The sequence below is a fragment of the Ureibacillus chungkukjangi genome (genome assembly GCF_003217295.1).
Classification (GTDB): domain Bacteria; phylum Bacillota; class Bacilli; order Bacillales_A; family Planococcaceae; genus Ureibacillus; species Ureibacillus chungkukjangi.
Window position 1 is genome coordinate 1 of the sequence record NZ_QJTJ01000001.1, and the last position, 230,686, is coordinate 230,686.

226 protein-coding genes, 1 tRNA gene, 1 other RNA gene, 1 riboswitch and 5 other annotated features are annotated in these 230,686 nt (G+C 36.7%); of the genes, 40 read left to right on the forward strand and 188 right to left on the reverse strand.

All coding sequences use genetic code 11. From position 1 onward, the window contains the following. Positions 1-116: 116 nt before the first annotated feature. The 3 genes from BJ095_RS00005 to holA form a co-directional block, all read right to left on the reverse strand. Positions 117-1,439 (reverse strand): efflux RND transporter periplasmic adaptor subunit, encoded by a 1,323-nt coding sequence (locus tag BJ095_RS00005; RefSeq protein WP_107934535.1) that lies wholly within the window; start codon positions 1,437-1,439, stop codon positions 117-119. Further along, entirely contained in the window at positions 1,436-2,125 is a 690-nt protein-coding gene (locus BJ095_RS00010) for a hypothetical protein (RefSeq protein ID WP_107934536.1), read from the reverse strand. The genes BJ095_RS00005 and BJ095_RS00010 overlap by 4 nt, the downstream gene beginning before the upstream one ends. Before the next feature lie 98 nt (positions 2,126-2,223). After that, positions 2,224-3,234, reverse strand: a complete 1,011-nt coding sequence (gene holA / locus BJ095_RS00015; protein ID WP_107934537.1) for a DNA polymerase III subunit delta — start codon at positions 3,232-3,234, stop codon at positions 2,224-2,226. Positions 3,235-3,405: 171 nt separating this feature from the next. On the opposite strand from holA, the gene BJ095_RS00020 reads away from it, so the two are divergent. Next, positions 3,406-3,570 carry a YqzM family protein gene (locus tag BJ095_RS00020; RefSeq protein WP_107934538.1) on the forward strand — a complete coding sequence of 55 codons (165 nt, stop codon included), beginning with the start codon at positions 3,406-3,408 and terminating at the stop codon, positions 3,568-3,570. A 52-nt stretch (positions 3,571-3,622) separates the two neighbouring features. Here BJ095_RS00020 and BJ095_RS00025 read toward each other — a convergent pair whose 3' ends face one another. From BJ095_RS00025 to BJ095_RS00080, 12 genes are all read right to left on the reverse strand, one after another. Then, positions 3,623-5,800, reverse strand: coding sequence for a DNA internalization-related competence protein ComEC/Rec2 (locus BJ095_RS00025; RefSeq protein WP_107934660.1), 2,178 nt, complete (start codon positions 5,798-5,800; stop codon positions 3,623-3,625). A gap of 100 nt (positions 5,801-5,900) precedes the next feature. Further along, positions 5,901-6,473 carry a ComE operon protein 2 gene (locus BJ095_RS00030; protein ID WP_107934539.1) on the reverse strand — a complete coding sequence of 191 codons (573 nt, stop codon included), beginning with the start codon at positions 6,471-6,473 and terminating at the stop codon, positions 5,901-5,903. Positions 6,474-6,551: 78 nt separating this feature from the next. Further along, a complete protein-coding gene (locus BJ095_RS00035; protein ID WP_235867528.1) occupies positions 6,552-7,220 on the reverse strand; it encodes a helix-hairpin-helix domain-containing protein in 669 nt (222 codons plus the stop codon). A gap of 79 nt (positions 7,221-7,299) precedes the next feature. Continuing rightward, positions 7,300-8,043 carry a class I SAM-dependent DNA methyltransferase gene (locus BJ095_RS00040; protein ID WP_107934541.1) on the reverse strand — a complete coding sequence of 248 codons (744 nt, stop codon included), beginning with the start codon at positions 8,041-8,043 and terminating at the stop codon, positions 7,300-7,302. After that, positions 8,040-8,387 carry a ribosome silencing factor gene (gene rsfS / locus BJ095_RS00045; protein WP_107934542.1) on the reverse strand — a complete coding sequence of 116 codons (348 nt, stop codon included), beginning with the start codon at positions 8,385-8,387 and terminating at the stop codon, positions 8,040-8,042. Before rsfS ends, BJ095_RS00040 begins: the two co-directional genes overlap by 4 nt. A gap of 27 nt (positions 8,388-8,414) precedes the next feature. Further along, positions 8,415-8,978, reverse strand: a complete 564-nt coding sequence (yqeK, locus tag BJ095_RS00050; RefSeq protein ID WP_107934543.1) for a bis(5'-nucleosyl)-tetraphosphatase (symmetrical) YqeK — start codon at positions 8,976-8,978, stop codon at positions 8,415-8,417. Next, positions 8,965-9,537 (reverse strand): nicotinate-nucleotide adenylyltransferase, encoded by a 573-nt coding sequence (locus BJ095_RS00055; protein WP_107934544.1) that lies wholly within the window; start codon positions 9,535-9,537, stop codon positions 8,965-8,967. Before BJ095_RS00055 ends, yqeK begins: the two co-directional genes overlap by 14 nt. 12 nt (positions 9,538-9,549) lie before the next feature. Then, positions 9,550-9,855 (reverse strand): ribosome assembly RNA-binding protein YhbY, encoded by a 306-nt coding sequence (gene yhbY, locus BJ095_RS00060; protein ID WP_107934545.1) that lies wholly within the window; start codon positions 9,853-9,855, stop codon positions 9,550-9,552. A 16-nt stretch (positions 9,856-9,871) separates the two neighbouring features. Next, entirely contained in the window at positions 9,872-10,705 is an 834-nt protein-coding gene (aroE, locus tag BJ095_RS00065; protein ID WP_107934546.1) for a shikimate dehydrogenase, read from the reverse strand. A 49-nt stretch (positions 10,706-10,754) separates the two neighbouring features. Continuing rightward, on the reverse strand, positions 10,755-11,858 hold the full coding sequence (gene yqeH, locus BJ095_RS00070; protein WP_107934547.1) for a ribosome biogenesis GTPase YqeH: 1,104 nt from the start codon (positions 11,856-11,858) through the stop codon (positions 10,755-10,757). After that, entirely contained in the window at positions 11,858-12,376 is a 519-nt protein-coding gene (locus tag BJ095_RS00075; RefSeq protein WP_107934548.1) for a YqeG family HAD IIIA-type phosphatase, read from the reverse strand. Before BJ095_RS00075 ends, yqeH begins: the two co-directional genes overlap by 1 nt. An 85-nt stretch (positions 12,377-12,461) precedes the next feature. Next, the gene (locus BJ095_RS00080; RefSeq protein ID WP_107934549.1) at positions 12,462-13,244 is read right to left on the reverse strand and encodes a phosphatidylserine decarboxylase; all 783 of its coding nucleotides are present in this window, start codon (positions 13,242-13,244) and stop codon (positions 12,462-12,464) included. A gap of 120 nt (positions 13,245-13,364) precedes the next feature. Here BJ095_RS00080 and pssA point away from each other — a divergent pair, with 120 nt between their 5' ends. Both pssA and sigK read left to right on the forward strand, forming a co-directional pair. Then, the gene (pssA, locus tag BJ095_RS00085; protein WP_107934550.1) at positions 13,365-13,904 is read left to right on the forward strand and encodes a CDP-diacylglycerol--serine O-phosphatidyltransferase; all 540 of its coding nucleotides are present in this window, start codon (positions 13,365-13,367) and stop codon (positions 13,902-13,904) included. Between the two features lie 297 nt (positions 13,905-14,201). After that, entirely contained in the window at positions 14,202-14,948 is a 747-nt protein-coding gene (gene sigK, locus BJ095_RS00090; protein ID WP_107934551.1) for an RNA polymerase sporulation sigma factor SigK, read from the forward strand. 215 nt (positions 14,949-15,163) lie between these two features. On the opposite strand, the gene mtnN is transcribed toward sigK, so the two are convergent. The 14 genes from mtnN to BJ095_RS00160 all read right to left on the reverse strand — a co-directional run bounded on the left by mtnN (position 15,164) and on the right by BJ095_RS00160 (position 29,302). Next, positions 15,164-15,856 carry a 5'-methylthioadenosine/S-adenosylhomocysteine nucleosidase gene (gene mtnN / locus BJ095_RS00095; protein WP_107934552.1) on the reverse strand — a complete coding sequence of 231 codons (693 nt, stop codon included), beginning with the start codon at positions 15,854-15,856 and terminating at the stop codon, positions 15,164-15,166. 67 nt (positions 15,857-15,923) lie between these two features. Beyond that, on the reverse strand, positions 15,924-16,607 hold the full coding sequence (locus tag BJ095_RS00100) for a YrrS family protein (protein ID WP_107934553.1): 684 nt from the start codon (positions 16,605-16,607) through the stop codon (positions 15,924-15,926). Positions 16,608-16,884: 277 nt separating this feature from the next. Next, on the reverse strand, positions 16,885-17,367 hold the full coding sequence (greA, locus tag BJ095_RS00105; RefSeq protein ID WP_107934554.1) for a transcription elongation factor GreA: 483 nt from the start codon (positions 17,365-17,367) through the stop codon (positions 16,885-16,887). A 238-nt stretch (positions 17,368-17,605) separates the two neighbouring features. Beyond that, positions 17,606-18,244, reverse strand: a complete 639-nt coding sequence (gene udk, locus BJ095_RS00110) for a uridine kinase (protein WP_107934555.1) — start codon at positions 18,242-18,244, stop codon at positions 17,606-17,608. Beyond that, the gene (locus tag BJ095_RS00115; protein ID WP_181417924.1) at positions 18,245-19,510 is read right to left on the reverse strand and encodes a peptidase U32 family protein; all 1,266 of its coding nucleotides are present in this window, start codon (positions 19,508-19,510) and stop codon (positions 18,245-18,247) included. 28 nt (positions 19,511-19,538) lie between these two features. Beyond that, a complete protein-coding gene (locus BJ095_RS00120) occupies positions 19,539-20,471 on the reverse strand; it encodes a peptidase U32 family protein (protein WP_107934557.1) in 933 nt (310 codons plus the stop codon). 6 nt (positions 20,472-20,477) lie between these two features. After that, positions 20,478-21,110: an O-methyltransferase gene (locus tag BJ095_RS00125; protein WP_107934558.1), complete on the reverse strand. Its 633-nt coding sequence runs from the start codon at positions 21,108-21,110 to the stop codon at positions 20,478-20,480. Between the two features lie 223 nt (positions 21,111-21,333). Further along, positions 21,334-22,428 (reverse strand): endolytic transglycosylase MltG, encoded by a 1,095-nt coding sequence (gene mltG, locus BJ095_RS00130; protein WP_438695941.1) that lies wholly within the window; start codon positions 22,426-22,428, stop codon positions 21,334-21,336. Between the two features lie 629 nt (positions 22,429-23,057). After that, on the reverse strand, positions 23,058-23,585 hold the full coding sequence (locus BJ095_RS00135; RefSeq protein WP_107934560.1) for a DUF1292 domain-containing protein: 528 nt from the start codon (positions 23,583-23,585) through the stop codon (positions 23,058-23,060). A 221-nt stretch (positions 23,586-23,806) separates the two neighbouring features. Then, entirely contained in the window at positions 23,807-24,112 is a 306-nt protein-coding gene (locus BJ095_RS00140) for a DUF1292 domain-containing protein (RefSeq protein ID WP_107934561.1), read from the reverse strand. 265 nt (positions 24,113-24,377) lie between these two features. Beyond that, entirely contained in the window at positions 24,378-24,794 is a 417-nt protein-coding gene (gene ruvX / locus BJ095_RS00145) for a Holliday junction resolvase RuvX (protein WP_107934562.1), read from the reverse strand. Positions 24,795-24,802: 8 nt separating this feature from the next. Then, the gene (locus BJ095_RS00150; protein ID WP_107934661.1) at positions 24,803-25,069 is read right to left on the reverse strand and encodes an IreB family regulatory phosphoprotein; all 267 of its coding nucleotides are present in this window, start codon (positions 25,067-25,069) and stop codon (positions 24,803-24,805) included. Between the two features lie 170 nt (positions 25,070-25,239). Further along, a complete protein-coding gene (alaS, locus tag BJ095_RS00155) occupies positions 25,240-27,900 on the reverse strand; it encodes an alanine--tRNA ligase (RefSeq protein ID WP_107934563.1) in 2,661 nt (886 codons plus the stop codon). A 607-nt stretch (positions 27,901-28,507) separates the two neighbouring features. Further along, a complete protein-coding gene (locus BJ095_RS00160) occupies positions 28,508-29,302 on the reverse strand; it encodes a GNAT family N-acetyltransferase (protein ID WP_107934564.1) in 795 nt (264 codons plus the stop codon). 166 nt (positions 29,303-29,468) lie between these two features. On the opposite strand from BJ095_RS00160, the gene BJ095_RS00165 reads away from it, so the two are divergent. After that, complete coding sequence (locus BJ095_RS00165; RefSeq protein ID WP_107934565.1) at positions 29,469-30,152, forward strand: TerC family protein; 684 nt, start codon at positions 29,469-29,471, stop codon at positions 30,150-30,152. A 15-nt stretch (positions 30,153-30,167) separates the two neighbouring features. On the opposite strand, the gene BJ095_RS00170 is transcribed toward BJ095_RS00165, so the two are convergent. From BJ095_RS00170 to recD2, 6 genes are all read right to left on the reverse strand, one after another. Further along, positions 30,168-31,331 (reverse strand): MFS transporter, encoded by a 1,164-nt coding sequence (locus BJ095_RS00170; protein WP_306460154.1) that lies wholly within the window; start codon positions 31,329-31,331, stop codon positions 30,168-30,170. Between the two features lie 105 nt (positions 31,332-31,436). Beyond that, the gene (locus BJ095_RS00175; protein ID WP_107934566.1) at positions 31,437-32,207 is read right to left on the reverse strand and encodes a sporulation protein; all 771 of its coding nucleotides are present in this window, start codon (positions 32,205-32,207) and stop codon (positions 31,437-31,439) included. A 65-nt stretch (positions 32,208-32,272) separates the two neighbouring features. Next, the gene (locus BJ095_RS00180) at positions 32,273-32,695 is read right to left on the reverse strand and encodes a DUF1801 domain-containing protein (protein ID WP_107934567.1); all 423 of its coding nucleotides are present in this window, start codon (positions 32,693-32,695) and stop codon (positions 32,273-32,275) included. A gap of 130 nt (positions 32,696-32,825) precedes the next feature. Continuing rightward, positions 32,826-33,476, reverse strand: coding sequence for an SIMPL domain-containing protein (locus BJ095_RS00185; protein ID WP_107934568.1), 651 nt, complete (start codon positions 33,474-33,476; stop codon positions 32,826-32,828). 72 nt (positions 33,477-33,548) lie between these two features. Then, on the reverse strand, positions 33,549-33,941 hold the full coding sequence (locus tag BJ095_RS00190) for a VOC family protein (protein ID WP_107934569.1): 393 nt from the start codon (positions 33,939-33,941) through the stop codon (positions 33,549-33,551). Next, positions 33,938-36,430: an SF1B family DNA helicase RecD2 gene (gene recD2, locus BJ095_RS00195; RefSeq protein ID WP_107934570.1), complete on the reverse strand. Its 2,493-nt coding sequence runs from the start codon at positions 36,428-36,430 to the stop codon at positions 33,938-33,940. The genes BJ095_RS00190 and recD2 overlap by 4 nt, the downstream gene beginning before the upstream one ends. A gap of 178 nt (positions 36,431-36,608) precedes the next feature. Here recD2 and hisA point away from each other — a divergent pair, with 178 nt between their 5' ends. Then, positions 36,609-37,367 carry a phosphoribosylformimino-5-aminoimidazole carboxamide ribotide isomerase gene (hisA, locus tag BJ095_RS00200; RefSeq protein ID WP_107934663.1) on the forward strand — a complete coding sequence of 253 codons (759 nt, stop codon included), beginning with the start codon at positions 36,609-36,611 and terminating at the stop codon, positions 37,365-37,367. Positions 37,368-37,438: 71 nt separating this feature from the next. Here hisA and BJ095_RS00205 read toward each other — a convergent pair whose 3' ends face one another. From BJ095_RS00205 to cymR, 5 genes are all read right to left on the reverse strand, one after another. After that, positions 37,439-38,653, reverse strand: coding sequence for a NupC/NupG family nucleoside CNT transporter (locus BJ095_RS00205; protein ID WP_107934571.1), 1,215 nt, complete (start codon positions 38,651-38,653; stop codon positions 37,439-37,441). Between the two features lie 225 nt (positions 38,654-38,878). Next, positions 38,879-39,538 carry a tetratricopeptide repeat protein gene (locus tag BJ095_RS00210; protein ID WP_107934572.1) on the reverse strand — a complete coding sequence of 220 codons (660 nt, stop codon included), beginning with the start codon at positions 39,536-39,538 and terminating at the stop codon, positions 38,879-38,881. A 102-nt stretch (positions 39,539-39,640) separates the two neighbouring features. Continuing rightward, positions 39,641-40,762: a tRNA 2-thiouridine(34) synthase MnmA gene (gene mnmA / locus BJ095_RS00215; RefSeq protein WP_107934573.1), complete on the reverse strand. Its 1,122-nt coding sequence runs from the start codon at positions 40,760-40,762 to the stop codon at positions 39,641-39,643. Between the two features lie 21 nt (positions 40,763-40,783). After that, entirely contained in the window at positions 40,784-41,926 is a 1,143-nt protein-coding gene (locus BJ095_RS00220) for a cysteine desulfurase family protein (RefSeq protein ID WP_107934574.1), read from the reverse strand. Between the two features lie 81 nt (positions 41,927-42,007). Further along, positions 42,008-42,427: a cysteine metabolism transcriptional regulator CymR gene (gene cymR, locus BJ095_RS00225; RefSeq protein ID WP_107934575.1), complete on the reverse strand. Its 420-nt coding sequence runs from the start codon at positions 42,425-42,427 to the stop codon at positions 42,008-42,010. Between the two features lie 115 nt (positions 42,428-42,542). On the opposite strand from cymR, the gene BJ095_RS00230 reads away from it, so the two are divergent. Continuing rightward, positions 42,543-43,829, forward strand: coding sequence for a replication-associated recombination protein A (locus BJ095_RS00230; RefSeq protein WP_107934576.1), 1,287 nt, complete (start codon positions 42,543-42,545; stop codon positions 43,827-43,829). Positions 43,830-43,977: 148 nt separating this feature from the next. On the opposite strand, the gene BJ095_RS00235 is transcribed toward BJ095_RS00230, so the two are convergent. The 5 genes from BJ095_RS00235 to BJ095_RS00255 form a co-directional block, all read right to left on the reverse strand. Next, on the reverse strand, positions 43,978-44,190 hold the full coding sequence (locus tag BJ095_RS00235; protein ID WP_107934577.1) for a hypothetical protein: 213 nt from the start codon (positions 44,188-44,190) through the stop codon (positions 43,978-43,980). After that, the gene (locus BJ095_RS00240; RefSeq protein WP_107934578.1) at positions 44,187-44,345 is read right to left on the reverse strand and encodes a YvrJ family protein; all 159 of its coding nucleotides are present in this window, start codon (positions 44,343-44,345) and stop codon (positions 44,187-44,189) included. Before BJ095_RS00240 ends, BJ095_RS00235 begins: the two co-directional genes overlap by 4 nt. Beyond that, positions 44,338-44,898 carry a sigma factor-like helix-turn-helix DNA-binding protein gene (locus tag BJ095_RS00245; protein WP_181417915.1) on the reverse strand — a complete coding sequence of 187 codons (561 nt, stop codon included), beginning with the start codon at positions 44,896-44,898 and terminating at the stop codon, positions 44,338-44,340. The genes BJ095_RS00240 and BJ095_RS00245 overlap by 8 nt, the downstream gene beginning before the upstream one ends. Positions 44,899-45,245: 347 nt before the next feature. Then, complete coding sequence (locus BJ095_RS00250; RefSeq protein ID WP_107934580.1) at positions 45,246-45,764, reverse strand: hypothetical protein; 519 nt, start codon at positions 45,762-45,764, stop codon at positions 45,246-45,248. Positions 45,765-45,974: 210 nt separating this feature from the next. Further along, positions 45,975-46,373 carry a hypothetical protein gene (locus tag BJ095_RS00255; RefSeq protein ID WP_107934581.1) on the reverse strand — a complete coding sequence of 133 codons (399 nt, stop codon included), beginning with the start codon at positions 46,371-46,373 and terminating at the stop codon, positions 45,975-45,977. 163 nt (positions 46,374-46,536) lie between these two features. Between BJ095_RS00255 and BJ095_RS00260 the strand changes: the two genes are divergently transcribed. Beyond that, positions 46,537-47,997 carry a methyl-accepting chemotaxis protein gene (locus BJ095_RS00260; RefSeq protein ID WP_107934582.1) on the forward strand — a complete coding sequence of 487 codons (1,461 nt, stop codon included), beginning with the start codon at positions 46,537-46,539 and terminating at the stop codon, positions 47,995-47,997. Between the two features lie 42 nt (positions 47,998-48,039). On the opposite strand, the gene BJ095_RS00265 is transcribed toward BJ095_RS00260, so the two are convergent. The 4 genes from BJ095_RS00265 to hisS all read right to left on the reverse strand — a co-directional run bounded on the left by BJ095_RS00265 (position 48,040) and on the right by hisS (position 52,515). Next, positions 48,040-48,801: a tRNA threonylcarbamoyladenosine dehydratase gene (locus BJ095_RS00265; RefSeq protein WP_107934583.1), complete on the reverse strand. Its 762-nt coding sequence runs from the start codon at positions 48,799-48,801 to the stop codon at positions 48,040-48,042. 141 nt (positions 48,802-48,942) lie between these two features. Next, a non-coding RNA gene (ssrS, locus tag BJ095_RS00270) (6S RNA) lies at positions 48,943-49,138 on the reverse strand. A gap of 307 nt (positions 49,139-49,445) precedes the next feature. Then, a complete protein-coding gene (aspS, locus tag BJ095_RS00275; protein WP_107934584.1) occupies positions 49,446-51,218 on the reverse strand; it encodes an aspartate--tRNA ligase in 1,773 nt (590 codons plus the stop codon). 28 nt (positions 51,219-51,246) lie between these two features. Then, positions 51,247-52,515 carry a histidine--tRNA ligase gene (gene hisS / locus BJ095_RS00280; protein ID WP_107934585.1) on the reverse strand — a complete coding sequence of 423 codons (1,269 nt, stop codon included), beginning with the start codon at positions 52,513-52,515 and terminating at the stop codon, positions 51,247-51,249. Between the two features lie 80 nt (positions 52,516-52,595). Next, positions 52,596-52,836 (reverse strand) — a binding site (T-box leader). A 157-nt stretch (positions 52,837-52,993) separates the two neighbouring features. Between hisS and BJ095_RS00285 the strand changes: the two genes are divergently transcribed. Beyond that, positions 52,994-54,670 carry an SH3 domain-containing protein gene (locus tag BJ095_RS00285; RefSeq protein ID WP_107934586.1) on the forward strand — a complete coding sequence of 559 codons (1,677 nt, stop codon included), beginning with the start codon at positions 52,994-52,996 and terminating at the stop codon, positions 54,668-54,670. A gap of 52 nt (positions 54,671-54,722) precedes the next feature. Here the strand turns inward: BJ095_RS00285 and dtd are convergent, their stop codons facing one another. From dtd to BJ095_RS00320, 7 genes are all read right to left on the reverse strand, one after another. Then, entirely contained in the window at positions 54,723-55,175 is a 453-nt protein-coding gene (gene dtd / locus BJ095_RS00290) for a D-aminoacyl-tRNA deacylase (protein ID WP_107934587.1), read from the reverse strand. A gap of 18 nt (positions 55,176-55,193) precedes the next feature. Continuing rightward, positions 55,194-57,392, reverse strand: a complete 2,199-nt coding sequence (locus BJ095_RS00295; protein WP_107934588.1) for a RelA/SpoT family protein — start codon at positions 57,390-57,392, stop codon at positions 55,194-55,196. A gap of 205 nt (positions 57,393-57,597) precedes the next feature. Next, positions 57,598-58,881 (reverse strand): glycosyltransferase family 2 protein, encoded by a 1,284-nt coding sequence (locus BJ095_RS00300; protein ID WP_202973773.1) that lies wholly within the window; start codon positions 58,879-58,881, stop codon positions 57,598-57,600. A 205-nt stretch (positions 58,882-59,086) separates the two neighbouring features. Then, positions 59,087-59,599 carry an adenine phosphoribosyltransferase gene (locus BJ095_RS00305; protein ID WP_107934589.1) on the reverse strand — a complete coding sequence of 171 codons (513 nt, stop codon included), beginning with the start codon at positions 59,597-59,599 and terminating at the stop codon, positions 59,087-59,089. 16 nt (positions 59,600-59,615) lie between these two features. Next, positions 59,616-61,949, reverse strand: coding sequence for a single-stranded-DNA-specific exonuclease RecJ (gene recJ / locus BJ095_RS00310; RefSeq protein WP_107934590.1), 2,334 nt, complete (start codon positions 61,947-61,949; stop codon positions 59,616-59,618). Positions 61,950-62,160: 211 nt separating this feature from the next. Beyond that, on the reverse strand, positions 62,161-64,428 hold the full coding sequence (gene secDF / locus BJ095_RS00315; RefSeq protein WP_107934591.1) for a protein translocase subunit SecDF: 2,268 nt from the start codon (positions 64,426-64,428) through the stop codon (positions 62,161-62,163). Between the two features lie 269 nt (positions 64,429-64,697). Then, positions 64,698-65,015: a post-transcriptional regulator gene (locus BJ095_RS00320; protein ID WP_107934592.1), complete on the reverse strand. Its 318-nt coding sequence runs from the start codon at positions 65,013-65,015 to the stop codon at positions 64,698-64,700. Between the two features lie 92 nt (positions 65,016-65,107). Between BJ095_RS00320 and BJ095_RS00325 the strand changes: the two genes are divergently transcribed. Beyond that, on the forward strand, positions 65,108-66,625 hold the full coding sequence (locus tag BJ095_RS00325) for a putative polysaccharide biosynthesis protein (protein ID WP_107934593.1): 1,518 nt from the start codon (positions 65,108-65,110) through the stop codon (positions 66,623-66,625). Here the strand turns inward: BJ095_RS00325 and BJ095_RS00330 are convergent. From BJ095_RS00330 to BJ095_RS00365, 8 genes are all read right to left on the reverse strand, one after another. Continuing rightward, on the reverse strand, positions 66,611-67,249 hold the full coding sequence (locus BJ095_RS00330; protein WP_107934594.1) for a DUF421 domain-containing protein: 639 nt from the start codon (positions 67,247-67,249) through the stop codon (positions 66,611-66,613). The two genes, BJ095_RS00325 and BJ095_RS00330, sit on opposite strands and share 15 nt — an antisense overlap. Positions 67,250-67,391: 142 nt before the next feature. Beyond that, positions 67,392-67,655, reverse strand: a complete 264-nt coding sequence (gene yajC / locus BJ095_RS00335) for a preprotein translocase subunit YajC (protein ID WP_107934595.1) — start codon at positions 67,653-67,655, stop codon at positions 67,392-67,394. 143 nt (positions 67,656-67,798) lie between these two features. Further along, positions 67,799-68,944, reverse strand: coding sequence for a tRNA guanosine(34) transglycosylase Tgt (gene tgt, locus BJ095_RS00340; protein ID WP_107934596.1), 1,146 nt, complete (start codon positions 68,942-68,944; stop codon positions 67,799-67,801). A gap of 89 nt (positions 68,945-69,033) precedes the next feature. Continuing rightward, a complete protein-coding gene (gene queA, locus BJ095_RS00345; RefSeq protein WP_107934597.1) occupies positions 69,034-70,074 on the reverse strand; it encodes a tRNA preQ1(34) S-adenosylmethionine ribosyltransferase-isomerase QueA in 1,041 nt (346 codons plus the stop codon). 17 nt (positions 70,075-70,091) lie between these two features. Next, the gene (gene ruvB / locus BJ095_RS00350; RefSeq protein WP_107934598.1) at positions 70,092-71,096 is read right to left on the reverse strand and encodes a Holliday junction branch migration DNA helicase RuvB; all 1,005 of its coding nucleotides are present in this window, start codon (positions 71,094-71,096) and stop codon (positions 70,092-70,094) included. A gap of 12 nt (positions 71,097-71,108) precedes the next feature. Further along, positions 71,109-71,729, reverse strand: a complete 621-nt coding sequence (gene ruvA / locus BJ095_RS00355) for a Holliday junction branch migration protein RuvA (RefSeq protein WP_107934599.1) — start codon at positions 71,727-71,729, stop codon at positions 71,109-71,111. A 251-nt stretch (positions 71,730-71,980) separates the two neighbouring features. After that, positions 71,981-72,838 carry a phosphotransferase gene (locus tag BJ095_RS00360; protein WP_107934600.1) on the reverse strand — a complete coding sequence of 286 codons (858 nt, stop codon included), beginning with the start codon at positions 72,836-72,838 and terminating at the stop codon, positions 71,981-71,983. A 1-nt stretch (position 72,839) separates the two neighbouring features. Beyond that, entirely contained in the window at positions 72,840-74,108 is a 1,269-nt protein-coding gene (locus BJ095_RS00365) for a LysM peptidoglycan-binding domain-containing protein (protein WP_408056955.1), read from the reverse strand. A gap of 140 nt (positions 74,109-74,248) precedes the next feature. Here BJ095_RS00365 and BJ095_RS00370 point away from each other — a divergent pair, with 140 nt between their 5' ends. After that, positions 74,249-74,779 carry a transcription repressor NadR gene (locus tag BJ095_RS00370; protein ID WP_107934602.1) on the forward strand — a complete coding sequence of 177 codons (531 nt, stop codon included), beginning with the start codon at positions 74,249-74,251 and terminating at the stop codon, positions 74,777-74,779. Positions 74,780-74,838: 59 nt separating this feature from the next. Here the strand turns inward: BJ095_RS00370 and BJ095_RS00375 are convergent, their stop codons facing one another. The 36 genes from BJ095_RS00375 to BJ095_RS00550 all read right to left on the reverse strand — a co-directional run bounded on the left by BJ095_RS00375 (position 74,839) and on the right by BJ095_RS00550 (position 111,547). Then, positions 74,839-75,225: a thiol-disulfide oxidoreductase DCC family protein gene (locus BJ095_RS00375; protein ID WP_107934603.1), complete on the reverse strand. Its 387-nt coding sequence runs from the start codon at positions 75,223-75,225 to the stop codon at positions 74,839-74,841. Positions 75,226-75,238: 13 nt separating this feature from the next. Further along, positions 75,239-76,111, reverse strand: a complete 873-nt coding sequence (pheA, locus tag BJ095_RS00380) for a prephenate dehydratase (RefSeq protein ID WP_107934604.1) — start codon at positions 76,109-76,111, stop codon at positions 75,239-75,241. Between the two features lie 109 nt (positions 76,112-76,220). After that, positions 76,221-76,676: an ACT domain-containing protein gene (locus BJ095_RS00385; RefSeq protein WP_107934605.1), complete on the reverse strand. Its 456-nt coding sequence runs from the start codon at positions 76,674-76,676 to the stop codon at positions 76,221-76,223. A gap of 41 nt (positions 76,677-76,717) precedes the next feature. Next, positions 76,718-78,007, reverse strand: a complete 1,290-nt coding sequence (gene obgE, locus BJ095_RS00390; RefSeq protein ID WP_107934606.1) for a GTPase ObgE — start codon at positions 78,005-78,007, stop codon at positions 76,718-76,720. 5 nt (positions 78,008-78,012) lie between these two features. Next, on the reverse strand, positions 78,013-78,540 hold the full coding sequence (locus tag BJ095_RS00395) for a Spo0B domain-containing protein (RefSeq protein WP_107934607.1): 528 nt from the start codon (positions 78,538-78,540) through the stop codon (positions 78,013-78,015). Positions 78,541-78,777: 237 nt separating this feature from the next. Next, positions 78,778-79,077, reverse strand: a complete 300-nt coding sequence (gene rpmA, locus BJ095_RS00400) for a 50S ribosomal protein L27 (RefSeq protein ID WP_107934608.1) — start codon at positions 79,075-79,077, stop codon at positions 78,778-78,780. Positions 79,078-79,093: 16 nt separating this feature from the next. Continuing rightward, positions 79,094-79,438 carry a ribosomal-processing cysteine protease Prp gene (locus tag BJ095_RS00405; protein WP_107934609.1) on the reverse strand — a complete coding sequence of 115 codons (345 nt, stop codon included), beginning with the start codon at positions 79,436-79,438 and terminating at the stop codon, positions 79,094-79,096. Between the two features lie 17 nt (positions 79,439-79,455). Beyond that, positions 79,456-79,764 (reverse strand): 50S ribosomal protein L21, encoded by a 309-nt coding sequence (gene rplU / locus BJ095_RS00410; RefSeq protein ID WP_107934610.1) that lies wholly within the window; start codon positions 79,762-79,764, stop codon positions 79,456-79,458. 14 nt (positions 79,765-79,778) lie between these two features. Next, positions 79,779-79,859 (reverse strand) — a sequence feature (ribosomal protein L21 leader region). 43 nt (positions 79,860-79,902) lie between these two features. Next, positions 79,903-80,541: a site-2 protease family protein gene (locus BJ095_RS19195; protein ID WP_235867530.1), complete on the reverse strand. Its 639-nt coding sequence runs from the start codon at positions 80,539-80,541 to the stop codon at positions 79,903-79,905. Beyond that, positions 80,514-81,065, reverse strand: a complete 552-nt coding sequence (locus BJ095_RS00420) for a M23 family peptidase (RefSeq protein WP_193768053.1) — start codon at positions 81,063-81,065, stop codon at positions 80,514-80,516. Before BJ095_RS00420 ends, BJ095_RS19195 begins: the two co-directional genes overlap by 28 nt. A gap of 210 nt (positions 81,066-81,275) precedes the next feature. Continuing rightward, complete coding sequence (minD, locus tag BJ095_RS00425) at positions 81,276-82,073, reverse strand: septum site-determining protein MinD (protein WP_107934612.1); 798 nt, start codon at positions 82,071-82,073, stop codon at positions 81,276-81,278. Between the two features lies 1 nt (position 82,074). Then, positions 82,075-82,743: a septum site-determining protein MinC gene (locus BJ095_RS00430; protein WP_107934613.1), complete on the reverse strand. Its 669-nt coding sequence runs from the start codon at positions 82,741-82,743 to the stop codon at positions 82,075-82,077. A 29-nt stretch (positions 82,744-82,772) separates the two neighbouring features. Beyond that, positions 82,773-83,297, reverse strand: a complete 525-nt coding sequence (gene mreD, locus BJ095_RS00435) for a rod shape-determining protein MreD (RefSeq protein WP_107934614.1) — start codon at positions 83,295-83,297, stop codon at positions 82,773-82,775. Continuing rightward, the gene (gene mreC / locus BJ095_RS00440) at positions 83,298-84,224 is read right to left on the reverse strand and encodes a rod shape-determining protein MreC (protein ID WP_107934615.1); all 927 of its coding nucleotides are present in this window, start codon (positions 84,222-84,224) and stop codon (positions 83,298-83,300) included. Positions 84,225-84,236: 12 nt separating this feature from the next. Next, positions 84,237-85,256: a rod shape-determining protein gene (locus BJ095_RS00445; RefSeq protein WP_107934616.1), complete on the reverse strand. Its 1,020-nt coding sequence runs from the start codon at positions 85,254-85,256 to the stop codon at positions 84,237-84,239. Positions 85,257-85,768: 512 nt separating this feature from the next. After that, positions 85,769-86,467, reverse strand: coding sequence for a RadC family protein (gene radC / locus BJ095_RS00450; RefSeq protein ID WP_107934617.1), 699 nt, complete (start codon positions 86,465-86,467; stop codon positions 85,769-85,771). A gap of 14 nt (positions 86,468-86,481) precedes the next feature. Beyond that, positions 86,482-87,069 carry a Maf family protein gene (locus BJ095_RS00455; protein ID WP_107934618.1) on the reverse strand — a complete coding sequence of 196 codons (588 nt, stop codon included), beginning with the start codon at positions 87,067-87,069 and terminating at the stop codon, positions 86,482-86,484. A gap of 93 nt (positions 87,070-87,162) precedes the next feature. After that, complete coding sequence (locus tag BJ095_RS00460) at positions 87,163-87,810, reverse strand: hypothetical protein (RefSeq protein WP_107934619.1); 648 nt, start codon at positions 87,808-87,810, stop codon at positions 87,163-87,165. A 171-nt stretch (positions 87,811-87,981) separates the two neighbouring features. Beyond that, positions 87,982-89,229: a bifunctional folylpolyglutamate synthase/dihydrofolate synthase gene (locus BJ095_RS00465; RefSeq protein WP_107934620.1), complete on the reverse strand. Its 1,248-nt coding sequence runs from the start codon at positions 89,227-89,229 to the stop codon at positions 87,982-87,984. Next, on the reverse strand, positions 89,219-90,508 hold the full coding sequence (locus tag BJ095_RS00470; protein ID WP_107934621.1) for a bifunctional folylpolyglutamate synthase/dihydrofolate synthase: 1,290 nt from the start codon (positions 90,506-90,508) through the stop codon (positions 89,219-89,221). The genes BJ095_RS00465 and BJ095_RS00470 overlap by 11 nt, the downstream gene beginning before the upstream one ends. 155 nt (positions 90,509-90,663) lie before the next feature. After that, on the reverse strand, positions 90,664-93,315 hold the full coding sequence (locus BJ095_RS00475) for a valine--tRNA ligase (RefSeq protein ID WP_107934622.1): 2,652 nt from the start codon (positions 93,313-93,315) through the stop codon (positions 90,664-90,666). Between the two features lie 91 nt (positions 93,316-93,406). Next, positions 93,407-93,663: a binding site (T-box leader), on the reverse strand. A 166-nt stretch (positions 93,664-93,829) separates the two neighbouring features. Then, positions 93,830-94,774, reverse strand: a complete 945-nt coding sequence (locus BJ095_RS00480) for a hypothetical protein (RefSeq protein WP_107934623.1) — start codon at positions 94,772-94,774, stop codon at positions 93,830-93,832. Positions 94,775-94,915: 141 nt separating this feature from the next. Then, positions 94,916-96,202 (reverse strand): glutamate-1-semialdehyde 2,1-aminomutase, encoded by a 1,287-nt coding sequence (hemL, locus tag BJ095_RS00485; RefSeq protein WP_107934624.1) that lies wholly within the window; start codon positions 96,200-96,202, stop codon positions 94,916-94,918. Between the two features lie 2 nt (positions 96,203-96,204). Continuing rightward, positions 96,205-97,185, reverse strand: a complete 981-nt coding sequence (gene hemB / locus BJ095_RS00490; protein ID WP_107934625.1) for a porphobilinogen synthase — start codon at positions 97,183-97,185, stop codon at positions 96,205-96,207. Continuing rightward, positions 97,172-97,939 (reverse strand): uroporphyrinogen-III synthase, encoded by a 768-nt coding sequence (locus tag BJ095_RS00495; RefSeq protein WP_107934626.1) that lies wholly within the window; start codon positions 97,937-97,939, stop codon positions 97,172-97,174. The genes hemB and BJ095_RS00495 overlap by 14 nt, the downstream gene beginning before the upstream one ends. Continuing rightward, positions 97,932-98,861: a hydroxymethylbilane synthase gene (gene hemC, locus BJ095_RS00500; RefSeq protein ID WP_107934627.1), complete on the reverse strand. Its 930-nt coding sequence runs from the start codon at positions 98,859-98,861 to the stop codon at positions 97,932-97,934. Before hemC ends, BJ095_RS00495 begins: the two co-directional genes overlap by 8 nt. Before the next feature lie 121 nt (positions 98,862-98,982). Then, on the reverse strand, positions 98,983-99,810 hold the full coding sequence (locus BJ095_RS00505; protein WP_107934628.1) for a cytochrome C assembly family protein: 828 nt from the start codon (positions 99,808-99,810) through the stop codon (positions 98,983-98,985). A gap of 329 nt (positions 99,811-100,139) precedes the next feature. Beyond that, positions 100,140-101,501, reverse strand: a complete 1,362-nt coding sequence (gene hemA, locus BJ095_RS00510; RefSeq protein ID WP_107934629.1) for a glutamyl-tRNA reductase — start codon at positions 101,499-101,501, stop codon at positions 100,140-100,142. Between the two features lie 268 nt (positions 101,502-101,769). After that, on the reverse strand, positions 101,770-102,351 hold the full coding sequence (yihA, locus tag BJ095_RS00515; protein ID WP_107934630.1) for a ribosome biogenesis GTP-binding protein YihA/YsxC: 582 nt from the start codon (positions 102,349-102,351) through the stop codon (positions 101,770-101,772). Positions 102,352-102,354: 3 nt separating this feature from the next. Then, positions 102,355-104,673: an endopeptidase La gene (lon, locus tag BJ095_RS00520; protein WP_107934631.1), complete on the reverse strand. Its 2,319-nt coding sequence runs from the start codon at positions 104,671-104,673 to the stop codon at positions 102,355-102,357. 286 nt (positions 104,674-104,959) lie between these two features. Next, positions 104,960-106,228, reverse strand: a complete 1,269-nt coding sequence (gene clpX, locus BJ095_RS00525) for an ATP-dependent protease ATP-binding subunit ClpX (RefSeq protein WP_107934632.1) — start codon at positions 106,226-106,228, stop codon at positions 104,960-104,962. A gap of 301 nt (positions 106,229-106,529) precedes the next feature. After that, on the reverse strand, positions 106,530-107,822 hold the full coding sequence (tig, locus tag BJ095_RS00530) for a trigger factor (protein ID WP_107934633.1): 1,293 nt from the start codon (positions 107,820-107,822) through the stop codon (positions 106,530-106,532). Positions 107,823-107,928: 106 nt separating this feature from the next. Then, complete coding sequence (locus tag BJ095_RS00535; RefSeq protein WP_404427001.1) at positions 107,929-108,936, reverse strand: tetratricopeptide repeat protein; 1,008 nt, start codon at positions 108,934-108,936, stop codon at positions 107,929-107,931. Between the two features lie 342 nt (positions 108,937-109,278). Beyond that, on the reverse strand, positions 109,279-110,160 hold the full coding sequence (locus tag BJ095_RS00540) for an NAD-dependent epimerase/dehydratase family protein (protein WP_107934635.1): 882 nt from the start codon (positions 110,158-110,160) through the stop codon (positions 109,279-109,281). A gap of 19 nt (positions 110,161-110,179) precedes the next feature. After that, positions 110,180-111,229 (reverse strand): DUF4097 family beta strand repeat-containing protein, encoded by a 1,050-nt coding sequence (locus tag BJ095_RS00545; RefSeq protein ID WP_107934636.1) that lies wholly within the window; start codon positions 111,227-111,229, stop codon positions 110,180-110,182. After that, positions 111,230-111,547, reverse strand: a complete 318-nt coding sequence (locus tag BJ095_RS00550) for a PadR family transcriptional regulator (RefSeq protein WP_107934637.1) — start codon at positions 111,545-111,547, stop codon at positions 111,230-111,232. Positions 111,548-111,766: 219 nt separating this feature from the next. Here BJ095_RS00550 and BJ095_RS00555 point away from each other — a divergent pair, with 219 nt between their 5' ends. The 3 genes from BJ095_RS00555 (at position 111,767) to BJ095_RS00565 (ending at position 113,759) form a co-directional block, all read left to right on the forward strand. Beyond that, positions 111,767-112,279, forward strand: coding sequence for a DUF3231 family protein (locus tag BJ095_RS00555; protein ID WP_107934638.1), 513 nt, complete (start codon positions 111,767-111,769; stop codon positions 112,277-112,279). Between the two features lie 116 nt (positions 112,280-112,395). Beyond that, a complete protein-coding gene (locus BJ095_RS00560) occupies positions 112,396-113,142 on the forward strand; it encodes an SDR family NAD(P)-dependent oxidoreductase (protein WP_107934639.1) in 747 nt (248 codons plus the stop codon). A 128-nt stretch (positions 113,143-113,270) separates the two neighbouring features. Continuing rightward, a complete protein-coding gene (locus BJ095_RS00565) occupies positions 113,271-113,759 on the forward strand; it encodes a hypothetical protein (RefSeq protein ID WP_107934640.1) in 489 nt (162 codons plus the stop codon). Positions 113,760-113,799: 40 nt separating this feature from the next. Here the strand turns inward: BJ095_RS00565 and trhA are convergent, their stop codons facing one another. The 15 genes from trhA to BJ095_RS00640 form a co-directional block, all read right to left on the reverse strand. Next, positions 113,800-114,441: a PAQR family membrane homeostasis protein TrhA gene (gene trhA, locus BJ095_RS00570; RefSeq protein WP_107934641.1), complete on the reverse strand. Its 642-nt coding sequence runs from the start codon at positions 114,439-114,441 to the stop codon at positions 113,800-113,802. Positions 114,442-114,750: 309 nt separating this feature from the next. Further along, a complete protein-coding gene (locus BJ095_RS00575) occupies positions 114,751-116,034 on the reverse strand; it encodes an L-lactate MFS transporter (protein WP_107934642.1) in 1,284 nt (427 codons plus the stop codon). A 644-nt stretch (positions 116,035-116,678) separates the two neighbouring features. After that, positions 116,679-117,101, reverse strand: a complete 423-nt coding sequence (locus BJ095_RS00580; protein WP_235867531.1) for a universal stress protein — start codon at positions 117,099-117,101, stop codon at positions 116,679-116,681. A gap of 96 nt (positions 117,102-117,197) precedes the next feature. Continuing rightward, positions 117,198-118,055 (reverse strand): hypothetical protein, encoded by an 858-nt coding sequence (locus BJ095_RS00585; protein ID WP_107934643.1) that lies wholly within the window; start codon positions 118,053-118,055, stop codon positions 117,198-117,200. 92 nt (positions 118,056-118,147) lie between these two features. Next, positions 118,148-118,969, reverse strand: a complete 822-nt coding sequence (locus BJ095_RS00590) for an SH3 domain-containing C40 family peptidase (RefSeq protein WP_107934644.1) — start codon at positions 118,967-118,969, stop codon at positions 118,148-118,150. Between the two features lie 7 nt (positions 118,970-118,976). Continuing rightward, positions 118,977-119,753 (reverse strand): serine hydrolase, encoded by a 777-nt coding sequence (locus BJ095_RS00595; protein WP_107934667.1) that lies wholly within the window; start codon positions 119,751-119,753, stop codon positions 118,977-118,979. A gap of 7 nt (positions 119,754-119,760) precedes the next feature. Next, positions 119,761-120,693, reverse strand: a complete 933-nt coding sequence (locus BJ095_RS00600; RefSeq protein WP_107934645.1) for a S66 peptidase family protein — start codon at positions 120,691-120,693, stop codon at positions 119,761-119,763. Between the two features lie 4 nt (positions 120,694-120,697). Further along, positions 120,698-121,639, reverse strand: a complete 942-nt coding sequence (locus tag BJ095_RS00605) for an ATP-binding cassette domain-containing protein (RefSeq protein WP_107934646.1) — start codon at positions 121,637-121,639, stop codon at positions 120,698-120,700. After that, a complete protein-coding gene (locus BJ095_RS00610) occupies positions 121,632-122,690 on the reverse strand; it encodes an ABC transporter ATP-binding protein (protein ID WP_404427008.1) in 1,059 nt (352 codons plus the stop codon). The genes BJ095_RS00605 and BJ095_RS00610 overlap by 8 nt, the downstream gene beginning before the upstream one ends. Before the next feature lie 13 nt (positions 122,691-122,703). Beyond that, on the reverse strand, positions 122,704-123,678 hold the full coding sequence (locus tag BJ095_RS00615; RefSeq protein ID WP_107934648.1) for an ABC transporter permease: 975 nt from the start codon (positions 123,676-123,678) through the stop codon (positions 122,704-122,706). After that, entirely contained in the window at positions 123,678-124,622 is a 945-nt protein-coding gene (locus BJ095_RS00620; RefSeq protein ID WP_107934649.1) for an ABC transporter permease, read from the reverse strand. Before BJ095_RS00620 ends, BJ095_RS00615 begins: the two co-directional genes overlap by 1 nt. A gap of 90 nt (positions 124,623-124,712) precedes the next feature. Further along, positions 124,713-126,548 carry a peptide ABC transporter substrate-binding protein gene (locus tag BJ095_RS00625; RefSeq protein ID WP_107934650.1) on the reverse strand — a complete coding sequence of 612 codons (1,836 nt, stop codon included), beginning with the start codon at positions 126,546-126,548 and terminating at the stop codon, positions 124,713-124,715. Between the two features lie 278 nt (positions 126,549-126,826). Then, positions 126,827-127,621 (reverse strand): M55 family metallopeptidase, encoded by a 795-nt coding sequence (locus BJ095_RS00630; RefSeq protein ID WP_107934651.1) that lies wholly within the window; start codon positions 127,619-127,621, stop codon positions 126,827-126,829. Further along, complete coding sequence (locus tag BJ095_RS00635; RefSeq protein WP_235867532.1) at positions 127,618-128,346, reverse strand: M15 family metallopeptidase; 729 nt, start codon at positions 128,344-128,346, stop codon at positions 127,618-127,620. Before BJ095_RS00635 ends, BJ095_RS00630 begins: the two co-directional genes overlap by 4 nt. A gap of 295 nt (positions 128,347-128,641) precedes the next feature. Further along, on the reverse strand, positions 128,642-129,697 hold the full coding sequence (locus tag BJ095_RS00640) for a DmpA family aminopeptidase (RefSeq protein WP_107934652.1): 1,056 nt from the start codon (positions 129,695-129,697) through the stop codon (positions 128,642-128,644). 258 nt (positions 129,698-129,955) lie between these two features. Between BJ095_RS00640 and BJ095_RS00645 the strand changes: the two genes are divergently transcribed. Beyond that, a complete protein-coding gene (locus tag BJ095_RS00645; protein WP_107934653.1) occupies positions 129,956-130,129 on the forward strand; it encodes an asparagine synthase in 174 nt (57 codons plus the stop codon). 373 nt (positions 130,130-130,502) lie between these two features. Here BJ095_RS00645 and BJ095_RS00650 read toward each other — a convergent pair whose 3' ends face one another. Then, entirely contained in the window at positions 130,503-131,669 is a 1,167-nt protein-coding gene (locus tag BJ095_RS00650) for an IS256 family transposase (RefSeq protein ID WP_107934654.1), read from the reverse strand. Between the two features lie 352 nt (positions 131,670-132,021). Here BJ095_RS00650 and BJ095_RS00655 point away from each other — a divergent pair, with 352 nt between their 5' ends. The 4 genes from BJ095_RS00655 to BJ095_RS00670 all read left to right on the forward strand — a co-directional run bounded on the left by BJ095_RS00655 (position 132,022) and on the right by BJ095_RS00670 (position 135,349). Beyond that, a complete protein-coding gene (locus tag BJ095_RS00655; RefSeq protein ID WP_107934655.1) occupies positions 132,022-133,374 on the forward strand; it encodes a hypothetical protein in 1,353 nt (450 codons plus the stop codon). A gap of 50 nt (positions 133,375-133,424) precedes the next feature. After that, complete coding sequence (locus BJ095_RS00660; RefSeq protein ID WP_202973774.1) at positions 133,425-133,697, forward strand: hypothetical protein; 273 nt, start codon at positions 133,425-133,427, stop codon at positions 133,695-133,697. Positions 133,698-133,879: 182 nt separating this feature from the next. Next, entirely contained in the window at positions 133,880-134,152 is a 273-nt protein-coding gene (locus BJ095_RS00665; RefSeq protein WP_107934656.1) for a Parvovirus coat protein VP1-like protein, read from the forward strand. Between the two features lie 174 nt (positions 134,153-134,326). After that, on the forward strand, positions 134,327-135,349 hold the full coding sequence (locus tag BJ095_RS00670; RefSeq protein WP_107934657.1) for a threonine aldolase family protein: 1,023 nt from the start codon (positions 134,327-134,329) through the stop codon (positions 135,347-135,349). Positions 135,350-135,431: 82 nt separating this feature from the next. Here the strand turns inward: BJ095_RS00670 and BJ095_RS00675 are convergent, their stop codons facing one another. The 10 genes from BJ095_RS00675 to BJ095_RS00720 form a co-directional block, all read right to left on the reverse strand. Next, on the reverse strand, positions 135,432-136,043 hold the full coding sequence (locus tag BJ095_RS00675) for a GGDEF domain-containing protein (protein WP_193768054.1): 612 nt from the start codon (positions 136,041-136,043) through the stop codon (positions 135,432-135,434). 7 nt (positions 136,044-136,050) lie between these two features. Beyond that, positions 136,051-137,022 (reverse strand): cache domain-containing protein, encoded by a 972-nt coding sequence (locus BJ095_RS00680; RefSeq protein WP_107934659.1) that lies wholly within the window; start codon positions 137,020-137,022, stop codon positions 136,051-136,053. A gap of 200 nt (positions 137,023-137,222) precedes the next feature. Then, positions 137,223-138,266, reverse strand: coding sequence for an ABC transporter substrate-binding protein (locus BJ095_RS00685; protein WP_110561286.1), 1,044 nt, complete (start codon positions 138,264-138,266; stop codon positions 137,223-137,225). A gap of 92 nt (positions 138,267-138,358) precedes the next feature. Continuing rightward, the gene (locus BJ095_RS00690; RefSeq protein WP_107934063.1) at positions 138,359-139,237 is read right to left on the reverse strand and encodes an ABC transporter permease; all 879 of its coding nucleotides are present in this window, start codon (positions 139,235-139,237) and stop codon (positions 138,359-138,361) included. Next, complete coding sequence (locus BJ095_RS00695; protein ID WP_107934065.1) at positions 139,238-140,041, reverse strand: ABC transporter permease; 804 nt, start codon at positions 140,039-140,041, stop codon at positions 139,238-139,240. 4 nt (positions 140,042-140,045) lie between these two features. Then, entirely contained in the window at positions 140,046-140,828 is a 783-nt protein-coding gene (locus BJ095_RS00700) for an ABC transporter ATP-binding protein (protein WP_107934066.1), read from the reverse strand. 238 nt (positions 140,829-141,066) lie between these two features. Continuing rightward, a complete protein-coding gene (locus tag BJ095_RS00705) occupies positions 141,067-142,251 on the reverse strand; it encodes a NupC/NupG family nucleoside CNT transporter (protein WP_107934068.1) in 1,185 nt (394 codons plus the stop codon). A gap of 456 nt (positions 142,252-142,707) precedes the next feature. Then, entirely contained in the window at positions 142,708-143,247 is a 540-nt protein-coding gene (locus tag BJ095_RS00710; protein ID WP_107934070.1) for a dihydrofolate reductase family protein, read from the reverse strand. Positions 143,248-143,283: 36 nt separating this feature from the next. Beyond that, positions 143,284-144,246, reverse strand: coding sequence for an alpha/beta hydrolase (locus tag BJ095_RS00715; protein WP_107934072.1), 963 nt, complete (start codon positions 144,244-144,246; stop codon positions 143,284-143,286). Positions 144,247-144,454: 208 nt separating this feature from the next. Next, positions 144,455-146,509, reverse strand: a complete 2,055-nt coding sequence (locus tag BJ095_RS00720; protein ID WP_107934074.1) for a metallophosphoesterase family protein — start codon at positions 146,507-146,509, stop codon at positions 144,455-144,457. Positions 146,510-146,683: 174 nt separating this feature from the next. Between BJ095_RS00720 and BJ095_RS00725 the strand changes: the two genes are divergently transcribed. Then, complete coding sequence (locus BJ095_RS00725) at positions 146,684-147,016, forward strand: hypothetical protein (RefSeq protein WP_235867533.1); 333 nt, start codon at positions 146,684-146,686, stop codon at positions 147,014-147,016. Between the two features lie 88 nt (positions 147,017-147,104). Here BJ095_RS00725 and BJ095_RS00730 read toward each other — a convergent pair whose 3' ends face one another. The 5 genes from BJ095_RS00730 to BJ095_RS00750 all read right to left on the reverse strand — a co-directional run bounded on the left by BJ095_RS00730 (position 147,105) and on the right by BJ095_RS00750 (position 150,020). Next, the gene (locus BJ095_RS00730; RefSeq protein WP_107934075.1) at positions 147,105-148,001 is read right to left on the reverse strand and encodes an NAD(P)/FAD-dependent oxidoreductase; all 897 of its coding nucleotides are present in this window, start codon (positions 147,999-148,001) and stop codon (positions 147,105-147,107) included. Between the two features lie 102 nt (positions 148,002-148,103). Further along, positions 148,104-148,718 (reverse strand): C40 family peptidase, encoded by a 615-nt coding sequence (locus tag BJ095_RS00735; RefSeq protein WP_235867534.1) that lies wholly within the window; start codon positions 148,716-148,718, stop codon positions 148,104-148,106. Between the two features lie 6 nt (positions 148,719-148,724). Beyond that, positions 148,725-148,946: a helix-turn-helix domain-containing protein gene (locus BJ095_RS00740; protein ID WP_107934077.1), complete on the reverse strand. Its 222-nt coding sequence runs from the start codon at positions 148,944-148,946 to the stop codon at positions 148,725-148,727. A gap of 10 nt (positions 148,947-148,956) precedes the next feature. Then, on the reverse strand, positions 148,957-149,448 hold the full coding sequence (locus BJ095_RS00745; RefSeq protein WP_107934079.1) for a DUF2975 domain-containing protein: 492 nt from the start codon (positions 149,446-149,448) through the stop codon (positions 148,957-148,959). A 194-nt stretch (positions 149,449-149,642) separates the two neighbouring features. Further along, positions 149,643-150,020, reverse strand: coding sequence for a VOC family protein (locus BJ095_RS00750; RefSeq protein WP_107934081.1), 378 nt, complete (start codon positions 150,018-150,020; stop codon positions 149,643-149,645). 134 nt (positions 150,021-150,154) lie between these two features. Between BJ095_RS00750 and BJ095_RS00755 the strand changes: the two genes are divergently transcribed. Beyond that, positions 150,155-150,598, forward strand: a complete 444-nt coding sequence (locus tag BJ095_RS00755) for a hypothetical protein (RefSeq protein WP_107934082.1) — start codon at positions 150,155-150,157, stop codon at positions 150,596-150,598. A gap of 33 nt (positions 150,599-150,631) precedes the next feature. On the opposite strand, the gene BJ095_RS00760 is transcribed toward BJ095_RS00755, so the two are convergent. The 6 genes from BJ095_RS00760 to BJ095_RS00785 form a co-directional block, all read right to left on the reverse strand. Then, the gene (locus BJ095_RS00760) at positions 150,632-151,411 is read right to left on the reverse strand and encodes a class I SAM-dependent methyltransferase (protein ID WP_107934084.1); all 780 of its coding nucleotides are present in this window, start codon (positions 151,409-151,411) and stop codon (positions 150,632-150,634) included. An 11-nt stretch (positions 151,412-151,422) separates the two neighbouring features. Continuing rightward, entirely contained in the window at positions 151,423-152,184 is a 762-nt protein-coding gene (locus tag BJ095_RS00765; RefSeq protein ID WP_107934086.1) for a GNAT family N-acetyltransferase, read from the reverse strand. 169 nt (positions 152,185-152,353) lie between these two features. Beyond that, positions 152,354-153,913 carry an aminotransferase class V-fold PLP-dependent enzyme gene (locus BJ095_RS00770; RefSeq protein WP_107934087.1) on the reverse strand — a complete coding sequence of 520 codons (1,560 nt, stop codon included), beginning with the start codon at positions 153,911-153,913 and terminating at the stop codon, positions 152,354-152,356. A 54-nt stretch (positions 153,914-153,967) separates the two neighbouring features. Further along, positions 153,968-154,534 (reverse strand): glycerol-3-phosphate acyltransferase, encoded by a 567-nt coding sequence (locus BJ095_RS00775; RefSeq protein WP_235867535.1) that lies wholly within the window; start codon positions 154,532-154,534, stop codon positions 153,968-153,970. 291 nt (positions 154,535-154,825) lie between these two features. After that, entirely contained in the window at positions 154,826-155,338 is a 513-nt protein-coding gene (locus BJ095_RS00780; RefSeq protein ID WP_107934089.1) for a GNAT family N-acetyltransferase, read from the reverse strand. 127 nt (positions 155,339-155,465) lie between these two features. Then, positions 155,466-156,143, reverse strand: a complete 678-nt coding sequence (locus BJ095_RS00785) for an RraA family protein (RefSeq protein WP_107934091.1) — start codon at positions 156,141-156,143, stop codon at positions 155,466-155,468. Positions 156,144-156,412: 269 nt separating this feature from the next. On the opposite strand from BJ095_RS00785, the gene BJ095_RS00790 reads away from it, so the two are divergent. After that, a complete protein-coding gene (locus tag BJ095_RS00790) occupies positions 156,413-157,273 on the forward strand; it encodes a fumarylacetoacetate hydrolase family protein (protein ID WP_107934093.1) in 861 nt (286 codons plus the stop codon). A gap of 201 nt (positions 157,274-157,474) precedes the next feature. Continuing rightward, the gene (locus BJ095_RS00795) at positions 157,475-159,004 is read left to right on the forward strand and encodes a Na+/H+ antiporter NhaC family protein (RefSeq protein WP_107934095.1); all 1,530 of its coding nucleotides are present in this window, start codon (positions 157,475-157,477) and stop codon (positions 159,002-159,004) included. A 131-nt stretch (positions 159,005-159,135) separates the two neighbouring features. Here the strand turns inward: BJ095_RS00795 and BJ095_RS00800 are convergent, their stop codons facing one another. After that, the gene (locus BJ095_RS00800) at positions 159,136-160,101 is read right to left on the reverse strand and encodes a quinone oxidoreductase family protein (protein WP_107934097.1); all 966 of its coding nucleotides are present in this window, start codon (positions 160,099-160,101) and stop codon (positions 159,136-159,138) included. Between the two features lie 200 nt (positions 160,102-160,301). Here BJ095_RS00800 and BJ095_RS00805 point away from each other — a divergent pair, with 200 nt between their 5' ends. Further along, positions 160,302-160,862 (forward strand): cupin domain-containing protein, encoded by a 561-nt coding sequence (locus BJ095_RS00805; protein WP_107934099.1) that lies wholly within the window; start codon positions 160,302-160,304, stop codon positions 160,860-160,862. Between the two features lie 68 nt (positions 160,863-160,930). Here the strand turns inward: BJ095_RS00805 and BJ095_RS00810 are convergent, their stop codons facing one another. The 4 genes from BJ095_RS00810 to BJ095_RS18885 form a co-directional block, all read right to left on the reverse strand. Continuing rightward, the gene (locus tag BJ095_RS00810; RefSeq protein ID WP_107934101.1) at positions 160,931-161,377 is read right to left on the reverse strand and encodes an NUDIX hydrolase; all 447 of its coding nucleotides are present in this window, start codon (positions 161,375-161,377) and stop codon (positions 160,931-160,933) included. Between the two features lie 65 nt (positions 161,378-161,442). Continuing rightward, the gene (locus BJ095_RS00815; protein ID WP_107934103.1) at positions 161,443-162,261 is read right to left on the reverse strand and encodes a carbonic anhydrase; all 819 of its coding nucleotides are present in this window, start codon (positions 162,259-162,261) and stop codon (positions 161,443-161,445) included. 442 nt (positions 162,262-162,703) lie between these two features. Beyond that, a complete protein-coding gene (locus tag BJ095_RS00820; protein ID WP_107934105.1) occupies positions 162,704-162,967 on the reverse strand; it encodes a hypothetical protein in 264 nt (87 codons plus the stop codon). Between the two features lie 264 nt (positions 162,968-163,231). After that, positions 163,232-164,824 carry a prolipoprotein diacylglyceryl transferase gene (locus tag BJ095_RS18885; RefSeq protein ID WP_181417918.1) on the reverse strand — a complete coding sequence of 531 codons (1,593 nt, stop codon included), beginning with the start codon at positions 164,822-164,824 and terminating at the stop codon, positions 163,232-163,234. A 763-nt stretch (positions 164,825-165,587) separates the two neighbouring features. Here BJ095_RS18885 and BJ095_RS00830 point away from each other — a divergent pair. Continuing rightward, on the forward strand, positions 165,588-166,100 hold the full coding sequence (locus BJ095_RS00830; protein WP_107934107.1) for a DUF2179 domain-containing protein: 513 nt from the start codon (positions 165,588-165,590) through the stop codon (positions 166,098-166,100). Positions 166,101-166,264: 164 nt separating this feature from the next. Continuing rightward, a complete protein-coding gene (locus BJ095_RS00835; protein ID WP_107934109.1) occupies positions 166,265-166,792 on the forward strand; it encodes a DUF6241 domain-containing protein in 528 nt (175 codons plus the stop codon). 205 nt (positions 166,793-166,997) lie between these two features. On the opposite strand, the gene glsA is transcribed toward BJ095_RS00835, so the two are convergent. Both glsA and BJ095_RS00845 read right to left on the reverse strand, forming a co-directional pair. Beyond that, entirely contained in the window at positions 166,998-167,927 is a 930-nt protein-coding gene (gene glsA, locus BJ095_RS00840) for a glutaminase A (RefSeq protein ID WP_235867536.1), read from the reverse strand. A gap of 740 nt (positions 167,928-168,667) precedes the next feature. Further along, positions 168,668-169,513 (reverse strand): AraC family transcriptional regulator, encoded by an 846-nt coding sequence (locus tag BJ095_RS00845; RefSeq protein WP_107934110.1) that lies wholly within the window; start codon positions 169,511-169,513, stop codon positions 168,668-168,670. 836 nt (positions 169,514-170,349) lie between these two features. Here BJ095_RS00845 and BJ095_RS00850 point away from each other — a divergent pair. The 4 genes from BJ095_RS00850 (at position 170,350) to BJ095_RS00865 (ending at position 174,132) form a co-directional block, all read left to right on the forward strand. Continuing rightward, positions 170,350-170,490, forward strand: a complete 141-nt coding sequence (locus BJ095_RS00850) for a YrzI family small protein (protein WP_107934112.1) — start codon at positions 170,350-170,352, stop codon at positions 170,488-170,490. Positions 170,491-171,745: 1,255 nt separating this feature from the next. Next, on the forward strand, positions 171,746-172,510 hold the full coding sequence (locus BJ095_RS00855) for a sulfite exporter TauE/SafE family protein (protein ID WP_107934114.1): 765 nt from the start codon (positions 171,746-171,748) through the stop codon (positions 172,508-172,510). Between the two features lie 431 nt (positions 172,511-172,941). Continuing rightward, on the forward strand, positions 172,942-173,430 hold the full coding sequence (locus BJ095_RS00860; RefSeq protein ID WP_107934116.1) for a pyridoxamine 5'-phosphate oxidase family protein: 489 nt from the start codon (positions 172,942-172,944) through the stop codon (positions 173,428-173,430). A gap of 303 nt (positions 173,431-173,733) precedes the next feature. Continuing rightward, complete coding sequence (locus BJ095_RS00865) at positions 173,734-174,132, forward strand: cobalamin biosynthesis protein CobN (protein ID WP_107934117.1); 399 nt, start codon at positions 173,734-173,736, stop codon at positions 174,130-174,132. Positions 174,133-174,585: 453 nt separating this feature from the next. Here BJ095_RS00865 and BJ095_RS00870 read toward each other — a convergent pair. The 12 genes from BJ095_RS00870 to BJ095_RS00920 all read right to left on the reverse strand — a co-directional run bounded on the left by BJ095_RS00870 (position 174,586) and on the right by BJ095_RS00920 (position 182,943). Further along, positions 174,586-174,659, reverse strand: a tRNA-Arg gene (locus BJ095_RS00870). A 123-nt stretch (positions 174,660-174,782) separates the two neighbouring features. After that, on the reverse strand, positions 174,783-175,289 hold the full coding sequence (locus BJ095_RS00875; RefSeq protein ID WP_107934119.1) for a metallophosphoesterase: 507 nt from the start codon (positions 175,287-175,289) through the stop codon (positions 174,783-174,785). A gap of 158 nt (positions 175,290-175,447) precedes the next feature. Then, a complete protein-coding gene (locus BJ095_RS19335; RefSeq protein ID WP_268968835.1) occupies positions 175,448-175,579 on the reverse strand; it encodes a hypothetical protein in 132 nt (43 codons plus the stop codon). A gap of 21 nt (positions 175,580-175,600) precedes the next feature. Then, the gene (locus tag BJ095_RS00880) at positions 175,601-176,194 is read right to left on the reverse strand and encodes an XTP/dITP diphosphatase (protein WP_107934121.1); all 594 of its coding nucleotides are present in this window, start codon (positions 176,192-176,194) and stop codon (positions 175,601-175,603) included. Beyond that, positions 176,194-176,952, reverse strand: coding sequence for a ribonuclease PH (rph, locus tag BJ095_RS00885; RefSeq protein ID WP_107934123.1), 759 nt, complete (start codon positions 176,950-176,952; stop codon positions 176,194-176,196). Before rph ends, BJ095_RS00880 begins: the two co-directional genes overlap by 1 nt. Positions 176,953-177,179: 227 nt before the next feature. Continuing rightward, positions 177,180-177,974: a glutamate racemase gene (racE, locus tag BJ095_RS00890; protein ID WP_107934125.1), complete on the reverse strand. Its 795-nt coding sequence runs from the start codon at positions 177,972-177,974 to the stop codon at positions 177,180-177,182. A 16-nt stretch (positions 177,975-177,990) separates the two neighbouring features. After that, positions 177,991-178,419, reverse strand: a complete 429-nt coding sequence (locus BJ095_RS00895) for a MarR family winged helix-turn-helix transcriptional regulator (RefSeq protein ID WP_235867537.1) — start codon at positions 178,417-178,419, stop codon at positions 177,991-177,993. A 160-nt stretch (positions 178,420-178,579) separates the two neighbouring features. Next, positions 178,580-178,801 (reverse strand): helix-turn-helix domain-containing protein, encoded by a 222-nt coding sequence (locus BJ095_RS00900; protein WP_036198757.1) that lies wholly within the window; start codon positions 178,799-178,801, stop codon positions 178,580-178,582. Between the two features lie 72 nt (positions 178,802-178,873). Beyond that, positions 178,874-179,317, reverse strand: coding sequence for an acyl-CoA thioesterase (locus BJ095_RS00905; protein WP_107934129.1), 444 nt, complete (start codon positions 179,315-179,317; stop codon positions 178,874-178,876). 406 nt (positions 179,318-179,723) lie between these two features. Further along, entirely contained in the window at positions 179,724-180,503 is a 780-nt protein-coding gene (gene sdhB, locus BJ095_RS00910) for a succinate dehydrogenase iron-sulfur subunit (protein WP_107934131.1), read from the reverse strand. 21 nt (positions 180,504-180,524) lie between these two features. Then, positions 180,525-182,270 carry a succinate dehydrogenase flavoprotein subunit gene (sdhA, locus tag BJ095_RS00915; RefSeq protein ID WP_107934133.1) on the reverse strand — a complete coding sequence of 582 codons (1,746 nt, stop codon included), beginning with the start codon at positions 182,268-182,270 and terminating at the stop codon, positions 180,525-180,527. Positions 182,271-182,328: 58 nt separating this feature from the next. Then, positions 182,329-182,943, reverse strand: a complete 615-nt coding sequence (locus tag BJ095_RS00920) for a succinate dehydrogenase cytochrome b558 subunit (RefSeq protein WP_107934135.1) — start codon at positions 182,941-182,943, stop codon at positions 182,329-182,331. 272 nt (positions 182,944-183,215) lie between these two features. On the opposite strand from BJ095_RS00920, the gene BJ095_RS00925 reads away from it, so the two are divergent. Next, complete coding sequence (locus BJ095_RS00925) at positions 183,216-183,632, forward strand: YslB family protein (RefSeq protein ID WP_107934137.1); 417 nt, start codon at positions 183,216-183,218, stop codon at positions 183,630-183,632. Between the two features lie 119 nt (positions 183,633-183,751). Here BJ095_RS00925 and BJ095_RS00930 read toward each other — a convergent pair whose 3' ends face one another. The 13 genes from BJ095_RS00930 to zapA form a co-directional block, all read right to left on the reverse strand. Next, complete coding sequence (locus BJ095_RS00930) at positions 183,752-184,975, reverse strand: aspartate kinase (RefSeq protein ID WP_107934139.1); 1,224 nt, start codon at positions 184,973-184,975, stop codon at positions 183,752-183,754. A 156-nt stretch (positions 184,976-185,131) separates the two neighbouring features. Next, positions 185,132-185,317: riboswitch (Lysine riboswitch) on the reverse strand. Between the two features lie 28 nt (positions 185,318-185,345). Continuing rightward, complete coding sequence (gene uvrC / locus BJ095_RS00935) at positions 185,346-187,136, reverse strand: excinuclease ABC subunit UvrC (RefSeq protein WP_107934141.1); 1,791 nt, start codon at positions 187,134-187,136, stop codon at positions 185,346-185,348. Positions 187,137-187,299: 163 nt separating this feature from the next. Beyond that, a complete protein-coding gene (gene trxA, locus BJ095_RS00940) occupies positions 187,300-187,653 on the reverse strand; it encodes a thioredoxin (protein ID WP_268968839.1) in 354 nt (117 codons plus the stop codon). A gap of 197 nt (positions 187,654-187,850) precedes the next feature. Then, positions 187,851-188,828: an electron transfer flavoprotein subunit alpha/FixB family protein gene (locus BJ095_RS00945; RefSeq protein ID WP_107934143.1), complete on the reverse strand. Its 978-nt coding sequence runs from the start codon at positions 188,826-188,828 to the stop codon at positions 187,851-187,853. A gap of 30 nt (positions 188,829-188,858) precedes the next feature. Next, entirely contained in the window at positions 188,859-189,632 is a 774-nt protein-coding gene (locus BJ095_RS00950; RefSeq protein WP_107934145.1) for an electron transfer flavoprotein subunit beta/FixA family protein, read from the reverse strand. Between the two features lie 78 nt (positions 189,633-189,710). After that, a complete protein-coding gene (locus tag BJ095_RS00955) occupies positions 189,711-190,484 on the reverse strand; it encodes an enoyl-CoA hydratase (RefSeq protein ID WP_107934147.1) in 774 nt (257 codons plus the stop codon). Between the two features lie 173 nt (positions 190,485-190,657). Then, positions 190,658-191,239 (reverse strand): TetR/AcrR family transcriptional regulator, encoded by a 582-nt coding sequence (locus tag BJ095_RS00960; protein ID WP_107934149.1) that lies wholly within the window; start codon positions 191,237-191,239, stop codon positions 190,658-190,660. Between the two features lie 177 nt (positions 191,240-191,416). Continuing rightward, positions 191,417-193,111 (reverse strand): long-chain-fatty-acid--CoA ligase, encoded by a 1,695-nt coding sequence (locus tag BJ095_RS00965; RefSeq protein WP_107934151.1) that lies wholly within the window; start codon positions 193,109-193,111, stop codon positions 191,417-191,419. A gap of 579 nt (positions 193,112-193,690) precedes the next feature. Then, the gene (locus tag BJ095_RS00970; protein ID WP_107934153.1) at positions 193,691-194,104 is read right to left on the reverse strand and encodes a DUF350 domain-containing protein; all 414 of its coding nucleotides are present in this window, start codon (positions 194,102-194,104) and stop codon (positions 193,691-193,693) included. A gap of 110 nt (positions 194,105-194,214) precedes the next feature. Then, positions 194,215-196,581 carry an endonuclease MutS2 gene (locus BJ095_RS00975; RefSeq protein WP_107934155.1) on the reverse strand — a complete coding sequence of 789 codons (2,367 nt, stop codon included), beginning with the start codon at positions 196,579-196,581 and terminating at the stop codon, positions 194,215-194,217. 40 nt (positions 196,582-196,621) lie between these two features. Beyond that, positions 196,622-198,331, reverse strand: a complete 1,710-nt coding sequence (gene polX / locus BJ095_RS00980) for a DNA polymerase/3'-5' exonuclease PolX (protein WP_107934157.1) — start codon at positions 198,329-198,331, stop codon at positions 196,622-196,624. Positions 198,332-198,489: 158 nt separating this feature from the next. Continuing rightward, positions 198,490-199,032: a CvpA family protein gene (locus BJ095_RS00985; protein WP_107934159.1), complete on the reverse strand. Its 543-nt coding sequence runs from the start codon at positions 199,030-199,032 to the stop codon at positions 198,490-198,492. A gap of 5 nt (positions 199,033-199,037) precedes the next feature. After that, entirely contained in the window at positions 199,038-199,298 is a 261-nt protein-coding gene (zapA, locus tag BJ095_RS00990; RefSeq protein WP_036198739.1) for a cell division protein ZapA, read from the reverse strand. 445 nt (positions 199,299-199,743) lie between these two features. Here zapA and rnhC point away from each other — a divergent pair, with 445 nt between their 5' ends. After that, a complete protein-coding gene (rnhC, locus tag BJ095_RS00995; protein WP_107934161.1) occupies positions 199,744-200,700 on the forward strand; it encodes a ribonuclease HIII in 957 nt (318 codons plus the stop codon). 55 nt (positions 200,701-200,755) lie between these two features. Here the strand turns inward: rnhC and BJ095_RS01000 are convergent, their stop codons facing one another. Together BJ095_RS01000 and BJ095_RS01005 are read right to left on the reverse strand one after the other, a co-directional pair. Then, positions 200,756-202,189: a sodium:solute symporter family protein gene (locus BJ095_RS01000; protein WP_107934163.1), complete on the reverse strand. Its 1,434-nt coding sequence runs from the start codon at positions 202,187-202,189 to the stop codon at positions 200,756-200,758. Between the two features lie 130 nt (positions 202,190-202,319). After that, entirely contained in the window at positions 202,320-202,898 is a 579-nt protein-coding gene (locus BJ095_RS01005) for a hydrolase (protein ID WP_235867538.1), read from the reverse strand. A gap of 93 nt (positions 202,899-202,991) precedes the next feature. On the opposite strand from BJ095_RS01005, the gene BJ095_RS01010 reads away from it, so the two are divergent. Further along, positions 202,992-203,477, forward strand: a complete 486-nt coding sequence (locus tag BJ095_RS01010; RefSeq protein ID WP_146223184.1) for a nucleoside-diphosphate sugar epimerase — start codon at positions 202,992-202,994, stop codon at positions 203,475-203,477. A gap of 37 nt (positions 203,478-203,514) precedes the next feature. Here the strand turns inward: BJ095_RS01010 and pheT are convergent, their stop codons facing one another. The 4 genes from pheT to BJ095_RS01030 all read right to left on the reverse strand — a co-directional run bounded on the left by pheT (position 203,515) and on the right by BJ095_RS01030 (position 209,707). Next, on the reverse strand, positions 203,515-205,920 hold the full coding sequence (gene pheT, locus BJ095_RS01015) for a phenylalanine--tRNA ligase subunit beta (protein WP_107934169.1): 2,406 nt from the start codon (positions 205,918-205,920) through the stop codon (positions 203,515-203,517). A 12-nt stretch (positions 205,921-205,932) separates the two neighbouring features. Continuing rightward, complete coding sequence (pheS, locus tag BJ095_RS01020) at positions 205,933-206,970, reverse strand: phenylalanine--tRNA ligase subunit alpha (protein ID WP_107934171.1); 1,038 nt, start codon at positions 206,968-206,970, stop codon at positions 205,933-205,935. 760 nt (positions 206,971-207,730) lie between these two features. Further along, on the reverse strand, positions 207,731-208,492 hold the full coding sequence (locus tag BJ095_RS01025; RefSeq protein ID WP_107934173.1) for a TrmH family RNA methyltransferase: 762 nt from the start codon (positions 208,490-208,492) through the stop codon (positions 207,731-207,733). Positions 208,493-208,594: 102 nt separating this feature from the next. Next, the gene (locus tag BJ095_RS01030; RefSeq protein ID WP_107934175.1) at positions 208,595-209,707 is read right to left on the reverse strand and encodes an IscS subfamily cysteine desulfurase; all 1,113 of its coding nucleotides are present in this window, start codon (positions 209,705-209,707) and stop codon (positions 208,595-208,597) included. Positions 209,708-209,850: 143 nt separating this feature from the next. Here BJ095_RS01030 and nadB point away from each other — a divergent pair, with 143 nt between their 5' ends. The 4 genes from nadB (at position 209,851) to sspI (ending at position 213,702) form a co-directional block, all read left to right on the forward strand. Then, complete coding sequence (nadB, locus tag BJ095_RS01035) at positions 209,851-211,440, forward strand: L-aspartate oxidase (RefSeq protein WP_107934177.1); 1,590 nt, start codon at positions 209,851-209,853, stop codon at positions 211,438-211,440. Then, entirely contained in the window at positions 211,394-212,254 is an 861-nt protein-coding gene (nadC, locus tag BJ095_RS01040) for a carboxylating nicotinate-nucleotide diphosphorylase (protein WP_107934179.1), read from the forward strand. The genes nadB and nadC overlap by 47 nt, the downstream gene beginning before the upstream one ends. Then, entirely contained in the window at positions 212,241-213,341 is a 1,101-nt protein-coding gene (gene nadA, locus BJ095_RS01045; protein WP_107934181.1) for a quinolinate synthase NadA, read from the forward strand. Before nadC ends, nadA begins: the two co-directional genes overlap by 14 nt. 151 nt (positions 213,342-213,492) lie before the next feature. After that, positions 213,493-213,702 carry a small acid-soluble spore protein SspI gene (gene sspI, locus BJ095_RS01050; RefSeq protein ID WP_107934183.1) on the forward strand — a complete coding sequence of 70 codons (210 nt, stop codon included), beginning with the start codon at positions 213,493-213,495 and terminating at the stop codon, positions 213,700-213,702. A gap of 53 nt (positions 213,703-213,755) precedes the next feature. Here the strand turns inward: sspI and BJ095_RS01055 are convergent, their stop codons facing one another. Then, positions 213,756-214,169: a MarR family winged helix-turn-helix transcriptional regulator gene (locus tag BJ095_RS01055; RefSeq protein WP_107934187.1), complete on the reverse strand. Its 414-nt coding sequence runs from the start codon at positions 214,167-214,169 to the stop codon at positions 213,756-213,758. A gap of 133 nt (positions 214,170-214,302) precedes the next feature. On the opposite strand from BJ095_RS01055, the gene BJ095_RS01060 reads away from it, so the two are divergent. Further along, positions 214,303-214,818 (forward strand): CarD family transcriptional regulator, encoded by a 516-nt coding sequence (locus BJ095_RS01060; RefSeq protein ID WP_107934189.1) that lies wholly within the window; start codon positions 214,303-214,305, stop codon positions 214,816-214,818. A gap of 247 nt (positions 214,819-215,065) precedes the next feature. On the opposite strand, the gene argF is transcribed toward BJ095_RS01060, so the two are convergent. The 3 genes from argF to BJ095_RS01075 all read right to left on the reverse strand — a co-directional run bounded on the left by argF (position 215,066) and on the right by BJ095_RS01075 (position 217,983). Then, entirely contained in the window at positions 215,066-216,031 is a 966-nt protein-coding gene (gene argF, locus BJ095_RS01065; protein WP_107934191.1) for an ornithine carbamoyltransferase, read from the reverse strand. Between the two features lie 281 nt (positions 216,032-216,312). Then, positions 216,313-217,401 carry a M42 family metallopeptidase gene (locus tag BJ095_RS01070; protein ID WP_107934193.1) on the reverse strand — a complete coding sequence of 363 codons (1,089 nt, stop codon included), beginning with the start codon at positions 217,399-217,401 and terminating at the stop codon, positions 216,313-216,315. A gap of 99 nt (positions 217,402-217,500) precedes the next feature. Further along, positions 217,501-217,983: a dUTP diphosphatase gene (locus BJ095_RS01075; RefSeq protein ID WP_107934195.1), complete on the reverse strand. Its 483-nt coding sequence runs from the start codon at positions 217,981-217,983 to the stop codon at positions 217,501-217,503. A gap of 93 nt (positions 217,984-218,076) precedes the next feature. On the opposite strand from BJ095_RS01075, the gene BJ095_RS01080 reads away from it, so the two are divergent. After that, a complete protein-coding gene (locus BJ095_RS01080) occupies positions 218,077-218,475 on the forward strand; it encodes a sigma-w pathway protein ysdB (RefSeq protein ID WP_107934197.1) in 399 nt (132 codons plus the stop codon). Between the two features lie 107 nt (positions 218,476-218,582). Here the strand turns inward: BJ095_RS01080 and metG are convergent, their stop codons facing one another. The 5 genes from metG to infC all read right to left on the reverse strand — a co-directional run bounded on the left by metG (position 218,583) and on the right by infC (position 222,811). Next, positions 218,583-220,223, reverse strand: a complete 1,641-nt coding sequence (gene metG / locus BJ095_RS01085) for a methionine--tRNA ligase (RefSeq protein WP_107934199.1) — start codon at positions 220,221-220,223, stop codon at positions 218,583-218,585. Between the two features lie 69 nt (positions 220,224-220,292). Then, positions 220,293-220,539: a binding site (T-box leader), on the reverse strand. Positions 220,540-221,097: 558 nt separating this feature from the next. Then, the gene (locus BJ095_RS01090) at positions 221,098-221,367 is read right to left on the reverse strand and encodes a DUF1294 domain-containing protein (protein WP_107934201.1); all 270 of its coding nucleotides are present in this window, start codon (positions 221,365-221,367) and stop codon (positions 221,098-221,100) included. Between the two features lie 246 nt (positions 221,368-221,613). Next, on the reverse strand, positions 221,614-221,973 hold the full coding sequence (rplT, locus tag BJ095_RS01095; RefSeq protein ID WP_107934203.1) for a 50S ribosomal protein L20: 360 nt from the start codon (positions 221,971-221,973) through the stop codon (positions 221,614-221,616). A 99-nt stretch (positions 221,974-222,072) separates the two neighbouring features. Continuing rightward, positions 222,073-222,273 carry a 50S ribosomal protein L35 gene (rpmI, locus tag BJ095_RS01100; RefSeq protein WP_107934205.1) on the reverse strand — a complete coding sequence of 67 codons (201 nt, stop codon included), beginning with the start codon at positions 222,271-222,273 and terminating at the stop codon, positions 222,073-222,075. 34 nt (positions 222,274-222,307) lie between these two features. Next, on the reverse strand, positions 222,308-222,811 hold the full coding sequence (gene infC, locus BJ095_RS01105) for a translation initiation factor IF-3 (protein WP_107934207.1): 504 nt from the start codon (positions 222,809-222,811) through the stop codon (positions 222,308-222,310). Between the two features lie 95 nt (positions 222,812-222,906). Then, positions 222,907-223,055 (reverse strand) — a sequence feature (ribosomal protein L20 leader region). A 345-nt stretch (positions 223,056-223,400) separates the two neighbouring features. Between infC and BJ095_RS01110 the strand changes: the two genes are divergently transcribed. Continuing rightward, positions 223,401-224,609, forward strand: coding sequence for a glycosyltransferase (locus tag BJ095_RS01110; RefSeq protein ID WP_107934208.1), 1,209 nt, complete (start codon positions 223,401-223,403; stop codon positions 224,607-224,609). Further along, complete coding sequence (locus tag BJ095_RS01115; protein WP_107934210.1) at positions 224,593-225,324, forward strand: HAD-IIB family hydrolase; 732 nt, start codon at positions 224,593-224,595, stop codon at positions 225,322-225,324. Before BJ095_RS01110 ends, BJ095_RS01115 begins: the two co-directional genes overlap by 17 nt. 55 nt (positions 225,325-225,379) lie before the next feature. Here the strand turns inward: BJ095_RS01115 and thrS are convergent, their stop codons facing one another. The 4 genes from thrS to nrdR all read right to left on the reverse strand — a co-directional run bounded on the left by thrS (position 225,380) and on the right by nrdR (position 230,552). Next, entirely contained in the window at positions 225,380-227,311 is a 1,932-nt protein-coding gene (gene thrS, locus BJ095_RS01120) for a threonine--tRNA ligase (RefSeq protein ID WP_107934212.1), read from the reverse strand. Between the two features lie 429 nt (positions 227,312-227,740). Next, positions 227,741-228,637, reverse strand: coding sequence for a primosomal protein DnaI (gene dnaI, locus BJ095_RS01125; protein ID WP_235867539.1), 897 nt, complete (start codon positions 228,635-228,637; stop codon positions 227,741-227,743). Positions 228,638-228,677: 40 nt separating this feature from the next. Next, the gene (locus BJ095_RS01130; RefSeq protein WP_107934216.1) at positions 228,678-230,063 is read right to left on the reverse strand and encodes a replication initiation and membrane attachment family protein; all 1,386 of its coding nucleotides are present in this window, start codon (positions 230,061-230,063) and stop codon (positions 228,678-228,680) included. A gap of 18 nt (positions 230,064-230,081) precedes the next feature. After that, complete coding sequence (gene nrdR / locus BJ095_RS01135) at positions 230,082-230,552, reverse strand: transcriptional regulator NrdR (protein ID WP_107934218.1); 471 nt, start codon at positions 230,550-230,552, stop codon at positions 230,082-230,084. Between the last annotated feature and the right edge of the window lie 134 nt (positions 230,553-230,686).

Consider the following 230,686-nt stretch of genomic DNA (forward strand, 5'->3'; position numbering starts at 1 on the left):
ATTTAAAAAAGCTGCCGCCTGCAAAATACAGACAGCAGCTTCAACAAGTTGCCTAGGCTCTTTTTCAAAATGTCCTTTACAAAGGGTACACTTTAATTCCTCTAGGTAGCTTCCTTTTAGAAAATAATATATTTAGCGTATTGCTTCCAATTAAGCTCATTTAAAGTGCTTTTACTTGGTGTTTCGAATGGCATTGGGAAAAATGCATTTGAAGGTTCGTTTTTAATTTGGTCATATAACACAATACTACCATTTGAAATACCACTCAAAATCGCTTCTCCTCTGTCTTCGAAGGCAACATCCACTATCGAACTTCGAATTTTCCCATCTACGTCTATTGCATACACGAAGGTAGCTTCTTTTGTTTCTTTGTCATCCGCTATTTTTTTCTTTAGTACCCAGTTCTTATCTACTCTAAAGGCACTTGGTGTTTCGTTAATAATAACTTTTGCCTTAGTTAGACTAGCATATGGTTTATTAACGACTTCCTCATTCAAATCCACTCTTACCTCAAAGGAAAGTGGTTCAGGTAATTTTACTACCTTTTCCATTTCTCTATACCAAAGGGAGCTAGTAGCTGGAATAGTTTGCTTTTCTACAATAGTTCCTAGTATTTCGACTTGCGGTTCTACTGAGCTACTAGTATCTTCAGCATTTGTTAATCCTTCATGTTCAGCTACCGTGTCGAAAATGGATTGATCCAGCTCAACAGATTGATTTTCTGCAACCTTTTCCCACTCTTGCTCTGAAACGTAGGTGATGAGGTTTTTTTGGTCTGTATAAATTATAAATGTAATAGCTCCACTTTCATCAATAACCTCTCCAATTACCCCATCAATCGGACTTGAGAGAACATTTGAAAAGCTAAGGTCAGAAATTCGGTCTTCTAATATAGCAATATTTCTTTCTACCTCAGCGATTTGCTTTTCAATTGATGCAATCGCTTCTACAGGAGTTCCCTGCATTATCTCTGTTTCTACTGTAATAGATAGTTCATCATCAATTTGTTCTGAATCAATCGTCGTAACTGGATCATTTATATCCTGTGCCTCTAATCGTCTCAGAATGCCCTCTAAGGTCGTCAACTCACTTTCGTAGGCATTCACCTCAGATTGGATCTTAGACTGCTCCTGTGTAGCTTCTTCCGTTTTATAGGCGGCAATCTCTTCGTTGGCACTAATTTTTTGACCGGGACGGACAGAAATCTGTGATAATGCATTTGCATCAGCTGTAATTCGAATCTCTTCATGTGGGATAAGCATTGCCTCTTTTTCTATATAAGCCCTTTGTTGCTCTAATGCTACTCTTTCATAATCGGTAATATAGTATGAGCGTGCAATTTTGCTATCCTCTTTAAAAATAATTACACAATTTACTGTTAAAAATACTAATAATAAAACACTACCTAAACCAATCCAATGTTTCCTATTACTTTTCATAAACCTACCACCTTAGTAACATAATCATAGAGAGGTAAGACACTAATTCCAGCTGTTACAAGAGCAAAGAAAATATGTATGCCAATTATTTTTGTTAATAATAAGCCCTTACTCTCATCCTCCCATTGCGACAGAAAACTATATTGAATAAAAATAGCAACAGCTGTAGCAATAGAAAGCTGATTAAAAAAGTAAATGACAAAGCTTTCATCTGTTAAATATGTACTTATCGGACCTAATGACAAAAATGATATTGCCGTCGTAAATCCGGACATGGCGAAAACAATAAAAAGTATAGCTTTTTCTAGTAGAATACTCGCAATAACAAAGATTTGTATCTTCGAAATCGCTTTAAAGGAATAATCAGTCAATATCGCTAAACAAATTGCGACAAAATAGTAATGAAAAGCAAAAAATAACAACCCTTTGATTGCGGCACCTAACACCGCTAAATATCGACCTACAATATACTCCTCTTCTAAGTTTTCAGCCATAAGATGAGTCAAATTTTCAGAACCCATTCCCCAGACACTTCTAATAACGAAAAAGAAAATCGTTAAGCCCAGAAGTATAAAGAATCGACTATGATAACCTTTTAATCGATGATTTTGTTCTTGATTATCTAATGCAAAGGCTAATTTACTAGGATTTAATAATGATTGCCAAAATCTAAATTGATAGTCCATGTGTAGTCCTTTCTTTTCTTAGAAATATATGTTTTTACTAATATAACAGATAATGTAAATAGATTTAAATGCACAACCCCCAAAATACTCCAATAGGTTTATAAAGCTTTTAAAAGAAACATTTCTAAATACCTTTCTCTATTCCCACTAATGGACTTTAATTTCAAATCAACTTCTGACAAATTTTTTAGTGCTTTTAATAATCGTTCCTCATTAGGGCGTTGTCTATTTTCCAGCATCAGCTTCACTCGATATGGGTGAAGCTTTAGCTGCTTTGAAATCTGATTAGGATGATACCCTTTTTTCTGCAAATAATAAACATTACTCATTGTACGAATATTTGAAGCTAAAAGGCCCACTAACATGATTGGTTCTTCCTTTTGTCTTAGCAAATCATGATAAATCTGAAGTGCTTCAGAGACATTGCGAGATAAATAAGCATTTAACATTTTAAAAGCATCATGCTCTAATGTTTTAGCTACTAATTCTTCAACCAGATGTACGGTAATTTGTCCTTCCTCACCTAGATATAAAGCCATTTTTTCAATTTCTATTTGGAGCTGCAGCATATTGGCTCCAACCATTTCCACTAACTTATCTACTGCATCATCAGTTATACTTTTCTCAAAGCCTTTGACCTCACTTCGAATCCAAGTAGCTAAATCATTTTCTTTTGGTGTTTCAGCATGAAGCAGTATACTTTTTTCTTTCACGGCTTTCGTTATTTTTTTTCGTTCATCTAATTTTTCGTAAGGTGCTATAAATAACGTGACACAAAAATCGGATGGGTGGGCTAGCCAGTTTTCAAGCCGCTTTAAATCATGCTCTATTTTCTCTTTCCCTTTTTCACTTGCTTTTAAAAATGAAGCATTTTTGGCAATGACTAATTTTCTTTCAGAAAAGAATGGAAACGTATCTGCCTCATCAATCACTAAATCAACAGGCTGCTCGTCCATATCAAAGGTCATAACCTCTGCTTCTTCAGCTGTATTTAACGCTTCTTTTATTCGTTTGATTGTTTCGTCGATAAAATAAGATTCTTCTCCATAAATACAATATACAGGAGCAATTTGCCCATTTTTAATCTCTTTCCAAGCTTTTGTAAACATATTGCTTCCTCCTAACTTTTCGTATATATAAGTATACACGTTTTTCGTTTTCTATCATCCATGTATAAAAATTTTCAATAAGACAAAAGTTAGTTAGTAGAAATTGATTTATTGGATATAGCTTTTTATAATATATTCACTTATAATTGATGTTGAGTAGGAGGGATAGGTATGTCATCACATGATGAAAACGTTGTAACACACAATCCTTTTGAAGGAAAAAATGGCGCATCTATGCGTAACCAAGCAATCGATGCTGGTATAGGATTTGGCGTTTCATTCGTATTTTTTGCAATTATGTTTATTATCGCAATCATTGTTGAAGTAGCAGCATAATCGGTGTTACGCGAAAAGAGGAATTTCAAGATAAACTTGAGATTCCTCTTTTTTAATGCTTATTTTGTTTACTCGATTTTACTTTAACCGATTCACCATCCAGCCTTACTTCAATTGTTCCAACCTCTCCAGTTGCTAAAGTTGTTAAACCTAAATTTTGAAAACGTTCAACCACTTCCAAATGAGGATGACCATAACGATTATTTTCTCCAGCACTAAAGACTGTTATTGCTGGCATGAATCTTTTCACAAACGCTTCACTACTCGACGTTTTACTCCCATGATGCCCTGCCTTCAAAAGCTCTACCTGAGCTAATTCAGGATATTTTTGCAGGATTGATTCCTCCCCTGCTTCCTCTACATCGCCCATGAATAAAGCCTCGAAATTTCCTTTTGTAAGGTACAACACAAGTGAATCATTGTTCCCTTCATAAGTTGTGTCAACTGGCCATAGATAAGAAAATGATACCCCTCTTTTCACCCAGCTTACATTTGCAATTTGCTCTACTACGGGAATTTTCTGTTGCTTTGCCTCTACTAGCAAATCTGTCATTACTTCTTTGGAGTAGGAGCTTGGTGAGATGTGTATTTCTTCAACTTGTATTTCCTGCAATATTTCCTCTGCTCCTTCAACATGATCACTATCTGCATGAGTCAAAATCAATTTATTAATTTTAGAAATACCCTTCCCCTTTAAAAAGGGTACAACAGTATCTCTTCCAATTTCATATGGACTTTTAGTCTTTTTCCATTCCTCCTGGTTAAATCTCAAAATTCCACCTGTATCAATCAAATAAACCTCGTCCTTAAAGGGTAATTCGATGACAACGCAATCCCCTTGTCCAACATTGACAAATGTAATAATTAAATCATTCGTCATTTTCCCACTAATATGGATGAGTAATGCAGGAAGAAGAAGGACAGCAAGGACTTTCGATAGTTTCACTTTTACATCAATTAAATAAAATGTTGCAAAAACACTAAAATAGGCAATAGTTATTGTAATAAGAGTTGGCCTTCCAGGATTCCACATTTGATGGGGGATTGCCTGTAACCAGGTGATAATTGTTGTTAGCATACTTCTTAGTGGCTCATAGATAAAAAACATTAAGGCTGCGAGTGGTTCAACAACATAAGAGGTGGCTAATAGAATGATATTTACGGGTAAAATAATGAAAGAGAATAGTGGCACAAAGAATATATTTACTAATAAAGATGAGAGGCTAAGTTCATAAAAATGCAATAGAAGTAATGGATAAACGAGTAACTGAGAAACGAAGGTAATGAGAAAGGATTGAACAATCCATAAGGAATACCGATTAATAAATTGACCCGAGTAAATTAGACTAATTGTTGCCAAATAGGATAATTGGAAGCCGATCTGATAAATAGACCAAGGCTCTAAGTAGACAAAAAATATAAAACTAATGGAGAGGGCATCAGCTGCTGCCAGTTTGCCTTTAAGACGGCTAATCATAATTAGCTCAACAACGGTAACAGCACGCCACACTGATGGTGCTCCACCTGCTAGTAAAGCATAAATCGGTAAAATAACTAAAAGAACGATAGAGGCAAGTTCTCGCCTAACACCAAGCCTTAAAAGTCCTTGATAAAATATGAATGCCACTATGCCCACATGAAGTCCAGATATGGCAAACAGATGAGTAATGCCTAGTTTTTGATAAGCCCTGGTCATTTCATCGTCCATATTTTCCTTCAAGCCAATAATTAAGGCCTGTGCTTCTGCTACAAGTGATGGTGGGAATACTTCTTCAATGTGCTTTTTCACTTTAAATCGTTGCTTTGCTATCCTTTGGGAGATACTGTTACGGGTTTCGATGTATTGCCAATCAGATATTTCCACAACTCCGATAGCACCCTTACTCTTTAAATAGCTCCCCATATCAAAAGCAAATTCATGATTTGGTTGTGCGGGTTCAACCTGATCTCCGTTCACTAAATATTTACGCCCTGCCAACGAATACTGCTGGAAAGAATGCTTTTCCTTTTCAGATTCAAATTGATAAACGACGTAAACCTTCGTTTCTTGGGAGTCCTTCATAAAACCGCGCAAAGAATCACCATTTATTTTATATTCGTCTGTCCATGTTAAATCGGTTGGAAATTGGAGTGGTTTTTCGATTGCATGGAGAGCCTGCGTAAAGTAAGTAAAACTGAATACAGCCGTAATAGTGATACTTAATATATGAATAATACTAAATTTTTTCATGTAGAGTAATAGTGTAATTGGCACCAATAAAAACAATAGCCTCACCGATTCATGAGCCGCAATTGACGCAATGAGAACCGATAAGGCATAGAAAATCCATTTATGCTTGAACGAGATCAAATAGTTCTTTCACCTTCTCTTCAAAAGGCTGTAGCTCCTCTTTAGAAGCACCCAGATTTCTTAGCTTATCTAGCATCCCTACGGCGAGCTCAAGTTTTTCATCCTTTAAAAAATCAATTTTAGATTCGTCAAAAGGAATTTGTACAACATTTACATTCGCTTTTTTAAATAATTCTAATGCATACGCATTATTTTTATAATCATTTGCATAATATAAGTTTTTTATGCCTGCTTGAATAATAGTTTTTGAGCAAGGCAAACAAGGAAAATGTGTTACATATATATCCGCACCATTAGCTGGTGTACCATATTTCGCACATTGCAGTAATGCGTTTGTTTCAGCATGAACTGTTCGAACACAATGATTATCTACAACATAGCAGCCATCCTCAATACAATGCTCGTCGCCTGAAATCGAACCATTGTAGCCACCTGCAATAATTCTTTTCTCTCGGACAATTGTCGCACCAACTGCTAATCTAGTACATGTACTTCTTAGGGCCAATAGATGACTTTGTGCCATAAAAAACTGATCCCATGTTATTCGCTCCATATGATTACCTCCAAACTGTCTTATCAATAGTTTAGATGGAAAAGCCTTATTATGCAAATGTGTCTAATTTGCTATTTCTTATTTCACTACGATAAATTCTTTTAATTTTTCAAAGGTTTTTTCTCCGATACCAGTCACATTTTTCAAATCATCAATTGTTTTGAAGGAGCCATTTTCCTCACGAAACGCTAGAATTGCTTGTGCTTTTGAAGGACCAATTCCAGGGAGTGTTGTTAATGCTGCCTCATCGGCACTATTCAAATCTATCTTTGTACCTTGTGAACTAGATGATGCGGCTGTAGAGCTGACTACTACTTGTCCAATCGAATTCTCTTGGTCTATTTCCTCGCCTATTTTAGGGATATAGATGAGCATCTCATCCTGAAGCTTTTGTGCATGGTTTACCTCTGTGGATTGAGCCTCTTCAGTATAACCACCAGCTCTATCAATCGCATCTATAATTCGATCATCTGCAGTTAAGATATAAACTCCTGGTGATTTTACGGCACCTTTTACATCAACCATAATCTCTTCAATTTTAGGTTGCTCAATTGTGGCATTTGTTGTAGCCTCATTCTCGACTACCTCTTCATTTTGCTCTTGTGGAATTGTTGTAATCGTAAAGGTTTCTTCTTCACTTGAAGTATCTTGTTGCAGGAAAACATAAAGGAGAATTAAACAAACGATGCCGGGGAATAGCACCATTTTTCCATACTTTTTTAAAGCTTGCTGAAATATAAAAAACACCTCTCAAGGAAGGTAAATCATATGGAGTATATTTATAATATACATAATTTACCTTCAAATGAAAAGTGTCTAAATTGTATTATTTAATTGCACGGATAAAAATTCTTTCGCTTTCCTCAGTTGGAGGTTCATCTGTCCAATCCGCTGTTACTTCAACTTGAGTAAAACCAATCTCTTTTAACCATTGTACGTACATGTCTGCAGGAAAGGTTCTTTGAAAGTGCTCTTCATCAAATCTTTCGAAAAGTCCACTTTCCTCCTTCAAAAAGAAGGTCATTTGATGATAAACCGAATGCTCGAACTCACCTGGCTCTGTATACCACAGATAAGTGATGTCTCCATCATCATACGTAAAAGGACTTTCCATAAAAATATGATCCATTTTAAACAGTGAATGCACATCAAAAAATAGTTGACCGCCCTCACGTAAGGCACCGTGAATTCTTTTTAGTGTTTCAATTACCGCATCTACTTGTGGTACATAGTTAATAGAATCAATCGGAATTGTTACAACATCCAAATCAGAGAAGCCTTCCAATTCATCCATCGACATTGTAAATAAAGGAATTGAAGCTCCATGAGCCTGTAATCGTTCATAGGCAACAGCTAGCATATCCTCAGATAAATCAATTCCGCTTACATTATAGTCCTGTTGATGAAAGAGAAGGGAAAGTGTTCCTGTACCACAGCCAATATCCAATAATTTGGGGTACTGCTCTTGTGGAGCATATGTTTTCACCCAATTGACATATTGGTCATACGGAATATCTTGCATTAACTGATCGTACACAAGCGCAAATCTTTCATAGCTAGAATTTATCATTCTGCAGTTGGTACATCAAGCTGAGGAGCATCTCCCCAAAGACGTTCTAAATTATAAAATGCACGCTCATCTTTATGGAAAATGTGTACAACAATATCTCCAATATCAACTAAAATCCAACGAGCCGAGTCAAATCCCTCTACACGTTTTACATCATAGCCGTGCTCTTGTGCTTTGTCTTGAACTTCTTTAGCAATTGCTTGTGCTTGACGATCAGAATTACCGTTACATATTAGAAAATAATCTGCTAGTAATGAGATATTTTCCATATTTAGTACAACGATATCCTCACCTCTTTTATCATCTATTGCTTTATAAACAATCTCTAGTAAAGTTTGTGTCATTCTTCACTTTTCCTCTCTATTTAACGCCTAAGCGTTTTTTGAAATAACATCATTAAAACATTCAATCGATACAGGATAAATTTGCTGCTCTGTTTGAACTAAAAACCCAATTGAATGACTAATACAAGCTTTCATAGCTAAATTCAAATCTTCCTCTGCCACTTTTCGCAGGTTATCTACCCCGGCAAATTTTCGATTTGGTTCAATCATATCCGCTATATATATAATCTTCTCTAATTTTGACATACTCGCCCTACCGGTAGTATGAAAACGAATAGCATTTAAAATATCTTCATTATTAATATTAAATTCAGTTTCTGCAATCCATGCCCCTACTGGACCATGTAAAATTTCTGAGCCCCAATTAACGAGTCGTGCGTCGAGACCATTATCTTTTACAATTTTACGCATCCAATCCTCATCAGCATATTTAGCAATATCATGTAAGATTGCCGCTGTCTCGGCAGACTTACTTTTCTCACCATACTTATTAGCAAGGTGAATTGCTGTTTCCATTACACCAATAGTATGAATATATCTTTTTTCAGGCATACGTGGTTTTATTGCCGCTAAATAATTATCGCGTTCCATATAGACCTTCCCTTCGAATATAACTCTCCACACCATCGGGCAATAAAAACTGGAGTGTGCTGCCTGTTTTTAATCGTCCTCTTATTAAGGTTGAAGACAGATCAATTTCAGGAGCCTCTACAATTTTCACATCATATGTAGTAGCCGATTTCGTTCCAGGTCTTTTTAGACCAACAAACTGAACTAATCTGACTAATTCATCAATCTTATACCATGTATGAAGGGAATCAATCATATCGCCCCCAATGATAAAGTAAAATTGTACATCTGGTTCCCGCTTTAGAAGCTCTACAATCGTATTATACGTGTAAGAAACTCCGCCGAGCGCTAATTCGATTGTTTCAATTTTAAAATGCTCATATGGCTTTATGGCGATTTTCACCATTTCGAGACGATTTTCCATGGATGCATCATCGGCTAATTGTTTGTGTGGCGCAATAGCATTTGGCATAAATCGGACTTCATCAAGAGATAGCGCATCAAACGCCTCATTTGCCATTATTAAATGTCCGATATGGGGAGGATTGAATGTCCCACCTATAATGCCAACTTTTTTCATTGCTAACACACCTTATTTCTTGTCTACTTTTGGTAAGACAATCTTTTTATTGTTTCGTGATTCTTTATATAAAACAACTGTTAGTCCGATTAGCTGAACTAATTCTGCACCTGTTCCTTTTGCAAGAGCATTTGCTACATCATCTTTATCTTCTTCACAATTGTCTAAAATACGTACTTTTATTAATTCACGAGCTTCTAATACATCACGTAATTGACTAATCATTTGATCATTTACGCCACCCTTTCCTACTTGGAAAATTGGTGTTAAATGATGTGCCTCTGCACGTAAAAATCTTTTTTGTTTGCCTGTAAGCATAAAACTTAATGTCCTCCTAAATTAACTGCACTAGTTCCTCAGTTAATCTTTTTATCATGTTATTTGTGTTGGGATACTGTTCAAGCCAATAATTATAAGCAATAGCTCCTTGGTGAACAAACATTCCTAAACCATTTACTATTGTCACGTTTTTCTTCTGTGCCTCTAATAAAAATGGTGTCATTAATGGATTATACACAATATCAGCAGCAATTGCTCCTTCTTGTAACTTTTCTAGGGATAGTGGCAATTTAACTTCACCATTTGCAAGCCCAACTGATGTAGATTGGATGACGATACCAAATTTTCCCAGTGATTGCTCTGCCTCTTTGATAGACATAGCTTTCCCTTCACCTAACTCCACAATAATGTCCTCAGCTTTTTCAACAGTACGATTCGTTATTGTTAGTTTGCGATAGCCAAACAGCTGCAGGGCAAAGGCAATACCTCGCGCAGCACCCCCAGCACCTATTAACAGCACTTCCTGGTCCTTGTTATCTTTTCCTATCACTTCTTCAAGCGCATGGACAAATCCCGCTCCGTCCGTGTTATATCCTTTAAGTCGTCCATCCTGAAGGCGAACGACTGTATTAACAGCACCCATTTTATCAGCTAGCGGATCGAGTTCATCTAAAAACGGAATGATGGTTTGTTTATGTGGAATCGTGACGTTCCATCCACTAGCTCCTAATGTTTTTAATGATGAAATAGCACTCTCCAGATTTTCACTTTTTACATGAAGTGGAATATAAGCAGCATCAATATTCATTTCTTCAAACCAAGCATTATGCATATTAGGAGATTTTGAATGAGCTATCGGATCCCCAATTACTGCAAACCATTTTTTCATTTCTAAAAACCTCTTTTTCCAAGTCTTGACTCTTCATAAAACCTTAAGATTATATTAAAGACGGACGAATGAATACCTCTACCCCTTTAGGAGCATGTGCTGCAACTACTACATTGGGATGCTGGACTGTAACCCAACCAAGACCTGAAATTACTACATCAGTTTTCCCCTCTTTAATGGCAAATTCATGACGTACAAGCTCAGGGAGCAGATGTATATGCTCCTTTGTTGGAGGTGCAAGAAGTTCCCCTTTATGTTCTTCATACAATGTATCGGCCTTTTCAAGCTTTGTACGATGTATCGGCAAATCATTAGCTGCATAGATTGTAAAGGCAGAGCGTTCACCCTTTATAAAATCAAAGCGAGCAAGTGCACCGATAAATAAAGTTTGTCCTTCATTTTGCTGATAGACTTTCGGTTTGATTTCTTTCTTTGGTGTAATGTATTTTAACTCACTTGAATCAATATGATGAGCCATTTGGTGATGATTAATAATACCTGGTGTATCATAAATAGCTGCACCATCATCAAGAGGTATTTCAATCATATCAAGAGTTGTACCAGGGAAATGAGAAGTTGTAATAACATTACCTTCCCCAGTTGCCTGCTTAATAATTCGGTTGATAAAAGTAGATTTTCCTACATTCGTACAACCCACAACGAATACATCCTTGCCTTTTCGATGCATTTCAATCGCATCTACTACCTCACCCATACCCATTCCTTTATGGGCGCTTACTAGAACTACATCAATTGGTTGCAGTCCTAAGCTTTTTGCTTCACGTTTAAGCCAGTTAATCACCTTTTTAGGCTTTACTGATTTTGGTAACAAATCTGCTTTATTGGCCACTAATAATACTGGATTTTTTCCAACGAATCGGTGGAGACCAGGCAACCAGCTTCCGTTAAAGTCAAAAATATCAACAATTTTAACGATTAAGCCTTGCTGCTCTCCAAGACCATTCAAGATTCTTAAAAAGTCATCATCTGTTAAACTAACCGGCTGTATTTCATTATAATTTTTTAAACGAAAACATCTTTGACAGATAATCGCCTCTTTTTCCAATGAAGATGGCGGTGCATAGCCTAATTCCTTTGGATTCTCTGTTTGTATATCCGCTCCACAGCCAATACAGCTATGATTTTCATTCATTACTTTTCCTCCCAAGTTTTAATTCCTTTACGCTTTAACATATTAAATACACGACGTTCAACAAAACGGTTAAAAAGCGTAACAAAACCATCCGACTCCGCTACAGGTCGGACTAAAAATGTATATAATTTCAAACGATTAGCACCCATAATATCCGTTAGTAATTGATCGCCAACCATTGCAACTTCATTGCTTTTCAAACGAATTTCTTTCATTGCTGCATAATAGGCTGCTCCTAATGGCTTTTTTGCACGATAAATAAACGGAATTCCAAGTGGTTCTGCAAATCGCTTTACACGTTCTTGGTTATTGTTTGATGCGATAATTACACGAATGCCCGCATCCTGCATTAGCTTCATCCACGTAGCTATTTCTTCCGTCGCATCTGGCCTGTCCCATTCGATTAAAGTATTATCTAAATCAGTAATAATCCCTTTAATTCCTAAGGCAGCTAATTTTTCAGGCGTAATTTCAAATACTGTAGTTACAAACTCTCTCGGCAACAAAAAATTATACAAAGCCTTGACTCCTTCAAAATATTATATGATTCCTTTTAATCAATGGAGGATGGTTCCTCTGTTTGTAAAGATTCTCATTGGACAATTATAACATAATTGCGATAGGTTCACCCATCTTCACATTATGCCCTTTATTTATATTTTCAGTAAAGCTAATCGAGTCTTTCTCAAACAACATAACTACCGTTGAACCAAAACCAAAAAACCCTATCTCTTCACCTTTTTTCCAGGCTGTCGATACATTCGTTAAAGTAATGGAATTTACAAACATAGCACCCACTTTAATTAGCGTGACATGTTTATTATTTTGAAATTGTACTTCACTAACCATACGATAGTTTTTGCTAATCGGCTTCTTGCCGTACGTCAAACCCAACTGATTTACCGGGTAGGATTTATTTCCAAGTGTATATTGCCGAATCACTGTCCCATCGAGAGGACTGTGAATACGATGATAATTAGCAGGACTTAAATAAAATACAATATACTGTCCATTTTTATATTTATCTATTACCTGTTCATTCCCTAACAGATCCATAAGGGTATATGGCTTTCCTTTTACAGTAAAGATAGCATCCTCACCAATTTGACCAAAGGATTCAACTTTTGCATCAACTGGACTTACAAACAAATCCTTTGATAGATTTACAGGTCTAACTTCTTCTTTTAACTGTCTAGTGAAGAAATCTTGTAAACTTGCAAAACTTTTTAAATCACCTGAAACCTCATTGACATCTATTCCGTATACTTTACTATAGCGCCCAATAAGATTTTTACTTATTGGCGATGTAACAAGTTTTTTAAGCATGAAAGAGCTGTATTTTCCATTCGTAAGTTCAATAAGTGATTGATATATTTTTTCTTTCATAGGAACCCCCAACAAAGTCTAATTTTTAAATGTAAATTTAAGGATTTTTTATTGACTTACAATTTACGCTGTTTCGAAGTATAATATATAAATATATTTAGCGCAAAGGAGTGTTTCCCCATGTTTATAATCCATATGGTGGATTCCACGATTAAAAAAATTAAATCGCACGCTGCTAACCTAATTACACTATGTAATTTGTCCTTCGGTGGTGCTTCGATAATGGCAACAATAAATGAAGCATACAGTTACAGTGTTCTATTTATATTTATTGCCGCTTTTCTTGATCGATATGATGGTAAGGTAGCACGAAAATTTAATCAAGAATCAGAACTCGGTAAACAATTGGACTCCATGGGTGATATTATATCATTCGGTGTAGCTCCTGCTCTATTAATGTACGAATGTATTCTCCGTGAATTTGGAATGATTGGAATAATATTAACGATTCTTTATATGGCTTGTGGAGCCTTCCGTTTGGCTCGCTTCAATATTTCAAATGCTACGGGCTATTTCATCGGGCTGCCAATCACTGCTGCCGGAACCGTTATAACTTTTTCTTACTTTCTAATTCCAGTAGTTGGTCCACAATTTTACCTTTTCCTATTCCCAACTTTATCTATTCTAATGGTATGTACATTAACATTAAAAAAGGTCTAAACCACACGATGCATCATTTTTGATGGCATCGTTTTTTTATGTCCTGCTACATGTCGAATCACCAACAACGTTTGTATTGCGTATAAATAGGTTGATGGTAATTTTTCAGTGCCCAACTCGTTATGTATTGCTTGTGGTAAATGTGATGATCAAAACGCTAATAATTAGAGTTTACACCATTCTGCAGAACCTATAAAAGTCTGGTTTATATCGGTTTTCTAATTTTATCTGCTTTAATTTTCATGTTCTTGAAAAGTTTATCATATAATGTCGAAAAAGGCAGAAAGGATGACGTGATTGAGCGGAATTTTGGCATCACTAATGCAGCTTTGGTTAGACATTCCGTCATTACTTGGGTATTTAAAGGGGCAGGCTTTTCATCGACCTTTCTCTAAAGAGGAAGAAGCAAAAGCGATTGAACGCTTTATGGCTGGCGATGAACAAGCACGTCTCGATTTGATCGAAAGAAATATGAGGCTTGTCGCACATGTCGTCAAGAAATTCCATCCTCAGCACGAGCAGCTAGACGATTATATATCCATTGGTACAATCGGGTTGATGAAAGCGGTTAGTAGCTATACACCAGATAAAAAAACCCGTTTAGCCACTTATGCTGCACGTTGTATTGAGAATGAAATCTTAATGCATTTACGCGCACAAAAGAAGGTACAAAAAGACGTATCTCTATTTGAACCTATTGGAGTAGATAAAGAAGGACAATCATTACAAATCCGAGATTTACTACAATTTGAGGAACAACCTGCCATAGATAAAATCGAGCAAAAGGAAAGTTTTGAACAGCTTTACGCTTACTTAGGTACCCTAGATCCGCGAGAGCTAGAAATAATAGTGTATCGATATGGATTAAACAATAATGACCCATTAACTCAAAAGGAAATTGCAAAGAAGCTAAAAATTTCAAGAAGCTATGTATCACGGATTGAAAAGCGTGCACTCGTAAAGCTCTATCAACAGTTTAAGCATAATCAAGCCGAGAAAGAAAGTCGAAAAGCTGAAATTGAGTCCTCTCATTTAAACAATTAGAAAAAGCTCATTAGGGTTCTAGAACCTTAATGAGCTTTTTTCTTAATGATAAGTGTTTTCTTTTGCTCCAGAATAAATAAGAATTCCTAAAATTGCTGTGATAGCTACAGAGCCTGCCATAAGCATTAACATAGCGTTCCCCCCTAACATTCATACTTCTATATTACTTTGATTTTTTCTCTTCATCAAGTTCGTTTGTGAACAATAGGTGACGATTAGAGTTTTTCGATTGTTTTAAGGACAATTTCTGTCGAATGCTTTGCAGCAACTGGTAAGAATTCTTCAAAGCTAATGTTTGATTCTTTTCCAGCTATATCCGATAATGCACGGATTACAACAAAAGGAGTTTTAAATTGATAGCAAACCTGAGCGACTGCAGCAGCTTCCATCTCAACAGCTTTCATTTGAGGGAAATATTCTCTCACCTTACTAACACGCTCAGGATCATTCATAAAGGAGTCTCCCGAACAAATTAACCCTACACCATATTGGTGCTCGCCAATCTCTGAAACAGCTTCCTCAGCTAATTTCATTAAACGTTCATCTGATTTAAAGGCTGCTGGTAATTGAGGAACTTGCCCCATCTCGTAATTGAAAATCGTTACATCAACATCATGATGACGTACTTCATCAGAAATAACGATGGCACCCACTTCTAGCGAAGGATCATATCCCCCAGCTGAACCGGTATTAATAACTACATCAGGTTTAAATTCGTATAGCAATGCTGTAGTGGTCATAGCAGCATTCACTTTCCCAATTCCACTTTTAAGTAAAACAACCTCTTTATCGTGATAAGTACCTGTTGTATATTCACTATTGGCAATAGTAGTTACTTCCGTATTTGTAAGTGAATTTCTTAATAATTCAACTTCTTCTTCCATAGCTCCAATTACTGCAATTTTCATTTTATAATTCCTCCAATTCTTGACACACATATATTAAAGAATATATGCCTTAACGTCAATAGATTGGCTATCTTGCCCCTACTGATTGATTCAGCTTTTCAACCTTTACCGGTTTCCAACCTTCGTTTTCTAACCATTGGATGTGGATGCGATAATTTTCAGTTTTGTCCCCTGTCGAAACAACTGCTATAGAGCTATCAGCACTTCCACCGTTTTTAACAGACCAAAAAATGATATCATTTTCACCTAATCCAACAGCCTGACGGAATGTTGTTAACTTTTCCTCGTAATCTGGATGCCCTTTTTCGTATGCCGAAACATGCTCGCCTACTTGTTTAGTAGGCGTTACTTTCCACTCAGGATTAACAATCACTTCCTCAACAGTCGGATCATTTGATGCTTGCACAATAATCTTCGAATCAGTAGTTGCGTCTGAATTAACACCTTCTTGTGTTTCTGTTTCATCTGACTCAAGTTCTTCTGCTGAAGCAACATTTTTACCAGAATTAGATTCTGTATTTTTAGTATCCTCTATCTCGTCATTTTTATTGTCATCTTGTTTTTCGACTAGTTCATCTGCCTGTTCCTTTTCTTTATCATCATCACTAAAAATTGTTACCACATTTAAAACTATAAGAATTGAAACAATTGCAATCAGAATGTTTAAGATTTTGTCCACTTTACTTTTTTTGCTTCGTTGTTCACTACGCTTGTGTTCAGTTCGTGTTAAAGATTCTTGTCCTTTAGACATAATTGAATCCTCCTTTACTTCATTACCTTTATTGTATCAAGATTCCAGTTGAATACCATTATTTACTCTAGATTTAATAATCTTGTTAAAATTTTAAAGTAAATGAAAAAGTCGACAAAATCTTTATATGATTTTGCCGACTTTGATATTCAAATATTATCTAAAATTAACTTTAGACCACTTAAGAAACAACCAATTTCCTACTTAAAGGAAATTCCATTTCCGAAACTAGAGGCTATGTATTAAGCCAAAAATAAAGGAATCTAAGTAATTTAAATTAGTTAGCTGTTTTAATTGCTACGATACGTACTTCCATATCTCCACCTGGAGTAGTTAATTTTACGATATCATCCACTTTGCGTCCTAATAGAGCTCTCGCGATTGGAGAATCGTTTGAAATACGACCTTCAAATGGATCGGCTTCAGCAGATCCTACGATTGTATATTCTTCCTCGTCACCTTCTGGTAGTTCAACGAAAGAAACCGTTTTACCTAAAGTAACAACATCACTTGCACCAGATTCTTCTATGATTATTGCATTACGCAGCATCGATTCGATTGTTGTGATACGTCCTTCAACAAATCCTTGCTCTTCTTTAGCAGAATCATATTCAGAATTCTCAGATAAATCACCGAAGCTACGAGCAATTTTAATACGCTCTACTACTTCTTTACGTTTAACTGTTTTTAATTGTTCTAATTCTTCTTCTAGTTTTTGTTTCCCAGCTATAGTCATTGGGTATTGTTTTTCATTTGCCAAAATAGCTCACTCCTTAAATCATCACGAAATTTTACTTGAAACAATACTATACACACCTTAACAAAGGAAATGCAATCGTTTTCCATTTTAAGATGTAATAATAAAACCCGGTTAGTAGTTAAGCATATGAGGTAAAAGGACTAAATAGAATCCCTAAACCTACTTAACTAATAACCGAATTTAACTTGTAATCGCAATATTTTTTTATACTAATTAATTCCAATACTCACTCATCATATTACACAATTGTTGTAGTTTCAAGAATTGTTTTAATTTTTGTTACCATTAAATCAATTGCAACTTCATTTTCTCCACCTTCAGGGATAATAACATCTGCATATCTTTTAGTTGGTTCAATGAATAGATTGTGCATTGGACGAACAGCCGTTAAATATTGATCGATAACAGAATCTATTGTTCTGCCTCGTTCCTTAATATCTCGCTCAATACGACGAATTATACGTAAATCTGAGTCTGTATCAACAAATAATTTAATATCCATTAAATCTCTTAATCGTTTATCTTCTAATACAAGGATTCCCTCTAGGATAATAACATCCTTTGGATCTACATGGATGACCTCATCTGCACGTGTGTGATTTACATAGTCATAAACAGGCTTATCAATAGCTTGTCTTTGTAATAAGCTGTTAACATGCTCTAATAATAAATCGTTATCAAACGCTAGCGGATGATCATAGTTTGTTTTTAGACGTTCTTCAAAAGTTAAATGACTTTGATTTTTATAATAGTAATCTTGTTCAATTACAACCACGGAATGCTCACGAAAGACATCATAGATGGCATGAGTCACGCTCGTTTTTCCAGAACATGAACCGCCTGCAATCCCTATTACTAAAGGGCGCTTTTTCGACATTTAAATATTCTCCTTTCGCATCATGTTGTAGCTGAACAACGGACGCTCACACTTAAATTTTACAATTTGTAATGGATGGTTAGCAATTTCTAGCTCATTACCTTTTTCATCCCAAATTTGACCAACCGTTAATTTGAAGGATTCAATATCAGGACCAAAGAACTCAACTGTATCTCCAGTTTTAAAGTAATTACGCTGCTGTAGAGTAACCATCTGTGTAGCTTGGTCATAGTCAAGAACTAGACCTGCAAAATCCCATTTCATTTTAGAGGCATGGTCACCAAACATTTGCTGCTCGTAGCCTGGCTCACCTTCAAAGAAGCTTGATGCCGTTGGACGGTTTGCACAACGATCTAATTCTTCAAGCCACTCTTTTTGAATTTTAAAATTATCCGGATCTGCACAATAAGCATCAATTACTTTACGGTAAACAGAAATAACAGTTGCCACATAGTGAATTGATTTCATGCGACCTTCAACCTTTAACGAATCAATCCCAAGCTCAATCATATGTGGTATAGACTCAATCAGCTTCAAGTCTTTTGGACTCATTGCAAATGGTGCGTCATCTTCGTTAAATAAAGCCTTTTCCCCACCATCAACCTCTTCATATAAATCATAATCCCAACGGCATGATTGACAGCAGCCGCCACGGTTTGAGTCACGAGCTGTCATATGATTTGATAATACACAACGACCTGAATAAGCAATACACATCGCACCATGAACGAAGGCTTCGATTTCAATATCTACCTCTTCCTTCATTTTGAACATTTCTTCTGCACCTACCTCACGTGCTAAAACAACACGATGCAGTCCTTCCTGCTTCCAATACTTCACAGCTTTCCAATTCGATAATGACTGCTGTGTTGAAAGATGGATTTCTAGTTTCGGTGCCACGCTGCGACAAGTTTCAATAATTAAAGGGTCTGCAACAATAATACCTCTTACACCGACACCTTCAATTGCTTGTAAATACTCCTCTAAGCCAGCCATATTTTCATTATGTGCAAAAATATTAGTTGTTACATAAATAACAGCACCATATTTTTTCGCAAACTCAACACCTTCACGCATTTCTTCGATGGAGAAGTTGCCTGCATTTGAACGTAAGCCAAATTCTTGACCACCAATAAATACAGCATCAGCACCATAATGAACAGCAACTTTTAACTTTTCTAAGCTTCCAGCAGGTGCTAGTAGCTCAGGTTTTTTAGTAATAACACGTTTACCATTTACGGTTTCACGAATTTTTTCGTTTTCTATTAGCTGTAACAAGGCAAGGTTCTCCTTTCTAATAAACTGTTTCTTTGAAGATAAAGCCTGTATCGAGTGGACGTAATTCTGGTTGAATTTCTTCAATTTTCTCTAAAAGCTCGTCCTTAATATCATCATAAGCATCTTCACCGGTATCGAAATATGCGTCAATAGCTTGTCGATAACAATTAGTTACCGTGTTGATGTAACCTTCAGTATGTAGAACACCATCGAATTTTAAGGAATCAATCCCCGCTTCGAAAAGCTCTGTTAATTCATCGATTAGACACATATCATTTGGAGAAAAAATATGTGTTCCGTTTACATCTTCAAAAATCGGGTATTTATTTTTACGTTCCTTGTCATGTAAGAACATATTTTTATTTGCCTTACGATTTTCTATTTCCATTACTTCATCACGGTATAAGAAATAGTTCCCTAATAAGGATCTCTTAGATTGGAACATACATGTCATTCCATGTATTTGAACTTGAATTTCTGGCTGTGCATTTTCTTTAATCTCAATTACTTCATCTAATGAAAGTTCACGAGCAAGGACTGTACGTTTTGCTCCTCGTTCATACCAATAATTTGCTTGGAACCAGTTCGTCGCAATTGTTTCCGGATTCCAATGTAGAGGTATCGTGATTTCTAATTCACGAACTGCTACTACCACGGCTGGGTCGCCGAAAATTAATGCATCAACACCAATTCGTTGCATTTCTTTTAAATAATTATCAAGAGCATCAATACGATCATTGTGGAAAATAGCATTAACTGCAACGTATACTTTTTTTCCAGCCTCATGGATTAGCTTCGTTGCTTTTTCCACGTCACTTACTGAGAACTCACCTGCTAGACGTAAACCAAATTGGTGTTCACCTATAACAAAAGCGTCTGCGCCCATCTCGATCAATGCACTTATATGATCTACAGACTTTGGTGTCACTAATAATTCAGGTTTTTTCATAATTCGTCACCTCTTCAAACAAATTAGTAAGCCGTCGCCGACAGGGAAAAATGTACTATCATAATCTGGATGTGCCATTATCCAATCAGCAAAGGTTTTCAAATTGCGAATCATTGTTCTTTTCCGCCTTGGGACTTCTTTGATATCTAAATCAGATAATCCATGCATGTACATATTATCGATATATAAAATACCGCCCGAGGGTACTAAAGGAGAATACTTTTTAAAAAAGCGCATGTATTGACCCTTAGCTGCGTCAATAAAAACAGCATCAAAGCTAGATTGAATACTTTCTACATCTACTTCTAATGCATCTCCTTCAATCACTGTAATACGATTCGCTGCTTCTGAGCGTGCAATAAATTGCTTTGCAAGATCAACTCGTTCTGAATCCCTTTCAACAGTAACAATTGTACAGTTTGGTAAAGTAATCGCCATGCGTAGCGCAGAATAACCAATGGCTGTCCCTATTTCTAATATACTAGATGGTTTTTGAATACGTAGCAGCTGATTTAATACATCAATACCCGATAATTGCATAATCGGCACATGATGCTCCTTTGCATACGTTTCCATTTCCATCAATAATTCATTACGAGGCTGAATAAAGGATTCTATGTACGTGTTAGAAATTTCCATTCATGTGAACCCCTTTATATTGAAGAATTTATATTTTATTTATGGTAGGAGATTAAAAATAGAGATTTACAATCTACTTCATCCTAAAAAAACACAACTTATAATATCATGAAAATAGAAGGAAAGCGAATAAATCTTTATTATTCACTGGATGAAAAGCTAGCTTTCTAAACTTTTCGTGAAATAATAAATATACTCGTTTCCTTCTAAAGTGTTTTATCTTTTATTGATTTAAAAACTTATTGATATTTTGTAAATGTTCATCATACGATTTGGCAAAATGATTATTTCCTTCAGCATCAGCTAGGAAGTATAAATAATCCGTATCGGTCGGATTAAGTGTCGCTTCAATGGAAATTTTTCCGGCATTTGCTATCGGCCCTGGAGGTAATCCTTGAATCACGTAAGTGTTATATGGATTATCCACCTCTAAATCTTCATAAAGTACACGATCTTTATGAGAGCCTAATGCATACAAAACAGTTGGATCGGTTTGTAATGGCATATTAATATCTAGGCGATTATAAAAGACACTAGCAATTGTTTCACGGTCTGTCTGAGCTGTAGCTTCTTCCTCAAGTAATGAAGCAAAAGTTAGAAGTTGATGTGCTGTCATCTCTTTCTCTTCTAGTATACTTGCGTACTGCATAACGACATCATTGGTTAATGAAATCATCGTTTCCACAATTTCCTGTAATGATGGATTTTCTTCGTAGAATGAATAAGTTGAAGGATATAAGTAACCTTCTAATGCATTACGAATACTTCCATTTAAGATCTCCTCGGTAATGAGGTCAGGATAAGTACCCATCATATTTTGGATAAATTCAGTACTGTTGACTAATGTCAAAAACTCCTCAGCAGAGTATTGCGTATTTTTTTCGATAATCCCTGAAATCTGATCCAACGTTAACCCTTCTGGAACTGTTACTGTAAATACAGGCTCACGGTATACTTTCCCAGTTTTTAAGCTTTCGATAATTTCATCAAGTGTCATAGACTGAGTCATTATATAATCACCGGCTTGGAAATTCGATTCATTCTTAAATTTTGTATAGTATTTAAAAATACGTGCATTTTTAATAATACCGTTTTCTTCTAAAATAGACGAAATTGTCGAGATTCCCGATCCCATCGGAATTTCTAATGGAATTTCAGTAGTAGCCTCCGGATTAACCGGCTCAAGTGCAGAAGTCACATAAAAATAACCACTAACTCCTACAATCCCAACAACCAATAAAATAACCAACGTCACTATCGTTACAATCCGACGAACAACTCGTCCTTCTTTTTTACGTATCGTCATCTTTTCAATCATCTCTTGTTTTTTAGATTCATTATTATTATCCACCAACGTACCCCCTAACATCTCCCTAATATGATACAAGAAAATACAAATGGTGACAACAAAACCCGCCACATCTTCAGATGTGACGGGTTTTACCTACGCCGAAAGCTTGCGACAGGTGCAATAAACTTAGATGTAGCCTATTGCACCAAACACTTTCTATTACTACTTTCCTTGCAGTTTCTCGATTCACCAGGTAGCAATGCATGTGTCATTGCTACGATCCAAGCAGTTTCTCTCTCCACATGGTAGCAAAACTTCCTCTATTGCGACGTTCCAACCAGTAATTCATTCCACATGGTGGCAAAGTGCTTTCTATTGCTACGGTTCAACCAATTTCTCTCTCTACACGGTAGCAAAGTACTCTCTATTGCTACGATCCCAGCAGTTTCTCTCTCCACACGGTAACAAAGCACACTCTATTACTACGATTCAAACAGTTTCTCTCTCCACGCGGTAACAAAAAACTCGCCCCACCTTTCCAAAGCACACACTCCCTCAAAACCATCCTCTATGTTCAGCAAGAACCAATCGCGCGGAAAACAAAAAACTGGTCGAAAAGTATTTTACTAATACTTTTTCGACCAGCCTTATTCATTTTATTTTTGATTTAACGATGCTAGCTCTTGTTCAACTTTTTCCCATTCTTCATCAGTTTCGATCGGTAATAGGTCTTGAACTTCACCTTTTTCACCCGCAATATAGCAGGCTGCAAAAATCTCGCCGATTTCCATATTTTCTTGGTCTGCAAAAGTATAAAGAATATAGGATTTATTAAACTCTTCTAATTCAAAACGATGGATTACTTCACACACAACCTCTTTACCGTTTTCATCTGAAATGGTAAAGAAATCTTCTTCGCCATCTCCAAATTCAGCGATTAGGGTGTTTAGGACTTCATCTACCATTTCCCACTCTTCTTCTGTTTCCAGAGATGTGAAATCTGTCATTTGACCGTTCTCATCTAACTCAAAACGAAGTGCTGACACTTCCTCGCTATCATTTCCAGCCTCATCAACTATTGAATATAACACATAAGAATGGTCATCACTATCAAATGTAATAATCGCTCTACACTCTTGTTCTGTACCATCCTCTAATTGAATTTTAAAATTTTGCTCATCCATATTAGGCACCTCCATATTTTGATTAATAATATCTTTGCAAATAGCAGTATTATTTTATATCAATCCCCTAAATTTGCTGCTTCTTATCAGCAAGAGGAGAAAAACAGCTCGGCCAAAAAGAGGCAAAGCACCTGTTACAACTTCAAGGTATTTTTTAAAAACATATGCTTCTATAAGCTAAAAAAGGTAGGCAAATTTACGCCTACCTTTTCATTTAGTTATTATTCTTCTTCTTCGTCTAATTGATCTTCAAGTTGGTTTAAAACTTCTTCAATTAAATCCCATTCAGCTTCAGTTTCGATCGGTTCTAATTCTCCGTCTTCACCGTTTTCTGATGGAGTAAACGCAGAAGCAAAGATTTCGATTTGGCCTTCATCATCTTCTTCTGCACCAACTAAAGAATAAAGTACATATGATTTACCAAAATCTTCTGAGTCGAAAGTATGGATTACTTCGCATAACTGCTCGTTACCATTTTCGTCTACGATTGTAATATTTCGTTGTTCGTGATCGTGTTCTTGTACCATTATTGGTCACCTCTTCATTAATTTTTAACTTTGCTACATCTCTAGTGCGAAAGTTTATTTGCTCTTTGTTACTCGTTAACAAGCAGTGAATATATTACACTGTCATACACGTTTGCAGCAAGCTATAACCCTTGAGCTTGTTACAATTTGATGTTAACTTGCTCAAGGATATAATAATTGCCTTGTACGATAAACTTCGGTCATTGGCATTTGCCCATGCCTCAAACTCGAGGAGCAAAAGAATTAACTTTCAAGAAATTGAAACTTAGTTCTTACTATCTAGATATCCTTGTAGGATCATTACAGCCGCCATCTTGTCGATTACTAGTTTGCGCTTTTTACGGCTAACATCAGCTTCGATAAGCATACGCTCTGCAGCCATAGTTGTTAATCGCTCATCCCACAGTTTAACAGGTAATTGGAAGGTTTCTTCTAATAATGCTTTATAATTATTAGAGGCTTCTCCACGAGGGCCGACTGTATTATTCATATTCTTTGGAAAACCTACCACAAATTCGGTAACAGCATATTCCTTCACAAGCTCTTTTATACGGTCAATACCAAAATCGCCTGATTCTTCGTTAATTTTTACAGTCTCAATTCCTTGTGCTGTCCAGCCTAACGCATCACTAATTGCAACGCCGACTGTTTTTGAACCTACGTCTAAACCCATGATTCTCATAGTTACTTTTATGCCTCGTTATTCATCTTAATATAAAACTTTACTAGCTCTTCAAGAATTTCATCTCGCTCAAGCTTACGTATTAGATTTCTTGCATCCTGATGGCGAGGGATATATGCCGGATCACCAGATAAAAGATACCCTACGATTTGATTTGTAGGATTATACCCCTTCTCCTCTAGTGAAGAGTACACCTTCAGCATCACTTGCTTTACTTCTTGTTCCATTGATTCTTCTGGGAAACTAAATTTCATTGTTTTATCAAACGAACTCAAGACCAGCACCTCGCTTTCAGAAATTAGGAAATGCAACGACGTACTACATCCCCGTTTTCTTTATTATAACTTATTATTGTTTGCAATCAAATATTGGAATGGTATTCTTACCATTTTTTACATGAAGTAAATTTGCAATATGAAAATTTCACTCTTCTATTGAGGTGAAATTAGAATGATTTAACGTAATCATACACAGAAACTAATGCTTCTTCAAGTTTGGAAGCATCCTTCGCACCAGCCATCGCCATATCTGGACGACCGCCACCTTTACCACCACAAGCTTCAGCCACTATTTTCACGATATTGCCTGCGTGATAGTTTCCTCCAACTAGGTCCTTCGATACTCCAGCACAAATCATTACTTTGTCACCATCAACAGCTCCAAGTACAATGACAGCTTTATCTAATTTCCCTTTTAAATCATCCATCATTTGACGTAGTTGATTATTATCCTTCGCATCAACTTTTGTCGATAAAACTGTTACATCTCCCAATTTTTGAGCAGCATCAAGTACTGCGCTTGCTTGAGAATTAGCAATTTTTTGGGATAGAGCATCATTTTCGCGTTGCTGTTCCTTTAACTCTTGCTGTAGATTTTCAACACGTGCCACTAAATCTTTTGGATTTGCCTTTAAAAGTCCAGCAGACTCTTCTAAAATACGTTGTTCTTCTTTAACAGCCTCGTAAGCAGCTTTTCCAGTAACAGCTTCAATACGTCGCGTTCCTGCCCCAATACCTGCCTCAGAAACGATTTTGAATAAACCAATTTCTGATGAACGTTTAACATGGATACCACCGCAAAGCTCAACAGAGTAGTCACTTACTTGAACAACACGAACAAGATCACCATATTTCTCGCCGAATAATGCCATAGCTCCCATTGCTTTCGCTTCTGAGATTGGCATTTCTTCGATAACTACTTCAATATCATCCCAAATTTTTTCATTAACAATACGTTCAATTTTTTCAATCTCTTCTTTTGTTGCTGGACCAAAGTGAGAGAAGTCAAAGCGTAGACGATCTGGACCCACATAAGAACCTGCTTGGTTAACATGGTCACCTAATACATCTTTTAATGCACGTTGCATAATATGTGTAGCTGTGTGGTTTTTCACAACTAGGTTTCGCACATCACGATCAACCCTTGCCACTACATTGTCATTTAAGTTCATTTCACCAGATTCAATTACAACCGTATGAAGTGATTGACCATTTGGCGCTTTTTGTACATCTTTTACAAAAGCCTTAAATGTGTCGTTTTCAATTGTTCCATGGTCAGCAACCTGACCACCCATTTCAGCATAGAAAGGTGTTTCTGCTAAAATAACAAGAATCTCTTCACCTTCAGAAGCAGTCTCAACGATTTGACCATTTGCAACCAATGCGACTACTTTGGTTTCCGTTTGTAATGTATCATAGCCAACAAAATTCGATTCTTGCTTTAAGTTAGCAAGAACTTCTGATTGAACCTGCATTGAATCCACATCAGCACGAGCTGCACGAGCACGTTCACGTTGCTCCTCCATTGCTGATTCAAAGCCTTTATGGTCAACTGTCATACCAGCTTCTTGTGCATATTCCTCTGTAAGCTCAACAGGGAAACCATATGTGTCATATAGACGGAAGGCATCACTACCTGGAATCACATTTAATCCAGCAGCTTGTTCTTTTTTAATAACCTCTGAAAGAATCGCCAATCCACCATCAAGTGTTTCATGGAATCGATTTTCCTCATTTTTAATAACACGTTGGATAAATTCTGTTTTTTCTTTTACCTCTGGGTAGAAGTCCTTCATAATTTCTCCAACAGTTGGAACTAGCTCAAACATAAATGGCTTTTCAATTCCAATTTGTTTAGCATAACGAACCGCACGACGTAATAAACGGCGTAATACATAACCGCGTCCTTCATTTGATGGTAGTGCTCCATCTCCAATTGCAAAAGCAACCGTACGAATATGGTCTGCGATTACTTTAAACGGTGTATTCACATCTTCTTCACTACCGAAGATTTCTTTTAAGTCAATTTCACCAGGACGTTTGTAGCCGCGGTTTGAAAAATCTTCAATTTTCTTGATAATTGGCATAAACAAATCTGTATCAAAGTTTGTTGGTACATTTTGAACAACAGATGCCATACGCTCAAGACCCATACCCGTATCGATATTTTGCTTTGGAAGTGGTGTGTATGTGCCATCAGGATTATGGTTGAATTGTGAGAATACTAAATTCCAAATCTCAAGATAGCGTTCGTTTTCTCCACCTGGATATAGCTCAGGATCATTTTCATCATTCCCATACTCTAATCCACGATCGTAGAAAATTTCTGAGTTTGGACCTGATGGACCCTCACCGATATCCCAGAAGTTCCCCTCAATACGAATTAAACGATCCTCTGGTATGCCAATTTCGTTTCTCCAAATATCATATGCTTCTTGGTCCTCTGGATGAATCGTGATAGATAAAAGTTCTGGATTGAAGCCCATCCATTTTGGATCCGTTAAAAATTCCCATGCAAAGTGAATAGCTTCTTTTTTAAAGTAATCACCGATGGAGAAGTTTCCTAGCATTTCAAAGAATGTATGGTGTCTAGCTGTTTTCCCCACATTTTCAATATCATTTGTTCGAATTGATTTTTGAGCATTTGTAATTCGTGGATTATCCGGGATTACACGACCATCAAAATATTTTTTTAATGTTGCCACACCTGAGTTAATCCAAAGCAATGATGCGTCATTAATTGGTACTAATGGTGCTGAGGGTTCTTGTGCATGTCCTTTTTCAATAAAAAATTCTAAATATTTGTTACGAATATCTGATGCCTTCATCTTAAAAATACCTCCAAAATTAATTTAATTTGTTTTTACATGATGGTGTCAAAATTCAATGATAGTAGATAGTTTTCACCAGATTTGGATAAAAATCCGGTTAAGTCATGAAAATATGCGATGCTTGTTCAAAGTGTCGCAAAAACAATAGCTAATTCCGCCAATTTTTAAACAAAATAAAAAGCCCTCATCCCAGTGAAGGGACGAAGACTGTATTCGCGGTACCACCCTAATTTATAAGTCGGTTAAAGTCAAAGGTTTTCACCTTTACGACTCAACTGAGAAACGATTTCTTTTTAACCTCTATTTAAAAGTTAAAATCAATCATTTTCACGAAACCAAACTTATATCTCAAGCACTGTAACGTAAGTGAACGTCAGGGATTAGCTGCACTCAGGAGTAGCTTTTCCGTTAAAGGTTTACGTAAGATTCTTTCAGCCTTAGGAATCTCTTTCTGTTCGAAACGCATAAACGTACTTTTTCCATCATTGTTTTAAAAGTATGAGAAATTAGTATACGAAACCAATAATAGGTAAATTCGTATTTTCTAATAAATTATATGAAATGGATTTGATTGTGTCAATTATAACTAATTTACTTTTTTCGATTATTCAAAACGATACATATTCCAAAAGCCAATATCTTCAAATCCAAGACGCTTATATATTTTTCCTGCCTCCGGATTATCGTAAAACAGACAAAGCTCTTTTCCCTCTTCTAAAAGATCTTTACATAATTTAATCATACAATCTGAAGCAAGACCCCTGCGTTTGAATTTTTCCTTTGTCGCAACTGCAATAACCATTGCTGAGGAACTATTTTCTGCCGTTGTTGAAGCAGTTGTCGCCATCTCTTTATCTACTCGAATAAAGTATGTACGGCCAGTGTTATTTTCAATCATACGCTTCTTGGATTCTACAGTAATATTACTTGCTTGAAACTCTGGTACACCCTTTAACAGCTCAACATTTTCTACAAGCTCATTTAAGCTTAACCTTTCAACACGAGCTAACTCATCATCACTCTTTGTTTCTAGTAGCTTCTGGCATTTTGCATAGTAAAAGGAGCTATTTGTTTTCTTTTTCTTTGGAATCAAGGGCTCAAGTTTTTCTACTACTTCTTTTAGTCCTGATAACTCGCGCATATTTGGATCACTGTTTATAATTTCAGCAAAGCCTTCTACATCATAGACTCCCTCTGCATAAGGAATATAATTACTTTCATATCTTAATAGTACTGCAACGAGCTCATTAGCCTCATTGAATTGACCCCAAAGTGTTTGGAAATCACTTTCAAACCCAAAGGCCTCAACATCCCCGATTATAAATAAATTCTCTGCAGGTTTTTTCCCTATAAATTCCATAAGCTGCTTACGATTTGCTTCTGTAAGTTTTTTTATCATATCTATCCCCCCATATCGACTATAAAATTATTAAGAAATTACCATATTTTTCTACATAATTCAAGTAAGGTTTAACCATAATCTCTCTTCTTAATAGAACTCTCTTTTCATATATTGATGGTAAAGTGGACGAACATTGCTTAGAAAAGACGGGAGAGAGTATGTAATGGAAATATTATCCGGTGAATTTTTAACTGCTTTAGTTACTATTATCATGATTGATTTAGTACTTGCAGGGGATAATGCTTTACTGATTGGACTGGTTGCTAAAAATTTACCTAAGAATCAGCAAAAGCGAGTCATTTTTTGGGGAACCTTCTGTGCCATTTTTGTTCGTATCCTTCTGACATTGGTCGCAGTCAAACTACTTCAATTTGACGGTCTCCTATTAGTTGGTGGCGTATTACTTCTGTACATATCCTATAAGCTTCTATTGACAGAAGAAGATATGCATGTGAAGCCAAGTAAAAAGAATTTTTGGGGAGCAATCGGCACAATTCTGCTTGCAGATGTTTTAATGGGGGTAGACAATATTATTGCAGTTGCTGGGGCAGCTCATGGCAGTACCTTACTGGTGATTATTGGTCTAATCGTTTCAATCCCTATCGTAGTTTGGGGTAGTGCCTTTGTTACCAAACTGATGGAGAAATTCCCACTTATCATTGTGCTAGGGTCAGCACTTTTAACATGGACAGCTGCGAAAATGATTGTAAAGGACAGCTATATTTCACCTTTTTTCACAACGCAAAAGGATATTTATACATTTGAAATTATCGTTGTAGGCGTGGTACTGATCATTGGATTATCTGTAAAATATCTGTTTAGACGTAGAGAAGTCGTCCCTAGCTAGGGACGACTTTTTCTTTTAATATTGATAGACTTTTTTTGTGAATAGAATGATGAAGATAGCCGGCACTGTAAAAACAATCATACCTAAAAAGGCTAGGCCGGGAGTAATCTCATATAAAAACCCTCCAAATAAGGTTAATACTGCTGCACTTAAGCTCATAGCTAACGCAGAATATAGACCCTGTGCATTAGATAATTGTTGTTTAGGTAAATTGCGCGTTATGTATTGAACAAATGCATAATGAGCCATTGCAAATGCTAGGGCATGTAAGGACTGTGATAAGACAAACACCCATACATTCGGGAATAGGAAAATCATAATCCATCTTAAGGTTGAACCTGCTGCTGCTAGAAGGAATAAGGATGATGTTTTCCACTTAACAAAAAGGTGATCCACCTTTAAAAAGAATAAAATCTCAAAAATCACAGCTACATTTAAGATTAACCCAATATAAAAGGTATTGACCTGTAAATATTGCTGTAAATAGATATAACTATAGTTATAATAGGACGCTAGTGAGCCCTGTAGTAAAATTGCTAGTATCATGATAATTGGGAACCCTTTTATTTTCCACAAGCTTCTCATAGAAAATTTTTGAGAACGGTCTTCTACTGTTGGCTTCACATATAATACTTCTGGTGCAGGCATAGCTTGTAAGCCCAGCATAATGATTAAATAAGCGATCATACTCCATAAAATTGCATCCTCACCTAGGTAGCCAATAATAATACTAAGAATGAAAACAGAAATCACAAAACTTATTGAGCCATAGGAACGACTTTTTCCATAATGTACTTTCCCTTGCTGAACAAGGGTTGATGCACTACTTTCGATTGCCGGTAATAACGAAGGATAAAACAAACTAAAAATCATCGTTACAATAAACAAAGTAATGAAATGATTAAAAGGAATATATAAAATTGCAGCAATCAATGCACTTATCACTAAAAATTGTGTTAACTTTTTATCACTTAAATATTTTGATGCAAACGGGAAAATAAACATTGTTGATATAGCACGCGCTACTAAACCAAATCCCATAATAAGACTAACCTCAGAGACAGATAATCCTTTTGCCTCACTCAACCAACCTGCCCAATACTGTAAATATACGCCCCAAGTAAAGAAAAAAATAAAGAAATTTTGGGACAACCATCGCTGATCGTTCATAATCGTCATTCAACCTCCCATATAGTTGAATAATAGCATATTTAAAATGAGAAATTGATAAAAAATGTAAAAAGTCACTAAAAGCAATTTTACTTTTAGCGACTTCTTTTTTTCTTATGAGTATTTTGAAATAATTTGTCCTAATTGTCGACCTAATAAATGTAAGTCCTGTTGAGTGATTGTCATTCTGACATGAGTTTCATCGGTATCAAGTGCTTCAGCAAAGAACCCACCTAGCCCTCTTGCTTTTCGATCTACCTGCATAAGTATTTCAACTTGGTTATCAGATTGAGAAAGAAAAACAATTTCTAACTCGTCTAGTTTCCCTCGAAAAGCACCACTTGTCGGAACAAATTCAAATTCCTGACTAAATGGATAGTTCCCTCTTAGTTTATGAGAGGCTTGTTTACATTCTACCTCTCGCAGTCTAAAACCTAATTGCTGTACTTCATCTAATATTCTTGAAGCAATTTTTGATGGACGGATATCTATATAATCTCGATCCCCTGAATCCAATCCATTTTTAATATCTAACTCGGTAGCAACCCATACCTTTGTTTTACCAACTGTAATCGGAACATCAAGAGGGATATTAAATGAAATAGGAATGATTTTCGTTTCGTTCGCATTAATAATAAACGGATCACTTACTTTAAACTTTTGGATTGCTGCATTAGCAGTATACTTCTTATCATCCGCTTCTTTAATATATGTCGTATATAAAGTTAAATAAATCGTATTAATTTGTTGTTCTACATTACCACCATAGATTTCAACTTCACCTTTGATTTCCTCCCCTGCTTCATAAGCAGATTTCTCTAATTTTGTATCGACCTTTGCCGATCCAATGCCGATACTTGCACCAAATTTTTTAAAAAATGCCATTTCAAAAACTCCCATCAAAGTTATAATGTTTTTTAATACGGATATAAGGTACTGAAGGTTTCAACTTATGGATACATTTTTTGTAAAAAAAATATCGAGTCTGTTATTAATTCCTTTAACACGTCTTCATTTACATCAGCTAACTTATTTATATAGACACAGGCTTTACCAGATGTGTGCTTTCCGAAACGCTCTAATAGTTTTTCCCTAGCGCTATCACCTGTTGCAAAATATAAACTGATTTTTGCTTTTCTAGGAGAATACCCAACAAGTGGTGCATCCCCTTCATGCCCAGATTCATACTTATAATGGTAAGAACCGAAGCCAATAATACTCGGCCCCCACATTTTAGCTTCGAAACCCGAAGTCTCTTCAAATATTTTTAAAAGCTTATATGCATCTTCTCTTTTTTTGGCGCTATCAACAGATTCTATAAATTCAATTACGCTTTGATCTGTTTCTTTTGTTTTTTGTTCATATTCCGCCATAATGCACCCTCTCCTTCTTGTCAGTATTGCTGCAAGGTAAATATATTTTATCCACTCTAACTTCTTCATTTACTGTTACTTTTCCTCTTCATAAAAAAAGAGAACCTACAAAATATAAGTTCTCCAGCATTTAAAATTGATATTTTACATTTAAAGTTGCTTCTACAGTAATCATGCCCTGTTCAATTGGGGTTTCAAAGGAGCTTTGCGTTACAGCAACCGTTCTTAAAAGAATCGGACCACCGGAAGTTTCTTCTATAATCTCAACTGGTAGCGGCTTGTAAGTAAGTCTAAGGGATGATGCAATAGCATCCGCTTTTTCATGCGCATTCTGAAGTGCCAATTGTAACGCTTTCTGATAGTGGAGAGAATCGTTTGCTAACTTAAACTCTAACTGAGAAATGCGGTTGGCACCATTTTTTATAGCTGTATCAATAACTATGCCTACACTATTTACATCATGCACATTTACTGTTAGTCCGTTTGAAACCTCGTATTCTCGAAATACTTGCTTTCCTTCTACAAAATCATAGCGTGGAAAAACATTAAAAAAAGCAGTTTGAATATCATTCCGATTAATATTCAATGCCAATAAAGCTTGTATGACCTGATTCATTCTTTGAGCATTTTCTCTTTGAGCTGTAGATAAGTCACTTGATTGGGTTACGACCTCAATTTGCAATTCTGCATAATCAGGCTTCACTTCAATTTTACTATTCCCTACTACTGAAATTATACGAGGCTTGTGAGAAGGATGTTGAATTAAATTTTGATAATCCATCAATATCCCCTTTCCTTTTCATAGAACTACTATATGCTTGAAAAGTAGAAATTTGCCACGTTTTTCAGTTAGTTAGTGAAGATTTAACTGCCATGATACACCAAAGGTATCTTGAACCCAGCCAAACTTTTTGCTAAACCCATAGCTAGCAAGAGGCATTAAAACCAGCCCATTTTCAGCAAACCTCGTAAAAGCCTCATCTAGCTCTTGTTCTGTATCGAAATCTAAAAACATCGAAATTGACGGGGTAAAGGTAAATTCATGCTTGATATTACTATCATTAAAGTAGAATTCTTGGCCATGTAGCTTAACTACTGCATTTGCTATTTTTCCCTCAATCTCAGGAGCTTCTGGTCCATACTTCACCATCGAAACGATTTCTAAATCTTTAAAAACAGAAGCGTAGAACTGGATAGCTTCTTCAGCTTGACCTTGAAACATTAAAAACGGGGTTAACTTTGTCATTTTACACTCTCCTTTTCATCCTCTAAAAAATCATACGGCGATAAACCTTTCATCCCTATTAAAGGATGAATATAAGGAGCGGTTTCCACATTTAAGACTGGCGCGATTACCTCTCCATTAACTTGCACCGCTTCTTGTTGCTCGTTTACTTCTGTCGATTGATTCAAGGCCTTTGAAGCTTCCTTCGTAACACCTTGCTCAACCTTTTCAATTTCATCGATTTCCATTGGATTCAATCTTGCCTTTAAGCTTGTTAAACGCAACAAATCATCTGTTTTGGACAGACCGGCAGTAAAGACATCTGGTTCTCCACATAAAATTAAAAAGTTTTTAGCTCTCGTAATTCCTGTATAGAGGAGATTACGCCGAAGCATTTTTGAATAGCCTCGCACAATCGGCATAATGACCGTTGGGAATTCGCTCCCCTGTGACTTATGAATGGAACAACAATAGGCAAGGGTAATTTGATTCAAATCTCCCCGTTGGTATGTAACTTCATTACCATCATAGGAAACAACAAGTAAATCCTGCTTTTCGATGTTCTCCTTTGCTCGAAGGATTGCAATAACTTCCCCCATGTCACCATTAAAGATATTACTTTCTGGTTGATTGACAAGCTGTAATACTTTATCACCAATTCGATAGGTTACATCTCCAAAGACAAGCTCTTTTCGTTTCCCATCATTATTAGGATTAACTAATTCCTGAATTTTTTTGTTTAACATATCGATTCCAGCTGGTCCCTTGTACATTGGAGCTAATACTTGAATATCACGAATCGATTGACCTTTTGCAACAGCACTTTTAACTACCTGTGTAACTACACTTGCAACTTGATCTGCTGATGCTTTAATGAAAGAACGATCACTTGTTTTATTTTCTACAGAGCTTGGGATATTTCCTTTTTTAATCTGATGGGCTAATTCAATAATCGTAGAGCCCTCAGCTTGACGGTAAACATCGATTAATTCTACTGTGGGCACTTTTTTAGATGCCAACAAATCCTTTAATACTTGTCCAGGTCCAACTGGCGGCAATTGGTCTTGGTCTCCTACAAAAACAACCTGTACATCCTCACTTATACTTTTTAGAAGTTGATGTGCTAGCCAAGTATCGACCATCGACATCTCATCAATAATGATAAGACGTCCCTCGATTTCACGTTCTGTTTCTTCTTCTTTTTCTTGCCCGTTAAATCCGAGCAAACGATGAATCGTCATTGCAGGAAGATCCGTCGACTCTGCTAATCTTTTCGCAGCTCTTCCTGTAGGTGCAGCTAATACAATTGGAAACGGCTCTTCTTTTTGTGCATATTCCTTTGGATTTAATGACAGGCCATGAAGCTCTGCATATACCTCTACAAACCCTCGAATTACAGTTGTTTTCCCTGTCCCAGGTCCACCAGTTAAAATCATAAGAGAGGAATTAAGTGCACACTCGATGGCCTTCGCTTGTGTTTCAGCATAAGAAACCTCTAACCGTTCTTCAACTTCCCCAATAGCTTTCCGAATTTCATCCTTTGAAAATCGTGGTTTTCCGTTTTGATTTAACAGCTCCAAAATTTTAGAGGCGATCCCAACCTCACTATAGAATAGAGAAGGTAAATAAAGTCGCGTTTCTTCACCGCAAATTTTACTTTCCTCTCTCATTTCAATAATGGCTTTCGAGATTGTCTCGTAAGGAATTTGTTGGGGTTGGCGTTGTTCAAGCATCGATTTTACTTCTGGTAAAACATGCTCTGCGTCTAAATACACATGTCCATCCGAAAGCGATGCGTTGGTTAACACATGTAATACCGCCGCTTTTATGCGATCTGGATGTGCTCCAGTGATTCCTAGCTTACTTCCCAGCTCATCTGCCCGCCCAAATCCGACACCCTCAACATCCTCTATAAGTCGAAACGGATTTTCGGTAAGAAGTGTTATGGTTTCTTCACGGTACGTTTGATAGATTTTCATCCCAAGTTGCGGACCAAAACCCCATTCGTTGAGCTTAATCATTACCTTCTCTAGACCGAGATTTTGTTCTAAGGTCTCACGAATTTTGGACTTTTTCTCGTCATTTAAACGTGGGACGCTATCTAGCGCATAGGGATCCTCCATAATAATACGGATTGCATCAACACCTAATTTTTCCACAATTATTTCAGCAGTTTTTCGTCCTATACCTGAAAATAAGTCACTCGATAAATAATGGATAATCCCCTGTTCCGTAGCTGGCACCTCTTTGACGAAGGTTTCCACTTGAAATTGTTGCCCATATTTCGGATGAGTTTTTAAAACGCCCGTAAATCGATATAACTCTTCTTCGTTTAGCTTTGGAAAATAGCCTACTACGATAATTTCCTTGTCGTCATATTGTAAATTTGTTTCTTGTATTTTTACTCGAACAATTGAATACATATTCGTCGCATTATGAAAAATGGACACAATTGGACGGCCAAGAATAAACAATTTATTCACTTCAAATAAATTAAGATTTTCTGCCATCCTTACTACCTCTTCTCTTGCCATAATACTTATAATTTTACCATATGAAAGGATAACTGTCTTATAATGAAAAAGATTGGCTACCTCGAATTTTTTGATTTTGAATGCTATGATAATTATGTAACTATTCGTATTTAAATACAGCAACTTTTTAATTGAGAAGGGATTTGTGAAAGAAGTGGAATTTAGACCTTGTATTGATTTGCATGATGGAAAAGTTAAACAAATCGTCGGAAGCACGTTAGGCCATCAAGACAAAAGTGTAGTTGAAAACTTTATATCAGAAAATGATTCAGCTTATTTTGCGACAATGTTTAAAGAAGATGGCTTAACTGGAGGGCATGTCATTATGCTCGGTTCCGGTAACGAGGAAGCAGCACTGCTTGCACTGCAAAGCTATTCAAGCGGTTTACAAATCGGGGGGGGCATTACCTCCGAGAATGCAAAAAAATATATCGAAGCCGGTGCATCTCATATTATTGTAACCTCCTATATTTTTCACGACGGGAAATTAGACTTAGCTCGATTAGAAAAGCTCGTAGAAGCTGTTGGCAAAGAACATATAGTAATTGATTTAAGCTGTAGAAAACGCGATGGCAAATGGTTTGTTGTAACTGATAAATGGACAAAATTTAGTGATTTTGAGGTAAATGAAGCATCCATCAGCTATATCGAACAGTTTTGTGACGAGCTGTTAATCCATGCGGTGGATGTGGAAGGAAAAAGAAGTGGGATGCAAGAAGAATTGGTAAAAGACTTAGCCCTTTGGACATCCATCCCTACTACATATGCAGGTGGTGTACGCTCACTAGAAGACCTGCAAAAATTTAAAGACCTTTCTAACGGAAAATTACATGTAACAATCGGAAGTGCACTAGATATTTTCGGAGGAGATTTGAGTTATCACGATGTTGTTTCTTTTTGTAAAATGGAATAATAGTAGACATCTCCTTTTAATATCCAACAATTAAAAGCGTACAAATCACTTTTCGATTTGTACGCTTATTTTTATAAAAACATACCCGCTATAGCAGCATTGACTAGCGATGCTAAGGTACCAGCGATTACAGCTCTTACGGCTAGCTTTGCAATAATTGGCCTTCTGCTTGGTGCCATTGAACCTAAACCACCTATCAATATTGCCATTGAGCTAAGATTTGCAAATCCACATAACGCAAAGCTAATAATCATGACAGTTTTTTCGGTAAGCTCCGGTATAACTGGTCCAAAGTTTGAGTAAGCAACAAACTCATTTAAAACAAGCTTCTGCCCTATAAATGAACCGGCTTCTATTGCCTCACTCCATGGTACTCCGATTGCAAATGCCAATGGAGAAAACACATAACCTAAAATTCCTTCAAGTGTTAAGCCTCCAAAACCAAATAGCCCACCAATGCCACCTAATATCCCATTGATTAATGCTATTAAGGCAATGAAAGCGAGCAGCATCGCTCCTACATTCACCGCAAGCTTTAATCCGTCTCCTGCTCCACGCGCAGCAGCATCTATGACATTTGCCGATTCAGTGTCTTTATCTAGCTTAAAGTTCGATTCATTGACTTCTTCCGTTTCTGGCAACATTAGCTTTGCCATCACCAACCCTGCCGGAGCAGCCATAAAGCTTGCAGCTATTAGATATTCTAATGGAACACCTAGTAATGAATAGCCCACAAGCACTGAACCCGATACAGATGCCAACCCACCTGTCATAACAGCAAAGAGCTCTGACTTTGTCATCTTCCCTAGAAACGGTCTAATAACTAGTGGTGCTTCAGTTTGACCAACAAAGATATTGGCCGCTGCATTCACAGATTCTGCTTTACTCGTTCCAAGTAATTTGGACAATCCTCCACCTAAAAACTTGATGATTAGTTGCATAATTTGCAGGTAGTACAAAACAGAGATTAATGCTGAAAAGAAAATAATGATGGTTAAAACACTTAATGCAAAAACCATCCCACCAGTAAATTCGGGATCAGCTAAAGGACCAAATAAAAATGAAATCCCTTCATTGGCATAGCTTATTAGTTTTTGTACAGCATTTGATATTTCAACTAAAATATTTCTGCCAAATTCCCACTTCAAAACGATAAATGCGAAGATCAACTGAATTGCTAAACCTCCGCCGATTGTACGCCAATTAATGTCTTTCCTATTACTAGAAAAGACATATGCAATTAATAACACAACGAAAATCCCTAAAATACCCCATAAAATATTCATATAAACACCTGCTTTACAAATTTAAAAAACTTGAATTCACTAAAACAAGGGACAAATAAGAAGCGCATTTTACTACTCATTTCATTCCCTAAGTCCATTGAAAGAAACTAAATTTCTTTTCTTAGTATCCTGCTTCTTGGCAAAATCATTCTAATTAAATTTGCAAAGCAAAAAAGGAGTTGTGTCTCAATCACTCGAGAACAACTCCTTATATCCTTTTATGAATTAGTTATGTCTTTGACTAATCATATCGTAAATATATTTTGCTTGGTCAAAATTTGAATCGATTGTATAGGCTTCCTTCAAATGCTCCATAGCTAATGCTGTATCTTCAGTAGATACTGCGTAAAGAACGCCTAAATTATAATGAGCATCTGCACTTTTCGGATTCTTGACTAACACAAATTCAAGCTCATCCTTTGCTACATCAAACATTTCTAATGTACAGAGTAAAATCCCATATGATAATCGAATTTGCAAATCGTTCGGGGCAAGCTCTGCAGCTCTTTGCATATATGGAAGTGCAAGCTTTACTTTTTCATCTCTTTCGAAGGATTTGGCAAGCATATAGTAAGCATCTGCACCTTGAATCCCATGCTCGATCGCTTTTTGATACAGCTTTGCTGCTTCAATGTAACGTTCTGCATCGTAGTATAAGTTAGCTAAGCCATAGTATGCAGTAGCAGTTTTTTCATCAACCGTTATTGCTTTTTGGAAAAAACGCTCCGCTCGTTCACTATCATTCATCGCTGCTAATAAATTACCAAAATTAACATAACCTATAGCTTCATCGGGATTATTTTCAATTGCTTCAGTAAATGCTTTTGCTGCATCTTCATATCGTTTTTCCTGGAATGCAATAATTCCTATTTCGTTATAATCCATTATCTTCACCTCTAAACTAAGGGCATACTGCCATTTTTATAACACTAAGCCTTCGTTTGAATTATGTAGAACTTTTTAAGTAAAGGACAAAGTTGAGTGTCCTTATCCTACATACGTTAATTTTTCACTATTTTTGAATACTTCATCAATAGTCCCGCCACCTAGACATTCATCGCCATCGTATAATACGACCGCTTGACCAGGTGTAATAGCACGTACAGGCTCTTGGAAAGTAATCAGTGCTGTCCCGTCCTCTAAAAGCTCTACTTCAACAGGAGTATCCTCTTGGCGGTAACGGAATTTTGCTGTACAGCTAAATTTAGAAGATTTGTCCTTATTCGATGTAAAGCTCATTTTTACAGCTTTTAAAGAAGTCGAGTAAAGCGCATCATGGTGGAAGCCTTGTTCAACATATAGTACATTGCGTTCTAAATCCTTCCCAATAACAAACCAAGGATCACCGTCTCCACCAATTCCTAAGCCGTGACGTTGACCAATTGTATAGTACATTAAACCATCATGGGTACCCATAACACGTCCATCAAACGTTTCCATTTTACCAGGCTGTGCAGGTAGGTATTGACTTAAAAATTCTTTGAAATTACGCTCACCGATAAAGCAAATACCTGTAGAGTCTTTTTTCTTTGCTGTTGCAAGGCCTGCTTCTTCAGCAATTTTACGAACCTCTGGCTTTGCGATATCCCCAATCGGGAACATAACATGCTTTAATTGGTCCTGAGATAATTGATTTAGGAAGTAGGTTTGGTCCTTATTATTATCCACACCGCGCAGCATAGCTACCTCACCATCACGTTCTTCTACACGAGCATAGTGACCTGTTGCTAAATAATCTGCACCCAGCTTCATAGCGTGGTCAAGAAACGCTTTAAACTTGATTTCTTTATTACACATAACATCCGGATTTGGTGTACGACCTGCTTTATATTCTTCAAGGAAATAAGAAAATACTTTGTCCCAATATTGTTTTTCAAAGTTTACTGCATAATATGGGATACCAATTTGGTTACACACTTTAATAACATCATCATAATCCTCTGTTGCTGTACATACTCCAAATTCGTCTGTATCATCCCAGTTTTTCATAAATATTCCGATTACATCATAGCCTTGTTTTTTTAATAAGTAGGCTGCAACTGACGAATCGACCCCACCAGACATTCCAACAACAACACGGATTTGTGATGGGTCTCTTGTTTCTACCATTGTCGTTTCACCTTTTCTATATTAATTCGCTAGCCTTTTTACAATCTTCGCTGTACGTTCGGCTGCTTGCTTAATCATTTCTTCTGTTATTTCGAGTCCAAAACTAAACCGAATTGAGTTACGGAGTTCTTCTGTATCATTGCCAAACATTGCTACTAGTACGTGAGACGGATCAATTGAACCAGCAGTACACGCAGAGCCACTCGAAGCATAAACACCTGACATATCCAAATTAACTAAGAAGGATTCTACTTCCATCCCTTTAAAGCTAATATTTAATACATGTGGCAATGCATGCTCAGCATTTCCATTAACCTTGTAATCAATCTTTTCACTATCTAATACATTTAGGAAAATATCTCTAAAATGTTTATATTGTGCTTGTTTTACTTTCATCTCGTTTTGAGCGATCTCTACAGCCTTTGCAAAACCAACTGCTGCTGGTACATTTTCTGTACCTGCTCTTCTTTTCTTTTCTTGCGAGCCACCAAAAAACGTTGCACTTAATGGAGTACCTGAACGTTGATATAAAAAACCAATTCCCTTTGGTCCATTTAACTTATGACTAGAGACACTTAGTAAATCAACCTGAAGCTCATCCACATTTAACTTTTCAATTCCAAATGCCTGAACTGCATCTGTATGAAAAATAGCTTGATGCGCCTTCAAAACCTCACCAATCTCTGCAATTGGCTGAACTGTCCCTACTTCATTATTACCGTACATAATTGTTACAAGAATAGTATCCTCACGTAGTGCCTTTTTAAAGTCTTCAATCAAGATTCGACCGCTCTTGTCTACCGGTAAATAAGTAACCGCATATCCTTCTTTTTCAAGCTTTTCACATGCATTTAGTACTGCGTGATGCTCGATTTGAGTTGTGATAATATGGTTTCCTTTAGATTGAAGAGCATTGACTACACCAAAAATCGCCGTATTATCTGCTTCAGTTCCACCGCTTGTCATGATAATTTCCGTATCCTTTGCACCAATTGCACGGGCTAAACTAGTACGAGCATCATCTAAAACCTTTCGCGCTTTTCTACCTGCTGTATGAATGCTAGAAGGATTGCCGAAAGTTTCTCTAAAAGCTTGGCTCATCACTTCAATTACCTCAGGATGCATTGGTGATGTCGCGGCATGGTCTAGATATATTGTTTCCATCGTAAATCAAAAGCTCCTTTAAGAACTGTATAAACAGTTATTAGTATATAAAAGTAATTATTAGTTACGGGTTAGCCTCTATTAAATATAGAACATGTAACCATCTACATCGGTTTCATCATTGTAATTTGCAAGGTCTTCAATCGAAGTTGTATCGAGTACGTTTTTCACAGCGTCACGAATTCTCATCCATAGCTGCTGCTGTGGTACCTCCTCGTTTTCAATTCCTTCGACTGGTTGAATTGGTCCCTCTAACACTTTAATCACATCAGCTGCTGAGATTTGATTTGGAGGTAATGCCAATAAATAACCACCATATGCTCCACGGACACTTTTAACTAAACCAGCAATACGCAATGGTGAAACAAGCTGCTCTAAATAGGCTTCTGATAATCCTTTTTCTGCTGCAATTTGTCGCAATGGAATGGGTCCATCTCCATAATGTTTTGCTAATTCAATCATAATTGTTAATCCGTATCTACCCTTTGTAGAAATTTTCATTATAACACCTCTATTTTTCTTGTCCATTCTTTAGCTCAAGTATATCATAAATCCTTTAATTCCACTTGGAAAAGCACTAATATAGAAGTAGTAAAGTCATATGGAGGAGGAAGACATGCACAACGAACCTTTAGCATATCGAATGCGCCCACGAAATCTAAACGAGGTTATCGGGCAGCAGCATATAGTTGGAAAAGATACAGCACTGTACAAAATGATCTATAACGGTCATGTCCCTTCAATGCTTTTATATGGTGAGCCAGGAATCGGCAAGACTTCAATTGCCTACGCTATTGCCGGCAGCTCAAAGCTTCCCTTTTTCGCTCTAAATGCAACAAATGCAGGAAAAAAAGATGTGGAACAAATCGTTTCAGAAGCAAGAATTGCGGGGAAGGTCATATTATTTCTAGATGAAATCCATCGTTTCAATAAATTACAGCAAGATACACTTTTACCACATGTAGAAAACGGGTCAATTGTTTTAATCGGAGCTACAACTGAAAACCCCTTTCATGATGTGAATCCAGCTATCCGTTCAAGATGTGGTGAAATTCTTCAGCTTAAACGACATAGCCAGGAGGATATTGCACAGTTAGTTTCAGCTGCTCTATCTGACGCGGACAGAGGGCTTGGTAAAGAGGTTATCGAAATTACTGAAGAGCAAATAGACAGAATTGCCTTAGCTTCAAATGGGGATGCCAGAAAAGCTTTAACACTTTTAGAATCGATTTTCTATGCTTCTGATGAAGTAGATGGCAAGGCTATTGTTGAGGATCATATCATTGAGCACCTATCGCAAAGAATTGGTGTCTATGGAGATAAAGGCGGCTCACATTATTACAACTTACTCTCGGCGCTACAAAAATCAGTGCGAGGCAGTGATACAAATGCAGCGGTATATTATTTAGCCCATCTTCTTGAAAATGGAGATTTAATCGCTGTATGTAGAAGACTACTAGTGATGGCATACGAGGATATTGGTCTTGCGAATCCCGCTGTGGGTGCACACGTCTATGCAGCAACGGAAGCAGCTAAAACCTTGGGGCTACCCGAAGCACGAATTCCATTAGCAAACGCAGTCATTGAAATGTGCTTATCTCCTAAATCAAATTCTGCATACTCTGCATTAGATGCAGCTACAGCAGCTATCCACGAAGGTAAAACCGGAGATATTCCATCCCATCTTCGAGATAGCCATTATGCAGGGGCCAAGGTTCTAGGACATGTTGGATATCAATATCCCCATGACTATCCAATAGGTACATTTGGAGGCTGGGTAAATCAAGAATACCTGCCTGAAAGCCTAACAAATATAGAATTTTACAAACCAGTTTTAGCAGGGGAAGAAAAGCGTACTGCTGCCATTTATGAAAAATTAAAAACGTTCAAAAATAAAAAATAACAAAGTAAAAGAAGTTATCCACGGTCATCGGATAACCTCTTTTTCATCTAATAATTAAACATATTTAAAATTTTAATAAAAAGGTTGTTATTTGAACTTTCCAACCCCCTTTTAATAAATGTGTATTAAATCAGTTCGATTATTTAACCTATTCTTTCTGTTGTTCTTTTTCGAGTAATTCAAAAAATGTTGGGATTCTTTGGAATGTCCTTGTCTTTAACCCTTCCAAAATCTTTAGAATTATCTCATGTTCTAAATCGTCACGATTTTTTGGATCTGTTTGTGTTAACTCTTTCTTAATTTTCGGCTTAAGCAGCTCAATCAGCTCTAAGGGCGAGATATGCTCTTTTATAGGAATCACTCCTTGTCTCTTCTATAATCCATTTCAATTCTTAGTGCCTGAATCGATTGTTCAAGACATTCAATTTTCTTTTCGAACCTGAATAATAGGTACATCGAGATGACAATAGGAAAACCATTGTTACTAATTAAGTTAACTAATTGATCTTCAAGCATTTATCAATCGCCTCACCTTCGCTAAAGCGTTATTTTTGGATTTTGATATAGCTTGTTGCGTCACATTTAACTTTTTACTTATTTCTGTGTCTGAAATATTAATAACATAGGCCAGATATAAAATTTGCTGTTGCCGCTCATTTAACGACTGTATAGCTTTGAACAACCTCGGATGCTGAATATACTGATTTAACTCATGACTCAGCTTTTCTTGAAAACGTGTAGTAGCCGATTCATCCACAATCATTTCCTTGAAAGAGTTGTAGCCTTCATTTTTACTCCCGTTACCATCGTTACTAGAGCTATCTAGCGTTAATACATAACGTTTTTCGTATTTTCTTCTTTCCATATCAAAGTGGCGAGCAGTAAAATAGATTATTTTAGAAAAATAAGCAATAGCACGAATACGAATATAAAATTGTACAAATCGTTCATCAAGTAATTTCTTCAACCATTCACTAGGCGACTCACAGTATTGCTTATAAAGCTCCCAATGCTCCAGTTCTCTTAAAAACGCTTTTAATAATGGGTTCTTAAATTGAGTTTCCTCCATCCTCATACCCCCTTAAAAGAACATTTGTTTCATTATAGTTAAACCTAAAAATACTTAAAAGAGTACATATACCAAATTATTGAAGTATTTTTTAATAAAATAGCCTATAATTTCGACTAATTTTGAAACGATAGTTATTCGTTTTAGACTGGAGAACTTAGGATTTTTTTAAATAGAATTGTGGTATGTTGAAATAATCAAGTTAGCATTTATGTATCTTATAAAGGACAATCTTTCCCTAAAATAACAACCTTTTATAACTTTAAACAGTAAAATGAGGAAAAGGAATTATGTTTTCATGTAAAAAAAGGTAAAGTTGCAATAATGCGACTCTACCTTTTAAACAGTTATTTTAAGAATAAACTCGATGCTTTTGAATAATAATTAAAGCAATCAACTATTCTATTATCTTGCTCTATAATGGATTGTTCAAATTCCACTTGTTTTCCCTTAACTTGTGAAATTTCCTCATAGCTTTTAGCAATCTCGTTTAAGTATTCCGCATGTCCTTCCTTTTGTACATCCGGAATACAGTTAGCAGCTAGCGTAATCAACTCTAAAACTTGATTTTTTACCGCTTCTTTATTTGTTACTTTTAAATGATAATAAGAAATCGTATGGAAATAGATTAATCTGAATGAAATGTTTAAAAATAAAATGGCAGACGTATTCTCCTTAGGCTTATCCCCATTAGCCTCCATAAAGCCATTGTAATAGATTGTAGCCTTTTCAAGTAGTTCGTCTAACTTATCGTAGGCTACTTCCCATTTTTGAGATGTATCTATATAATTAAACACAATCTCATCCAATTGCTCTTTAATTTGAAGTAAATACACAGCATTCTTCAAAGGTACTTTTGTTGACACTTATATCCCCCTCCCCGTTACTCCCCTTTATAAAGGTAAGAATACTATAACAATATTACTAGCATAATTTTAAGGAAGTTAAAAATTCACGCAAAAAATGTGATATAAATGTAAAAAAGTTTCTTTTTTTAGCTTTCTTTCCACTGTTATCCTTCGATTTTTCCACTGCAAAATATGTCGAAAATCATTATATAAGTAAAATAATATTTTCTATAATACCCTTAATACATATTTGGGATATAGCCCATGAACTAAATTATATTTTTCACTTGAAAGCCCTTCTTTGGGAATCTCAATTATTGTGTCCTTTACAATTTTCAAAATAGAATTTCTAGAACCGTAGAATATCCATGTTACTTCGTCTATCCAATGAGCCTGTTTATGATTTTCTGACTGAAAAAAATTCTTATCGGCTAATACTTTCGCCATTTTATAAAAGCCCTCACACATTTGATATTGTTTTGTAGAAAAGTTAAATTCAGGCTCTACAACTTGGTTGATATCATAAATATGAATCACTTTTTGAAGACTATCAATAGCTATTTCTACAGAACTAATTTCATCTAATAGATTTAAACCTCTATATTCTAGCTCGAAAATTCCACTCAAAATTATCCCCTCATTTCCTGTCTAATTATATTCTCTTATATATTTAAACAAGTTTACCTTTTTTTCTATTAATATAGTGACAAAAGAAAGAAATTAATGTATAAATTAATCAAATATACTTAATTTTTCATCGTTAATAGATAGTACTAAAGGGGGTTACATCATGAATTTGGAACAATTAAAAAAGGAAGACCTATTTGAAAAAAATACAATTTTAATGTTAGTTTACGGTATTGCCGGATTACTTGGAGGAATTGCTCAATTTATAATTGGACGACCAATCGGCATTGCTTTATCTGTCCTACTTCCAGTAATCATTGTATTTTTCTATTTTCTAATCCAAAGAAAAATAGAAATACTTCGCTCTGCATTTCCATATCTAACAATTATTGCGGTTGTATTTACTGTTTATGGAACGATCATATCTAACAAAGTAACTTTAGCAACAATTGTATTAAGCTTCTTTACTTTAATAATTGGTAGTATACACAACCATTATAAAGTCTTTATTCTTGGCTATATCGGTTCTTTGATTTGCCTAATTTTAAATTTTGTTTTAGATACGCAAGGGTTTGCAATTGATCCAGCGAACGTGTTCGTTGTTCATACATTAATGGCTTTAGGCGTGTTTCTTCAAGTTCGTCAAAACAAAAAAATGGTTCATAACATTGAAGGCTTAATAAGCGTAGCAAATGAAAAAGCCATACACGAGCAAAACTTAAATGGTCACTTAGACTTAGCTGTGCAAAATATTACTTCTAAATTAGAAACGATTACAAACAGTATGATGAACGCTTCTCTTGCTCAAAATGACATGATTACATCTATCCAGGAAGTAAGTGCTGGCTCACAACGCCAAGCTGATCATGTTTTTGAAATTGTACATAGTACCGAGGCTACTACAGCTGAAATTTCACGAATTCAAGAGCAATTGAATACCATTGTAAATAATGCAGAAGTGGCGAGTAAAAGTGCCTTTTCGGGTGCGGACGCAATGAATGAACTTTCATCAGAAATAGATTCATTCAAAACCTTCTTTACTCAATTAAATGACACATTCCATATTCTTTCGAAAAAGATTAATGAAACAAATCAATTTGCGTTAGCAATTCAAGGTATTACAAACCAAACAAATTTACTTGCTCTTAATGCTTCTATAGAGGCTGCACGAGCTGGTGAGCATGGAAAAGGGTTTGCAGTAGTAGCAGAAGAGATTCGTAAATTAGCTGGTACTACCGATGAAACCCTCATCAAAATTGATCAGAATCTTTCTGAAGTAAATGCTTATAATCAGGATGCTTTATCAAAGCTAGAAAACGGTTTAAAGCATATGACAAACCAAATCGAGACTGCAGAACGATCAAATCAAACCTTTACTGAATTATTCGAGTCGATGAACTCACTAAAAACTGATCTTAATCATTTTGTTAAAGCCGTTGAGATGATTGAAATGAATAGTAAAGCGATTCAAGAAAGTACAACAGATTTCGCTGCAATCATTGAAGAATCCACTGCAGCTGTTGACCAATTAAGCTCTATCCTGACTAGTGTGAATCAAGAACAGCAGCAGGTTTCAAAGCATGTTGAAGAAACGTATCAAGAAACATTAAATATCCGTCAATAACAAAAAGGAGGTGCCCCATTTCACTGGACACCTCCTTTTGTATTAGTGATTTACTCTTGTAATTTGCACATCTTTTAAAATTTGATTGATTACCCAGCTTGCTGCTATTAAACCTGCAACAGAAGGGACAAATGCATTTGACGAAGGAGGCATTTTGGCCTTTCGAATTTGAGCATTCGGATTCCCTACCTCTTCCACTACATCTGGACGAACAACAATTGGTGATTCATCTGAAAATACTACAGTAACTCCTTTTGTAATCCCCTCTTTACGAAGCTTTGTACGAATTACTTTTGCTAGTGGATCTGTATGTGTTTTTGAAATATCAGCAATTTGGAACTTCGTTGGATCCATTTTGTTCGCGGCACCCATACTTGAAATGATCGGAATCCCTCTTTTTAAGCATTCCTTCATCAGATGGATTTTGTACATCACGGTATCAGATGCATCAATAACAAAATCGATATTCTGTGCAAAGAAATTTTCATAAGTTTCTTCTGTATAGAACATATGCATATCAATGACTTCACACTCAGGATTTATATCTGCAATTCGTTCTTTCATAACAGCTGATTTCGACTTTCCAACTGTTGAAAGATACGCAACTAATTGACGATTCACATTTGTAATATCAACATTGTCCTTGTCTACTAAAATAATTCGACCAACACCACTGCGTGCGCAAGCTTCTGCAGCAAAAGATCCTACTCCACCAATTCCTAAAATGGCTACAGTCGTATTTTTTAACTTCTCAAGGCCTTCTTTTCCGATAGCTAGTTCGTTTCTTGAAAACTGATGTAACATAATTGTATGCCTCTCAATCTGTATTTTACTACTCGGAATTATAACATACTAAAGTCCTTACTGTAAATTTGAATCCTAAACCAAAACTGAATCTCTAAAGAAAATAAAAACTCCCCTAACTAGTAGGAGAGTTTTGGCATGACGAATCCCAAATATGCCGCAAGCATGGAAAGCATCGTTTTGAACCCGCATTATTCACAGGTGGGTACTCTCTTCACTTCTTTAAACTTCCCTCGTCCATTTGCAGGGCTTGTTCGTCAAAGCAAAATATGAATTCCCGACGATTTGTTGTTCGGTCAAAACAGTATAAAAAGCTTATCAAACACTTTAGGATTCGTATTAAAAATATAATAACACTCATTATCTGAATTTTCAATAATAAAAAGTGAAAATATTAATTTTCTTTCTTTATTACTATATTTTATTCGCGATTAGTAGATTTGTCTTATTTATCATCATATTGATTGGCAGAATACTAAATCCATAGTAGGGATTTTTTATATATTAGAAAAGTTTTTTCAAGCAATGTATTATTTACACGTGAGTATAGATTGTAAATTTTAATAGGTAATCAATCTGACCAAAAAATAACGCAAACAGCTGAATATTCCATAGCCATTTGCGTTAACTTTATTCTAATGTAATTAGTCTTCTTTTTTCTTAGTTACAGCTAAGCTAAGCTCTTGCAATTGTGCATCTGAAACTTCACTTGGAGCAGAAGTTAATAGACAGCTTGCTGTAGCAGTTTTCGGGAATGCGATTGTATCACGCAAGTTCGATCTACCAGCTAATAGCATTACTAAGCGATCTAAACCGAATGCAAGTCCTCCGTGCGGTGGAACACCATATTCAAATGCTTCTAATAGGAAACCAAATTGTTCCTGAGCTTCCTCTTGTGTAAAGCCTAGCAATTTAAACATTTTTTCTTGAAGGTCACGTTCGTAAATACGTAATGAACCTCCACCTAGTTCATAACCATTTAATACGATATCGTACGCTTGTGCCCGTACATCAGCAGGATTTGTTTCCATTTTTTCGATATCTTCCTCGAACGGACGAGTAAATGGATGGTGAGCAGCTGAGTAACGCCCTGCTTCTTCATCATACTCAAGTAATGGCCAGTCTGTAACCCATAAGAACGCATAAACAGACTCATCGATTAAGCCTAGCTCTTTACCTAATTTGTTACGTAAAGCTCCTAAGCTCGCTGCTACAATAGGTGATGCGTCAGCTACGAATAATAAAAGGTCCCCGCTTTCTGCATTTGTTGCTGACATCAGGCTCTCTGCAACTTCACCTTCAAAGAATTTTGCGATAGGTCCGTTTAATCCTTCGTCCGTGACTTTTAACCAAGCTAAGCCTTTTGCACCGTAGATTTTAACAAACTCTGTTAAAGCATCGATATCCTTACGAGAATATTTGTCTGCATTGCCTTTTACATTGATCGCTTTTACTTCGCCACCCGATTCTACAGCTTGAGCAAATACTTTAAACGAAGAATCACGAACGATTTCTGAAAGCTGAACTAGCTCTAAGCCAAAGCGAACGTCTGGTTTATCTGAGCCATAGCGTTCCATCGCTTCTTTATATGACATACGTTGGAATGGCAGTTGTACGTCCACACCTTTTGCTTCTTTCATAACCGTTTGGATTAAACGCTCGTTCATGCCGATAATCTCATCCATTGACATGAATGAAGTTTCAATATCTACTTGTGTAAATTCTGGCTGACGGTCTGCGCGCAAATCCTCGTCACGGAAGCAGCGTGCGATTTGGAAGTACTTCTCAAAGCCTGACACCATCAATAATTGTTTAAATAACTGTGGTGATTGTGGTAATGCATAGAATTCACCTTCATGTACACGGGATGGCACTAAATAGTCTCGCGCACCCTCTGGAGTTGATTTTGTTAAAATTGGTGTTTCTACTTCTAGGAAGCCTTCATTTTGTAAGAAATTACGAATCGAGCGTGTAATATCTGAACGTAATTTAAATGTGTTAAACATTGCTGGACGTCTTAGATCTAAATAGCGATATTTTAAACGTAAGTCTTCAGAAACTTCTACTTTATCATCAATTGCAAATGGAGGAGTTTTTGCTTCGTTTATAATGATAATAGAAGAAGCAATTACTTCAATTTTACCTGATTTAATGTTCGGGTTGATTTGACTTTCGTCGCGAAGTACAACTGTCCCCTCAATTTCAACGACATATTCGTTACGAATTTTTTCAGCAACAGCTAGTGCGTCCTTTGCTTCGTCGCCAAATACTACCTGTACGACTCCACTACGGTCACGGACATCTACAAAGATTAACCCACCTAAGTCACGACGTTTTTGTACCCATCCTTTTAATACTACTTTCTCACCTTGCTGTTGTTCGGTAATTTGTGCACATGCATGTGTTCTATGAGCCATTTTCTTTCCTCCATTTTTTAACAAATCATTATTTATGTTCTAATAAGTAAGTAACAAGTTCAGCGAATGGAACCTTCTCTTGATTTCCTGTAGCCATCTCTTTTACGTTAACAGCCATTTCTTCAAGCTCTGATTCACCCATTACAAGGACAAATTTGGCACTCAGTCTGTCCGCTGACTTCATTTGTGCTTTCATTTTCCGATCGATATAGTCCATATCAGCAGAAATTCCTTTTGCACGGAAAGAGCTCATTAGTTCAGCAGACTTCAATTTTGCTTCGTCGCCCATTGCTACTAGATAGATATCTAGGCTATCTTCCACATCTAGCTCTACGCCTTCAGCTTCAAGTGCTAAAAGTAGACGTTCAATCGACATTGCAAATCCGATACCCGGCATATCTGGTCCACCAATATCTTCTACTAATCCATTGTAACGACCACCACCGCAAAGAGTTGTAATAGCACCAAAACCATCAGAAGTACTCATAATTTCAAATGCAGTATGATTATAGTAGTCAAGACCACGAACTAAGTTTGGATCCACTACATACGTAATCCCTAATACATCTAGATATTGCTTCACTTGGTCAAAATATTTTGCCGATGCTTCTGTTAGGTAGTCAGTTAGGGCTGGAGCTGACTGCATTAGTGGGTGATCATGATCCTTTTTACAATCTAAAATCCGTAAAGGGTTTTTTGCTAAACGATTTTGGCAATCCATACAGAATTCCCCAATACTCGGTTCAAAATGTTGAATTAAGGCTGTTCTGTGTGCCTCTCTCGTTTCTTTGTCTCCAAGAGAATTTATGACCAATTTTAAATCTTTTAAACCAACTGTTTGGTAAATGTCCATTGCAAGTGAGATTACTTCAGCATCGATTGCTGGGTCGCTACTACCAATGGCTTCTACACCGAATTGTACAAATTGGCGATAACGCCCTGCTTGCTGACGCTCATAACGGAACATCGGCCCCATATATGAAAGCTTTACAGGTTGATCTGGATATCCGAACATTTTATGTTCTACATAGGCGCGAACACTTGATGCAGTTCCCTCAGGACGAAGCGTTAACGAACGTCCTCCACGATCCTCAAACGTATACATTTCTTTTTGAACGATATCAGTTGTATCGCCAACACCGCGTTGGAAAAGTTCTGTTTGTTCAAAAATTGGTGTACGGATTTCTTTATAACGATAAACATGAGTTAGTTCTCTTAGGATTGACTCAACTTTTTGCCATTTAGGTGTTTGTTCAGGCAGTATATCTTGTGTTCCTCTTGGTACTTTAAAAGACATAAAAAAAACTCCTCTCTTTCATCTATTACTTCGTGGTATTTTTTTAGGGAAAATAAAAAAGCCTTCGCCCCTTGCATATAGCAAGGGACGAAAGCTTGTAGTTACTTCCGCGGTTCCACCCTAGTTGATGTACAAAAAGTACATCCTCTCGTAAACGGATAACGGCCGTTTTCCGTCTTTCCCTACTAAACAGTATTGTTTTTCGAAAAAGAGCCTCTCAAGTGTTGTTCGTTACTACTTGTAGTAGGAAAGATTTCAGCCTAAGTCTTTCCCTCTCTTGTCTACAGAGGTAATTTCTACTTTCTTGGTCAATGGCATTCATTGCTTTATATAATATATCCTATCTTAATTGTGCTATGGCAGATTTGTCAACTATTTTCAAAAAAGTGTAGATTTTATTGCATATTACACTTTAAAATGGAAGAGTATATATCGGGTTACTTCCCTTTACTAAAGTTCCAAAGAAAGGAGATATAGGATGCATCATAAACCATTGAAATATTTAATCAGTCTTATATTACTTTGTTCGTTACTGTCTCCCTATACATATGTAACAAATACCGCTTTTGCATCTAGCGAGGAGTCAGATTTAGTCGTATCTGCGGATATACTTTATTTAAGAGAAGGACCAGGGTTATCTTATCCAGTTCTAACAACCTTAAAAAAGGGACAAGGCCTTACATTTATTGAAAAGCAAGATGATTGGTATCATGTAAAAGCAAAGGATATGGAGGGCTGGGTAGCTTCCTGGCTTACATCTGCTACAAAGACTAATGATACTGCCTCATCAGATGACAACTCTCTTGAATCTAGTTCTATTATTTCACAAGTAGCTCATTTAAATTTACGTGCAGAACCATCTGTATCATCCCCTGTCTTAAGTCAATTGAACACAGGTGACGAGGCACGGGTACTAAACAGTGAAGCTAATTGGGTTCAAATTTCATTTAACGGACAAATAGGATGGGTTTCTACAGACTATGTAACGATTAAAAAGAATGAAACAAAAGAAGAAAGTGATTCGAGCAATAAAAGTAATTCAGCTACTGATGACGACAATGAAGTTAGCAGCTACACGGAAAAAGCAAATGTTAAAATTGACCCGAAGCTATTTACTATTGCTGTAGATGCCTTGAATATTCGAAAAAAGGCCGATTTATCCTCCAAAAAAATTGGTACAGCTAAAAAAGGTGAACAATATGAGGTTCTTGGAAGAGAAAATAATTGGGTAAAAATCCAGTATGGTAAAAAAGTAGGTTGGGTTTATAGCTTTTACGGAACATTTCATGTAAATGAAAAAATCACAGCAACTGCTGCTCCAAAAGAAGCAAAAGAAACAGATGAAACTACTAGCCCCTATGTAACTATCATTTATAATGGGACAAATCTTCGAGAAGAGCCATCAACTTCTTCAAATGGTGTTGTTCATGTTAATGCAGGTGAAAAATATAAAGTACTTGCAACTGAAGGTGAATGGTACAAGGTAGAGGTTGATAAAAACACGATTGCTTATGTGGCAAACTGGGTTGTTTCTGTAGATTTTGACATTCAATCTATTTTGGATGATGAACAAGAACAACCGAAGACCGAAGACCGTAAGAAAGGAACTTTAAAAGGCGTAACTCTTGTTATCGACCCCGGTCATGGGGGCAATGACAAAGGAACAACTGGTGTTCGCGGTACTAATGAAAAGGATATTAACTTGAAAACAGTTGAGCTGTTGAAATCTAAATTACGCTCAGCTGGTGCTGAAGTTATTTTGACACGAGAGTCAGATGAATATGTTGACCTTCGAAAAAGGGTATCTATCTCCCATCAATATGCAGCTGATGCATTTATAAGTATCCATTATGATGCAACGGATGATAGCTCCATATCCGGATTTACAACATATTACACAAATAGCTACCAACGTGAGCTAGCCGAATACGTTCATAACGGTCTTTCTAAAAAAGTAACGATACGAGATCGTGGTGTCCAACCAGGAAATTATTTAGTAACTCGCGAAAACAAACAAGCAGCCATCCTGATCGAGTTAGGTTATTTAAGCAATCCTAGTGAGGAAAGTGTAGTCACAACTGATTTTTATCGTGAGCAAGCAACACTAGGTATCTATCAAGGAATTTTAAATTACTTTGATGCACAATTGAACTAATACAAAAAGAGGCTCCCTAAACATCAAGTTTGTTTAGAAAGCCCTTTTTTATTTACTCTTTTGCTTTTGATTCTACTATTATCGTCACCGGGCCATCATTAACTAAAGAGACGTCCATCATTGCTCCAAAAACACCTGTCTCTACCTTTAGACCATAAGTAGATTTTAACTCCTCATTAAACGCTTCCCATAATGGAAGAGCCTTTTCAGGTCTTGCAGCTTCAATAAAACTTGGTCTTCTTCCTTTTCTTGTATCGGCATATAAAGTGAATTGCGATACAGAAAGGATTTCTCCACCATGCTCTACGATAGAACGGTTCATCTTTCCTTCTTCGTCTTCCCACAGTCTAAGCTCTGCAACTTTTTTTGCAACATATCGTACATCTTCAAGTGTGTCTTCATGAGTTAGTCCAACTAATAAGACATAGCCTGAATCAATTGCACCTGTTACTTGTCCATCAACAGTTACAGATGCTTGCTTACTTCTTTGTATAACTACTCGCATAAATTTACCTCGTGCTTCTTAATTTATTACGCGTTGTACCGAATATATATCTGGCAGCTGCTTTATTCTTTCTACCACTTTGTGTAAACCGGATATATTTGAAATCGAAATCGTTAAATGAATTGTAGCAATTTTATCGTGATCTGCACGTCCTGTTACTGCTAAAATATTTGTTTTAGCCTCACTTACAGCGTGCATAACATCATTTAATATTCCTGGACGATCAAACGCAGAAATTTCAATATCAACTGGATACTCTTTTCGAATCGGTGTTTCACCATGCTCCCACTCTACTTCGATTAAGCGATCGGTATTTTCACCTTCTTGAATGTTTGGACAATCCGCGCGATGCACAGATACTCCGCGTCCTTTTGTTATAAACCCAACAATTTCATCTCCAGGAACTGGTGTACAGCAGCGTGATAAACGGATAAGTAGATTATCAATGCCTTTTACGATTACGCCTGATTCCGTACGACGTTTTTTCGCTTGATTGTTTTGCATTTCCTTAACAATCTTCTCTAAGGCTTCTTCCTTTTCACGTTCTTTTCGTTTCTTCTCTGCCAAGCGGTTAACAATTTGTTGAGCGGTTATACCACCTACGCCAACTGCCGCGTATAAGTCTTCTTCATTTGTATAGTTAAGCTTATCGAGAACTCGTTTAATATTTTCTGAGGAAAGGACTTCTTTTGCATCGAAATCCTGAGACTTAATTTCTTTTTCGATTAAATCCTTACCTTTTAGGATATTATCTTCACGTAAATGCTTCTTGAAGAATTGTTTGATTTTGTTTTTTGCTTGAGAGCTTTGTGCTAATTTCAACCAATCTCGACTTGGCCCAAAGGATTGCTTCGACGTTAAAATCTCGATGATATCCCCTGTTTTTAAAGGTGTATCTAACGGAACCATTTTCCCATTCACTTTTGCACCAATTGTTCGATTCCCTACTTCTGAATGGACACGATATGCAAAGTCAATTGGTACTGAGCCTGATGGTAATTCAATAACTTCCCCTTTTGGTGTAAACACGTAAACCATATCAGAAAATAAATCGAATTTTAAGGATTCCATAAATTCCTCTGCATTCGAAGACTCATTTTGGAACTCTAAAATTTCACGGAACCAAGTTAGTTTTTGATCGATCGTTTCTTTTTCACCGTGAATCGATTTACCTTCCTTGTATGCCCAGTGTGCTGCAATTCCGTACTCAGCAATCTGATGCATATCACGCGTTCTAATTTGTACCTCCAAAGGATCCCCAAATGGTCCAATGACTGTAGTGTGAAGTGATTGATATAGGTTTTGTTTTGGCATTGCTATATAATCCTTAAAGCGACCAGGCATTGGCTTCCATAGAGTATGTACAATTCCAAGTACAGCGTAACAGTCTTTAATGCTGCCTACTAGCACACGTACAGCTAATAGATCATAGATTTCGTTGAATTGTTTATTTTGTAAAACCATTTTTCGATAGATGCTATAGATGTGCTTAGGACGACCTGAGATATCTGCTTCAATCTCGACATCTCCTAATTGTGACTTTACTTCACGCATAACATTATCTAAATAGGCTTCGCGTTCGACACGTTTTCTTTTCATTAAACTAACAATGCGGTAATATTGTTGAGGATTTAAATATCTTAAGGCAGTATCTTCTAACTCCCATTTTACTTTTGAAATTCCAAGGCGATGAGCAAGTGGTGCGAAAATTTCTAAGGTTTCATTTGAAATACGTCTTTGCTTCTCTGCAGAAAGATGCTTAAGCGTACGCATATTATGGAGACGGTCAGCAAGTTTGATTAAAATAACACGGATATCCTGTGCCATGGCAACAAACATTTTTCGATGGGTTTCGGCTTGTTGTTCTTTTTTAGAAAGATATTTAATTTTCTCAAGCTTTGTTACCCCGTCCACTAGCATTGCAACTTCTTCACTAAATTCATTCACTAAATCTTCTCGAGTGACTGTTGTATCTTCTACGACATCATGAAGAAAACCAGCAGCAACGGTATCTGGATCCATTTGAAGTTCCGCTAATATCCCAGCAACTTGTATAGGATGTATGATATAGGGTTCCCCTGAACTACGTAATTGTTCTTTATGTGCTTCATTTGCTACTTCGTAAGCTTTCTTTACAAAGGCAACATGTTCATCATTCATATATGCTTTGACTAGCGCGAATACGTCTTCGGGCGTCAATATTTGCTCTTTCGCCATTTGTTGTCCACCTTGCTAAAAATTTTTCGATTAGGATATATAGTTACAATTGTATAAAATATTTGTACATGCTGTAAAGGCACGTCGGCAATTACTTTATAAAATATGGCTATTTTTATTTTTTTTTGTAGAAAAACTGGTAAAAACTTAATATTCATGTACGAAAAAGAAGCTGTCTCATGGATTTTGAGACAACTCTTTTTTCTTATTGAACCTCATCGATAGACTTAACAACAGTATGAGGAATTTGTTTCCATTCAACTTCCTTAAATAAGGCTACAATTGAAATTGGAATATAGGTCATCATGAAGAAAGGGAATGTAAAGGAATAGACAATTTTCTTCCACCCCGCACAATGAATTCTATTCCATTCAGTAATGGTAGTCATTAAAGCCATAAATAGCATAATACTATAATACATCCCTATAGATTGCAGCATGAGGAGAGTAGTATCACCAATACTTTCTTTCTCAAAAATACCTATCAAGACTGCTATATAAAACAATCCATTAACTAATATTGAGAAATTAGTAAGTATCATAGCTGGCATTATTGTCATCGTCATATCAAAGCACGAAAAACTGTTATGCTTTCGATTAAAAATACATCGCATTAAATCTTTACCATAATTCGATAAAACTTGATAAAATCCTTTTGCCCAACGTAATCTTTGGTGCCAGGAGTGTTTAAATGTTACTGGTTGTTCATCATAAAAAACTGCCTCTGAACAATACCCTATTTTAACTCCATTCAGAATTTGAAAAATAGAAAATTCTATATCCTCTGTTAGTAGATGATGAATCCACCCACCATTCTTTTTTATTATGTCGGAATGTACTAAAAATCCAGTTCCAGAAACTGCACAGCTAGCATTTAACTTCATCCTCGGCAGGTTCAAATATTCTGCTTCATGTAAAAACCAAAGAGCATAGCCAGCAGTAATCCAATTTTGATCGAAGTTTTTAGAATTCCGATAGCTTGTTACAACCTGATAGCCTTGATTGAAGGTTTGATTCATATTAAGAATATAGTTTTCATCTAGTAAATTATCTGCATCAAAAATAAAATACCCATCATATTTTTTTGAAGAAAATTCGTTATTTATAATCTTGAACATAAAATCAAGTGCATAGCCTTTGCCAATTTTATGGTTATTAAATCGTTCTCGTACGATTGCGCCTACTCGTTTTGCTACATCAGCCGTTTTATCTGTACAATTATCAGCAATAACAAAAATATCAACATATTCTTGAGGATAATTTTGTTTTCGAATACTTTTGATCAATTCTCCTATTACAAGCTCTTCATTTCTTGCTGCAATGATTACTGCATATTTGTTTAACCGTGCATCTTTTGGCAAGTATTTTTTATCTCTTTTACTCTTAAAAGCCACAAGCATATAGATAAACTGATATGAGTAAAGCAATAAAAAAACTAGAAATGTGACCATATTAAAATGCTGCAGAAACGATGATACAAAAGAATCCAAGGTGCAACCTCCATGACATCAATTTTATACTTCTAATATTATTCCCATTCAAATTGTTATTATATACCACTTTTACTAATATTAGATAAAGCCAATATTAATCTAGCGTAAAATAATTGTAATTAAAATCCCAGGCAAAAGTCGAAATCCAAAATAAAAAAGCTGCTTAAAAGTTTTTACACTTTTAAACAGCTCTTACTTAGAATTAGTATTGGATTAAAGTTTTTACTGGATAATTCCCAATTTTTTCGCGACCATTTAATTCATTTAATTCAATGATAAATGCACAACCCGCTACTTCTCCGCCTAATTTTTCAATTAACTGGATTGTAGCGTCAACTGTACCACCAGTTGCTAATAAGTCATCCACGATTAAAACTTTTTGTCCTGGCTTGATAGCATCCATATGCATTGTTAACACGTCTTGTCCATATTCTAGACCGTATTCTACACGTACAACCTCACGAGGTAATTTTCCCTCTTTACGAACAGGTGCAAAACCAATCTCAAGTGCATAAGCTACTGGGCAGCCAATGATGAAACCGCGAGCTTCAGGACCTACGATAATCTCTGCCCCTACTTCTTTTGCGAATTCCACGATTTTGTCTGTAGCATATTTAAATGCTGGCCCATTATCCATAATTGTTGTGATATCCTTGAAGCTAATACCTTCTTTTGGCCAGTTTTCTACAGTTGTTACATATTGTGTTAAATCCATTACTAATTTGTCCTCCTTAGGAATAGTTATATTCCCTCATTCGTTCATTAAACCATTGTTTTAGTTCTATATATGGTGCATACAAAAGTTGTTGTTCCAATTCAATCTGTTCCACTCTTTGTTTATAAACTCTAGCTTCAGTTAGAGATCGTTTTGGCACATTACTATTTACTGTTGTCAGACCATTTTCTATTGTAACAAAACCTAGCTCAAAAAACACGTTTGTCATAAATTTTATTATTTCAACATTTAAACCGATATGCTTAGCCAATTTTTCGATATGCATCTGCAGGTTAAAATTAGGACGTTTTTTCAAAAAGCCGTAATACCAACTAAAATGCTCCCTAGTCGGCATACCATTGAAATATTTAGACTCTGGTGTATAAAAGACTGCATATATTCGTTGCGGCTTAGCTTGTTCAATCAATTTCTCTAAAGTTTGTGCACTTTTAGGCAAATCTAATAGCACAATATTAGAAGAAAGATTTTTCATATCTTCTTCATTCGTTACTAGATGGATTGGATTTGTAAATTGCTCCTCAAATGCCTGTAAAGTTGATTGTTGGAAGGCAATCAAGTCGCAATCCTTCTGAGGCAGATTGTTACTCCATTTTTGAGCTTGATTTTTCCCTCTGTAATCATATAGCTGCCACTCATTTGTTTGAACATCTGTAATCATTAATTGAGGCTTTTTCTTTCCTTGCCATTCATTAATTTGCAAATCTCCAACAAACGAGAGGTTCACTCCATAGGTAATTTCGTCATACAAGTGTCCTTTACTAAAACCGATTGCATCGATAAAGCCATGTGCATCTTCTAGCTCTAGCTTTAAATGGTTTTCACCGGCTCCAATTTTTCGCATAGAACGTACCTGCACATCCTGTAAGGCGTAAACAGGCTTTGCAAAACCAGTTCCAAATGGACCAAGCTTTTTTATTTCCTCAATTGCATCCACAGTGACTTCACTTATATCTACTGGTACATCTATAGAAAGCTTTGGTGTAAGCATCTCATCTGTTAGACATTCCAATGCTTGCTGATGAAGACAGCTGCGTATTTCATCGACATTCTCCAATGCAAAGGTCATACCAGCTGCCATTGGATGCCCCCCAAAAGAGGTGAGTATTTCTCGGTTTTTCGAAAGCTCTCGGTATAAGTGGAAGCCTTCGATACTACGACCAGACCCCTTTGCCGTTCCTTTTTCCGGGTCCAGTGATAGTACTATTGTAGGTCGATAATACTTTTCCACTAAGCGCGAAGCAACAATCCCGATAACACCCGGATTCCAGCCTTCTTTAGCGATGACTAAAACAAGGGAATTTGAAATTGTAGAATCATTTTCAATCATTTCTATAGCTTGTTCAGTAATAGTATTTACAATTTCTTTTCGTTCAACATTTTTTTGATTTAATAGTTTTGCTCCTGTTGTAGCGTCTAAATCATTATCACTCATTAAAAAGGCAACACCAGGATCTGCATCTCCTAATCTACCAATAGCATTTAGTCGTGGTGCAAAATAGAAGCCAATTGCATCTTCATCAATCTCTTGCTGTTTTACGCTCGTTACCTCACACAAAGCACGTACCCAAGGGTTATTAGTTGTTTTTAATTGCTTTATTCCCTGCTGTACAATATATCGATTTTCCCCTTCAAGTGGTACTAAGTCCGCCACAGTCCCAATAGCTGCAAACTCGTACAAATGATCTGGGACTTCTCCGTATAGTGCATGGGCTAATTTAAAGGCAACCCCTACCCCGGCTAGTTCTCCGAAAGGATAGTGTCCTTCAGGTACTCTAGGATGGATGATTACATCAGCTGGTGGCAATACTTCCCCCGCTTCATGGTGATCGGTAATGATAACGTCCATTCCAAGCTCTTTAGCCACTCGGACAGGTTCAATTCCACTAATTCCATTATCAACTGTAATAATTAATTGGACACCATCATTGTATGCTTTTCTAAATAACTCTTCATTTGGTCCATAGCCATGTGAAAAACGATTAGGAATACAAAATTCTACATCGGCTCCTAGATCCAGTAATACATTCATCATCACTGTGGTACTAGTAATTCCGTCGGCATCATAGTCCCCGTAAACAAGTATTTTCTCGCCATTGTTCAAAGCTTCTTCAATACGTTCTACAGCTTCTTTCATACCGTTTAATAGATATGGGTCATGAAGATTTGAACTATCCATATTGATGATTTTTTGAGCTTTTTCAACAGTTGTGTAGCCTCTTGCTGCTAAGATTTTCGCTGCTAGCGATGATATATTTAATTCTTTTTGTAGTTGTTTGATTAAATCTTCGTTCGGTTGCTCGACAACCCATTTTTTAGTTGATTGTATCATTTACTCACTTCCTCAAGTTCTCATTATACCGAAAATCCATGTGAACTTCTAATCTATAAAAATAGATTAATTGAGTAATTTTTACTGTTAGGAGAAGTTAATAGATAAATCTTGTGCCCATATTTACAAAGCAATAATATTTCATATAAAAAAAGACAAAGTGCAGAAGTTAAAAAGTACTTTGTCTTTAATGTTCTAAATTAAATGTTTATTAAACAACTGGCTCATCTGAACCCCATTGTTTCTTTTCTTTTCTTTCAACAGCAGTACCTTTTTTGTCCATTTCACGGGCTTTTAAAGAGTACCAAATTTGTGCTGCGATACAAATTGATGAATACATACCTGTTATTAAACCAATAAGTAAGGCGATAGAGAAATTTTGAATTGCTGGTGCACCAAATAGTAATAGTGCAACTACTACGATGATTACTGTTAGCACTGTATTTACAGAACGTCCCATTGTTTGGCGAAGAGATTTATTGACAATCTCAGCCAGCTCTTCTTTTGTTGTAATTTTACCTTTTCGATCCACATTTTCACGGATACGGTCAAACGTAACGATTGTATCGTTAATAGAGTAACCAACGATTGTTAAAATCGCTGCGATGAATGTAATGTCTATCTCTAAACGCAGCACACTGAATATTGCAACCATAAAGAATACGTCATGTACTAATGAAGCAATGGCGCCAATACCCATACGCCATTCAAATCTGAATGCCACGTAGATAATAATGCCCAATGCTGCAATAGCTAAGGCATACATCGCATTTTTCACTAGCTCTTGTCCAACAGTTGGTGAAACTGTACTTACGCTAGGTTCATGACCATAGTCTTCAAGCACTGTGGACTTATAGTCTAATATTTCTTGTTGTGTTAAATCTTCATTATACGTAATAACAGCCGTATTTTGCTCTTCACCTGAAATAACTATTTTTTCTGCCGGGAAGCCGATTTCCTCAACATATTCTGTTACTTCCTCTTGTGTTAACTGTTGATCTGCAAGTATTTCTACTCGAGTACCGCTAGAGAAATCAATACCCAGATTTAGCTTGAAGATACCAATAAGTATGGCTCCAACTATTAGAATACCGATTGAGAAGCTATAATATTTTTTACGATTTCTTACAAAGTCTAAGCGATCGAAATTCGTCGTTAAATCTAATGTTGCTAAACCTTCAGATGCATCATGAATTTTGGATTTACGAACGCCGTATAGGGCTGGACTATTAAAATAGCCGCTATTAATAAGTAAGCCTATTAAGATTCGTGATAACCATACAGCTGTAATAAAGCTTAGCACGATAGAAATCATTAAAGTAGTAGCAAACCCTTTTACCGAGCTTGTACCAAAGAAGAATAGTACTGCTGCTGCAAGTAAAGTTGTTACCTGTGCATCAATAATTGCTGATAACGATTGTTTTGAGCCATGCTGATATGCCTCTTTGACACTCTTGCCTACACGTAGTTCTTCTCGAATACGCTCAGCAGTTAGAATGTTAGCATCAACTGCCATCCCGATACCAAGAACAAGTGCAGCAATACCTGGTAATGTCAATACAGCATTGATTGCATTAAATACAACTAATACTAAGTAAGTAAATACCGATAATGTAATTATTGATACAAAACCTGGTAAGCGGTAGTAGAATAGCATGAAAATGAAAATGACTAGTACCCCTATTACACTCGCAAATACTGTGCTATTTAATGCTTGTTCCCCGAATTGAGCACCAACTGAGGTTGAATAAATTTCAGTTAACTTAACTGGTAATGCCCCTGCGTTTAAAACACTGGCAAAATCTTTTGTCTCCTGAACAGTAAAATTACCGCTAATCATTACGTCAGTTGTATTTAAAACCTGATCAACAGCTGCTGCAGAAACAAATTTCGGATCTTCCTTTTGGGCTTCAGCAGCATACGAATCAACGCCCTCTTCAAAATCTAGCCATACTACCAATAGATTTTGACCAATTCCCATTTGAGAAACTTGTTTTGTTACTTCCGCAAATTTAGCAGCATCTTTTAATGTAAGTGTTACGATTGGACTGTTTTGTTGGTCAAATGTAGCAGCTGCTCCACCTTCTTTTAAATCCGTCCCATCTAACAAAATATTGTCATTGACATCTCGGAATGTTAAGTTCGCCGTACTTGATAACAATTCACGTGCTGAAGATTGATCATCGATTCCTGCAAGCTGTACACGAATTCGATCTTCACCTTCAACTTGTATACTCGGTTCACTTACACCGAATTGGTTTATACGATTAGAAAGTGCAGTCGTTGTATCAGTCATTATAGCCTTTGTAATTTCCTGATCATCGTGCAGTGTTTCTACCTTGTATAAAACCTCAAACCCACCTTGTAAATCAAGCCCGAGTTTTACATCCTTCAAAACTCCTTGTACTGTTGCACCCATTGCAGCAAATAGTACAACTGCTATTAGTACAAAAGTAAAAATACGGCTTTTAAGCTTCATATGTAAATCCTCCTCAAATTAGTGTATACAGCTTGATGTATACACATTAGAAAAACACTATTTCACTGCATTTAGGCAGTAAATAGAATGTTGCGTGTTCTAATAGAATAGCTATAGAAAATAGATATCATATTAGACTTTAACAACTAGCAATTACTATCGCTTTTCATTTTCTATTAGTTTAAACAACTAAACTAAATAGGACTAGTTTATGTACAAAACTAATTATGAAACACGATTCGCTAGCTGTCAAACCAATGTACATGGTTTTATTTATCACTTTCTACAGTTTTGGACTTTAATAACTCTTGTAATTCGTGGTTACTTATGTCCTCAAACCAATTTTCTGAACGGAATTGCTGGATTTGGAAATAGCTAACAATTTCTGACGGCTTCACTGAATAAATAGTCTCGACTATTTCATATAATCGCAGTTCCTCTACTTTTTTTCGTCTCCATCTTTTCTTGATGCAAAAATTCCAGATATCCTCTAAAGTGATTCCATCATATTCATAGTAATTTATTTCATCCATTTTGCTTTGTAATACTGGTAAAACCTCTTTGTATAGCTGTTCGAACTGAATCATGACAATCCCCCCAACCAATAGTTTTAACTTACTACATTCAAGCATACAAATATTGTATCTGAAATTTCTTGAAATGAGAAGGGATTGAATGAATGAGTTCATTTGTTAAAGGAACTGTTTTTCTAACGTTTGTAATTTTTTTATCTAAATTGTTCGGCTTCATATATAGGATGCAGTTCATGCGGGTGGCCGGAGCAGAAGCTGTAGGTATTTACATGACTGCCTATCCTGCATTTATCTTCTTCGTGTCACTATTACAATTAGGTATACCTATTGCTGTTGCAAAAGTAATAGCTGAGCTCCATGCTAAACGAAGAGATCACCTATTAAAATCAGTTATGACAACAGCCACTAGATGGGCAATTATTTCGATTATCATTTTTACACCGTTACTGTTTTTGTTTATACCATACTTAGCTGGGACACTTTTACATAACGATGCAACAAGACTAACGCTTTATATTGGTTTAGGGGCTGTTCCGATTGTAGTTTTTTCAGCGCTAATAAGAGGGTATTTACAGGGTATTGCTGTTATTTCTGCAACTGCTTGGTCACAGATGCTAGAACAGGTTATTCGTATCGGGTTAATCACTTTACTTCTACCTTTACTTGTTACAGCAGATAACCCTGCTTTAACAGCGGGTTATGCAATGGGTATCACAGCATTTGGAGAGGTTTTCTCATTCATATATCTATACATTCACTATCAATATAAGAAAAAGAAAACAAAGAAATCAGAAGCAGATAAGGCCTATCCTGCGATGCCACTATTAAGAATTGCTGTGCCATCAGCAGGAAGCCGATTATTTGGGACATTTACTTGGTTTTTAGAGCCTATCGTTTTCCTAAAAGCCTTGACCGTTTCAGGGCTTACTGCAGTAGGAGCAACTACCTTGTACGGAATTATTTCAGGTGTACATGTACCATTGCTTTTATTCCCTTCCTTCATTCCAAACGCTCTAGCAATTGTTCTTATCCCAGCTGTCAGTGATGCTGTTGCAAGAAGTAATACTCAATTATTAAATGAACGGATTGGTATTTCTTTACGACTTTCTTCTTTAGTAGGCTGTTATGCTGCCACTTATTTCTTCATCCATGGTGATGAGCTTGCAATGAAGCTCTTCGACTTAGAAGAGAATCGTGGTTTTATGAAGATTTTAGCACCTATATTTTATTTCTATTATATTCAAAGTCCGCTTCACTCTATTTTACAGGCAATGGATGAAGCTCGTCCTGCTATGATGAATTCTATTTACGGTGGTTTAGGAAAGCTATTTGTTATGTTTGTACTAGCCTCTCAACCGTTTATACAAGAATACGGTGCCATTATTGCGATTGGCTTTGGTGTATTAGTTACTTCATTCTTGCATATGGCAACACTACGTGGACACAAAATGATTGCAGCTGGATTTAGATTTTTTGCTATTCCGTATGGGATTTTCATATTAACTTGCTTTTTACAAACCTATCTTATCCCTAAGGTATCATTTAATTTTTGGACAAACAGTGCGTTGACCTTGATTATCTTAACTCTATTATTAATCCTTACAAATCAAATCAAATGGAGTGACTTTAAAGTTTTACGCTCAGTCGTTTCACGTCGTTCTTAGTTGAACATGAAGCTCGTTGTCTTCAAAGCAGCAATAGAAGATATCCTTTATCCTTTTTTCATAGCCCTGTTTTTTAAGTTCACTTAGTAGCCATTCTTTTTCTTTGTTCATAAGCTTTAAATGCTTTTCAACGATATAACCATCCACAATTAGTGGCAGTATCAGTGGATCATCACTTTTTAAAAATATAGATAGTTTCCCTGAGGGTTCTAAAAAGGCATAGTCAATTTGCTGCACTGATGGAACCCTTTCTTCACGCATTTGTTGAAATAAGTCATCTAAATTATATCTCTGTTTTCGCATTTGCTCTTGGTCAATAACACCATCTCTTATAATTAGAGACGGATCTCCATCAATGACATCACGCATTTTTTTACTCTTTAAAGTTAATAAAGAATTGATAAATTGAATGATCAGTAAAATAATAATGGGGAAGATATTTTGAAAGACGGGTTTATCCACATCCTCTAAAGCAAACGCAACACATTCAGCGATTAATACAAAGACTACTAAGTCCATGATACTTAGTTCGCCAACTTCCCTTTTGCCCATAAGACGAAATACAACTAGTATAAAAATATACAGAAATACTGTTCTAATAAGAATCTCAATATAAGTTTCCATATATCCTCACCCTCCACTACTCATTTTGAGCACTAGAGGAAAGAAGTATGCATTGAAAAAGAATTTCTGCAATTTGTCCTAACAGCAAAAAAGCTTACTAAGCTCGGAGCTTGTCCGATTTAGTAAGCTTTTATTTTTGATATTATTTTTCAGTAAGTACTCGACCGATTGCTTGGCGCTCGAATTTTAAACGAGTTTTACCATCAACAAGAATGTAAACTGCAGCATCCTCAATAGCATCAACTTCACCATGTAGTCCACCAATTGTTACCACTTGGTCTCCACGTTTAATGCTGTTTTGCATTTGAGCAGTTTGTTTTTGTTTCTTTTGTGCTGGACGGATTAAAATGAACCACATCGCAACGAACATAATAAGAATTGGAAGTAAACCAACGATTGTATCCATAGTTATATGTCCTCCTTTCTAAATCTCACTTCTTAAGTATAGTATATTTCGAATAGAAAAAGCGATTTGAAACTATTATTTTTATGAAAATAATCACACTTTTTCATATTCTTCAAATTTCCGCCATATTAATAAGCTTATTTTTAGAAATTTTTAGCATTTGGCTTGTTAAATCCGTATTTTTCGAAGAATTCTTCACGGAAATCACCAAGACGATCCTCACGAATTGCTTGTCGAACTTGTTCCATTAATTTTAATAAGAAATGAAGATTATGATATGTTGTTAAACGAATACCAAAAGTTTCTTCTGTTCGAATTAAGTGACGCACATATGCACGAGTATAGTTTTTACATGTGTAGCAGTCACAGTTTGGATCAATTGGGCTGAAGTCGCGCGCATATTTTGCATTTTTCACGACTAAACGGCCTTCTGATGTCATTAGTGTACCATTTCGAGCAATACGAGTTGGTAATACACAGTCAAACATATCAATTCCGCGAATCGACCCATCGATTAATGAATCCGGTGAACCAACTCCCATTAAGTAACGTGGTTTGTTCTCTGGTAATAATGGTGTTGTAAATTCTAACACACGATTCATAATGTCCTTTGGCTCACCAACAGAAAGGCCACCAACTGCGTAACCTGGCAAGTCAAGCTCCACTAAGGCTTCTGCTGAACGTTTACGTAAATCCTCAAACTCTCCACCTTGTACAATTCCAAATAGACCTTGGTCTTCTGGACGTGCATGAGCTTCTTTACAGCGTTTTGCCCAACGTGTTGTACGGTCAACGGAATCTAACATATATTCATAAGTTGCAGGGAATGGTGGACATTCATCAAATGCCATCATAATGTCAGACCCTAGATCATTTTGAATTTCCATTGCTTTTTCCGGACTTAAGAAAAGCTTGTCCCCGTTTAAATGATTACGGAAATGAACACCCTCTTCCTCGATTTTACGGAAGTCGCTTAATGAAAATACTTGAAAACCGCCTGAATCTGTTAAAATTGGACGATCCCAGTTCATGAATTTATGAAGACCACCAGCTTCTTTTACAATATCATTACCTGGACGCAGCCATAAGTGATATGTGTTAGATAGAATAATTCCTGCTTCCATCTCTTTTAAATCTTCTGGTGACATTGTTTTTACCGTTGCTTGTGTTCCTACTGGCATAAATGCCGGTGTTTCAAAGGAACCATGGGGAGTATGTACAATCCCAAGTCGAGCTCCTGTTTGTTTACATGTTTTAATCAATTCATAAGTTACTGCTGGTTTAGTCATTAAAAATTTCTCCTTCTTGTGGTGTAAAAACAGTACACCAATTAGTCTTTAGGTTTCCCCGATTAGTTAATCAAGTTTTCGAAAATAAATTACGAGCGAGCAGGTCGAATAAACATTGCGTCACCAAAGCTAAAGAATCGATATTTTTCTTCCACTGCTCTATTATACGCATTTAAAATAATATCTCTAGAAGTTAACGCACTTACTAGCATTACTAAAGTAGATTTAGGTAGATGGAAGTTCGTAATTAGCCCATCAATAGCTTTATATTCAAAGCCTGGATAGATAAAGATATTTGTCCACCCTTGCTCAGCACGAATCTCGCCCTCGTATTTTTGTGCAATAGTCTCTAAAGTTCGTGTAGAAGTAGTACCAACTGCAACAACCTTACCACCATTTGCTTTAGTTCGATTAATCGTTTTTGCTGCTTCTTCTGTTACACTATAAAACTCAGAATGCATATCATGGCTTTCAATGGATTCTACACTTACAGGACGGAATGTACCAAGTCCTACATGTAAGGTAATAAAGACAATTTCGACGCCTTTTTCTTTAATCTGCTCCAAAATTTCATTGGTAAAATGTAACCCGGCTGTTGGAGCAGCTGCAGAACCAATTTCTTTAGAGTAAACGGTTTGATAGCGTTCGCGATTTTCCAATTTCTCATGGATATATGGAGGAAGTGGCATTTCACCTAGCTGATCTAAAATCTCATAAAAGATACCGTCATAACTAAATTTAAATAGACGACCACCATGATCTAGCTCTCCTGTACAGATTGCTTTTAGTAGCCCGTCACCAAATGTAACTTCTGTCCCAACTTTGACACGCTTGGCTGGTTTAACTAGAGTTTCCCATTCATCATCATTTCCTTGCTTCAGCAAAAGAACCTCGATATGTGCACCTGTTTCTTCCTTGACACCAAAAAGTCTGGCAGGCATAACTCTTGTATCATTTAAAACAAGACAATCCCCTTTTTGTAATTCATCTACAATTTGTGGGAAGTGACTATGTTCAACCTCACCTGTTTTACGATCTACAATCATTAACCGACTTGCTGTTCGGTCTTCTAATGGCGTTTGAGCAATTAGCTCTTCAGGTAAATGGAAATCAAAATCTTCTACTTTCATTTTTACAACTTCTTTCATTATGATTGTTCTGGATAAGTATAACCAAAATGGTCATAGGCTAATTTCGTTGCTTCTCGACCTCTTGGTGTTCTTTGAATAAACCCAATTTGCATTAAATATGGTTCATATACGTCCTCAATTGTCTGGCTTTCCTCACCGATAGAAGCAGCAATTGTATCAAGGCCAACTGGACCGCCTCGGAAGCGCTCAATCATGCTAACCATCAGCTTATGATCGATATGATCAAGTCCTTGAGGATCAACTTGCAGTAATTCGAGTGCTTGGTTGGCTAATGGATGTGAGATAGATCCATCCCCTAACACCTGAGCATAATCACGAACCCGTTTTAATAAGCGATTGGCAATACGTGGAGTCCCTCTGGAACGACGCGCTATTTCTCGTGCAGCCAGTCGATCGATTTCCACATTAAATAATTGACTACTACGTAAAACAATTTCTACTAGTGCCTCTTCATCATAAAAATCAAGTCTCAATAAAACACCAAATCGGTCTCTTAATGGGGCTGATAAGGCACCAGCTCTTGTTGTAGCACCAACTAAAGTAAATGGCGGTAAATCCAAACGTATCGACCTTGCCTCTGGTCCCTTCCCTACTACAATATCTAAGCAAAAGTCCTCCATAGCAGGATAGAGAACCTCTTCTATCGCTCTTGGGAGTCTGTGTATTTCATCTATAAATAAAACATCTCCCGGTTGCAGCGAGCTAACAATGGCTGCTAAATCTCCAGGTCGTTCAATCGCAGGTCCACTTGTTAAACGAATATTTACATCCATTTCATTTGAAATGACTGTTGCTAACGTGGTTTTCCCTAATCCAGGAGGTCCATATAATAATACATGATCTAAACTCTCTTGACGGAGCTTTGCAGCTTCTATGAAAATACTTAAACTTTCTTTTACCTTATGCTGCCCAATATATTGAGAAAGCTTTTGTGGTCTAAGTGATAGCTCATATTGCTCATCAAAATCATTTGATTCACTTGAAATAATTCGTTCGGACATGATTCCTCCTCCTTACTTCATTTTTAGCAACAGCTGCAATGCTTGTTTCATATAGCTTTCAGTTGTCGTAAGCTCGCCATTATCCTCTAAGCTAGGTCTAATTTTCGTTAGCTCCTTATCAGAGTACCCAAGTGCAAGTAATGCTAAGATAGCTTCCTCTAGTTCTTGCTTGTTCGGATTCACGCCAAATAACGGTAATTCATCCTCTGAACTCGGCAATTCTACCTGCTCGAGTAATGAACCAAGCTTTCCTTTTAAATCGAGAATCATCTGTCTTGCAGTCTTTTTTCCTACGCCAGGAAATTTAACTAAAAATGCTTCATCTTCCATTTCAATAGCTGAAATTACTTGTGAAGGATTTCCACTAGCTAAAATAGCTAACGCTCCCTTTGGACCTATTCCTGAAACTTGAATAAGTTTGCGGAATAGCTCTCTTTCATCAAGAGATCTAAAGCCAAATAGCATCTGGGCATCTTCCCGTACATGCATATGTATAAAAATTTGTTGAAGCTCTTCTTTTATACGAAAGGCAAAAGGATTTGGTGTGAATATCTGCCAGCCTAAGCCTTGCTGCTCTAAAACTACATACTCTGGTGTAATACGTTTTATTTGTCCAATTATATAATCATACATCTTCGTTCCCCCACATTCACTGCTATAAATTATAGCATATTGTTCGGTCATACCCCGAACAAATTCAACTGCCTACTCTTTAAAACTAGTTTAAAAATTCGATAGAAGAACACAACTCGACCCTATTAGATCGAGTTGATGTTTTTTCTTCTTGCAATGGTTTTTCGCCAAAAGAAAGACCGTCCTTTTAGACGGCCGAGTTGACTTTATAGTTTATAAATGATTCTTTCATTTTATCATAAAATCCGTTATTAGTGACGGTTCGAATATAATTTTTCAGTTTGTATCATTAATTCAGGCCAATGCCTTAAAGCTTTTTCTGTAAATGGCATTAGATAGTCTAAGAAGGCTTCTCTTTCATATTTGCCTAATTGCAGTACATAAAGCCATTCTCTTAGCAGCTCATTGGGATACTGCAAGTAATTGATTTTCGGCAAGCAAAGATGATATAAAAATGGATTTTCATTTAATAATTTTTCTAGGTCATAATTAATTGTAGGTAATACGCGATGCATCCAAAGAAGCATTTCTTCCGCCGAATCACCTACAACCGCCAAATCAAAATCGATTAATTTCATCTTTTTGTCTTTGCAAATTAAAAAATTGTGATGCACAACATCGCCATGCAACAATGTTAGCTTCCCATTTATTTTATGCTTTTGCTTACGCATTTGTTTTAGTACCCTACTTGCATACAACGTTATATCATAATAAGCATGCTGCAGTATCGGCAGCAGCTCTTTTTCATTGATTAAAAAACGTTCCAATCGAGCATTCCATTTTTGATATAGCTGTTGTCTCGGTAAAATGACCTGGTTGGTCCAATCAATTTTATCTCCTGTGTCATGTAATGCTTTTAGGATTTTGAAGCTTTGTTTTCGATGCGATTCGTTTGAAAAATCTGCACTAAAGCTTCCATGCTGCCAATATTGCACAACTAAATCTTCATCCTTACTTTTAACTAATGGAATAACATATGGAAACTTTATATCCTCAAGTTGACTGTGAATTGTTTTGACCTTTTCTGCAACATTGATATGATCGTATTTTTTTATAAACAACGTCCCTTGAGATGTCTCTTTCTTCCATATATTGCTCTTGATTTGCATTTTAATAATTCCAAGGTTTGTTTTGTGTTAAATAAGGGTTATAAGGATATCCTTGGCAGTTAGGCTGCATCATTTGTTGTGGCAAACCTTGTTGCATATTATATGATCCATAAGGGTTTTGAGGATAAGGATAAGCGCTGTTTCCATAGTTGTATCCATCTTGATAGTAGTTAGCTACTTGCCCATGGTCAGCCATTTGGTCGTATGGGTTATACTCATCAAAAGCTTGTGGTCCTACCTCTGGTTCACAATCCTGTTCAACCATATTTGCTTTCATCTCTGAAGAATCTAGTAACCACTCTGGTAATCCATCATGATGTTCCTCATAGGGACCTTCCATCGCAGGAGCTACATCTGTCATTGGCGCCATATCATAATTTGGCTCGAAATACGGCATTCCATAAGGCATCATTTCTTGTGCAGGATATCCTCCTCCACAGCCACAGTCATGTTGCTGCTGAGGCATTTGCTGGAAGTCAAATGCTGCTTGCTGAAAATGTGGTTGTTCTTGACATCCACATGGGTGTGGTTGATGGAATTGCTGTTCTTGACATCCACATGGGTGTGGTTGATGGAATTGCTGTTCTTGGCAACCGCATGGGTGTGGTTGATGAAATTGCTGTTCTTGGCAACCGCATGGGTTATGGTAATATACTGGCTCATGACCTACACATGGTTGTGGTGGTTGACAGTATACGTAAATAATCTGCGGCTGTACTGGTATTTGAACATACTCTACTTCTTTTTCTACTGTTGTTTCGACATTTGTTTCAACTTGTGTTTGCGGTACTTGAATATAAATCGGCTGCGGCTGTGGCGTCGGTTGTGGTGCTGGTACTGGCGCCGGTAAAGGTTGTGGCTGCTGGAAATGCATTTGTGGCGCAAAATCAAATTGAAATTGCGGCGTCAGTTCTACTTGCGGCGCCGGTTGAGGCATAGGCATTGGTACTGGCTCAGGAATTGGTGCAGTTTCCTTAGCCTTTGGCGCTTCTTTAACAGGTTGAGCTTTTTCGACAGGTTTTGTTTGCTGTACTTTTGGTGCAGTAGCCATTTCTTTCGACATCGGTGCAGTTTGCTGAGCTTTTGTCATTGTAGACTTCAGTGCTGCTGTACCACCTTCAGGTAAAATAATCTCCATACCGGGAACAATATAATCAGGGTTAGCCAAATGCGCATTTAAACGTTTAAGTTCATCAAGCCCAATCCCATACTGTTTAGCAATACGCCAAAGAGTCTCACCTTTTTGAACAATATGAATTCGCACAAACATCCTCCTTTTCTCGTTTTATAATATGTGATTCATATGAAAAGGACACAAAAAATTAAAACGCTTTGTGTAGTTCCTCGTGATAAACTATGAATGATAGAGTGATGTATATACATGAAATTCCATATGAAAGAGGTATTATAATGAAAAAAATGTTAGGCGAGGATCGTCGACATGAGCTACTCCATATTTTAAAAACTAAAAATGAGCCAATCACTGGAACAGACTTGGCAAAACACGCGAATGTCTCTAGACAAGTCATAGTTAACGATATGAATTTACTAAAAGCACGAAACGAACCAATTGTTGCAACAAGTCAAGGTTATGTGTATTTAAAGCGTGAAGATAAATCTGAGGTTTTCGAGCGGAAAATCGTTTGTCTACATACAGCAGAGCAAGCTGAAGATGAAATGTTAACAATTGTAGACTGTGGTGTCACTCTAAAAAACGTGATCATAGATCATCCCGTATACGGTGAAATTACCGCATCCATGATGTTATCAAATCGACACGATGTAAAAAGCTTTCTTCAACGGGTAAATGATACAAAAGCAAATTATTTATCGGTCTTAACTGACGGTACTCATTTGCATGAGATTTCTGCTTCATCTATAGAACTTTTAGATCGCACAGAGCAAATGCTAAGAGAAAAAGGCTACTTAGTTGAAGAATGAAGGCCCAGGCTTTAACTAAACAAAAAGAGTGGGCTTGAAAATTTGAGAAGCCCACTCTTTTAATGTAAAAACCTTTCTAGCTCTTCTTTGGTTGGAATCCGACATTCGGTTTGCTTCATTAGCTTATGGCGATTTTTTGCCACAACATCATAGACAGTATTTCTTAAAAATTTTGGAATGATTAGAAATGGGTACAACAATTTCCACATACCATCTAACCTTCTACAAATTTTTAAAGCTGCTGTAGATTTTACATAGCTACTATTTCCTTCAATGAATATTAGACTGTCAGTTGTTTTCGGTATTTGAAATTCTTCTAACAGCTTTTGCCCAATTTCACTTTGAAGAGAAGCAAATTTAAAATATTTTTTTTGATCTCGTTTTATAATAAATTGAACACTAGTATTACAAAAGTGGCATTCCCCATCAAAAAGTATGATATTCATATCTACCCCTCTTTTACTCTCGTGTTAAAAATGTATAATATGTACCAAGAGATTTCACATTACAGCCAAGTGCAGCTAGCTCTTCCATTGCTCCTTTCATCATCGCTCCATTTTCATCTGCATGTACATCCATGATGAAAAAATACTCCCCTAAACCAGTTTTTAAAGGTCGGGATTCAATTTTACTCAAGTCCAGTTTACGCCAAGCAAATACAGAAAGTACTTGATGCAATGCCCCTGAAACGTTTACTGGCAATGTAATCATCAACGTCGTTTTCGCTTTTCCCTCTGAGTGATCGACTGGAAGACGGGTATTACTTTTTGATAGAACTAGGAATCGCGTATGGTTAAACTGAAAATCATGAATATTTTTTTGTACAATCTCTAAATCATATTTCTCTGCGGAAGAGACATTACCGATTGCAGCAATACAACGGTCTGGATTTTCTGATACCAGCTTTGCGGCTGCAGATGTTGAAGAATAACGCTGCAAAGGAACTGAGCTAAAACGATAATACAAGTATTTATGACATTGCGCGAGAGCGTGAGGATGAGAATAAATTTCTTCAATGCTTTGCCAATTGTCTTTTTGATTTTTGTGTACCATTAAATGCTGTTGAATTTTCGATAAGCAATCGCCAACAATATATAAATCGGCTTCATGATATAAATAATCTATCGTCAAGGTTACCGTACCTTCTATTGTGTTTTCCAGCGGTACTACTGCTAGGTCTACTTTTTCCTCAGATACCGCCTCGATGCACTCAGGTATCGTTGAAAAAGCCTCAAGCTCCTCATTAGGAAATAAACTCTTTGTCGCCAAGTATGTAAAAGAAGCTTCAGGCCCTAAATACGCAATCCTTTGATGTCTCTCTCCATTCCTCAATCTTTTCTCCCCCAAATTCTAACAAGTGTCATTTTTCAATCTTTTCTATATTGAAAAAGAGAGAGCAATATTAAGTCTTTGCTCTCTTCTTTATTGTACTACTTTTAAGTTAAAGTGCACCAGAACTGATTACTTCTGCTGATTCAACAAATTCTAATTTTTTTAGTTGTTGAATGAGTTCATCAAGTTCGTATACCATGCTCGTTACGTCTAAGGATAGCGTTACATTCGCTCTGCCCTGAATAGGGATAGTTTGATGTATCGTTAAAATATTGCACTGTGCTACCGTAATAATCTCTAACAGACTTGCGAGTGTTCCTTTTTCATCTTGCAATTGTATAAAAATCGTTAGGATTCGTTCGCGTACAATGGAGTGAAAAGGAAAAACGGCATCTCGATATTTATAAAATGCGCTTCGCGATAAATCCACTTCTTTTACCGCATCCCAGATTGAAGAAACTGCTCCACTTTGTAATAGATGCTTCGCTTCTAAAGTTTTTTGCATAGCATCTGTTAGCACATCTTCCCGAACTAAATAATACCGTTGATTGGCAACGTTTTTCATGCTCTCCCCCCAAAATCTTCTACGATCCAAAATCTATAAGGTTATTCTATAAATTCAAATTCGAATTCCATTAGGCGGACGATATCTCCATCTTTTGCTCCACGCTCACGTAAAGCATCGTCTACACCCATACCACGTAATTGTCTTGCAAATCGACGAATACCATCTTCACGACTGAAATCAGTCATTTTGAATAGACGTTCGATTGAGTAGCCTGACAGTACATAAGCCCCGTCATCATCACGAGTAATTTCGAAGTCGTCACCTTTTTTCTCATATTTATAAAGTACAGTTGCATCACTATCCTCCGCAACCACATCATTTAATTCGAAGTGAGGTGTAACTTCAAGTAAGTCTGCGATTTCAAATAATACAGGTTTTAAGCCTTGTCGTGATACAGCAGAAACTGGGTAAACCTTAACAGAATCTCCAATTTTTTCTTTAAATCCTTTTAGGTTTTCTTCAGCATCTGGCATGTCCATTTTGTTTGCTACAACAATTTGTGGTCGTTCTGTTAAACGTAGGTTGTATTGTTTTAGTTCTTCGTTGATTGTTAAAAAGTCATCATATGGTTCACGGCCTTCCATACCAGACATATCGATAACATGAACAATTACTCTTGTTCTTTCGATATGACGAAGGAATTGCATCCCTAATCCAACACCCTGATGTGCTCCTTCAATCAATCCAGGTAAATCTGCCATTGCAAAGCTTCGTCCATCTTCAGTTTCAACCATCCCAAGATTAGGAACAATTGTTGTAAAGTGATAAGCACCAATTTTTGGTTTAGCAGCAGACACTACAGATAGTAATGTTGATTTACCTACACTTGGGTACCCAACTAACCCTACATCAGCTAGTACTTTTAATTCTAATATAACATTTAAGTCTTGTCCTGGCTCACCTTTTTCAGCAAGTTCAGGAGCTGGGTTTGAAGGTGTTGCAAAGCGGCTATTCCCACGTCCGCCACGCCCGCCACGTGCGATAATGGCAGTTTGTCCATGCTCAACTAGATCAGCAATAACAGCTCCAGTTTCTTCATTCATAACTACTGTACCTGGTGGAACTTTTACCACTAGGTCACCAGAGTTTCTTCCGTGCATCCCCTTGCTCATTCCATGCTCACCACGGTCAGCTTTAAAATGACGTTGATAACGGAAATCCATTAGAGTTCTTAGTCCTTCCTCTACTAGGAAAACGACATTTCCTCCATTTCCTCCATCGCCACCTGCTGGTCCACCATTTGGTACATATTTTTCACGACGAAAGGCAACCATACCGTCCCCGCCGTCTCCACCTTTGACAAAAATCTTGACGTGATCGACAAACATTACATTCACTCCTGTTCTATGCTCAAAGCATATTTCCACTCATTAGTAGTTTGCTCATATGTTTGAACCTTTAAATTGTTATTCTCTTCATGATCGAAAATTTGAGCTTCCCACTTCCCTTTCAGGTCAAAAAGCAAAGTGAATTCGTTCTCATTTGATTCGATTGAGATCTCTAGCTGTTGTTCTGAAAAAGGATCTAGAGTATCGTATACATGAATAACTGTCTTTTCTAAGTATTCTACAATTTGCTCATCATTTTTCATATCAATTGGAAAAGATATATTACTATTTATGGTAGTTTCAAATGCTTGAAATCTCCATTGTATAGTTTGTAGCCATTCCCCAGTTTTAGGTAATTTTAGTTTATTGATATTTGAAAGAGTCTTACTTTGCTCTGAAAATTTTTCAATCAGCGATTTTGCTTCTTCAATTCTACCCAGATCTAAATTCATTTTTAATAATTGAATTTGATTCATATAATCATGATTAGCAAATCTTAAAACATCATTAACCGAAAGTGTTGAAGTTTTCATAGTTAACCTCCAAACTTAAATAGAAAAATTCTACCAATATGTTTATTAGTATAACAAGTTTTTCTATTTTTCGCTTTTGTTTGCTCTAAAGCGTGTAGTAATACTATAAGAAAATTTCAGATATCCATAGATATGTACCAGTAAATTGTATAAATCAAAAGGAATTATATTAGCATAACTCCTCCAATAAATGAAAAAGGACTGCTGGCTAGCAGTCCTTTTTGATAATATATACTATTAAGCTTCTTGAGCTGCAGGGTATACACTAACTTTTTTCTTGTCGCGACCTAAACGTTCGAATTTAACAACACCGTCAACTTTAGCATAAAGTGTGTCATCTCCACCGCGGCCTACGTTTGTACCTGGGTAAATTTTTGTACCGCGTTGACGGTAAAGAATTGAACCACCAGTTACGAATTGACCATCAGCACGTTTAGCACCAAGGCGTTTTGACTCAGAGTCACGTCCGTTCTTTGTAGAACCTACCCCTTTTTTCGAAGCGAAAAATTGAAGGTCTAAAGAAAGTAACAATTTCATATCGTTCCACCTCCTACTAGGCTACTTGGTTGTAGTTAATTTTGATATATTGTCCATAAGTTTGAACCATCGAGTAAACTTGAGCTGTCATAACTTGGACAATAAGTTGTAATTTTGCATCGACTTCTGCGTCAATATCAGTAGGAAGATCTACACGAAGATAGCCTCCACCTTCTGTTGCCTGGTCGATTTTCGGCTCGATTTGTAATAATGCATAAATGGCATTTACAGTACCAATGGCAATTGTAGATGCACCTGCACATACTAAATCCTTACCTGTTTGATCGTACTCGGCATGACCTGAAAATTCGAATGCAGAAACATGTCTATTTTCATCGTGATGAATTGTAACAGTTATCATTTCATTCACCTCGACTCTTAAGCGTTGATAGTTTCAACTACTAATTTAGTGTAAGGTTGACGATGACCTTGTTTACGACGGTAGTTTTTCTTCGCTTTTAGTTTGAATACAGTAATTTTTTTCGCGCGTCCTTCTTTTACAACTTTCGCTGTAACAGTAGCACCTGCAACAGTTGGAGCTCCAACTTTTACTGTTTCTCCACCTACGAATAAAACTTTATCAAAAGTAACTACTTCGTCAGCTTCAACACCTAGTTTTTCAACATAGATCTCTTGTCCAGCTTCTACTTTGATTTGTTTTCCACCAGTTTCGATAATTGCGTACATTAAAATGCACCTCCTCTTAGACTCAGACTCGCCTGTAACGAAAGGTGTTCGAAAATCGACACTTTAAAACCTTCCCAGAGCGGTTGTAGCACGGGTGCTACAAACAATAACATTACAATACTATCATAGGATAGAGTTTCAAGTCAACCGTTTAATAACATGTTTCTCAAATGCAAAACGGTATTTTCTAAATCGCCAAGCATTCACGATTTGTATAAATAAAAAGATACTCAGTACGAGTAAAAATAAAGTTTTTGGTAATAAAATAAACGTAATAATAACAGTAAACGTAATTAATATGAGTGAAATCGTTAAATATAATTCGACCATTCGAATGCGTGGGCAAAAAATATGAATAAGTGCCATAATAATACGACCACCATCCAACGGCCAAATGGGAATGAGATTAATTCCAAGTAAAACAATTTGAATTTTCAATACCAAATCGGCTAACAAAGGATCGAGAAACGGTGTTACCGCAATACAACAAAGTGTGGCAATCGGTCCACCAAGTGCAATAATCAGTTGCTTTTTAGGAGCAATTGTATTACCACCCTTTAGTTCAATTTCTCCTCCGTATGGCATTATAACACATCGCTCTACCTTAACCTTACAAAAGAAGGCAGCAAGGATATGTCCAACTTCATGAATAATTAAAGATGATAATATTAGAGCATAAAAAGAAACATTCCCATATAACACAATGGTAAACAGAATCGGCAAAAATAATGGATGAATGGTCATACGCATCATGATTGCGTATGCTCTTTCATCCATTCTAAAGTTTCCTCTAGGTTTAATACCTTGCCGCCTTCTTCTATTTTTATATATAAATCCCCAGGTTCCTTATTTGCAAGGGTCCCCCCTCGTTCTATTGATGTATAGGGCAATAATGAAAACGAATCCACATTTCCATATGTGACAGTAGTATCATTCTCATAGTAAACGGATATTGTTTTGCCCGTGTGTTTTGTATGACCTGTATATACAACAAGACCATTTTCGATAGCAAGAATCGGAATTGCTTCTTCAAATGTTAACAAGTAACCATGGTCATACGCTTTTACAGAAACAAAGGACAACAGCTCTTTGTTTACCGTTTCTGATGAGACCGTGATTTTCTCAGCTGCATCCTGACCAAATACTTCTCGTAACACATTTCGCATAATCGTTAGATCTTCAGAGCTATAGACAATTTTTTTCACATCTACTGCTAATTCTCCTCTCTCCTGGAGTTGCGTACCTAATATGACGACCCCGCAGAGAACAATAGCCGCTATCCATTTCCATTTCTTGTTCACTACCTCATCCATTCTCTTTTTCATAGTATATGAAAAATATAAAAATACGATTCTAGTGGAAATGAAAAGATACTGTCCGATTAAGTCGAAACAGTCAATAAAATTATTTCCAAGCCACGTATTTAAAAGAACACCTAAATATAAAAACAAAAAACTGCAGACATACTCGAAATTTTTCGAGTCCATCTACAGTTTGCAATACACTTAGCTCTATTTTGAGAAGATAGAAATAAATTTTTTAAACATGCCCTTAGAATTATCTTCGATAGACATTAAAGGAACCGATTCCCCTAGTATTCTTCTTGCGATATTTCGATATCCCAAAGAAGCCTTACTATTTGGATCCATGACGATAGGTTCACCTTTGTTAGATGAACTGATAACATCCTCACTATCAATCACAATCCCTAATAAATCAACAGATAAATGCGTTGTAATTTCATTAATATCCAATGCATCTCCGGTTTTCATTAAATCTTTACGAATACGGTTAATAATCAATTTTGGTGGTTCAATATTTTCCTGTTCAAGTAGTCCGATGATACGGTCTGCATCTCGAACAGCAGAAATTTCAGGAGTTGTTACGACAATAGCACGATCAGCACCTGCTACTGCATTTTTATAACCTTGTTCAATACCCGCAGGACAGTCAATTAAAACATAATCATATTCACGCTTTAACTCGTCTACTAAACTCTTCATTTGCTCTGGATTTACGGCATTTTTGTCCGTTGTCTGAGCAGCAGGCAATAAAAATAGTTTCTCATCAACTCGTTTGTCCTTAACTAACGCTTGATGAATCTTACAGCGACCTTCTACGACATCGACTAAGTCATAGATAATTCGATTATCTAAACCTAACACTAAGTCTAAGTTACGTAAACCAATATCTGTATCTACTAAACATACTTTTTTCCCTTGAAGAGCCAATGCAGTTCCCAGATTGGCAGTTGTTGTTGTTTTACCTACTCCGCCTTTACCTGAAGTTATTACGATTGCTACACCCACATTAGCTTCCTCCTTTAATCGTACTTAATAATGGACGTATTTTTCTTACTTCTTGTACTCGTTCATATGAAATTATGCCATCTCTATTAATATATGCAAAGATTTGGTCAGCATTTTCTTTAACAAAGGGTTTTTCGTTGGACATAACTTCGATCTGATCATCAATTAAAACGTGAGTAGGTTCAAAATGTGATGCAACGACTATCGCCTCTTTGTTTCCATTTACACCTGCATGGGCAATTCCTTTTAAATTCCCTAGAACATAAATACTTCCACCAGCTTCAATTTTACCATTTGGATTTACATCACCAATAACAACAATATTTCCATCAGTTTTTACTATTTGACCAGAGCGAATAATCCCTATATAGGTTTCACTCTGATCCGTAAGTACTTTCTCATTACTTTCTTCAATTGTTATAACATCACTGTGCACTTTTGAAACGTGCATATTACCAGGGCCTTCTACAATTGCGATGAGTTCTTTTTGCTGCGCACTCAGTAGGTAGCGATTTCCAAGATGTAGTTGTACATCAACTTTTCCATCGATTCCACCTTCTAATACCTTACGTTCAAGTTCTTCCACTAGTTCTGCGTAGGCGCACTGATCATCAAGCCGAAGTACCAACCCCGCTTTAGTCCCCTTTATATGGACAAGCTGTTTATTCATAAAAAAGCGACACCTCACGCCAAGTCAATTTAAGAATTATCTCGGGCACGCTGTAACAAACGCGCATTGATTAAATATTTAAATGCCCAACCAAGCATTATTAAGAATAATAGGTTCGCGATTATAGTTGGAAGTAATCGGTTGCTTAAAAAATCGCTCACCGGTATTGTTGTAAACTGAATAAAAGAAAAGAAGTAATACAAAAAAGCTTCCATCAAAGCTACTAATACAACGGATAATATTGTTGTTACACTTAGATGCTGGTGGATAAATTTTACAGTTGACCCAGCAACAAAGCAAACAAGTGGATATAAAAAGGAATATAATCCAATAATATCAATGTAAAACACATCATACAAGAGCCCAAAAATTAATCCGTATAAACAGGCTCTTTTTTTGCTGTAGTAGATGGAAATAAAAATAAGATAGAGAATAACAAAGCGCGGTACTAATATCAGTGTTTGGTCTCCCCAACTGATTGGTGAAAACAATGCAAACTCTGGCTCTAACAAAAATAAAACAACTGCTACAAAAGGTATCAAGAATCGTATCATTTATTCTTCACCTTCAATAGTATCAGTAGTTTCACTTTCAGTACCATTTGTTAAATCTGCATTCGTACCCGTACCATCAGAGCCGTTTACGGAAACGGACGTTCTTTTGGCAATGATTACATCCTCTAGCATAGAGAAGTTTGCAGCTGGTTTAACATAAGCCATTTTAGTCAGGCCATAATCATCTGTTGTTACTTCTGTTACTTCACCAATTAAGATTCCTTTTGGATATATCCCACCTAAACCAGACGTCACCACTTGCTCGCCCTCTTTTACCTTAAAGCTAGAATCGATTCTCTTTAGTATTAATTCATTACGTTCAGCGTCATATCCTTCTATTAAACCAAAAACATCCGAATTTTCTCCTTGAACCATCGCAGATACTCGATAATTCGGATTATTTGAGTATAACAACTCAACTTCTGAAGTAAATGGCGTCACTAAACTAATTTTACCGATTAAGCCGTTCGCAGTCATGACAGCCATATTTAGTTGAACACCATGAGATGAACCTCTGTTTAAAATAATTTTCTCTTCCCATTGGTCTGGGTTTCGAGCAATCACCGTTGCTTTTAGTGGGTCGAAGTCTTTTAAACTATCCTTTTTGTCTACCAGTTCTTTTAAAGATTCATTTTCAGATTGCAATGTATTAACTTCTGCTTGAAGTACAGCAAAATCTTCCAAACGCATTTTTAAACGTTTATTTTCTTCGTACGTATTTAGTAAAGAATTAATATCATTAAAAATACCTGTTATGTAATTAGCAGGCTTTGCAACAAGGAATTGAGCAAAGCCAACTGTGTCTTTAATAAACTGTTCGGGAACGCTTGCGTTTTGTCGATCTCGTAAAGAGAAGCTAATCAATGCCACAAGGAAAATTGTGCCAACTAGTAGCAGTATTAATTTCTTGTTCGTAAAATGTGGCATTGCGAATCCTCCTTACCCTTTCATCTGTTGGGAACGAACTAAATCGATATGGTCTAACGCTTTACCAGTACCAATCGCTACACAATCCAGTGGATTTTCTGCGATAAATACAGGCATATTTGTTTCGTCACTGATGACTTTGTCGAGGTTACGAAGAAGTGCCCCACCGCCAGTTAGAACGATTCCTCTTTCCATAACGTCCGCGGAAAGCTCTGGAGGCGTTTGTTCTAATGTTTTCTTCACGCCATCTATAATAGCTGATATTGCTTCTTTTAAAGAATCTGAAATTTCCTCTGCAGTAATTTCAATTGTTTTTGGTAATCCTGTTAGCAAATCACGTCCACGGATATCCATTTTTTCGTTACTGTCATCAACTCGAGCAGTACCGATTTCGATCTTAATCTTTTCGGCAGTTCTTTCACCGATTGTTAGGTTATAAGTTTTACGGATATAGCTGATAATGGAATGATCCATTGCATCGCCACCGATACGAACTGACTCGCTTGTCACAATACCACCCAATGAGATTACGGCTACCTCTGTTGTACCACCACCGATATCAACTACCATTGAACCAGTTGGATCCCATACAGGTAAATCTGCACCAATCGCAGCTGCGAATGGTTCTTCAATTGTAAAGGCTTCCTTTGCACCAGCTTGTCTAGAAGCATCGATTACTGCACGTTGTTCTACTGATGTAATACCATAAGGTACACAAATCATAACATTTGGCTTTTTCCAATTAGAGCCAGAATTTTTTAAAGCTTGTTTTAAATAGTACTGAATCATTGAAGTTGTAATATCAAAATCAGCAATTACGCCATCCTTCATCGGTCTAATGGCTACAATTGACCCAGGTGTACGTCCAATCATATTTTTCGCATCATTACCAACAGCAACAATGTCTCCTGTTTTCGTATTTTTCGCTACTACTGAAGGTTCACGTAATACAATCCCTTTTCCTTTAATGAAAACTAATGTATTCGCTGTGCCAAGATCAATCCCGACATCTTTATTTCCTAATCCAAACAAATTTAGTACTCCCTTTCTTTTTTAAGCAAACTATTAAAGCGCTTAAAATCATAAGAATTATTATAGCTGATAAGCTCGAAAATTTATAGTGTCACATGTACTGTTCTACCATATTTCTCTAATGATTTAATTTTACACGGATACGCGAATTTATATTTCGTAGTTATCCGCATAAGAAAACTCATCAATTTTCGCTATTCCGGCGATAAATCGTGATTTCTAATCGACATTTTTCATTTTATTTCGATTTTGCCCTTGAAACAAATAAAATAATTATGTAAGTTTTTACATTCATGTAACAAGTACTCCATAGAAATGACGAAAATCCACGAAATAGGTTCTCTGATATCAAAATGAAATATTAAAAGTATAAAATTACAAATTACGAGCTCTTCTTTAATTCTTTTGTAACAACAATGTCATTTGTTTGTTAAGCTATTTTATTTTAATTTACCCCCAAAAAAGTCGAATATCCATAAAAACGGACATTCGACTAAAACTCTTTATGAAAGTTACATATATCCTTTTTCCTTTAAGCTAATGAATTGATGATCACCGATAATTACGTGGTCAATCAATTCAATGCCAATAATATATCCTGCTTCTTGCAGCCGTTTCGTTACCTCAATATCTTCTGGACTCGGTGTTGCATTACCTGATGGATGATTATGGCTACAAATAATAGATGCTGCCGAACGTTTGACTGCTTCTCGGAAAATCTCGCGAGGATGAACAATACTGGAATTTAAGCTTCCTATGAAAATTGTTTGCTTGTGCATTACTTGATTTTTCACATTTAAAAATAAAACCACGAAATGCTCTTGTTGAAGAGAAGACATTTCAGGCATCAAATACGTTGCTGCATCCTGCGGAGAACGAATGGTAAACCGGTCATCGACTTGTTTTTGAGATAATCGTCTACCTAGCTCAACTGCAGCTAGCAGCTGGACTGCCTTCGCTTCACCAATTCCTTTGATCGACATGATTTCTTCAATTGTCGCGTGCTTTAACTCATGTAACTTTTCAAAATAAGTTAATACACGATTAGCAAGAGTTAACACAGACTCCTGCTTTGAACCTGTACGTAATAAAATAGCTATTAATTCCTGGTTAGATAAACTTTGGGCGCCTTGTCGAATTAACCTCTCCCTTGGCCGGTCCTCTACATGTACATCACGTATCATAAGCTCGGGAAATGGGGCAATCGTCATTCATTTATCACTTCCTACAGTTTTAGAATGTTTAGTGCTATGAGCTTTTCGAACAAGCTAGCTAATGGTAAACCTACTACATTGTTATAATCTCCAACAATATGATCCACAAAGAGTACGCCATCAGTTTGAATCCCGTAGCCCCCTGCTTTGTCAAAAGGATCACCAGTTTCTACATAGCTTTCAATTAGCTCTTTCGATAGTTTTTTAAAATAGACTTTTGTTTCTTCAACAATGACTTCCTCTGTGCCATCTGCTTGAATAATGACAACCGCCGTCATTACTTGATGAACATTCTCAGATAGTCTTGTTAAGTGAGCTATTGCTTCTTCTTCATTTTTGGGCTTATGTAGTAATGTGTCTTCAAAGACAACTACTGTATCTGCACCAATGATTGTTTTGCCCTTCCCCTTTTTTGCTACATCACGTGCCTTTAACAACGCAACTTCACGTACATATTCTTTCATTGTTTCAGCTTGTACAGACGTTTCCTCTACATTACTTGTGATGACTTCAAAGGGGACACCTAATTTTGAAAAGAGTTCCTTCCTTCTAGGTGATGCAGATGCTAAAACAAGCTGATGATTCGTATCAAAATTCATATCCATTCCTCCTACTTCTATGATAGCCGAGGAATGGAATTTTGAAAAATCCTTCATAATTTACAAAACTAGATTTTGACGTAATTTTAATGATTAAAACTCGATTTTCATACAATCATTTTTGTCAAAATAATGGGCAACTAGATGCAAACGAGCTATACCTAAATCCTGTGAAAAGCTTGATAACGCTGATGTTATTGTTTGCCAATCATCTGGAATATTGTCTGGTACAGCACCCTCTTGAAAATAAAATTTTGAGGGGTCATTGTTTTCTAAAACAGTCGGCAAGCCCTTTAACGTTTCTTCTGTGCAAGCAGCACCAGAAAATTTAAATGCCTTAGCAAAAGAAGTTGGCGTTTCCGATAAGATGAGCTCTTCTCTAATCGGCGTTACTGAAGACCAGACATAGTATTTCCCATCTACTTCTACCGTTGCACTTGTATTTAAAACTGGATGTTCAGAGATAAAATCCGATGCAGATTCTTCACTCTGAAAAACTCCATATTGGTTTGCATAAAATTCTACTGAAGAAGTATCTTCAATGGCCTCGTTAGATGATTGTACAGGGATTACTTCTTCTTCACCCTTCCCTGAACTTGCTTGCTGCTGCTCTTGGTTTGTTGATGAATTCATAGAACTGAGTAAAAGGATAAAAAATACAACACCAGCCAGCCCCGCAACGGAACCAATTACTGCTGCGTTTCTCAATTCTCGTCTTCCTATTACATTTGGAAATTTCATACGCATCACCTCATATATTAACGGTAACAAATCTAGATTAAAAAAAAGCGAGACAGATGTCGTCTCACTTAAAAAATATATCGCAAAAATCGTCATTAAACGCTCTTTCTAAACAATATCTATTACTACTATTTACATTTAGTGAATTTTTAAATCAATACTTATATATTTTTATTTTAATAATTGCTCTCTAATTTCGGTTAATAAATATAGTGAACCTGTAACAAAGGTTTTACCTTCTTTGGTACTTACATTCTCGAGAAATGAAATGTAATCCGTCAATACCGCCACATTCGAAGCCGCTGATAGGGCCATCATTTTTTCTGAAGTCATCGCCCGCTCATTTTCAAAATCAACAAAGTAAAACTCATCACTAACCTGCTCCAATAGCTGTAAAACTGTTTTAACATCTTTATCTGCTAACATACCTATGACAAAACGTATTGGCTCATTAGGAAATTGCCGTTTAATAGTTTCCATTAGTTTTTCAGCACTTGCAGGATTATGAGCACCATCAAAATAAACATTTGCTAAAACCTCTTCAAAGCGACCAGGTAAGCTCGTCATGCGAACAGCATTTCGAATTTCATCTATCTCTATAGGGATTTTTAAATAGTCGGCTACCTCAAAAAATGCAGTGATTGCTAACGCCATATTGTCAGCTTGATGAGCACCAGGCAATACACGTACAAGCTTATTAATTTCCAAACCTTTTCCATCATTTGTATAAACATCAGTATCATCTACAGTGACATCAAAATGATCACCAAGAGCTATTATTGGTGCATGTTTTGCAAAGGCTTCAGCTTCAATTACCTGAAAAGCTTCTTGTGGTAATCTTCCAATAACAGCGGGGATATTTTCTTTTATAATTCCTGCTTTATGCTTTGCAATACTTTCAATGGTTGAACCAAGAAACCTCGTATGCTCTAATGCAATACTGGTGATGATTGATACAATGGGAGTGATGACATTTGTACTGTCTTCACGTCCGCCCATTCCAGTTTCCAATAATACTAGATCTACCTCTTGCTGAGAGAAATAAAGAAATGCTGCACAGGTTAAAAGCTCGAAATCTGTTAGCTTCCCGCTAAGTCCTGCATTCTTTAGTTGAATAAAAAGCTCATCCATTTCATTTTCAGTAATGGATTTTCCGTTTATTTGTAGCTGATCATGCACATCTACAATACACGGCGACATAAATTTTCCAACTTTTAATCCGTGATTTCTCGCAATTTGCTCTAGAAACGCTATTGTTGAGCCTTTTCCATTCGTCCCTGCAACATGCACATAAGAGCACTTTTGTTCAGGGTTCTGCAGCATTTCCAAGGCCTCTAGTATTGCATCTAATCCCGGTTTAATAGATAGATCACTATCCACAGCCCATTTTTTCTTATAGTCATCTAATCTAGGAATCATATGCTTCTACCTTCTCTACTAATTTTTTTCGCACATCGGCTATGAAATATAAAGACCCAGTAATAATCAGTAGCTCATCTGTTTTCAGGGACTGTCTTTCATCTTCTATTAACTGCTGCCAATTTTCATTGATGTGGATATTGGGATGGTTCGATTTTGATGCAAGATCTACTGCTTTCGCAGCTCTTGGCAAATCGATTTGCGTAAAGCACATAGTAGCAGCAATCTCGTCCATCATTTGAATACTTACGTCATGATCCTTGTCCTGTAGAGCTGCGTAAACAAACTTATATTTTTTAGTCGGAAAGACTTGCTGTAAAGTACGAATTAAGGCACTGGTACCTTCTGAATTATGTGCACCATCTATAATAATTTGTTCACTTAAACGCTCGAAACGCCCCTCCCATTTAGCTTTTTGTAATGCTTCATGAATCGTCGTCTCCTTTATGGACTTATCAAATAATAAAGTAGCTGCTATAGCAAGTGCAGCATTGTTAACCTGATGCTCACCCTGCATTGCTAAAGGAATGCTCTTAAATTGATAACCTTCAAAGGAAAAGTCGAAATGCTGTGGAAAGCCCTTTTCAATATTACCAATCTCAATTTCCTCGTTTAAGAAAAAGGCATCTGATTCACATTCTACTGCTTTTAGTTTAATAACCTCACTAGCTTCTGGTTGCTTCACACCTACGACAACCGGTTTTCCCCTTTTAATAATTCCAGCTTTTTCATAAGCGATCTTTTCAATCGTATTTCCTAAAATTTCAGTATGCTCCAGTGATATTGTCGTAATGACTGACACCTCAGGAATAATCACGTTAGTAGAGTCGATTCTTCCACCAATGCCTGTTTCCATTAAAGCGACATCAATTTGCTCATTCGCAAAGTGTAAACAAGCGATTACGGTCATTATTTCAAAAAAGCTTGGGTACTGACTATCTAATTTTCGTTGTATGACATCCATTACCTGGTTTGAGTAGCTTAAAAATTGCTCATCTGTAATCTGGTCATGGTTAATGGTTATACGTTCATTGACCCGTTCTAGATGCGGAGAAATAAATGCTCCAACACGTAAGCCATGCTGCAATAGAATCTCTCGTGTAGCATTTAATGTTGAGCCCTTTCCATTTGAGCCTGCAAAATGAATGAATTTTACTCTTTCATGAGGATTATCTAATTCAAATAATATTTTACGCATTGCCTCTAACGGTTCGCCCTTATATGTACTAGCTCTTAAGTTAAATATAAATTCGGTGCATTCATCAATAGAATGAAACATGTCAAATTCTCCTAAGCATTCATAATAGTTATATAATAAACTTTCGCATACTCAACTCCATTTGTAAAATATCAAAATTGCGAATGTATATGAAAAAAGACTGCAGCTATCCTTGAAATTTCAAGGTAGCTACAGTCAATAAAATCACTGATTGATTACATTCTTTTAAGCTCTGCTAAGCGTTTTTCAACCGCTTCGTGTTTTTCCTGGTACTCAGCTAGTTTTTCACGTTCTTTTGCAACTAAACTCTCAGGTGCTTTAGATACAAACTTTTCGTTATTTAGCTTTCCATTTACAAGCTTCACTTCTTTAGCCCATTTTTCAAGCTCTTTTTCTAGACGAGAAATTTCTTCCTCTAGATTAATTAAGCCTGCAAGCGGTAAGTAAATTTCTGCTCCTGTTACAACAGCAGTCATCGATTGAGCTGGTGCTTCCATAGCTACACCGATAGATAGCGTTTCAGGGTTACAGAATTTTTCAATATATGCTTTGTTTGTTTCAAGGATGCTAGCAATTGTTTCATCATTTGCTGAAATTGTTAATGGTACTTTTTTGCTCATTGGCGTATTAACTTCTGCACGGATGTTACGTACCGAACGAATGATTTCAGTAAGAAGCTTCATGCTTTCTGCATCCTGTGCAAAGTTGAATTCTTCTTTAACTGTTGGCCATGCAGCAACTGTAATAGAGTCTCCTTCATGAGGTAGGTGCTGCCAAATTTCTTCTGTAATGAACGGCATCATTGGGTGTAGAAGTCGCATTGTGTTATCTAAAACATATGCTAATACAGAGCGAGTAGTTTTCTTAGCAGCCTCATCTTCACCGTAAAGTGGAAGCTTCGCCATTTCAATATACCAAGAACAGAAATCATCCCAGATAAAGTTATAAAGCTCACGCCCAACTTCTCCAAACTCATACTTATCAGATAGAGCTGTTACACGTTCAATTGTTTCATTTAAACGTGTTAGAATCCATTTATCAGCAACATTTAAATCACCAGTTAAATCGATTTCTTCATAAGTCATACCTTCCATGTTCATAAGGGCAAAACGTGATGCATTCCAGATTTTGTTGGCAAAGTTCCAAACAGATTCAACTTTTTCAGTTGTATAACGTAAATCTTGACCAGGTGATGAGCCTGTTGCTAAGAAGTAGCGCAGTGCATCTGCACCATATTGGTCGATTACATCCATTGGGTCAACACCATTCCCAAGAGATTTACTCATTTTACGTCCTTCACCATCACGTACTAAACCATGAATTAATACATCTTTAAATGGACGTTCACCTGTGAACTCTTTTCCTTGGAAAATCATGCGAGATACCCAGAAGAAGATAATATCATAGCCTGTTACCAATGTGCTTGTTGGATAGTAGCGTTTGAATTCTTCATTTTCAAGATCAGGCCAGCCCATTGTTGAAAACGGCCATAATGCAGAAGAGAACCAAGTATCTAATACGTCTTCATCTTGTGTCCAATTGCTTACGTCTGTTGGTGCGTCTTTCCCTACATAGATTTCACCAGTTTCGTTATGATACCAAGCCGGAATTTGGTGACCCCACCATAGCTGGCGAGAAATACACCAGTCATGGATATTTTCCATCCAACGGTTATACGTATTTTCGAAACGATTTGGTACGAAGTTTACTTTTTCGTCTTCTTGTTTTTGCATATTTAACGCTTCTTCTGCAAGTGGTCCCATTTTAACAAACCATTGGGCTGAAAGATATGGCTCTACTACAGCGCCAGAACGCTCTGAGTGACCAACTTGGTGAACATGAGGCTCAATCTCAACTAAAACGCCTGCTTCCTGTAAATCGGCAACAATTTGTTTACGACATTCGAAGCGGTCCATGCCTGAGTATTTACCAGCAAGCTCATTCATCGTTCCGTCTTCGTTCATAACAAGAATACGTTCTAGATTATGGCGGTTACCAACCTCAAAGTCGTTCGGATCATGTGCTGGTGTCATTTTCACAACGCCAGTTCCAAATTCCATATCAACATAAGTATCAGCAACAATTGGAATTTCACGACCAACGATTGGAAGAATTACTGTTTTGCCGATTAAATGCTTATAGCGTTCGTCTTCTGGGTGTACAGCTACGCCAGAATCCCCTAACATTGTCTCAGGGCGAGTTGTTGCTACACGTAATTTACCAGAACCATCTGCTAATGGATATTCCATATGATAGAAGGCACCTTCTACTTCTTTATGAATTACTTCAATGTCAGACAACGCTGTTTTTGCTGCTGGATCCCAGTTAATAATGCGTTCTCCACGGTAAATTAAAGCTTTTTCATATAATTTAACGAATACTTCCTTAACCGCATCAGATAAGCCCTCGTCTAAAGTAAAGCGCTCACGTGAATAGTCTAATGCTAAACCAAGCTTTGCCCATTGTGAACGGATATGGCTTGCATACTCTTCCTTCCATTCCCATGTTTTTTCAAGGAATTTTTCACGGCCAAGATCATATCTCGTAATACCATCTGCTCGTAGTTTTTCTTCTACCTTTGCTTGTGTAGCAATCCCGGCATGGTCCATACCTGGTAACCAAAGAGCGTCATACCCCTGCATGCGCTTCATGCGAATTAAGATATCTTGTAAAGTCGTATCCCAAGCATGGCCTAAGTGTAATTTACCTGTAACGTTTGGAGGCGGAATTACGATGGAATATGGCTGCTTCCCGCTTTCTGGTTGTGCTTCGAAAAATTTGCCTTGTAACCACCATTCATAACGTCCAGTTTCAATACTTTGTGGATCATATTTTGTTGGCATCGATAAGTTTTGTTGTTCTGTCATATTGACTCCTCCTTATAAATTTTATTAATGTAATAACAGCTCATTTTTAGGGGAAATTTCTTACCAAATAAAAAAACTCCTTTCGCCCTAATAAAAGGACGAAGGAGTTTTGAATTCGCGGTACCACCTTTAGTTCCGAGTTAGTTTCATTCATATAGATTAAAAACGATTTTCCACCAGGCTCGGCTCTCAATTAGCTAACGGGTTTTACCCGGCATTTTGCTACTACTATTTCACAAAAGCTGCTCCAAGGCTACCTTCAAATGATTGCTAGCAGAAACTTTTCAGCTACCGTTTCCTCTCTATAGCAAGCAAGAACATTTTACTCTTCCTTTTCAACGCATCTCACATTATTCACTTGTACTTCCCTTATGTCTCCCTATATAGGGTTCTTATAAACGAAGTATGACTGTTCTTAATGTATAATATACCACCAACAGTTTTCAAGTGACAACAATTTTAATAAAAGGAAGAAATTTTTTTAAAAACAAGCATTGTTTTTGAGTTCAGATAGTTATTCACGATAAGCTTTATTAGAAACATTTAGTAAAGTATATGACTCTGAAAGGTCATTATAAAAATCATCCGCATCTGTCGGGAAATATTGGTTTTTAGCCTCTACAACCTTTTCCTTTTCATCATTCTCTGCTTGTGGTTCTTCAATTTTTTTCTTATCAATATCTTCTATAACCGAACCATCACTTACTTCAACACTTGGCTTAACCTTCAAGCTCGGACTTTCATCAGCCTTTGGCACTTCAATATTGTCAATCGCTCCAGCTGGTGGTTGTCCATCAGCTACTGATGCTTCTTCAGGGAAAATTCCATCAGCTCCACCAAAGCGAATTTCTTCCGTAATCGGTGATTGTTCTTTAGGTAGAAAATCTTCATAGGAAGGCGCAACTTCAATTAAAGGCACTTCAGGCTGTTCAAACACTGGAGGCTCCGGTATTACTTCAGTGATTGGTGCAACCTCTTGAATTACTGGCTTTTCTGGTAATGGAACTTGTTGAAGATCAATAGGAGCCTGTTGGTCAAATTGAAATAGTCCACCTTCTACAGATTCGTCAAATTGACAATCGACATCCCATTTAAACGTACAATTTGAACCATCATAAACAAAAGAGGAAACATCATTAACACAAACCTGTGGTGTGCACTCAAAAGCAACCTTATCGCGAGGTAAATCTACCTCCAAAGGTAAAGCATATTCAAAATAACCATTATTACCTTCAAATTCTAGCTCCTCGATTAACGTCCCATCGCAAGAATCCGGAATTTCAGCTGGATTAAAACGAGCAATCGCAGCAATATGATAGATACCAACTAATCGTACAGAGTCTTCCGTGTCAATTTGCTGCCAAATTGGTTTAATATCTACAGAAACCACTTCTTCAACAACACCTAGCTGCTCTGGAAAAACAAATTGCGTCATCATATCCCAATTAAATTTTTGCATCTCGCATCCCTCCCGTAACTACCATATGCTAGAAGATTTTAAGTATGCTAAAGCACATATGAAATATCACTTTAAGAATGTCATAGAAATAAGAGCCCCCTCTTTCATTTAAGAAAAAGGGGGCTCTTGAGTTTAAATATTTTATTTTGCTAGCTTAGCAAATACGTTATGGAAGGCTTGTACTGTTTTAGCAATATGCTCTTCAGTATGAGCTGTTGAGATAAATAACCCTTCAAATTGTGAAGGCGGTAAGTAAATTCCTTCTTCAGCCATTAACTTGAAGTATTCAGCAAACATCGCTAAATCCGAAGTTTTCGCAGATTCAAAATCTACTACCTCTTCATTCGTTAAGAATAGGCCAATCATTGATCCAGCACGGTTCACGGTATGCGGAATATTGTACTTCGTTGCAGCCTCACGAATACCTGCCTCTAATTGATCTCCAAGCTTTTTGAAATGCTCATAAGACTCAGGCGTTAAACGTGATAAGGTTTCAATTCCAGCAGTCATAGCTAGCGGGTTACCAGATAACGTACCTGCTTGATAAACTGAACCAGCTGGTGCGATATGCTCCATAATTTCACGTTTACCAGCAAAAGCACCTACAGGAAGGCCGCCACCTACTACTTTACCTAAGCATGTTAAATCAGGGTTAACGCCAAAGTAACCTTGTGCACAATTGTAATCTACACGGAAGCCAGTCATTACTTCGTCAAAAATTAAAAGTGCCCCATTTTCTTCAGTTACTTTACGCAATCCTTCTAAGAAACCTGGTTTAGGTGGAACAACCCCCATATTACCAGCTACAGGTTCAACAATTACACCAGCAATTTGTTGGCCAAACTTTTCAAATACAACTTGAACTGCTTCTATATCATTATAAGCAACAGTTAAAGTATTTTTAGCGATATCAGCAGGTACCCCAGGGCTATCTGGTAATCCAAGTGTCGCAACACCTGAACCAGCTTTAATCAGTAATGAATCTCCATGACCATGGTAAGAGCCCTCAAATTTTAGGATGATGTCTCTTCCAGTAAACCCACGTGCAAGACGTAACGCTGCCATAGTAGCTTCCGTACCTGAAGAAACAAAACGCACCATTTCAACAGATGGAACACGGTCGATTACGATTTGAGCTAATTTATTTTCTAATAGAGTTGGAGCACCAAATGAAGCACCCTTTGCAACCTGTTCTTGAATTGCAGCTACTACTTCTGGATGTGTATGACCTAAAATTAGTGGCCCCCAGCTTAATACGTAGTCGATATATTCATTGCCATCGATATCTTTAATGATGGCTCCTTTACCAGACTCCATGAAAATTGGATCTGTATTTACTGATTTAAATGCACGAACTGGACTATTTACTCCACCAGGCATTAAATCTACAGCTTCAGAGAAAGCTTGAATTGATTTTTCATATGACATAATTATTTACCCTCCAACCAGCGAGCAACATCTTTTGCATGATATGTTAAAATCATGTCTGCTCCTGCACGCTTCATTCCAAGTAAAGTTTCCATTACAACTGGTTTTTCTTCAATCCAGCCATTTTGTGCCGCTGCTTTAATCATTGCATACTCACCTGATACATTATAAGCAACGATTGGTAAAGTATAGTTATTTCGCACATCACGAATGATATCTAAATAAGATAGAGCAGGTTTAATAATCAAGAAATCTGCACCTTCTTCAATATCAGACTCTGCCTCACGGAAAGCTTCTAAACGATTTGCTGGATCCATTTGATATGTTTTGCGGTCTCCAAACTGAGGAGCACCATCAGCCGCTTCACGGAATGGTCCGTAATAAGCTGAGGCATATTTAACTGCATATGACATAATCGGTACATCTTCAAAGCCAGCTTCGTCTAAAGCAACACGAATTGCTGCTACAAACCCATCCATCATGTTAGATGGCGCAATAATATCTGCCCCTGCTTTTGCTTGAGATACAGCTGTACGACCTAATACATCAAGAGAAGCATCGTTTAAAATTTTCTCGCCTTCAACTACTCCACAATGCCCATGGTCAGTGAATTCACATAAGCAAGTATCAGCGATTACAATTAGCTCAGGATGACGTTCTTTAATTTGTCGAGTTGCTTCTTGAACGATACCGTGATCATGGAAAGCTCCTGTACCTACAGCATCTTTTTCAGCAGGTAAGCCAAATAGAATCACTGCTGGAATCCCTAACTCTACTACTTCATCTACTTCTGCGTTTAATGTATCTAAAGAAAATTGGAAAACACCAGGCATCGAGCTTACCGGGTTCTTAACGTTTTCACCTTCCATCACAAAAATCGGATAGATTAAGTCTTCTTTGTGTAAATAAGTTTCTTTCACCATTGAACGCATTGCTTGGGATGAACGGAGACGTCGATGTCTTCTAAAATTAAGTTCTGTCATGTCTAATTTCCTCTCTCTTTCGTATTTCTTCTATAACCGCTACCATTGTATAATCAGTCGGTTTATATGTAACTTGAGCTCCATAATGCTCGAGACGAGCAGCTGTAATATGCCCAATGCTTGCATATACAGCATTTCCCCATCCAACCTCTGGAGCAATATGCTTTGCAAACATATCTACTGCTGAAGGACTAGCAAAAATAATAATAGGTTGCTTCCCAGATTTGATAAGCTGAATAAACGGTAAGATTGAAGTCAAATTATCCTGTGTATCATAGACTGTCCATTCAAGTAATTTAAACGGCAGTCCTGTCCGTAATGTATCCTTAGCCTTACTACCTCTTAAAAATAGACAGCTCGGATGGTCCCCTGCTACTCGAGGAAACTCATTGACAAATACATCTGCACTAAAGACAGTTGGTGTAAAGCTTACCTCAAAATGATTTTCCTTCAGTAACTGTGCCGTTTTAGAGCCGACTGCAGCAATTTTCCCATTAAAATCTGAAGGATTCAACTGATGACGCTTTAATTTTGCACAAAAAGCCTCTACAGCATTTTGACTAGTAAAAATCAGCCAATCAAAATTTTGCGTTTTCTCTAATTTCAGCTTATCATCCGGACTATTTAATTCCTTTGTTGCTATAAGCGGAAAAAATACTGCTTCCCCACCTAATTCCGCAATTTCAAAAAGGACAGCCGTTGTTTTAGAAGACCCTGTCACAACGACTGTTTTTCCACTAAGTGGCTTATGCATCTAACTCAGCCTTTACTTTTTGAATTAAATCATAGGCTCCTTGCTCAGTTAAAATTTTTGCTACTTCTTTACCTAGTACCTCAGGGTTTGTTCCTGTTAATGTCTCTTTAAAAATAACAGACGAGTCAGGTGCCGCAACTAATCCTGTGAAAGTAATTGAATTACCTTCAGTAGTTGCATATCCTGCAATCGGCACTTGACAGCCGCCATCCATAGCAGCTAAAAATGCTCTTTCTGTATGTGCTTCGTCCCAAGTGATTTTGTCCGTTAATTTTGCTAATTCAGCTAAAAGCTCTTGGTCATCCGCACGGCATTCAATGCCTAATGTCCCTTGTGCCACAGCTGGTAAACAAATATCTGTATCTAAATATTCCGTTACTACGTCATCACTCCAGCCAAGACGCTTTAGTCCAGCAGCTGCTAGGATTATTGCATCAAAGCCTTCGTTTTCTAATTTAGCTAAACGCGTTTCTACGTTACCGCGAATCCATTTGATTTCTAGGTCTGGTCTTTCTTGCAGTAGCTGTGCGCCACGACGTAATGAGCTTGTCCCAACGATAGCTCCCTTTGGAAGGTCAGCAAATTTAACATGTCCATTAGAGATAAATGCATCTCTTGCGTCTTCACGAGGAGGAATACAACCAATTACTAAGCCTTCTGGTAAAACTGCTGGCATATCCTTCATAGAATGAACCGCAAAATCAATTTCTTTGTCATATAGAGCTTGTTCGATTTCTTTTACAAATAAGCCTTTACCACCAACTTTAGACAATTGAACATCCAGGATTCGATCTCCCTTTGTCACAATTTCCTTAACCTCAAATTCAAAAGGAACTCCAGCATTTTTTAGCTCGTTAATAAACCAGTTTGTTTGTGTTAGAGCTAACTTACTTCTTCTAGAACCTACTATAATTTTTCTCATAATGATGAGCCTACCTTTCTATTTCAAATGCGACTAAGGAAATATTAATGTCGCAAGCATGCGTTACATTTAAATTCTTTGGCACCTAATGGAGGATTCACCCCAATATTTACCCTTTATGTTAATACCAAATATGAAAATTTGATAATTTACTGCCTAAAAAGAAATTAATTACTACAAGCAAGAATGTGTAAATTTGTGCCCAAGCGAAATTCAACCCTGTTAACCTTCCACTATGGTGAAGCACTAATATTAATAAATAGATAATCGTAATAACAAATGAACCTAAAATTTTCACATCAAAAATAGATAATGCATCAAGTTTTAAAAACGCCCATTCAAGTCCTAAAAGCAGACTTATAAAAATAATCGGCACCCCGACTAAAATCGAATAAAGCATCCACCTACTTGTTTGATGCAAATCTGGCAGTCTTGACCATAATTTTGTATATTTCTTCTGTTTTAATAATCTATATAAAATCAAATATAAAACAGAGAAAACAAATGAAAGTGAAAATGCTGCATAGGCAAGAATCGCAAAGGAAATATGAATGAACAACATCTCTGATTCAAGTGATTTCACTAGCGGATTTTCTACTTGAGTTGGAGCAAATAAATGGATTGTGACAAAAATAAACCCTAGTACATTTATAAAAAACACAGGTAAATCTACACGGGCTATACAATGTAAAAGTATTGAAAGCGTCACAAGTAACCAAGCATAAAAATAAATTCCTTCTGTTAACGAAAGAATCGGAAATCTTTTTGTTTCAACAATATACAGTAAAAAGAATATTGTTTGTAATACCCAAACTATCGAGATTAACCAAAACCCAAATCGACGAATTTTTACACGCTTATAGAAAAAATCAATGAAATAAAAAACGATACCAATTGCATATAAGACAACCATTATTTCATAAAGCCTAGCCATTGCTAATTGTGTCATTTCGCTACCCTTCTTCATCTTTTACAACTTTTATGAAGTCTAATACCATTTTTACAATTTTTGCGTAATACATATGTATAAAATCCCTCTGCAAGCTACATGGTCCTGAACTTTAAAGTCTAAATTTGTAGCAAGCATGAAATTTTTGTAAAAATAGGCGTCCTCGTATCTAATTTTAACATACAGATACGAAAACGCCTCAATTTCATAATCATTATTACGCCTTGACTAAATTGACACTATTCTTATTTGGTTAGTGTTAATTTACTTGAGACTTGTACAAAAATTTGTGATTTTAAGAACAAATCTAACGTCTAGGTTGAATAAAATTAGAATGACAATTTCCCATCTAAAACAGACTTGTTCTGTGAATTATCGATAAACGCTTTGTCTTTTAGTTGTTGTGCGTTCACTTCTTCTACTACATCTTCTTCGATCCCAAAAATTTGTTGGAATAGCTGAAGCTGTTGATTTGCCTTAGGAGAATTTGCCAATTCCTTCGCCTGTAAAATCGGATCCTTCAATAATTGATTAATGATGGATTTTGTATGCTTATTTAAAATTTTGATTTCACGTTCAGTTAAATCCGGCAATTTATTTTCAATACTTGACATCGTTTCCTCTTGAATACGATTCGCCTTTTTACGTAATGCAGAAATGACAGGAACAACACCAAGAGTAGCAAACCAATCCTTAAATTGAAGAACCTCTTGTCCAATCATATCAGTGATTTCTTTTGCTGCTTGTTCACGTTCTGCTAAATTTGCTTCTACAATACCCTGTAAGTCATCAATATCATATAAGAAAACATTTGGTAAATCGCTAATACGTGGATCAATATCACGTGGCACAGCAATATCTACCATAAATAATGGTTTTCCTTTACGTAAACGTTCAACAAATTGCATTAGTTCAAAGTCAATCACATAGTCAGTAGCACCAGTAGAGCTAATTAAAATATCAGCTTCTAATAGCATACATTGCAACTCTTGCATCGATTTTGCATCACCATTAAATTTAGATGCAAGCTTTTCTGCTTTCTCAAAAGTTCGATTAACAACTGTAACCTTACCTACACCGTTGCCATAAAGATTTTGAATTGCTAGCTCGCCCATTTTTCCAGCGCCTAAAATAGCTACATGCTTATTTTTTAATGATCCAAAAATCTTCTTTGCAAGCTCAACAGCTGCATAAGAAACAGAAACTGCATTTTCATTTATCGTTGTTTCGTTATGTGCACGTTTTGCAAATGTAACAGCTTGTTTAAATAGCTGATTATAAATAGTACCTGTTGTACCTACTTCTTGTGCATCTAAAAAGCTTTTCTTCACTTGTCCAAGAATTTGCGTCTCCCCTAATACCATTGAGTCGATTCCAGACGTAACGCGGAAAAGATGATGCAGTGAATCGTCATCTTCACGGATGTAAAGATGCTCATCAAATTGCTCAACAGAAATATCGAACCATTTAGCTAAAAATTGTTTAATATAATAACGACCTGTATGCAATTGGTCTACAACTGCATATATTTCAGTTCGGTTACAAGTTGAAACAATTACGTCTTCTAATATGCTTTTTTCTTTTTTCAATGCAGCCATCGCATTCGGTAGTTCACTCTCAATAAACGACAATTTCTCACGAATTTCGACTGGCGCAGTTCTATAATTCAAGCCTACTACAAGTGTATGCATGAACTTTACACCTCACACGATCTATTTCATAAATTCTATTCTAACATAAAGAAAGCGTTATCCACACTCATTTTGTGAACATGCTATGAAATTATTTATCATTTTAAATTAGAATTATTCTAAAGTAAGTGTACCAAATATTATATGGGGTTTCAATAATGATGCCTTATAAAGAACTATTGCGAATATTCTATTAGCATAAAAGGACGAAATTAGACAAAATGCACTAGCGAAATTTCACTAGTGCATTAAAGTATGTAGGCATTACTTACATTCGTTTTTCAATTTCTTGCCAAGCTTCTTCAAATCCAAGTCCTGTTTCTGAAGAGAAAACAATTAATGGATCATTCTTGTCCATTTCTAACGCATCTCTAACGACTTTCTTATGCTGATCCCATTTCCCTTTTTTAATTTTATCAGCTTTAGTAGCTATAATAATCGCAGGGATGTTGTAATACTTTAAGAAATCATACATCATTATATCATCATTAGTAGGCGGATGACGTAAATCAATGATTAATACAACAGCACGCAATACACTACGCGCTGTTATATATCTTTCAATCATTTTTCCCCATGCTTCACGCTCAGTTTTCGAAACTTTTGCGTAGCCATAACCAGGTACGTCTACAAAGAACAGTTGCTCTTCGATTCTATAAAAGTTTAGGGTCTGAGTTTTACCCGGTTTTGATGAAATACGAGCTAATGCTTTTCTTCCAATCATTTTGTTGATAAATGATGATTTACCAACGTTTGATCGACCAGCTAATGCAAATTCAGGAAGTCCATCCTCTGGATACTGTTCTGGCTTTACGGCACTGATGACCATTTCTACATTATGGACTTTCATTGTTTAAAAACCTCCAACAAGTGCTATATTCAGCACTTCTTCTGCAGATGATACAGGCTTAAACGTAAGTTGCTCACGAATACTCTCTGGAATATCATCAATATCTTTTTCATTATCCTTTGGAATAATGATTGTTGTTAACCCTGCACGGTGAGCACCTAATGATTTTTCTTTTAGTCCACCAATAGGAAGAACACGGCCACGCAAGGTAATCTCACCTGTCATACCAACTTCACGTTTGATCGGTTTGTTAGAAATAGCTGAAACTAAAGCTGTTGCCATTGTAATCCCTGCAGAAGGACCATCCTTTGGTACCGCACCTTCTGGAACATGAATATGAATATCATTCTGATCAAAATAATCGTTATCAATTTGCAGTTTTTCGGAAAGTGAACGTACATAGGATAGCGCTGTTTGAGCTGATTCCTTCATAACGTCCCCAAGTTTACCTGTTAAAATTAACTTACCCTTACCAGGTGTTAGGGAAACTTCAATTTGAAGTGTATCTCCACCAACAGTTGTATAAGCTAGCCCCGTAGATACACCAACTTGGTTTTCCTCTTCTGCTTGACCATAGTGATATCTGTGTTTACCAAGCATTTCTTCTAAAACCTTAGAATTTACGGTTACACGTTTTTTCTCACCTGACACGATTATTTTAGCAGCCTTACGACACAACGCCGCAATTTGTCTTTGAAGATTACGTACACCTGCTTCACGTGTATAGTAACGAATCAAATCAATAATTGCTTCATCTTTAATAACTAACTGATTCTTTTTCAAACCATTTTCACCAATCTGTTTTGGAATTAAATGGTTTTTTGTAATCATCGTTTTTTCAATTTCAGTATATCCAGCAATCGAAATAACTTCCATACGATCTAGTAATGGTCCAGGGATAGTACTTAAATCATTTGCAGTTGCGATGAACATGACCTGTGATAAATCATATGGCTCTTCGATGTAATGATCACTAAATGTACCGTTTTGCTCTGGATCGAGTACTTCTAGCATAGCTGCGGATGGGTCGCCTCTGAAATCATTTGACATCTTATCAATTTCATCAAGTAAAAAGACTGGATTCACTGTTCCTGCTTTTTTCATACCTTGAATGATTCGACCTGGCATCGCGCCAACATAAGTTCGACGGTGTCCTCGGATTTCAGATTCATCTCGAACCCCACCAAGTGAAGCACGGACAAAGTTACGGTTTAAGCTTTCTGCAACCGATCTTGCTAAAGAAGTTTTACCAACCCCTGGAGGTCCTGCTAAACATAAAATTGGTCCACGCACAGAGTTCATCAGCTGACGAACAGATAAGTACTCTAAAATACGCTCTTTTACTTTTTCTAAACCATCATGGTCACGATCTAAAATTTCTTCAGCATGCTGAATATCAAGGCGATCTTCTGTACTTTCTTTCCACGGAATTGTTACTAGCCACTCGATATAATTTCGAATAACGCCACTTTCTGCACTAGCTGCAGGAAGCTTTTCATAACGATCTAATTCTTTTATAGCAACCTTTTGAGTTGATTCAGGCATACCAGCATTTTCAACACGCTTACGCAGCTCTGCTACTTCACCAGTTTTACCCTCTCTATCACCAAGCTCAGCTTGAATTGCTTTCATTTGTTCACGCAAATAATATTCTTTTTGCGTTCGTTCCATCGCTTGCTTCACTTTAGAATTAATCTTTTTCTCAAGATTTAATACTTCTTGCTCATCATGCAGGCGAATAATTAAATGATCAAGACGCTTTTTGACATTAAATATGCCCAGAACCTCTTGTTTTTCTGCAACTTTGAAAGGTAAATGAGAAGCCACAATATCTGCTAGACGTCCTGGCTCTTCGATATCTGTGATAGAATCAATCGTTTCAGTCGTAATCTTATTTGAGGATTTAGCGTACTTTTCAAAATAGCTCACAAGAGTGCGCATTAAAGCCTCAATTTCAGGATCCTTTTCCTTTTCATCCTCATGCACTTCTAAATCAACTGTCGTAAAGTCTTTCTCTTCCTGATAGTTAGTCATCTTTGCACGACTAATACCCTCCACTAAAATGCGAAGTGTACCATTTGGAAGCTTCAACATTTGTTTTACATTAACTAAAGTTCCAATTGAATAAAGCTCATCTTCCTTTGGTTGTTCAACACGTAAATCTTGTTGTGTTGCCAAGAAAATTTGATTGTCATTTAACATTGCATGCTCTAAAGCCGCTACAGATCTTGCTCTCCCTACATCGATATGTAAAACCATTGAAGGGTAAACTAATAAACCACGTAAAGGTAAGAGTGGTATACTTTCGATTGTTTTACTCATGCGGGTATTCACCTCCATCCACGTTTTCCGAAACAACCCGCTTTGTTAGTATGTCTTAAAAAATCTACATTTCACTTACATAATCATAGAAATTTTTGTAATCAGGATTATAAATTCCATTTATTCATTTTATCCTACCTACTACTTATTATGTAAATAAATGCTCAAATTAGACTCTATATGTATAAAGTTTATTTTGGAAGAAAGAGCTGACTTACGACAAGCGTTGTTGACGCTAGTTCGAAGTCAGCTCTTATCATCATAAACTATGCTGAACTCAAGCTACTTAAGCTGAAGTTTTTTCATCGTTCTTTTTTAATTCTGTACCATCAGCAAGAATTAATTTTGGTGTTTCTTTGTCAGTGATTGTTTCCTTCGTTACAACACATTTTACAATGTCTTCACGTGAAGGAAGCTCAAACATGATATCTAACAGTGTTGCTTCAATAATTGAACGTAATCCACGGGCACCCGTTTTTCGCTCAATTGCTTCTTTAGCAATTGCTAGTAATGCTTCATCATTAAATTCTAACTCAATTTTATCTAGCTCAAGCATTTTTTGATATTGCTTAACTAGGGCATTTTTAGGTTCAGTTAAAATTTGTACTAAAGCATCTTCATCAAGCTGCTCTAATGAAGCTAAAACTGGTAATCGCCCGATAAATTCAGGAATCAAACCAAATTTCAGTAAATCCTCAGGAATTAGCTGCGAAAGAAGTGAAGTTTTTTCTTCTTCCATCTTCTTAAGATCAGAACCAAATCCAATTACCTTACGTCCTTGGCGACGTTTAATGATTTGTTCAATTCCATCAAACGCTCCACCAACGATAAATAGAATATTCGTTGTATCTATTTGTAAAAATTCTTGGTGAGGATGCTTTCTTCCACCTTGTGGAGGCACACTTGCTGTAGTACCTTCAAGAATTTTAAGCAATGCTTGTTGAACACCTTCGCCTGATACATCACGCGTAATGGAAGGATTCTCTGATTTACGAGCTACTTTATCGATTTCATCTATATAGATAATTCCTTTTTCTGCACGTTCAATATCATAGTCAGCTGCTTGTATTAATTTCAGAAGGATATTCTCAACATCCTCCCCAACATAACCCGCCTCTGTTAGTGAAGTTGCATCTGCAATGGCAAATGGCACATTTAAAATTCGAGCTAAAGTTTGGGCAAGAAGTGTTTTCCCACTACCTGTTGGTCCAATTAAAACGATGTTCGATTTTGATAATTCAACATCATCAATTTTGCTGTTCGAATTAATACGTTTATAGTGATTGTACACTGCTACAGCTAATGCTTTTTTGGCGCGCTCTTGTCCAATAACATATTCATCTAAAATCGATAAAATTTCTTTTGGTTTCGGGATTTCTTGGAAATCGATTTCTTCTTCGACCCCTAATTCCTCTACAACGATTTCAGAACACAGCTCGATACACTCATCACAAATGTATACGCCTGGTCCAGCTACTAGTTTGCGCACTTGTTCTTGTGGCTTACCACAGAACGAGCACTTTAAATTGCCTTTTTCATCATTAAATTTGAACAATGTGCTTCACCCCTATTCAAGCAACAATCTTACAAGATTCTAGAATCATTATCAAATAAGTTGTTTGTATAAGCTCATAATAGATATATTATAAGCATTTTTTGTCTATGTATTATTCAGTATGTCAGAATTAAAACATTAACTCCACTAAGAACCATTGCTTTAATGTAAAAATTATTAACTATCTGAAATTTCCTAGTTTGAAAACAAGGTACGGTAATATGCCGTACCTTGTCCATAACTTAATATTAAACTAATAATTTACACTTTTACAAGCAATTGCTTGTCGAAAAAATGAAAATTATTCAGTAATTTTTGCATTCTCAACTAAGAATTCTACAGTTTTTTGAGTACGGATATCGTTCTCTAAAATTTCAGTAGTTCCACCTAATGCAGCTAAAATTTGGTCAGCTGACATACCGAATTGACCAGACATTTTTTCTAATTCAGCTTTAATATCATCTTGAGTTACTTCGATATTTTCTGCTTTTGCAATAGCTTCTAAAACTAATGAAACGCGTACACGATTTTCAGCTTCAGGACGCATTTGCTCATGTAAAGCATGCTCATCTTGACCAGAGAATTGGTAGTAAAGGTCTAAAGTCATACCTTGCATTTGTAAGCGTTGACCGAATTCGTCGATCATACGGTGAATTTCGTTGTGAGTCATGCTTTCAGGAATTTCGATTTCAGCATTTCCAGCAGCTTTTTCCACTAATTCATCACGTAATGCACTTTCAGCATCTGTTTTCTTTTGTTCAACAGTTTGTTCTTTGATTTTCGCGCGTAACGCTTCTAAAGATTCAACTTCTGGGTCGATTTCTTTAGCGAATTCGTCGTTTAACTCTGGAAGAACCTTTGTTTTAACTTCTTTAACAGTTACTTTGAATGTAGCTTCTTTACCAGCTAACTCTTCAGCATGGTATTCTTCTGGGAATGTTACTACTACATCCTTAGATTCACCAGCTTTTAAGCCTACTAATTGCTCTTCAAATCCTGGAATAAATGAACCAGAACCGATTTCTAATGCGTAGTCTTCGCCTTTACCGCCTTCGAATGCTTCTTCACCTAAGAAACCTTCGAAATCGATTGTAGTAGTGTCGCCAGTAACGATTGCTGCGTCTTCTTTAATTTCTAACTCAGCTTTACGAGCTAATTGCTCTTCAATTTGAGCTTCTACTTCTTCATCAGTTACTACTGTTTCAGCTTTTTTCACTTCTAAACCTTTGTAATCACCAAGTTTTGGTTCAGGTTTAACAGTAACTTTTGCTGTGAAAGTGAAGCCTTCACCTTTAGCAAAGTTTTCAGTTCCGTCGATTTCTGGGTAATCTACTGGAGTGATACCAGTTTCGTCGATTGCATTTGAGTATGCATCTGGAACTAGAATTTCTAAAGCATCTTGGTATAGAGCTTCTACACCAAAGCGTTTTTCAAACATTGGGCGTGGCATTTTACCCTTACGGAATCCAGGCACGTTGATTTCTTTTACTACTTTAGCAAAAGCTTTATCGATCGCTTTGTTTACTTCTTCAGCTGGTACGTCGATTGTTAATGTACCAATGTTACCTTCTTGTTTTTCCCATTTCGCTGACATATATAATACCTCCAAAATTAGTTTACAATTGTTAGACAAACCACTCGTATCTACGATTTTGACAACCATTTTAGTATAACATAGATACTGGTAGTTTCAACTTTTTTCATACTTCTTGTAGTTCTGTTAACTTTTCGAGAATCTGTAAAAACTCTACTAGTTCATAATCCATTTCCTGCACACTACCAAACATCGCTCTTACTAAATCAATATAACTAATCGCTACATCTTCAGTTTCATAATGCAGCCACTCAAATGGATAAGTAACTATTGCATGCTTAGAAAGTAAGTATTCTACCATTTCCAACGTTGATGGCTCTTTTTCTAATTTCTCTATTATAATCTTTGATACAGCGATAAACTGTGGCATTTTTGTTGGTAATTCCAATACAGTAGGGTTCACATACTTTTCTTGTTCAAACTTACTTATCTTTATATTAACGTCTACCTGCTGCTCCACAAGTAATATTAAGACAATACTTTTAATAAAAGGATGTGTTTCTTCATTTTCTATGATAGCCTTTAGCTGCTGTACAATCGGTCGAATATTCATAGTAGTTAATTCATGAACTAACGTAAGCTGTCTGTTCGGTGGAAGAGACAGAAATTTTTCAAGCTGGAATAAGTCCTCGTCAATTTCGTTCACGCTAGCAATTATATCTTCCTGTTTTTTAACATTGTCTGCAATATTTGAGTTTATATCTTTCAGTCGCTCGAATTTATCAATTTGCTCCTGAGGAATAGCCCCTTCCTCAAGTAAAGATGAAATGATACTTTCTACTTGTTTGTATTGCTTGAGCTGCATACAAATCGTTAAATATAATTCCATTACTTCCAAATACATCGTTGGTCCAATACTTAATAGTTCTTCACAAACCTTTTTAGCTTTTTCAAATGACTTTGTTTCATATAGTGAATAAGCATAAACACTTAATGTCACTTCATCGCCTTCAGTATATTTCAACGCTTCTTCAAAGCTGCTATTTGCTAAATCATATTGGTAGTTTTCAACATATTCATGGGCACGAGCAATTAATGTTTCAACTGTACCAGGAAATATTACGACATTTTTAAATGCTGTATACTTTTTTTGTTTCCTCTTCAAACGTCTCACTCCCGGATGTCAATTAGAAACCTTGGCATATCAATAGGACGAACAGCGATATGCCTTAGTTGCACTTTAGTGGATAGGAAGCTTTAAACCTCCACACATCCACAAATGAAAATATTACCAGTCAATCCATGTTATTTTATCATTTTATTTTCTATGCGAACAATCTATTTTAACTTATACAAGTATTAACCGTATTGTCCCGTTTTTAATCTAAGGTATAGAAGGGACTAAAGTCTCATATTTCAAGTCCTCAATGTACATAAATTATGAATTAAAATTAAAAAAGCTACTTTTTAATAAAGAGTAACTCTTTACAAAAGTAGCACTAAGCTCATTCAATTTTTATTTTACTTGGGAAGACAAAGTTTTTATAAGGTCTGGTAGCCACGCTTCTAATGGCTGACATGTAAAACCAGCTTCAATAGATTTGGCTTGAGTCATATACCAGTCTTTTGGAACAGCAAAAGGAGAACGGGACTCATCATCCCCAACTAGTGCAATTTTCGCTTTCTTCCCAACACTTCCTTCAATCATCTCCATTAATTCCTTTAATGAATAAGTGCCCGAAGAGGTTGCGTTATATGCTCCTACAATTTCCGAGAAACCTGCAAATTTTAAAAATTCACTTGCATCATCAGACAAGATATAAGACATTCGAGCATCCATATTTAAGAAGCTAATAGCCTTACCTTCTGCAGTTCTTTCGATATGGAAATGTAATCGTCTTGTATAATCATCTTCTCCTAAAACGATTGGAAAGCGAACTGCCACCACTGGAAAATTCGCCTTTTGGAAGAAGACCGCCTCTGCCAGTCGCTTACCTTCACCATATGAAAAATCATTTAAACCTCCGTAACGAATTTCATAATGGTAGGGATCAAACTCTCCCTCAGAAAGCTCAGCCCCTAAATCTGAGTAGGTAGACATAGTTGAAGTAAATACATATTTTCGGGTTTTACCTGCAAAGATTTCACACGCAGCCAAGGCATCATCAGGTGAGTAGCAAATATTATCGTAAATAATATCCCATTGAGTATCGGCAAAAGCTGATGCCAAATCACTCTTATTCGTGCGATCTACGATTTGCTGATTGACTTTTTCCCCAAAAGAATGTGCAGTTTTACCACGAGTTGCAATTGTCACGTCATGCCCTTCTTCCAGAAGTGTTTCAACAAGCTTTTTCCCAAAAAATCTTGTACCGCCAAATACCAATATCTTTTTCATACCGCTAATCCCCCTATCCCTATACTTCTTGAAGTACTGCGGTTTCAACTGTTATACGGCCATTATCCGTTTTAAAACGAATTGGAATCGTGCCATCACCAAATTGAAACTTCTTCCCTTTTTCCCCATAAACACTGATTCGACCGAAATCTGACTTAACGGATAAGGTGACATTATTTAATACCTCATCAGTTTTTAAAACAATGCTGCCATTATCTGTTTTCCATTGTAACGGTTTTGTCACTTGAGGAATATACCCTTCAATTCTACCATTATCAGTAGTTGCCCAAATTTCACCGCTTACTTCGTTAAGCTCGATTCGGCCATTATCTGTTGAAAGCTCAAATTTTTCCGATCTTGAATGATCCACACAAATTCTACCATTATCCGTTGTTGCAATAACGTTCGTGAAATTTGAATGATCCAAGACAATTCTTCCATTATCTGTTTTTGCCTTTAATGTGCTAGCCAATAAGGATTTTAAGTGAATTTTCCCGTGATCTGTTTTGAACTTCATGTGCTTCGCTTGTTGAGATTCTATTTCAATTTTCCCGTTATCACTCTCAACCTTCATTTGGTCATATAATTTTTGAGGCAGCTGTATCGATACATCGATTGTTTTCAACCCCATGCTTAGGTGAATGAAGAAAAATGACATGATGCTATCCTCACGTTTAACTCGAATTTTCAGCGTGTTATTAACCACTTCCATAGTAGCCTTTGTTTTTCCATCCTGATCCTTTACATTAATAATTGGTTTGTCACCCTCCGAAGGAACAATAGAAATATTCGCTTTGTCAGCCTTAATGTCTACATTATCAAAGCCTGTTTCAATAGCAGGAGTCATTTCAACATGAGAAACAAACTCTTCCTCTGAATAAGCAGCTAGCAGCTCCATCGCTAAGTCATGAATAGGACCAAACGATTCAACTATTTCTTCTTCCTTTTTACCTTCAGCTCTACCATTTGCAAAATACTCTTTAAAGTCACGCAAAATATCTTTTCGTTCGTCTTCCTTTAATAAAAACAATTCCTTTTCAAGTTCTTTTAGAAATTTCTCCTCAGACATTTAAATTTCCTCCCCCTGAATTAATTCGTTTACACCTTTACTAAAGTTCTGCCATTCTTCACGAAGTTCCTTTAAATTTTCTTTACCTAAAGCAGTGATTTGATAATATTTACGTGGTGGTCCTTCAGTTGATTCTTTTAAGTATGTTGTAAAATAACCTTCCGACGTGAGCCTTCTTAATAGTGGATAAACAGAGCCTTCCGAAATCTCAATCTGATTAGAAATAGCTTGAACGAGCTCATAGCCATACATATCTTGTTGGTCGACTAGAGCAAGGACACACAAATTTAATACACCCTTTTTAAATTGGACGTTCAAGTTAACCACCTCCTCCACTACTATTCATTGTACAGTAGTGTATCATAACGGTATTACTCATTGCAAGGTACTGAATAATATAAATTAACTAATTTACTACCTCCCTTTAGCTTCATCACTCAATTTCGAATAATATTTATGAGAATCTGAATAATAATCACTTTCTTGACTACTCTAGTTTTTGTAATACCATTACTATTTAATTAAGGGAGTGTTTTTTTGGGAATTTTAAGTAGAAACCCTAAAGAAGAGCCACTACATTACGGAGAAATATTCACAATATGGTCGAACGTTCTAACTAATAACGGCATGATCGCTATGTATCAAACTTTATATAATCATACTGGTGACCGCGAACTTGCCAAGATAGTTGAAGAATCAATCAATGGGATGGAAGAAGAAAACAAGCAATTAAAAGAAACGCTAAAATTAAATGGAATCGGGCTTCCTCCAGCACCACCTGAGCGCCCTAACGCAAGACTTGAAGATATCCCAGTAGGGGCACGATATAATGACCCTGAAATAAGCGCAATTATCTCTGGGAACGTTGCCGCAGGTCTAGTGGCGTGCAGTAAGGCGATGGGGACATGCACTCGTGAAGATATCGCCATGATGTATGGTCAATTCCATATTGCTAAAGCTCAGCTTGGCGCTAGGTTATTACGATTAAATAAAGCAAAGGGATGGTTAGTTCCTCCACCACTTCACCTTGCTCCACATGACGAAAGATAACTTTCAAAAATAGTGGTTGCCTTATGCAGTCAACCACTTTACTTTGCTAAATGATTTTATGTTATTTTATTTATTACATAGGGTAAACGATTAGAAAACAAAAATGGAGGGTTTAGATGTTTGAAAACAAAACAGTTATTGTAACTGGAGCTTCTCAGGGCATCGGAAAAGAAGTTGCCACCCAATACGCCCGTGCTGGGGCATCCGTCGTTTTAGCAGACATTAACGAACAATCAGGTTACTCCGTTGCCTCCGAGTTAGCTAAAGAAGGTCTAAACGTTTTATTTGTTCCAACAGATGTACGTAAAGAGCAAGATGTCATCCAACTAATGACAAGTACTATCGAACAATATAAAACAATTGATATTCTTATTAATAATGCAGGAATCTATAAACCAATTTCGCCTTATGATCTTTCAATGGATATCTTTGATGATATCATCAATACAAATTTAAGAAGTGTATTTTTGTGCTCAAGAGAAGCTTCAAAGTTTATGAGATTAAATGCAAAAGGTGGAGCAATTGTATCAATGGCTTCAACGCGTGCTTTCATGTCCGAAGCCAACTCAGAATCCTATGCAGCAACAAAAGGTGGCATCGTAGCACTTACACACGCACTGGCAAGCTCGCTTGGACCAGACTCAATACGAGTGAATTGCATTTCCCCTGGATGGATTGAAACTGGTGATTACGCTTCTTTACGAGAAGTTGACCATCTACAGCATTTTTCAGGTCGTGTCGGCAAACCTGAGGATATTGCACGAGCATGCTTTTATTTAACTGACGATAAAAATGATTTTGTTACTGGAATCAATTTGACTGTTGATGGCGGGATGACAAAGAAAATGATATATGAAGAATAAGTAAAAAAACGACTAACTAGGATGCCCAAGGTTAGTCGTTTTTTTTCGTTTCTATATGTTTCAATAGCAACAAATTACTTAAGCGCATATATTACAAATAGCTTATTACGGGAAAGGAGTTAACGAACATGAATCCTTCCAAAACTAATTATTCAAAACCAAAAATCTATCTCAACCCACAGCAAGATAACAGAGGAAATCAAAACTCCTATAACATTTCTTATCTAGATGAAAAAATCCGTTCAGATTTAAATCTAATCTTAGAAAAACAAGCGGTACTCGAACAATCTCTTATCAAATTCCATCAAGTGATCAATAATCTTATGTTAAATACAAAACACTCTACAAATCTTTTAAGCAGTCATTTAAAGATGCTTCAAAACACAATGATTGAACTGATGAATAAGCCCATTCAAAATGAAGAATTCCTAAAACTCATGAGAAAAACGGTGCCCTCTAAAAACATTAAAAAAATCTATGTAAATGGCTCACCCATCGAAGTAAGTGCAGTTCTTGATTTCCACGAAAGGAAAAACTCAGTAACCTTTTTAACACCAGATAATCATACTCTTGTGGTGGATATAACTCAGATTAACGGCTTTGAAATACAACAATAAAAACCTGTACAGTTCTCAAGTAGAGTTGTACAGGTTTGTTTTACATATACAAGTAAATAGTAAGATACATAAATAGACTACCACCCATAACAAACACATGCCAAATCGCATGATTGTACGGGATTTTTTTATTTTTATAAAAGTAAGTTCCTATTGTATAGCTTAATCCTCCTGCCACTAGCAGCAGTAATCCATCCATTGTGATAAATTCAAGCATTGGTTTATAAAAGATTATGGCTAACCAGCCCATCCCTAAATAAACAAATAATGATAATCTCTCAAAGCGATGCACAAAGTACATTTTAAAGAGAATTCCAAAGAACGCTAATCCCCATTCAACGAAAAAGATTGTCCACCCTATCTTACCGCCAATTGCGATTAAAGCAACAGGTGTATATGTCCCAGCAATCATAAGAAAAATCGAGCTATGATCCAGCTTTTTTAACAAGCTTTTATGAGTTGGCCAGGCGTGATAAATAGTTGAGGCAGCATATAAGCAGAACATAGAAATTCCAAAAATAATGTAGCTAACAAGTTCAATCGTCGACCCTTCTAACCGAGCTTTTTGAACTAAAAGTAAAGTAGCCGGTATTGCGAGCAGCGCTCCAATTCCATGACTTAAGGAATTCAAAAATTCTTCCTTTTTACTATACCCACTTTGAACAGCTGTTAATTGTGCCATTTTCTTCACCTCTTGCTAATATTATTCCATAATGATTCAAATTAGGGAGAGTTAGTTGTAATAAATATCAAATGATATTTGTCATAGAATGTGACGAATCGTTATTTTTATAATGAAACATACATGAGAAATAATGCAATAAATTGCTCCTTTTAGTCAAAAAATTCCAAAGATATAGCAAGTCAAGTTGACGCGAATTGGAAATTATATTACAGTTCATTAAAATCACTATAAGCTTAAATAAAAAAAATACCGAATAAGGACATTTGCGAGAATGTCTCATATTCGGCAGTTTAATTTACTTCAAATTTATGGAGTTGTCGTTGTTGAAAGATCTCCAACTGATTCTTTTTTAGTTTGTTCCAGAATTCTTTTCTGTTTATTTACATCTGCTCGTAGGAATAGTGAAATAAGTAGAGAAATCGCGATTAATGCTGTAAACAGGTAAAATACTGGAATATAGCTATCGTACATATTTTTAACTGTACTTACGATAATCGGACCAAAAACCCCACCTAGAGACCAAGTTGTTAATAAGTAACCGTGAATTACACCAAGTTGCTTTGTTCCAAATAAATCACTTGCATATGCAGGTAGGTTTGAGAAACCTCCTCCATAACAGCTAACTACTAAGAAGATAAATACTTGGAAGATGATAACATTTGTTGTAAATGGTAATACAGCAAAAGTGATTAATTGGATTGTAAAGAATATAACGAAAATATTTGTACGTCCAATATAGTCAGAAAGTGCTGCCCATAGTAATCGGCCACCACCATTGAATAGTCCCATTACACCAACCATTGTTGCAGCTGCTGCTACAGATAGCCCTACAATCTCTTGAGCCATTGGTGATGCAACAGAAATCATCATAATACCAGCTGTTACGTTTACTAAGTGCATAGACCAAAGCATCCAGAACCGTCTTGTTTTAACAGCTTCTTTTGCTGACATTTGAGCTAAATCCTGCTTAATTTTCTTCTCGCCAGATTCCGTTGCCTTCTTCATTCCTTCAGGCATATATCCTTTAGCTGGAGGAGCAATATAAGAAGCACCTAAAATCATTAAGATGAAATAGCTTATTCCTAAAATAAAGTATGTAGATGAAATACCTACACCCTCCATTAAGTTTGCTGCTACTGGAGCAGTAATTAAAGCACCAGAACCAAATCCTAATACAGCCATCCCTGTTGCTAAACCACGACGATCAGGGAACCATTTTACTAAAGTCGATACCGGAGCAATATACCCGATACCCATACCTAGACCACTTAAAACTCCATAAGTTAACCAATATAGTATAACTGAGTCCATTTGTATCGCTAAACCAGCACCTGCTTGTCCTGCTCCGAATAATACGGCAGCAACCATCGCTGATTTTCTTGGACCTAATTTTTCTACTAAACTACCAAATAGTGCTGCTGCAAAACCAGCAAGCCCCATCATTATTGTAAAGGCTACAGTTACGTTTGTTTCACTCCATCCCATTTCCGTTACGATTGGAAGCTTATAAACACTATAAGCATAAGCTCCTCCGATTGATAAATGAATTGCAATGGCAGAAAGAGCGATTAACCATCGATTTTTCTTCATAATTCTCTTTTAGCCCCTTTCTTTGTAAATGTGATAAAGTTGTGAACAACTCTTTATCTCAAGATAACATTTACAAAATATGAAATGCAATAGTTTTTTGAAAAAAATTATTTGTGTAAAAGAGATTATTTCTGCATTTCGTAGAAAATTTGAAGTTAAACGCAAATTTCTATCTTATTTATTGTAGAAGAAATTACTTACAATTGCTTTTACCCTATAATTGAATGACCGTAACATGATTCTTGTTATAAAACAGCAAGATATTAAGGTATTATGCTATTTACAGAGCATTTGATACAGCGAGTAAAAAGTATTTAATTGCTTTAAAAAGAAAATTGTATACATTTTGTAGAATAAACATTATATACAAAGTTGAAATTTGAAACTTTAAATAAATTTAGTAGCTCTACCCTTTACTCCTATTACATAATAGTTATTTACTATATCAGAATAACTTTACATGTTAAAATTTCACAAAATAATATTATTTCGTTATTATTTAGAATTTACATACATAAAAGAGAAAATTTTAAATTTAGATTTAAAAATATAGCGTACTTCTTTCATTGATTAAACAAAAAAAACATCCATTTTCAGAATAAATGGATGTTTTTTTAAAATTAGCTTAAACGATTTAGTATAAATTATCGTACAAGTTGTATGTCACATGTTGCAGAACGGACTATTTTTTCTGCAACGGAGCCGATGAGCATTTTTTCTAGGTTTGTATTACCTGTTGCTCCGCAAATAAGTAATTCAACTCCTGGAAGCTCTGTTAAAATTTCCTTTGGAGAGCCTTCTTTAATGACTACCTCAACTACAGGAATTCCCGCAGCAGCAACCTGATTTTTAAGCTGATCCATCTTGGTCATACTCTCTTCCTTAAGCTGTTCAGCGTAATTTAAGTCATAGGCTGCAATTGAGCCAAATGATTCCGTATCAATGACATTTATTAATTGAACGGTCGCATCATTGTCCTTCGCCACAAGTATTGCTCGATCTAGTGCTTTCATTGACTGCTTTGAGAAATCAATTGCTACGGCAATTTTTTGATAATGCTTAATCATAATTGTCCTCCAATATTGTCATTACTTCATAGTACCCATAATTTTTTAAAACAAACGAAAACTATACAAATTGAAGTCACTAGCAGAATAGATATACTAACTTAAAGCTACTGCTTTAAGCTTTCTAGCCAAATTGTACATATCTTCCCCATCCACTTTAAAGTCTGTGCCCATCGAAACATATAACTCGTATTTACCATCCTTCGTAAACTGAACTTCTCCAACTCCAATAAAAGTAACGGCTTTCAAATGACTCATCCATTCTTTAATCGCCCAAAATTTATTCACATAGCTTTTATTTAAAGGATCTGTTTTAAAATGCTCCATAAAGACAATCGCGATTTCCTCGTTTTGATAGCCCACAATAAGCTCAGCGGTAGATTCAAGCAATTCAATATCCTTTATAAAGCCTTTTATAATTCGGTTTTTACCGATATCGGAAGGACTAATCTCATGAACAAATCTTGAAAGCAACTTTTTTCCTTTCGTTTTCGTAAAGTCTTCATCAATCGCTCCACCAAAAAGTGTCATTTGCGCTGTTTCTGATGCATTCGTTTTTACTTTACGGTGACTATTATTTTTAATCTCTTCAGAATTTCGTTCAAGTATTGGCCCATTGATTTCATCTATCATCATAGATTTGTAGGCTCTCATTAACGCACTCTGTTTATGCCTCTTGCTAATATTAACCTCTAATTTTATGTCCTTGCTTCCAATTTGCTGTATACCATCACGCTCTAAATTATATGGGCAGGTTGGAGAATGATTACTATATCTCCACGTTTTATAATGCCCTTTCTTTCCACTACTATAAGATAATTTTGCAGAACAATGCTCCGTAGGACAAAATAACTTCCCCTTAAAAGCAGCAATATATTTCTTCTTTGTCATTTGTCCAATTGGAATCAGCTTAATATCATCTTCTGTTATCAGTTTCGCTTTAGAAATTCTCATAAAAATACCTCCTATAACTTCAGATTTGAGGAGCAAATTTATAAAAAAGCACACCATCTTTTTTCACTTTGATGATGTGCTTCTAGCTGTCATTATTTTGCAGGAAATAAACTTCCAACCGCTGTAATTGTTGTGGCTAAATCTTCCCTATAATTTATATGATTTTTATTTAAACTATTAATACTTACTTCATTTCCGCCAAGAGACGAATGGACATATAAATCATCGCCCATATACATAGCAATATGCCCCGGGAAGTAGAGAAGATCACCTTTTTGAATATGCTCGATGTTGATTTCTTTAATTGGGAAGCGATCGACAATTTTGGCATCTCGATAAATCACAACACCATTTAGCATATACGCCATCGAACAGAGCCCTGAACAATCAATGCCTAAAGGAGATTTCCCACCCCATCGGTAAGGTGTAGTAAGATAGCTTAAAGCCGTTTGTACGACTCTGTTTCGAAAATCCTCCTCCAAAACGCCATTAAGTTCAAGCTTTTCCCCAATCCATTGACTACGTGTATATCCTACTTCACCAGTTGCTAATTGAATCATGGACCATTCTTTATTTATTTCTTCATTTGGCAACACTTTGATAATTGAGCCACGTACAAGTGTTGCTAGCTTACTACTTTGTATTTTCGGCTTCAGTAGTATATCTGCAAAGCCTTGGTAAATGATACTTGCTGCTTCCTTCTGCCAAGTATCTACCTTTTGAGGATCAAATATTAAATCCTCTATCCTACAAAAGCCTTCATATTGATATGGTGTTTTCACATAGACCCAATCATTTTCTCGTTGCTTTACTATTTCTACAACCATGCCATATAATCCTTCATCAATCAGTTCCGATTTTGAGTTAGGCTCTGCATGTAAATTAGCAACCTTCGATTTAATAATAGCTTTCATAAAAAAACTAAGCCTCCTTACTGAAATGATCATATATAATCTTAGAAAGCTTCCCTATAAAACTCTTCGCTTCTTCAGTATTTGTGTGATCAGTGACAAAAACACCAATTATATAAGGCCTCTTCTTAGAAAAAAAGATACCTATATCGTGCTCCACTGTCTCAAGGCTGCCTGTTTTGTGAGCTACTTTCACATCGTCAGCAATATACCTTTTTAATGAATCTTGAATGCGTTGTCGACTTAATATATCACTCGCTAACTCGCTAGATTTTTTTGACAGTAGGTCCTGACGATAAATAGCCTCAAAGAGAAAGGCCATTTCTCTAGCAGTTGTTAAATTATCAAAGCCCTTTTCTAGCTGTTCAAAATCCATCATTTTTCGTTGAATTGTCGTATTTTTCAATCCAATCTTTTTAAAATAATGATTTAAATTTTCCATGCCCCAAAAATCAATAAGAACATTTGTCGCCGTGTTGTCGCTTGTAATAATCATCCATACTAATAATTCATACAAGGACGCTTCGCTTACTTCCAGTTCTGATAGTACGCTAAAATCAACTCGATTTTCTTCAGCAATTTTAACAATTTGATGTATTGATTCATTTTTATTTTCAAGGAATTCCAGCACCGCTACTAGAATAGGAACCTTTATCAAGCTTGCGCTGGAGAATACATCATCAATATCCTTTGTAAATAGAAATTGATTAGGTTCCGCACAATCCTTCACAACCAGCTTAACCTTGTAGGGTACCTGTTCGATTAAATCCTGAAGATTCTTTTCCATTATATGACTATTCAATAACTTCAATTGTTTTTGTTTCAGTATCAAAGGCAATTGTTCTACCTAGAGGCAGTGACATCGTTGGTAAGCAATGTCCACAGGCAACATCCATTAAAATCGGCTTATTTAATGGGACCAAAATCTCTTCAAAAATCGTTTGTAGTCTCAAGCTATGCTCTGGACGTTTTGGATTTTGTGGACCGCAATTTGTCCATGCACCAAGTAAAATGCCCGCCACCTCATCTAACTTACCTGATAACTTAAGCTGAGTAAGCATACGGTCTATGCTACGTTCATACTCATCAATATCCTCTAAGAATAGAATTTTCCCCTTTGTATCAATCTCGTATGGTGTTCCAAGGGAAGCTGTTACTAAAGTTAGGTTTCCACCTATAAGCTGACCTGTTGTTTTTCCAGGTACAAGTGAAGACATCTCTTGATTTGTTGGATTGGCTAAATAATAATTAGATTCTTTTGTCAGAGTAATACTTTCCAGAAAGGAGGACCATGTGTATTCATCCATTTCTGGTTTAATGAATTCTGTAGATGGCATTGGTGTATGGTAGGTTACTAAATCACATAACTGATTAAAGGCAATATGCAGTGCAGTCACATCACTATATCCAGCGAATACCTTGGGATTTACTTTAATCATCTCATAATCTAGTAAAGGTAAGATTTTTGTGGCTCCATAGCCTCCTCGAATGCTAAAGATTCCATCAATAGAAGCATCACGGAACATTCGATTTACGTCATTTGCTCGAAGCTCGTCACTTCCAGCTAGATAGCCATGTCTTTTGTGACATGAATCCCCCACAACCACATTAAATCCAAGCTTTTCTACAGCTTCGATAGCTTGTGGTAAGCTTTCCTGCGGAGTGGCACTAGAAGCACCAACCAGACCGATAGTATCTCCCTTTTTTAACGCTTTTGGAATTTTCATTCTGTCACACTCCTATTGTAGTTCGCTTACGATACAGTGCAATTTCTTCTTCATTGGCAAGTACAAAATGCCCCTCCTCGATTTCTACAAAAGATGGAGGATTCTTCATATAGTCATGAAGCTTGGGGTCGTAAATTTCAATCGTTTTGGCACGCTCTTTATAAGGATTTGGCTCAGGCACAGCAGAAATAAGTGCTCGTGTGTAAGGGTGGATAGGATTTGAAAATATCTTTTCTGTATCAGCCAGTTCAACAATTTCTCCCTTATAAATAACCGCTGTGCGATCTGTAATGAAGCGAACAATCGATAAATCGTGGGCGATAAATAAATACGTTAAATCATTTTGTTTTTGTAAATTCGATAATAGATTCAACACCTGTGCCCGAATCGAAACATCCAAGGCTGAAATCGGCTCATCCGCAATAACAAATTCCGGCTCCATGACTAAAGCACGGGCAATACCGATTCTTTGCCGTTGACCACCTGAAAATTCATGTGGAAAACGACTTGCAAACTCCGGAAGCAACCCTACCTCTAACAAGGCATTTCGAACCTTTTCCAAACGATCCGCCTCATTTTTGTATTTTTTCGTATTTACTAAGCCTTCTGAAATAATATAGTCAACCTTAGCCCGTTCATTTAAGGAGGCCATTGGATCCTGAAAAATCATTTGGATTTTTTGCGTAATTTCTCTATCCCAATCCTTCGAAATCTTCCCGCTAATTGGCTTGCCCTTAAATAGAATTTCTCCGCCTGTTACTTCATTGATACGCATTATGGCACGACCGATTGTTGTTTTACCAGAACCCGACTCTCCCACAAGACCAAATGTTTCACCTTTATAAATATTGAAGCTTACATCACTTATCGCCTGATATCTATTTTTCCCTTTTCCAAAGGTAACATTTAAATTCTTTACTTCTAGCAATACTTCTCTATTAATCATGAGCGTATCGTCTCCCCTCTTCAAAGAATTCCTGCAGACTTAGCGGAGGCTCTACCTTTGGTGCATCTGAATGTAAGAGCCACGTTTTAGCAAAGTGCGTATCTGTGACCTTAAAGAAAGGCGGACGTTCAACAAAATCGATGTTTAATGCAAATGGATTACGAGGTGCAAAGGCATCTCCCTTGATTTCCTTAAAAAGATTAGGCGGTGTTCCTTTAATAGAATATAATTCCTCCCCCTTAGCCCCTAATTGCGGCAAGGATGATAGGAGAGCCCATGTATAAGGGTGTTTTCCATCGAAGAATACTTCATGGGTTTTGCCAACTTCGATAATCTCTCCTGCATACATTACAGCAATACGATCAGCTACCTTTGCAACAACCCCTAAATCATGGGTAATATAGATAGTTGTTAGTCCATACTTTTCTTGTAGATTTTTTAATAGCTGCAAAATTTGTGCTTGAATCGTTACATCCAAGGCAGTTGTAGGCTCATCACAGATAAGTATTTTGGGATTACACGCTATGGCTATGGCAATAACAATCCTTTGTCTCATCCCGCCAGAGAACTCATGGGGATATTGCTTATAGCGTTTTTCCACATCATGAATCCCTACATCTGTAAGTAGCTTTAAGGTTTGGTCATATGCAGACTTACCCTTTAACCCTTGATGTAGGACAACACACTCTTCAATCTGTTTTCCAACTGTTTTTAAAGGATTAAGAGAAGTCATTGGGTCTTGTGTAACCATCGCAATTTCCTTACCTCGAATTTTCAGCCAATCCTTCTCAGTACTAAATTTCGCTAAGTCATAATCTTTATAAAGGATTTCCCCTTGATCTATAAAGCCATTCTTATCTAGTAAACCCATTATAGATTTCACGAGGACAGACTTACCCGAGCCCGACTCACCTACTATTGCCAGACTTTCACCTTTATAAAGATCAAGAGAAATATCACGAATTGCTGTAAGTACTTGGCCACGTAGTTTAAACTTAATGATTATATTTTGAATCGATAAAATGCGAGACTTTCCGTTGCTGTCTACCATCGTCATCCCCCCTCTATACATGATTCTTTGGATCTGCAGCATCTGCAAATGCGTTTCCAATAATATAAAAAGCAATTGTAATAATACTTAAAACAACACTTGGGAAGATTAATTGATAGCGTAGATCTGGCGACATCATTAGTACACGCCCTTCATTGATTAAATTTCCTAATGAGGGTTCACTAATTGGCAAGCCTAAGCCAATATACGTTAAAAATACCTCTGCCCCAATCGCAAACGGAATTGCTAAGCTCATTCGTAGCATAATAACGGAAATTAAATAAGGTAATAAATTTTTTAATATAATTCGATAGCTTGGAGTCCCCAAGCATTTTGATGCCAGGTTATACTCTCTATCTCTTAAAATCACAATCTGATTTCTTATAAACCTTGCCATCTCCACCCAGCCCGTTATACACATCGCAATGATGATCGTAGAAATACTCGGTCGTAAAATATAGGACATTAAAATTAGAACAATCGTAGTCGGTATATTTTCAAAAATGTTATACACCTGAGTAATCGGTGCTTCAAGCTTTCTTGAAAAGCCCCAAAGTGCCCCTACTGAAATTCCTACCAAAACCTCTGCGAATGCAACGACAAATCCTATAAACAGCGAGGTCCTTGTTCCTGCCCAAATCCTCGACCATAAATCCTGTCCAATTGAATTTGTTCCAAACCAGAAATCTTCTCCTGGCGTAATGTTTCGTGCCTGAGAACCAGTTTGTTCATCGATATAAATTTCTGTTGGAGATTTTTGATAAGGTAGATATGGTTGAACAATAACAAAAGCAATTATTAGTCCTACCACTACTAATAGAAAAACAGCTATTCGATTTTTTAGAAAGGATTGCCAGGTAGAGCGCCAATATGAATAATTTGAATAACCTGTTTGCTCCGCCTTTTGGTCATCTACAACAGCGAAGTCAAATAAATTTTCGTTTGACTTTTTTGAAATATTCGAAATTTCCTCAGAAAAGATTCCCATTATCGAACACTCCCCCCTTTACCGAGCTTGATTCGAGGATCGACAATTGCCATCGCTAAATCTCCTAAAAACAGCCCAATAATTCCTAGAGACGAGAAGATTAATACTAATCCTTGCACGACAGAATTATCCTGACGTTGGATGACATCAACTAGTAAACCGCCCATCCCAGGAATCGAATATAAGGATTCAATGTATATCGAGCCTGTAATTGTAAATAAAATTGTAGCAGGTAAATACTGTGCCATAGGGATAAAAGCATTTCGCATCACATGCTTAAACATTAACGTTTTCTCTTTAACTCCCTTAGCCCGAGCTAGTTTTATATAATCTTTATTGAGCTCATCCACCATGTAACGACGCATCCACATTGCATAAGAGGCTGTTGGAGCTAAAGCCATGGACGTTAGCGGCAGAATCCAGCTTGCTGAATTATATTCATCAAACAGCATTGGTAAATTTAAAATATCCGTTACATACATTTGAATGAATATATAATAGACCGCTGCTGGAACAGCAACAACGAATACAATATAACCTGTTCCTAATCGATCAAGCCATCTTCCTTTCATATGGGCCATCAAAATTCCTAAAGGTACCCCAACAATAAGAGACAGTGCAACAGCACCAAGCCCAAATAGTAACGAATATATAATCTTTTCAGATATGATTGTCGTTACTGCGACATCCGTACGATATGTAACAGAAGTTCCTAAATCACCCATTAATAAGTCTGAATAGAAATTCCCTAACTGTACAATCAGTGGGTCACGAAGTCCTAAATTTGTTAAATATACTTCCTGCTGTTCAGGCGACATTTTTTCAGCTGCTGCTCCTAAGTAGCCTTCTTCAGGCATCAGTCGCAGTAACGAGAAAACAATAGTAATAATGATAAAAAGCGTTAATACGGATTGCAGTAATCGTTTTCCTATATACCACAGCATATTCTAACCCCCCAACAATTTACGCCAAATAATGAAGGAAGGAGACACCAAAACTGGCTTGGTCATCTCCTTCTTCTTATTAGTTAAAATTTATTTTTCTGCATTCGCTAACGCTTCGGCACGCTCTTGTTCCCATGCTGCTTGAGCTTCTTTAAATTCATCGTTACTCATTGGTTTGTCTAAAAGATTTTGGCCTTTAAACTTCTCAGCCGTCACACCAAATGGTGAGTATTGTGCTTCAAACGGATTTAATTTTGAAGCAATATAGCCAGTTCCACCTACTGCATAAGGAATAACAAATGCTTCTTCGATTAGGAAGCTCTCTGCTTTTGCAAATAGTTCATAGCGTTTAGCTAAATCCATTTCTGATTTTGCAGCGTCCACCATGTTTTGATATGTTGATTTACCGTTTGAATCTTTGTAGCCTTCAGCAAATTCAGGCTTGTTATACGAACCACCTTCAGTAAATGGATCTGTGTAGGATGCAGGATCTGCATAGTCAGGTCCCCAGTTCACTTCTAATAATGCAAATTTACCTGGACGACGAACTTCACCTAAGAATCCAGTAGAAGGTCCAGCTTCCACGATCACATCAATATAGTCTGTACCTAGTAGTCCTTCAAGCTGTTGTTCTACAACTTGCGCACGGTTAGCCCAATCAGGAGAACCTGAGTTATACGGCATTAATACTTTAACTGGGAATGTTGCTTTTCCATCAAGTTCAGCCATTGCAGTTTCTTTAAATTCCTTCGCTAAATCGCTATTAAAGGAATCAGTATTTGTAACATCAGCCAGAGGTGCTAATTGTGTATAGTCCACACCTTCCACATCGACAAAGTTCTTCGGTGTAATTGTATTACTCAGCATATCATTTGGATTGTATGGCTCTGTTGTTAACATCGCAGATACTCGGTCAAGTCCATGGTAAAGCGATTTACGGAAGTTTTTGTTGTTCACAACCACCTTCCAATTCTCTGGCTCATACTCTGCATCGAATTGTGGGTCAAAGTTTAAAGCATAGAAATACGTATAGAAGTTATTTTGACTTTGACGTACTTGTGATTTTTTCTCTTCGTCATTGAACCATTCGTCAATTACGGATGTCGGAATTGAAGCGGCATCGACTTCACCACGCAAGAATAGCTCTGGTGCAACAGTTCCAGCTTCTTTATTGTATTTATAGCGGATACGGTCAATTAACACATTTTCTTTATCCCAATATGTGTCATTTTTTACAAGTACACGCTCATTTTGAGGTTCAAATTTGTCTAAAATGTAAGATCCATTGTAAAGGAAATTTTCGTTAGTTGTTCCAAAACTTTCGCCCTTTTCAGCTAAGAACTCGCCGTTTACAGGGAAGAAGCATACATAGTTGAGCATCGAAAGGAAATATGGTGTTGGATTCTCTAATGTGTATTCCACTGTATGGTCATCTAGCGCCTTCACACCAACCTCTGTAAAATCAGTAACCTCCCCGTTATAGAAGGCATCACCGTTTTTCACCACAGTTGCAATCCAAGCTGTCGAGGATTCATTTTTTGCATCTAGCACGTAATTCAAGCCATCTACAAAGTCCTGTGCAACAACATCTGCATATTCTTCACCATCATGAGTAACCCATTTTACACCTTCGCGAAGCTTGAAAGTCCATACGGTTGCATCATCATTTGACGACCATTCTTCAGCTAGGCCAGGTTGTACAATTCCATACTGATCATACTCGATCAAGCCATCTACTAAATTCGCCGCAACGGCAAATTCATTTGTTTCAGAAGTTTTTAAGTAATTAAGTGTTTTAATCTCCCCTGAATATACTGTACGGTATTCTGATACTTCTTTTTCAGAAGACTCGTCTCCCTTGTCGCTACATGCTGCTAGAACTAGCACAGACACTGTAGCTAAAAGCAATAACCACAACTTTCTCATAAAACCCCTCCTGTTTCTTTACTATCTCTTTTTTTATAATGAAAATCCTAGTTCAGGCTTGGCTGACATTGTCATGAATTGTGTATTAAATGTCGGTTTACCTGATATAGGATCATCCATTCATATCCATTCATAGCAAAGGCAAATCTGAATCGCCCATAGACAAATAGCAATATTTCGAATATTCTACGTAAATAGCAGCGTAGTTTTAATGGTGTAAACAGGGGTACTTCAACTACGCCTACTAAAAGATTTAATATTTTTAATCCAGCTTCAATCTACGTTAAAAATTGTAAAATACGTAATACTTCATAATAATCCTCAGTAACATATTCAACCGTATTATGTGGTTTAAATGTTGCACCTGGATAAAATGAATTTCTAAATGCACGAGCATGGTCTCGGTAAACTATTTCTACCGTGAACTTTTCAGGTAAAGCTACCTGTAAACTCTCTCTATCTAACCTCATTGCTTCTTCAACTAATATTCTAGTTTCTTTAAGCGTTAAGCTCGGACTTACACTTACCGTTGCACTTCCGATTCCTTCCTTTGTAGCAAAGGTAAGAATATTTTCATTCAATTCACGAATTTCTTCTATAAGACCTTCATCACCACTTACAAAGGCAACCGGTACGCCATGCAATCTAGCAGCATAGGTATTTATTAAAAATTCACTAGCATATTCTCCATTAATTTTCACATCAGCATTGACTACTAAAGTGTGCGCTAATGGGTTGCGATGACTTCCACCTTTACTGTGATAGCCTATAAAAATTGCTCGGTCAAAGCTTTCGTCAAGCCCAGCCACCATACACATTGGATCTCCCGTCCAGCCACGGATAATTTTACAATTTACCGGCAAGTTCGAGATATCAATGTTACGAGCCGAATCATGCGCATCCTTAAGCAATATTTCTGTAGCTCCACCTGCTATAGCGCCCTCAATCGCTGCTTCTACTTCCTTCGTCATTTGCTTTAAAAAGGGTTGAATATCCGGTGTATTAAGCTCCGTTTCAATCCAAGCTGTTGTACCAGTGATGCCTTCAATATCTGCACTAATATATACCTTCATAAATATCGAAACTCCTTTATTTGATGTGTCTCTATTATTGCTTCTACAGCACTATACATTGCCTCTTGTGCATTGACTCGCCTTGCCCATGTCACATTGCCGTAGTCATAATGCCACCATTCCTCTGAATAGTTTGTGAATCCGACAGCTGTCATTGCATTATACAAAAGACGCCTATTTTTTAATGCTTCATCATTTTCCTCAAGATGCTGCTCATAATAACGGGTTGCTGACTTTTCGCTCATCTCATCAAATGCACCCCCAAGATCTAGGGGATTGCCTGCTAAATCTCCTAAGGTTAAATCAATGGCCCCTCCTGTTATATGTGGCGACGTTTTATATGGCTCTATACTGGGAAATGCTACGAATTTTAGTGTTTCCTCTAAAACTGCTGCATCCGAATAATCTGGATTTTTGTTTTTAACCTCTTGAGAAAATAGTTGAAATAAATGCTCTTGTACCTGGAGAGGACGGTAGCCATCATATAAAATGAAGCTATAATGCATAGGTAATAGAGTCAAAGCCTCTATCAATTTCTCACAGGTGCTTTTACGTAAATAGATTGTTTGTAAACTATTGGGGATTCCTTGCTCAAAATACATAGGTTTTATAAAAATTTTGGGATGCGCATTAATTTTCACTAGTGGTTCACGATTATCGTTCACTTTAGGTTTGCGCTTGACAGAGGGAGCCTCAAGCTTTGGAATTGATTTATAAATATCCACTTGTATAAATATCACCTCACACCATGTATAATTATCTCAAGTATATGAATATTTTGATTATTTCGTATTTAAAAATAAATCTATCATACTTTACATTTTTTTACTAGGCAGTAAAAAATATTTCTGGAAATTTATTATCTAATTAACATTATTATGTAATAGTATACCCTCACTATTTTATTACCTTAAACTCTTCAATCTAAACGATTCACTCCATTTCTTAATTTCCTATTTCTATATAAAAAAAGTTATTTAAGGATTTTTAATTCCTTAAATAACTTTGCTTATTTCTGTTTTATTTAATAAATTCGTATGCGTGAACTATATTCCCGTTTCTTCCTGTTGTCGTCTCTGCTTGAGTAAGCGAGTTAATAATCGCTTCTTCTGTAGTCTCTGCAGCTGCTGCAAATAATTCATTCATAATAGGGTGATCCTCACGCAGCTGTGTATGACTCTCTATTACCTTATTGGTTGAATGCTGAATATCATGTGCAATTGTGAAGCCAATTACAACATCACCACTTCCATGTGCAAAGTAGCTTCCCGTTCTGCCTAATCCTACACTACAGCGTTTAATAACACGGGTTAGTTGCCTGCTACTAAGGGGTGCATCTGTAGCAAGAACTATCATAATTGAACCGTCTGTTGGTGAAATAGTCGACTCGGGCTGTGCATTTGAGCTAATATAATTTTCTTTTAAAAACTCTGAGCTTTTCCCGAAATTTGTTAATACCATACAACCAACAGTAAATGACATATCTGTATTTTCTACTTTCACTATTCGAGAGGATGAACCTATTCCACCTTTGTATCCAAAGCAAATCATGCCTTTACCAGCACCAACTGCTCCTTCCTTGGCAGCCTCGTTTGAAGCTTTCTCAATCGCTTCTTTAGCATGCTCGGGTTTTACAGGACATGCTCTGATAGAATTCAAATGACTATCATTACATTCACCTACGACAATATTAATGGTTCCTGTCTTGATTCCGATATCTTCATTGTTATCCAGCATATATTCAAGCGTTCCTTGTGTCACTTGAGGTACACTAAACGTATTTGTCAGCATTATAGGTGATTCAATCACACCTAGTTCATTCACCTGGATTAGCCCGGCAGATTTACCAAAACCGTTGATAACATAGCTAGCTGCTGTCACTTTATTTTGAAATAGATTCCCTCCATGAGGCAAGATGGCAGTGACTCCTGTACAAGCATAATCCCCTTCTTTTTCTAGCTCATAATCTAATGTAACATGCCCTACCCTGACACCCTTTACATCAGTAATACAATTTTTCTTTCCCGTTGGTAGCTTGCCTATTTTGATGCCTAAATCACGTGCTTTTTTTCCCATATGTGCCCTCCTTTATAAAGCATTTCTATGTAAACTCTCTAAACGATAATAAGACTTCGCTTGTCTGTATTTAAAACTTCAACAAAAGGAACCAAATCCCTTTTTTAAAGTCAAACTCAGTATTTTCCCTTATTATGTGTATTTAGGTTTATTCTACTCAAAGTTTATAGTCAATTTACTGAATATCAACCGTATTTGTAAGTCATAATAGGGATGGTGATTTTACACCTACTAACAATCGATGTGGAGGGCACTTTTATGAACAATATTCGTGAAGGCTTAATTCCTACTGTACTTGGCTCAGCTGTAACTGCTGCAGGGTATGCCATGAAACAAAAAGGTTCTAACCAAATGTTGGCGAACACCCTTTTCGGGTTTGGATTGGCACACATTGTCTTAGGTGCAATTGACCTAGTCGAGCATCGTCGTTAGTATGATTTAAAAGAGCACATAACGTGCTCTTTTTTCATTATTATGGAAATTACAAAACTTTCATATAGGTATTGCAATCTCATAACAGGAGAAATTCCCGCTAATGTAGATATAGGTCACTTAAGAAGCAAAGATAAGCGAAAGATTTAGTCAAGTCCAAGTAATTGTGTAAAATTCAATACAATTGTTTTCAACGTTTAATTGGGGAATAAAAGTTCCCCACTTATCTAACATTTTTTTGGCCTTAACTCCCATGGATTAATAACTTCACATTCCGTAAAGGCTGTCAAAGGCTCTTTTCACTTTGACAGCCTTTACGGAATGTGAAAGACTCCATTAATGGGAGTTTGGTTAAAAAATAATCAATCAAATCCTATTTAGTCAGACTTTTTCTATTCGAATAATCGTTTTCCTGATAGTGCATTAATACAGCACCAATTAACCTGAAAGCAGATTGTGTATTCGGGAAAATGCGAATCACTCGCTCTCTTCTGCGTACTTCTTGATTTAATCGTTCAAGCGAATTTGTACTACGAATATGGACACGTATTCCTTCCGGAAAATTCATATATTGAACCGTATCTTCAAATCCATCATCCAATACATTGAGTGCCTTTTCATATTTTTGATTTTCTGCATATTTATCCATTAATTCCGCTTTAAATTTGCGTGTGTCTTCAAGAGTGACAGCTTCAAAAATTCTTTTTAACATGATACGGAAATCTTCCGACCCTTTTTTAGGAAGCTTCTCGATAATATTACGTTTAAAATGCACATTGCATCGTTGCCATCCAGTGCCTAAGAATTCTCGTTGTATAGCCTTTTGTAAGCCTTGGTGTGCATCTGATATAACTAGCTTGGGTGATTGAATACCTCTTGATTTTAACTGTTGGAGAAAACGACACCAGCTATCATAACTTTCAACATGATCCACACTTAAGCCAAGGATTTCTCGAGTATTTTCTTCTGTAATAGCGGTTGCAATATAAACAGCCTTTGATACCACTTGATGATGCTCACGAACCTTAATATACATAGCATCTAGAAAGACATAAGGATAATAAGTTGAGCTTAATGAACGACTAGCCCAAGTATTAATAATTGGATCTAACTTTTGAGTAAGCGAGGATACCAAAGATTTCGAAACACTTTCACCACAGAGCTGTTCAACAATTTGAGTAACTTTTCTCGTAGAGACACCATTCACAACCATTTCAATCATTGATAAAACTAGGGCTTGGTCATGTCTTGCGTATTTTTCAAATAGAGCTGTGGAGAACTCACCGTTCCGAGTCCTAGGAACTTTTAAAGTTAGTTTCCCAAGACTCATGATTAATTCACGCTCATAGTAACCGTTTCGATAATCAAGACGTTCACTAGAACGCTCATAAGCAGCTGCTTGTAAATACTTGTCTCTTTCTTTTTCCATAAATTCATTAAGGACAAGGACTAACGCTGATTTAACAACTGTATCCAAATTAGAATGTAGTACAGAATCTTTTAAAAAATCCATATCTAGGTTAAACTGTAATTGAGTCATTTTAATTCCTCTTTTCATTGTTTATCTTCGCAGAAAACATTGTACCCAAGAGTGATTAAAATGACTCTTCTCTTTTTACACAATTATACGGACTTAATCAAAGATTTTCCGTTAATTGCATTAAATTAGACAAAATTCAAAGATTTTCCCACTATAACAGGAAAAACTTCCTTTATTATTAAGAAAATATAGGTATTTATCAAATTAGGAGGAATTTTTCCTTTTATTTTTCCCTCTAGACCTATTTACTTAGGCAGAAAAGACCTTTTTACCATATTTTACAAGAACCCTCTATTTAGAACACTTTCTCTCATGTATAGTAATAGTAAGGAGACTTGTTAGGGGGATTTTCATGAAAAAGTTACTATTTGCAACCTTTATGCTGTTAATATTAGTAGGCTGTACCGATAAATTAGAGAATGAAGAAAAAACAGAACAACAGAAAGACCATATTGAGGAAGTGGCGCCAGTTGGTCAGGAGCACAGAGAGACAGAATCGGTTTCCACTAATACAGAACAGCAGCAAGCAAACAAAAAACTATCTGAAACACTAACTAATTTATATCGAAAATATGGAGTAATCCATCCGAACCATAAATATGAAGAAAAACTTGGAGATCTTTACGTTGGAATTGTCTATAGTCAATTAATCGATTTTGACAATGATGGTCAAGTGGAACTATACATTCTTATGAAAAGCAGTCAGTATATGAACGAGGATTTAGAGCATCGCAACGAAGCCGGTTATGTTGAGGAAATTTGGGGCATTACAGAACAGGAAGCTAAATTGATCGATAATAATTTCTATTCCTATTACGAGGACGCTGCCGAGATGTCATTTATAGCGTTAACTGATGGAACGACTGCAATCATGCGCTCCAATCCTCAAGATAAACAATTTTTCACATTGCAAAATCAACAATTCTCCGTTTCTGATGGTGAGTTAGTCGGTGAGGAAACACCCATCATAAATCAAGAAAATGGTCAAAAACAATTTGCCATTGATTTGAGCGAACCAATTTCATCTATACAAATAGTCATGAATCAGTTATCCAAAGGTATGAACACTGCTTTCGATGCTGAAACAGAAGCATTAACACCTGAAATAGAAGCAGCTATTAGACAATTTATCAACTTTGGAGATATCAACTCCTTGGATTCTACAATGTACGAGAGTATGATTGAGGCTTTAATTTTTAATCAAAAAATAGAAAGCGATCAAGACCCAATCGAGAATTATGGTGCTGGCTTTTCAGAACAATTAATCAAGGATGCTATGAAAAAATATTATTCGGTTGATTTTAAGCCCGAGGACCTTGAAGCAAGAAATCCCGATTCAACAGATTTTCATTGGTTGGAGTATGAGGATGGTGTATTTTATTTAGTAGCATCTGAATATTATATGGATATTAACCTGCCAACGACTGAAAAAATAGTGAAGCTATCTGATGCTTTGTATTTCATAAAAATCCAAAGCACTGAATTTAAAGCTCTCCAATACAGTATGGATACAGGAGATTATTTTGATTATACAGAGTATATCGATGTTCCGTTTAACGAATGGCCAGAGCCTACACAAAACTATTTACAAAAGAATATTCCATCCTATCAAATTTTGAAGGAATCAGCTGGTGACTATCAGCTACTATATCAAAGCTATAATAACTTGACAGTAGCTGAATTAGAAGCTTTCTTGAAGCAATAGAAGTTAGCAATAAAGGTAATGACCCTATCTGATAGAAGGCTGGTGAGAATATGCTAGGTGATATTTTTGGTATTTTGGTTTTAATAGCTGTGATGTGTTTCGCCGTTTACCTTGTACTGTTTGTCATTTATAAAATTATTTCAAGTATCAATTATTTCTTCAAATGGCGTAAGTGGACACCTGCAAAACGTGCCTATGAAAAACGAATACGACAAAGATACTCCGACTCAAACGGGTCAAATGGATGGTGGACATTTGACTCTGGAGGAAGCGGAGGCTCAGACTGCGGTGGAGATGGAGGTGGCGGCGGCGGAGGTGATTAAGCTGCCCAGCTTCCCCCACTTTTTACCTCTACATGATAGCACCTAGAATTCCTTATCTATTGGAATTTTAGGTATTTTTTATATTCAAAATACATCCCCTTGAAACTAGTTGGATAGCCCTTACTAGAAGAGTTGTAGATACATATGCTAGAGCAACAAGAATTAGAGGAGAGGTTGTACCTATGAGAAATGGGAGATTTGGCTTCTGCTATCCGGGATATCGATATTGCGGTCCTGGCTGTTCAGGTCCTGGTGCCCCAACAAATCCTGTAGACGCCTGCTGCAAATTCCATGATGAGTGCTACATGTACAATAGAGATAGAGGTAGTAGAAGAGGCTATTGCGACAATCTATTTCAGCAATGCTTAAATCAGTATACCTACATGAACAATAATCTAGGAAAGGATGCTAGGTTATTTTCAAGCGCTATTAATATGAAGAATTTTTTCTTCTAAATTATTTGAGGCATGAACACTCACTTACCCCTGCGTATTCATGCCTAACTTACTTAAATAATCCGTTTTCTTCTCTCACTTTTCACCCTTCTTCCTTAATCAAATATTCTAAACTTCTTGAATATACAATTAATGTTATACTATTTAAAAAATAGTAAAGAAGGTTTGTAGAAAATGAAATACAGTTTTAAAAATGATTATAGTGAGCTTTGCCATCCTGCACTTTTAGAAGCTCTACTAAAAGCAAGCACTGAACAAAATACTGGCTATGGCTTGGATAAGCATACAGAAAATGCAAAGTATTTAATAAAAGATAAGCTAGAAAGCGATAATTGTGATATCCACTTTGTCACTGGAGGGACTCAGGCTAATGCTTCCGTTATTTCCCATATTTTACGACCATACGAGGCGGTTTTAGCTTGTAGCTCTGGGCATATTAATGTATATGAAACTGGAGCAATCGAAGCAACAGGACATAAGGTTTACACTGCTGCAGGTATTGACGGAAAGCTAACTACAGCAGATATTGAAGCCGCATTAGCATATCATCAGGATGAGCATATGGTGAAGATTGGAATGGTTTACATTTCACAATCAACAGAGATTGGTACAGTTTATAGCTTTGCTGAACTAAAAGCATTATATGAATTGTGCAAAGAGAAACAACTATATTTGTACATAGATGGTGCACGCCTTTCAAGTGGTCTTGCAGCAAGTGATGTAGAATTCAATCAATTGAAGGAGCTTTGTGATGTAATGTATATCGGTGGTACAAAAATCGGTATGCTAAGCGGTGAAGCAATTGTAATCTTTAACGATCAGTTAAAATCTTATTTTAGATATCATATAAAAAATAAAGGTGCAATGCTTGCCAAAGGCTACGTATTAGGAATCCAATTTGAAGCCGCTTTTAACGATAACCTTTACTTTGAAATGGGGCAGCATGAGAATGAATTAGCACACTTTTTGAGTAATGAGCTAAAGGAGCTAGGGATACCTCTATTAAGTGAATCACCAACAAATCAAATCTTCCCTATCTTCACAAAGGAACAAGTAGAAAAATTACAAAAGGATTATGCCTTTGAAATTTGGGAGCCAGTTGATGACAAAATCGCAATACGCTTTGTTACTTCATGGGCTACAACAAAAGAAGTTTGTGAAGAGCTTATTGAAGATATAAAAGTTGTTATCTCATAAATCTAAAAATCGGTAAAATAAAATGCAATTTGCAGACTCGCAAATTGCATTTTTACTATTCATATTTCATGAAACTCTTTCGTTATTCATCCTCTGATGCTTGAAGCTCTTCCTTCGCTCTTACTACACGATTGCGCCCTAGATTCTTCGCTTCATAAAGCGCTGCATCGGCAAGCTCGATTAATTTTTTTGGATTCGAAGCTTGTTTAGGGAATACTGCAATTCCTGCAGAGAATGTCACCGATTTCCCAATCGGACTAATTGTACCTTCGACATTCCGACGTAGTTCTTCCGCTATGTCATACGCTTCATCTACACCTGTCTCAGGCAATAATATGATAAATTCTTCTCCACCATATCGACAACACATGTCTTGCTCCCTCACAGCATTTCTCATTTGAAGGGCTAGAAATTTTAACACTTCATCTCCCGTTGCATGTCCATAGGTATCATTTATCGATTTAAAACGATCGATATCCAACATAATCACAGAGTACATTTTGCCTTGAACTGTCCATGCCTGCAAAACGGCATCCATGGCCCGACGATTAGTTAAGTTTGTTAGTGAATCAATCGAATTTTCATCCTTTAATGTACTTACTTGACCATGTAAAAAAGAGAAGCTTTGTATTAAGGCATTTTTGATTTTAGAGGCTTCATAATACCAGGCATTTAAGCTGTTCAAATTCCCCATTTCACTTTCATTTAACACTGTTCTCAGTAATAACAGCGATCTGCTGTAAAGGCTTTGTAATCTTTGCTGCTAATCCTAAGACGATGATTATGGAAATTAAAAGTAAAGGTAATTCAAAATAAAAAGTGGTTAATACTTGCTGCCCTACCGAGTCTATTGCATTTTTTCGAGGAGTCTGAACAATTACTCCCCAATTAGTTTTCTCTAACGGGCTAAAGCCGGCAAGCATTTCCTCATTAAATTTATTTATAACTAGTTGCGCCCCACTCTCGCCCTTGTTAATTCTTTGTATCACCTTATTTTCTGAAACATCCATACCTAAACGAGATCTCTCATAATGATAAATAATCCGTCCTTTTGAATCGACCACATATACATAGGAACCATCTTGATATTGATGCTCACCTAAGACCTTTTCAAAAAAGTTCGATTCATGGATATATACACTCCCATTAATAGCTCCCTTATATTGTCCATCACTCGAAAAAATCGGGTATGAAACTGTGATAAGTAACTTTCCAGTTGACGCTCTAAAAGGATCTGAAATTGTTATCTTTTGATTTTCCAACTGTGAAAGACCTTCTTTTGAAGTAATTCTCTTCCCTTTTAGCGCATACTTTTCAGGAGCTCCTTCTAACATTAGTCCATTAGGATCTGCTATGATTACAGAATTAAATGCATTTTGTTGTGTTTGTAAACGATTGACTTCTTCATTCAACAATTCCTCATTATCCATCTGATCGGCAATTTTAGAAGCGCTATATCCAAGTACTTGTATAGTCTCATCCAAATATAAATCCACAATTTGAGATAGCTTTTGGGCATACACCCGATTTTTATCTAAAGATTGTTCTTCTAGTAAAGTAACACTTCTTTGATAAATACTAAACAAACTACTAGCTATTGATAATAAAAAGGCTAAGGTTATTATCCCGATGATTAAATATTTCAATTTAATTTTTTCACTTAATTTATGCATTCTTGGTCCCCTGTATAAAAGACTTCAACCGCCTTTATTGTTCGATAGTTACGAATCTTCATTATACTCTGACGCTTCTATTATTGAAAGTGTTCCCCATTAGTTTAACCTATCTTTTGTAAGCATCAATCATTTTACTTGTAGTAAAAAAAGAGCCTCAAAAGGGATTAGCCTTCTGAAGCTACACTAACAAAAGTTATTTATTTTGTAGCCATTTCGAAAATTTCATTTGTAAATGCTTCATCGACATCGGCTTTTTCTTTAATAACTCCAAACTGATGCGCAATATCGGCTGTCTGCTGGAACATCTTCGGATCAGTTTTCCCTAGTTCCTCGGCATTAAAGCCTTCAGGCAGAACTAACTTTGCTACTTCCTCCATCATCGTTAGCTGATGCTCTCTTGTACTGCTCCCCTCTTCCGACTCTGCCATTATGATATCGACTGCCCCTTCTGCATCTTCAATCGCGGCTTTCCATCCTTTAATAGAGGCACGAATGAATTTTGCAGCTGTTTCTTTGTTTTCTTCTAGCCATTCTTTGTTGGCAAACAGATTATCCTCAAGCATCGCAACGCCCTCATCATTCATATCGATAATATTTAGATCGCTTGCTAGAACACCTGATTCTAGCACAACATGATATTCGTTATATGTCATAGCAGAAGCAGCATCTAAATCACCAGATAAAAATTGATCCATTGTAAAGGCTTGCTTCACAAAGGAAAGATCACTATTTGGGTCAAGACCATATTTATCAAATAACGCTAAAGCCTCAAATTCGTTTCCACCCATCCAGTTCCCAACATTCTTACCAGCTAAATCCTTAGGTGAAGTAATTCCTGCATCCTTTTTCGAAATTAGCAATAATCCACTTTCTTGATAAATTTGAGCAATTTGAATTAACGGCATCCCTTGTTCAATATGCGGTAGCAAGCTTGCTACCCAGTCTACCCCAATTTGAGCTGCACCATTAGCAACTTGTTGCTCTGGAACAATATCAGGACCACCTGGAGCAATTGTCACATCCAACCCTTCTTCTTTATAATAGCCCTTTTCAAGCGCTACATAATATCCTGCAAACTGGGCTTGTGGTACCCATTTCAGCTGTAAGGTCACAGGCGCTAAATCTCCACTAGAAGATGTCGCCACCTTCTCCTCATCCGAGCTACACGCTGCTAAAACTGAGACTAAAGCTAAAACAACAATTAAAAGAATAGAATTCACATTTTGTACTTTTACTTTCATAAAATTCCCCCTCCAAATTCAGACACTGGTATTCATTTAAATTCTTAAGTGCTTATTTTCGGTTAAAGCTGCATTCAAAACGATTATCACTGTCACTTTCTTTCAGACGCATGCCAGCCTATAAACATTTTTTCCAAGCCTTCAACGACTAAATAGAATATCACCCCGGCAATAGAAGCAATAATAATACAGGACCAGCCTAGGGGCATTTGTGCAATTTTAATAGAGTTAGAAAGCAAATAGCCTAATCCTTTAGAGGAATAGAAGAACTCCCCAACAATCGCTCCAATCATACTTGCCGTTGTATTTATTTTTAAAGCAGTGAACACGTATGGGAGACTATTTGAGATTCTTAAATACTTAAAAACCTCTAATTTCTTTGCAGCGTAGCTATGCATTAGATCCAAGGCAAGTGGATTTACATTAGATAGTCCTTTGTGGGCATTGATAGCCATAGCAGCCATTGTCGTGATAGTTACGATTGCAATTCTTGAGCCCATACCGTTCCCAAACCATAAATTCATAATAGGAGCTAAGGCAACAATCGGTACAGCATTTAACGCCACTACTATCATCAGCCCACTTCTACCCCATTTTGGGAAGGCCGATGCAATTAATGCCAGCATAAAACCTACAGAGGAACCTAGTAGCATTCCTAATACAGCTTCAGTAAAGGTGTAGGCTGTATATGAGAAAAGAGTGCTAAAGTTTTCTATAAACGCTGCCATTATGGCTGAAGGAATAGGTAATTGATAGGTTTTCAATTGAAAAATCCCATGAAAGATTTGGAATTCCCATAATAGAAGGAAGACTATCCCTGCTGTTATAGGAATTATAATCTTGCTTGAATTATGTCGGTTCTTTTTCTTTTTCACTTTAGTAACTTCCAGCTTTAATGGTAGGTTGGCGTACTCTCGATTCGTTGTCGGTGCAATCCAGGCACTTTTGTGTTCAGCTGTTTTTTCCTCCAATTACTCATCGCCTCCAGACTTACGAAATTCAGGCTGCCAGGGCGTTACCATTCTTTCTATTAAACTTACAATTAGATAGCTTAAAATCCCAAGTGCAGCACCAAAAATAACTGTCAGCCAAAACATATAATTGTGAGAAGGGCCATAGTACAGATTTCTAAGCATGATTACACCAAGTCCTCGTGTCGCACCCATTAGCTCTACTAAAATAGCTCCTGTTACGGCTAACGGAGCTGCTATTTTCAACCCACTGAAGAGACTCGGCAAGCTTTGGGGAAAACGAAGTCTCCAATAAACAGACCAAGGCTTTGCGGCATAAGAATACATAAGTTCAAGTGCCTGTGGATCAGCACTGCGTAAGCCTCTCAGGCAATTTAAAGCAACAGGGAAAAATGTCATATAAGCTGCTATTAACACTCTAGAAATTTGCTCATCTCGAAAAATGCCATATACAATCGGCGCCAATCCAAGAATAGGAATCATCTGTGAAGCAACCGCATAGGGAAATGCAAGCTGTTCTACCCATTTAGAAATACTCATTAATACTGCAAGAAAAACCCCACCAAGAGCACCTAAAGCAAAACCCATTACCGCATTTGTTAAAGTAACCGAGCATTCTGAAAAAAGGGTGCCGGAATAGGTTGAAAAGGTAAGAGCTAATTCGTGCAGATAAGGAATTTTTGATTGTGCGAGCGGCACCTCTAATATGACCAAGAACCAAGAAAGGAACTGCCAAATGAGCAATAACGCTAGCACTACGACAACAGCAGGAGTTAAACGACCAAGAGAAATTTGAGATTTCATATGGCTACACTCCTTCAAAGCTATTTCGAATATCAGAGATTAATTGATAAAATTCTGGGCTATTTCTCATTTCTTCTCTTCTTGGTCTGGGCAGGTCAATTTCAACAATTTTTGAAAGTCGACCAGGATGTGGGGATAAAACAAACACTCGATCAGATAAAAAAATCGCCTCTGGAATACTATGGGTAACAAAAACGACTGTATTACCTACCTTACTCCATATAGATAAAAGCTCTTCGTTTAAACGTTCCCGGGAAAACTCATCTAATGCTGAAAACGGCTCGTCCATCAATAAGATTTCTGGCTCGATTGCCAACGCTCTTGCAATAGCTACACGTTGCTGCATGCCCCCACTTAGCTGCCATGGGTATTTCTCTTTAAATTTCGATAAACCAACCAAATCCAGCAAAGTAGTCGCTCTTTTTTCCTGCACCTCCTTGCTAAGCCCCATCATTTCCAAAGGTAGTGTAATATTCTTTTTTACTTTTCGCCAATCGTACAAAACAGGGCTTTGGAATACAATGCCATACTTTCTTGCTAACCTGGCTTCTTTTGCTGTACCACCCGAAACTGTAACACTACCACTTGTTGGCTGTATTAGGTCAGCCATAATACGAAGCAGCGTAGTTTTTCCACATCCAGATGGTCCAAGCAATGATACGAACTCTCCCTTTTGAATATCAACCGTAATATCCTTTAAAGCTAATACCTTTGCAGTATCAGTTTGATAAGACATGCTAACCTGGTCTATCGCAATTTCTGGTGTATCAATTTTTGTTAATGTCATAAAATCTCCCCCACCAAAGTAAATTTTGAATTTTTAGATAATCAAAAGCAGTTTTTATCACTCTTCATGTAAAGATTACTTACATAATTATATATCTAGCAAAATTAGCTATACATTAGACAAAGTGTAAAAAATTTAAAGGAAATATTGGATACTTTGAAATATGGGAAACTGAATTTGTAAAAAAAAGCTACAAATCTCTTTAATGATAAAAAGATTTGTAGCCATAGATTCATTATTAAATAAAAATACCCACTAAAGTTGCCGTAAGCATTGATACCATCGTAGCTGCTAATAACATTTTAAGACCGAACTTAGAAATTATTGCAGCTTTTTCTCCATTAATTGCTTGCATAGACCCACTAATAATACCGATTGAGCTAAAGTTGGCAAAGCTGATTAAGAATACTGAAACAATCCCAACCGTTTTTTCTGATAGATCAGGAATATGCTCGATAAATTGCAGCATTGCAACAAACTCATTCGTTGCTAATTTTGTTCCCATCGTTTGACCCGCTACTAAAATGTCACTGGCAGGGATACCCATCAACCATGCAATTGGTGCAAAAACATATCCTAGAATTTCAGTAAATGATAACCCAATTATTGCATTAAAGCCTGCATCGATTACAGCCATTAAGCCAACGTAAGCGATTAACATTGCAGCAACAATTAACGCTACCTTCCCGCCATCTAAAGCACCTACTGAAATTGATTCAAATATAGATTTTGCTGGTGAAGCGTTTTCAGTATCGATCGCTTCATTTTTAGCAGCATTTCGTTCTGGTGCCATAATAATCCCGATGATTAATGCCGATAAAGCATTTAATGTCATCGCACCTAATACATACTTTGCAGGTAACATCGTTATGTACGAAGCCATAATTGAAGCAGAAACGGATGCCATTGAGGAAACTGAAATAACGAATAATTTATTGTTGCTCATATTATGAATATGAGTTTTAATCGCTAAAAGCCCTTCTGATTGACCAAAGAAAATATTATTAACTGCGTGGAAAGTTGTAACACTTGATAAGCCAGTTATCTTAGAAAGGAATCCACCTAAATATTTAATAATAAGTGGTAAAATTCGTAAGTAAGTTAAAACTGAAAGCAACATAGAAGTGAAAATAATAATAAGTAAAACATTTACAAAGAATACTGAATTACCTTCTGGCACCCAGCCCCCAATTACAAAGGTAACACCTTCACGGCCAATTTCAATTACTTTAGAAAAGCCATTGCCTATTGCCTCAATTACTGTTAACCCAATTGATGTTTTGAACATAATTAATGTTAGCGCCACTTGCATAACTAACATAATTCCAACTGCTTTATAGTCGATAGCCTTCTTGTCATTACTCATTATGTATGCTAACCCAAGAACTACAACTAAGCCTAAAATCCCGATTATAATTGACATTATTACTCTACCTCGATTGTTTTAGATTCAGTGCCTCAATACACTACGTCGTTTAATCACTATTCATCTATTAATTTCCAATTACTGCCGTTTAGAAATCTTTTTAAAACTACTGTAATAAATGAAAAATAATTAATGTATATCGAAAAATTTTATACCACTAGTTATCTATAGTCAAATAGTTATTAGAATTATAGTCTGAAGAACTAATATTCTAAAAATATATAAAGTTTTGTCTTGTATAAATTATTAGTATTATTAAGTATTTACAAGGATATCGCTTTAATAAATTAAAATTCAGAAATAATAGATTTTGACACTTATTTGATATTAGTCTATTCAAACTTTTTAAAAAGTTCATCATTATAAAAATAATACAAAAAGACCGCTCTCTAAAGTCCAATAGTCTGACTTTAAAGAACAGCCTTAATACCTAGCTTATTAAATTTTTAGCAGCTATTTACCTTTAACTTTATACCGTAGCTCAACAAATTGGTTGAAGCTTCTCATACCTGTAAAACTAAGGTCTAACTGATAATCACCATTTTTAAATAGTGGAATTCCTTCTCCCAGGATAGTAGGGGCAAGTGTAATGATAAATTCATCCACAAGCTTCTCCTTGATGAAGTAAAACAACAGCTCTCCTCCCCCAACAATCCAAATGCTTTTTCCATCTTTCTTTTGTAGCTTTTCAACAAATTGGCGTATATCCTCATTTACAAACTTCACATCTTCTGTGTCTTCATGGCTTGTTCTTGAAAATACATAGCATTCTTTATTGATATATGGGAACTCCTCCAGCTTTTGGTCTATCAGCCAATCGTACGTTCGTTTTCCCATAACCACTGTATCTACAGTTTCATAGAACTCTGAGTAGCCGTTGTCCCCTTCCCCTTCTACATTGAATAACCATTCAAGGGAATCCTCCTTTGTGGCAATATAGCCATCTAAGGTTGAAGCGATAAATACTACTATTTTTCGTTGTTTTGTGTTCATTATTTTCTCCTGTTTAATACTGCATTTTTTTCATTACTAAATAAATCTCCCGACAAACTCCCATACTGTACCCCAATAAGCTTCAGGGTCTACCTTTTCTGCTTCGCCATGACCTGCCCCATTGATAATTAACTTCTCTTTTTCAACTGCTCCTGCAGCATAAACCTCTTCTAGCATTTCAAAGGGTACAAAGGTATCCTGATCTCCATGGATAAATAAAATCGGTTTCACACTTTTTGCAACCTGCTCTACTGCCGAAGCCTCATAGAGGTCATACCCTGCACGAATTTTCGTTATCGTATTGGCAGCATTGATAACCGGGAATTCTGGTAAACCAAACAAATCATCTAGCTGATAAACAAACACATCACTGACAGATGAGTAACCACAGTCTTCTACAATTACTTTTACATTAGGAGGTAGGTCCTCTCCAGAAGTCATCATTACCGTTGCACCACCCATTGATACCCCAAATAATACAATTTCCGCGTTTGGATCCAGCTTAATAATTTCATCAATCCATTGCAAAATGTCTAGACGATCATGCCAGCCCATTCCAATGTATTCCCCATCACTTTCTCCATGCCCACGTAAATCCGGTGCTACTACATGAAAGCCTTTTTCATAAAAGTTACGGATATATCTTGTCATCCCATCTGCACTTGATGTGTAGCCATGTACAACTATTGCGTATTTATGGTTAGTTTTTCCGTTTTCATAAAAATCAGCCTTTAGGTTTAGCTGCAGACTATCCTTTGATACAATTGACATCGTTAAATCTTCTGTATTGGTTTCAAATTCTTTATCTGCTACTTCGGCCGCTTCAGATACCGCTGCCATTACGGCAATGCTCTCTTCAAGATTGGGATTATCCTCCATAAACTCTTTTTCATCATTTGCCTTTAAAGCGAAATTATAAAAATAGTTCCCAACCCCTAAATATGTAGCCCCCAACACTACTAATAAAGCACCTAATATAATGATTATTCTTTTTTTCATAACTCATCCCCCATGGTTATTAATTCAATCTTTTCTCTCTCGTTTCCTCTATGTATCGGCTTAATAAGGAAATTAATATATTACTATTTTTAAGCGAGTATGTAAAAAAAAAAACGGTGATTCGGTTCCATAAAGACCAAATCTCCCGTATAGATTATTTTTAATCCTATGAGTTTAAGCATAACCCACCTCTGACCTGTCTCCTAATCTATTTAATAAAGCGATTTTCCACTCGATCCTCAAAAAATGTTATTTCCCCTAGTGTATTGTCTGTTTCAATAATTGATTTGCCTTCAATTTGGGCATAATGTAATTGCTCTTTCCATAGAAAGTCTTCTATGGGGAGGGATTTTTTATCAGTATCCTGAATCAGGTAGGATAAATCACAAAAACGATAAATGAATTCTTGCTGGAGTACCTGCTTAAGCGCTGTGGTAATTTTCATGAGGGTACCAAAGTTTTTAAAGCTCATATTTTTCAAAGGACTTGCCGTTATTTGTTTGACACTCATTTCTTTCTCATCTGAAAATGTGAAATTTGCGGTAGCCGAAAAACTGTAATGTACATCACCCGAAAGCACAACTGTGTTACCAGGATTCCACTCTGACAACTGATTCAGAAAATTTGTCAGTCCTTTTCCATTGTATCTCCATGCCTCTACATCAAAAATTGTTTGAACATGGGCTCCTAATATTTCAATGGTCGGTAAAAATTGAAGAATCGCCTTCTCGATTAAATCAAAGCCGATTACCGGCGTTGGCGAGATGATGATTAACGGGTCTCTTTCTACCCATCCACTTGACTGTAGCTGCTTGGTAATCGACTTGTATTCGTCTTCATTCACTAGCTGAGGCGGGTATGCTCTTTCTTTTACTAACTGTTCAATAATTGTCGTATTTGGCTTATCATCATATTCTCTCAATGTTCTTGTATCCAGAAAGACCGCCCTGGGATTGGTTGGTGCTACAAAGTGCCATGGCTGGTGCTCCATTATCAAAGCTATCCATTCCTTATAGCTTGCCTCTGTATTACCGCCACATAAATCTTTAAAATACTCTTTAACCCCTGGAATAAAAGCATCTTTGAAAACCTGTGGCTCATTCCCCCAACCTTGAAAAGCAAAAAAGGCTGCTAATCCATTAGCAACAATATGTTTACCTAATGGTGATTGTGTCACTTTTTCTTTCCAATCGGCATTTATATTCAAATCGTCTGTTATATCATGGTCGTCGAAAATCATATACGTTGGAATATTGGCCAATAGCCTTCTAATTTTATAGGTAGCTGTGGGGCAACCATTAATGAGCTTTTCCTGTTCGGTAAATCGATTTTGTAATTGTGTTTTTTCCAGTTTCTTAAGCTTATCCGTTGCTCTTGTTAGCTTCAAATGAAAATGGCCCTTCTCAAACCCATTATCAAAGGATTCGTAGAGGTTTCCTTCTTGAGCTATTTCCCATAATATCGGACTCCAAGCCAATAAATACATTGCGGCAAACTCACCAAACTCGATAAGATGATTAGATCCTTTTCTTGTTGATAAGCTTGCCATGTCCTTTATAATATCTTTTCTCGCATTAATTTTATGCAGGGCTGATGAATAATTGGCCAGTCGTTTATCAACTGTAACCAAATCCTCATTTACTCCCATTAATGCCTTCCCAAACTGGTTAATGAGGTAGAAAATTGGGTCTGCTACATCATCTGCATAAATCTGATCACCCATCAAGAAGAGTGCATCTGGACGATTGCTTATATCACGACTGTTGTCTACTAAAAGCTGATCACCCTTTGCTAACAAATCCTCCCCTTCACCATGTAGCTTTCGACATGAGCCAAATAAAAATTTAGCAGAGAACTCTGAGCTTTTTTCAGGGATAAAGAAGGTAGGATATTTTAAAGAATCATAGACAATGCTTTGTGGATTGTTGTTTTTCAAAAGACCGAGCATTTCTAGATCAAATTGTTCCTTCTTATTTTGGAAGTGAAGATTATAGCCTATTATTTGATTAGTAGGAAATTTATTTGAATTGGGGGTTATTTTGAGTAAGTGAATAAAAAGGTTTTTTCCAAATTGAATTGTACTTGTGTCAGTAGCTGAAGCTAATTTGGTATAATTATCGGCTTCTTCGCTTGAAATAATTTCATATACCTCGGCGGTTATCTCGTAGTCTTTACTTGTCGCCACCCAAATATATACTTGTGATGACTCAAGCCGACGTATCATTGGACCAGCTAAAAGAGCAGGAAATAAATCTGGATTCATGTATTTCTTCCCCTCATTCTAGACTTTTATTACAATATGCAACAAGCCCAGGAAATGTGTATGAGGGGGGTAGCTAAACGATCTAAAGTATGGGTCTTATATTTTCAAAAAATTCGAAACTTTAATCATCCAATTCCGTAAATATAGTAAGTAAAACTAAAAGGAGGGGATTTTTTGAGAAAAAGATATTTTCTAATTATGACAGCTGCCTTTATCATAGAATTATTCATTACATATCTAGTTGCCCTATTATTTTCAGTGAGAATAATTGAAGTAATGTTTTTCACAGGTGTTGTCCTATCTGTAATTATTCTTTTCTTTACTAGTAGCGGAGGGATCATTTCCAATATGAGCTCAGCAGAAATAAGTGCTAGAACAGGAATCATGCAAAAAAACGAGCCCTTTATTTTTAAAAGAGGTCCGATTTTCATGGCTTCCATTCTTCTATTAATTATCGGCCTTGTACTCTTTATCTTACTCATTCAAGGAGTTATCCCACCTGCTTAAACTTGGGAAAGTTAAACTATATAGAGCATGGAATGACCATGCTCTTTTCGTTACCTTGAAGAATGTACATTTTAGGAAATCCACCATATTAAAATTCTTCATTCACCAAATCATTAATGACTCCCATGGCCGCCTTCGTTCCTTCACCAGCTGCAACAATTACTTGCATAGGGGCTGATTTTGATATGTCCCCACACCCATAAACCCCTTCAATATTGGTGCGTCCGAAATTATCTGTCTCAATCCCGCCATTTTTAGTTAGTACACAGCCCAATGATTCAGCTAGTGGAGAGGCTTGTACTAAGTTTGTAGTGACAAAGCCTGCCTTTCTTTTGAGCTGACGTTGATTTTTGAATCGAATGGCACTTAAATTTCCAGCCAAGCCCTCCAAACATGATATTGTCTCTTCAATCACTTCTATTTTATTTTTCAATAATAATTCCTGTTGCTCTTTTGAAAAAATTTCCTTACCGTTTGTACAAACGACCAGATCCCTACTCCAATTAAAAATTAATTTTGCCTTATGGAATGCACTTGGATTTTCAGTTATTAGTACAAGTGGTTGATCCTTCAATTCCCAGCCATCACAAAATGGACAGCTAAACAAGCTTGTACCATAGAAATTATGTATTCCATCAATTGGTGGGAGCACATCCTTTAAACCCGTTGCTAAAATTACTTTTCTCGATTCATATATTTTGTTACTTTCTGTATAAATAACAAAGCATTGTGTCTCTTTTTTCAAATCGACGACACGCTCATTATACATTGTGAGATTTGGATATTTCATAAGATCAGCCTTCGCTTGCCTTTTAAATTCTGAAGGCTTAACGCCATCTCTAGTTATAAACCCATGGGATTCATGCGTAACAGCATTTCTGGGGTTATCATCATCAAAAAGCATGATATTTTTCCTTCCCCTTGCAAGAATGAGTGCTGCATTTAAGCCTGAAGGACCTCCTCCAATAATGACACAATCAAACATTCATTTTACCCTCCCCTATATTTAATCCTTTCCTTAGGGTAGACACGAACAGCTATAATAAATCAAAAAGCTGACCTCTAAAATTGAGATCAGCCTTCAAAATTATATAGTTAATTTCTTTTTTGGCAGTACATAGTAGTCAAAGCTAGGCACTAATTCAGCTAATAAGCCATGATCCAGCAGTGGATACTCGTACAAGCTTCCCTCGTAAACTAATTCAAAGCGTGGATGCATTAAAAAATCATTTGGTGAAATTAAAGCAGCAGGAAGATCCCATAAATTCAATCCACTATTTTCAAGGACCTCGGCAACAAACTGAGAGCAAAAGTATTTATTCTTTTGATTAATCGGATAGCGGACAGCCACACCTACAAGACCCAGCAAATTATACGAATAACGTTCCTTATGGTTATTAAAGCTCTGAATTACCTTTCGAATAGAACAATACTCAGTTGCTGAAACTTCAATTTTTAACAAAACACAGCATGTATCATCAAAATAACGATAGGTACCAAAATATACGTCTTCCTTCACAAAACCTGCAATTAGTGGATTCTTTGGATTTTTTCGACCAAAGCTATATATTTCGTTAAGCTTATCGTCAAAGCCAATTGAAACATGATTATAAGGCGCATTCGTATACCATTTGATAATTTTCGTTAAAACTGTACCGGTATCAGTTAATAAAATATAAACTGTTTTTTTCTCTTCTGTCATGAGTGCTTATTCCTGACTAGCTTCATCACTTTTATATTCTAAAATATCACCTGGCTGACATTCCAATGCTTTACAAATCGCCTCTAGTGTCGATAATCGAATAGCTTTAGCCTTTCCATTTTTTAGAATCGAAAGGTTCGCCATTGTAATTCCTACTTTTTCAGATAATTCCGTTACACTCATCTTCCTTTTTGCCAGCATCACATCAATATTGATAATAATTGCCATTGTTTTCACCTCAGACCGTTAAATCATTTTCTGATTTTATATTAATAGCTTCCTGCAGAAGTCTTTGGAGAACAGCAGCAAAGACTGCAATTACTAGTGGAGCAAAAACAAAGAGCAATGCTATAATTCCAAGTCCTGGAGCATCATCTATCTCCGCTAGAATAAAGACTAATGGTACTGCTAGAACATACAGACCACTAATAATAATTGCACAGATTTTTATTTTTTTTAATGCCTGTACTGAAAAATCCGAGAAAGCTTGGTTCTTGTCAATATAGCTTAAAAGGTTAAATGATTGGTATAAGGCAAAGTAAAACGGAACTACCGATATATACATTACCAGTAAAATTCCATAAACTACATAAGCTACATCTGAACCTCTTTGTGCTGCTTCATTTGCTTCTCCCGCTATTTGAGGCAATAAAAACAATGCCATAGCAAGTACAGGAAGTCCGATGAAAATAACAGCGATTTTTAAAAAGAGCGTTGACCCTTTTTTCATTTAAAAAGCACCTCACTTATTTATTGTCTTATTGAATTTACCATCTTTTTTATCGTTTTGCAATAAAATTTTATTAATTTTAGATGTTAATTTATTGTTAATATTTTCTTCTGGCAAAGAAATAAGCATCTCTCCCAAAAAGAAATGCTTAATAAATGTTTTATTTTTATCGTGTTATATTTAAAGGATCTACTCTACTGACAAACACCAAGTGGATTATTGTCAGGATCATAAAAGGTGAAAAATCTGCTGGTACCTTCCCCGCCAATTGGGTTAACCCTTACATTCTTTTCGATTAGTGATCTGTATGTTTCTTCGATATCATCTGGGATAAAATTATAATACTTCCCTACACCGAAATCATTATTAGGAAACTCCATCGGCTGGTGATCTTTAGTTCGAACTAGACATACAACCGTTTGAGCTTGTTCATGGATTTTCATAACAGCAGCCTCTTCTTCAATATAAATCAACCTGAAGCCAAGTATTTCTTCATACCATTTAGCAGAAATTTCAGGGTTCTTCACTGGAATAAAAACGCCTTCCATCCCCTTTAAAAGTGATTTTGACATTTTATCCTCTCCTTCTTTTATAGTACAGAATGATATATTTCGCCTAATATCCCTTCCTTCTGACCAATATCTAATTAAAGGAATTTCTCCGATTAAAATCAAATATAAATAACAAGAACGAAAGGAGTTTAGACATGATTATTCAGATACGGTCCATTGGGATAATGTGTATTGTTTGTCTATTATTTTTAGTCGGCTGTAAAGCAAATGACACTGATGAAGATTCTTGGAAGGAGTCACCAACTTTTTATATCGATGATAAAAAAATGTACGGTGTGAAAGGTGAAATTGGATTAGAACGACTTAACGGCGAAGAAAATGAACCAGACTTCCCTGCAACCCAAGGCAGACTTTACAATATTCACTTTTTCGATGCTGCGAAAGAATTGTTTGGTGAAGAAGCTGTAATTACTGCCACACATCAAGATACCGGTAAAACAATAGAACTCTATAATCTTATTGCTTCTAGCATTGCCTCAGCTAAATTTGGTTTTGAAGATGAAGGCTTATGGAAGATTTCTGTCTCGATTAACGAAGAACCATATACAAGCTTTATCATTAGAGCCGAAAAACCATAGACTTGATATGCATCTCCATGAGTCAAATGGCCATTATACTTTCACACGAATCAAATAACGTGAAAATGTGATGGCTAAACCTTTTTCAGAAGCATTCTTCTCAAAAATCCTAGTTACCTCTGGTAGATTTTTTTCTTTTATTATTTCTAAAATGGAGGGATGCTGACCAAAGCAGCACAATTTTAAAATGTCTATTGGTGAATTGATATATTCAATACTATTTATTTTTTCTAAACTCTTATTAGCAAACTCACTATTTACCATTCTTTCATGAATAGTATCCAAAATCGGTGTATCTTTTGTGACTTGAAAAAGATTAGGAAATAGAAATGGCAGCTCCATTGACGACTCGTCACCAGGATGCAGTCCGAGAATAACTCCACTCTCTTTTACAACTCTCTTTAAATCTGAATAAGCAGAGGTTGGTCCCTTTCTTATATAGGCACAATCAAATTCATCTTCCTTAAAAGGTAGCCTCTCTTTACTATTACCCCTTACAAAGGTAACATTAGATTTTTTACTGGATGATCCTTCTTGTACAAAACGATCAGTTACATCAAAGCCCACGATTTCATTAGCTATTTCACTACACTGTAGTGTAAATCCTCCGTGGCCACACCCCACATCTAATACTTTCTTACCTGGAATCATATTTGTTACTTCTCTATCAAAAATCGACTCGCCATTAGGCTCTGTATGTGTGGAATTCCAAGGATATACGTATTTCCCTTCTTGGACACTTAGCTGCTTATACCACTCCAATGAATGCGGCATAAGCCATCCCGCTAAAGTCGTTGGGTCAATTAATTTCATAACCACTCTCCTTACGTAAGCTCTTTTAAACGCTTCATCACCGAATGAATCGTTAATCGATGGAATGTTATTAGGCTACCTTTATAAACAACTGAAAATATTCCATAGGGTGTAGGTGATAGCTCCATTAACGCATCTCTATTTTCTATGTCAATGATATTAGCCTCAATCCCTAATTTAGTTGCCCCTGCTAGTATATTTTCTGTAGCTACCTCTACATATGGGCACTGAAAGGAACGAATTATTGTTAAGTCATCAAATCGTGCAACTCTCTCGTCCCAATTAGATGGAAAGCTCGGCAAAACGTCGCTTTTTTCAAACTGATACACAAGTAACTCAAAGTTAAAAGGCGCTGTGTCAATCATCTGAAAATTATTTTTTAAAAAGATTTCCTTACTCGGTGTCCAGGCAGTGTCAGGGTTCGTCACCACAACAACTCCATGCTTCCCATTACTTTTTGCATGCCCAATACAATGCTCAATAAGTTTCGCTCCATAGCCCTTACCGGTATCCCCTACCCAAAGACAATGGATTACTAAATAATTATCTGCATGAACAACTCTAGAAGAATTTTCAGCATCCGTAAATTCTATAAATCCAACCTGCTTTTTATTTTCTATCAGTTGAACATACCTTAAGCCCTCCTCAAATCTTTCGTTCAACCAATTACTTTTATTTATGTATCCAAGCGACTTTTTCTTACTTCTAAGACAATAGCTACCGATCCCTTCAAGTAGCTCCGAATCAAGCTCAACAACCTGCAAATCTGTCAAAAGTATCCCTCCTTTTCTATACTAAATAACTATTTCTAGTTATCCTGTAAATTCTCCTCCGTAGTTTTGAAATCTAAAAAAACATCAATCCTCTGAAAGATTAATGTTTTTAGGAATTATCTAATAGTACATACACCTTACTGTAACTCCTAGAAGCTTACATAGCAGGCTATAAAATTAACTTCGCTTCCTCAATAACGGATAGATAATAACCTTCAATCCCTTTAAGCTGTGTGAACGCCTCCTCAAAATCGGGTTGAATTGTTGAAAGCTGCACGAAATTTCGATTGCGTAAATAAGCACTATCCCCATGCAGATGAATTCCGTTTAATTTCAAATCTTCTATAATACCTATTAATTCATCTGATAGTTGCAGCGTTATAATCATCGGGTAATGATTGGTGTTAACCCCATATTTCTCGGCAATTTTTAAGTCTCGCATTTTCATAAACCTTTGTTCGAGTAATCGATAGCGATCTGGATAATTCTTTAACGCTTCCAATACATTAGCTACTAGCATAGCAGGAATAGTAAATGGTGGCTTCGACTTTTGATATTTTGCTAAGTTCAAATAAGACGGCATTTTTCCTTCCTCAACAAGCTGTTCTGAGAAGATAAAAGCAAGACCGCTCACTGCACCAATTGCCTTCCCACTAACAGATGTAGCTAAATGCAATTCGCTCATTGAAAAGGGCAGAGCGCCAAAGGAACTGATGCAATCCACACAAAGCTTCACATTATAACGTTTTGTTATTTCTAGAATTGGCTCAATTGAATTTAAAGTTCCAGTTGACGTCTCGCCATGGACCATTAATACCCATTCATACGCCTCCGATTTTAAATGTAGATTTAAGTCTGAGAGATTATGAGCCATCCCCCAATCTGAAGCTAGCGTTTCAAAACTGAGCCCCCAATTATTGGCTTGATCAGCTAATCTTTCCCCAAACTCACCATTGACCAGGATTAGGCCTTTTTTCTTGCTACTTACTTTTAGCTGGCCCAGCATCACGTCATTCGCTAAAGTTCCGCTTCCAACAACGGTTGCTATATAATTTGCTCCAGAAAGCTCTAAAAGCTGTTTTTTCATCCTCGTAAATAGATTATTAAATTCACCAGAGCGATGCGATAAATTCGTATGAGATAAAGTGCTGTTTTGTTTAACTGGACCTGGATAGAATGTATATTGGTTCCCCTTCGAAATTCTTTTTTCTAGCTCCTGTTCAAATTTGCTTCTAGTTAAAATCATCGGAACAAATTTCGCCTCTTCGGATCCGACTGCTGGAGCAAAGGCTTCAAAGCCCATTTGTTTATATAATTTTTGTTCACGAGTGGTTCCTGATATGACAGCAGCAGAATATCCTTGATGGTATGCAAATGCATAAACTGCTTGTATTAATCGAAATAATACTCGTCCTGTACGAAACGACTTTCTAACTGCTAGCAGTCGTATTTCAGCTAACTTCCCACAATCTGATTCATTCAAATATTGCTCTACTTTTCCAATTTTCTCATCTAAAGAAAATGGTCGATTATCTCGAAAAGCCAGCATTCCTACGATTTCTGTTTCTTTGTATACGACTATGTATTTATTTTCACTATGAAAACGGTCTACTTTCCTTCTCGATTCATTTGCTTCATATTGTGGAATTTCTTCTATAAAGGTTTCATAATTTAGTGCAGCAATGTCATCAAATTCCTTTTCAGTTGTCGCTATTTTACACCAATACATATTAAACCCCCATTCCTCTATTTAAAGTTAAACCATACGGTACGCCCTCTACCGCTATTCAATCCCATATTTGCGAGAAAAATTACTTCTGTGTTTCCAAATTATAAGAAAGATTGCTAGAATAACCGCGCAATATGTACCGAAATTTCCTGACCAACCGAAAGAGGCTATATAAAGACTAAATCCCCCAAGCATCGCAACCGTTAAGCTTCGTACAAATAAGTAAAGCACTAACGTTCCTAGAATCATCCACATAAATAACAAGGGCTCTAAGGCAATACCAGCACCAATAAATGTAGCCACACCTTTACCACCATGAAACTTTAGCCAAAATGGATATAAGTGACCCAAAATGACAAAAAGCATCCCGACTGCTAAAATCCACTCGTCATAATTCAACAATTGACCAAACAGAATTATTAATGCGCCTTTAAAGGCATCCCCTAAAAATGTACATACAAATGCCGATCGTCCAAGGACACGCCCAGCATTTGTTGCCCCTAGATTTTTACTATGCTGCTTTCGCAAGTCCACTTTATTCCATTTTCCAATCATATATGCCGTCATAAAATTTCCTGCTAAATAGCACACTAGCCAATAAATAATAGTCGATTCACCCAAGCTACGACCTCCAATTGATAGAGCAATGGTTTGGATTCGTTATGATAGCTTTAATGCTGAATAAGGACAAAAAGTAATGTGGCAATTATAAAATATCCTAAAAACCTTTCCTTTCCCTTAAACTTCTTTTCTATTAGAAGATACAATATTAGAACTATAAAACACGCTGTAATCAAATTTAATATCAATCAAATCCCCCCATTTCCATTTTACCATAATTAACCAATGTGAGGGTTGATACGTTGGATTCAATTTTAATAAGGGACGGTATTTTTGGGTAAAAGTTCCATTTTATACAGACATGATTTTATAATAGAAAATAGTTGAATGTAGTTGTCCATCAGCAGACTTTGCGTAAAGAGGAATTTTCCCAGCCTCCAAATAGTCCATTGAAGTATAAAGAAGATTAGATGGATCTCCTTCTCTAGTATCAAGAACTATTAAAGTCCTGCCTTGCTTTCTTGCGAATTCTTCTGCTTTTTCCATCAGGGCACGACCTATGCCATTACGTCGAAACTCAGGATGGGTCATTAATTTTGCAATTTCGGCTCGATGACTCCCATTTTGCTTCGTACTTAAATGCAATTGAATACTACCAACAATTTGATTATTGATTTTAGCGATAAATAAAAGCACCTCAGAGCTTAAAAGATTTTCCCAGTAAGCTCTTGCATCCGAAGCTTGCAATGGCGGTAAAAAGCCAACAGATGCCCCTTCCTCCACTACCTGAACGAGAAGCTCTGACAGCTCATCTATATGATTATCGACAGAATTTATTTGTTCAATTACAACGATTTTCTTCATATGAAAGTCACCTCAATTATTATTTTAATAATTCATTCGACAAAAAAGAGCATTAATCCTTCATTAGATTAATACTCCCCGTGCCCTGTTACACATATATTCTTTAACTTATTTTTTCTACCATTCATTATAGACCATCACAGCCTTTTTGCCTTAATGTTTCATCAATCCACCGTCTATCAATTGATCCGTCCTCTATGGATTGTAAAACTATCTTTTCTTGCTCTTGTTGCTGTTGTGCTAATTTAATAATTTGTTCGGCATTTTGTGACGGTATAGCTACTAGCCCATCTTCATCCCCAACTATGATATCTCCCGGATTAATGACCATCCCGTCAATTGAAACAGGAACGTTAATTTCTCCTGGTCCATCTTTATACGGGCCAAGATGAGTTACACCTCTTGCATAAACTGGAAACGTTCCTTTGCTAACGGTACCAGAGTCTCTTATAGCCCCATCGATTACAAAGCCAGCAATACCATTTTTTCTGGCAATGCTTACCATGATTTCACCTATAATTGCATTCGTTAAATCTCCACTAGCCTCAACTACAATTACATCTCCTGGTTTAGCTATATCTATCGCCTTATGTACCATTAAATTATCACCTACTCGCGTTTTAACTGTAAATGCACATCCGATAAGCTTCCCCTCTTTATGGTAAGGGCGTAAGTTATGCCCTATAGCATGCAATCGATTCATAGAATCACTAAGTAATGAAGTTGCAAGTGGTCTAAACCTTTCAATTAGCTCTTCGTTTAACGTATTCTCATTTTGTATAATTCTAAAACCAATATTGTTCAAATAGTCATCCCTTCTGCATTAAGCTTTAGTCTCAATGAATGTGTATGTTGATCTGTTTACTTTTTAGCACTTTACTCAACTAAAAAGAAGCTTATCTCAAAGCTTTTTAAAAATTCCTATTACTATGTTCTAAATAACAATTTACAAATATATAATGCATTACAACACGATAAAGGACTCTATGTATATTTTATTACCATAATAATTCTCTTCCAATTAGTACGCTTTTATTTGTCTTAATAATTAATTTTAATAAGGATGGTGCTTGTATGAAATTTGTTTCTTTTCAATCGGTAGATGGTATTAGATTAGGTATTGTAACAGAAAATGGGATTGTTGATGTACGAACAGTTGCTGAAAAAAACAGCATTAATGCACCTATTACAATAGAGGAAGTTATTGCAGCAGGTGATGATGGATTATATCAACTTCAGCAAGTGCTCTCCTTAGCAGAAGATGTTATAGAGGAAGCAACGATTACATACGCTCCTGCTATACATTGCCCTGGAAAAATTATATGTTCTGGAGCAAATTATCGTGCGCATGTTGCTGAAGCAAATTTGAATATTCCTGAGTTTCCTATATATTTTCCTAAGTATCAAAGCAGTTTAGCTGCTCACAACGAAGACATTGTTCCCCCTTCTATAACAGAACAGGTTGATTACGAAGTGGAATTGGTCGCTGTCATTGGGAAGCAAGCAAAAAATATTTCTCAAGAAGATGCACTTGATTATGTTTTTGGCTATACGGTTGGAAATGATTTATCAGCTCGAGAGCTACAATTCCGCGGTCCTCAGTGGATGTTTGGTAAAGCAATTGATAAATTCGCACCTATTGGACCATATCTTATAACTGCCGATGAGATTGCAGATCCTCAAGACCTTGATTTAAAATGCTGGGTTAATGGAGAGTTGCGACAAAGTTCAAACACGCAGCATATGATTTTCCCAATCGCAGAGATGATTAGTGATTTATCGAAGATTATGACATTAGAACCTGGTGATGTTCTCTTTACCGGTACTCCTGAGGGTGTCATCTTAGGTCGAGAAGAAAAAATTTGGTTGAAAGCAGGTGATGAAATCGTTTGTGAGGTTGAAGGAATAGGAAGTTTAGTTAATCGCCTCGCATAATGTTTTAGTCTACCTTTAGATACACAAATTTCACTATGAAGAACTTAATCAAAGATCATTCGTGTTAACTTGTATCCACACCACTTCACTTTATCAGTACCTTCATTCACGAATGATCTTCTTTTCTCAACAAAACGTAAACGCTTACAAAAATAATTTGTTTTGCATTTTAAGCTTGGAAATTTATTGAGGAGGTCTAAAATGGAAGGTACTATTTTCTCCCTAATTCCCCCAATTGTTACCATTGCCCTTATTATTATCACGAAACGGTTATTTTTATCTTTAGGTGTAGGAATTGTATTAGGTGCACTTCTTTATAATCAATGGCATATATTTGACAGTGTTTCAAATATTTTTAACATTGGTGTAGAAGTATTAGTCGGTGATGGCAAGATTTTAATTTTTGTTCTTCTAATAGGAATCCTTTCTTCTCTATTATATCTTTCAGGTGGGATAAATGCATTCTCGCAATGGGGAACAAAAGTAGCAAAGACAAGGGCCCAATCTCAAATGGCAACTATATTCCTTGGATTTTTTACATGGTTTGATGATGCGTTTAGCTGTCTATTCCGTGGAACTGTTATGCGCTCAGTCACTGATAAATACAACGTTTCGCATTCAAAATTATCTTATTTAATTCACTCTTCATCTGCTCCAGTAGCCCTTCTAATACCTGTTTCAGCTCTCTCCGCATTCATTATATCGATTATTGATGGTGTATTAAAATCTAATAACATCGCAGAATATCAAGCTCTTGAGGCGTTTTTACTTGCTATTCCTTCAAACTTTTATACAATCACGACGATTGTTTTAGTAATCATCGTTGCTTATACAGGCATAAATCTAGGGCAAATGCAGCGTGATGAGAAGCGTGCTATTGAAAAAAATATATTATTTGATACAAAGCATGGAAAAATACCTGGAGCTGACGAATCAAAGCTTCCTTCAAGAAACGATGGAAAAATGATGGACCTTCTTTTACCAGTATTAGCTTTAATATTAGTAACTATTATTACTGCTGTAACAATTGGCAGTGCTGGTGAAGGTTCAAATTCACCGATCGAGCTACTTAAAAATACCGATATTATTACTTCCCTTTTATATGGAGGAATCTGTGCAAATATTATTATCTTAGTAAGACTAATTATAAAGAAGACGTCTGCAGGACACCTTTCATCCACAATCTTTTCTGGAATTAAAACGACTTTACCGAGTGTAACGATTCTATTCTTAGCACTTGTTACCGCACAAATTATCTCCTCATTAGGAGTTGGCCAATATTTAGCTTCTTTGATTCAAGGGAATATGTCGATCGCTTGGTTGCCTGTTATTTTCTTTGTATTTGCTGCATTTATCTCTTACTCCATTGGAAGTACCCTAGGAACAGCAGGAATTATGATACCAATTGGGGCTGAAATTGTTGCTACGATTGATATCACATTTTTAATCGCGATAATTGGAGCAGTTTTAGCTGGAACAGTGTTTGGAGAGCACAGTTCTCCATTATCAGATACAACCATTCTTGCATCTATTGGTAGTTCGGTACACCCAATTGATCATATGATGACACAATTACCATACGCTGTTCTTTCTAGTATAGCCTCGATTATTGGCTTCCTAGTTCTTGGATTTACTAATAGCATTTTAATAGGGCTTGGAGTTTCATTGGTCGCAGTCGTTATCGGAATTTTCTTCTTGAAAAGTAGGCAAGCGAAATTAAAATCTACCTGAATCGGGTTCATTGTAAAGCATTAGAAGTACGTGTTGCCAAGTTTAATACTTCATCTTACAAAATAGATTAAAAAAAACCGTAGTACTCTGTATTTTTTGCAGTACTGCGGTTTTTATTTTATCTCTATTTTTTATACTTTTAGCAATACTTTCCCTTCGTAATTACGACTTTCTATTAATCTGTGTGCATCTGCTGCTTCGCTTAAATTAAATACTTGTGCAATTGGCAGGGTGATCTGCTTAGTATCAAAAAGTGGAATGACTTTCTCTGCTACTGGCGCTAATCGCTCCGGATCCTGTTTTCTTGTTGTACCTAGACTAAATCCTTTAATATTTCTACAGCTACTATGGACATCATTTGTTGTAAAAGTTCCAGCTTTACCACTACTATTTCCGAATTGTAACAGTGTTCCATACAATGCTAAGCAATCTAGACTTTTTGTAGTTACATCCCCTGCAACTGAATCAAAAATCAGGTTTGCACCTTTGTTTTCTGTTTCTCTTAAAACTTCCCCTGCAAATGTATCATATGAATATACAGAATCCGCTCCTAATTTCTTCACATAATCTATTTTTTCTAAACTGCCAACAGTGCCTATTATTTTTTCAACGCCAAATAATTTAGCTAATTGTATAAGCATTGATCCCACCCCACCAGCAGCACTATGGATTACAATAGTGTCTGTTGTTTTTACTTGTCCTAGCTCATGTAAAAGCATATAAGATAAGATTGAAACAACTGGCATAGCTGCAGCTTGTTCGAATGATAGACTGTCAGGAATTTTAAAAATTAAACTTTCATTTGCCACAACAGATTCTGCATAAGAACCAGCTTTAGGAAAGGCAATCACACGATCCCCCTTAGAGAAAGGAGAATTGGCACTAGCTTCTTCAATAGTACCTGCAGCATCTAAGCCAAGCATTAAAGGAAAATTTCCTTCATTTTTATTTCCAATGCGAGCTTTAATATCCGCATAGTTCACACTTGTATAGGCAACTTTAATCAAACATTCTCCCTCTTTGATTTTAGGTACTTGAACATCTGTATATCTAAGTACGCTTGTATCACCAAATTCGTACTGAACGATTGCCTTCATTTTAAAATTCCCCCTTCACCATTATCTAAATTTTACCATTTAAAGGAATCATAATTAAACCTTTTATAAATTTATGTAAGAACATAAGATTTTCTAATACTTTTGGTTATATGCATATCTATTATTTTCATTTAACTTCAATCAATTGTCTGATTTATTTATAAAGAAAAAACAGTAAAATACATATTAGAGGTGAAAAAATGGAAATTTTCAATCTTAGCGATTTAATAAATTCAGAAATAAAATTCAGTAAAATATGGGAGAGTTCGTGCCAAAATCATCGTATTTTATATTTTCAAATAGATAGTGATTTTGTAGATATACCTGCACACTTTCATCCTAATGGTGAAGACAGTGCTATTGTTCTACAGGGAGAATTGACTTATGATGTAAATTTTGAAGAGCAGATTACTGCATTTGAAAACGAATTTGTTTTCGGTTGGACAAATTATGTACATGGTTATCATAATAAATCTTCAAATCCTTTACATATATTAATATTCGCAACACCTGAGAACAATTGGAGCGTTTATGATAAAGATAAGTTACCAGAAGTTGAATTTAATGAAACACGAAAAACAATTTTTACACACTCCATAATAGAAATAGAATCAAGACGAATGATTTTTTCTTCCAAGAAAATAGATACATATCAAGATAATATGTTTATTTTTAATCGGGAGAAAAAAGAATTAAGAAAAATTAAGAGTAATAATCCCCACCCAATTACGCCTGAATGCATGTATATTCAATTTAAATAAAAGTCTATTTCAAATAGCTTACTCTGGAGTAGCGCTCATCATCCACGACAGTTAATTCCCAAAATTTACTAGACGAAATTTAAAATTTTAATATCTACCGAATCAATTATCCCAATATCTTCTTTCAAATCCCAAAGTCTAATTTCAGAGATTTCTTTGTTATGTTTAAATGGTTGGATTTCATTAACTTTTCTAAAATACACAGGATTATATTTAACTTCCCCACTCACTGTATTTCTCGATTTTAACAAACCCTTAAACTCCATATCAGGTACTGCTTGGCCAGTTTCCTCGTACAGCTCACGGATTGCGCATTCCTTTGGCGTTTCTTGTCCTTCACGGCTTCCAGCAGGTAATTCCCACTGTTTCCGCCAAATGTTATAGCCCATCAGGTACCTCCCGTTGTGCTCTACAATTGCAAATGAACCAGCAATTGGATGATAGTTAAAAATCTCTTTTTCTGCTATATGTATGAACTCTAGAAACTCAAAGCCATTATTTTTTAGTCTATGCAAACCACTACCTCCTAGATAATAATTGCCCGAGAAACATACTAGCTTCTCGGGTTAATAGTAGTTTTCTAGTTTTTATTAATTTCACGTTCATTTAACGGTTGAACTGGCCGACTATTGTGTGGAATGATTTCTTGAAAAGCTTCTATTTGCTTTTTTGACATTTCGATCGGTTGCTCCAATAGTACCCACCTTACCTTTTCAGTACATGGAGGGGTAGTTAATGAGCCCTCGTAATAAAATAATGCTGGTTCTTTCGGAAGTAAATCCTGTAAGTTAACATTTTCGTTCATCAAACTAGAATCAGTTGTCTTTTCTTTTGGTAATCCAGCCCACAATGAGCTTAAGCTTTCATTTTCAACACCTTCTTGAATCATCACCCCTAGAACAGCTAGCTCTTCTTTGTCGTTTTGGTGGACAAGATGTAACTCTAGTGGAAATTGTTGACCATTAAATTGGTGTTCGCTCGGCGTATGAAAGTGGAACTGTACAAGTCGATAATCTGTTCCGTCCAGAGTAATCTTATTCGTTTCAGATGAATTGTCCACTTGTATCGTATGTCCATTATTAACTACCGAAAAGCTCGTTTGTTCATATTGAATACCAAGGGTTGCATTCATGTCTTTTGTTGCGACATTGGAAAATTCTATATTGATAGGTGATTGCTCACTCCCATTTACACAAGAAGCATATGTTTGATCCAGCTCTCCCCAGGATTCAGGACCTGTATCTCCCGTATAAGACCAATTAGTAGCTTGCAGATCATGCCCCTCTTCCTGACTTTCAATTTCAATCACAGGTTCAACAGTTTTTGTTGCTTCTGGAGAACAGGCAACCAATGCTGTAGTAAAAAGCACAGCGGATAATAACTGAAGCTTTAGTTTCATAGTAAATTTATTCTCCTTTCCATTTAGTAGACAATAGATTACTAAAAAATGAAAAGTTATCAAATTAATAGCTACCATAAATTCGGCTCATCCTGTAATTTCGTTATTATCTCCCACTGATTGGCTTTTAACTAAATCCTTCTGTACTAAACTATCTAATTCTATTAGAGTATGTTTTTTACCTTCAAGCATTAGGATAGAAATAGTTATCTTTTGGACGTTTACTGTTCTCTATAAAAGCATTTAGTAAGAAAAAGGTTAGTTTTAGATTTGGATTACTTCCTTTCCTTTCGTACCACAAAAAAATGCCCCAAACTCATATAACATGGTTTGAGGCATTTTGACTTGGTTCTAAATTCTTTCTAACTCTTTGCTTACATAATCGTATAAAGCTACAAAAGAGATATATTCTCGACTAAAGTACATTTGGGTGGACCCATTACTAAAACGTTAACCACTCCCCAGTCATCAAAAATACAATACAATAAATATCTGCTGGCACCCGCACTAAGATTGGAGCCACTGGATTTACTTTTAGCAAGAGCCATATGATTGTGCTTTTTAAACTTTTGCTTACCTCTTTTTCAGCTTCAATACTTCCTTGAATCATTCCTGAAGTACTTTCATTTTCTAGCTTTATATGACTTAAACTAGCGTTATTATAATCGGCCTCCAAAAATGAATATTGAGGATTTAAAATCGTCAAGTTTACACTCCCTCGTATCCTTTATGAACTATTCACACGATAAAGCTGGAAGCAATGGGAAATACAATTGGTTTATTATATTCATAGAAATTTGTCGACATGACATACTTCTTGTAAACCAAGTCAAAAGTACAAGCTTCCTTTTATAGAGATACAATCTTAACGGGCTTCCACCTTGGAAATAAGTACTCTCTAAAGGAGGAAGGCTTGTCCCATTGACTTCATATTCATTTTTCAATAATCGCCTATGCTAGTTAGTCTCTATTATTTTAATAAGCTTAAAAAGCTAGAGAATGCAGTTACTAGTTCTTTATAGTATTCAATTATTTTGTTCTTTAAAGTTGTAGCTTCTTCTTCTGTTTCAGCTTCATTTTGATCAGCTTGTTCTGCTTCAGTATCTAAACCTTCGTTTTCAGTTTCTGATGCCACAGGTTCTACTGATTCTTCTGACTCCACAGGTTCTAACACAGTATTTTCCACTGTTTCTAGATCTTCCTCTGGTACTTCTACATCTGAAGGCTCATTTTCAGTCGTTTCAACAACTGGCGTTACAGAATCAACTTCAGTTGGCAATTCTGTATCTGAATTATCTACAGAACTATCTTGAGATGAAGCCTCATCTAAAGCAGTTGTCTCCGGTGTTACAGGAGCCGATGTTTCTGTTATTTCTAATGCTGTTGTTTCAGGTGTTTCTAGGGCTGTTGTTTCCGCTGTTGCTTGGTCAGATTCAGCACCATCAGTAGATTCAGCAGAAACCTCATCGATTGAATCCATATTTACAGATTCTTCACCTGGTAAATCGTAATCTGATTCAGTTAGGTATTGTTCAATTAAAGTCTGATAAAACCCTGTAAGACTTTGATAACCTGCGCTGATAAATTGATAGCTTTCATCTACCCATGTATCTTCTTCAAGAGTTTGCTCTTCATCAGATAGATTTGTATCTTCAGCTGCTGGTGTTTCTTCTGTTGTTGGTGTTTCTACTTCTTCTACCTCTTCTTCAGCTACTTCAGTTTCTTCCGTTGCTGGCGTCTCTTCAGTCGCTGGTGCTTCTACTTCTTCTACTACCTCTTCTTCAGGTACTTCTGTTTCTTCTGTTGCTGGCGTCTCTTCAGTCGCTGGTACTTCTACTTCTTCTTCAGGTACTTCTGTTTCCTCCGGTGCCGGTACCTCTTCTGTCGTTGGTGCTTCTACTTCTTCTACTACCTCTTCTTCAGGTACTTCTGTTTCTTCCGGTGCTGGCACCTCTTCTGTTGTTGGTGCTTCTACTTCTTCTACCTCTTCTTCAGGTACTTCTGTTTCTTCTGTTGCTGGAGTCTCTTCAGTTGCTGGTGCTTCTACTTCTTCTTCTACTACCTCTTCTTCAGGTACTTCTGTTTCTTCCGTTGCTGGCACCTCTTCTGTTGCCGGTGCTTCTGGTTCCTCTACTACTTCTTCATCTACAACAGGTTCCTCTGTTACTGGTGTTTCTTCATCTGTTGATGGATTATCATTTTTATCGCCTTCTTGAGACCCATCAACATTTGTTTCATCTATATTATTAACCTCATCATGGATTGGATTATGAATTGGTATTAGTTTGTGTTTGTGTGAAGCTAAATCACGAACTAGTTTCCCTTTTTGAGGAGATCCTGGAATACTTTTCGATAATTCACTTACCTCCTTACCATGATGATGATGTTTTACATGTTCAATTACTTTCGGATTAACACCCTTCGAATCAAGCTCTGCTGCTGAAATAGGTGCACCAGCTACTAAAAAGGTTGCAGCTATCACAGATGTTGACATCACTAATGGTGCTACTTTTTTCGAAATTTGTTTATTAACTTTCTTAGTTTCCATCTCTTTTTTATTCATTACTTCATCTCTCCTAAGGTGTATTTTTTTCTACTGATAGGATGGATTTTTCATAAAGCTCCTCTTTTCTTACCTCCTTCTAGTTTGAGTAAAAACACTACTCAATTTTTCCGGCAGTACCATCTTCTGCCTGTCTAAAATATACACAAGTAATGTTACCGTTTTATGTTACTCAGTTTAAATATAATGTCGAAACCTTTTCGATTTATAGATTTTCGCAACAATCGAAATTTTTAATCTGAGGATAAAAATGCTGATTTTAAAATAATAAACACGTCCTCATCCTTATTCGTTTCGCTGTTTTTGCTATCCATCTATCTCGCTTCAATCGAGGGGAAAATGTCGAAATTAGTCGTTACAAATTGAACAACGACATTAAAAATTATTAAATCAGTATAAAGATTATTTAATAATTATTTATATTCAATCTTCTCTCTGAATTTTTATTACAAAATATTATTCAACTTATTTACTGGGGCATAATAAATTTCTCCATAAAGAAAGCTTCAATAACTTAATAATTAAGGAGTTGAAGCTTTTTCCGGCTCAAAATTATACATAAAAACTTTATGACAGCTCATTTGGCAGATAGGAGATTTATATAAAAAGGATGGGAAGCAAAGCTAGTGGTTAGGGCTAACCACGTTTTACAAAGGACAATCAGGGATATTTAGAAAGTATAGTTTCGAGCAATATTTACTGCGAAAATTTTACCGCTATCCATTTCAAATTAATAATTTTCAAAAATACGGAGGAAAACGATATGGAATTTTTCATCATCTTATTTGCGAAAATCATCGAGGTTTCATTAAGTACGGTGCGAACTGTTTTTATTGCAAAAGGTATGAAAGGCTATTCTTCTATAATTGCCTTCATCGAAGTTCTGATCTGGTTAAAGGTAGTCAGTGTTGTATTAATCGGACTTAGTGAAAATCCAGCAAGCATGGTCGCCTATGCAATCGGCTTTGCAATCGGGAACTATATTGGTATATGGCTTGAATCCAAATTAGCCATAGGACTCATTACCATTCAAGTCATAGTGGATGAAAGTGTCGGACAAGAATTGGCAGGCTACTTGCGAAGCAGCCATAACGTAGCCGTAACAGTTATGCATGGAGAAGGCAGAGATACAAACCGCAGCATCCTCATCCTTCACTTAAAACGTAAAATCAAAGATAAAGTGATTGATGACATAGAGAAAAAGGTTGAAAAAGCACTGATCACAGCATCTGATGTCAAAGCAATACATGGCGGGTATGGTTTGATTCGGAAGTGATGAGTTAAATGAATTACGTAGAGAGATGCTAGAGTTAGCGTCTCTTTTTATATTTTACAAATATTTCAAAACGAAAATAAACCTTAAGAGTCAGCTCTTGCTAGATTGCTAAGGCACTAGGTAGAATTGTTACTATAAGTACTAAAATTGGAAGCGAGGTTATTATGAAAAAGACATTAATCATATTTTTTATCATTGTAGGCGTTTTAGCAATTGGTGTAGGGGTTTACTATTTAAGTAAATATTTAAACGAACCATCTGAAGAAGAAATTCTTGACGCTCAAGAACAAATTGAAGAAGAGTTCAAAACTGCCGAAGTTGATATGCCTGAAGATGATAAACTTGATCTGAAAATAAGGTTCCCAGATGATTTAGCTGAAAGTAACATACAGGATATTATTCATGGCATGAGTCACCAAAAAGTAGCGGCTGAACAAAAATGGGGCGAATACCAAATCACACAAGAACGTGTTGAGCGTTTACTTGAAGTTGCTATATTAAACAAAGAAAAATACATTAGTGGAGATGCTTATGTGAGCATTTTAGAAAAATGGGTACAAGGCGATTTTTCAAATGCTGTTCTTGACCACAACTATATCTGGAGTTTACAAGGTGGAAACGTAGGCGAAGCAACAAGATTACTAACACCGGTTGAGGAAAAAGCATACATTGAATCTCACTTTAAAAAGTAATCTTCTAATGTAGTGAAAACAAGTAGAGAATTGTGATTTTTTTACACTAAAACGAATCCCCTACCGTTGCTTACATATAAATAAAACATAAGAGACCCCTTGATAAACAAGAGATCTCTTTTTCAATTGGTTTAACTTTCTTTCGAGTAGTATCCTTTTTAATTTGCTTAACTTTTTCAAGCAATTCTTCATCTATCACGTTCTTTTAAAAGACACTTAAATTGTAATGCTCAGAGATTTTCTGTAAAAAGTCCATTCCTTTGACGCTATTTCCGATCTCATCAATCATTGGACTGAACACACCGATTCCCATTCGTCCCTGTAAGTGTTCGATTTGACCATTTTGGACGGTACATAATACGCCTCCGGATACCCCGCTTTTCATCGGCATTCCGATCGTTGCCGCATATTTCCCGGATGCATTATATAGGCCGCATGTCATCATAAGTGCTTTTGTATAGCGGGCTGTTTTTCGGGTGATGAGACTTTTATTTTCCGTTAGCAGTAAACCGTCAGAGCAGATAAATAAGCCGAGTTTCGCCAAGTCTTCTGTCGTTAATTCAATCGAGCAAAGTTGCAGATACGTCTCTAACGCTTCCTCTACCGTACCCCGCAGATAATCGTTTGCTTTTAAATAGTTAGCAATTGCTCGGTTCCGATATGCCGTTTCCATCTCTGATTGGAACACTTCTTGATTCACCGAATGCTCCCTTGCTGTTACTTGGCTAATAAAATCAGTCACCGACTTCACTCTTGCTTCAACATTTTCCCCAGGTAACAATGAAGCGACAGTTATCGCTCCAGCATTAATCATCGGGTTAAAGGGTTTTCCTTTTTCAGCTACTTCCAGACGTACAATGGAGTTAAACGGATCGCCTGTAGGCTCAACATCAACTTTTTCAAGTACTTGATCAATTCCTAAATTATCCGCTGCTACTATAAAACTCATTACCTTAGATATACTTTGCAAGGTCAATACAACATTGAAATCTCCAAAAGTTAATACTTCCCCTTTTTCATCAATTATGTACACTGCAAATAAGTCTTTCGGCTGGTTTGCTAATGCCGGAATATAATCTGCTAAATGTCCCTTTTCTGGTGCACTCATTACTTCTTCAAAAATAGATTGTATCACTGTATTCACCTCTGTATTGACTTTCCTTTGTAATTGAATATGCGTGCTCTAAATTTTAGGATTCATGCATATTGCATTTTTGACTTTATTAAAAGACAGCTCTTCAATAAGTCTGGCTACCTTTATTGTTCAAACCTTACTAATGATATCATTCCCTACAATATACTACCTACATTCATAAAAGCAATTTGATATTTCTTTTTTAATGACAGCAACTTGCGCATACAAATAGAAAAGTGAAATCAACAACCAACTAACGTTCCCTTTTGATGAATAAAGAACAAAAATTCCCTTTTTAGAAATAAGAAAAAACCAGGTAATTAATACCTGGCTAATTGACTTATGCAACAATCTCCCACGATTATTGTATAAAGGATATTAAATTTTTATTAACTGAAACTATAAACAACAATTATACTGGTATTCAGGTTCATTTTTGTATAACCGCCGTTTTCTCAATAACAAACTTTCTTGCGGCTTGAAGTAAGACCAAATTATTACACCATAAACTACAAGCAATCAACCTATTAACGCTATCATTTTCACATTCGACACTTACGATTGAATTTCTTACGAGTTTTAGAATTCATCCAATTATTACCACACTGTCCTATTGGATGAAAAAAGCACACTCCCACTCAAGAATCGCGCCCTATAATGGAATAATGGTGTAGATTCTATTAGCTAGTTTAACTAGCAATTTATAAAATTACATAAACAAAGACTGTCCATATTCTTTTTTATTTCTTTTTAATCGGTATCCATATCTCACTATAATAATCCTCTGAAGAAGGGTCAGCATCACTAATGTATACCTCCATTTCTGGTCCACCAGCATGCTCATATCCAGTTGCTGGAAACCATTCAGAGAAGATCCTCTCCCATATCCTTGGCATTGCGTCGGGCATTGCTCCGTAGACCGGAAAAACTGCCCAGGTTGCAGAAGGAATCTGTCTTTCTTCCCAGTCAAATGGGATTTGTTCAATATTCTTTTCTGCACCGATTAAGTAGGTTAGATTTTCTTGTTGTTTGTCAAAATCCGTGCAAATTCCGATTAATCCAAGGGAGCCACAGTTTCTAGCAAGCTCTCCTGTGAATCCACTCTGGTTCGATTCATCCCAGAAAGCAGCTATCTTTCGGTTGTTCTCTCCGCCTATTGTGGTTGTACGAATACTTTTCCCTCCAACAGTAAATCCGTCTTTTTCCACGATCTTGTAATCCATTTCCACATCACCCTTTAACTGAATTTGAAAAGAGAGTTTAGGATAAGCCTTCAAGGATTGACTATTTTTCTTGGCTTCTGATGGACTGATACCATGAATTTTCCGAAATGCTTTTGTAAAAGATTCTGGACTTTCATATCCATACTTCATTGCAACGTCAATTACTTTAGACCTAGAATTCACCAGTTCCTGCGCGGCTAATGTAATACGGCGATTTCGGATATATTCACTTACGGTATATCCAGTTAGCATATTAAACATCCGTTGGAAGTGAAATTTAGACATGTAGGCGATTGCAGCAATATCTTCAATAAAAAGATCATTGTCTAAATTCCGTTCTATATACTCGATGCTATCTAGCATTCTTTGAAGAGCTTCCAGGTGAAACTCCCTCCTTTCAATAATCAGTCTATCAACAACGGTTTTGTCATTCCTGTTAATCCGTGCTCTATTAAAACAGGGTCATACTGCATTTCAAATATTATAGTCCCTTTAAATTCACAATTTTCATTTATTTTAACATAAATACCCTTTTATTTTGCTAAAACTTAATTAACATTCTCCCCCTATCCATGGTGAAAGACCCTCTCCTTATTCAAGGAAAGCGCAAGATTGTTGAATATTAAGATAGTGATCATTCCTATACTTTTAAAGCTAAACCCCTATTATTTCAAGATTGATTTTTTATTATATCATCGTAATAATCACTTGGATTTAAGATGTTATTATTAATAAAAGCCTTTCCACAATGATTGTACATATCTAAAATAATTATGGTTCTTTGCTTTAAGTCTTCTCAATCTTATATTTGCTACAACGAAAAATCAGATAACCAACAAGGTAAAGCAGCAAAGAGTATTTCTACTCGTTAGCATAATTAGGTAAAGTTTGTAAAAAATGTTTACAAACAACTTAAAGATAGATATACTTACAAAGTAAACAAAAAAAATTCTTAAGGAGGTCGAATGAAATGATGGTAATCGTTAAATTGATGTCACTGGTAGTTACAACTTCAGCAAAAAAGAATATCACACATTCGACCAGTTCGGAATGGATCGCTTAAGTTTTTTTTGTAATTAAGTATACCCATACCGCAGGGAGAAGTGTGCCCCTGCGGTATTTTTGTGCCTTTTTTACCGTAGGGGAGTCTCTCTACGGTTTTTTTCATTTTTTAGGGTAATTTAAGGAGGTGATAATAAATGACATTAAACATTTTTTCTCTTACGATAACTGTTACAAAACGTGTAATCTCTCATGAGAAAGCACTTCATAATGAAAATGTGAAAAAAATCTTTGAAGAGAACCGAAGAAAAGCAGAAAATTATTTTCGTCAATATTAATTTTGTTTTAATTAAATAATATGAAAGGTGGGAATTGAAATGATTTTTATGAACAAAAGACGTCATGCAGTTTTATGGCTGGAGAAAGACTCAACCTAGCTCATAGAATGAAGCATGAAGTAAGATAAAGTAACAATATCGCTATCTAAATTTAAAATCTCAGTAAAGCTAACCCGTTCTAACCTAGGACGGGTTGCTTTTAGGAGGTATCTTGCATTTTTAAGCGATATTATAACTTACAACTTGATGTAGTTGTGGAAAATGCGGAATTACATTGTTAGGGAATTTCTAATCCTAAAAAGCTTCTTTGATATTGAAATTAAACTTGGCAATTTTTAATTGCTTAATTTAATTACTCCGTTAATCTGCCCCGTTAGCACAATAAGATAAATAAAAAAGGCATTAATCGTTCTCGGATCAATACCTACTCTTAATTTTGCTAATGAATAAGTAACTCTTATTCAACAATAGCTCCCGATTGTGGAATAACGATTAGCTTCTATTAGCTAGTTTGTATTCTATATATCATAATTTCTATTTTTTCACTTAGTTAAATGAGGTTAACTCTCGTGAAACAGATTTTAAAAACTCTTTCTCAAACTTATATTATTGCTCCATTAATCGGTCCTTTTCATAAATAACGACGTATTTCTCATTAAAGAAAAGCGCCCGAGTGTGGATGATTGTTCTTCAATTTAGGTGCGTAATTGAAGTATGAACGATAAAAAAGCCAGTTTTAAAGCATAACAGCATTTCTTGGACTATTGTGTTACCTAATCTTTTATTTGGTTGCCCTTCTTTTATGCACAATACCATTTATTAATAATATAATAATTAATATTATAGACATATTAAATGCCGTTTTGGAAATTTCCGCTTTTACTAAAATGGCCGTAAAGTTATTTAATAAGATAACAGCACAGATAATAAACGATAGATTAGCAATAGATTTATTGTTCATATGTCCACACGCTCCATAACTTTGATATGGATTATTATACCATTACGAAGATGATGGTAATTATAATTGATAAGACTTTCCCCAAAAAGGCGTTTAGTAACATCCTTAAAAGATTGTTATTCAACAAAACATATCGAAAATTATGTTACATATCATTTACTTACATTAATTCAAATTCTTCTACCTCAACGTTCCATTCATCGAATTTTTAAAATTGTTTCTTTTAGAGTTCAGACCAAAGATTGTACGTGGTAAACTGAATCTATGGTGTAATTTTGAAAGTAGGTTTGTTCAATGGAATTCGTCATCTTTTTTCTGATTGGAATTATAGGTAATGTAGTCGGTACATTGGTCGGAGGAGGGGGACTGATTAGCTTACCCACTATGTTACTTATGGGGTTACCCGTGCATTCAGCAATCGGTGCAAACAAGGTTTCCAATACCGTCAGTTCACTCTCAAGCTTTCTTGTCATCTTAAAGAGAAAAGAAGTTTCCACGAAAGAAGCATTATTAGTCCTAATGTTTTGTCTTGGAGGAGGTATTTTAGGTGGACTCATTGCTTCATTTTTAAGCGGAAGTACCCTAACGATTATTGCAATCATTTTATTAAGCTTTGCATTTGTAACTTCCTTCATGAATACAGGTAATTTTGATGGAACTGAACAGTTTCATGCAAATAAAAAATCAGGAACTGCACTGATTGGTATAGGAATGTATGACGGAATGTTTGGGCCAGGAAGCAGTACACTTGCGATGTATTTATATGCAAGCCAAAAAATTGCCTATATCCGAGCAGTTGGCTTAGCAAGAGTTGGCGTTTTTGCAAGTTGCTTTGGTTCTGCCATCACTTACATATCAACGGGGAAAATTTTCTGGCCACTTACCATAGCATTAATGCTTGGATCCATTATTGGTGCACAGTTCGGTGTAAGATTAGCTCGTAAATTAAAAACGAAACATGTAAAACTACTACTTAGATTAGTAACAGTTATTTTAATCCTACAAATGATTGTAGATTACTTTAATTTTAAAGGTATCTTATTTGAAGATACTAATTAAACTACAATTCTAACCAGCGTCCATCACACTTTTGAATCGGCGCCTCCTCCTTGATTTAAGGATAATATTTATCGAGGTTCTAATAAAAAAAAATCAGAATTCTATTCAACTTGTTCTTCAACTATCCTGCCCCGTTAGTTTAATTATATTGCTTCACAAACTCTTTAACATTAATTATTGAATATTTATATTATAGGGTTAATTCACAATCTGGAACGATTGCTAAAAAAATACACTCTTCTTCAAAAATTAACCCTTCAATTGATTAACCGCTGATTATTTTAGCACTATTAAGAAGAATAAATCTAATTAGATGCCAAATACATTGCGGTGATTTGGTTTCATTTTGTTAGATTTGGTTTTGTAATACTCTATCGCTGATTAAAAATTGTTATGGAGGGTAATATGTAATAATAAAAGAGGTGATAGTAATGTCTAACATGATAAAACAAGAAGAAATTGAAACATTAAGAGAGTTAATAAAAGATATCGACATGGCTATGTTGACTACAGCTACCGAAGAAGGTCTTGTTTCACGCCCCATGAAAACGCAAGAAGTAGAGTTTGATGGTGACTTATGGTTTTTCACTAAAAAAGATACAAATAAATATGATGAAATATTACAAAATCAAGATGTTAATGTAGCATATGTTGGTAAATCCTATGTTTCCGTGCGTGGAAGAGCAGAAATCATTGAAGATTTAGACAAGAAAAAGGAATTGTGGAGTAAAGTATATGAGAAAATTATGCAAACTTCTTATGATGATCCTAACCTTATCCTGATAAAGGTGAAAGCTGAAGCAGCCGAATATTGGGAAAGCGGAAATCTCATAAAGAAGATTGTCTTTTATTATAAACGCATGACGGGGCAAAGCTCTCAAACGACAGACATTAATGAAACGCTTGAATTAGATAATTAACTACAAAAATGGATTGTCCGGTAATAGGACAATCCATTTTTCCATGTTGAGGTAGCTCGAAAATAGTTAAAAAACAATCTAACGGACCAATACAAAGAAATCCTATAAAGGAAGGCTTATTTGCCATACCCTTTTTAATATATCATGTAGGTTTTATATTTTTTATTGAAAAAATCATGACAACTATTAGCTGTTTCTGTTGAATAGTTAAAATGCAATTAAAGCGGTATTTGGCGTATTTATGAAACTCTCATGATTCCAAAACGTATGTATAGTAACTATTAATCAGACGGAGTGATAAAGATGTTAATAGCTTTTTATAGTACACTCATTATCTTCTTCATCTTATTTATTTTCACAATTGGTTATTTCCTCCACCTCATAAAACAAAAAAGGGCAACTGGCGGCAATGTCCTAGCTTTAACCTCTCTGTTACTCTTAACCGGTATTATTTCAGGCATATATGGATTCGACTTTTATAAATTGCAAACTGGTGAAGTACAAATAGCACAGGGCGAATGCTTTATTGGGTTTAATGATAACGGCAAAAGTATTGCAAAAACTACAGTTGAAATAGATGAAACAATTTATCAAATAAAGGGCGATACATTCAAGCGTTTACCAGATGGAACTTATCATTGTAAAATTCACTATTTACCAGTTACTAAAAGTATTGAATCTTTAGAAATCGAAAATAAATAATAGAATTAGCAGGGATTTAACTGACTACTATTTATTCAAATATAGTGTGATGCTTTAACTTAAAATTTTAATGAATTTTGAGATTGATGATCAAAATAACGGACCTTATTAAAGAAAAGCGCTCGATATTTGAACAATAATTCCACTACATAAAAACAAAATGGATAAATATAGAAACGTCACGTTCCGTTATGCTGGTGAGTAGCAAACACAAATTATTTGTACTAATTGTAGTTAATGCTAAAAAAATCATTAATTAAAATATTTTAACTTTAAAAACAATACTAAATACCGTTTTTTATAAACCATTCTTGTGTGAAAAATGTGTATAAACTTTTCTTTTTCTATCCTTTTCTAACGTATTCTCAGAAAAAGGAAAAGCGCCCCAAATCCTTTATACGAAAGGATTTGAAGCGCTTTTCTATAGGTTCTCATTCTATCGGAACCTTGATACGTCCCAGGAGGGATTCGAACCCCCGACCGTACGCTTAGAAGGCGTATGCTCTATCCGGCTGAGCTACTGAGACATTTGACAATCAAGTTAGTTAATAACCTGAAAGACAATTATTATTATAGCCATTAAAAATTTAAAAGTCAACGGTATTTATAAAAAATATTTGATTTCCTTATAAATTTTTCCGTTTATAGAATTACTCGGTTAATTCATAAGCATTTGTAAAAATTACTTCACCTTTATCAGTATATGCTGTAACAATCCATTTATGATTGACCCATTCCACTAATGCATAGCTTTTTTCAGCAAGTACACGGGGTTTCAGGAGGCTGCCTGGATTCACAAATAATATGTTGTCCACTAGCTCTGCTCCCAATACATGTGAGTGGCCGAAAAAGCTGACGTTCGCCTGTACTTCTTTTGAGCGATACAGTAAATTCATGATTGTCGATTTTACATTTAGCAAATGGCCGTGTGCAACGAATATTTTCTTCCCTTCCACTTCAAATAACTCTTCTTCCGGAAATCGATCATCACCGTCACAATTGCCGCGCACTTTCCACACATCATCTAAATAAGGATGGTCATAGGCAAGCTCACTGTCACCACAATGAATAATAGCATCAACATTTTCAAACGATTCACGAACACGTTTAATTACCTCTGCATCTCCATGGGTATCACTCATCACTAACAGCTTCATTTACTACACCTCCAAATTTTAAAGGAGTCCAGTTACTTCGGAAAATTAGATTTTCCAAAGCTTCTGGACTGGTTTTAATATATTTATTGGACACTTTTTTGATTTTATTGGACACATTACGTGGTTTATTGGACACTTTTCTAGATTTATTGGACAGTTCACGATTTACCGGACAGATTTTGAATTTTACCGGACACTTTCTCAAATTTACCAGACACTTTTCTAAAGTAACCAGACACAATCCCAGCTTTACCGGACATTTCGATAAAACCGTTTCCCCAGCATCCCACTAGCTCACCACCAACCAAACCCTACTTCATCAAATTAGTCAGCTCTTCACCAAGCTTGCGAATTGCGTTACCACGGTGCGAGATTGCACCTTTTTCTTCTGGTGTTAGCTCGGCCATTGCACGGTTTAACTGTGGAACATAGAAGATTGGATCATAGCCAAATCCGTTTGTGCCGCGTTTTCCCTCTAGAATCACGCCTTCACATGTACCGAACACCGTATGAGTCTCGATCTCTGGGCCAGCGATGGCTAAAGCGCAGCAAAAGCGTGCAGTTCGTTCTGCTTCAGGTACACCATCCAATTTCTCTAAAACTTTTACGATGTTTGCTTCATCATCATGGTCGCCAGCATATCGAGCAGAATACACGCCTGGTTCGCCTCCTAGGGCGTCTACAGCTAGTCCACTATCATCTGCTATGACAAGTTTGTTAAGGGCACGAGAAAGGGTTTCAGCCTTTAGAATGGCATTCTCTTCAAAGGTCTTGCCTGTCTCCTCGATTTCCATGTCAGGTGCCACATCGAACATAGTTACGACTTCGTAGCCTAGTGGAGAAAATAGTGCCTCGAAATCCTTTGCTTTACCTTTATTTTTCGTAGCGATAACGACTTGTTTCATTACGCTTCCTCCTTTGCATCCCTTACTAAAGCGGCTGCTTCACCAAGTGCAGTTTTTTGAATCTCGATTAATTCACGGATTCCATTTTCGCCTAAATCCAATAATTCGTTAAGTTCACTGCGTGAAAAAGTTGCTTCTTCACCCGTTCCTTGGATTTCAACGAAGCGGCCACTTCCCGTCATTACAAGATTCATGTCAACTGCAGCAGCAGAATCTTCAATATAATTCAAATCTAATACAGCACCTATTTCATCGACAAAACCTACACTTGTTGCAGCTAAGTAATCGACAATCGGGAATTTTGCAAAGGGTTTATTCTCGTGAATTTTCGCTAGTGCTTGAGTTAATGCAACGAATGCTCCTGTGATTGAAGCAGTACGTGTGCCCCCATCAGCCTGGATGACATCACAATCAATCCAAATTGTTTTTTCGCCTAGTGCTTCTAAATCGACAATTGCACGTAATGCACGGCCGATTAGGCGTTGAATTTCCATTGTACGACCGTTAATTTTTCCACGAGAGGCATCACGCTGTGTACGCTCTGCTGTTGCTCTTGGCAGCATAGAATATTCAGCGGTAATCCACCCTTTACCTTGGCCGCGTAAGAAGCCCGGTACGCGATCATCTACTGTAGCTGTACAAATGACCTTCGTATCTCCCACTTGAATCAGTACAGAGCCTTCTGGGTGCATTAAATAATTCGTTTCTATTTTTACTGGTCTTAGTTGTTCGACCGCTCGTCCATCATGTCTTGTCATATATATCCTCCTAGTTGTTTCGCGCTACCCATCTTACCATAATTTATCACTCTTTTCGAGTCGTGTACCTGGTCCTTGAACAATTCTGAATATTCTAGGGACCAGGTACACAAACAATTCTCACACAATTCACAAAAAAACTCGAAAGCAGGGGATCCTGCTTTCGAGTTATGTTTAGTTTGCATATCAAATTTGAATTGTAAAAGAGATATTACCAATGAATGAGGTTACAATTTTATTCGTCGGATATCTAGTTTTTCGGATTCCAACCAATTGTTAGCAATTAATTGAAAAATTGGTACTGAGCCTGTTGTATAGAATACATGGTGCGGCTTATCTTTTGAAGTTGAAAGCTTCTGGTTATATTCTAGTAGGTCTTTTACTTCTTTAGCCGTTTCCTCTGCTGATGAAAGGACTGCTACATGTGGTCCTACAACTTTTTCGATATAGTGCTGGATGATTGGATAGTGGGTACATCCTAATATAACTGTATCAAACTTTTTGTCGGCTAGCGGCTTTAACCCTTTTGCTACTAAGTCGAATGCAAACTGTCCCTCATATTCGCCACTTTCTACAAGTGGTACAAATGTTGGACACGCAAGAGGAATTATTTTCGCTTTCGTACTTAAAGAAAGTAGAGCATTTTCATATGCTCCACTTTTTATAGTGCCTTCAGTTGCAAGTACGACAATCTCATTACGTTTTGTTTTTTTCTCTGCAGCGCGTGCACCTGCATTAATAACACCGACAACCGGAATTGACAGATGCTTCTGCAGGCTCTCTAACGCTACAGCTGTTGCTGTATTACATGCGACGACGAGCATTTTGATATTCATTTTTTCTAATGCTTTAGCCATTTGCCATGTAAAATGTAAAACTTCGCGTCTGTTACGCGGTCCATATGGACATCTTGCTGTATCACCAATATAGTAAATTGTTTCATTTGGTAATAACTTCATCATTTGTTTTGCAACCGTTAAGCCGCCAACGCCAGAATCAATAACGCCTATCGGGGCATTCACTAAAACCGCCTCTATCCTATTGCATTTGTTGATGTAGTTTGTGCAGTAGTTTTGATAGGTTATTTACTTCATCCTCATCAAATTCTAATAACACATCGTGTAAGTAATTCTGTCTTTTTTCGATTACTTCTTCGATTATTCTTGCGCCCTCTTGAAGTAAATGAATGTGTACAACTCGGCGGTCTTGCTCGTCACGAATACGCACTACTAATTCATTTTTTTCCATACGATCAACTAAATCAGTTGTCGTACTAAAAGCCAAATACATTTTATTCGATAATTCACCAATTGTCATATCGCCTTTTTCATGTAACCATTGAAGCGCTATGAATTGGGGAGGTGTTATCGTATAATTACTTAAAATTTCTCTACCCTTTTGTTTAATCAAATGTGAAATAAACCGAAGTTCTTTTTCTAAAAACGCTACAGTTTCTTGGCTGTGCATTTCGTCCTTCCTCATAATAGTGCAGTCACACTCCTCAAGAATCAATTCAGTCTATAGCGACTTTGAAGTCCGTGTATACTACTCGGAACAAAATTTATATGCTAGACATTAATATCTAACTCTATTTTGAAGTGTTTTAGACGAAATAGCAAGCATCCAATTAGTGTAATGATAATTCTTCTAGCCTCAGCAATTCTATTAATGCTTGTGATCTACTGGATACGCCCAGCTTTTGAATCGTGTTTGAAATATGATTACGCACCGTTTTCTCGCTAATGCCCAACTTCTGCGAAATGTCCTTAGTTGAATAATCTAAGATAAGTAACTGGAAAATTTCCCGTTCTCGTTTCGTCAAAAGTGAACGATGCTGCGGGCTATTCATAAGGCAACACCCTCCTATCTCCTCTTCTATGTAAAGTATGTCAAGAGTTGAAAGGCTGTGAGGGCATTTTCACTATTTCTCCTGTAATATTAATTTTTCTTTTTCATCCCATGGAATGGCTTTACCTGAAGACTTGTCGATTTGAACAATCGTGCCTCTGCCGATAAAACAAGGTTCGTCTTTTTCGTTTCTCGCTAGATAATGAATGTCGATGGAAGAGTTACCAATTCGTGCTGCCTTTACATAGATTCGTAGAGTTTCATCAAAATAAACTTGTTTTAAATAATCACACTGCAAATCTGCTACAACTGGAATTTTCGTCATCTCTGTTGAGGACCAATCCATGAAACCAAGCTGTTTTAAATATTCAATACGTGCATATTCAAAGTATGCAAAAGGTATCGTATTGTTCAAATGACCATACATATCGGTTTCTGAAAATCGGACTGTAACCTCTACGAAAAACTTAAACTCCTCCTGCCATTTTTGCAGATCAGTAATATAACTTGCCTTCATACTAAAAACCCCTTCCCCTTTTTCTCCCTATTCCCCTTATTCAAAGTGACTTCGCAGTATTGTTCACTAACAAAACAACGAAAATGAATAGTGGTTCATTTAATTATAGCAAATATAACAAGGTTGGATAAAGGAGATTGTCTTACTAATTTAGTCTGTAATGGAAATGATATCCTCAAAAATTGGTATAGGGTTCACAAACAAAATCGTTAAGCTATCCATTTATGCTTTATCTTGCGAATAGGAATCATTTTAGAAGAAGTGTTTTAAGGGTCTGAAGATTTTTATATCGCCCTATCATATGCAGCACAACGTAAAAAGGGTATCTAAAAGTCACAAATATGACTTAGATACCCTTTTCTTATATAGGAAGAAACTAATACTTGTTAATTAAACTAATAATATATTAGTCAACCATATGGTCTGAACCGAAGAAGTTACGGAACATTTGTACAGTTGTTTCACGGTTAAGTGCTGCAATTGATGTTGTTAATGGAATACCTTTTGGACATGCAGCTACACAGTTTTGTGAGTTACCGCAGTTTGCAAGGCCACCATCTCCCATAATTTCTGCAAGACGTTCATCTTTATTCATAGCACCTGTTGGGTGAGTATTAAATAAACGTACTTGTGATAATGGAGCTGGTCCGATAAATGACGCACCTTCAGATACGTTTGGACATGCTTCCATACAAACACCACAAGTCATACATTTTGATAATTCGTAAGCCCATTGACGTTTACGTTCCGGCATACGAGGACCTTCACCTAAATCATAGCTTCCGTCGATTGGCACCCAAGCTTTAACTTTTTTAAGTGCGTTGAACATACGGCTACGGTCAACTTGTAAGTCACGTACTACAGGGAAAGTTTTCATAGGCTCTAAACGAATAGGTTGCTCTAATTGGTCAATTAGAGTAGAACACGATTGACGTGGACGACCATTAATAACCATAGAACAAGCTCCACATACCTCTTCAAGACAGTTCATATCCCAAGTTACTGGTGACGTATTTTTCCCGTCAGAAGTAACAGGGTTTTGTTGAATTGCCATTAAGGCAGAGATCACGTTCATACCAGGACGATAAGGCACTTCGAATTTTTCCCAACGAGTTGCGCCACCTTCAGTATCTTGACGAAGGATTTCCATTTTAACAGTTCTTCCAGTTTCTACTGGTGTTGTCATGATTAATGACCTCCCTTAAGTTTATGAAGAATAGTCACGTTTACGTGGCGGAATTAGGGAAACATCTACTTCTGCATAAGAAATTTCAGGTTCACCAGTTTGTGGATTGAACTTCGCCATTGTTGTTTTTAAGAAGTTCTCATCATCACGTTCTGGGAAGTCTGGCTTGTAGTGCGCTCCACGAGATTCGTTACGTAAAAGTGCGCCTTTAGTAATTACACGAGCAAGGTATAACATGTTTTTCAACTGACGAGTAAAGTGGGCACCTTGGTTACTCCATTTTTGCGTGTCGTTGATGTTGATGTTTTCCCAACGTTGTAGTAATTCTGTAAGTTTGTTGTAAGTTGCTTCAAGACGATCATTGTAACGTACTACTGTTACGTTATCAGTCATTAATTCACCCAGTTCTTTGTGAATTAAGTATGCGTTTTCAGTTCCGTTCAAGTTAATGATTGCATCCCATTTTTCTTGTTCTTCCTGGATGCGAGCATCGAAGATAGATTGTGGAAGATCTTCCGCACGTTTCTTTAAGCCTTTAACATATTTCACAGCGTTTGGTCCAGCTACGCTACCACCATAAATCGCTGAAAGTAATGAGTTTGCTCCAAGACGGTTTGCACCATGTTGTGAATAATCACATTCACCAGCAGCAAATAGGCCTGGAATTTCAGTCATTTGATCGTAATCTACCCATAAACCACCCATTGAGTAGTGAACTGCTGGGAAGATTTTCATTGGTAATTTACGTGGGTCATCCCCTACGAATTTTTCGTAGATTTCGATGATACCACCAAGTTTTACATCTAACTCATGTGGATCTTTGTGAGAAAGATCTAGGTATACAACGTTTTCTCCGTTAACACCTAATTTTTGGTTTACACATACGTCGAAGATTTCACGTGTCGCGATATCACGAGGTACTAAGTTACCGTAAGCTGGGTATTTTTCTTCTAAGAAGTACCAAGGCTTACCGTCTTTGTAAGTCCAAATACGACCACCTTCACCACGTGCAGATTCTGACATTAGACGGTTTTTGTCGTCTCCAGGAATCGCTGTTGGGTGAATTTGGATCATTTCACCGTTTGCATAAGTTGCACCTTGTTGGTAAACAATTGATGCTGCAGAACCAGTGTTAATAATTGAGTTTGTAGATTTACCAAAGATGATACCAGGACCACCTGTTGCCATAATTACAGCGTCAGAGCGGAATGATTGGATTTCTTCAGTTTTCATATCTTGAGCTACGATACCGCGGCAATGTCCTTCATCATCAAGAACAGCTCCAAGGAATTCCCAGTGCTCGTATTTCGTAACTAAGCCATCTACTTCATAACGACGAACCTGCTCGTCCAATGCATAAAGTAATTGTTGACCAGTAGTTGCACCAGAGAATGCAGTACGGTGCATTAATGTACCGCCGAAACGACGGAAGTCAATAAGACCTTCTGGTGTACGGTTGAACATAACACCCATACGGTCGAATAAGTGGATGATACCAGGGGCAGCATCACACATTGCTTTTACAGGTGGTTGGTTTGCTAAGAAATCTCCACCATAAACAGTATCATCAAAGTGGATCCATGGAGAATCCCCTTCACCTTTTGTATTTACAGCTCCATTAATTCCGCCCTGTGCACATACAGAGTGTGAACGTTTTACGGGAACTAATGAGAATAATTCAACTTCAGCGCCTTCTTCGGCAGCTTTCATCGTAGCCATTAAACCGGCTAAACCGCCACCTACGACGATGATTTTGCTTTTCGCCATGATTACTCTTCACTCCTCTTAATTTGCTATAACCTGTTTGGATATACTAGTAATGTAATTATACGAATGCTAGGATTGCAGCAATACCAACGATACTTAATAGAACGAAGAAGATCATTGTTACGTAAGTTGCAACTTTTTGTGCGCTTGCTGATTGTGTAATACCCCAGCTCACTAGGAATGACCATAAACCGTTTGCTAAGTGGAATGTTGCAGATAAGATACCTACAATATAGAATGCTAACATTGCTGGATTGCTAACAATTTCTGCCATCATATCGAATTCAACTTCTGCACCAAGTGCTTTTTGAATACGTGTTTGGAAAATGTGCCAAGCAATGAAAATTACAAGGAATACTCCTGTAAAACGTTGTAATACGAACATCCAGTTACGGAATGTACCAAAGCGTTTTACGTTTGGTGTAGCAGTGAATGCAATATACAGACCATATAATCCGTGGAATAAAATCGGTATGTAAATTACAATCCATTCAACAATTAACAATAGCCAATGTGGAACTAAATCCATCATTCCAACTGAATTATTGTAAGTGTCTTCACCACCAGTAGCAGTAAAGTTCAGTGATAAGTGGAACACTAAGAACAGACCTACAGGAATTACACCTAGCAGTGAATGTAAGCGTCTCCAGTAAAACTCATGATTTTTTGACAAGACTATTACCCCCCTCAGTACTTTTAAATACGCATGACAATATCGTCACCATTTTGTAAAGGATCCTTCATTGACTGTGTATTTCATAATGGTACAATATTATGACATGTCCATTGTACTCTCAAGTAGTACAAGCGTCAAGGTAGCTTCCGATTTTTTATACTTCCTTTTAAAGAATAATTATTCTAATTTAGGTGGAAACTTTCTAGTTATCTAAAATTTTTTGTTAATTTAAGCTTAAACAAGAAAAATAAGAAAGAGGTATTTTTAAAATGACATCAATGGAGAACAAAACTATCCCAGTATTTGGATATGATATTTTGCGGGACTACTTACTCCCAACAATCTTAGGAAAACATGAAAAAGATGTACTTTACTGGGCTGGTAAGGACTTAGCAAGAAAATTCCCCTGTATGGATATCCAGCTCATCATCTCGTTTTTCCAAGATGCAGGCTGGGGCATTTTAACTTTAACAGAGGAAGAAAAGGATGGCTATATTTTTCAACTTTCAAATGATGTCGATTTATTAAAAATTACAGAACGCTCTTTTAGGATTGAAGCGGGATTTATCGCCCAACAAATCCAATCCATAAATGGCTACTTAACTGAGTGCTATGACGAAAAAGATGAAAAACAACACCAAATCACCTTTACGGTAAAATGGGACCCAAAAGAGAAAATACAGTAAGGGAAAAATTGCTAATTTTTCAACTTCTACCCATTATTAATAAATACTTCTTCTATATAAATATAAAAGCCAATTCTTGTAAAATGAGTTCTCACAAGAATTGGCTTTTTACATCGTCACTATACTAGCGCTTCTTCTAGATTAAACTCATCGTGTAATACATTTGCAGCTCTTACCATTTCATCCTGTGGTACGACAACAGAAACTTTAATTTCCGAAGTACTAACCATTTTAACTAGGATTTTCTCTTTACATAATCGGTCAAACATTCGAGCAGCTACACCCGGATTCGAAACCATTCCCGCACCAACGATTGAAACCTTGGCTAATCCTACCTCAAAGTCGGCAAAGCTAAATCCTAGCACAGGCTTGTTCTTTTCCAATACTTTTAAAGCCTCTGCAAAGTCTTCTTTTGCAATTGAAAAAGAAACAGTTGGCTTCACCCCATCAATTACAGCCTGCACAATGATATCCACATCAATTTTATGTTCTGCAAGTGTAGTAAAGATATCAGAAAGAGACGATTGTTCATATGAATCATAACCGACTGTTAAGCGAATTATATCTGCTTCATATGCTACCCCACGAACAATTAAATTTTTCTCCATGTCAATCTCTCCCTTTATCAATGTACCTTCTTGGTTTCCTGTACTTGAGCGTACAAGTAATGGCATTTCAACTATTTTCGCAAGCTCCACTGCACGGGGGTGAATTGAATAGGAGCCAAGATTTGCAAGCTCTAGCAACTCATCATAAGTGATTTGCTTTAGCTTTCTTGCTTGGTTAACCACTGCAGAATCAGCAGTGTAAATTCCATCTCGAACCGTTAAGATTTCGACTTGTTCTGCATCAATTGCTGCTCCGATAGCGACAGCTGTTGTTTCTGTTCCTCCCTCACCCATCGATAGAATATCACGATTTCGATTAATTCCTTGCGAACCCGCAACAACTACAATTTCATCGTTGTTTAAGTGTTCTAGTATATACTCATGTTGGATACCATCTATCAAAACGTTTTGATTGGACTCAGTTACTTCAATCCCGGCTTGCCATCCATTTAGAGATTTCGCTTTTGCACCCTTCTTTTCTAAGGAAATTGCTAGTAAACTAATTGCCACCTGGCTATTTAAAGCATTGAGTGCATGGAGCTCTCTATCAGAAGGATTGTCCGATAAGATTTGGGAATATGGTAGCAGTCTATCCTCTAAAGTTTCTAGTGCTGGAACAACTGCAACGATTTGGTTGCCAGCGTTTTTTTGTTCTATTAAACTATCTGCAATTTGTTCAATTTTCTCTGGTGTTGCAAGAGAAGTACTATCAATTTTCACTACAATGCTTGGCATAAAACCACTCTCCTTTTCAAAGGCATTTTTCTTCAAGGTCAATAGTTTTTCTATTCAGATAATTCATTTCACTATTACCCGCTTTAGAATACAAAAAAGACAGTCTTCCACAAAGCGTGAAAAACTGTCTCAGCACAAACCTATCGTTACGGAACGTTCAGAGATAGCCCTCCAGAACCCTGTATTTGATTCTGACAATCTTGCATTTCTTCAATGCAAAACCAGCAAATAAATCTAGGCAATGGATTTATCACTTCGGCAAGGGACCCTTTCAACTTCTATCAACGGATTTGCCCATCCTCCAGAAAGTCTACTAATGCAGCTTGCACCTCTATCTTGTTATAACTATTAAATTAACATTATCATACAATTATTCTGTTGACAACGAATCTTTGTGGAAGTGATTATAGATGGCTGTTGCTGTTGCACTTGGAATTTGTGCCTTCATCAGCTCTTCTACAGATGACTCTTTAATTTTCTTAATAGAGCCAAAATGCTTTAGAAGCTGTTGCTTCCGTTTTGGTCCTACTCCTTCAATTTCGTCTAATACAGACTGAATCGCATGGGTTTGATGCTGCTGACGTAAAAATGTAATAGCGAAACGATGGACCTCATCTTGAATTCTTTGCAGTAAATAAAAGCCATCGCTTGTTCTTTTCATCTCGATTGGCACTGGAGGGTCACCATATAATAGCTGGGACGTATTATGCTTATTGTCCTTTGCAAGTCCTGCTATAGGTATGAATAAACCTAATTCATCCTCAATAACCTCTCGTGCGACCTCCATCTGACCTTTCCCACCATCGATAATGATTAGATCAGGTAATGGCAAGTCTTCTTTAAGAACTCGTGTATATCTGCGTCTAATAACCTCTTGCATGGCGCCATAATCATCATGCTTCGCCGTTTCACGCAATTTATATTTTCGATATTCTTTCTTCGCAGGCTTCCCATCTACAAAAACGACCATGGCTGAAACAGCATCTGTCCCATGCATATGACTGTTATCGAATGCTTCAATACGAAGGGGTGGGCTGATTTCCATAGCATCTCCCAGAGCTTCACATGCTCCAACGGTACGTTCCTCTTGACGTTCAATCAGCTGGAATTTTTCGCGGATACCAATTTGAGCATTTTTCATGGCCAAGTCGACAAGTTCCTTTTTTGAGCCACGTTTAGGAATTATTACCTTTACGTCGAGATACTTTTCCAGAAGGGCTTTGTCAATCTGAGAAGGAATGAAAATTTCCTTAGGCTTGATGTGCTCTGGAATATCATAAAATCGTCCGACAAATGTAAGAAACTCCTCTTCAGAATCTCTATAAATCGGGAAAATCGATACATCACGTTCGATTAACTTTCCTTGTCTGACAAAGAATACCTGAACACACATCCAACCTTTTTCAACAGCGTAACCAAACACATCACGGTTCGATAGATCTCCTGTTACCATTTTCTGTTTTTGCATCACTGTCTCAATATGGGTAATTTGATCTCTAAACTCTTTTGCCCGCTCAAATTCTAAATTCTCTGCTGCTTCAAGCATCTTCTTTTCAATATCTACTTTTACATCCTCGAATCCGCCATTTAAAAACCTGGAGATTTCCTCAATCATTTCATCGTAAATCTTTGGCTCAATGTCTTTTACACAGGGAGCTAAACACTGACCGAGATGGTAGTATAAGCAAACACGATCTGGAAGCCGTGCACACTTTCTTAATGGATATAACCGATCCAGGAGCTTGCGTGTTTCATTTGCTGCACCAGCATTAGGATAAGGACCGAAATACTTCGCCTTATCTTTTTTCACTTTTCGTGTTGTTAATATGCGCGGATATTTTTCATTCGTAATTTTGATATATGGGTAGGTCTTATCATCCGTCAGCATAATGTTGTATTTCGGGTCATGCAGCTTGATTAAATTCAGCTCTAAAATTAACGCCTCTAGGTCACTTGATGTAACTATATATTCAAAGTCTTCAATTTCACTTACTAATCGTTGTGTTTTGCCATCATGTGTTCCATTGAAGTAAGAGCGTACTCGGTTTTTAAGCACCTTTGCCTTACCTACATAAATAATCGTGCCCTGACGATCTTTCATTAAGTAACAGCCCGGTTCATCTGGTAATATGGCTAATTTATTTTGAATTGTATCATTCATCTATCTCACCCTTACGAGCTATTTTCTCTATTATATCGGATTTAAAGAGGTTTACGCGATTGTTTACTGTCCAATGTGACGATTTTGATTTTGCATTATCCACATTTAACAGGCTCCTAAACAAAAAACATCCCAAAAGCATGTAAGCTTTTGGGATACTCTATTATTGGTTTTCGTTAATGAATTCGATTAAAGCTTCTTTCGGCTGGAAACCAACTGTTTTTGCTTTAAGTTCGCCGTCTTTGAATAATAATAATGTTGGAATTGACATTACTTGATATTCAGCAGCAGTTGCTTGGTTGTTGTCTACATCTAATTTCGCGATTTTAACTTGGTCACCAATTTCAGAATCGATTTCTTCTAATACTGGAGCGATCATTTTACATGGTCCGCACCAAGTAGCCCAAAAATCTACTAATACAACGCCTGAAGCGATTTCTTCCGAAAAGTTTTGATCTGTTACATGTACAATTGCCATTTTAATAGCCTCCTTAAATCTAACATCTGAATGTAGTATATCACGATAGAAATTTTTGAGATAGTAAAGTGAACTGAAAATGACCCATAAAATTTACAATTCTTTTATAATCTTAACGAAAAAAATAGAAGGAGTTTGAAATTATTATGGGGAAATTCAGTTCTTGCAAGGTCGGATATATTTGAATACCAAAAAACCTCACCAATATTTTGGCAAGGTTTCAAGGTATCTATCCATTAAGAATTTACTTTTAACGCTTTAAACTCTTCAATAAGCATTGGAATTACTTCAAATAAATCGCCAACAATTCCATAGTCAGCTACTTTGAAGATATTTGCTTCTGGATCCTTGTTAATCGCAACGATTACTTTAGAATTCGACATACCAGCTAAATGCTGGATTGCTCCAGAAATTCCTGCTGCAATATATAGGTCAGGTGTTACAACTTTACCTGTTTGTCCGATTTGTAGTGAATAATCACAGTAATCAGCATCACATGCTCCACGTGAAGCACCTACAGCACCACCAAGTAGGTTGGCAAGTTCTTTTAAAGGCTCGAATCCTTCAGAAGATTTCACACCACGCCCACCAGCTACAACAACTTTCGCTTCCGATAAATCTACACCAGTAGTTGCTTTACGAACTACATCTTTAATGATTGTACGTAAATTTTGTACATCCACTGAGATAGAAGCCACATCACCAGTTAGGCTTGCATTTTTATCTAAAGGCTTAATGTTGTTCGGACGAATCGTCACAAATATTACACCGTCTTTAATTTTTACTTTTTCAAATGCTTTACCAGAATAAATCGGACGAACGAAAACTGCATCTTCTCCTGAGCCTTCAATTTCTGTAACATCTGAAATTAGACCAGATTTTAATTTTGAAGCTAATTTAGGAGATAAGTCTTTCCCTAAAGATGTATGACCAAATACAACACCCTCTGGTTTTTCTTGCTCATAAACCGCTAAGAATGCTTGGCTATAGCCATCTGATGTATATGCTTTTAAATGTGGATGCTCTACAGTTACCACTCGATCTGCACCATAAGTAATTAACTCGTTTGCTAGCTGCGTGACACTATCACCAAGTAATACACCTACAACCTCGCCACCATCAGCAATTTGCTTTGCTGCAGCTACTGCTTCAAATGAAACATTACGTAAAACACCATCACGAACTTCGCCTAATACTAATACTTTGTTTGCCATTTGAAATCCCTCCGTTACCGTCTTTTTTCTTTAGACTACTTTTGCCTCTGAATGAAGTAAGTTAACTAGTTCCTTCACTTGTTGTGAAAGCTCTCCTTCTAATACACGACCAGCTGCTTTTTGAGGTGGTAAGAAAATATCCACAATCTCGATTTTCACTTCTACATCGTCCTCATCAAGATCTAAATCATCTAGTTCAAGCTCTGCAAGCGGTTTCTTCTTCGCTTTCATAATCCCTGGAAGAGATGGATAGCGTGGTTCGTTTAACCCTTGTTGAGCTGTCACTAATAACGGTAAAGAAGTTTCGATAACCTCAGAATCCCCTTCGATATCACGAACAATCTTCACATTTGTACCATCAATCTCTAAATCAGTAATTGTTGTTACATAGTTAATACCTAGTAAGTCTGCAACACGTGGACCAACTTGACCAGTACCGCCATCAATTGCAACATTACCAGCTAAAATTAAATCTACCTCTTTATCTTTTAAATATTCTGCTAGAATAATAGCTGCAGAATATTGATCTAATTCATCTAAATCATCTTCTGTATTGATAAGTACTGCTTCGTCAGCACCCATTGCTAGAGCTGTTCTTAGCTGCTTCTCAGCATCTTCCCCACCGATTGTTACTACTGTTACTTTACCGCCTTTGGCATCACGCACTTGAATCGCTTCTTCAATTGCATACTCATCATAAGGATTAATGATAAATTCAGCACCATCTTCTTGAATCTTGCCATTTGCAATAACAATTTTTTCCTCAGTGTCAAATGTACGTTTAACTAATACAAAAATGTTCATATTACTAACCTCCCAATGCGATTATCAGATTGCTTGTACAATCTATGATTTATTTTGCTTTGCTATGAAACTAACAAATTACTTCCCTGTAAAGGTAGGCATACGTTTTTCAAGGAATGCTTGAATACCCTCTTTTGCATCCTGAGATTCAAAAACAGTACCAAAGCTATCTGCTTCTGCCTTAACTCCGTCATAATAGGCTGGATGCTTACCGAACTGCAGCATATCAATAGTTGCTTTTAAAGTAACTGGACTCTTTAAAGCTATCTTTTTAGCAATCTCCAAGGATTTTGCTAGAAGCTCCTCAGCCGGGAATGCACGAGTTGCAAGACCTGCTTGAACTGCTTCTGCTCCTGAAATTGGTTCGCTTGTAAAGAGCATTTCTGCTGCTTTTGCTACCCCTACATAACGAGGTAATCTTTGTGTTCCTGCAAAACCAGGAATCAGTCCTAGCTGAAGCTCAGGTAAGCCTAACTTCGCATCCTCTGAAACATAACGAATATGACAGGCCATCGCAAGCTCTAAGCCACCACCTAAAGCAGCTCCATGAATCGCAGCAATCACTGGTTTAGAGAACGTTTCTAATCGTTCAAAAACTTTTTGACCACTAGACGCTAATTTAGAGAATTCTTCACCTGATGAAACCTCGGTAAATTCTTTAATATCAGCACCAGCAGAGAAGAAGCGCCCTTCGCCGTGAAGAACTATCACACGAATTGCATCATCATTTTCGACTGTACTTAACATCTCATCTACTTCTAAGATTAAGCCACGTGATAATGCGTTTGCAGGAGGTCGTTGAATTGTTACAATTGCTACCCCTTCTTCAACTTTCCAACTTAGAAATTCCATTCTCCCACTCCCTTTAAAAAACTTACTTATCGTTAACCCCTAGTGATAAGTCTTATTCAGATATGAGAATTTTAAATTCTCGTACCTGAAAGGATATTGCCTCATAGAATCTATTCAAGAAGCGCAAGGCTTCGACAAAGCTTCAGCCTAAATATATGAAGTTTGAAGCTTTGTTAACCTTTTAAACCATTTAACAGCATATGCCTTACTTTCGGCGCCGTCTCTATTAAATCGTATCTGAACTCATTCATGACCCAGCTTGTGATCGTTTCATCAATTGTTCCAAATACCATTTGTCGAGCAATTCTTACATCCATAGTAGAATTAAACTCTCCTTTAAACATACCCTCGATTAGAATCTCGTCAAGCAGCTTCAAATACTCTTTTAAAATGGAGTTAATCTTCAACCTGAGATCTTTATTTGACTGCCTTAACTCTAATTGCGTCACTGTTGCAAGGTGGCGATCATTTGCTAAAACATTAAAATGGTTATCAATCATTTGTGATAATTTGTCAGTAGATGACTCACCGTTTTTAATGATTTCTTGTAGAGATTCTACGAAGACACCCATTTTTTCTTGAAAGACAGAAATCAAAATATCTTCTTTATTTTTGAAATATAAGTAGATTGTTCCGTCTGCAACACCTGCTTGCTTTGCAATTTTAGAAATTTGCGCTTGATGATAGCCGTTTTCTGCAATTGCAATTACAGCAGCATCGATTATTTGTTTATATTTGGGTTTATCTCGTTTCATGCTGTTCACCACCGTTAAAAACTTGGCTTATTGTTTTTCGAGTCTCAATAAGCCTTCACCTGTATTTTCGACTAGACAAAATAATTTTGCCTAAAAAAAATACGAAAATATGAATGATGATTCATTCATATTTTCATATTATAATTTAATAAAGATTCTGTCAATCATTGTACTAAATTATTTTGCTTGTAACTCAGCATTTTTTTGTTTTTCTTCTTCAATTAATGTACGCCTTAAAATTTTCCCTACTGCGGTCTTCGGCAATTCTTTGCGGAACTCGTAATGACGTGGCACTTTGTAGGATGCCAGGTTTTCACGACAGTATTTGTTTAATTCTTCTTCTGTCACTGTTTTTCCTTCACGTACCACAACATAAGCCTTAACAGTTTCTCCGCGATACGGATCAGGTATACCTGCAACTACACATTCCAAAATTGCTTCATGCTCATAAAGCACTTCCTCGACTTCCCTTGGGTAAATATTAAAGCCTCCAGCAATAATCATATCCTTCTTGCGATCAACTACATAAAAATAGCCTTTATCGTCCATATAGCCTAAATCACCTGTTAAAAACCAACCATCCACAAATGTCATAGCCGTCTCCTCTGGACGATTCCAGTAGCCTTTCATAACTTGTGGACCCTTCACAGCAATTTCTCCTACCTCACCTGGCGGTAAAAGCTCTCCCTCTGACGATTTGATAATAGCAGCCTCCGTATCTGGCCAAGGTACACCGATTGAACCAGTAATACGATTTTCCCAAATAAAATTAGCATGTGTTACTGGAGATGTCTCTGTTAGCCCATATCCCTCAACTAATTTCCCACCTGTAACTGCTTCGAATTTTTGCTGTACATCCACTGGTAAAGGCGAGGAACCACTTAAACACGCTTTAATAGATGACAAATCATAGTTCCCTATATCAGGATGATTTAACAACCCAATGTACATTGTCGGTGCCCCTGGGAAAAGTGTAGGCTTCTGTTTTTCAATCGTTTTCAGAACCTGCACTACATCAAATTTAGGCAGTAAAACCATTTTAAACCCTTGCATAACTGATAAAAGCAGTACCGTTGTCATTCCATATACATGGAAAAATGGCAATACACCTAAAAGGATTTCCTCTCCATCTTTACATTGGTACATCCATGCATCACACATTTTGGTATTAGCAATTAAATTTTTATGCGTCAGCATTACACCCTTTGGAGATCCAGTTGTGCCTCCTGTATATTGTAAAAGTGCGATTTCCTCTGCGATATCGAACTCCTCTAGCTGAATAGGTGTTTGCTCGCTAGTACGCAAAATTTCAGTAAATAAATGCGTTAGTCCCTTATGCTCTACCTTTACACTAAATCCATATTGTTTTTTCTGGATAAATGGATACACAAGGTTTTTAGGGAAGGGTAAATAATCCTTTATTCCTGTAATGATAACGTTTTCAATTTTTGTGTCCTTTAATACTTTTGTAATGCGTGGATATAGAATATCCATAGCTAAAATAACTTTTACGCCTGCATCGGTCATTTGATATTGAAGCTCACGTTCAGTATAAAGTGGATTTGTTTGAACGACGATACCACCAGCATATAAGGTACCATAGTAGGCAATAACAGATTGCGGACAGTTCGGCAGCATAATAGCCACTCGATCGCCCTTTTCAACACCTAAACGCCTCAAATAGTTCGCAAATTTTAATGAAGATTCATAGAGTTCCTTGTACGTTACATCTTTCCCCATGAAATGTATCGCAACCTTACTAGGATAATTCTCATACGCCCTAGTTAAAAAGCTTTGGACTGGAACATTCTCGTAAGTCATGCTGTGTGGTATTTCTTGAGGGTACTGGGAAAGCCAAACCTTGTCAGTCATTAACAACTCCCCTTCGTTCAATGTTTTAAATATTCTTACAATTATTATAATGCAAAAGGAAAGGTCTTTCAAACTATTTTTATAAAACTTTCGATTTTTAGCTAGAAAATTCTATTTTATTCTATTTATGTGCAATATTTAATAGATTCATATTTCCCATATAATTTGTTGATTCTTAAGTAGGAGGGGGAACAGATTTACGGTTGAGGTAGAAGGTGATGTCATAGTTTTCCTTTTAAGGGGCTAATTAGGATAGTGTTCGACTAGGTTATGTCTTATTTCACTTATTCTCCTCAAAACGAGCTCTATTTTTTCAAATAACCGAAAAATCTCCGCTTATTTTCACTACAATAGCCCCCCTTTTATCGCGAACCCCAATGCTCATTGACAAATACCAGTATCCCACTTCCCTTGCTTTATCCACTCACAGCCAAACTAATAAAAAAGACAAGTAGACCTCGAGCATCTACTTGCCTTTCAAAAAAATCTTATAGAGTTGTTAAATAATAGATTCCTACGAGTACAAATAATATACAAACTACGATTAATACTTTCGCTAATTTTTCCATATCTATGCTCCTACAATATACTTGCACCGATTACAAAGGAGAGTCCGAGTGAAATTGTGAAGGAAATAAAACCGACTGAACGATTTTCGTTTTCAATTTCTTCGTCTACTTTAAAACGAGGTGTTAAAAATTCAAATAATAGGTAAGCAAAGATTAACAAAGTAAATCCAAATAAGCCCCACCCAATCATTTCTAGCAAAGTAGAGTGTCGTTCAATAGAGTATCTGAAAATATTACATATACCTAGAATTTTACCGCCTGTTGCAAGGGCTACAGCAACATTCCCCTTCTTTATCTCTTCCCAGTTTTTATACTTTGTTACAAGCTCGAATATTACCATCGAAACGATTAAACAAAGCACCACTACACTAAAGTAACCGGCTGTTTCGACTAAAGGATGTTGCCAAAACTTCGAATCTAGCAATAAAGTCAACTCCTTTTTCACCTATCTAATGTGAATAGCAAATTTCTTTTGAGATTTTACCCGAGTATACTCGGGTAAAATTCATTTTCTCAGGATTCATCTGTACTGTTTTATTTTAACTCCACTACAGTTACACCAAACCCACCTTCTCCAGCCTCACCGTATCGGAATGACTTCACACGCTTATGACCCTTTAAAAAGCTTTGGATCCCTTGTCTTAGTGCACCCGTTCCTTTACCATGAATGATTGAAACACGGGGATAGTTTGCTAAAAGTGCATCATCGATATATTTTTCGGTTCTTAATATCGCTTCTTCATATCGTTCACCGCGTAAATCTAATTCTAGTTTAACATGACCACCGCGATTTTTCACATTTGTCATGACAACTGTCTGCTTTTCTTTTTCAGGCTTTAAATACTGTAAATCTGATTCTTCAAGCTTCATTTTCAGAATACCGATTTGAACGACCCATTCAGTATCTGATACTTTTTCTACTAGCGTTCCTTTTTGACCGTAGCTCAGGGCTTTTACCTCGTCCCCAAGCTTTAAGTTTTGAGCTCGTTCTCGAATTTGCGCTTGTTTTTTAAGTACCTGATTTTCCTGCGGCGCTGCGGCATCTAATTTTTTCTTTGCTTCAATTAACTCATGCTCTTTTACAACCTTGCTTGCATTTGCTCGCATTTCACGGAGCTCCGCTATTACCTTTTCAGATTCTTCCTTCGCTTCATCCACAATTTTACGCGCTTTTTCTTTTGCTTTTTTCTCTAAAGCTTCCTTTTTCTCGTCATAGGTTCTTAATCGTTCCTCTAGCTGCTCATGTAATTGCTGAGCTTCTTCTAATAATGCATGAGCTTCGTCTGCTTCACGTTCAGAACGACGTCGACTTTCCTCTAATGAGGCTATCATAGATTCGACTTCATGGCGGTCAGAGCCTGTGAAGCTACGTGCTTGCTGAATTATTGATTCCTTTAAGCCAAGACGTTTTGAAATTTCAAAGGCATTTGAGCGACCTGGCACACCAATTAGTAAACGATAGGTTGGGCTCAATGTCTCGATATCAAATTCCACACTTGCATTGACCACTCCTGGACGATTATAGCCATATGCTTTTAGTTCGGGATAGTGAGTAGTTGCCATTACTCGTGCCCCACGCCCAACTACTTCATCTAGAATAGAGATTGCTAGTGCTGCTCCCTCTTGAGGATCTGTACCTGCTCCTAATTCATCAAATAAAACAAGCGAACGAGCATCAAATTTACCTAATATATCAACAATATTGACCATATGAGAAGAGAAGGTCGATAACGATTGCTCGATAGATTGCTCGTCCCCGATATCTGCAAATAATTGATTAAACACTGCTAGCTCAGAACCGTCTAACGCTGGTACTGGTAACCCTGCTTGTGCCATTAACGTACATAGACCCACCGTTTTTAAGGTTACAGTTTTACCACCAGTATTTGGACCAGTAATTACGATTGCTGTGACATCTTGCCCTAATTCTATTGTGTTTGGAACTGCTTCTTCAATTGAAATTAGTGGATGTCTCGCTCGAACTAAACGGATATAGCCTTCTTCATTCATTTTTGGCTTTGTGCATTTGTTAGCTTGACCATATTTACCTTTTGCCAGGATGACATCGATGTCACCTAAAATTTGAACAAGGACAAATAAATCGTGGGCAACCTCCTGCACTCTCACCGATAACTCCAATAAGATTCGTTCGATTTCAGCTTTTTCCTTCACCTTTAAACGCTGTATTTCATTATTTGCTTGTACAACTGATTCTGGCTCTATGAATAATGTTTGTCCTGATGAGGATTGGTCATGGACAATCCCACCGTAATGACCTCGGTATTCTTGCTTAACAGGAATAACAAATCGTTCATTACGAATAGTTACGATTGCATCAGAAAGCATTTTTGTGGCATTAGAACCACGAGTAAAGCTTTCTAATTTTTGCCTTACCTTCGCCTCCTCTGCACGAAGAGATTGTCGTATTGAACGCAATGTGGTACTTGCAGAGTCTAATACTGCTCCATTATCATCAATACAATCATTGATTTCATGCTGTAATGCCGTTAAAATAGGCATTTGCTCTTTTCTTTCAACAAAATGAGGAATTGTAATTGTGTCTTCCTGTTCAATATCCTCGATGAAATTTCGAAGGATTCTACTTGCACGAATGGTACTGGCAATCTCCATTAACTCCATCGAGCTCAACATGCCACCAATCTGTGCACGCTTCGATTGAGGGCGTACATCGAAAATACCACCCATTGGTACATTTCCTTTTACACGCAAAATGGAAAGACCCTCATCCATTTCTTCTAACAGCTCCACCACTGTTTTAAAATCAGTTTCAGGAATTAGTTGCCCGATTGCACTTTGTCCTAATGAAGAGGTACAGTATTTTGCAACCTGTTCTCGTACTTTGTCGTATTCTAATGTCCTTAATGCGCGTTCAGCAATCACTCCCGAACACCTCCTAGCTCTTATAATTCGTACAATTCAATTATTTATTTTTCATGATAAAGGCTTCAAATTGCTCTAATGACCATGTATTAACGATTAAATCTTTTTTCAGCCATGCTTTTTGAGCATATTTTGTGCCGATTTCCATTACATCTAGCTGCTCGATAGCATGGGCATCTGTATTAATGGCAATCGGAACATTAAGCTCCATCGCCATCACTAAATGCTCGATACGAAGATCTAGTCGGTACGGGCTAGCATTCAGTTCGAGGATTTTTCCTGATTCTGCTGCCCATTGAATCAATTGTGGTATATCTGGATTATAACCTTCACGCTGTCCAATAATTCGACCGGTTGGATGTGCTATCATGTGCACATATGGATTTTGCATGGCTGTTTTAAGTCTTTCCATAATTATCTCTTGCGATTGTGAAAAGCTTGAGTGAATCGATGCAATAACAAAATCTAGACCTTTTAAAACCTCGTCCTCAAAGTCTAACGAACCATCGGGCAAAATATCCATCTCTGTTCCAGCAAACAGTCGAAACTCTGGATGCGCTTCATTAAAATCATATATTTCAAGACGTTGTTTAGCTAATCTTTCAGGTGTAAGTCCATTTGCCACTTTTAAATATTGTGAATGGTCCGTAATTACTCCATGTGTATAGCCGCGCTTGATTAACGCTTCTCCCATTTCTCTTACTGTATGAGCTCCATCAGACCAAGTCGTATGCATATGCAAATCCGAAACAATTTGCTCTAAGGTAACAAGACCATTTATTTCGTCTAAACGCTCTAATTCCTTCCCTGACTCACGTACAGTCGGTGGAATAAATGGTAGATCAAAATGGGCAAAGAATGCTTCTTCAGAGTCAAAGGTCATGATGGAACCATCTGGTTGTTCGACCCCATATTCACTTATTTTCTTCCCCTGCTCCTTCGCCAATTGTCGCATACGAACATTATGATCCTTTGAGCCAGTAAAGTGATGAAGAGCTGTTGCGTATTCTTTTAGCGTAACTAAACGGAAATCTACACTTACAGGATCTTCTGCCTCCAAAATAACTGACACCTTTGTATCTCCTGCTGCAACAACTTCCTTCACGGTAAGGTCCTTAAGTAATCGATCCTTAACAAGCTCAGGCTGTTCTGTTGCCACAATAAAATCTACATCCTTACTCATTTCACTAACTCGGCGGAAGCTTCCTGCCACAGAAAACTTTTGAATTTCTTCTATCGAATTCAATAATTCATTAATTTCTGCTACAATTTCTTGCAGGTACCAAATAGGTAACTTCTCGCTACGTTCTCCGAAATGCTCAAGCTCTTTTAAAATTTTCTCTTCTGATTTTGGTCCGAAACCTGCTAGCTTTTGAATTTTTTGGGATTCACAGGCTTCCTTTAAGCTTTCTGCACTATCTACACCTAGCTCACTATAAAGCTTTGCTAATTTCTTACCGCCTAAACCAGGCAGCTTTAATAATGGAATTAACCCCTTTGGTACGGCTTCCTCTAGCTCTTTTAGTTGAGTAGAGCTACCCGTTTCAATCAGCTCATGAATAACGGTTGCCGTTCCTTTTCCAATCCCTTTAAGCTTTGTAATATCTTCTATTTCATTTAAACTACGTTCGTCTAATTCAAGGGCATTGGCTGCTTTACGAAAAGCCGAGACTTTAAACGGATTTTCACCTTGAAGCTCTAGTAATAAGGCAATTTTCTCTAGTGTTTTAATGACAATTTTTTTATTCATGATTTACCCCCTATAAGAAATCTGGATTGTTCAAAAATAATTTATCAAAGGCGCACTTTCCTTTGTTCGTGGAAAAAGGAAATGCCCCAAAAAGTCGCTTTTGGGACATTTCCTTCATATCGATTATCTACGACTGACGATAATCTTAGCTCATATGTCTAGTGCTCTTTATAGATATACCACCAGTCTTGAACCATGTCTGTAAAGAATGGAGTATGCTCTAACATGAGCTTTGCAATGATGGAACCATCCATTAAATTTTGTAGGGATCCTATTGGAAGCAATGCTAACACATACATGCCAATAAATACTATCAAATAGAATTCCACAAAACAGAGGACAGCACCTAATAGTCGGTTGACTGAATTTAAAATTGGTAAATACGTTAAAAAATCAAAAATGGAGCCAAGAATTTGTAAAGCAATTTTTACTGCAAAGAAAATTACAGCAAAGGCTATAATACGGTAAAATGTTTGGTCAACATTTAACTGATCAAGAACAAGCATCATAGATAAATCATCTGTAACTCCTGGATATGGAATCCATAAAACAAACTTTTCCGCAAGCGGCTTATAGTAGACAAACGCTACAAAAAGTGCAACAAAATAGCTGACAAGATGAATGGCCTGAACAATAAAGCCACGTTTAAGTCCTATTAGTATACTAGCAGCAAATATAATAAGTAATATAATATCTAGCATTCACTTCAACCCTTTAATTTTTTCAATTCTTCTTCAAGCTTTTCAACTTGTTCTTTTAATTTTAGTAATTCATGTACGGTATTGACAGCTGTTAAAACGGCAAGCTTGGAACTATCTAATGAAGGATTATGTACACGTATTTCTCGCATTTTATCATCTACTATAGAAGCAACTAATCTCATATGTCCAGTAGACTCGGTCCCAACCATTTTATAGGAATGACCATAAATTTCTACTGATATTCGATTTTTTTCTTGGTCAGCCATGCAATACCTCCTAAAACTTAGCAAAACAGTGTAATCCTTAAAAACTACCATCCAACTCTCAAATCAATTGAAACTTATAGATTTGAGTAATTTCTGCTTCATTAGAATACATTAATAAAATTTATAATACATATCATACCATCTTTAGTTTATACAGCACAACTACATTAAGGTTACAAAACCAATACTATCAAGACTTTTGGTCACGTACCTAGTCTTTAGCTTTGTAAATAAATGTTTATTAACGCAGCTATTCACCCTCATTTAAGACTCATAAATAGACATATGTCCCTATTTAGGGGTTATTCTATTGTCTTCAAAGTAAACTCGTTATAATGATACTATGGATTATAAAATATGGTAATTTTAAATATGGTATTCGAATAGCTTAAATCGAATTCTATTGTTTTTTATAAGTACCTTAAGGATGAAAGGAACGAATTAAATGTCAAATATTGTGTTATTGCTTTCAACCGACCAACAAAATAAGGTGAAATCCTATTATGCTTCCTCAGCTGTCGAACGAAAAGCTCCAGGTGTTATTTTTGCTGCTAAGCTTCCAGATACAGCAATTACTGTCTATAAATCTGGAAAAGTAATGTTCCAGGGTAGTGGTGCTACAAGAGAAGCGAGCCGTTGGGGTGAAGTAAAAGAAACCTCTTCAAATTCATCAACAGCTACCGATTCAAATAAAATCATTAAAACGAAGGGCGATATACTTCCAGAAAAATTCGCTACTCTCTCAGTGCTAGGATCGGATGAGACTGGTACAGGGGATTATTTCGGCCCGATTACAGTAGCCGCTGTTTATGTACCTAAGGAAAAAATTGAGCTGATTTATGAGCTTGGTGTAAAGGACTCTAAAATGTTGACTGACCAAATTATGCTCAAAATTGCTCCTGATATTATGGCTGTTTGTCCTCACAGCATTTTAACATTAAGAAATGATAAGTATAATGCAATACAAGCTAAAGGCTATTCCCAAGGAAAAATCAAAGCAATGCTTCATAACCAAGCATTAAAGCATGTCTTAACAAAAATAGAGCCCGAAACACCCGAGTATATTTTGATTGACCAATTTGCTGAGCGAAATATTTATTACAATCATATTAAAAATGAAAAAGCGATAGTTCGGGAAAATGTGTTATTTTCAACAAAGGCTGAGCAGCTTCATGTAGCAGTTGCTGCAGCATCCATTCTAGCTCGCTATGCATTCTTAAAGGAAATGGACAAGTTATCTAAAACTGTTGGCATGAACTTACAAAAAGGTGCCAGTGGTAAAGTAGATGAAATGGCAGCACGTATTTGGCTAAAGCATGGCGAGGAAACCTTGAAATCAATCTCTAAATGGCATTTTGCAAATACTGAAAAAGCTCGGAAGTTAGTGAATAAAAGTAAATAGAAGAAAGAGAAACGCTTCAATAATTAGTAGCGTTTCTCTTTTCATTCTTATACTACTATGCATTTTCAACTTCTAGTGTTCTATTTAAATCTGTTTTATTTGGAAGAATAAATGAAACTATAATCGTTAATAGTACGGAAATTAGTACTCCCCACAGGATTCCAAATAACACAGACGCAATAGCTCCTGAAAGTAAACCGATTCGACCACCCCAAACAGATACTCGGCTATTTTGTGACCCCATTTCAAATTTTTCAAACTTTCGCTTTTTCCATAGAAGCCCAACAATCAATACTGGTACTACCCCACCACCTGTTAGTGTATAGGCAAAGGAGAATAGACTAATAATGGATTCTGAATAATTTGCCGCTAGTGTTGAAAATACGCCAACCAAAACAACGACCCATTTGGAGAGGACGATTAGCTTCGCATCTTTTATTTCCCTGGAAAAAGGAATCACTAGATCATTCACAATGACGATGGCTGCAGAATGCAATAATGAAGAGGCACTCGAAATGGCGGCTAAGAAGATTAAAATGAAGAAAACAAGTGCGGTAAATTGAGTCATTTCATTTAAGATTAACCACGAAACAGCATTTGCAGATTCCACATCTGGGTTTAATGCTTTTACTATCATTCCTGAAACAGAGGCTAAAATCGTAAACATAATAGCACCGATTCCACTATATAACATCGCCCGACTAGCAGCTTTGGGATTTTCCGCTGCAAAACAACGTTGCCAGTACATTTGAGCTGCCAACACTCCAAAACAACCGGTAACAAAGAGCGTTACAATCTCCCATCCAGAAATGTCAATTTGCGTTAAATGGCTAGCATTCACTTCAGCTAGCATTATTTTCAGATTCGAATAACTAAAATCAATCTTTGCGTAAACTTTAATATAAAACCATATGGCTATCCCTAACAACAAAACTCCCTGTATAAAATCAGTCCATACAACAGAAAGCATCCCGCCAATTGTTGTATAAATAATAAAAACCGCTGTAAAGAAAAAGATTAATGGCAGTGGGTCTGCTCCCGTAAAGACAGAAAAAAGCTGCCCCATTCCTTTTGCTTGTCCTCCAATCCAGGCAATCATAATAGCTGATGTTAATACTCCTACAATCGCTCTCGATACCTTGTCTCTTAATATCAAATCATTTAATAATTCAGCAATACTTTTATAGGTAAACTTAGCAGCAAACCCTGCAAATAATAATGCAAAGAGTATTTTTGCACCTTGCTCTCCAATAATGAATGGAATGTTGGCAATCCCGGTTTCAAAGCCCTTCGAGGAGTGCCCGATAAAATTACCTACCCCCATAATTGTCGCAAGATCGGTAAATAGAAGTAAGAAAAATGGCAGTGTTCCACCAGCAATAGCAAACTGCAAAAAGCTCTCTTTTGACTTTTTTCTAAATCTTAAAGACATTCCAATGAAAAATAGGCTTAATACAACCGTCACAATCCAGGTCCAAGTTGCCAGCATTTCTTTCCCCCTTTTCTCGTAGTTATTTCATACCTATGCTCTCTACCCATCATGTAGAAATTAAAAACCATACACCACTCGTTGGAAATACAAGCTGTGTATGGCTAAACTAAATCTATATTATTTTATTTTATTTTACTAGCTTACTAATTGCTTTAAATTGGTCCCCTTTTGCGATTTGGAGCATTTCAAATAGTGCCATTTCAACAGTTGTTACCTTCACACCAAGCTGCAGCATTTTTTGAAGGCCAATTTCATGGCTTTTTGCCGTACGGGAGGATATACAATCTGCTAACACTTCAACTTCATAGCCATTCTGTATAAGGTGGGCGGCAGTTTGATAGACACAAATATGTGTCTCGATTCCCGCAAGCAAAACTTTTTTGCGATTTGTTGCTTCAAGCTGTTCAACAAATTCAGGTGTATCATAAGCACTGAACGTTATTTTTTCAATCGGCTTTTGGTTTGGTAACGCCTGTGCAATTTTGTCGACAGTTGGTCCAAGTCCCTTTGGATATTGTTCCAGCCATAATACAGGACATCCTAATATTTGTACTCCTTCAGTTACCTTCGCTATATTAGAAATTACAAACTCGCTATCATGAACAATTTCTGCCAATCTTCCTTGAATATCAATTAAAACTAAAACCGTCTCTTCTTTTGTAAGCATCTCCATATCCCCTTTGTTCAATATTTCTACTTTATTCATTATATATGATTCGATTTAGATATTAAATTCTCTAACCCTCCTAAACTAATTTGAAACAAAATGGAAGGACATGTATAGTATTGATTAGAGAGGATGATATTTTTGATTCGTTTAAGCTGGCTAATAAGTCTAGGCCTTTCACTCCTTGGCTTTTTAATAATAGGTCATTTCTTTACCATCCAACCCGAGGAGACTTTGAGCAATGGAAGCTTAGGCTTTATTGGCATTATTTTTGTACTGCCGTTTTTATTGCTTAGTATCTTTATAACCTTTAGGTACATTCTAACTTTGACAAGAAGCACTGCTGATCGCCTGATGAAGGCGCTATCAATTGTTGTCGGATTTTTAATGCTTGCTGTCCTGGTATATTTAACAATGGATTATAAAAATGATATTTTAGTTACATTGGACGGGGTTAACACTGGAGGCACCCTCACTCTTCCAAAGTTAAACGAATATACATATACGATTTATTTTAATTTTTATACCTTTGCATTGATTCATGCTATTGTTGGGGTCATTGCTGCTATCATTGGGCTCATAAAGCCTGACACGAAAAAAGAAGAGTTGGCGGAGTAAATTCCCGCGCAACTCTTCCTTTTTTTTATGAACGAGCTTATCGAAGCTCTGCTCCAGCCTCAGTTAAAGCTTTTAACACTTTATTGTGTGCACTCACCACTTCATCATCAGTTAATGTACGTTCTGGGTCAAAGTATGTTAATGAGAAGGCAACGGATTTTTTACCAGCTTCCATTTTATCTCCTTCATACACATCAAATACCTTTACTTCTTTTAATAATTTTGTTCCAGCATTACGGATAATCTCGATAATTTCACCAGCTGGCTTTGAACGCTCGAGCTCTAAAGCAATGTCACGTGTCATAGCTGGGAAGCGTGGAACAGATGTGTAAACTAATTCCTTAACCTCTGCTGTAAGAATCGCATTTAAGTTAATTTCCGCTACAAATGTATCTTTTAAATCGTACTTTTTACGCTCAGCAGGATGTAAACCACCGATAATCCCTACTTTTTCTCCATCAAGCAGGATAGCGGCTGTTTGACCAGGGTGTAATCCATCTACCGCCGTCTTTTCGAAAGATAGGCGTTCTGTTAAGCCAAGTTTTTCGAATAAGCTCTCAACGATTCCTTTTGCTACAAAGAAATCAACCGCTAGCTTTTCGCCTTGCCATGCATTATCAACCCATTTTCCCGAAACCACTAATGCAAGATGCTCTTCTTCATATGGAAGTTCTTCTGCAGTTTTTCCAAGGAACACAGAACCAATTTCATATAATGCAACTGAATCTGCTTTACGAGCTACGTTATAGCTTGCTGCATCTACTAAATGTGGGATCAAGCTTTGACGCAATGTTGAACGTTCTTCACTCATAGGCATTAATAATCTAGTTGTATCTTCTGCTTTAAGTGCGAATTTTTGAGCAAGCTCATCAGATGTTAATGAATAAGTAACTGCCTGGTATAGACCAGCCCCCTCCATAACATTTCGTGCAACTCTGCGTTTTGCTTGGTATGGTGTTAAACCGCCAATTTGATCATTACCTTCTGGTAAAGTCATCGGGATTTCATCATAACCATACAAACGAGCAATTTCTTCCACGATATCTTCTTCGATTTTAATATCCTGACGACGAGTAGGTGCATCGATGATCAATAAACCATTTGCCGCTTCTACATCAAATTGCAGTCGATTTAAAATAGATAGCATATCTTCTAAAGAAATTTTCATACCTAGACGATTGTTGATAAAGTCTGGAGAAACAACAACACGTGCAGGTGATTTGTCTAGGTCATCAACTAAAACAGTGCCTTCTAGAACCTCTCCACCAGCAATTTCTGCTAAAAGCTGTGCAGCGCGTTCTCCAGCTAAAAGTACTCGGTTTGGATCTACCCCTTTTTCAAAGCGAGCAGAAGAATCAGAACGCAAGCCTAATTCTTTAGAAGTTCGGCGAACAGAGTAGCCTTCAAAGTAAGCTGCTTCAATAACTACTGTTGTTGTTTCACTCGTTACTTCAGAGTTTGCTCCACCCATCACACCGGCAATTGCTACAGGTACTTCACCATTTGTAATAACTAGGTTATGTGCTTTTAAAGTACGTTCTTGCTCATCTAAAGTGACAATTTTTTCACCTTCATTTGCTAAGCGAACAAGGATTTCATTTGATTTCAATGAATCGTAGTCGAAAGCGTGAAGAGGCTGACCATACTCCATTAAAATATAGTTCGTAATATCAACTACGTTATTATGTGGGCGAACACCCGCAGCCATTAAATAATGCTGTAGCCAAAGTGGTGATTCGGCGATTTTTACATTTTTAACAACCTTCGCTGCATATAAAGGATTTTCTTTCGCTTCCACGCGAACTTTAATGTAATCTTCAGCTTTTTCCGAAACCGTATGATATGAGATTTCAGGTAATTTCACTTCTTGAGATAAAATTGCAGCTACTTCATAAGCTACACCAAGCATAGATAATGCATCAGAACGGTTTGGTGTTAGTCCAAGCTCCAATACAGTATCACGAAGACCGATTAACTCTAGTGCATCACTGCCTGGTACTGCATCTTCTGGTAAAACGTAAATCCCATCTGCATATGCTTTTGGTACAACGCGGCCTTCTACACCTAGCTCTTGCAGTGCACAAATCATACCGTTTGATTCTTGCCCGCGCATTTTTGCTTTTTTAATCTTAACGCCACCTGGAAGACGTGCGCCGGGTAAGGCTACGATAACTTTTTGACCTGCATCGACATTCGGAGCCCCACAAATAATTTGGCGGATATCCCCTTCACCAACTTCTACCTGGCACACATTTAACTTATCTGCATCGGGATGTTTTTCTTTTGAAACGACATACCCTACCACAACATTTGTCATGCCTTTAGCACGATCGATTACGGCGTCCACTTCAATACCTGAGCGCGTAATTTTTTCAGCTAATTCTTCTGCTGCAATACCATCTATATCAACATATTGTTTTAACCAATTTAACGAAACTAACATAGTTGTACCCCCTTACCCTTCTGTTCTATGGAATTGTGATAAGAAACGACTATCATTTGTATAGAAATGACGAATATCATCTACTCCGTACTTCAACATTGCGATACGTTCTGCACCAATACCAAATGCAAAACCTGAAACCTTTTTCGAGTCATAGCCAGCCATTTCTAATACATTTGGATGTACCATACCTGCACCTAAAATCTCAATCCAGCCAGTATGCTTACATACGTTACAGCCTTTCCCTCCACACTTAAAGCAAGAAATATCCATCTCTACAGAAGGCTCTGTGAATGGGAAGAAACTTGGACGTAATCGTATTTCACGATCATCACCAAACATTTTCTTAGCTAAAGCATCCAGTGTTCCTTTTAAATCACTCATGCGAATATTTTCGCCAATTACTAGACCTTCAATTTGCATGAATTGGTGTGAATGAGTTGCATCGTCATTATCACGGCGGAATACTTTACCAGGGCAAATAATGCGAATCGGCTCACCTTTTTTCTTCTCCATTGTACGAGCCTGAACTGGAGAAGTGTGTGTACGTAAAAGTGTTTCTTCTGTGATATAGAATGTATCCTGCATATCACGAGCAGGGTGACCTTTTGGTAGGTTTAAAGCTTCGAAGTTGTAGTAATCCTTTTCAACCTCAGGACCTTCAGCAATTTCATAGCCCATTGAAACGAATAAATCTTCAATTTCTTCGATAACTCTTGTTAAAGGATGACGATTACCTTGGCGTACCTTACGACCAGGCAAAGTAACATCGATTGATTCCTTTTCTAATTGCTCCTGGATTGCTTGCTCTTCTAATACAGTCACTTTTTCTTCCAATTGAGCTGTAACATTTTCGCGCACTGCGTTAACTAGAGCACCCATCTTCGGACGTTCTTCTGGAGATAATTTCCCCATTCCTTTTAATAAATCCGTAATCGGACCTTTTTTCCCTAAATACGCAACACGAACTTCATTTAACTCTTTTAAGTTAGAAGCAGCTTGTAGCTTCGCTAATGCTTCTTGTTCTAATTGCTTTAATTGTTGTTCCACTTGAGTACCCTCCTTATAAAAATAAAATTTGCTTTGGTTTTATGGTGGTTGCGAGCAGTTGAGATACGTGCGAGTTCGGTCGCTTTACGTGCGACTTTCGCCCGTTTACGTGCGGCGCGACTCATCATGTGCGAATTCGCTCACACTACACTCTCATTCAACAACACATTTACTACTGATATCCCGCCTTGCTTTTTCCTTAAAAAAACACAAAAAACCTCGCCCCTAAAAAAGGGACGAGGACTAGATTCGCGGTACCACCCTAGTTATTGCACTCGTAAAACATGCAATCACTTCATTGACTTAACGACTCGATTGGCCGGCTTTCCTTTTGCAAAGACTTGCTCCCGGAAGCTGCTTGCGGGGTGAACTTCAATACTGATGACCATACATAAGCTTTCAGTCTATGGCTTATGCTCCCTTGATAGTCACTTCACTATTTACTCTTCCCGCTACTAACGCATTTGGATTGTTATTCTTTTTAGTCTTCATTATTTTACGGTAAAACGGAAAACGTTTCAAGTATTGCCAAAGAATTAGTAATTAATCTTTTTCCTTGCTCTAGGATAGGTCATTCGAAATGATTTTAAACTTGCTATCAGAATTAGCTTTAGCCTATTCTAAAAAAAAGATTTTGATTAGTCAAACGTCTACCGAAGGAAATGTTCTGATACAATTACTCTAAAAAGCTATATGTAGACATTGTACACCAACATAAAAACACCGACCCACAACGACATGTGAACCGGTGCTATCGATTTTATTTTACAAATTGGTATAGCAAAATCCCTGTAGCTACTGCAACATTTAAAGATTCAGCCTGTCCTAAAATCGGGATGATAACATTCTGATCTGTTTTAGCTAATAGCTGAGGGTGAATACCGCTGCCTTCATTTCCTACGATTAAAGCAAAGCTGCCTGAAGTTTCTACTTCTGTATAGACAACTGCCTCTTGTAATGCAGTTCCATATACCTTCACTTCACGATCTTGCAGGTCTTCTATCCAATCAGCTAAATCTCCACGAATAATCGGGATATGGAAGTGAGACCCTTGGGCTGAACGCAAAGTTTTTGGATTATACGCATCTGCACTACCTTTACCTAATACAACCGCATCAATACCAGCAGCATCAGCAGTACGAATCATTGTACCGATATTTCCTGGATCTTGTACTGCATCTACAAGTAAAAGCTTTCTCCAGCTTCCCATAGCCGCTTCATCCACTTCTAATTGTTTGCAGTGTGCAAAAACTCCCTGCGAGGTTTCTGTTTCTGCAAGCTCAACTGCAATCGGCCCGGTTATTTCAACCATTTCTAAATTATCGATATCCCAAAGCAATGGTAGGTCTACACCATCACGTACGATAATTTGAACGATTTGTTCTTTATTTTTCAAAGCCTCTTCCACTAAATGAAAGCCCTCTACGATAAACTCTCCTGATTTTTCACGTTCTTTTCTTGTCGTCACAAGCTTTTTCCAATGCTTCACTAAAGCATTTTGTGGTGATTCAATTCGTTTCATAATAGTACGTTTACCGCCTTTTCCTTTTCGTTCTATTGCCTAATTTTACATGAAAAGTCGGTCAGTGTAAAAAATGTTCTATATCAAAGAAAATATTGTTGTTTAAAGGCAGAGTTCTTCACCAATAATCCTTAAACTTTCTCCAAGCTTTTCAATATGCTCCTCCGTTGTTCCATCTCCAAAAGATACTCGGAAAAACTGGCGTGCCTTTGATAGACTATTCCCCATTGCTAAAATCGCTTTTGTTCCAGAGCTGCTATTGATATCACAGGCACTTCCTGTAGAAATACCTATGCCTGCTTCGTTTAACTTAAGCATTACCATTTGTCCTTCTACACCATTAATGCAGAGACCACAAATGCTTGGAAGCTGCTGTTCATCCTCAGCCTCGATAAAAATACAGCCCGTATCATTTAAAATCTCTTTTAAACGATTTCGGTACAGCTTAAATTTCTCTAATTCATAAGTAAATTGCTCCATCGCTGTTACCATCGCGACTATTGCAGGCAGATCCACTGTCCCCCCGCGTAATCCTCTTTCATGTGTTACACCAGGGAAAACTGGGACAGTTCTTTTACGAGGGTTCATATAAATTACCCCGCAGCCTTTTGGACCTCCGATTTTATGGGCAGATACAGTTATGGCATCAACATCCTTCGCGAATTGCTTAATCGGCAATTTGCAGAAGGATTGAACACAATCGACATGAAATAAAATATTATTTTGTCGTGCAATTTTTGCGATCTGTTCCACTGGCTGAATGGTGCCAATTTCTGAATTAACATGCTGAATCGAAATTAACACCGTATCCTCACGAATTGAGTTTTGGAGTATTTCTATATCGACTAATCCATTCTCATCAAGAGGGATCTTTGTAATCAAATAACCTTCTCGTTCAAGTGTATTCATGGCAGCATGAACACTTGTATGCTCAGCTGCCGAGATAATTACATGCCTTCGTTCACCAACTCGAGCTAGAGATAATATCGCTAGAAGATTCCCTTCAGTCCCACTTCCAGTAAAAATAATGCCGTCACGATTGACACCTAGTTTTTTTGCAACTCTTGTTCTAGCGTTTTCTAATAAAAAACTCGCGCTTCCTCCTGCATCATGTAGGCTAGATGTATTTCCATACACTGCCTTTGCTGCTTCTGCGTAAGCTGCGATAGCTGCATCTGTCATCGGTGTTGTTGCAGCATAGTCAAGATATATCATGTTGGTATCTCCTTTAAATTTAATCCTAAAATGAATAGCGCTCGCCTTTAAATCTCTATGAAACTGACATTATTTCAATACTTGTTTTCCATTTCATTTTATGTAAAGATAGGTGTCAAGACAACTGTAAAGAAGGGGAATCTATGAAAATCGAAACTGACATCGTCATTATCGGTAGTGGAATTGCCGCACTTCAGGCTGCTCGTGTATTATCAAAACGTTTTAGTATCCACCTTATTACGAAATCCAACATTAGAAATAGTAGCTCCTATAGAGCTCAAGGTGGAATTGCTGCAGTAATAAGTCAGGAAGATCATACATCTCTCCATATACAAGATACACTTCATGCAGGCGAGTATCATCATGTAGAAGCACATGTAGAACAGTTAGTTAAAGTAGGAAAAGATGCGGTTCAACAGCTTATCAATCAGGACTTCCCTGTCGATCGAACTGTTCAAGGAGATATTTCACTAGGACTCGAGGGTGCACATAGTAAACCAAGGATCCTTCATTCTGGTGGAGATGCTACAGGAAAAGTATTGATTGAGCATTTAATAAAGGAACTCCCTCAAAACGTAGAAGTCCATGAGCATGAGATTGCATATGAACTACTTTTAAATACTTCAGGTGAATGTATAGGTGTCAAAACAAAGAACGATTCAGGTGATTCAATCTATTATGCTTCCTACGTCATCCTTGCTACTGGTGGTGCTGGTAGTGTTTATGCTTGCACCTCTAATTGTCCGGATAGTGTCGGGGATGGAATTGCCCTAGCTTATCTTGCAGGTGCACAAATTACGGATATGGAATTTGTACAATTTCACCCGAGCTTACTCTATATAAATGGTACTGCAAAAGGGCTTGTCTCAGAGGCAGTACGCGGTGCTGGCGGATATTTTGTTGATGAAAATGGAAACAGGCTAATGGAGGGTAAACACCCCCTTGGTGATCTAGCACCTCGTCATGTAACAGCTTATGAAATGTATAAAGAACGCGCAAAAGGCAATGAAGTCTACCTCGACATATCCGGTATTGCTGATTTTGAAAGGAAATTCCCTACTATTACACAAATTTGTCAAGAAAATGGGGTTTCTATTTCACAAGAACGTATCCCAATTGCACCAGGTAGTCACTTTTTAATGGGAGGAGTCGTAGCGGACCGATATGGACGGACCAGTATCCCTAGATTACTTGCTGTAGGAGAAGTTGCGTGTACGGGCGTCCATGGCGCTAACCGTTTAGCAAGTAATTCCTTGCTAGAAGGAATTACCTTTGGAAAGCTCATGGCTGAAAAACTCTTATTAAATGGAACAAAACAATGGAACTTTCAGGAACCCCCTTCTTTAGCTAGTGATGAGAGGTTAACTCTTCTAGCGAAAGAAACCCTGCAAAACGAAATGTTAGATAAGGCTGGAGTTATACGGAGCATTAAAGATTTGATCAAATTACAAAAGCTTTTACCGACATATAATCAAGTGGAATTTTTTGATTTTAGTGGATGTACGAAGCAGCAAATCGAGCTTGCTTTTATGCATATTACAGCCTCTTTAATCGTGAATGCTGCTCTTTTGCGTAAAGAATCTCGTGGAGCACATATTCGTACAGACTTCCCTTCTAAATGCCAGGATTGGCAAAATAAATGGGTAGTTTTTGAAAAAGGAAAAATGAATGTGAGGGATGGACTATATGAACAAAATCAAACTGCAAACGATGTTAAAGCAATTTTTCAATGAGGATATTGGTGATGGAGATTTATCTAGCGAGCTTTTGTTTTCATCATCAGACAAAGGCTCTTTTACTTTTTACGCAAAGGAAACAGGCATTTTTTGCGGAGCAGAAATTATTCATATCGGCTTCAGCCTTTTAGATCCTTCACTACAAATATCACTATTGAAAAAGGATGGAGAAACAATTGAAGCAGGTGACGAGCTTGCCGTTATTGAAGGGCCATTGCAAAGCTTATTATCTGGAGAGCGAGTTATTTTAAATTTAGTTCAACGAATGAGTAGTATTGCAACGAACGCTTCTAAAGCAATGGCTTTAATAGAGGGGACAAATGCGAAAATCTGTGATACTCGTAAAACAATTCCGGGTCTAAGAATGCTAGATAAATATGCTGTTCGCACAGGTGGCGCCTACAATCACAGAAGCGGTCTTTATGACTGTATTATGTTAAAGGATAATCACATTGCTTTTGCAGGGAGTATTTCTAAGGCTGTAAATACTGCTAAATCTAAAATCGGACATACCGTTAAAATCGAGGTTGAAATCGAAACAAAAGATCAGCTAATAGAAGCAATTGAGGCTGGTGCAGATATTATTATGTTCGATAATCGAAGCCCTGAGGAAATCCGTAACTGGCTTCCCCTTGTACCTGCCCATATCATTACCGAGGCTTCAGGTGGAATTACTTTTGATAATTTAAGAGCTTATGCAGAAAGTGGTGTCGAGTATATTTCCTTAGGCGCCCTTACCCACTCTGTAAAAGCATTGGATATTAGTGCATTAGTTCAACTGAAGGGAGAAATGGTTTATGAGCATCATTAGTTTACTTGCGAGCAATATGCTGCCAGAAAAATATCGTACGATGACTCGATCAGAAATGGAACAACGTGTTCGCAAAATTAAAGAAGCCCTGGGTGATAAATTATTCATTCCTGGTCATCATTATCAAAAGGATGAAGTCATTCAATTTGCTGATAGTGTTGGTGATTCATTGCAGCTTGCTCAAGTAGCGGCAGCAAATAAAGAAGCAGAGCATATTGTTTTCTGCGGTGTACATTTCATGGCAGAAACTGCAGATATGCTTACAACAGATGAACAAACCGTTTACCTACCAGATATGCGTGCAGGCTGTTCGATGGCCGACATGGCGGATATCTACCAAACCGAAGAAGCATGGATAGAGCTACAAAAGCTTTTTGGTGATACAATGATTCCTTTAACTTATGTAAACTCAACAGCTGCTATCAAAGCCTTCACTGGCAGAAATGGTGGTGCTTGTGTTACTTCATCGAACGCAAAGAAAATGGTAAAATGGGCATTTACTCAGAAAGAGCGTTTATTCTTTTTACCTGACCAGCATCTTGGTCGTAATACGGCATACGAACTAGATATTCCATTAGAGCAAATGGCTGTTTGGAATCCAGTAATTGGCGGGCTGGAGTATGAAGGAAATCTAGAAGATATTAAGGTCATTCTGTGGAAAGGCCACTGTTCTGTACATCAAGGCTTTACTGTATCAAACGTAAACGAAGTACGTAAAAAATATCCTGAGATGACTATCATCGTCCACCCTGAATGCTGTCGTGAGGTGGTTGAAGTATCAGATTTGAATGGTTCAACAAAGTATATCGTAGACACGATAAATGCGGCTCCTGTTGGTTCAAGCTTTGCAATCGGAACAGAAATGAATTTAGTTAAACGAATTATTGCCGAAAATCCAGATAAGTATATCATTTCGTTGAACGAAAATATGTGTCCATGCTTAACGATGAACCGCATCGATTTACCGCACCTATTATGGGCATTAGAGATGATTGAAGAAGGCGCTCAAGGAAATATTATTAAGGTAGCACCAGAGGTAACAAAGGAAGCCATACTATCCCTTGATCGAATGCTTGCATTAGCTTAAATATAAAAAAAGCAACTCACTACAGGAGTTGCTTTTTTTATACTTCTTTATAGTATTAGTAAGGATTAACAAAACTCTCAACGTTTCTCTTTAATTACGATGTATAGTTTCGACATTGTAACGCAGACTAGTCATTAAGGAGGCGATTGTAATGAATTTTCAAATTAGACAAGCCATTGCATCAAATGTTACAGGTGATAGTGCTACAGAATTCCGCGATACTGTAGAGGATGCCATTTCCCGTGGAGACGAGCATTTATTACCTGGTCTAGGCGTGTTTTTAGAAAAATGGTGGAATTCTTCTACACCAGATGAACAACAGCAATTTACTGAAAAACTTTCACAAGCATTTCAAAATTAAAGAATTGTAAGGCTGACAAGCTTCTAACTTCGTGTCTTGGCAGCCTTCTACCTTTATATTCCCCAATCACTTTTCAATATTGCTTTTAATTGTTGAATTTCAACATTTTCCGATATTTTCTTTTCTATATCCTTTTTTAAGACAATGTATTTATCAATACAAATTTGTCCAAGGTCAGTTAACTGAATACATTTATCACGATTATTACTCCCTGGAACCAACTCGACTAATCCCTTAGCTTCTAATTTCTTTATGACTTTATGGGCTGCTTGTCGGGATATTTGTACGTTTTTAGCAATCATCGATATTGTTGGCTGATGGTTGTTTACCTTTGACATGATGTACCATTCTGAATTTGAAATGGAAATATCGCTCATTTCATTCCATTTTTCTTCTAATATTCTTCGTATTGTACCGTGTCGCTCACTTATAAGGTCAAATAAGTCAAATTGTTCCACGTTTATCATTCCCTTGCTTTGCTATTTCGAGATTAATATACTCAATGACTCAGCGTTTGTCAACTAAGTTGACATTTTTCATCAAATAACCTATAATAAAATAAGTCAACCTAGTTGACAATACGTACTTGGGGGCGAAATAATGTATAATATTGGCGATACAATCATTTATTCTTCTCATGGATTATGCCAAATTGACGGCATCAGTGAAAAAACCTTTTCAGGTGTAACGAAAACCTATTATGTACTACACCCACTTAATAATGAAAAATTAGAAATCAGTACTCCTGTTGATAATAAAACAATCTCAACGCTTATGGCCAAAGAAGAAGCAGAAGAAATTCTGAATTTATTTACACAACCAGGTGTCGAATGGATCGATAAAGGCAATCAACGTACACAAGGCTATTCGTTAATTGCTAAAAAAGGTGATCGTAAAGAACTTGCAAAAGTAATTAATACATTACTTGTGAAAAAAAATGAGCTAGAAAATAATGATAAGAAATTCCCAGAACAAGATCGTAAGCTTTTAATCTCCATGCAAAGTATTTTATTCTCAGAACTTGCCCTTGCGTTAGATACAACGACAGAGGATATATCTGGAAGAATCCAGCACTTATTAGGAATTGACGGCGAAGTTCTCCTAACAAATGAATAGCAGTGTTTTCACAGACAGCATCTTAAAGTATCGATCCTTTTAAGAGCTGTTTTTTCTTTTATCTATTTCCAATAAAAAAAGCAACCCAGCGTCTCCCAGGTTGCCTTTACTATGTAGCGATGCACCGCTCCATCTTGAACGTTTGCATCGCCCGAAATCTCTACAGCGAGTCCCCCATAGACAGATTTCTTTTATATTCCTCAAGTAAAAATATACCACCCGTATAATTTTTACCCTTTTAAAACAATTAAGCTAAAATTGATGCCAGTACTGCCTTTTGCGCATGGAGTCTATTTTCCGCTTGCTCGAAGATGTATGAATTTGGTCCGTCGATTACTGAGGTTGCTACTTCTTCTTCGCGGTGTGCTGGTAAGCAGTGCAAGAACATGTAATCAGGCTTTGCATGGGCAACTAGTGCATCGTTAATTTGATAGTCCTTGAAGTCCACCAAGCGCTTTGCAGTTTCCTCTTCTTGCCCCATACTAGTCCAGACATCTGCATAAATCGCATCTGCATTTTTAACAGCAGCTATTGGATCAGTTGTCACTGTAACTAGGCTGCCATTTTCTTTGGCAATCTTTTGCGCCTTTGCAATAATTTCTGCATCAGGCTCATAACCAACTGGAGTTGCTACCACAATGTCTATTCCTACATGTGCAGCCGCAACAACTAGTGAATGTGCAACATTATTGCCGTCTCCCACATAGGCAATCTTCAACCCTTTTAGTTCCCCTTTATTTTCAGCAATCGTCTCTAAATCAGCTAATGCCTGACAAGGATGATATAGATCTGTTAACCCGTTAATAACCGGGATTGAAGCATGGTCTGCTAATTCCTTCACCATTTCATGAGAATTTGCACGTATCATAACTGCGTCAAGGTAGCCTGATAAAACATGCCCTGTATCTGAAATAGGTTCACCACGGCCAATTTGCATATCACGAGAATGCATAAACATCGCTTTTCCGCCTAGCTGGTTCATGCCAACCTCAAAGGAAATACGTGTACGTGTTGAATGCTTTTCAAATATCATCCCTAATGTTTTACCCTCTAGTAATCTCGGGCATTTGCCTGCCTTTGTAATCTTTTTAAGTTGTGAACTTAAGTAGATTAAATCTTGAACTTCCTCGCTTGAGTAGTCCAATAATGTCAATAAGTCCTTCCCTTTAAGGCTTGACACTAACTTAAGCTGAACCTCTTCTAATAATTTCATAGCTTTTGCCCCCAAACTTCCGATTGATGATGAGTTCATTATACATATGTATATTTATTAAATCAAGTGTATTTTTATAATTTATCTAACTTTTTACAATTCATTATTTATACAGATAAACAGATATATTATTCATAAAATAAATAAAATACTCATTATCACTTATAAAAATTCACATCATCGCATTCACCACTATTAAACATATGCAAGTCCTTAGAATTTAGTCACAAAGACAAACAAAAAAAAGGAACAGAATAAATTCTGCTCCCTAGTTTTAAATATTAATCAAAAATAATTTTATTCACAGTATCACGGTCTAACTTTTTAACAAGTTCAACGATTAGTTTTACTGTGTTTTCGTAATCATCACGGTGTAAAATAGCTGCATGAGAGTGAATATAACGAGTTGCGATACCGATTGCCATTGCAGGTACACCGTTTGCTGTTAAGTGGATAGATCCTGCATCCGTTCCCCCACCAGGTGTTGAATCGAATTGATATGGGATGTTGTTTTCTTCCGCGACATCTACAACAAAGTCACGAAGTCCTTTGTGTCCTACCATAGAAGCATCAAAAATTATAATTTGCGGGCCATCACCGATTTTAGAAGTCGATTCCTTAGGAGTAATGCCTGGTGTGTCACCAGCTACACCAACATCAACTGCAAAACCGATATCCGGTTGAATTTTAAATGTTGCAGTTTTGGCACCTCGAAGACCTACCTCTTCCTGAACATTCCCTACACCATATACAACGTTCGGATGCTTTGTATCCTTTAATGCCTTTAAAACATCAATTGCAATCGCACAGCCAATGCGGTTATCCCACGCTTTAGCTAAAAGCAATTTTTCATTTTTCATTACATTAAATTCAAAGTAAGGCGTAATCATATCGCCTGGGCGAATACCCCATTCCGCAACTTCTTCTTTTGAGCTCGCCCCGATATCGATGAATAATTCTTTTAAGTCCATTACTTTTTTGCGTTGTTCTGCCGGTAAGATATGAGGTGGCTTTGAACCGATTACCCCAATGATTTCCTCACCTGAACGAGTTGTGATTGTCACACGCTGTGAAAGCATTACATGACTCCACCAGCCACCAACTGTTTGGAATTTGATGAACCCCTTATCATCTACTTGAGTGACCATGAAACCAATTTCGTCCAAGTGACCAGCAATCATGATTTTCGGACCGTTTTCATCCCCAACTTTTTTAGCAATTAAGCTTCCTAAATTATCTTGTTCAATCTCGTCAGCAAATGGCTCAATATATTTGCGCATTACTGCACGAGGAGCTCTTTCATTACCTGGAATACCGTTTGCATCAGTTAATTCTTTTAACATTTTTAATGTATCATCTAATTGCACCATTGTTTGCCCTCCTAAAATGACTCTTCCTAATTATACCTCTTTTATTTCGGTTATTGAAATACATTTCCCTTTTTACTAAGTGAAAGTTTTACGAAGGTTCTAATAACCATTTCTTTGACGCTCATAGTTTTTTTCATTTTTGGCTAAATAAGCTTGAATAATGTCTTCTAAAGAAAAGTCTAAATTGAAAGCCAATACCCCATAATATTGCCATACATCTTGATAACTATCCCTAGTAGGATTTTGAATAAATGCTAAAATAACCTCCTGTGTACGTAAAAACCAAGTCGTTAAATCCTCTTTCACCTTTACCTCTGGCCAATTTTCCAGTGACAATCCCTTAGCATTTCCAAGAGATAATAGAAAGTGAATAGAATCCACGAATTCCTCCAAAATAACTTCACGCTCTGAAGGACCTTTTGTACTCCAAAATTTAAAGCATCTTGTTTCATTTGCCAGTTCTGCTAGCTCAATCATTAAAGCAAGTCCTTTTTCTTTAAAAACATCGCGCTTAATATTCTGCGTATTTTCAATAAAAGTATCTAATTCTCTTTGCATTACAAATAATTCGTTAAATTTCATAAAAAAATCCCTCAATTTCTAAATAAAAATGAAACCTATTGTCCTTCTTAATCGTAAAGGAACTTACAACGTTTTTACAAGGGGGAACTTGTCTTGGCTCTTCTACTATTCCGTTTGCTTATTATCGTATTAGTCGTTTACATATTTTACAAAGGCGTTCGTTACCTTACTGACCCTAAGCGTAAGCTCGATGAAGCTTTTGAAAAAGGCGAATATTATTTCTATGACGACGTAAAAAATGTTCGTAAAAATTTTTTCATTTCTTATAAAGGTGCTCTTTTTGAGGGTGAGAAATATCTAGGAACTACTGAAAATGCGTTTGAAGTTGTATCGATTTTCGTTTGGGTACACGATACTATGAAGCTTCAAGGGCTTACGAAGGATGATTTCTACTATTTAGAAAAGGAAATTCAGATGAGCTATCCAAAGGCTAATATTAACTGGAAAAATCCGATTGAACAGTTAATGAAAGATTCAACGAATAAAAGTTGAATTTGCACCTTTTTTGTTGGTAGCATATCTTCCGAAAATAAGGATTGTCTAACATGCCTCCATCTATGCATCCTCGACAATCCTTCCTTTTTTGCGAAAGAAAAATATTATTTCACAGCTGAATTTTCTTTTAATTTTTCAACCTCCTCTTCAATTAGTTTAAGATCTAAACGTTCAAATAGAGGTTCAATTTTCTGTATTTTGTATGGCAATTCAGTTTGAACAATCCATCTAGCTTCATTTAAAGCAAGCATTTCAGTTATTCTAGCTGCAGCAAATGGCAAGAACGGCTGTAATACTCGAGCAAGATTTTGAATGATAAAAACACAAGTTGCTAGCGTCTCTTTACATTGCTCCATCTCTTCCTTCACCTGAATCCATGGCTTTCGTTCATCAAAGTATCGATTTGCTGTACGGACATAGTCAAACACTGTTTCCAACGGTAGTTTGAAATGTCCCGTTTCTATTAATTCTCCAACTTTAATATATAACTCCTTTGTTTTCTCTTTTATTTTTTCATCTACTTTTGCTTGAGGAATTTCTCCATCAAAGGATTTTTCAATAAACTTCAGTGTTCGATTTACAAAGTTTCCAAATGCGCCGAGCAACTCACTATTATGGCTATAGATAAACTCTCTCCAAGAAAAATCAGTATCTCGATTTTCAGGTGCATTTACCGTTAAAAAATAGCGAATTGAATCCGGATCGTATTTCTGTAAGATTTCAGGGAGCCATACAGCCCAGTTTTGACTAGTTGATAACTTTCGTTTTTCCAAGGTTAAATACTCATTTGAAATAATATGAGTTGGCAATGCAGGATTGTTAATTCCTAAAAGAATTGCTGGCCAGATAACCGTATGGAATGGAATATTATCCTTCCCATGGATATAGTATGAGATTGTTTTTTCGTTCCACCAATCCCCTAGATTCACTTGATTCAGTTTTGCCCATTCCATACTTGCCGTCAAGTAGCCCGCTACTGCCTCAATCCACACATAAATCTTCTTCCCCTCAAATCCTTCAACCGGCACATCAACACCATTCGGTAAATCTCTAGTTACTGCTCGATCTGGCAAACCTTCTGCTAAATACCTCTTTGTAAGATTAATAGCATTTTCTCGCCAAAGCTTTTCTTGTTCGGCTTTTGCAGTATAGGCTTCAAGCTTTTTTTGAAAAGCACTAAAGGAAAAATAAAAATGCTCCGTTTCTTTAATGACTGGTTCTATTCCACAAATTTTGCATCGTTTATCGATTAAATCGAGCGGATCTAAAATCTTCGAGCAGCTATCGCACTGATCCCCTCTTGCTTTCGCTCCACAGCTTGGACAAACTCCTTCTACAAAGCGATCAGGTAGAAATTGTCTATCGTGCTCACAATATGCTTGCTCGATTTTCTTCTTATATAAATAGCCATTCTCTAATAAGTTTAAAAAGATTTTCTGAACAGATTTGTGGTGATGGGCTGAATCAGTTCGTGTATATAAATCATAAGAAAATCCAAGCTTGTTAAACACTTGCTCGAATTCCTCATGATATTTGTCCGCTATTGCTTTAATCGTTGTATTTTCTTGGTTAGCTCGAATCGAAATGGGGGTTCCATTACAGTCACTGCCAGAAACATATAAAACCTTTTCCCCCTTTTGACGATAATATCTCGCTAAAATATCCCCAGGTAATAATGCAGCAATATGCCCTAAATGTAATGAACCATTTGCATACGGCCATGCCCCACCTACTAAAATTGTCATTAACACTCTCTCCTTTTTAATGTTTTACTAACAAAAAATGACCACAAAAAAACGCCCTAATCGAAAAACGATTAGGACGAGTGCTCTCGTGGTACCACCTAAATTTACAAACAGCTCACACCATTTGCCTCTATCAGTACGTGTTCATACTGCCGCTGTTGTAACGAGTGCCTTTCTCGTCGTAGCCTACTCCCCATGGTTTCAGTACGAAGCTTCGAAGGGTCATTTTCAATAAGTTTCGTTTGCCTCATTTCCACCAGCAGAAGCTCTCTTTAAAACTACCTCTTACTTACTTTTCCTTCTCAAACGCTTTTAAATAGTAATTAATAACTAATTATAGACGTTGTTTTGGGGTTTTTCAATAGTTGAATATTCGGAAATTTTTGGAGTGGTGAGATTTGTAGTGAGATGAATTAGAGTTGTTGATCGGGTATTAGGCTTTGGTTAATTGGAATTTGAGGAGTTTTCTCTTTATAACGGAATAGAACGATATGAGGTATATTTATGTATCGTGCTCTAACTGTATTAACTGAAATAAAGCGCATCAATATTTCTATGAAAGCCAAAATTGGAGATAGTTCCTGGTGAAGTGGCTTTCATCACTCTTATGAATGCCACTTTTTTTGTTTGATTCTTTAAAAGTGGTTTTCATCTCCTTTATGAATGCCATTATTTTAGTTAAATTTTTTAAAAATGGCTTTCATCACCATTATGAATGCCACTTTTTTAGTTAAATTCTTTAAAAGTGGCTTTCATTCCTTTTATGAAGCAGTTCACATTACTGATTACACGCCGCAATGCGTTTCATCTTTTCTTTTTGTCTCTCAAATAAAAAATGCCGATCATTTTAGCTTGATCGGCATTTTATATCAATCTAGAATATAGTAAAGATTCTCACGACAATAAAGATTTGAATGGCTGCAATGATAGGAAATCCAAATGAAAAGGAGTTGTGCTTCGTTTTGTGGCGGAATAAGTACATTCCTAGTACGCCACCACATGCGCCACCAAGGATTGCCAATGTAAATAAGGATTTTTCTGAAATACGCCATTCGTGATTTCTGGCTCGAGATTTGTCAATGTACATAAAAATACAAAGGACAATTGACATCACTACTATATAGGCTAAAAATGCAAATTCCATAGAAAATGCCTTCTTTCTACAATAGAAAAAACGATTCAATTAAAGTTTTTTCCAGCTTAAGATTATATTCTTAAATAAAAAGGCTGATAGGATGTCCTACCAGCCTTTTATATGTTCACTTTACACCTGAATATGTAAATGTGATGTTATTTCCGCACCTGCCGCAAAGCTTTCGGTGCAGAAATAATTTTGCACCTGCCGCAAAGCTTTCGGCGCAGAAATAATTAAATTCACAAGTGAATTTAATTATTTCGCTACAGCTTTTTTAGCTGCATCTGCTAATTGTGCAAATGCTGCGCTATCAGTTACAGCTAGGTCAGCTAACATTTTACGGTTAACTTCGATTCCAGCTACTTTTAAACCGTGCATTAAACGGCTGTAAGAAAGACCGTTTAAACGTGCAGCTGCATTGATACGAGTGATCCATAATTTACGGAAATCACGTTTCTTTTGACGACGGTCACGGTATGCATATTGACCTGATTTCATTACTGCTTGGTTAGCAACTTTGTATAAAGTATGTTTAGAACCATAATAACCTTTTGCTAATTTTAAAACCTTTTTACGACGCTTGCGCGTTACTGTTCCGCCTTTTACGCGTGGCATACTAATTACCTCCTGCTGATTCTTCCGAATGTTTAATATAAAAATACGTTCAATTATTACATAAAATCCACGAAGGGATATATCTTCTTAGAAGAAAGATTATTTCATGTAAGTTAATAAAGATCTAATACGTTTGAAATCACCAGATGAAGCAACTTTTGCTTTACGTAGGTGACGTTTTGCTTTTGTAGATTTGTTAGCGAATAAGTGGCTTCCGTAAGCACGGTCAAATTTTAATTTTCCTTTGCCCGTTTTTTTGAAACGCTTCGCAGCGCCACGGTGAGTTTTCATTTTTGGCATTTCGAATTTCCTCCTAAACTATTCGTGGGTATTACTATTTCTCGTTCTTTGGTTGAAGAACTAAGAACATGCTTCTGCCTTCCATTTTCGGTTTTTGTTCAACCGTTGCAACTTCAGCACAAGCTTCAGCAAAGCGATCTAAAACGCGTTGACCAATTTCCTTATGAGTAATGGCACGACCTTTAAAACGTAAAGAACATTTTACTTTGTCGCCCTTCTCTAAGAATTTGATAGCGTTACGTAATTTCGTTTGGAAATCATGTTCATCAATTGTTGGACTTAAACGAACTTCCTTGATATTGATGATTTTTTGATTTTTACGAACTTCACGGTCTTTCTTTTGCTGTTCAAACTTAAACTTACCATAGTCCATAATACGAGCGACTGGTGGCTTAGCTTGAGGGGCCACAAGGACAAGATCCAAGTTTACACGAGCGGCGATTTCTAACGCTTCGTTACGAGATTTAACTCCTAGCTGATCACCATTATGATCGATTAGACGAAGTTCACGCGCGCGAATGCCTTCGTTTACATACATGTCTTTGCTAATACGAATCCACCTCCAGGTTTGTGTCGGGAATACATGAGTTAAGAGCAAATATGCCCGGTTGAACGGTACACTTCCTAAGTATGTCCATAAAAAAAGGACGGACATTTCAGAAGATGTCCGCCCGCTATATATTCATACGCTCATTAGTCAGCGCAAATAATTCAACGTGTCAATACCTGTTAACTGCTATAGCGTCATTCAGGTGAGAAGCGGGCAGCCTCTACTTTTAACTATATCTGTATTCATAACCATATCAATGTTAACATCTATTCCCTTTAAAGTCAACACTTTAAATAGGCTTACACCTTTTTTAGAAATTTAACTGATATTTAACAACAACTTATTTAACCATGATTATAAAAAAATAGCAACAATATTTTTAAACCAAGACCTAAATAATATTCTTTTTGTAAATTTCGACATTTTATTCAAAGAAAATGTTTTAACCAAAAAATTGAAGGGAAGAAAATCTACATCTCTCCTTCTCTAGCTAAGTTAGAAAAGGATGGCTAAAAATAAGAGCGCTCAAGCAGCGAAGTGATATTAAAAGCATATACAAACAAATGGAGGTATAAGTATGACTCAAAGAAAAGTACTATTTATCTCGGATCATGGAGATCCCTTAGCTCCACTAGGAAGTAAACAAGCTGGTGGTCAAAATAACTATGTTCGCCAATTGGCATTATCCTTAGAAAAAATTGGCTATGCAGTAGATGTGGTTACACATTGGTGCTTAGAAGACGCTCCCCAAATAGAACCTTTCGGCAAGGCAAGTCGAGTTATCCGTTTAGAAGCAGGAAAAAAAGGTTTCGTCGACAAGAACGAATTATTCAATCTGCTTCCTAATTTTTATAATGAAATGAAAAGTATAATCGATTTATCAGAATACGAACTTGTTCACACACACTATTGGTTATCGGGTGTGCTTGGTCTACAGATTAAAAAGGATTTCCATTTACCGTGGTTCCACACAAACCACTCCTTAGGAATTGCAAAGGAATTAGGAACTGGTGTCCAGGATAAAAGACGTCTTTACTATGAAGATAAAATTTTGTCAGAGGTAGATCAAATTATCGCTACAACTCCAAATGAAAAGCAATTAATTCTTGATACGGTCACATCACCTTCAACAATTCATGTAGTTCCAATAGGTGTTGCAGAAACCTACCATCACTTATATGATAAGCCTTTTGATTTCGGGAATTATTTTTTATTTGTCGGACGTTTAGAGGAAGCAAAAGGCATCTTCGTACTAATTCAATCATTCCGCGAATTAGTGGAGAAAAAGAAAATCTCAAAAGACATCAAGCTGCTTATAGCAGGTGGCACCACATCTAATGTAGATGTAAAAAATCATTATCCAAAGGATCCAAAAATGAGACAAGCCATCAAAGGACTAGAAGATCACATCAAATTTTTAGGTCCACAAAATGAACAGGAGCTTGCACTACTATTTAAAAATGCTATAGCAACTGTAGTACCTTCTTATTACGAATCCTTTGGTATGGTGGCAGCCGAAGCACAAGCATGTGGCTGTCCGGTCATCGCTTCAAAAGTAGGCGGTCTGAAGGACATTGTCATCCCAGGTAAAACAGGGTTGCATGTAACAAAAGGCAGTATACCAAAGCTTGCAGAATCAATGCATTTACTATTAACTAAGCCGCAGATTGTTAAAGAGTTAAAAAATAATGCGCGCAAGTTTGCACAGCGTGAATTCAAATGGCAGCTTATCGCAAAAAAAATCAAACATCTTTATGAGGTGACATTATATGAAACTGTTAGGTAGTGCAATATTAGCAACCGACCTTGATAATACATTAGTCGGTCATAAAGAAAAATTAGACCAGCTTTGGTACTACTTTAAAACACAAAAAATCCCTATTTCTTTAATCTATATCACTGGTAGACACTATGATTCGGCGGTGAAGCTTATAGAAGAACACCAGCTACCTAGACCTAGTATTTTGATCTGTGATGTAGGAGCTTCAATCTATATTGGCCCTGATCTAGAAGAGGATGAACAGTGGCGCCTGATTACATCTGCTGATTGGAATCCCGAGCTAATATTAAACGTAACCAAGCAATACAAATATCTTGAACGTCAGCCATTACCAAATGATTATCGTCTATCCTTCACCATTGAGAATGATCCAGGCTATGTAAAGGAAGTAGAAGAAATGTTAAAGCTATATTGCTTAGCCTTCTATTTAATGTATAGCTCAAACAAAGATGTTGATATTTTACCCTCACATACTAATAAAGGGGAAGCCTTAAAATACGCTCTTCAAAAATACGCACCAGAACAATTCCGAATATTGGTTGCCGGAGATTCAGGAAATGATATCGATATGCTTCGTTTAGGATTACCTGCAGTCATTGTAGGTAACTGCCAGAACGAAATTAAACGATATCGCTATCTGCCAAATGTTTATTTTGCCAAGGATTCCTTTGCATCAGGAATACAAGAGGGCTGGGAGTATTTCTATCAATCAGCCTATTAAATCACACTAAAAAAACTTGGATGAAAAATTAATTTTTTCATCCAAGTTTTTCATTTTATTTATTTGCTTCAGCTGTAATCATTTCTAAGAAGCTTTCTAAAGAAACAGTTTCAGAATCCTTTGAGCCGTAACGACGAATGTTAACATCGCCAGCTTCCATTTCCTTGTCACCTAATACAAGCATATAAGGAATTTTCTTCATTTGTGCTTCACGGATTTTGTAGCCTAGTTTTTCTTCGCGATAATCCATTTCTACACGAATGCCTGCTGCTAGAAGCTTTTCTTCCACTTGTTTTGCATAGTCAAAGTGAACTTCGTTTGATACAGGGATAATTTCCACCTGAACTGGTGCTAACCAAGTTGGGAATGCCCCTTTGTATTCTTCAATTAGGAAGGCAATAAAGCGTTCCATTGTTGAAACAACTCCACGGTGAATAACTACTGGTCTATGCTGTTTACCATCTTCTCCAACATAAGATAAGTCGAAGCGTTCCGGTAATAAGAAGTCAAGCTGAACTGTTGATAAAGTCTCTTCTTTACCGATAGCAGTTTTAACTTGAACATCTAATTTTGGACCATAGAATGCAGCTTCACCCTCTGCTTCAAAGTATTCTAGCCCTAATTCATCCATCGCTTCTTTTAACATGCTTTGTGCCTTTTCCCACATTGCATCATCATTGAAGTATTTCTCAGTATCCTGAGGGTCACGATAAGATAAACGGAACTTATACTCTGTTAGGTCGAAATCTTTATATACATCCAGCACCAGTTCAACTGTACGCTTGAATTCTTCTTTAATTTGGTCTGGACGAACAAAGATATGAGCATCGTTTAAAGTCATCCCTCGAACACGCTGTAAACCAGATAAACCACCTGAAGATTCATAACGGTGCATTGTGCCAAGCTCTGCAATACGAATTGGCAACTCGCGGTAAGAGTGCATGCTGCTTGCATAAACCATCATATGGTGAGGACAGTTCATCGGACGCATTACTAATGTTTCGTTGTCCATCTCCATTGGCGGGAACATATCCTCTTGGTAGTGCTCCCAGTGACCTGATGTTTCATATAAACGTTTTGAACCAAGAACTGGAGTGTAAACGTGTTTGTAGCCTAGGCGCAATTCCTTATCGACAATGTAACGCTCTACTGTACGACGGATTGTTGCACCGTTTGGTAACCAAAGTGGTAAGCCTTGACCAACAGTTTGTGATAATGTGAATAGCTCAAGCTCTTTACCGATTTTACGGTGATCACGTTCCTTTGCTTCTTCAAGCATTTGAAGGTGGTGCTTTAAATCTTCTTTGTTAAAGAAGGCTGTACCGTAAATACGTTGAAGCATTTTGTTATCAGAATTCCCTCTCCAATAAGCCCCAGCTAAAGACAGTAACTTGAACTCTTTTAGTTTACCTGTTGATGGTACGTGAATTCCACGGCAAAGGTCGAAAAAGTCACCTTGATAATAAATTGAAACTTCTTCGTTGGCCGGGATTGCTTCTAAAAGCTCTAATTTGTACTCATCATCAACTTCTTCATAGATTTTTTGCGCATCATCACGTGAAACGTTTTTACGCTCAATCTCAATGTTTTCTGAGATGATTTTTTTCATTTCTTTTTCGATTTTCGGGAAATCGTCAGCAGAAATTGGTTCAGGCGCATCCACATCATAGTAGAATCCACCTTCGATAACTGGACCGATACCAAGTTTAATACCTGGGTACAAACGTTTTAATGCTTGTGCAGTTAAGTGGGCAGTTGAGTGACGTAGGATCTCTAAAGCTTCCTCTGATTTTGGTGTAATAATTTCAATTGCACCATCTTCTTCAATTGGTGTTTTTAGATCGATTAATGCACCGTTTAATTTACCTGCTAATGCTTGTTTTTTTAGTCCTGGGCTGATTGAGCCTGCCACATCCGCTGTTGAAGTACCACGCTCAAATTCCTTTACTGCGCCATCTGGGAAAGTTAATTTAATAATTTCTGACATGTCCATTTCTCCTTTTCATTCTAATTTTGGCAGAAGGTGCATGTAAAACTCCTTAAATGCTACGCTTCCTGATTCTGATTGATAGTCATACGTAATCAATTTATTTTTGCCAAAATAAAAAGCGCCATCCCTATGAAAGGGACGACGCGTATGCTCGTGGTTCCACCCTTCTTCCTTCCGATACCTATGTATCAGACGAAGCTCTAGGTCGGTTAACGTACCGAATACGTTAGCGGATTATCCCCGCTAATGCTCCAAGGTAGTAAAGAATGTGTTCGTTACTAGGAAGCTTGCAGCCATGGCTTCCCTCTCTTTAAGTCGTTTCACAAACCTATTGTCCTTATCAAAGCATTTAGATATTGATTAATTACAATGTAGTATACGCTCGAAGTTTTAAAATTGCAACATTGAAATAAAGTTTTTTTACTTTTAGGTTCTTCGATTCATACCTTCCATTTGAATTGGCGTAGTAGTCGCTTTAATACGTTCCATTATTCGAGCTGCTTTAACTACCTCTACACCACCTTTTTGAGAATTCGCTAAGTGATTTTCAAGTCCATCATAATCAAAATTAGATGTTATAAAGGTCGGTAGCTCTTCTGCCATACGATAATGTAAAATCGTACCTAAAATTTCGTCACGTGTCCAAGTAGAAAGAGTTTCTGCACCCAAATCATCCAGCATTAAAACAGGCGCTTTCTTCACAAAATCCACCTTTTCTTGAAGTGAATTATCAGAGATTGCTTGCTTCATTTCGCTTAGGAATTCAGGAACGAAAACTACTACAGAGCGTATTTTCAAGCTAGCTAATTCATTTGCAATGGCACCGAGCACAAAGGATTTCCCTACACCAAACGGGCCATAAATATAAAGACCTTTTGAAGGTAATTTACCCGTTTCCTTTACTTTTTTGATGAACTTAGAAGCTAACTCTGCCACATCCATCTGTGAATCATTTGTTAATAAATCTTTTACTCTAGCTCGTAAAACGTCTTTAGGCATATACATACTCGAGATCATTTTCGCTGATTCACGTCTCTCCTCTTCAATCAGCTTTTGTTCACATTTGTAATACTCAATTTCAATTGAATTACGAATAATTGAGAGCTTTGGTACAAAACCATTTAAGTAATTCGTACAATTATCCGTATTATCGCAACCGCAGCAAGTAGAATTCTGGCTAATGTACTCAGATAATGTTGTTAAACCTCGCTCCACCATATCTTTATTGACAACTTGGTCATTTTCTTGTAAAAACTTTTGAACTTGAGCATTTTCTAAGATTTCCTGTCTCATTTTTTCATATCGTTCTTGAAAAGAAGGCATTTTTATCACTCTTTTAAGAGCTTCATTTATAGGTTCGATTTTAGTTCACCTCTCCATCTGATTGTCCCAACGCTTCTAATATCTTTTTACGTCGTTCCTCAGTTGACTTCTGTTTTTCGATATCCGGCTGCTTCGTTTCATCCTGTTTGTTTCGTTTATAGAACCATTCTGGAATTATTTCTTTACTTTGGCGTTGTTGATTTTTATAGCCTGTACCGCCCGATTTCGAGCTTTGTGGTTTATTGTCGTTTTCATTTTTCCATTTTGTATACTGATCTCTTTCAGTTCGTGCTAATTCCATAGCCTCTTTAGCCGTTGTTAAGTTCTTCCGCATCCAATGATCTGCAATTCTTTCCACATATTTTCTTGGAAGCTTCATATCAGTTGTCAGCATTACATATTCAAGCAACACATTTACCACACCAACCGGCATACCGTGCTTCATGATTAGATCCTCTGCAAGCTCTACTGATGATGGCAATGGTTCTTTTCCGTTGTTGATATCTCTCAACACTTGAAGTGGAGGCGTTGTTTCTAGATAGATTTGAAGATCCTGCTCCTTAGATGCTTTTAAAGGTATTTGTGGACTTTCGCCTTGAATAAAGGTTTTCTCCATTTTTGGTGCATCCTTTGAAACAGTTAGCTTATAGTAATCTGCAGCTGCCTTTTTTAATCGATCATTAGAAATTTTCATATTATCATCAAGAGCTAAAATAACAACCTTTTGCATATCCAATGGCGATAAATGATAAAGAAAGGCAAGCTTTGCAATTACCTCCTTCACTTCAGCTGTAATACTACTGGCAGGAATAAGGTTTTCCGATAAGCCAGACATTAATAAATTAAAATCAAACTGCTCAAAGTAAAAAGGATATTCCTGCTTTTTGCTGACACTCATCTCTCCAAAATCCTTTGGAACATTCATGTGCACCGGCTTGTACACATCTATAAATGAGCGGGAAACTTCATTAAACGAATCCTTATTAACCGCTCTTGTAAAGCGTTTTCTTAGTTTACGGTATGCCTGTTCCCCAATTTTAGAGAATAAGAACATTGAAAGTAACGGATCCTGAAAAAAAGCAGGTGCATCAAGAGGCCGACTTAATTCATATATAAATCGGCGACTATCTTCTTCATCCTTACGCCATGTCCTAAGTAGTCCTATCGCCTCAAGGGCAATTCTTGCTTCGAAAATTTTCCCTATTGGCATATTTAATACATTCATCAAATAATAATGGGTCATTGGCTGAGTATTATGTAAATCTTCCCCTTCTGCCCATAATGTTAAATAGAGACTAATTGGTTCAGGTCCTGTTAAGGGTTGATAAAATAATGTTAGTAATTGACGTTCATTAGTTGATAAAAAATGAGGGAGACTGATCTCAAAATGATCCGTTGGCTGTACTTCTTTATACAAATGAACCATTTAATTCCCTCCATAGCTTTATTTTTTCAAATCTGACTGACGTTGAAGCAGTTCTTTCATTTCTGCGATAAATACATTTATATCTTTAAATTGGCGGTAGACAGATGCAAAACGAACATAGGCTACCTCGTCTTCTTTTGCGAGTAAGTTCATAACCTTTTCCCCCACATCGTCTGAACGCACTTCGGAGTTGCCGATTCTTCGTAAATCCTTTTCGACAGACATCGCAATTCCTTCTAAAGTGTCTAAGGATACTGGGCGTTTTTCACAAGCTCGAATAAGACCGCGCAATACTTTTTCACGACTAAATTCTTCCCTCGAACCATCTTTTTTAACAACGATTAAAGGTGTTTCTTCAATTTTTTCAAATGTTGTAAAACGAACACCACAGGATTCACATTCCCGGCGGCGACGTATTTCTTTATTATCATCAACAGGTCGTGAATCTACAACCCGTGTTCCATTATATTGACAAGCTGGACATCTCATAGTAATTCTCCCGTCTCACTCTATTTCATAACACTATTATAACAAATCTCATTTATATAGAAAAATAGCAGTTAATTTGTGCTCGTAATAGTAAATTTTAATATATTTCACAGTAGAAAAACATGGTTTTCTTA

What these genes read in the sequence shown, in the direction of transcription:
- aspS (WP_107934584.1), bottom strand. Translation starts at nt 51,218, where the DNA reads ATGGCTCATAGAACACATGCATGTGCACAAATTACCGAACAACAGCAA.
- BJ095_RS00575 (WP_107934642.1), bottom strand. Translation starts at nt 116,034, where the DNA reads ATGAAGAAAAATCGATGGTTAATCGCTCTTTCTGCCATTGCAATTCAT.
- pssA (WP_107934550.1), top strand. Translation starts at nt 13,365, where the DNA reads ATGTTTATAATCCATATGGTGGATTCCACGATTAAAAAAATTAAATCG.
- BJ095_RS00850 (WP_107934112.1), top strand. Translation starts at nt 170,350, where the DNA reads ATGACATTAAACATTTTTTCTCTTACGATAACTGTTACAAAACGTGTA.
- nrdR (WP_107934218.1), bottom strand. Translation starts at nt 230,552, where the DNA reads ATGAGATGTCCAGCTTGTCAATATAATGGAACACGGGTTGTAGATTCA.
- BJ095_RS00815 (WP_107934103.1), bottom strand. Translation starts at nt 162,261, where the DNA reads ATGAAACTAAAGCTTCAGTTATTATCCGCTGTGCTTTTTACTACAGCA.
- BJ095_RS00670 (WP_107934657.1), top strand. Translation starts at nt 134,327, where the DNA reads ATGAAATACAGTTTTAAAAATGATTATAGTGAGCTTTGCCATCCTGCA.
- BJ095_RS01110 (WP_107934208.1), top strand. Translation starts at nt 223,401, where the DNA reads ATGACTCAAAGAAAAGTACTATTTATCTCGGATCATGGAGATCCCTTA.
- BJ095_RS01055 (WP_107934187.1), bottom strand. Translation starts at nt 214,169, where the DNA reads ATGATAAACGTGGAACAATTTGACTTATTTGACCTTATAAGTGAGCGA.
- BJ095_RS00930 (WP_107934139.1), bottom strand. Translation starts at nt 184,975, where the DNA reads ATGCCAAGCATTGTAGTGAAAATTGATAGTACTTCTCTTGCAACACCA.
- rplT (WP_107934203.1), bottom strand. Translation starts at nt 221,973, where the DNA reads ATGCCACGCGTAAAAGGCGGAACAGTAACGCGCAAGCGTCGTAAAAAG.
- BJ095_RS00230 (WP_107934576.1), top strand. Translation starts at nt 42,543, where the DNA reads ATGCACAACGAACCTTTAGCATATCGAATGCGCCCACGAAATCTAAAC.
- BJ095_RS00660 (WP_202973774.1), top strand. Translation starts at nt 133,425, where the DNA reads ATGCTAGGTGATATTTTTGGTATTTTGGTTTTAATAGCTGTGATGTGT.
- BJ095_RS00655 (WP_107934655.1), top strand. Translation starts at nt 132,022, where the DNA reads ATGAAAAAGTTACTATTTGCAACCTTTATGCTGTTAATATTAGTAGGC.
- BJ095_RS00925 (WP_107934137.1), top strand. Translation starts at nt 183,216, where the DNA reads ATGACATCAATGGAGAACAAAACTATCCCAGTATTTGGATATGATATT.
- BJ095_RS00615 (WP_107934648.1), bottom strand. Translation starts at nt 123,678, where the DNA reads ATGGGAATCTTTTCTGAGGAAATTTCGAATATTTCAAAAAAGTCAAAC.
- BJ095_RS00365 (WP_408056955.1), bottom strand. Translation starts at nt 74,108, where the DNA reads ATGTTTGTGCGAATTCATATTGTTCAAAAAGGTGAGACTCTTTGGCGT.
- BJ095_RS00695 (WP_107934065.1), bottom strand. Translation starts at nt 140,041, where the DNA reads ATGAAATCTCAAATTTCTCTTGGTCGTTTAACTCCTGCTGTTGTCGTA.
- metG (WP_107934199.1), bottom strand. Translation starts at nt 220,223, where the DNA reads ATGACAATTTTAGTAGGTGGGGCATGGCCGTATGCAAATGGTTCATTA.
- BJ095_RS00190 (WP_107934569.1), bottom strand. Translation starts at nt 33,941, where the DNA reads ATGACAAAGTTAACCCCGTTTTTAATGTTTCAAGGTCAAGCTGAAGAA.
- BJ095_RS00375 (WP_107934603.1), bottom strand. Translation starts at nt 75,225, where the DNA reads ATGAATATCATACTTTTTGATGGGGAATGCCACTTTTGTAATACTAGT.
- BJ095_RS00220 (WP_107934574.1), bottom strand. Translation starts at nt 41,926, where the DNA reads ATGGAAACAATATATCTAGACCATGCCGCGACATCACCAATGCATCCT.
- BJ095_RS00210 (WP_107934572.1), bottom strand. Translation starts at nt 39,538, where the DNA reads ATGGATTATAACGAAATAGGAATTATTGCATTCCAGGAAAAACGATAT.
- BJ095_RS00465 (WP_107934620.1), bottom strand. Translation starts at nt 89,229, where the DNA reads ATGATTCCTAGATTAGATGACTATAAGAAAAAATGGGCTGTGGATAGT.
- tig (WP_107934633.1), bottom strand. Translation starts at nt 107,822, where the DNA reads ATGTCAGCGAAATGGGAAAAACAAGAAGGTAACATTGGTACATTAACA.
- BJ095_RS00175 (WP_107934566.1), bottom strand. Translation starts at nt 32,207, where the DNA reads ATGGCATTTTTTAAAAAATTTGGTGCAAGTATCGGCATTGGATCGGCA.
- BJ095_RS00830 (WP_107934107.1), top strand. Translation starts at nt 165,588, where the DNA reads ATGGAATTTTTCATCATCTTATTTGCGAAAATCATCGAGGTTTCATTA.
- BJ095_RS00545 (WP_107934636.1), bottom strand. Translation starts at nt 111,229, where the DNA reads ATGTCTGAGGAGAAATTTCTAAAAGAACTTGAAAAGGAATTGTTTTTA.
- BJ095_RS00295 (WP_107934588.1), bottom strand. Translation starts at nt 57,392, where the DNA reads ATGGCGAAAGAGCAAATATTGACGCCCGAAGACGTATTCGCGCTAGTC.
- sspI (WP_107934183.1), top strand. Translation starts at nt 213,493, where the DNA reads ATGAATTTTCAAATTAGACAAGCCATTGCATCAAATGTTACAGGTGAT.
- BJ095_RS00965 (WP_107934151.1), bottom strand. Translation starts at nt 193,111, where the DNA reads ATGACTGACAAGGTTTGGCTTTCCCAGTACCCTCAAGAAATACCACAC.
- BJ095_RS00650 (WP_107934654.1), bottom strand. Translation starts at nt 131,669, where the DNA reads ATGACTCAATTACAGTTTAACCTAGATATGGATTTTTTAAAAGATTCT.
- dtd (WP_107934587.1), bottom strand. Translation starts at nt 55,175, where the DNA reads ATGCGAGTAGTTATACAAAGAAGTAAGCAAGCATCTGTAACTGTTGAT.
- BJ095_RS18885 (WP_181417918.1), bottom strand. Translation starts at nt 164,824, where the DNA reads ATGAATAAAAAAGAGATGGAAACTAAGAAAGTTAATAAACAAATTTCG.
- hemL (WP_107934624.1), bottom strand. Translation starts at nt 96,202, where the DNA reads ATGTCATATGAAAAATCAATTCAAGCTTTCTCTGAAGCTGTAGATTTA.
- BJ095_RS00855 (WP_107934114.1), top strand. Translation starts at nt 171,746, where the DNA reads ATGGAATTCGTCATCTTTTTTCTGATTGGAATTATAGGTAATGTAGTC.
- ruvX (WP_107934562.1), bottom strand. Translation starts at nt 24,794, where the DNA reads ATGAGAATCATGGGTTTAGACGTAGGTTCAAAAACAGTCGGCGTTGCA.
- BJ095_RS00460 (WP_107934619.1), bottom strand. Translation starts at nt 87,810, where the DNA reads ATGAAATTTCCAAATGTAATAGGAAGACGAGAATTGAGAAACGCAGCA.
- BJ095_RS00895 (WP_235867537.1), bottom strand. Translation starts at nt 178,419, where the DNA reads ATGCACAGCCAAGAAACTGTAGCGTTTTTAGAAAAAGAACTTCGGTTT.
- BJ095_RS00955 (WP_107934147.1), bottom strand. Translation starts at nt 190,484, where the DNA reads ATGGAATTTCTAAGTTGGAAAGTTGAAGAAGGGGTAGCAATTGTAACA.
- zapA (WP_036198739.1), bottom strand. Translation starts at nt 199,298, where the DNA reads ATGGCTGACCAAGAAAAAAATCGAATATCAGTAGAAATTTATGGTCAT.
- alaS (WP_107934563.1), bottom strand. Translation starts at nt 27,900, where the DNA reads ATGAAGGCATCAGATATTCGTAACAAATATTTAGAATTTTTTATTGAA.
- BJ095_RS00875 (WP_107934119.1), bottom strand. Translation starts at nt 175,289, where the DNA reads ATGAAGCTGTTAGTGATGAGTGATACCCATGGAGATGCAGAGGTAATT.
- BJ095_RS01030 (WP_107934175.1), bottom strand. Translation starts at nt 209,707, where the DNA reads ATGATATATCTTGACTATGCTGCAACAACACCGATGACAGATGCAGCT.
- mnmA (WP_107934573.1), bottom strand. Translation starts at nt 40,762, where the DNA reads ATGGTAGAAACAAGAGACCCATCACAAATCCGTGTTGTTGTTGGAATG.
- mreD (WP_107934614.1), bottom strand. Translation starts at nt 83,297, where the DNA reads ATGATACGATTCTTGATACCTTTTGTAGCAGTTGTTTTATTTTTGTTA.
- BJ095_RS00790 (WP_107934093.1), top strand. Translation starts at nt 156,413, where the DNA reads ATGAAATTTGTTTCTTTTCAATCGGTAGATGGTATTAGATTAGGTATT.
- yajC (WP_107934595.1), bottom strand. Translation starts at nt 67,655, where the DNA reads ATGGATACAATCGTTGGTTTACTTCCAATTCTTATTATGTTCGTTGCG.
- nadA (WP_107934181.1), top strand. Translation starts at nt 212,241, where the DNA reads ATGAGCATCATTAGTTTACTTGCGAGCAATATGCTGCCAGAAAAATAT.
- BJ095_RS00780 (WP_107934089.1), bottom strand. Translation starts at nt 155,338, where the DNA reads ATGAAGAAAATCGTTGTAATTGAACAAATAAATTCTGTCGATAATCAT.
- BJ095_RS01010 (WP_146223184.1), top strand. Translation starts at nt 202,992, where the DNA reads ATGATATTTTTGATTCGTTTAAGCTGGCTAATAAGTCTAGGCCTTTCA.
- BJ095_RS00865 (WP_107934117.1), top strand. Translation starts at nt 173,734, where the DNA reads ATGTTAATAGCTTTTTATAGTACACTCATTATCTTCTTCATCTTATTT.
- polX (WP_107934157.1), bottom strand. Translation starts at nt 198,331, where the DNA reads ATGAATAAAAAAATTGTCATTAAAACACTAGAGAAAATTGCCTTATTA.
- rph (WP_107934123.1), bottom strand. Translation starts at nt 176,952, where the DNA reads ATGACAAGACATGATGGACGAGCGGTCGAACAACTAAGACCAGTAAAA.
- BJ095_RS00125 (WP_107934558.1), bottom strand. Translation starts at nt 21,110, where the DNA reads ATGGAAATTTCTAACACGTACATAGAATCCTTTATTCAGCCTCGTAAT.
- infC (WP_107934207.1), bottom strand. Translation starts at nt 222,811, where the DNA reads ATGTATGTAAACGAAGGCATTCGCGCGCGTGAACTTCGTCTAATCGAT.
- queA (WP_107934597.1), bottom strand. Translation starts at nt 70,074, where the DNA reads ATGAAAGTAGAAGATTTTGATTTCCATTTACCTGAAGAGCTAATTGCT.
- recJ (WP_107934590.1), bottom strand. Translation starts at nt 61,949, where the DNA reads ATGATACAATCAACTAAAAAATGGGTTGTCGAGCAACCGAACGAAGAT.
- pheT (WP_107934169.1), bottom strand. Translation starts at nt 205,920, where the DNA reads ATGTTAGTTTCGTTAAATTGGTTAAAACAATATGTTGATATAGATGGT.
- tgt (WP_107934596.1), bottom strand. Translation starts at nt 68,944, where the DNA reads ATGACTAAACCAGCAGTAACTTATGAATTGATTAAAACATGTAAACAA.
- BJ095_RS19195 (WP_235867530.1), bottom strand. Translation starts at nt 80,541, where the DNA reads ATGGATGAAAGAGCATACGCAATCATGATGCGTATGACCATTCATCCA.
- BJ095_RS00165 (WP_107934565.1), top strand. Translation starts at nt 29,469, where the DNA reads ATGGAAATATTATCCGGTGAATTTTTAACTGCTTTAGTTACTATTATC.
- BJ095_RS00305 (WP_107934589.1), bottom strand. Translation starts at nt 59,599, where the DNA reads ATGGATTTAACACAATATGTAACAACTGTAGAAAACTGGCCAAAAGAA.
- uvrC (WP_107934141.1), bottom strand. Translation starts at nt 187,136, where the DNA reads ATGAATGATACAATTCAAAATAAATTAGCCATATTACCAGATGAACCG.
- BJ095_RS00640 (WP_107934652.1), bottom strand. Translation starts at nt 129,697, where the DNA reads ATGGGAAAAAAAGCACGTGATTTAGGCATCAAAATAGGCAAGCTACCA.
- BJ095_RS00580 (WP_235867531.1), bottom strand. Translation starts at nt 117,101, where the DNA reads ATGATTAAGCATTATCAAAAAATTGCCGTAGCAATTGATTTCTCAAAG.
- BJ095_RS00610 (WP_404427008.1), bottom strand. Translation starts at nt 122,690, where the DNA reads ATGGTAGACAGCAACGGAAAGTCTCGCATTTTATCGATTCAAAATATA.
- hemB (WP_107934625.1), bottom strand. Translation starts at nt 97,185, where the DNA reads ATGACAGAACTTAATTTTAGAAGACATCGACGTCTCCGTTCATCCCAA.
- BJ095_RS00750 (WP_107934081.1), bottom strand. Translation starts at nt 150,020, where the DNA reads ATGTCAAAATCACTTTTAAAGGGGATGGAAGGCGTTTTTATTCCAGTG.
- thrS (WP_107934212.1), bottom strand. Translation starts at nt 227,311, where the DNA reads ATGTCAGAAATTATTAAATTAACTTTCCCAGATGGCGCAGTAAAGGAA.
- BJ095_RS01115 (WP_107934210.1), top strand. Translation starts at nt 224,593, where the DNA reads ATGAAACTGTTAGGTAGTGCAATATTAGCAACCGACCTTGATAATACA.
- BJ095_RS00135 (WP_107934560.1), bottom strand. Translation starts at nt 23,585, where the DNA reads ATGGATGAGCAAAATTTTAAAATTCAATTAGAGGATGGTACAGAACAA.
- BJ095_RS00285 (WP_107934586.1), top strand. Translation starts at nt 52,994, where the DNA reads ATGCATCATAAACCATTGAAATATTTAATCAGTCTTATATTACTTTGT.
- ruvA (WP_107934599.1), bottom strand. Translation starts at nt 71,729, where the DNA reads ATGTATGATTATATAATTGGACAAATAAAACGTATTACACCAGAGTAT.
- BJ095_RS00245 (WP_181417915.1), bottom strand. Translation starts at nt 44,898, where the DNA reads ATGGAGGAAACTCAATTTAAGAACCCATTATTAAAAGCGTTTTTAAGA.
- BJ095_RS01075 (WP_107934195.1), bottom strand. Translation starts at nt 217,983, where the DNA reads ATGAAATTTAACGAATTATTTGTAATGCAAAGAGAATTAGATACTTTT.
- yqeK (WP_107934543.1), bottom strand. Translation starts at nt 8,978, where the DNA reads ATGGAACGCGATAATTATTTAGCGGCAATAAAACCACGTATGCCTGAA.
- rpmA (WP_107934608.1), bottom strand. Translation starts at nt 79,077, where the DNA reads ATGAAATTGTTACTTTCTTTAGACCTTCAATTTTTCGCTTCGAAAAAA.
- BJ095_RS00740 (WP_107934077.1), bottom strand. Translation starts at nt 148,946, where the DNA reads ATGGCAATTATTATCAATATTGATGTGATGCTGGCAAAAAGGAAGATG.
- BJ095_RS00020 (WP_107934538.1), top strand. Translation starts at nt 3,406, where the DNA reads ATGTCATCACATGATGAAAACGTTGTAACACACAATCCTTTTGAAGGA.
- BJ095_RS00735 (WP_235867534.1), bottom strand. Translation starts at nt 148,718, where the DNA reads ATGACAGAAGAGAAAAAAACAGTTTATATTTTATTAACTGATACCGGT.
- BJ095_RS00025 (WP_107934660.1), bottom strand. Translation starts at nt 5,800, where the DNA reads ATGAAAAAATTTAGTATTATTCATATATTAAGTATCACTATTACGGCT.
- BJ095_RS00030 (WP_107934539.1), bottom strand. Translation starts at nt 6,473, where the DNA reads ATGGAGCGAATAACATGGGATCAGTTTTTTATGGCACAAAGTCATCTA.
- BJ095_RS00860 (WP_107934116.1), top strand. Translation starts at nt 172,942, where the DNA reads ATGTCTAACATGATAAAACAAGAAGAAATTGAAACATTAAGAGAGTTA.
- BJ095_RS00595 (WP_107934667.1), bottom strand. Translation starts at nt 119,753, where the DNA reads ATGGAAAAGAATCTTCAGGATTTAATCGAACAGGTACCCTACAAGGTT.
- BJ095_RS00265 (WP_107934583.1), bottom strand. Translation starts at nt 48,801, where the DNA reads ATGTTACATCAGTTTTCAAGAAACGAACTAGCTATCGGAAAAGAAGGC.
- BJ095_RS00010 (WP_107934536.1), bottom strand. Translation starts at nt 2,125, where the DNA reads ATGGACTATCAATTTAGATTTTGGCAATCATTATTAAATCCTAGTAAA.
- BJ095_RS00950 (WP_107934145.1), bottom strand. Translation starts at nt 189,632, where the DNA reads ATGAACATTTTTGTATTAGTTAAACGTACATTTGACACTGAGGAAAAA.
- sdhB (WP_107934131.1), bottom strand. Translation starts at nt 180,503, where the DNA reads ATGACAACACCAGTAGAAACTGGAAGAACTGTTAAAATGGAAATCCTT.
- BJ095_RS00430 (WP_107934613.1), bottom strand. Translation starts at nt 82,743, where the DNA reads ATGAATAAACAGCTTGTCCATATAAAGGGGACTAAAGCGGGGTTGGTA.
- BJ095_RS00755 (WP_107934082.1), top strand. Translation starts at nt 150,155, where the DNA reads ATGATTATTCAGATACGGTCCATTGGGATAATGTGTATTGTTTGTCTA.
- BJ095_RS00645 (WP_107934653.1), top strand. Translation starts at nt 129,956, where the DNA reads ATGAACAATATTCGTGAAGGCTTAATTCCTACTGTACTTGGCTCAGCT.
- BJ095_RS00325 (WP_107934593.1), top strand. Translation starts at nt 65,108, where the DNA reads ATGAGTTCATTTGTTAAAGGAACTGTTTTTCTAACGTTTGTAATTTTT.
- BJ095_RS00180 (WP_107934567.1), bottom strand. Translation starts at nt 32,695, where the DNA reads ATGGCGGAATATGAACAAAAAACAAAAGAAACAGATCAAAGCGTAATT.
- BJ095_RS00845 (WP_107934110.1), bottom strand. Translation starts at nt 169,513, where the DNA reads ATGCTAGATAGCATCGAGTATATAGAACGGAATTTAGACAATGATCTT.
- BJ095_RS00205 (WP_107934571.1), bottom strand. Translation starts at nt 38,653, where the DNA reads ATGAATATTTTATGGGGTATTTTAGGGATTTTCGTTGTGTTATTAATT.
- BJ095_RS00260 (WP_107934582.1), top strand. Translation starts at nt 46,537, where the DNA reads ATGAATTTGGAACAATTAAAAAAGGAAGACCTATTTGAAAAAAATACA.
- BJ095_RS00480 (WP_107934623.1), bottom strand. Translation starts at nt 94,774, where the DNA reads ATGCAAAAATTTAATTGGGATATGATGACGCAATTTGTTTTTCCAGAG.
- BJ095_RS00665 (WP_107934656.1), top strand. Translation starts at nt 133,880, where the DNA reads ATGAGAAATGGGAGATTTGGCTTCTGCTATCCGGGATATCGATATTGC.
- BJ095_RS00395 (WP_107934607.1), bottom strand. Translation starts at nt 78,540, where the DNA reads ATGAAAACTTCAACACTTTCGGTTAATGATGTTTTAAGATTTGCTAAT.
- BJ095_RS00960 (WP_107934149.1), bottom strand. Translation starts at nt 191,239, where the DNA reads ATGAAACGAGATAAACCCAAATATAAACAAATAATCGATGCTGCTGTA.
- BJ095_RS00055 (WP_107934544.1), bottom strand. Translation starts at nt 9,537, where the DNA reads ATGAAAAAAGTTGGCATTATAGGTGGGACATTCAATCCTCCCCATATC.
- BJ095_RS00745 (WP_107934079.1), bottom strand. Translation starts at nt 149,448, where the DNA reads ATGAAAAAAGGGTCAACGCTCTTTTTAAAAATCGCTGTTATTTTCATC.
- ruvB (WP_107934598.1), bottom strand. Translation starts at nt 71,096, where the DNA reads ATGTCCGAACGAATTATTTCAAGTGAATCAAATGATTTTGATGAGCAA.
- udk (WP_107934555.1), bottom strand. Translation starts at nt 18,244, where the DNA reads ATGTCGAAAAAGCGCCCTTTAGTAATAGGGATTGCAGGCGGTTCATGT.
- BJ095_RS00685 (WP_110561286.1), bottom strand. Translation starts at nt 138,266, where the DNA reads ATGAAAGTAAAAGTACAAAATGTGAATTCTATTCTTTTAATTGTTGTT.
- BJ095_RS01090 (WP_107934201.1), bottom strand. Translation starts at nt 221,367, where the DNA reads ATGGAATTTGCATTTTTAGCCTATATAGTAGTGATGTCAATTGTCCTT.
- BJ095_RS00730 (WP_107934075.1), bottom strand. Translation starts at nt 148,001, where the DNA reads ATGTTTGATTGTGTCATTATTGGAGGAGGTCCTTCAGGCTTAAATGCA.
- BJ095_RS00170 (WP_306460154.1), bottom strand. Translation starts at nt 31,331, where the DNA reads ATGACGATTATGAACGATCAGCGATGGTTGTCCCAAAATTTCTTTATT.
- mtnN (WP_107934552.1), bottom strand. Translation starts at nt 15,856, where the DNA reads ATGAAAATTGCAGTAATTGGAGCTATGGAAGAAGAAGTTGAATTATTA.
- BJ095_RS00720 (WP_107934074.1), bottom strand. Translation starts at nt 146,509, where the DNA reads ATGAATCCAGATTTATTTCCTGCTCTTTTAGCTGGTCCAATGATACGT.
- rsfS (WP_107934542.1), bottom strand. Translation starts at nt 8,387, where the DNA reads ATGACACAAACTTTACTAGAGATTGTTTATAAAGCAATAGATGATAAA.
- BJ095_RS00710 (WP_107934070.1), bottom strand. Translation starts at nt 143,247, where the DNA reads ATGAACACAAAACAACGAAAAATAGTAGTATTTATCGCTTCAACCTTA.
- argF (WP_107934191.1), bottom strand. Translation starts at nt 216,031, where the DNA reads ATGAAATTATTAGAAGAGGTTCAGCTTAAGTTAGTGTCAAGCCTTAAA.
- BJ095_RS00140 (WP_107934561.1), bottom strand. Translation starts at nt 24,112, where the DNA reads ATGGTACAAGAACACGATCACGAACAACGAAATATTACAATCGTAGAC.
- BJ095_RS00505 (WP_107934628.1), bottom strand. Translation starts at nt 99,810, where the DNA reads ATGACACAATTAGCAATGGCTAGGCTTTATGAAATAATGGTTGTCTTA.
- BJ095_RS00475 (WP_107934622.1), bottom strand. Translation starts at nt 93,315, where the DNA reads ATGACAGAACAACAAAACTTATCGATGCCAACAAAATATGATCCACAA.
- BJ095_RS00040 (WP_107934541.1), bottom strand. Translation starts at nt 8,043, where the DNA reads ATGATAAATTCTAGCTATGAAAGATTTGCGCTTGTGTACGATCAGTTA.
- BJ095_RS01070 (WP_107934193.1), bottom strand. Translation starts at nt 217,401, where the DNA reads ATGGTGCAATTAGATGATACATTAAAAATGTTAAAAGAATTAACTGAT.
- BJ095_RS00675 (WP_193768054.1), bottom strand. Translation starts at nt 136,043, where the DNA reads ATGGGGAATTTGAACAGCTTAAATGCCTGGTATTATGAAGCCTCTAAA.
- trhA (WP_107934641.1), bottom strand. Translation starts at nt 114,441, where the DNA reads ATGGCACAATTAACAGCTGTTCAAAGTGGGTATAGTAAAAAGGAAGAA.
- BJ095_RS00590 (WP_107934644.1), bottom strand. Translation starts at nt 118,969, where the DNA reads ATGAAAGCTATTATTAAATCGAAGGTTGCTAATTTACATGCAGAGCCT.
- BJ095_RS01000 (WP_107934163.1), bottom strand. Translation starts at nt 202,189, where the DNA reads ATGCTGGCAACTTGGACCTGGATTGTGACGGTTGTATTAAGCCTATTT.
- obgE (WP_107934606.1), bottom strand. Translation starts at nt 78,007, where the DNA reads ATGTTTGTCGATCACGTCAAGATTTTTGTCAAAGGTGGAGACGGCGGG.
- rpmI (WP_107934205.1), bottom strand. Translation starts at nt 222,273, where the DNA reads ATGCCAAAAATGAAAACTCACCGTGGCGCTGCGAAGCGTTTCAAAAAA.
- BJ095_RS00470 (WP_107934621.1), bottom strand. Translation starts at nt 90,508, where the DNA reads ATGTTTCATTCTATTGATGAATGCACCGAATTTATATTTAACTTAAGA.
- BJ095_RS00600 (WP_107934645.1), bottom strand. Translation starts at nt 120,693, where the DNA reads ATGAAAATTCCAAAAGCGTTAAAAAAGGGAGATACTATCGGTCTGGTT.
- BJ095_RS00800 (WP_107934097.1), bottom strand. Translation starts at nt 160,101, where the DNA reads ATGAAGGCAATCGTTCAGTACGAATTTGGTGATACAAGCGTACTTAGA.
- BJ095_RS00540 (WP_107934635.1), bottom strand. Translation starts at nt 110,160, where the DNA reads ATGAAAAAGATATTGGTATTTGGCGGTACAAGATTTTTTGGGAAAAAG.
- BJ095_RS00330 (WP_107934594.1), bottom strand. Translation starts at nt 67,249, where the DNA reads ATGGAAACTTATATTGAGATTCTTATTAGAACAGTATTTCTGTATATT.
- BJ095_RS00880 (WP_107934121.1), bottom strand. Translation starts at nt 176,194, where the DNA reads ATGAAACAAGTCGTTATCGCTACGAAAAATAAAGGTAAAGCAAAGGAT.
- BJ095_RS00945 (WP_107934143.1), bottom strand. Translation starts at nt 188,828, where the DNA reads ATGGCAAACAAAGTATTAGTATTAGGCGAAGTTCGTGATGGTGTTTTA.
- BJ095_RS00605 (WP_107934646.1), bottom strand. Translation starts at nt 121,639, where the DNA reads ATGATTAATAGAGAAGTATTGCTAGAAGTAAAGAATTTAAATGTTACC.
- BJ095_RS00625 (WP_107934650.1), bottom strand. Translation starts at nt 126,548, where the DNA reads ATGAGAAAGTTGTGGTTATTGCTTTTAGCTACAGTGTCTGTGCTAGTT.
- nadC (WP_107934179.1), top strand. Translation starts at nt 211,394, where the DNA reads ATGAACAAAATCAAACTGCAAACGATGTTAAAGCAATTTTTCAATGAG.
- hemC (WP_107934627.1), bottom strand. Translation starts at nt 98,861, where the DNA reads ATGAGAAAAATTATAGTAGGTTCTAGAAGAAGTAAGTTAGCTCTAACA.
- BJ095_RS01060 (WP_107934189.1), top strand. Translation starts at nt 214,303, where the DNA reads ATGTATAATATTGGCGATACAATCATTTATTCTTCTCATGGATTATGC.
- BJ095_RS00240 (WP_107934578.1), bottom strand. Translation starts at nt 44,345, where the DNA reads ATGCTTGAAGATCAATTAGTTAACTTAATTAGTAACAATGGTTTTCCT.
- BJ095_RS00495 (WP_107934626.1), bottom strand. Translation starts at nt 97,939, where the DNA reads ATGCATAAGCCACTTAGTGGAAAAACAGTCGTTGTGACAGGGTCTTCT.
- BJ095_RS00770 (WP_107934087.1), bottom strand. Translation starts at nt 153,913, where the DNA reads ATGTATTGGTGTAAAATAGCGACAACTGAAAAGGAATTTGATGACATT.
- cymR (WP_107934575.1), bottom strand. Translation starts at nt 42,427, where the DNA reads ATGAAAATTTCTACAAAGGGTAGATACGGATTAACAATTATGATTGAA.
- BJ095_RS01005 (WP_235867538.1), bottom strand. Translation starts at nt 202,898, where the DNA reads ATGAATAAAGTAGAAATATTGAACAAAGGGGATATGGAGATGCTTACA.
- holA (WP_107934537.1), bottom strand. Translation starts at nt 3,234, where the DNA reads ATGTTTACAAAAGCTTGGAAAGAGATTAAAAATGGGCAAATTGCTCCT.
- BJ095_RS01025 (WP_107934173.1), bottom strand. Translation starts at nt 208,492, where the DNA reads ATGAAACGAATTGAATCACCACAAAATGCTTTAGTGAAGCATTGGAAA.
- BJ095_RS00160 (WP_107934564.1), bottom strand. Translation starts at nt 29,302, where the DNA reads ATGATAAAAAAACTTACAGAAGCAAATCGTAAGCAGCTTATGGAATTT.
- BJ095_RS00360 (WP_107934600.1), bottom strand. Translation starts at nt 72,838, where the DNA reads ATGCAAATCAAGAGCAATATATGGAAGAAAGAGACATCTCAAGGGACG.
- BJ095_RS00760 (WP_107934084.1), bottom strand. Translation starts at nt 151,411, where the DNA reads ATGAAATTAATTGACCCAACGACTTTAGCGGGATGGCTTATGCCGCAT.
- BJ095_RS00370 (WP_107934602.1), top strand. Translation starts at nt 74,249, where the DNA reads ATGAAAAAAATGTTAGGCGAGGATCGTCGACATGAGCTACTCCATATT.
- BJ095_RS00705 (WP_107934068.1), bottom strand. Translation starts at nt 142,251, where the DNA reads ATGTCAATTATAATCGGGATTTTAGGCTTAGTTGTAGTTCTTGGGTTA.
- BJ095_RS00795 (WP_107934095.1), top strand. Translation starts at nt 157,475, where the DNA reads ATGGAAGGTACTATTTTCTCCCTAATTCCCCCAATTGTTACCATTGCC.
- mreC (WP_107934615.1), bottom strand. Translation starts at nt 84,224, where the DNA reads ATGCCACATTTTACGAACAAGAAATTAATACTGCTACTAGTTGGCACA.
- BJ095_RS00700 (WP_107934066.1), bottom strand. Translation starts at nt 140,828, where the DNA reads ATGACATTAACAAAAATTGATACACCAGAAATTGCGATAGACCAGGTT.
- radC (WP_107934617.1), bottom strand. Translation starts at nt 86,467, where the DNA reads ATGACGATTGCCCCATTTCCCGAGCTTATGATACGTGATGTACATGTA.
- BJ095_RS00585 (WP_107934643.1), bottom strand. Translation starts at nt 118,055, where the DNA reads ATGAGAATTTCTAAAGCGAAACTGATAACAGAAGATGATATTAAGCTG.
- BJ095_RS00680 (WP_107934659.1), bottom strand. Translation starts at nt 137,022, where the DNA reads ATGCATAAATTAAGTGAAAAAATTAAATTGAAATATTTAATCATCGGG.
- BJ095_RS00455 (WP_107934618.1), bottom strand. Translation starts at nt 87,069, where the DNA reads ATGAATTTTGATACGAATCATCAGCTTGTTTTAGCATCTGCATCACCT.
- secDF (WP_107934591.1), bottom strand. Translation starts at nt 64,428, where the DNA reads ATGAAGCTTAAAAGCCGTATTTTTACTTTTGTACTAATAGCAGTTGTA.
- BJ095_RS00620 (WP_107934649.1), bottom strand. Translation starts at nt 124,622, where the DNA reads ATGCTGTGGTATATAGGAAAACGATTACTGCAATCCGTATTAACGCTT.
- BJ095_RS01130 (WP_107934216.1), bottom strand. Translation starts at nt 230,063, where the DNA reads ATGGTTCATTTGTATAAAGAAGTACAGCCAACGGATCATTTTGAGATC.
- yqeH (WP_107934547.1), bottom strand. Translation starts at nt 11,858, where the DNA reads ATGAATGAAAATCATAGCTGTATTGGCTGTGGAGCGGATATACAAACA.
- BJ095_RS00715 (WP_107934072.1), bottom strand. Translation starts at nt 144,246, where the DNA reads ATGAAAAAAAGAATAATCATTATATTAGGTGCTTTATTAGTAGTGTTG.
- BJ095_RS00185 (WP_107934568.1), bottom strand. Translation starts at nt 33,476, where the DNA reads ATGGATTATCAAAATTTAATTCAACATCCTTCTCACAAGCCTCGTATA.
- nadB (WP_107934177.1), top strand. Translation starts at nt 209,851, where the DNA reads ATGAAAATCGAAACTGACATCGTCATTATCGGTAGTGGAATTGCCGCA.
- hemA (WP_107934629.1), bottom strand. Translation starts at nt 101,501, where the DNA reads ATGCATACACTTGTAGTAGGCTTGAATTATAGAACTGCGCCAGTCGAA.
- yhbY (WP_107934545.1), bottom strand. Translation starts at nt 9,855, where the DNA reads ATGCTTACAGGCAAACAAAAAAGATTTTTACGTGCAGAGGCACATCAT.
- rnhC (WP_107934161.1), top strand. Translation starts at nt 199,744, where the DNA reads ATGTCAAATATTGTGTTATTGCTTTCAACCGACCAACAAAATAAGGTG.
- recD2 (WP_107934570.1), bottom strand. Translation starts at nt 36,430, where the DNA reads ATGGCAGAAAATCTTAATTTATTTGAAGTGAATAAATTGTTTATTCTT.
- BJ095_RS00905 (WP_107934129.1), bottom strand. Translation starts at nt 179,317, where the DNA reads ATGAAGGCAAGTTATATTACTGATCTGCAAAAATGGCAGGAGGAGTTT.
- BJ095_RS00630 (WP_107934651.1), bottom strand. Translation starts at nt 127,621, where the DNA reads ATGAAGGTATATATTAGTGCAGATATTGAAGGCATCACTGGTACAACA.
- BJ095_RS00385 (WP_107934605.1), bottom strand. Translation starts at nt 76,676, where the DNA reads ATGAAAAACGTTGCCAATCAACGGTATTATTTAGTTCGGGAAGATGTG.
- yihA (WP_107934630.1), bottom strand. Translation starts at nt 102,351, where the DNA reads ATGAAAGTCCATAATGTAGAAATGGTCATCAGTGCCGTAAAGCCAGAA.
- mltG (WP_438695941.1), bottom strand. Translation starts at nt 22,428, where the DNA reads ATGATTGAAAAGATGACGATACGTAAAAAAGAAGGACGAGTTGTTCGT.
- BJ095_RS00565 (WP_107934640.1), top strand. Translation starts at nt 113,271, where the DNA reads ATGAATCCTTCCAAAACTAATTATTCAAAACCAAAAATCTATCTCAAC.
- BJ095_RS00900 (WP_036198757.1), bottom strand. Translation starts at nt 178,801, where the DNA reads ATGAATAGCCCGCAGCATCGTTCACTTTTGACGAAACGAGAACGGGAA.
- BJ095_RS00560 (WP_107934639.1), top strand. Translation starts at nt 112,396, where the DNA reads ATGTTTGAAAACAAAACAGTTATTGTAACTGGAGCTTCTCAGGGCATC.
- BJ095_RS00405 (WP_107934609.1), bottom strand. Translation starts at nt 79,438, where the DNA reads ATGATAACTGTTACAATTCATCACGATGAAAATAGACATGTTTCTGCA.
- BJ095_RS00320 (WP_107934592.1), bottom strand. Translation starts at nt 65,015, where the DNA reads ATGATTCAGTTCGAACAGCTATACAAAGAGGTTTTACCAGTATTACAA.
- rplU (WP_107934610.1), bottom strand. Translation starts at nt 79,764, where the DNA reads ATGTACGCAATTATCGAAACTGGTGGAAAACAAATCAAAGTAGAAGCT.
- lon (WP_107934631.1), bottom strand. Translation starts at nt 104,673, where the DNA reads ATGAGTAAAACAATCGAAAGTATACCACTCTTACCTTTACGTGGTTTA.
- hisS (WP_107934585.1), bottom strand. Translation starts at nt 52,515, where the DNA reads ATGTCTTTTAAAGTACCAAGAGGAACACAAGATATACTGCCTGAACAA.
- BJ095_RS00100 (WP_107934553.1), bottom strand. Translation starts at nt 16,607, where the DNA reads ATGTCTAAAGGACAAGAATCTTTAACACGAACTGAACACAAGCGTAGT.
- BJ095_RS00985 (WP_107934159.1), bottom strand. Translation starts at nt 199,032, where the DNA reads ATGCTAGATATTATATTACTTATTATATTTGCTGCTAGTATACTAATA.
- BJ095_RS00835 (WP_107934109.1), top strand. Translation starts at nt 166,265, where the DNA reads ATGAAAAAGACATTAATCATATTTTTTATCATTGTAGGCGTTTTAGCA.
- BJ095_RS00120 (WP_107934557.1), bottom strand. Translation starts at nt 20,471, where the DNA reads ATGAAAAAACCTGAATTATTAGTGACACCAAAGTCTGTAGATCATATA.
- dnaI (WP_235867539.1), bottom strand. Translation starts at nt 228,637, where the DNA reads ATGCCTTCTTTTCAAGAACGATATGAAAAAATGAGACAGGAAATCTTA.
- BJ095_RS00080 (WP_107934549.1), bottom strand. Translation starts at nt 13,244, where the DNA reads ATGAAAGAAAAAATATATCAATCACTTATTGAACTTACGAATGGAAAA.
- BJ095_RS00005 (WP_107934535.1), bottom strand. Translation starts at nt 1,439, where the DNA reads ATGAAAAGTAATAGGAAACATTGGATTGGTTTAGGTAGTGTTTTATTA.
- aroE (WP_107934546.1), bottom strand. Translation starts at nt 10,705, where the DNA reads ATGAAAAAATGGTTTGCAGTAATTGGGGATCCGATAGCTCATTCAAAA.
- sdhA (WP_107934133.1), bottom strand. Translation starts at nt 182,270, where the DNA reads ATGGCGAAAAGCAAAATCATCGTCGTAGGTGGCGGTTTAGCCGGTTTA.
- BJ095_RS00805 (WP_107934099.1), top strand. Translation starts at nt 160,302, where the DNA reads ATGGAAATTTTCAATCTTAGCGATTTAATAAATTCAGAAATAAAATTC.